Annotated in this window: 168 protein-coding genes, 3 tRNA genes, 2 rRNA genes, 1 pseudogene and 1 riboswitch (2 of these 175 cut by a window edge); of the genes and pseudogenes, 105 read left to right on the top strand and 69 right to left on the bottom strand. The window is 59.7% G+C overall.

What is annotated here, in order from left to right:
* The 5 genes from J3P90_RS21740 to J3P90_RS21720 form a co-directional block, all read left to right on the top strand.
* A 23S ribosomal RNA gene (locus tag J3P90_RS21740) occupies window positions 1-1,735 on the top strand; it begins 1,157 nt to the left of the window's first position.
* Between the two features lie 154 nt (window positions 1,736-1,889).
* Window positions 1,890-2,005: ribosomal RNA gene (gene rrf / locus J3P90_RS21735) — 5S ribosomal RNA — on the top strand.
* A 150-nt stretch (window positions 2,006-2,155) separates the two neighbouring features.
* Window positions 2,156-2,815: a paraquat-inducible protein A gene (locus J3P90_RS21730; RefSeq protein ID WP_434675380.1), complete on the top strand. Its 660-nt coding sequence runs from the start codon at window positions 2,156-2,158 to the stop codon at window positions 2,813-2,815.
* The gene (locus tag J3P90_RS21725) at window positions 2,802-3,425 is read left to right on the top strand and encodes a paraquat-inducible protein A (RefSeq protein WP_434562296.1); all 624 of its coding nucleotides are present in this window, start codon (window positions 2,802-2,804) and stop codon (window positions 3,423-3,425) included. The genes J3P90_RS21730 and J3P90_RS21725 overlap by 14 nt, the downstream gene beginning before the upstream one ends.
* On the top strand, window positions 3,418-5,721 hold the full coding sequence (locus J3P90_RS21720) for an MlaD family protein (RefSeq protein WP_434675379.1): 2,304 nt from the start codon (window positions 3,418-3,420) through the stop codon (window positions 5,719-5,721). Before J3P90_RS21725 ends, J3P90_RS21720 begins: the two co-directional genes overlap by 8 nt.
* 117 nt (window positions 5,722-5,838) lie before the next feature.
* On the opposite strand, the gene mksF is transcribed toward J3P90_RS21720, so the two are convergent.
* Genes mksF through mksB form a run of 3 tightly spaced genes read right to left on the bottom strand, consistent with a single transcriptional unit; the run spans window position 5,839 to window position 10,653 of the window.
* Window positions 5,839-8,679: an Mks condensin complex protein MksF gene (gene mksF / locus J3P90_RS21715; protein ID WP_434609553.1), complete on the bottom strand. Its 2,841-nt coding sequence runs from the start codon at window positions 8,677-8,679 to the stop codon at window positions 5,839-5,841.
* Window positions 8,676-9,383, bottom strand: coding sequence for an Mks condensin complex protein MksE (mksE, locus tag J3P90_RS21710; protein WP_181289764.1), 708 nt, complete (start codon window positions 9,381-9,383; stop codon window positions 8,676-8,678). The genes mksF and mksE overlap by 4 nt, the downstream gene beginning before the upstream one ends.
* Window positions 9,373-10,653 carry an Mks condensin complex protein MksB gene (gene mksB / locus J3P90_RS21705; RefSeq protein WP_434562302.1) on the bottom strand — a complete coding sequence of 427 codons (1,281 nt, stop codon included), beginning with the start codon at window positions 10,651-10,653 and terminating at the stop codon, window positions 9,373-9,375. Before mksB ends, mksE begins: the two co-directional genes overlap by 11 nt.
* Window positions 10,654-10,834: 181 nt before the next feature.
* Here mksB and J3P90_RS21700 point away from each other — a divergent pair, with 181 nt between their 5' ends.
* Window positions 10,835-11,620 (top strand): energy transducer TonB, encoded by a 786-nt coding sequence (locus J3P90_RS21700; RefSeq protein WP_434609561.1) that lies wholly within the window; start codon window positions 10,835-10,837, stop codon window positions 11,618-11,620.
* On the top strand, window positions 11,613-12,065 hold the full coding sequence (gene rimI / locus J3P90_RS21695; protein ID WP_420764047.1) for a ribosomal protein S18-alanine N-acetyltransferase: 453 nt from the start codon (window positions 11,613-11,615) through the stop codon (window positions 12,063-12,065). The genes J3P90_RS21700 and rimI overlap by 8 nt, the downstream gene beginning before the upstream one ends.
* Window positions 12,066-12,171: 106 nt before the next feature.
* Here the strand turns inward: rimI and J3P90_RS21690 are convergent, their stop codons facing one another.
* Window positions 12,172-12,576, bottom strand: a complete 405-nt coding sequence (locus J3P90_RS21690; RefSeq protein WP_434562306.1) for a serine kinase/phosphatase — start codon at window positions 12,574-12,576, stop codon at window positions 12,172-12,174.
* 133 nt (window positions 12,577-12,709) lie between these two features.
* Between J3P90_RS21690 and can the strand changes: the two genes are divergently transcribed.
* A complete protein-coding gene (gene can / locus J3P90_RS21685; protein WP_039594546.1) occupies window positions 12,710-13,354 on the top strand; it encodes a carbonate dehydratase in 645 nt (214 codons plus the stop codon).
* 9 nt (window positions 13,355-13,363) lie between these two features.
* Here can and J3P90_RS21680 read toward each other — a convergent pair whose 3' ends face one another.
* From J3P90_RS21680 to J3P90_RS21670, 3 genes are all read right to left on the bottom strand, one after another.
* Window positions 13,364-13,891: a lysine methyltransferase gene (locus tag J3P90_RS21680; RefSeq protein WP_434675378.1), complete on the bottom strand. Its 528-nt coding sequence runs from the start codon at window positions 13,889-13,891 to the stop codon at window positions 13,364-13,366.
* A 177-nt stretch (window positions 13,892-14,068) separates the two neighbouring features.
* Window positions 14,069-15,229, bottom strand: coding sequence for a hypothetical protein (locus tag J3P90_RS21675; RefSeq protein ID WP_420764050.1), 1,161 nt, complete (start codon window positions 15,227-15,229; stop codon window positions 14,069-14,071).
* Window positions 15,230-15,339: 110 nt separating this feature from the next.
* Window positions 15,340-16,758 carry a short-chain fatty acid transporter gene (locus tag J3P90_RS21670; RefSeq protein WP_420764051.1) on the bottom strand — a complete coding sequence of 473 codons (1,419 nt, stop codon included), beginning with the start codon at window positions 16,756-16,758 and terminating at the stop codon, window positions 15,340-15,342.
* A gap of 218 nt (window positions 16,759-16,976) precedes the next feature.
* Between J3P90_RS21670 and J3P90_RS21665 the strand changes: the two are divergent.
* The 4 genes and pseudogenes from J3P90_RS21665 to J3P90_RS21650 all read left to right on the top strand — a co-directional run.
* Window positions 16,977-17,705 (top strand): annotated as a pseudogene (locus J3P90_RS21665) (PAS domain-containing protein); the annotation flags it as partial.
* Between the two features lie 156 nt (window positions 17,706-17,861).
* Window positions 17,862-18,293, top strand: a complete 432-nt coding sequence (locus tag J3P90_RS21660) for a methyl-accepting chemotaxis protein (RefSeq protein WP_434635653.1) — start codon at window positions 17,862-17,864, stop codon at window positions 18,291-18,293.
* A gap of 130 nt (window positions 18,294-18,423) precedes the next feature.
* Entirely contained in the window at window positions 18,424-18,942 is a 519-nt protein-coding gene (locus J3P90_RS21655) for a DUF2975 domain-containing protein (RefSeq protein WP_434562312.1), read from the top strand.
* A gap of 7 nt (window positions 18,943-18,949) precedes the next feature.
* A complete protein-coding gene (locus tag J3P90_RS21650) occupies window positions 18,950-19,183 on the top strand; it encodes a helix-turn-helix domain-containing protein (protein ID WP_434562314.1) in 234 nt (77 codons plus the stop codon).
* Here the strand turns inward: J3P90_RS21650 and ggt are convergent.
* Window positions 19,165-21,009 carry a gamma-glutamyltransferase gene (ggt, locus tag J3P90_RS21645; protein WP_434675377.1) on the bottom strand — a complete coding sequence of 615 codons (1,845 nt, stop codon included), beginning with the start codon at window positions 21,007-21,009 and terminating at the stop codon, window positions 19,165-19,167. The two genes, J3P90_RS21650 and ggt, sit on opposite strands and share 19 nt — an antisense overlap.
* A 107-nt stretch (window positions 21,010-21,116) precedes the next feature.
* Window positions 21,117-21,917, bottom strand: coding sequence for a helix-turn-helix transcriptional regulator (locus J3P90_RS21640; RefSeq protein WP_420764055.1), 801 nt, complete (start codon window positions 21,915-21,917; stop codon window positions 21,117-21,119).
* Between the two features lie 123 nt (window positions 21,918-22,040).
* Between J3P90_RS21640 and J3P90_RS21635 the strand changes: the two genes are divergently transcribed.
* Window positions 22,041-22,862 carry a carbon-nitrogen hydrolase family protein gene (locus J3P90_RS21635; protein WP_434562318.1) on the top strand — a complete coding sequence of 274 codons (822 nt, stop codon included), beginning with the start codon at window positions 22,041-22,043 and terminating at the stop codon, window positions 22,860-22,862.
* Window positions 22,863-23,010: 148 nt separating this feature from the next.
* Window positions 23,011-24,336 (top strand): APC family permease, encoded by a 1,326-nt coding sequence (locus tag J3P90_RS21630; protein WP_434675376.1) that lies wholly within the window; start codon window positions 23,011-23,013, stop codon window positions 24,334-24,336.
* A 131-nt stretch (window positions 24,337-24,467) separates the two neighbouring features.
* Here J3P90_RS21630 and J3P90_RS21625 read toward each other — a convergent pair.
* A tRNA-Met gene (locus tag J3P90_RS21625) sits at window positions 24,468-24,544 on the bottom strand.
* A 103-nt stretch (window positions 24,545-24,647) separates the two neighbouring features.
* Window positions 24,648-26,705 (bottom strand): methyl-accepting chemotaxis protein, encoded by a 2,058-nt coding sequence (locus J3P90_RS21620; RefSeq protein ID WP_434609569.1) that lies wholly within the window; start codon window positions 26,703-26,705, stop codon window positions 24,648-24,650.
* Between the two features lie 335 nt (window positions 26,706-27,040).
* On the opposite strand from J3P90_RS21620, the gene J3P90_RS21615 reads away from it, so the two are divergent.
* From J3P90_RS21615 to J3P90_RS21605, 3 genes are all read left to right on the top strand, one after another.
* A complete protein-coding gene (locus J3P90_RS21615) occupies window positions 27,041-28,258 on the top strand; it encodes an MFS transporter (RefSeq protein WP_434562324.1) in 1,218 nt (405 codons plus the stop codon).
* Window positions 28,259-28,402: 144 nt separating this feature from the next.
* Window positions 28,403-28,558, top strand: a complete 156-nt coding sequence (locus tag J3P90_RS21610; RefSeq protein ID WP_420764060.1) for a hypothetical protein — start codon at window positions 28,403-28,405, stop codon at window positions 28,556-28,558.
* Between the two features lie 3 nt (window positions 28,559-28,561).
* A complete protein-coding gene (locus J3P90_RS21605; RefSeq protein WP_434675375.1) occupies window positions 28,562-30,637 on the top strand; it encodes a calcium-binding protein in 2,076 nt (691 codons plus the stop codon).
* 54 nt (window positions 30,638-30,691) lie between these two features.
* Here the strand turns inward: J3P90_RS21605 and ychF are convergent, their stop codons facing one another.
* The 8 genes from ychF to J3P90_RS21565 all read right to left on the bottom strand — a co-directional run bounded on the left by ychF (window position 30,692) and on the right by J3P90_RS21565 (window position 37,609).
* A complete protein-coding gene (gene ychF, locus J3P90_RS21600) occupies window positions 30,692-31,792 on the bottom strand; it encodes a redox-regulated ATPase YchF (protein ID WP_420764062.1) in 1,101 nt (366 codons plus the stop codon).
* Window positions 31,793-31,814: 22 nt separating this feature from the next.
* Complete coding sequence (pth, locus tag J3P90_RS21595) at window positions 31,815-32,399, bottom strand: aminoacyl-tRNA hydrolase (RefSeq protein ID WP_003185374.1); 585 nt, start codon at window positions 32,397-32,399, stop codon at window positions 31,815-31,817.
* 166 nt (window positions 32,400-32,565) lie between these two features.
* Entirely contained in the window at window positions 32,566-33,168 is a 603-nt protein-coding gene (locus tag J3P90_RS21590) for a 50S ribosomal protein L25/general stress protein Ctc (RefSeq protein WP_420764064.1), read from the bottom strand.
* Window positions 33,169-33,308: 140 nt separating this feature from the next.
* Window positions 33,309-34,250, bottom strand: a complete 942-nt coding sequence (locus J3P90_RS21585) for a ribose-phosphate pyrophosphokinase (RefSeq protein ID WP_003171603.1) — start codon at window positions 34,248-34,250, stop codon at window positions 33,309-33,311.
* Between the two features lie 47 nt (window positions 34,251-34,297).
* A tRNA-Gln gene (locus J3P90_RS21580) sits at window positions 34,298-34,372 on the bottom strand.
* Between the two features lie 37 nt (window positions 34,373-34,409).
* A complete protein-coding gene (gene ispE / locus J3P90_RS21575) occupies window positions 34,410-35,261 on the bottom strand; it encodes a 4-(cytidine 5'-diphospho)-2-C-methyl-D-erythritol kinase (RefSeq protein WP_434650016.1) in 852 nt (283 codons plus the stop codon).
* 1 nt (window position 35,262) lies between these two features.
* On the bottom strand, window positions 35,263-35,880 hold the full coding sequence (lolB, locus tag J3P90_RS21570) for a lipoprotein insertase outer membrane protein LolB (protein ID WP_420764066.1): 618 nt from the start codon (window positions 35,878-35,880) through the stop codon (window positions 35,263-35,265).
* 4 nt (window positions 35,881-35,884) lie between these two features.
* Window positions 35,885-37,609, bottom strand: a complete 1,725-nt coding sequence (locus J3P90_RS21565; RefSeq protein ID WP_434609578.1) for a tetratricopeptide repeat protein — start codon at window positions 37,607-37,609, stop codon at window positions 35,885-35,887.
* 181 nt (window positions 37,610-37,790) lie between these two features.
* Between J3P90_RS21565 and hemA the strand changes: the two genes are divergently transcribed.
* The 6 genes from hemA (at window position 37,791) to J3P90_RS21535 (ending at window position 43,171) form a co-directional block, all read left to right on the top strand.
* Window positions 37,791-39,080: a glutamyl-tRNA reductase gene (hemA, locus tag J3P90_RS21560; protein WP_039592198.1), complete on the top strand. Its 1,290-nt coding sequence runs from the start codon at window positions 37,791-37,793 to the stop codon at window positions 39,078-39,080.
* A complete protein-coding gene (gene prfA / locus J3P90_RS21555) occupies window positions 39,077-40,159 on the top strand; it encodes a peptide chain release factor 1 (RefSeq protein ID WP_039592197.1) in 1,083 nt (360 codons plus the stop codon). Before hemA ends, prfA begins: the two co-directional genes overlap by 4 nt.
* 14 nt (window positions 40,160-40,173) lie before the next feature.
* Window positions 40,174-41,004, top strand: a complete 831-nt coding sequence (prmC, locus tag J3P90_RS21550; protein WP_434675374.1) for a peptide chain release factor N(5)-glutamine methyltransferase — start codon at window positions 40,174-40,176, stop codon at window positions 41,002-41,004.
* Window positions 40,998-41,753, top strand: coding sequence for a molybdopterin-synthase adenylyltransferase MoeB (locus J3P90_RS21545; protein WP_434675373.1), 756 nt, complete (start codon window positions 40,998-41,000; stop codon window positions 41,751-41,753). The genes prmC and J3P90_RS21545 overlap by 7 nt, the downstream gene beginning before the upstream one ends.
* Window positions 41,746-42,537, top strand: coding sequence for a glutamate racemase (gene murI / locus J3P90_RS21540; protein WP_434562341.1), 792 nt, complete (start codon window positions 41,746-41,748; stop codon window positions 42,535-42,537). The genes J3P90_RS21545 and murI overlap by 8 nt, the downstream gene beginning before the upstream one ends.
* 115 nt (window positions 42,538-42,652) lie before the next feature.
* Entirely contained in the window at window positions 42,653-43,171 is a 519-nt protein-coding gene (locus J3P90_RS21535) for an acyloxyacyl hydrolase (protein ID WP_434562343.1), read from the top strand.
* A 120-nt stretch (window positions 43,172-43,291) separates the two neighbouring features.
* Here the strand turns inward: J3P90_RS21535 and J3P90_RS21530 are convergent, their stop codons facing one another.
* From J3P90_RS21530 to J3P90_RS21505, 6 genes are all read right to left on the bottom strand, one after another.
* A complete protein-coding gene (locus J3P90_RS21530; protein WP_420764073.1) occupies window positions 43,292-43,597 on the bottom strand; it encodes a YkgJ family cysteine cluster protein in 306 nt (101 codons plus the stop codon).
* Between the two features lie 28 nt (window positions 43,598-43,625).
* Window positions 43,626-44,333 (bottom strand): SDR family NAD(P)-dependent oxidoreductase, encoded by a 708-nt coding sequence (locus tag J3P90_RS21525; protein ID WP_434676596.1) that lies wholly within the window; start codon window positions 44,331-44,333, stop codon window positions 43,626-43,628.
* Between the two features lie 140 nt (window positions 44,334-44,473).
* Complete coding sequence (gene phrB / locus J3P90_RS21520) at window positions 44,474-45,913, bottom strand: deoxyribodipyrimidine photo-lyase (protein ID WP_434609586.1); 1,440 nt, start codon at window positions 45,911-45,913, stop codon at window positions 44,474-44,476.
* 11 nt (window positions 45,914-45,924) lie between these two features.
* Entirely contained in the window at window positions 45,925-46,863 is a 939-nt protein-coding gene (locus J3P90_RS21515) for a MerR family transcriptional regulator (RefSeq protein ID WP_434609588.1), read from the bottom strand.
* Window positions 46,863-47,825 carry a YbgA family protein gene (locus J3P90_RS21510; protein ID WP_434675372.1) on the bottom strand — a complete coding sequence of 321 codons (963 nt, stop codon included), beginning with the start codon at window positions 47,823-47,825 and terminating at the stop codon, window positions 46,863-46,865. Before J3P90_RS21510 ends, J3P90_RS21515 begins: the two co-directional genes overlap by 1 nt.
* Before the next feature lie 171 nt (window positions 47,826-47,996).
* Window positions 47,997-48,983 carry an NAD(P)/FAD-dependent oxidoreductase gene (locus J3P90_RS21505; RefSeq protein ID WP_434562351.1) on the bottom strand — a complete coding sequence of 329 codons (987 nt, stop codon included), beginning with the start codon at window positions 48,981-48,983 and terminating at the stop codon, window positions 47,997-47,999.
* Between the two features lie 195 nt (window positions 48,984-49,178).
* Between J3P90_RS21505 and J3P90_RS21500 the strand changes: the two genes are divergently transcribed.
* Both J3P90_RS21500 and hemH read left to right on the top strand, forming a co-directional pair.
* The gene (locus J3P90_RS21500) at window positions 49,179-50,078 is read left to right on the top strand and encodes a TIGR01777 family oxidoreductase (RefSeq protein WP_420764079.1); all 900 of its coding nucleotides are present in this window, start codon (window positions 49,179-49,181) and stop codon (window positions 50,076-50,078) included.
* A gap of 13 nt (window positions 50,079-50,091) precedes the next feature.
* Window positions 50,092-51,117, top strand: a complete 1,026-nt coding sequence (hemH, locus tag J3P90_RS21495) for a ferrochelatase (RefSeq protein ID WP_434675371.1) — start codon at window positions 50,092-50,094, stop codon at window positions 51,115-51,117.
* 143 nt (window positions 51,118-51,260) lie between these two features.
* Here hemH and J3P90_RS21490 read toward each other — a convergent pair whose 3' ends face one another.
* A complete protein-coding gene (locus tag J3P90_RS21490) occupies window positions 51,261-52,535 on the bottom strand; it encodes a uracil-xanthine permease family protein (RefSeq protein WP_434562355.1) in 1,275 nt (424 codons plus the stop codon).
* Between the two features lie 2 nt (window positions 52,536-52,537).
* Window positions 52,538-53,176 (bottom strand): uracil phosphoribosyltransferase, encoded by a 639-nt coding sequence (gene upp, locus J3P90_RS21485; protein ID WP_039592183.1) that lies wholly within the window; start codon window positions 53,174-53,176, stop codon window positions 52,538-52,540.
* Between the two features lie 163 nt (window positions 53,177-53,339).
* On the opposite strand from upp, the gene J3P90_RS21480 reads away from it, so the two are divergent.
* From J3P90_RS21480 to J3P90_RS21465, 4 genes are all read left to right on the top strand, one after another.
* Entirely contained in the window at window positions 53,340-53,897 is a 558-nt protein-coding gene (locus J3P90_RS21480) for a hypoxanthine-guanine phosphoribosyltransferase (protein WP_030138595.1), read from the top strand.
* A gap of 4 nt (window positions 53,898-53,901) precedes the next feature.
* Window positions 53,902-54,375 carry a WbuC family cupin fold metalloprotein gene (locus tag J3P90_RS21475; protein ID WP_434562357.1) on the top strand — a complete coding sequence of 158 codons (474 nt, stop codon included), beginning with the start codon at window positions 53,902-53,904 and terminating at the stop codon, window positions 54,373-54,375.
* 122 nt (window positions 54,376-54,497) lie between these two features.
* Window positions 54,498-54,983 (top strand): hypothetical protein, encoded by a 486-nt coding sequence (locus J3P90_RS21470; RefSeq protein ID WP_434675370.1) that lies wholly within the window; start codon window positions 54,498-54,500, stop codon window positions 54,981-54,983.
* Window positions 54,984-55,044: 61 nt separating this feature from the next.
* Window positions 55,045-55,332, top strand: a complete 288-nt coding sequence (locus J3P90_RS21465) for a PA4642 family protein (protein WP_420764084.1) — start codon at window positions 55,045-55,047, stop codon at window positions 55,330-55,332.
* Between the two features lie 112 nt (window positions 55,333-55,444).
* Here J3P90_RS21465 and mqo read toward each other — a convergent pair whose 3' ends face one another.
* Together mqo and J3P90_RS21455 are read right to left on the bottom strand one after the other, a co-directional pair.
* Complete coding sequence (gene mqo / locus J3P90_RS21460; protein WP_420764085.1) at window positions 55,445-56,953, bottom strand: malate dehydrogenase (quinone); 1,509 nt, start codon at window positions 56,951-56,953, stop codon at window positions 55,445-55,447.
* Between the two features lie 735 nt (window positions 56,954-57,688).
* Window positions 57,689-57,922, bottom strand: a complete 234-nt coding sequence (locus tag J3P90_RS21455) for a hypothetical protein (RefSeq protein ID WP_420764086.1) — start codon at window positions 57,920-57,922, stop codon at window positions 57,689-57,691.
* A 205-nt stretch (window positions 57,923-58,127) separates the two neighbouring features.
* On the opposite strand from J3P90_RS21455, the gene J3P90_RS21450 reads away from it, so the two are divergent.
* The gene (locus J3P90_RS21450) at window positions 58,128-58,712 is read left to right on the top strand and encodes a YajG family lipoprotein (RefSeq protein ID WP_030138601.1); all 585 of its coding nucleotides are present in this window, start codon (window positions 58,128-58,130) and stop codon (window positions 58,710-58,712) included.
* 72 nt (window positions 58,713-58,784) lie between these two features.
* On the opposite strand, the gene J3P90_RS21445 is transcribed toward J3P90_RS21450, so the two are convergent.
* Window positions 58,785-58,991: a hypothetical protein gene (locus tag J3P90_RS21445; protein ID WP_420764087.1), complete on the bottom strand. Its 207-nt coding sequence runs from the start codon at window positions 58,989-58,991 to the stop codon at window positions 58,785-58,787.
* 225 nt (window positions 58,992-59,216) lie between these two features.
* Between J3P90_RS21445 and J3P90_RS21440 the strand changes: the two genes are divergently transcribed.
* Window positions 59,217-59,498, top strand: a complete 282-nt coding sequence (locus tag J3P90_RS21440) for a hypothetical protein (protein WP_420764088.1) — start codon at window positions 59,217-59,219, stop codon at window positions 59,496-59,498.
* 66 nt (window positions 59,499-59,564) lie between these two features.
* Here J3P90_RS21440 and J3P90_RS21435 read toward each other — a convergent pair whose 3' ends face one another.
* Window positions 59,565-60,731, bottom strand: a complete 1,167-nt coding sequence (locus tag J3P90_RS21435) for a 1-acyl-sn-glycerol-3-phosphate acyltransferase (protein WP_434609602.1) — start codon at window positions 60,729-60,731, stop codon at window positions 59,565-59,567.
* A gap of 137 nt (window positions 60,732-60,868) precedes the next feature.
* Here J3P90_RS21435 and J3P90_RS21430 point away from each other — a divergent pair, with 137 nt between their 5' ends.
* The 3 genes from J3P90_RS21430 to J3P90_RS21420 all read left to right on the top strand — a co-directional run bounded on the left by J3P90_RS21430 (window position 60,869) and on the right by J3P90_RS21420 (window position 62,123).
* Window positions 60,869-61,051, top strand: coding sequence for a CPXCG motif-containing cysteine-rich protein (locus tag J3P90_RS21430; RefSeq protein WP_186612369.1), 183 nt, complete (start codon window positions 60,869-60,871; stop codon window positions 61,049-61,051).
* A 9-nt stretch (window positions 61,052-61,060) separates the two neighbouring features.
* A complete protein-coding gene (locus J3P90_RS21425; RefSeq protein WP_434609604.1) occupies window positions 61,061-61,321 on the top strand; it encodes a putative signal transducing protein in 261 nt (86 codons plus the stop codon).
* A gap of 178 nt (window positions 61,322-61,499) precedes the next feature.
* On the top strand, window positions 61,500-62,123 hold the full coding sequence (locus tag J3P90_RS21420; protein ID WP_420764091.1) for an SOS response-associated peptidase: 624 nt from the start codon (window positions 61,500-61,502) through the stop codon (window positions 62,121-62,123).
* A gap of 57 nt (window positions 62,124-62,180) precedes the next feature.
* On the opposite strand, the gene J3P90_RS21415 is transcribed toward J3P90_RS21420, so the two are convergent.
* Window positions 62,181-64,319 (bottom strand): methyl-accepting chemotaxis protein, encoded by a 2,139-nt coding sequence (locus tag J3P90_RS21415; RefSeq protein WP_434675369.1) that lies wholly within the window; start codon window positions 64,317-64,319, stop codon window positions 62,181-62,183.
* Between the two features lie 217 nt (window positions 64,320-64,536).
* Between J3P90_RS21415 and J3P90_RS21410 the strand changes: the two genes are divergently transcribed.
* Window positions 64,537-65,352: a M48 family metallopeptidase gene (locus J3P90_RS21410; protein WP_420764092.1), complete on the top strand. Its 816-nt coding sequence runs from the start codon at window positions 64,537-64,539 to the stop codon at window positions 65,350-65,352.
* A gap of 62 nt (window positions 65,353-65,414) precedes the next feature.
* Here the strand turns inward: J3P90_RS21410 and J3P90_RS21405 are convergent, their stop codons facing one another.
* The 3 genes from J3P90_RS21405 to J3P90_RS21395 all read right to left on the bottom strand — a co-directional run bounded on the left by J3P90_RS21405 (window position 65,415) and on the right by J3P90_RS21395 (window position 68,259).
* Window positions 65,415-65,999, bottom strand: coding sequence for a TMEM165/GDT1 family protein (locus tag J3P90_RS21405; protein ID WP_039592168.1), 585 nt, complete (start codon window positions 65,997-65,999; stop codon window positions 65,415-65,417).
* 90 nt (window positions 66,000-66,089) lie between these two features.
* A riboswitch (yybP-ykoY riboswitch) is annotated at window positions 66,090-66,211 on the bottom strand.
* Between the two features lie 50 nt (window positions 66,212-66,261).
* Window positions 66,262-67,260: a methyltransferase gene (locus J3P90_RS21400; protein ID WP_420764093.1), complete on the bottom strand. Its 999-nt coding sequence runs from the start codon at window positions 67,258-67,260 to the stop codon at window positions 66,262-66,264.
* 33 nt (window positions 67,261-67,293) lie between these two features.
* On the bottom strand, window positions 67,294-68,259 hold the full coding sequence (locus J3P90_RS21395; protein ID WP_434609611.1) for a 2-hydroxyacid dehydrogenase: 966 nt from the start codon (window positions 68,257-68,259) through the stop codon (window positions 67,294-67,296).
* A 199-nt stretch (window positions 68,260-68,458) separates the two neighbouring features.
* Between J3P90_RS21395 and J3P90_RS21390 the strand changes: the two genes are divergently transcribed.
* From J3P90_RS21390 to J3P90_RS21365, 6 genes are all read left to right on the top strand, one after another.
* Window positions 68,459-69,088 carry a LysE family transporter gene (locus tag J3P90_RS21390; RefSeq protein WP_434562373.1) on the top strand — a complete coding sequence of 210 codons (630 nt, stop codon included), beginning with the start codon at window positions 68,459-68,461 and terminating at the stop codon, window positions 69,086-69,088.
* Window positions 69,089-69,233: 145 nt separating this feature from the next.
* Window positions 69,234-70,916, top strand: coding sequence for a fatty acid--CoA ligase (locus J3P90_RS21385; protein WP_434675368.1), 1,683 nt, complete (start codon window positions 69,234-69,236; stop codon window positions 70,914-70,916).
* A 287-nt stretch (window positions 70,917-71,203) separates the two neighbouring features.
* Window positions 71,204-73,066, top strand: a complete 1,863-nt coding sequence (locus tag J3P90_RS21380) for a DUF1302 domain-containing protein (RefSeq protein ID WP_434675367.1) — start codon at window positions 71,204-71,206, stop codon at window positions 73,064-73,066.
* A 25-nt stretch (window positions 73,067-73,091) separates the two neighbouring features.
* The gene (locus J3P90_RS21375) at window positions 73,092-74,456 is read left to right on the top strand and encodes a DUF1329 domain-containing protein (protein ID WP_420764098.1); all 1,365 of its coding nucleotides are present in this window, start codon (window positions 73,092-73,094) and stop codon (window positions 74,454-74,456) included.
* 336 nt (window positions 74,457-74,792) lie between these two features.
* The gene (locus J3P90_RS21370) at window positions 74,793-77,525 is read left to right on the top strand and encodes a LuxR C-terminal-related transcriptional regulator (RefSeq protein ID WP_434675366.1); all 2,733 of its coding nucleotides are present in this window, start codon (window positions 74,793-74,795) and stop codon (window positions 77,523-77,525) included.
* A gap of 171 nt (window positions 77,526-77,696) precedes the next feature.
* Complete coding sequence (locus J3P90_RS21365) at window positions 77,697-78,197, top strand: methylated-DNA--[protein]-cysteine S-methyltransferase (protein WP_434675365.1); 501 nt, start codon at window positions 77,697-77,699, stop codon at window positions 78,195-78,197.
* An 88-nt stretch (window positions 78,198-78,285) separates the two neighbouring features.
* Here J3P90_RS21365 and J3P90_RS21360 read toward each other — a convergent pair whose 3' ends face one another.
* The 5 genes from J3P90_RS21360 to J3P90_RS21340 form a co-directional block, all read right to left on the bottom strand.
* On the bottom strand, window positions 78,286-80,193 hold the full coding sequence (locus J3P90_RS21360; protein WP_434675364.1) for an alkaline phosphatase D family protein: 1,908 nt from the start codon (window positions 80,191-80,193) through the stop codon (window positions 78,286-78,288).
* Between the two features lie 111 nt (window positions 80,194-80,304).
* Entirely contained in the window at window positions 80,305-81,588 is a 1,284-nt protein-coding gene (gene dctM, locus J3P90_RS21355; protein WP_420764102.1) for a C4-dicarboxylate TRAP transporter large permease protein DctM, read from the bottom strand.
* Complete coding sequence (locus tag J3P90_RS21350) at window positions 81,585-82,217, bottom strand: TRAP transporter small permease (RefSeq protein ID WP_420764103.1); 633 nt, start codon at window positions 82,215-82,217, stop codon at window positions 81,585-81,587. The genes dctM and J3P90_RS21350 overlap by 4 nt, the downstream gene beginning before the upstream one ends.
* Window positions 82,218-82,283: 66 nt before the next feature.
* Window positions 82,284-83,279: a C4-dicarboxylate TRAP substrate-binding protein DctP gene (dctP, locus tag J3P90_RS21345; protein WP_434609626.1), complete on the bottom strand. Its 996-nt coding sequence runs from the start codon at window positions 83,277-83,279 to the stop codon at window positions 82,284-82,286.
* 125 nt (window positions 83,280-83,404) lie between these two features.
* Window positions 83,405-84,400, bottom strand: coding sequence for a TRAP transporter substrate-binding protein (locus tag J3P90_RS21340; RefSeq protein ID WP_434675363.1), 996 nt, complete (start codon window positions 84,398-84,400; stop codon window positions 83,405-83,407).
* A gap of 201 nt (window positions 84,401-84,601) precedes the next feature.
* On the opposite strand from J3P90_RS21340, the gene J3P90_RS21335 reads away from it, so the two are divergent.
* Window positions 84,602-84,973 (top strand): PH domain-containing protein, encoded by a 372-nt coding sequence (locus J3P90_RS21335; RefSeq protein ID WP_434675362.1) that lies wholly within the window; start codon window positions 84,602-84,604, stop codon window positions 84,971-84,973.
* A 21-nt stretch (window positions 84,974-84,994) separates the two neighbouring features.
* On the opposite strand, the gene J3P90_RS21330 is transcribed toward J3P90_RS21335, so the two are convergent.
* A complete protein-coding gene (locus J3P90_RS21330; RefSeq protein ID WP_420764106.1) occupies window positions 84,995-85,411 on the bottom strand; it encodes a VOC family protein in 417 nt (138 codons plus the stop codon).
* Window positions 85,412-85,676: 265 nt separating this feature from the next.
* Between J3P90_RS21330 and J3P90_RS21325 the strand changes: the two genes are divergently transcribed.
* From J3P90_RS21325 to J3P90_RS21295, 7 genes are all read left to right on the top strand, one after another.
* Window positions 85,677-86,831, top strand: coding sequence for a mandelate racemase family protein (locus tag J3P90_RS21325; RefSeq protein WP_434609632.1), 1,155 nt, complete (start codon window positions 85,677-85,679; stop codon window positions 86,829-86,831).
* A 69-nt stretch (window positions 86,832-86,900) separates the two neighbouring features.
* Window positions 86,901-88,523, top strand: coding sequence for an ABC transporter substrate-binding protein (locus J3P90_RS21320; protein WP_434675361.1), 1,623 nt, complete (start codon window positions 86,901-86,903; stop codon window positions 88,521-88,523).
* Window positions 88,524-88,556: 33 nt separating this feature from the next.
* Window positions 88,557-89,594, top strand: a complete 1,038-nt coding sequence (locus J3P90_RS21315) for an ABC transporter permease (protein ID WP_420764109.1) — start codon at window positions 88,557-88,559, stop codon at window positions 89,592-89,594.
* Entirely contained in the window at window positions 89,594-90,502 is a 909-nt protein-coding gene (locus J3P90_RS21310) for an ABC transporter permease (RefSeq protein ID WP_434675360.1), read from the top strand. The genes J3P90_RS21315 and J3P90_RS21310 overlap by 1 nt, the downstream gene beginning before the upstream one ends.
* Window positions 90,503-90,512: 10 nt before the next feature.
* Window positions 90,513-91,352: an ABC transporter ATP-binding protein gene (locus tag J3P90_RS21305; protein ID WP_434675359.1), complete on the top strand. Its 840-nt coding sequence runs from the start codon at window positions 90,513-90,515 to the stop codon at window positions 91,350-91,352.
* Window positions 91,353-91,362: 10 nt separating this feature from the next.
* Window positions 91,363-92,130: an ABC transporter ATP-binding protein gene (locus tag J3P90_RS21300; protein WP_434675357.1), complete on the top strand. Its 768-nt coding sequence runs from the start codon at window positions 91,363-91,365 to the stop codon at window positions 92,128-92,130.
* A 130-nt stretch (window positions 92,131-92,260) separates the two neighbouring features.
* Window positions 92,261-92,983, top strand: a complete 723-nt coding sequence (locus J3P90_RS21295) for an oligogalacturonate-specific porin KdgM family protein (protein ID WP_434609638.1) — start codon at window positions 92,261-92,263, stop codon at window positions 92,981-92,983.
* Between the two features lie 147 nt (window positions 92,984-93,130).
* Here J3P90_RS21295 and J3P90_RS21290 read toward each other — a convergent pair whose 3' ends face one another.
* A complete protein-coding gene (locus tag J3P90_RS21290; protein ID WP_434609640.1) occupies window positions 93,131-93,874 on the bottom strand; it encodes a FadR/GntR family transcriptional regulator in 744 nt (247 codons plus the stop codon).
* Between the two features lie 96 nt (window positions 93,875-93,970).
* Here J3P90_RS21290 and J3P90_RS21285 point away from each other — a divergent pair, with 96 nt between their 5' ends.
* On the top strand, window positions 93,971-94,684 hold the full coding sequence (locus J3P90_RS21285) for a FadR/GntR family transcriptional regulator (RefSeq protein WP_434675356.1): 714 nt from the start codon (window positions 93,971-93,973) through the stop codon (window positions 94,682-94,684).
* A 55-nt stretch (window positions 94,685-94,739) separates the two neighbouring features.
* Here J3P90_RS21285 and aceE read toward each other — a convergent pair whose 3' ends face one another.
* Window positions 94,740-97,409 carry a pyruvate dehydrogenase (acetyl-transferring), homodimeric type gene (aceE, locus tag J3P90_RS21280; RefSeq protein WP_434675355.1) on the bottom strand — a complete coding sequence of 890 codons (2,670 nt, stop codon included), beginning with the start codon at window positions 97,407-97,409 and terminating at the stop codon, window positions 94,740-94,742.
* 174 nt (window positions 97,410-97,583) lie between these two features.
* Between aceE and J3P90_RS21275 the strand changes: the two genes are divergently transcribed.
* Entirely contained in the window at window positions 97,584-98,036 is a 453-nt protein-coding gene (locus tag J3P90_RS21275; protein ID WP_420764117.1) for a MarR family winged helix-turn-helix transcriptional regulator, read from the top strand.
* An 11-nt stretch (window positions 98,037-98,047) separates the two neighbouring features.
* On the opposite strand, the gene J3P90_RS21270 is transcribed toward J3P90_RS21275, so the two are convergent.
* A complete protein-coding gene (locus J3P90_RS21270) occupies window positions 98,048-99,148 on the bottom strand; it encodes a transketolase-like TK C-terminal-containing protein (RefSeq protein WP_434675354.1) in 1,101 nt (366 codons plus the stop codon).
* 95 nt (window positions 99,149-99,243) lie between these two features.
* Here J3P90_RS21270 and J3P90_RS21265 point away from each other — a divergent pair, with 95 nt between their 5' ends.
* Together J3P90_RS21265 and J3P90_RS21260 are read left to right on the top strand one after the other, a co-directional pair.
* Complete coding sequence (locus J3P90_RS21265; protein ID WP_434628286.1) at window positions 99,244-99,882, top strand: glutathione S-transferase family protein; 639 nt, start codon at window positions 99,244-99,246, stop codon at window positions 99,880-99,882.
* A gap of 217 nt (window positions 99,883-100,099) precedes the next feature.
* Window positions 100,100-100,828: a helix-turn-helix transcriptional regulator gene (locus tag J3P90_RS21260; protein WP_434609653.1), complete on the top strand. Its 729-nt coding sequence runs from the start codon at window positions 100,100-100,102 to the stop codon at window positions 100,826-100,828.
* Between the two features lie 16 nt (window positions 100,829-100,844).
* Here the strand turns inward: J3P90_RS21260 and J3P90_RS21255 are convergent, their stop codons facing one another.
* Window positions 100,845-101,480, bottom strand: coding sequence for an acyl-homoserine-lactone synthase (locus J3P90_RS21255; protein ID WP_434609655.1), 636 nt, complete (start codon window positions 101,478-101,480; stop codon window positions 100,845-100,847).
* A gap of 227 nt (window positions 101,481-101,707) precedes the next feature.
* Between J3P90_RS21255 and J3P90_RS21250 the strand changes: the two genes are divergently transcribed.
* The 5 genes from J3P90_RS21250 to J3P90_RS21230 are packed head-to-tail and all read left to right on the top strand — an operon-like array spanning window position 101,708 to window position 105,261.
* The gene (locus tag J3P90_RS21250) at window positions 101,708-102,883 is read left to right on the top strand and encodes a pyridoxal phosphate-dependent aminotransferase (protein WP_434609657.1); all 1,176 of its coding nucleotides are present in this window, start codon (window positions 101,708-101,710) and stop codon (window positions 102,881-102,883) included.
* On the top strand, window positions 102,876-103,394 hold the full coding sequence (locus J3P90_RS21245; protein WP_434609660.1) for a DUF6190 family protein: 519 nt from the start codon (window positions 102,876-102,878) through the stop codon (window positions 103,392-103,394). The genes J3P90_RS21250 and J3P90_RS21245 overlap by 8 nt, the downstream gene beginning before the upstream one ends.
* Window positions 103,384-104,187 (top strand): dihydrodipicolinate synthase family protein, encoded by an 804-nt coding sequence (locus J3P90_RS21240; protein ID WP_434609662.1) that lies wholly within the window; start codon window positions 103,384-103,386, stop codon window positions 104,185-104,187. Before J3P90_RS21245 ends, J3P90_RS21240 begins: the two co-directional genes overlap by 11 nt.
* The gene (locus tag J3P90_RS21235) at window positions 104,184-105,041 is read left to right on the top strand and encodes an iron-containing redox enzyme family protein (protein ID WP_434675353.1); all 858 of its coding nucleotides are present in this window, start codon (window positions 104,184-104,186) and stop codon (window positions 105,039-105,041) included. The genes J3P90_RS21240 and J3P90_RS21235 overlap by 4 nt, the downstream gene beginning before the upstream one ends.
* Window positions 105,025-105,261: a Rieske (2Fe-2S) protein gene (locus J3P90_RS21230; RefSeq protein ID WP_434628289.1), complete on the top strand. Its 237-nt coding sequence runs from the start codon at window positions 105,025-105,027 to the stop codon at window positions 105,259-105,261. Before J3P90_RS21235 ends, J3P90_RS21230 begins: the two co-directional genes overlap by 17 nt.
* A gap of 190 nt (window positions 105,262-105,451) precedes the next feature.
* Here the strand turns inward: J3P90_RS21230 and J3P90_RS21225 are convergent, their stop codons facing one another.
* Window positions 105,452-105,751 (bottom strand): hypothetical protein, encoded by a 300-nt coding sequence (locus J3P90_RS21225; protein WP_420764119.1) that lies wholly within the window; start codon window positions 105,749-105,751, stop codon window positions 105,452-105,454.
* Window positions 105,752-105,923: 172 nt separating this feature from the next.
* Between J3P90_RS21225 and J3P90_RS21220 the strand changes: the two genes are divergently transcribed.
* Entirely contained in the window at window positions 105,924-106,466 is a 543-nt protein-coding gene (locus tag J3P90_RS21220) for a DUF4256 domain-containing protein (RefSeq protein WP_434675352.1), read from the top strand.
* A 153-nt stretch (window positions 106,467-106,619) separates the two neighbouring features.
* Here J3P90_RS21220 and J3P90_RS21215 read toward each other — a convergent pair whose 3' ends face one another.
* The 3 genes from J3P90_RS21215 to J3P90_RS21205 all read right to left on the bottom strand — a co-directional run bounded on the left by J3P90_RS21215 (window position 106,620) and on the right by J3P90_RS21205 (window position 108,635).
* Window positions 106,620-107,378 carry a hypothetical protein gene (locus J3P90_RS21215; RefSeq protein ID WP_434675351.1) on the bottom strand — a complete coding sequence of 253 codons (759 nt, stop codon included), beginning with the start codon at window positions 107,376-107,378 and terminating at the stop codon, window positions 106,620-106,622.
* On the bottom strand, window positions 107,324-108,130 hold the full coding sequence (locus J3P90_RS21210) for a DUF6630 family protein (RefSeq protein WP_434675350.1): 807 nt from the start codon (window positions 108,128-108,130) through the stop codon (window positions 107,324-107,326). The genes J3P90_RS21215 and J3P90_RS21210 overlap by 55 nt, the downstream gene beginning before the upstream one ends.
* A 100-nt stretch (window positions 108,131-108,230) precedes the next feature.
* Entirely contained in the window at window positions 108,231-108,635 is a 405-nt protein-coding gene (locus J3P90_RS21205) for a DUF488 domain-containing protein (protein WP_434675349.1), read from the bottom strand.
* Window positions 108,636-108,916: 281 nt separating this feature from the next.
* Between J3P90_RS21205 and J3P90_RS21200 the strand changes: the two genes are divergently transcribed.
* The 5 genes from J3P90_RS21200 to J3P90_RS21180 all read left to right on the top strand — a co-directional run bounded on the left by J3P90_RS21200 (window position 108,917) and on the right by J3P90_RS21180 (window position 122,724).
* A complete protein-coding gene (locus tag J3P90_RS21200) occupies window positions 108,917-115,060 on the top strand; it encodes a filamentous hemagglutinin N-terminal domain-containing protein (RefSeq protein ID WP_434675348.1) in 6,144 nt (2,047 codons plus the stop codon).
* 97 nt (window positions 115,061-115,157) lie between these two features.
* Window positions 115,158-116,822 (top strand): ShlB/FhaC/HecB family hemolysin secretion/activation protein, encoded by a 1,665-nt coding sequence (locus J3P90_RS21195; RefSeq protein WP_420764123.1) that lies wholly within the window; start codon window positions 115,158-115,160, stop codon window positions 116,820-116,822.
* A gap of 325 nt (window positions 116,823-117,147) precedes the next feature.
* A complete protein-coding gene (locus tag J3P90_RS21190) occupies window positions 117,148-117,984 on the top strand; it encodes a response regulator transcription factor (RefSeq protein WP_420764124.1) in 837 nt (278 codons plus the stop codon).
* On the top strand, window positions 117,984-120,371 hold the full coding sequence (locus J3P90_RS21185) for a 7TM-DISM domain-containing protein (protein ID WP_434675347.1): 2,388 nt from the start codon (window positions 117,984-117,986) through the stop codon (window positions 120,369-120,371). The genes J3P90_RS21190 and J3P90_RS21185 overlap by 1 nt, the downstream gene beginning before the upstream one ends.
* Before the next feature lies 1 nt (window position 120,372).
* Window positions 120,373-122,724, top strand: a complete 2,352-nt coding sequence (locus J3P90_RS21180; protein ID WP_434675346.1) for a TonB-dependent receptor — start codon at window positions 120,373-120,375, stop codon at window positions 122,722-122,724.
* Here the strand turns inward: J3P90_RS21180 and J3P90_RS21175 are convergent.
* Window positions 122,708-123,793: a diguanylate cyclase domain-containing protein gene (locus tag J3P90_RS21175; protein WP_434675345.1), complete on the bottom strand. Its 1,086-nt coding sequence runs from the start codon at window positions 123,791-123,793 to the stop codon at window positions 122,708-122,710. The two genes, J3P90_RS21180 and J3P90_RS21175, sit on opposite strands and share 17 nt — an antisense overlap.
* 116 nt (window positions 123,794-123,909) lie before the next feature.
* Here J3P90_RS21175 and J3P90_RS21170 point away from each other — a divergent pair, with 116 nt between their 5' ends.
* From J3P90_RS21170 to J3P90_RS21145, 6 genes are all read left to right on the top strand, one after another.
* On the top strand, window positions 123,910-124,137 hold the full coding sequence (locus J3P90_RS21170; protein ID WP_434675344.1) for a hypothetical protein: 228 nt from the start codon (window positions 123,910-123,912) through the stop codon (window positions 124,135-124,137).
* A gap of 680 nt (window positions 124,138-124,817) precedes the next feature.
* A complete protein-coding gene (locus J3P90_RS21165) occupies window positions 124,818-125,177 on the top strand; it encodes a DUF6124 family protein (RefSeq protein ID WP_434675343.1) in 360 nt (119 codons plus the stop codon).
* A 178-nt stretch (window positions 125,178-125,355) separates the two neighbouring features.
* Window positions 125,356-125,919 carry a hypothetical protein gene (locus J3P90_RS21160; protein WP_434675342.1) on the top strand — a complete coding sequence of 188 codons (564 nt, stop codon included), beginning with the start codon at window positions 125,356-125,358 and terminating at the stop codon, window positions 125,917-125,919.
* Window positions 125,920-126,029: 110 nt separating this feature from the next.
* On the top strand, window positions 126,030-126,512 hold the full coding sequence (locus J3P90_RS21155; protein WP_334598290.1) for a hypothetical protein: 483 nt from the start codon (window positions 126,030-126,032) through the stop codon (window positions 126,510-126,512).
* A gap of 4 nt (window positions 126,513-126,516) precedes the next feature.
* Window positions 126,517-126,750, top strand: a complete 234-nt coding sequence (locus J3P90_RS21150; RefSeq protein ID WP_434675341.1) for a hypothetical protein — start codon at window positions 126,517-126,519, stop codon at window positions 126,748-126,750.
* Between the two features lie 401 nt (window positions 126,751-127,151).
* Window positions 127,152-127,511 carry a DUF6124 family protein gene (locus J3P90_RS21145; RefSeq protein ID WP_434675340.1) on the top strand — a complete coding sequence of 120 codons (360 nt, stop codon included), beginning with the start codon at window positions 127,152-127,154 and terminating at the stop codon, window positions 127,509-127,511.
* A gap of 143 nt (window positions 127,512-127,654) precedes the next feature.
* Here the strand turns inward: J3P90_RS21145 and J3P90_RS21140 are convergent, their stop codons facing one another.
* Window positions 127,655-128,464, bottom strand: coding sequence for a helix-turn-helix domain-containing protein (locus J3P90_RS21140; protein ID WP_434675339.1), 810 nt, complete (start codon window positions 128,462-128,464; stop codon window positions 127,655-127,657).
* 44 nt (window positions 128,465-128,508) lie between these two features.
* On the opposite strand from J3P90_RS21140, the gene J3P90_RS21135 reads away from it, so the two are divergent.
* A complete protein-coding gene (locus tag J3P90_RS21135) occupies window positions 128,509-129,666 on the top strand; it encodes a trans-sulfuration enzyme family protein (protein ID WP_434675338.1) in 1,158 nt (385 codons plus the stop codon).
* Window positions 129,667-129,836: 170 nt separating this feature from the next.
* On the opposite strand, the gene J3P90_RS21130 is transcribed toward J3P90_RS21135, so the two are convergent.
* Window positions 129,837-130,166, bottom strand: coding sequence for a hypothetical protein (locus J3P90_RS21130; RefSeq protein ID WP_434675337.1), 330 nt, complete (start codon window positions 130,164-130,166; stop codon window positions 129,837-129,839).
* A gap of 471 nt (window positions 130,167-130,637) precedes the next feature.
* The gene (locus J3P90_RS21125; RefSeq protein ID WP_434675336.1) at window positions 130,638-131,285 is read right to left on the bottom strand and encodes a hypothetical protein; all 648 of its coding nucleotides are present in this window, start codon (window positions 131,283-131,285) and stop codon (window positions 130,638-130,640) included.
* A gap of 1,011 nt (window positions 131,286-132,296) precedes the next feature.
* Here J3P90_RS21125 and J3P90_RS21120 point away from each other — a divergent pair.
* Entirely contained in the window at window positions 132,297-132,485 is a 189-nt protein-coding gene (locus J3P90_RS21120) for a hypothetical protein (protein WP_434675335.1), read from the top strand.
* A 2-nt stretch (window positions 132,486-132,487) separates the two neighbouring features.
* The gene (locus J3P90_RS21115) at window positions 132,488-135,907 is read left to right on the top strand and encodes a hypothetical protein (RefSeq protein ID WP_434675334.1); all 3,420 of its coding nucleotides are present in this window, start codon (window positions 132,488-132,490) and stop codon (window positions 135,905-135,907) included.
* Between the two features lie 271 nt (window positions 135,908-136,178).
* Here J3P90_RS21115 and J3P90_RS21110 read toward each other — a convergent pair whose 3' ends face one another.
* From J3P90_RS21110 to J3P90_RS21055, 12 genes are all read right to left on the bottom strand, one after another.
* Window positions 136,179-136,805: a hypothetical protein gene (locus tag J3P90_RS21110; protein WP_434675333.1), complete on the bottom strand. Its 627-nt coding sequence runs from the start codon at window positions 136,803-136,805 to the stop codon at window positions 136,179-136,181.
* 558 nt (window positions 136,806-137,363) lie between these two features.
* Window positions 137,364-139,133, bottom strand: a complete 1,770-nt coding sequence (locus J3P90_RS21105) for a hypothetical protein (RefSeq protein ID WP_434675332.1) — start codon at window positions 139,131-139,133, stop codon at window positions 137,364-137,366.
* Window positions 139,134-139,470: 337 nt separating this feature from the next.
* Entirely contained in the window at window positions 139,471-139,659 is a 189-nt protein-coding gene (locus J3P90_RS21100; protein WP_434675331.1) for a hypothetical protein, read from the bottom strand.
* Between the two features lie 65 nt (window positions 139,660-139,724).
* Window positions 139,725-140,567, bottom strand: coding sequence for a chromosome segregation protein SMC (locus tag J3P90_RS21095; protein ID WP_434675330.1), 843 nt, complete (start codon window positions 140,565-140,567; stop codon window positions 139,725-139,727).
* A gap of 91 nt (window positions 140,568-140,658) precedes the next feature.
* On the bottom strand, window positions 140,659-143,553 hold the full coding sequence (locus tag J3P90_RS21090) for a DUF927 domain-containing protein (RefSeq protein ID WP_434675329.1): 2,895 nt from the start codon (window positions 143,551-143,553) through the stop codon (window positions 140,659-140,661).
* Window positions 143,550-143,819: a DUF3077 domain-containing protein gene (locus J3P90_RS21085; protein ID WP_434675328.1), complete on the bottom strand. Its 270-nt coding sequence runs from the start codon at window positions 143,817-143,819 to the stop codon at window positions 143,550-143,552. Before J3P90_RS21085 ends, J3P90_RS21090 begins: the two co-directional genes overlap by 4 nt.
* Entirely contained in the window at window positions 143,816-144,106 is a 291-nt protein-coding gene (locus J3P90_RS21080) for a hypothetical protein (RefSeq protein WP_434675327.1), read from the bottom strand. Before J3P90_RS21080 ends, J3P90_RS21085 begins: the two co-directional genes overlap by 4 nt.
* Window positions 144,107-144,640: 534 nt before the next feature.
* Window positions 144,641-144,946, bottom strand: a complete 306-nt coding sequence (locus tag J3P90_RS21075) for a hypothetical protein (protein WP_139051103.1) — start codon at window positions 144,944-144,946, stop codon at window positions 144,641-144,643.
* Window positions 144,943-145,197, bottom strand: a complete 255-nt coding sequence (locus J3P90_RS21070) for a helix-turn-helix transcriptional regulator (RefSeq protein WP_082097993.1) — start codon at window positions 145,195-145,197, stop codon at window positions 144,943-144,945. Before J3P90_RS21070 ends, J3P90_RS21075 begins: the two co-directional genes overlap by 4 nt.
* A gap of 84 nt (window positions 145,198-145,281) precedes the next feature.
* The gene (locus tag J3P90_RS21065) at window positions 145,282-146,220 is read right to left on the bottom strand and encodes a hypothetical protein (protein WP_434675326.1); all 939 of its coding nucleotides are present in this window, start codon (window positions 146,218-146,220) and stop codon (window positions 145,282-145,284) included.
* A 246-nt stretch (window positions 146,221-146,466) separates the two neighbouring features.
* Window positions 146,467-147,708, bottom strand: a complete 1,242-nt coding sequence (locus J3P90_RS21060; RefSeq protein ID WP_434675325.1) for a tyrosine-type recombinase/integrase — start codon at window positions 147,706-147,708, stop codon at window positions 146,467-146,469.
* Between the two features lie 165 nt (window positions 147,709-147,873).
* Window positions 147,874-147,958: transfer RNA gene (locus tag J3P90_RS21055), tRNA-Leu, on the bottom strand.
* 108 nt (window positions 147,959-148,066) lie between these two features.
* On the opposite strand from J3P90_RS21055, the gene queA reads away from it, so the two are divergent.
* From queA to J3P90_RS21025, 6 genes are all read left to right on the top strand, one after another.
* Window positions 148,067-149,116: a tRNA preQ1(34) S-adenosylmethionine ribosyltransferase-isomerase QueA gene (queA, locus tag J3P90_RS21050; RefSeq protein WP_018607457.1), complete on the top strand. Its 1,050-nt coding sequence runs from the start codon at window positions 148,067-148,069 to the stop codon at window positions 149,114-149,116.
* A 14-nt stretch (window positions 149,117-149,130) separates the two neighbouring features.
* Window positions 149,131-150,246: a tRNA guanosine(34) transglycosylase Tgt gene (gene tgt / locus J3P90_RS21045; RefSeq protein ID WP_161951757.1), complete on the top strand. Its 1,116-nt coding sequence runs from the start codon at window positions 149,131-149,133 to the stop codon at window positions 150,244-150,246.
* A gap of 43 nt (window positions 150,247-150,289) precedes the next feature.
* A complete protein-coding gene (gene yajC / locus J3P90_RS21040) occupies window positions 150,290-150,625 on the top strand; it encodes a preprotein translocase subunit YajC (RefSeq protein WP_007956696.1) in 336 nt (111 codons plus the stop codon).
* 63 nt (window positions 150,626-150,688) lie between these two features.
* The gene (secD, locus tag J3P90_RS21035; RefSeq protein ID WP_434609703.1) at window positions 150,689-152,557 is read left to right on the top strand and encodes a protein translocase subunit SecD; all 1,869 of its coding nucleotides are present in this window, start codon (window positions 150,689-150,691) and stop codon (window positions 152,555-152,557) included.
* Between the two features lie 9 nt (window positions 152,558-152,566).
* Window positions 152,567-153,481, top strand: coding sequence for a protein translocase subunit SecF (gene secF, locus J3P90_RS21030; RefSeq protein WP_434675324.1), 915 nt, complete (start codon window positions 152,567-152,569; stop codon window positions 153,479-153,481).
* Between the two features lie 118 nt (window positions 153,482-153,599).
* Entirely contained in the window at window positions 153,600-154,148 is a 549-nt protein-coding gene (locus tag J3P90_RS21025; RefSeq protein WP_014336691.1) for a glycine zipper 2TM domain-containing protein, read from the top strand.
* Between the two features lie 312 nt (window positions 154,149-154,460).
* Here J3P90_RS21025 and suhB read toward each other — a convergent pair whose 3' ends face one another.
* Window positions 154,461-155,279: a type III secretion system regulator SuhB gene (gene suhB / locus J3P90_RS21020; protein ID WP_039592127.1), complete on the bottom strand. Its 819-nt coding sequence runs from the start codon at window positions 155,277-155,279 to the stop codon at window positions 154,461-154,463.
* Between the two features lie 144 nt (window positions 155,280-155,423).
* Between suhB and trmJ the strand changes: the two genes are divergently transcribed.
* The 22 genes from trmJ (at window position 155,424) to J3P90_RS20910 (ending at window position 174,785) form a co-directional block, all read left to right on the top strand.
* On the top strand, window positions 155,424-156,194 hold the full coding sequence (trmJ, locus tag J3P90_RS21015) for a tRNA (cytosine(32)/uridine(32)-2'-O)-methyltransferase TrmJ (RefSeq protein ID WP_434609706.1): 771 nt from the start codon (window positions 155,424-155,426) through the stop codon (window positions 156,192-156,194).
* A gap of 1 nt (window position 156,195) precedes the next feature.
* Complete coding sequence (gene cysE, locus J3P90_RS21010) at window positions 156,196-156,972, top strand: serine O-acetyltransferase (RefSeq protein WP_434562427.1); 777 nt, start codon at window positions 156,196-156,198, stop codon at window positions 156,970-156,972.
* Between the two features lie 241 nt (window positions 156,973-157,213).
* Entirely contained in the window at window positions 157,214-157,705 is a 492-nt protein-coding gene (gene iscR / locus J3P90_RS21005) for a Fe-S cluster assembly transcriptional regulator IscR (protein ID WP_030139599.1), read from the top strand.
* A 50-nt stretch (window positions 157,706-157,755) separates the two neighbouring features.
* Window positions 157,756-158,970 carry an IscS subfamily cysteine desulfurase gene (locus J3P90_RS21000; RefSeq protein ID WP_434609708.1) on the top strand — a complete coding sequence of 405 codons (1,215 nt, stop codon included), beginning with the start codon at window positions 157,756-157,758 and terminating at the stop codon, window positions 158,968-158,970.
* Between the two features lie 43 nt (window positions 158,971-159,013).
* Entirely contained in the window at window positions 159,014-159,400 is a 387-nt protein-coding gene (gene iscU / locus J3P90_RS20995) for a Fe-S cluster assembly scaffold IscU (protein WP_003185157.1), read from the top strand.
* A gap of 25 nt (window positions 159,401-159,425) precedes the next feature.
* Complete coding sequence (iscA, locus tag J3P90_RS20990; protein ID WP_003185155.1) at window positions 159,426-159,749, top strand: iron-sulfur cluster assembly protein IscA; 324 nt, start codon at window positions 159,426-159,428, stop codon at window positions 159,747-159,749.
* An 8-nt stretch (window positions 159,750-159,757) separates the two neighbouring features.
* On the top strand, window positions 159,758-160,279 hold the full coding sequence (gene hscB, locus J3P90_RS20985) for a co-chaperone HscB (RefSeq protein ID WP_420764150.1): 522 nt from the start codon (window positions 159,758-159,760) through the stop codon (window positions 160,277-160,279).
* A gap of 50 nt (window positions 160,280-160,329) precedes the next feature.
* Window positions 160,330-162,192, top strand: coding sequence for a Fe-S protein assembly chaperone HscA (gene hscA, locus J3P90_RS20980; protein ID WP_434562429.1), 1,863 nt, complete (start codon window positions 160,330-160,332; stop codon window positions 162,190-162,192).
* 3 nt (window positions 162,193-162,195) lie between these two features.
* Window positions 162,196-162,537 (top strand): ISC system 2Fe-2S type ferredoxin, encoded by a 342-nt coding sequence (gene fdx, locus J3P90_RS20975; RefSeq protein WP_420764152.1) that lies wholly within the window; start codon window positions 162,196-162,198, stop codon window positions 162,535-162,537.
* Window positions 162,538-162,550: 13 nt separating this feature from the next.
* Window positions 162,551-162,751 (top strand): Fe-S cluster assembly protein IscX, encoded by a 201-nt coding sequence (gene iscX / locus J3P90_RS20970; protein WP_305498989.1) that lies wholly within the window; start codon window positions 162,551-162,553, stop codon window positions 162,749-162,751.
* An 87-nt stretch (window positions 162,752-162,838) separates the two neighbouring features.
* Window positions 162,839-163,264 carry a nucleoside-diphosphate kinase gene (gene ndk / locus J3P90_RS20965; RefSeq protein WP_042727994.1) on the top strand — a complete coding sequence of 142 codons (426 nt, stop codon included), beginning with the start codon at window positions 162,839-162,841 and terminating at the stop codon, window positions 163,262-163,264.
* A gap of 28 nt (window positions 163,265-163,292) precedes the next feature.
* Entirely contained in the window at window positions 163,293-164,441 is a 1,149-nt protein-coding gene (gene rlmN, locus J3P90_RS20960) for a 23S rRNA (adenine(2503)-C(2))-methyltransferase RlmN (protein ID WP_420764153.1), read from the top strand.
* 12 nt (window positions 164,442-164,453) lie between these two features.
* Window positions 164,454-165,212 (top strand): type IV pilus biogenesis/stability protein PilW, encoded by a 759-nt coding sequence (pilW, locus tag J3P90_RS20955; RefSeq protein WP_434562431.1) that lies wholly within the window; start codon window positions 164,454-164,456, stop codon window positions 165,210-165,212.
* A complete protein-coding gene (locus tag J3P90_RS20950; RefSeq protein WP_434675323.1) occupies window positions 165,212-166,243 on the top strand; it encodes a RodZ domain-containing protein in 1,032 nt (343 codons plus the stop codon). Before pilW ends, J3P90_RS20950 begins: the two co-directional genes overlap by 1 nt.
* 3 nt (window positions 166,244-166,246) lie before the next feature.
* The gene (gene ispG / locus J3P90_RS20945; protein ID WP_325717643.1) at window positions 166,247-167,356 is read left to right on the top strand and encodes a flavodoxin-dependent (E)-4-hydroxy-3-methylbut-2-enyl-diphosphate synthase; all 1,110 of its coding nucleotides are present in this window, start codon (window positions 166,247-166,249) and stop codon (window positions 167,354-167,356) included.
* 22 nt (window positions 167,357-167,378) lie between these two features.
* The gene (gene hisS / locus J3P90_RS20940; protein ID WP_434562435.1) at window positions 167,379-168,668 is read left to right on the top strand and encodes a histidine--tRNA ligase; all 1,290 of its coding nucleotides are present in this window, start codon (window positions 167,379-167,381) and stop codon (window positions 168,666-168,668) included.
* 40 nt (window positions 168,669-168,708) lie between these two features.
* Window positions 168,709-169,350, top strand: a complete 642-nt coding sequence (locus J3P90_RS20935; protein WP_434609718.1) for a tetratricopeptide repeat protein — start codon at window positions 168,709-168,711, stop codon at window positions 169,348-169,350.
* The gene (bamB, locus tag J3P90_RS20930; protein ID WP_420764157.1) at window positions 169,343-170,494 is read left to right on the top strand and encodes an outer membrane protein assembly factor BamB; all 1,152 of its coding nucleotides are present in this window, start codon (window positions 169,343-169,345) and stop codon (window positions 170,492-170,494) included. Before J3P90_RS20935 ends, bamB begins: the two co-directional genes overlap by 8 nt.
* Before the next feature lie 134 nt (window positions 170,495-170,628).
* Window positions 170,629-172,101, top strand: coding sequence for a ribosome biogenesis GTPase Der (gene der / locus J3P90_RS20925; protein WP_045155133.1), 1,473 nt, complete (start codon window positions 170,629-170,631; stop codon window positions 172,099-172,101).
* A gap of 269 nt (window positions 172,102-172,370) precedes the next feature.
* Window positions 172,371-173,519 (top strand): pyridoxal phosphate-dependent aminotransferase, encoded by a 1,149-nt coding sequence (locus J3P90_RS20920; protein ID WP_434562437.1) that lies wholly within the window; start codon window positions 172,371-172,373, stop codon window positions 173,517-173,519.
* A complete protein-coding gene (locus tag J3P90_RS20915; RefSeq protein ID WP_434609723.1) occupies window positions 173,507-174,301 on the top strand; it encodes an amidohydrolase in 795 nt (264 codons plus the stop codon). Before J3P90_RS20920 ends, J3P90_RS20915 begins: the two co-directional genes overlap by 13 nt.
* A gap of 64 nt (window positions 174,302-174,365) precedes the next feature.
* Entirely contained in the window at window positions 174,366-174,785 is a 420-nt protein-coding gene (locus tag J3P90_RS20910; protein WP_420764160.1) for a hypothetical protein, read from the top strand.
* A 111-nt stretch (window positions 174,786-174,896) separates the two neighbouring features.
* On the opposite strand, the gene leuA is transcribed toward J3P90_RS20910, so the two are convergent.
* The 3 genes from leuA to xseA form a co-directional block, all read right to left on the bottom strand.
* Complete coding sequence (leuA, locus tag J3P90_RS20905; protein WP_420764161.1) at window positions 174,897-176,576, bottom strand: 2-isopropylmalate synthase; 1,680 nt, start codon at window positions 176,574-176,576, stop codon at window positions 174,897-174,899.
* A gap of 463 nt (window positions 176,577-177,039) precedes the next feature.
* A complete protein-coding gene (locus J3P90_RS20900) occupies window positions 177,040-177,861 on the bottom strand; it encodes a peptidoglycan DD-metalloendopeptidase family protein (RefSeq protein ID WP_434675322.1) in 822 nt (273 codons plus the stop codon).
* A 3-nt stretch (window positions 177,862-177,864) separates the two neighbouring features.
* Window positions 177,865-179,244: an exodeoxyribonuclease VII large subunit gene (gene xseA / locus J3P90_RS20895; RefSeq protein WP_434675321.1), complete on the bottom strand. Its 1,380-nt coding sequence runs from the start codon at window positions 179,242-179,244 to the stop codon at window positions 177,865-177,867.
* 216 nt (window positions 179,245-179,460) lie between these two features.
* Between xseA and J3P90_RS20890 the strand changes: the two genes are divergently transcribed.
* The 4 genes from J3P90_RS20890 to guaA all read left to right on the top strand — a co-directional run.
* The gene (locus J3P90_RS20890) at window positions 179,461-180,228 is read left to right on the top strand and encodes a sulfite exporter TauE/SafE family protein (RefSeq protein WP_420764164.1); all 768 of its coding nucleotides are present in this window, start codon (window positions 179,461-179,463) and stop codon (window positions 180,226-180,228) included.
* Window positions 180,229-180,298: 70 nt separating this feature from the next.
* Entirely contained in the window at window positions 180,299-180,847 is a 549-nt protein-coding gene (locus tag J3P90_RS20885) for a sugar ABC transporter ATPase (protein ID WP_434609727.1), read from the top strand.
* A 322-nt stretch (window positions 180,848-181,169) separates the two neighbouring features.
* Complete coding sequence (gene guaB / locus J3P90_RS20880; RefSeq protein WP_420764166.1) at window positions 181,170-182,639, top strand: IMP dehydrogenase; 1,470 nt, start codon at window positions 181,170-181,172, stop codon at window positions 182,637-182,639.
* A gap of 79 nt (window positions 182,640-182,718) precedes the next feature.
* A protein-coding gene (guaA, locus tag J3P90_RS20875; RefSeq protein WP_420764167.1) for a glutamine-hydrolyzing GMP synthase crosses the window boundary here: on the top strand, window positions 182,719-184,259 show its 5' portion. 37 nt of this gene lie beyond the right edge of the window; the window shows 1,541 of its 1,578 coding nt (coding positions 1-1,541); the start codon lies at window positions 182,719-182,721; its stop codon lies off the right edge, out of view.

The raw sequence follows: 184,259 nt of genomic DNA, 5'->3' as shown, positions 1-184,259 counted from the left end.
ATCACGTAAGTGATGCGGTAGAGGAGCGTTCTGTAAGCCTGTGAAGGTGAGTTGAGAAGCTTGCTGGAGGTATCAGAAGTGCGAATGCTGACATGAGTAACGACAATGGGTGTGAAAAACACCCACGCCGAAAGACCAAGGTTTCCTGCGCAACGTTAATCGACGCAGGGTTAGTCGGTCCCTAAGGCGAGGCTGAAAAGCGTAGTCGATGGAAAACAGGTTAATATTCCTGTACTTCTGGTTATTGCGATGGAGGGACGGAGAAGGCTAGGCCAGCTTGGCGTTGGTTGTCCAAGTTTAAGGTGGTAGGCTGAGATCTTAGGTAAATCCGGGATCTCAAGGCCGAGAGCTGATGACGAGTTACCCTTTGGGTGACGAAGTGGTTGATGCCATGCTTCCAAGAAAAGCTTCTAAGCTTCAGGTAACCAGGAACCGTACCCCAAACCGACACAGGTGGTTGGGTAGAGAATACCAAGGCGCTTGAGAGAACTCGGGTGAAGGAACTAGGCAAAATGGCACCGTAACTTCGGGAGAAGGTGCGCCGGTGAGGGTGAAGCACTTGCTGCGTAAGCCCACGCCGGTCGAAGATACCAGGCCGCTGCGACTGTTTATTAAAAACACAGCACTCTGCAAACACGAAAGTGGACGTATAGGGTGTGACGCCTGCCCGGTGCCGGAAGGTTAATTGATGGGGTTAGCTAACGCGAAGCTCTTGATCGAAGCCCCGGTAAACGGCGGCCGTAACTATAACGGTCCTAAGGTAGCGAAATTCCTTGTCGGGTAAGTTCCGACCTGCACGAATGGCGTAACGATGGCGGCGCTGTCTCCACCCGAGACTCAGTGAAATTGAAATCGCTGTGAAGATGCAGTGTATCCGCGGCTAGACGGAAAGACCCCGTGAACCTTTACTATAGCTTTGCACTGGACTTTGAATTTGCTTGTGTAGGATAGGTGGGAGGCTTTGAAGCGTGGACGCCAGTCTGCGTGGAGCCATCCTTGAAATACCACCCTGGCAACTTTGAGGTTCTAACTCAGGTCCGTTATCCGGATCGAGGACAGTGTATGGTGGGTAGTTTGACTGGGGCGGTCTCCTCCTAAAGAGTAACGGAGGAGTACGAAGGTGCGCTCAGACCGGTCGGAAATCGGTCGTAGAGTATAAAGGCAAAAGCGCGCTTGACTGCGAGACAGACACGTCGAGCAGGTACGAAAGTAGGTCTTAGTGATCCGGTGGTTCTGTATGGAAGGGCCATCGCTCAACGGATAAAAGGTACTCCGGGGATAACAGGCTGATACCGCCCAAGAGTTCATATCGACGGCGGTGTTTGGCACCTCGATGTCGGCTCATCACATCCTGGGGCTGAAGCCGGTCCCAAGGGTATGGCTGTTCGCCATTTAAAGTGGTACGCGAGCTGGGTTTAGAACGTCGTGAGACAGTTCGGTCCCTATCTGCCGTGGACGTTTGAGATTTGAGAGGGGCTGCTCCTAGTACGAGAGGACCGGAGTGGACGAACCTCTGGTGTTCCGGTTGTCACGCCAGTGGCATTGCCGGGTAGCTATGTTCGGAAAAGATAACCGCTGAAAGCATCTAAGCGGGAAACTTGCCTCAAGATGAGATCTCACTGGAGCCTTGAGCTCCCTGAAGGGCCGTCGAAGACTACGACGTTGATAGGCAGGGTGTGTAAGCGCTGTGAGGCGTTGAGCTAACCTGTACTAATTGCCCGTGAGGCTTGACCATATAACACCCAAGCAATTTGTAGACTCGAAAGAGGCCAGATTGCGGTGTTGTGAAGACGAAACGAACCGAAAGTTCGAGATACTCACAAGCAACACGCTATCACATACCCATTCGCTGGAACGTGACCGTAAGGCACGCGCTGGCTACCGAATTTCTTGACGACCATAGAGCATTGGAACCACCTGATCCCATCCCGAACTCAGAAGTGAAACGATGCATCGCCGATGGTAGTGTGGGGTTTCCCCATGTGAGAGTAGGTCATCGTCAAGATTAAATTCCGAAACCCCTATCTGCTGACGCAGGTAGGGGTTTTGTTTTTGCTCGTCATAAAAATCCGCGACGGCTCATGTTAAATTTGCACAGTTATTTTTGAGCCGCAGCACTAGAATAGCCGCACCTTAGTTGAGCCCAGAGCTGTTTATGCCCGATCCGTCAGACATTGATAGGTTGTCAGATCTACCCCTGGACGATCTGGTAGCGTGTCATGAGTGTGACCTGTTGATGCGCAAGCCTCAGTTGGCCAATGGTGAGAAAGCCGAGTGCCCGCGCTGTGGATACGAGCTCTACGCCCACCGGCACAATGTGATTGATCGCAGCCTTGCCCTGGTTGTCGCCGCTCTGCTGTTGTATGTACCCGCGAACTTTTTACCCATCATGCAGCTCAATCTGCTCGGACAATCCGCCCAAGACACCGTCTGGAGTGGCGTGGTCGGTCTGTTCGGCACCGGAATGCAAGGTGTATCGGTGGTGGTATTTCTATGCAGCATGGGCATTCCGTTGCTCAAGTTGCTTTGCCAATTGGCTGTACTGCTGACCATCCGCTGGAACATTGGAAGAAGTTACGGCTTGTTGTGGTATCGCATTTATCATCATCTAAGGGATTGGGGGATGCTCGAGGTTTATCTCATGGGCGTACTGGTTGCCATCGTCAAACTTGCGGACATGGCGGCGATTACCGTGGGGTTGGGCCTGGTGTGCTTTATCAGCTTGTTACTGGTTCAGGTCTGGCTGGAAGTGGTGATGTCACCGCACCAGATCTGGCACGCGTTGTCAGGGGAAGACGTCCATGCGAGCAATTGATGCGGGCATTTTGGTTTGCACTGAATGTCATGAATTGAATCGGCAGGACGACGCCGCCCAGAAGCAAGTCTGCACTCGTTGTGGCGCTCGTATTCACCCTCGGCGTCCCAACAGCTTGATGCGGACCTGGGCACTGCTGATCACGGCAGCGATTATCTATATCCCTGCCAACGTACTGCCAATCATGACCATCAACTCGCTCGGCCAGGGCGCGCCCAGCACCATCATGGCGGGTGTTATCGAGCTGGTTCAACACGGCATGATTCCCATTGCAGCGGTGGTATTCATTGCCAGTATCGTAGTCCCCACCTTCAAGTTGGTCGGTATCGCATTGCTGCTGTTTTCCGTGCAACGTCACCAACCCATGTCGGCGCGCCAGCGCATCCTGATGTATCGCTTCATTGAGTTTATCGGCCGCTGGTCGATGCTGGATATTTTTGTAATCGCCATTCTGGTGGCGGTGGTGAATTTCGGCCGGCTTGCCAGTGTCGAAGCCGGTCTTGGCGCCATCGCGTTTGCCAGCGTGGTGATCCTTACAATGATTGCCGCAGTAACCTTCGATCCCCGACTGATTTGGGATAACACGGAGTCGGATGACGACCATGACTGATTTGCCTACTGCTAAAACCCGACCGGCTTCAAATTGGTCGGCCATCTGGGTCCTGCCGTTGATTGCCTTGATTATTGGCGGCTGGCTTGGCTGGCGCGCTTATAACGAGACCGGTATTGAGATCAACGTGCGTTTTGAAAGCGGTGAGGGCATCCAGGTCAACAAGACAGAGGTCGTCTACAAAGGCATGACGGTCGGTAAGGTGAAGGACCTCACGCTTGATGATGAAGGGAATTCGAAGGGGGTCATTGCGACCATCGAGATGAACAAGGAAGTCGAGCAATATCTCAAGACCGGCACACGTTTCTGGCTGGTCAAACCAAGTGTGAGCCTGGCAGGGATTACCGGGTTGGAGACGTTGGTTTCCGGTAATTACGTCGCCATCAGCCCGGGGGAAGGCGAGTCGACTCGCAAGTTCAAGGCCTTGGCCGAAGAGCCCCCGCTGTCTGACGCCAAGCCTGGCCTGCACTTGACGATCAAGGCCGATCGACTGGGGTCTCTGGACCGTGGCAGTCCGGTTTTCTACAAACAGATCCAAGTTGGCCAGGTGAAAAGTTACTCACTATCCGAAGATCAACGCGCAGTAGAGATCAAGGTCTTTATCGAGCCGACTTATGCCAGCCTGGTCCGCAAGCACACGCGCTTCTGGAATGCCAGCGGCATCAGCATCGATGCCAATTTGTCAGGCGTCAAAGTACGCAGCGAGTCGCTGGCCAGTATCGTGGCGGGCGGCATCGCGTTTGCTACTCCGGAAAACCGCAAGGACAGCCCTCCGACGGATCCAAGCCTGCCATTTCGCCTGTATGAAGATTTCGAGGCAGCCGCCGCCGGGATTCGCGTCAAGGTCAAGCTCAGTGATTTCGAGGGATTGCAGGCTGGCCGTACGCCAGTGATGTACAAGGGCATCCAGGTCGGTAGCCTGAAGACGTTGAAAGTCGATCCGGACCTGTCCAGCGCCAGCGCCGAGTTGACGCTCGATCCGTTGGCGGAAGATTACCTGGTCGCCGGCGCTCAGTTCTGGGTCGTCAAACCATCGATTTCCCTGGCGGGCATCACGGGCCTGGAGGCGTTGGTGAAGGGTAACTACATCGCCGTGCGCCCTGGCGACAAAGGCGGAGCGCCGCAGCGCGAGTTCGAGGCCAGGGCGAAGGCGCCGCCGTTGGACCTTCGTTCACCCGGGCTGCATCTGGTCTTGCTGACCGAAAATCTCGGGTCGCTGGAGGTCGGTAGCCCGATCCTCTACAAACAGGTCAAGGTCGGATCGGTGCAGAGCTACCAGTTTTCCCGCAAGAAGAAGCAACTGATCATCGGAGTGCATATCGAGAAGGAATACGAAGGGCTGGTCAACGGCTCCACGCGGTTCTGGAATGCCAGTGGCGTTACCCTCACGGGCGGCTTGACCGGCGGGATACAGGTCAAGAGCGAGTCCCTGCAAAGCTTGATGGCCGGGGGGATCGCTTTCGAAACTCCTGAGCCGAACGTGCCGCTGAAACGGCGCATCCCCCGGTTCCGTTTGCACGAAGATCGTGAAACCGCGCAGCAACGAGGCACTGTCGTGACGATCAAGGTCGATCGTGCCGACGGTTTGCGCAGCGGCACGCCGATCCGGTTCAAGGGGTTGGATGTGGGCAAGATTGAGGACGTCGACCTGAGCGCCGATATGCAGTCGGTGCTGGTCACCGCACGTATCACCGAAGTGCCCGAGCGTATCGCCCGCACAGGGACTCAGTTCTGGGTGGTCAAGCCTGAATTGGGACTGATGAAGACATCGAATCTGGAAACCCTGGTGACCGGCCAGTACATCGAAGTGCAGCCCGCGACGAAGAACCTGGGGCCGCAGAAAAACTTCGTGGCCTTGGCCGAACCACCCGAAAGTGTTGTTCCCGAAGCTGGCTTGAGCCTGGTGTTGAGTGCCGCCCGACGTGGTTCGTTGAAGATTGGCGTGCCGGTGACCTACCGCGAAGTGACCGTGGGTAAAGTCACAGCCTACGAGTTGGGCCAGACGGCGGACCGGGTGCTGATTCACATCCTGATCGAGCCTAAATACGCGCCACTGGTGCGCAGCGGTACACGTTTCTGGAACAGCAGCGGCTTCGGCCTGGACTTCGGCCTGTTCAAGGGCGCGACGGTGCGAACCGAGTCGCTTGAAACCTTGATCCAGGGCGGTATCGCATTCGCAACGCCAGACGGCGAGCGGATGGGCACCCCGGCACGCCCGGAGCAAACCTTCCCGCTGTTCGACAAGTTTGAAGATGAATGGCTGACCTGGGCGCCGAAGATCAGTCTCGCCAAGTAAGCTTATCGGATGCAACACCCGTGGCGAGGGAGCAAACTCCCTCACCGCTGAGTATGCGATAACAAAAAAGGCCGCGATCCATTGGATCGCGGCCTTTTTCACATCCAGATGATCACCTCAAACCGAATCCAGCTCCGGTTCATCGGCCTGGACGTTTATCGTGGCCTTCACGGCATCATGGCGACGAATGTATTTCCAGTCCGCCTCATCGATGTAGATGCCGTTCGGGCCGCTGCCGCCCTCCAGGTCGATGGCGACACTGGCGCAGACCTGTGGCTTCACGCTCGCCAGGATCGGCACGAAGCCCAATTGCAGACTGGTTTCCAGCAGTGCGGCCTGGTTCTTCTCGTCGATGTCCGCCGCTTCGTCCAGGTAGTACGGCAGGCGCACGCGGCCGGCCTGTTCACGGTCCATCAGGTGCAGCAACAAGTACATGTTGGTCAGCGCCTTGATGGTCATGGTAGTGCCGTTGGACGCCGCGCCGTCGATGTCGGTGTGGATCACCGGCTGGCCATTGACCTTGGTGATCTCGAATGCCAGTTCGAACAGGTCCTTGAGGCCGAGCTGGTTGTGGTTCGCCGCCACCAGTCGTGCCAGGTACTCCTTGGCTTCTTCGTTCTTGTTGTCCTGCTCGGCGCTCTGGCTGAGGTCGAACACCGACAGCGTCTCGCCTTCCTCGTACTGGCCGGCGCTGTGGATGATCTGGTCGATGTGCTTGAGCGCTTCCTTGTTCGGCGCCAGGACGATACGGAAGCTCTGCAGGTTGGACACCTGACGCTTGTTGATCTCGCGGTTGAACAGCGCCAGTTGATGCTCGAGGCTGTCGTAGTCGCTGCGGATGTTGCGCAGGGTTCGGGCAATGTCTGTGACGGCCGCGCGGCGCGCCTTGCCCAGGGTCAGGGCCTCGTCGGTGCGGTGGGCATAGGCGTTGATCAGCAGTTGCAGGCGCCGCTCCATGTCGTCTTCGCTGTCGAACTTGGCCACGCCCTTGAGGCGTACCTGGGCATACAAGGCCTCGATCTGACCGTCAACCCGCAGCAGCCCTTGCCAGCTGTCCTGGTAGTCGTTGAGCAGTGGCAGCAGGTTGTCCATGGAATCGTCGACCGGGTCCATGAATGGCGTACCGAACGGCAGGTCCGCCGGCAGCAACTGGCGACGGCGCAGGGCGTCGTCGAGGGTGCGCTGCTTGGCTTCCATGTCGGCGATCTGCCGGCCCACCAGTTGCAACTTGGCGGACAACTGCTGGACGCGCTCGGTGAAGGCATCGCTGGAGCGCTTGAGCTCATCCTGGGCGGCTTCCATCTGCGCCAGTTGCTCGAGCTTCTCGCCCTCTTCGGCACTCAAGGTCTGGGTGCGACGGAAGTCTTCCAGGGCTTTCTGTGCATCCAGCACTTGTTGGTACAGCGCCTCGGTCTGGGTCTTGCTTGCGGCGCGGTCGGCGGCCACGGCTTGCTGGGTCTTGAGCTGCTTGAGTTCTTTTTCCAGACGCTCTTTCTGATCCCGCAGCGCGGCACGGTCGGCCAGGGCTTGCAGGGCCGGCGGCTCGATGTGGGACAGGTCGATGGACAGGCCCGGCACTTCGAACCGCTCGCCCTTGAACCCGTCGAGGATCAGCTCCATGGACTTGACCCACTCGCCGTTCTCATCCAGCGCGATGCCATGTTCGCCCAACGGCAGGCTGAACAGGGCGCTGTTGAACAAGCGCATCAGGCGTTCCACGTCCTGCTGGGAGAACTCTTCGCGCAGGCGGGCGTAGCTGTTGTTGTCGGCGTGGTCGAGTTGCTGCTTGACCGACTTGAGGCGTTTTTCCAGGTCCCGCAGGCGCTCTTCCAGGTCTTCGGCGCTGAATTGACGGGACTGGGCCAGGGCGCCGGCCAGTTCGTCGTGAGCGTCCTTGGCGGCGAGCAGTTGCTGCTCCAGGACCTTGGCGTCATCCACCAGGGCAAAGCGATGCTTGAGCACCGACAGCTCGCCTAGCCAACGCTGGATGCCGCTGATTTCCCGCTCCAGGCGCATCAGCTCCTGAGTGCCGCCGCGTTGGTCGTTCTGCAGCGAATCCTGCTCGTTGCGGTAATGCTCGGCTTGGATGGTCAGCTCTTCCTTGCGTGCACTGGCGTAATCCGACCAGGTGCCCAGCAGCGAGTCGAGCAGCGGCGAGAGCCGATGCAGTTTGCCCCGCAGGACATCGCGCTGCTTCACGCCATTGGCCAAGGCTTCCACCAGCGGACCGGCCGCCACGAGTGAGTTGTAGTCCTGCTCCATGCGTCGTACGTCGCGGAAGGCTTCTTCGCACGCCGCGATGTAGTCCACGCTGCCGGAGCGCAGGCTGTGCTCGAACGCATCGAGGAAAAGTTGTTTGAGCTTGGCCGCGGTGATTTCACGCATGTGCAGCAGGTTGATGAACAACGCGCGGAAGGTCTTGAGGCTTTGCTCGCTGGTGGAGCGAAGCGGAATCAGCGTCAGGTCCAGCGGAATCGAAGTGTGGCCGCCCACCAGCAGGCGACGCAGTTCATCCGGCTTGAGTTCGTAGGCTTTCAGGCCCTCGCGCTCCAGGTTGGTGAACAGTTCTTTCTGCCGCAGGCAGGTGTCGTTTTTCTGGTAATGAGCCAGGTCCAGTTTGCCGGCATAGGCAAAGAACTGGTGGCCGAAACCGCCGCCAGGGCCGCGACCTACCACGCCAATCACGTGTGGGCCGTGGGGCAGGGCGACTTCCACCAGAATGTAGCTGGTGTCGGAGGCAAAGTAGAAGCGCCGGGATTGTTCCAGGCTGTACTTGCCGAAACTCATGTCCGACATGCGCGCCAGGATCGGAAACTGAAGGGCGTTGATCGAGGCGGATTTACCCAGGTTGTTCGCGCCGTACACCGACAGCGGTTCCTCCAGGGGGAACAGGCCGAGGCTGTAGCCGGCGGTGTTCAAAAGGGCAAAGCGGCGGATGCCGTAGCGTTCCTTGCTCATGCGTCGGTCTCCTGTTCTTCGGCAATGGCGCGGGCCAGTGCGTCTTCTTCGCTTTCTTCTTCACCGTCGAATTCACTGAGGTCCAGCGGGTCATCGGTCTGAAGCAGTTTTTCGTCGCTGTCTTCGTCGATCAGCACCGGCGCTGGCAGCGGCAACACGCTGTGCAGGCTGGCGGCCAGGTCGCGGTCCTGCTGGACCGACAGGCAGACGTCGAGGAAGCGATGCATTGGCGGCAGGAAGCGGTACACGCCGTTCTCTTCGCTGGCGAAACCCAGTTGGGTCATGCGGCGCATGATTTTTTCTTCCAACTCTTCCTGGGTCTGCACTTCGGCCTGGATGAACAGGTCGCGGTATTTCTCCAGCAGCGAAGGCAGCTCATCACGGCCCAGGCTGCCACCGTCGAGCACGGCGATCGGGTCGCGGCCCTGGTCGGCCAGGTGCTCGACGAGGATGAAGGTAAACAGGGCCAGGCGCTGGGCGGTCTTGTTCACTGCCGCGGCGGCCAGGTCTGGCACGAAGTAATAGAACCCGCGGGTATCGCACACCAGCTCGAAGCCCAGGGCCTTGAACAGCGTGCGGTATTGATCCTGGAAGTTCGATAATTGGGCGTACAGCTCCGGGTCGCGGCGGCTGACGTGATAACCCTTGAACAGCTCGCGGAAGATCGGCGCCAGCTGGGACAGTTCGGATAGATCAAGATGCATGGGGGATGCTCGCAGAATCCTCGGCGGCGGTGTCGCCGGCCGAGAGCAGGGCGAAGGAGCGCAGGCTGACCTGATGCTCGTGAGTATGGTAGTCGCGGCGTTCCAGACGCTCGCGCTTGAAGCGTTTTTCCCGCGACAGGCGCGAGAACCAGTACAGCAATTCGTCGGTGGCGCCGTCCGGTTCCTGCTCCAGCAGCCACGTCATCAGGTCCGGCATCGGCAGGGCATCTTCGCAACGCTCGACCATCTCGCGCACGGTGCGTGGCGCACGCGGCGCATCGCCGCCCTTGTGGGTCTTGTGAGACTTGGGGAACCGCGCCGGTTTTGGTTCGAAGCGGGCCAGTGCATACACGTAGGCTTCGACCTGGCTGGCGCTGCCCAGGAAGGTGCTTTGCGGTCGGGTGAACAGCGGCATCGCCGCTTGCGGCACGGCATCGAGACCTTTACGGCGAATGGCGGCCAGGGCCAGGGCTGCGCCACGAGTCACGGCGTTGTGGCGGCGGGCCTCTTCGCGCAGCGGCAGCAGCAGCTCACGCGCATGGCGCAGGGTCAGCTGGGCGCTGGTCTGCATCTCCAGGATTCGCGCGTGAGTGCGCAGCAGCATGTCGTCGTCCACCAGGTGACCGAGGCGCTGCTGTTCGGTGAGCATGCGCAGCAATACATTCTCGACCTTGCGCACACCTTGCTCGAACGCGCCGTCGGCGTTCACCAACTGGATCATCGGCTCGACGTATTCGTCCCAGGTCGCCAGCACTTCGGCGTAGCGCTGGCGCAGCGGGATCTGCCGGTCGCTGGTCTTGGCCCGTTCGGCGACGGCGACCAGCGCCTGTTCGTCGTTGGCGAGCTTCTTGAGAACGTCGCGCACGCGCATGTCCAGTAGGCGCAACTGGCGGGCGAGGTCGTTGCCGTCGCGCACATCGAAGGCGTCCTGGATATAGCCGGCCAGACGCTCGAGGTGGCGCAGGTAGGCTTCGATTTCCAGGCACAGGCCCAAGCGGTGTTCGCGGCGCAGGTAGGCGAGGAAATCGTGGATCTGGGCGTTGAGCTCGAAGCGGTTCGGGCTTTTCGCGACCGGTACGAGGATGTCCAGGCGGATCCACACGTCCAGCAGATGGGTGATGTCCTGGGGCGTGCTGTCCAATTGTTGGGCGGCCAGCTGTGAACGCAATTCGTTGAGGCTCAGGGTGCCCTGGTCGAAATGCTCACACAAAGGTTCCAGCAATGCCCAGTGTTCAGCGAGGGCGCGCAAGACGCGCTTGGGTTCGATCATCGCAATGGCCGTCGGGTTGGCAATTAAAAGCGGCGATTGTACTGCATCGGGCCGGTTGCGATTCACCCCCGAGACGGACTGTCGTCGCGTATTGATCAACTAATCCACCGACAGGGAAGCGGTCCGCGCCGAAGGGCGGTAGAATCGCTGCCACTTTCAGTTATCCCCAAGTGGCCGACCTTTGCTTATCGAGTCCCGTCGCCGCGCTTATCTGACCGCCATGCAGGTGGTCAATTGGCTGCCGCGTACCGAATTGCCCTTTGCCGCGCCATCGCGGCCTGAGCTGTTGGAAACGCCGGAGCCGGTGGAAATCGCGCCGCCTCACGCAGCGCCCGTAGCCAAGGCTGCCGCCGAACCGGTTGCGCCTGCCGCTGAACGGCCGAAAATCGAAGTCCCGCGTCCGAGCCTGGCCTCGACCCGTACGAATGCCAAACCGGTAGAAGAGGCCGACGTAGCGCCGGCCCCGATCAAGGTCGCCCATGTGCCGCCGCCGCGCTTCGCCCTGCAATTGCTGCGGGCCGGGCGTTGCCTGTTGCTGGTGGAGTTACCCACAGGCGAGCCATTCCAAAGCCGCGATCCCGCTTACCTGTTGCTCAAAGACATGCTGCGCGCCGCTGGCCTGCCGGACAGCCCACAGATCATTGGCGAACCGGTGCGCTGGCCGTTGTTGTCGCGGGGCACGATGGATCAGGGGCCCGAGGCGGCTCGGGATTTCGTCCAGGGATTCGTCTCGGCGCGGCTCGAAGACGAACCGTGTGTGTGCTTGTGGCTGGTTGGCCTGCCCGCGGTGAAATTCGCTGGCGAGGCGGACTTCGACGCGTTCTACCGTGAATTGCAGGTCGAAGGCCTGGGCTCTGCCTGGGCGTTGCCGGGGCTTGAATCGTTAATGGAAACGCCACAGCGCAAGGCTGAAGTCTGGCAAGCCATGCGCCGGCTGATGGCGCGCTGGAAAGAATCGAATGAGTGACGCTGTATCGTTCCGCCCGATGACCGAGGCGGACCTCGACGCTGTGCTGAAGATTGAATACGCGGCCTATAGCCACCCGTGGACCCGCGGGATATTTCTTGATGGGCTGGGCAAATACCAGATCTGGCTGATGTTCGAAGGCCAGCAGCAAGTCGGCCATGGGGTGGTGCAGATCATCCTGGATGAGGCGCACCTGCTTAACATCACCGTCAAACCGGAAAACCAAGGGCGGGGCTTAGGCCTGCGGCTGTTGGAACACCTCATGTCGATTGCCTACAAGGCCGAGGCGCGTGAGTGCTTCCTGGAAGTGCGCGACAGCAATCGCACGGCGTTCCGACTGTATGAGCGCTATGGCTTCAACGAGGTTGGGCGGCGCCGCGACTATTACCCTGCCGTGGGTGGGCGCGAGGATGCGGTGGTCATGGTGTGTACGCTGGTGGATTGAATCGACCGGTCTGCGGTCATCGCGAGCAGGCCCGCTCCCACAGGGACAATGGGCGTTCCCAGAACCTGAGAGCACAAAACCACTGTGGGAGCGGTGGCGTTACCGGTCAGCGCTTGCCGTCGAGCGGATCGATATCGGCCATTTCCGCTTCGTCCAACCCGTCGCCTCCACCTATATCGTTTTCTCCAACGATGCTCAGGTCCCAATCGGCCTGCTCATCCTCGCCGGCCTCGCGGGCGTCCCGGGCACCGTCTTCGTGGATCAAGGTTTCGGGGCTCATGTCATCATCGGTCGGCTGGCGGTCTTCCATCGAGGCCCCTGTCATGCCCGCTTCACGCACGCGTTCATCCGGCATCAGTTGCTCGCGTTCTTCCTCCGGCAATTCATCGCCGATCCTGGCGTCGTATTCATCGTCATCGAATTCCAGCTCACGCATCGAGCCCATGCGGTCTTCGTTGTCGTCGATGGGTTCCGGTTGCACCGCATCGTAGGGACGTCGTGAATCATTCATGGCAATTCCTCATACTGTGGGCCTTACTAAGAGTCGACCGACTGTGGGGCCAGGAATTCCAATGCATCGCCGACGTGACCTCGACCGGCGGTCGTCTGTCACAGTTGGGCACTCTCTATCGAGGCTGGACAGCATGAATGAATTACAAGATCTGATTGATAACAACGCGCGCTGGGCCGATGCGATCAAGCAGGAGGATCCTGACTTCTTCGCCAAGCTGGCTCGTCAGCAGACCCCTGAATACCTGTGGATCGGCTGCTCCGATGCGCGGGTACCGGCCAACGAAATCGTTGGCATGTTGCCGGGTGATCTGTTCGTGCACCGCAATGTCGCCAACGTCGTACTGCACACTGACCTGAATTGCCTTTCGGTCATCCAATACGCAGTCGACGTGCTTAAGGTCAAGCACATCCTGGTGACGGGTCACTACGGCTGCGGCGGCGTGCGTGCTTCGATGCAGGACCGCCAACTGGGCCTGATCGACGGCTGGCTGCGCTCGATTCGCGATCTGTATTACGAGCATCGCGATGCCTTGGCCAAGCTCCCCACCGAAGAAGAACGCGTGGACCGTTTGTGCGAGCTCAACGTGATCCAGCAAGTGGCGAACGTGGGCCACACCAGCATCGTGCAGAACGCCTGGCACCGTGGGCAGAAGTTGTCGATTCATGGCTGCATCTACGGCATCAAGGACGGGCGCTGGAAAAGCCTGGACACCACGATCAGCGGCTTTGAGCAACTGCCGCCGCAGTATCGACTACGTCCGGTCGACGCGCCCTGAGGGCAACCTCTAGTCGCGATGACAACGGCGCCGCCAGTGCCGCAAAAATTCCATTCCTCGCTCATTCGGCGATTCGTCATAGCCAGTAATCCAGCCGTGGCAGTTGGATGAACCGCACCGGCAGGCGAATTGCCGATACAACTTGCGTTCAGTACTGGCGTAGTCCATCGCCAGGCGGTCGCCTTCACGGATATCCGTCAGGGACCACAGCCACAATTCGCTCATGTCCAGGAAGACATTGGGATTGCAGGAGTGCAGCAGCAATCCGGCGAAGTGTGGGTCGTACATGTGGACATCCGGCAGAAGCGGCAATGTGTGCAGGCGTCGGCGGCTGATCAGCAGCCCCGATACCCTGCACATCCGCGTCATGGGGGCGAATGGCTTGCGGGCGATGATCCCATTGCCGCGACCGGCGTTGGTCTGGCGCACTTCAAAATCGCGCACCGAGGGATAGCCCTGGCGAGGGCTGAATTGTTTTCCCGGATAGATGCAGTCCCGGGTCTTTGAATCGACGCAATTGTCGATGAATTCGATCATGACCGTCCTTGTCGGTGCTGGACACTCGACTTTTCAGCGCTGGCCTCCAGCCGGCGGCGGTTAAAAACTCCGATAGCTTCCTCCAAGCCGTGATGCGTATCTACTGTCGACTCTGACAGGTGCCATAAGCGCTTTCCCGTGTGAGCGCAGGCTTACACAGGAAAGGCTCGTCAGGGTTTATACGGCTTCGGCGGGTAATGGCATGGGCACTTTCAACTGCTGCAGTTGCGATTTGACCGGTGGTGTTTCGCACTTCTTGTCTGCGTCCACCTCGCTCAGCTTGCGAACCGAGGTATAGAACAGCTCGCAAGTCTGCTCTTTTTGCGTGACCTGCCACGTCTGGGTGCATTGGCTCAGCAATGCGCTCGGGTCGGTACCTGGCTTGCTGCCCATTCCGGCCTGCCAGCATGCAGCGCTCAGGTCCTGGCCCATGACTTTCAAGCCCGCGGCATCGGCCTTGGCCTGGTCGCCGTCATAACTGTCCGGATCGGCTGCGTACCAGATGTAGCTGGGGTGGTTGGAGCCCAGCACCGGAACCTTGGCCCCCGGCGCAGGCTCGATGGTCGCCAGGCCGAGTACCGCCACGGTCTGGCCGTATTGGGTCTTGATCCAGTCCCGGACGGGCGCTCCGAAAGCCACCATCGGCAGCGACGCCCCGCTGGCGTTCCGAGTGACTTCCTTGACCATGGTGGTCTGGTAATCGTTGAAATAGCTATACAGGCCGGCGAGTGTACTGCCCGCATTGGACGGCGCCGCAATGGGCGCGATGTCGATGATGGTCTGGTAAGCAGGCGTGTCCCCGGCGGCGATGCCGTTGGCGGTCAGCAGCGTGGCCCAGCGGTCGGTGGTGGCCGACTCCAGATAATCCTGGGCCTGGGTCAGCGAATAATCCGGCGGGAAGTGCAGCAGCTCGACGCTCTTGCGGTTCTCCAGCGCCATGCCCAGGGGCAGGAACAGGTACCAGTTGTAGGCCCATTTTTTATCGTTGTTGAGTTTCGTGGCGCCGTTATAGGCGAGGTCGCCGGCGTTGAGCAAGGCGGCCAACGGTTGGCCATAACTCTTCGGCACGCCACTGATGTTGGCGTAGACGGTGCCGTTGTCGCTTTTGACCTCGACTTTGGCCGCGTCGTAGCCGTCGCGCTGGACGCTTTGCGTCAAATAATGCTCGACGGTCTGCTCGAGTGTCCAGTTGCGAAAACAGATGACATTGCAGTTGTTGGGGTAAGCGAAGAGGCGGGTGACGCGTTCGGTGCTGCCAAGGTTGACACCGATGTCGGCGGCTTGGGCGGTGGCGCTCAAGGCCAAGGCGGCGAGAGGAAGTACGGCGAGTTTGAACATGCTCAGATCCTTTTCAGCGTGGGCCCTTGGAAACAGGGTGTATCCATACTGAAACAGACGGAGCCGAAGAAGAAGTGGGCCGATGGAAAAATCGGCCCTTTTTTATGGCTTTATGGCATTACTGGCGGCAGGTAGGTCAGCGTGGTCCCCAGGGCCCACAGCAGCACCAATACCAGCGGCGTGTGAACCAGCAACTGCACGAAAGAGAATCCGATCAAGTCCCGCGCTTTCAACCCGAGAACGCCCAGCAACGGCAGCATGTAGAACGGGTTGATCAGGTTCGGCAGTGCTTCGGCGGCGTTATAGATCTGCACGGCCCAGCCCAAGTGGTAGTTCAGGTCGTTGGCCACCTGCATGACATAGGGCGCTTCGATGATCCACTTACCGCCGCCGGAAGGAATGAAAAAGCCCAGCACCGCCGAGTAGACGCCCATCAACAGGGCGTAGGTGTCATGGGAAGCGATCTGTACGAAAAAGGTCGAGATATGGTGTGCCAGCGTCTGCGCATCGCTGCCCTTGACGGTGGTCAACAGTGCGGCAATCGATCCGTACAACGGGAACTGGATCAGCACGCCGGTGGTGGTTGGCACGGCGCGGGCCACGGCATCGAGAAAACTGCGTGGCCGCCAGTGGAGCAAGGCGCCCAACATAATGAACAGAAAGTTATAGGTGTTGAGCCCGGAAATGGCGCTGATGGCCGGCTTGGTCGAAAACTCATGGAACAGCCAACCAGCGGCGAGCAGCACCAATGCAATGGTCAACAGCGGGCTGTGCTCCAGCCATTCCCCGGGGCGGGTGCGCGGTTGCAGCGCCGGCATGCTGAAACTGGGGTCGATCCCGCAGGCGGCGGCGTCACGGGCGCTGTTGGGGCCCGGCGCGGTGGCATACGCGATGATCACCGAGATCACGATCAGCGCCAGCAGCATCACACCGGACTGCCAGAGGAAAATCGTCTGGGTGAAAGGGATGACGCCGGTAATCGACAGGATCGATGGCGGCAGGCTGGCCGGGTTGGCTTGCAATTGCGCGGCCGAAGAAGACAACCCCAGCGCCCACACCGCGCCCAGGCCCAGGTAAGCGGCAGCGCCAGCGGCGCGATAATCCATCTTCAAGTCCGCGCGCCGGGCGAGGGCACGCACCAGCAGGCCGCCGAACACCAGCGACAGCCCCCAGTTGAGCAGCGATGCGACCATGGAAATCACGGCCACCCACGCCACCGCGGAGCGGCCATTGCTGGGAATGCGCGCCAGGCGGTCGATCAGCTTGACGGCTGGAGGCGAGCTGGCCACTACATAACCGCCAATCACCACGAACGCCATTTGCATGGTGAAGGGAATCAGGCTCCAGAACCCATCGCCGAAAGCCATGGCTGCGGCAGTGGGCGTGGCGCCAATGAGCTGCGTCGCCAGCGCGACCACCAGCACCGCCAGCGCGGCAAAGACCCAGGAGTCGGGGAACCAGCGCTCGGCAAAACTGGAACAGCGCAGCGCGAAGCGGGCGGAACGGCTGTCTTCAATGTCAGTGGTCACGGCAATCACCTCGGGTTTTTATGATTATCGGTATCTGGAGCGACGAAGCATCGGCGGTCGGGCGCCAATATTGGAACATTCCAATGACCGTGGGAGACGGACCGGCGTTCGGAGTACGACGTGATTTTTTTCAGACCGAACACCGGCGCTCTTCAGAAAAAAATCCTTGGGCCGATGGCAAGGAACAGCAGTAATTCTCCTGCCTGCCGGAGCTTGCCATGTTCAACAATCGCTTGAAGCAGGAGCTGCTCGCTCTTCGCCAAGAACTCTCCAGTCTCATGCAGATAAAAGAGAGCCTTGATCGCGAAATGCTCGGTTTGACCCTCGATGCTGAGGGGAGGATACAGTCGGTCAACCAGAACTTTCTCGATGACATGCGTTACAAGAGCCAAGACCTGATTGGCCGTTCTGTCGAGGAACTGGTACCGGCTTACCTGAAGTCCAATGAATTCCAGGCGCGCTTCAAGACCGCGCTGACCCGTGGCGAGCATTTTTCCGGCGCCGTGCGCCTGATGCGGGGCGACGGCAAAGAGGCCTGGCTGCGCTCGATCCTCCAGCCCATACGCAATGCCGAGGGGCGAATTCGTTCTTTTTCGATGTACTCCAACGACCTCACTCGCACCATCGAAAACTCCCGCGAGCATGAGAACCTGATAAGTGCCCTGGTGCATTCGACGGCGGTAATCGAGTTCGACCTGGGTGGCCATGTATTGACGGCCAATGACCGTTTCCTCAATGCGATGGGTTACAGCCTCGCGCAGATCAAGGGCAAGCATCACCGTACGTTTTGCGAGCCTGAGCAATACAACAGCGCGACCTACCAGCATTTCTGGAAGCGTTTGAACAGCGGCGAGTTCGTTGCCGGGCGCTTCAAGCGTATCGACAGCAGCGGTCGCGAGGTGTGGCTGGAAGCTTCCTATAATCCGGTGGTCGATGCCAACGATCGCCTGTACAAGATCGTCAAGTTCGCCACCAACATCACCGACCAGGTCAAGCAGGAAAAAGCCGTTGCCGCGGCCGCCAACATCGCCTACAGCACTTCCCTGCAAACCGATAACAGCGCCCAGCGCGGCACCACCGTCGTGACCCAGGCCGTGGACGTGATGCGCGACCTGGCCCGGCATATGCAGACCGCTGGCCAGGGTATCGAGGCACTGAACGAACAGTCGCTGGTCATCGGAACCATCGTCAAGACCATCAGCGGCATCGCCGAACAGACCAACCTGCTGGCGCTCAACGCCGCAATCGAGGCTGCCCGGGCCGGTGAACAAGGGCGCGGATTTGCGGTGGTGGCCGATGAGGTCCGGCAACTGGCGTCGCGTACCAGCCAGGCAACCGATGAGATCGTCGGCGTCGTTCGCCAGAACCAGGACATGGCTCGCAATGCCGTGGCGCTGATGACCGACGGCCAACACCAGGCTGAACAGGGCCTGGCCTTGGCGGCCGAGGCGGGAACGGTAATCGTCGAGATCCAGGACGGCGCGAAGAAAGTCGTGGACGCGGTGAGCCAGTTTGCCAATCAGTTATCAACATAAGGGCGGTTTATTGTTGTTTTTTACAAATTAATTATCGTATCTCGATAATTTTAAGGCTATGTTCTGGGCTCCTTTCGTTCTGTTGGAGCCTCACATGGGTTCGAATCGCCTAGCTGTTTATAGTCAACGCATGGCTGCCATCACGCTGATATTCATTGCGGCCATGATGGCCATCAATGCCCTGGTCTGGGTGTTTCCTGATATCGAGTCGCAGTACGGCCTGGGCTTTGCGTTGACTCAGCGTCAGTTGTCCAGCCTGTCAGGGGAGGCGACCTTGTTGACTGGTTGGCAGAGCCTCGGCGCGATCTTCTTATCGAGTATCCCTCTGCTGGCGCTGACAGTCGGGCTGGTCAATCTGCGACAGCTCTTCAAGCGCTATGCGCAGGGGCAGTATTTCTCCGGCGAAGCCGCCATTGCACTGGGCAAGGCCGGCCGCGCGGTGGCATTGTGGGTGCTGCTGGATTTCCTGTGCGAACCTTTGTTGAGCCTGCTGCTCACCATCAATGCGCCCGTTGGCCAGCGATTGCTGAGCTTGAGCATCACCGCGCCGTCCTTCGTCGCTTTGTTTCTGGCGGCGTGCATTGCGATCATTGCCCGGATATTGTCCCAAGCCGCTGAAGTCGATTCAGAAAACCGAACTTTCGTTTGAGATACCCATGCCTATCGTGATTCAACTTGATGTGATGCTGGCGATGCGCAAGGTCAAGTCCAAGGATCTTGCCGCCGCCATTGGCATCACCGAGGCCAACCTTTCCCTGTTGAAGCAGGGAAAGGTCAAGGGCATACGTTTGGCGACCCTGGAAGCTATCTGTGACTATCTGCACTGTCAGCCGGCCGACCTGCTGGTTTACCAGCCGCGAAGCGAATCCGATCAGTCGCCCAGCGCTTGACCTTCGCGCCTTGGATCCGCCCCGCCAGCCAGCGAGGATTTCCCTTGGCCATCACGCACCCGGATGATCGCCTGGGTGCCGCTGGTCATGTCGATTTCGCCCACTGTGTGGCCTTTGTCTTTCAACGCCTGGACCAACGCCGGGCTGAATTGCCCCTGTTCCAGTTCGGTGGGGCCATTGCGGCTGCCGAAGTTGGGAAGATTGATGGCGGCTTGCGGGTCCAGGTCCCAATCCAGCAGGCCGATGACGGACTTGGCGACGTATTCAATGATCTGTGATCCACCTGGGGAACCAACCGCGGCCAGCCATTCGCCGCTCTGGCGATCAAAGATCAGGGTCGGAGCCATGGACGATCGCGGGCGTTTGCCGGGCTCGACGCGGTTGGCGACTTTGCGCCCGTTCTCTTCGGGTATGAAGGAAAAGTCAGTCATCTGGTTGTTGAGCATGAATCCCTGCACCATCAAGTGCGAACCAAACGCTGACTCCACCGTGGTCGTCATCGACACGGCGCCGCCCTGGTCATCCACGGCCACTACTTGCGAGGTGGAAATTCGCAGGGGCGAGCGATCCGGCGCGAAGGCCATCTGGATGCCCGGTGGTGTTCCCGGCTTGGCAACGCCCATGCTGCGAGGGCCGATGAGGCTTGCGCGGCTCGCCAGATACGTGGGGTCGACCAGACCTTTGACTGGCACGGGGACAAAATCCTGATCGGCAACGTAGAGGGCGCGGTCAGCGTAGGCCAGGCGCTCAGCCTCGGAAATCATGTGCACGGCTTCGGGCAAAGGCTCGATACCAGCGGGGTTCGTGGATTTGATCGGTTTCAATGCCGCGAGGGCGGTTAGGCCGTCGCGCTGTTCCAGGTTCTCCAATGTCCCGAGGATCTGCGCCACGGCAATCCCGCCGGAGGAGGGCGGCGCCATGCCACAGACTTGCCAGCGTTTGTAGTCGGTGCACAACGGCGCGCGCTCGCGGGCGGCGTAACCTTTGAGGTCGCTCAACGACAGACTGCCCGGATTGGCGTGGCTTTGGACCTTGGCGACAATTTCTTCAGCAACGGGCCCTTCGTACAAAGCATTGGGGCCTTCGTTGGCAATACGCTTGAGGACGCCCGCCAGTGCCGGATTTTTAAGCAGGGTGCCCACTGCCTTGGGGCTGCCGTCGGCATTCAGGAAATAGGCGGCCATGTCGGGGGAGCCGGGTAAAGAGGCATCGGCGGCAATCATCGAGTGAAGTCGAGGCGAAATCCTGAACCCCTGTTCCGCCAATACAATTGCCGGCTCGAACAGTGTCGCCCACTTCAGGCGGCCATGTTTGCGATGGGCCAGCTCCAGGGCACGCAACACGCCCGGTGTACCCACGGAGCGGCCGCCGATCTGCGCGGCGGTAAACGGCATCGGTTTGCCGTCGGCCTGGATGAAGAGTTTTTCGGTAGCACCGGCCGGCGCCGTTTCGCGGCCGTCGTAGGTACGCACCGCCTTGCCGTCCCATAACACAATGAACGCACCTCCGCCGATGCCGGAAGACTGCGGCTCCACCAACGTCAGCACTGCCTGCATGGCAATTGCCGCGTCGATGGCCGACCCGCCGCGCCGGAGCATTTCCCGGCCGGCTTGCGCGGCAAGCGGGTTTGCCGCGGCGGCCATGTGTTTGTCGGCATTACGTGTCTGTAGATCGGTGCGGTAGCCGGAAGCGATTTCCGGAGCCGTGGGCAAGGCAGAAGCGGACGTGGAGGAGGGCGGAGCCTTGCAGGCGACGAGTGCCAAGGCGACAGCCAGCAGGGAAACGGCTGACAGGCGATGAAGATTCGATTTGAGATCTGAAAGCACGTGTCGCTCCGTCCATGGGCCAAGGATATTGAGATCGACTGTAGCGATACGAGGCGTGGGGCGCAAATCGACGGGGGGCGGCGATTCGGCTTCGCCCCCACAAGACGTCAGGCGTTCTGCGCCTGGAGAAAAATAGAAAACAGCTCGGACTGGGACTTGATCCCCAGTTTGCTGTACATATGTTTTTTATGGACTTTTACGGTTTCGGCGGAAATTTCCAGCTTGCGGGCGATTTCCTTGCTGGAGCAACCGCTGAGCATTAAGCGCCCGACATCCAGCTCCCGTGCGGTCAATTGCGCGCCTTTGAGCTGCTGGACTGACGCTTCCAGCTGCACGCGCCAATCGGCTTGCGGCGGTGCTGGTGCAAGGGCCACCACTTCGTTGATTTCGTAAGGCAGGCGCTGGCGCAACAGGCCGAGCACCCAGGGCTGGATGAGTGACAGCAAGGCAGTCTGCTCGCCACTGAACCGCTGCTTGCTGCCCAGCGACAGGCAAAGCGTGCGGTCGCCTTCGAGCTGGCAATTGAATTGGACCTCATCGGACACCACATTCAGGCGGAAGTAACGCTGGTAGTACTCGGTCAACTCGAAATGTTCCGGTGCGACTTCCGACAGGCGATACAGCCCGGTGCGCGACTGCTCGCGACAGGCGATGTAGAACGGATCGAGCAGATACAGGCCGCGCAGATAATCCTGGAACAATTGATCCGGACTGCCGTCCGCACCCGGGCACTCTGCGAATACCTGCGGGCGCTGGTCGGCGCTGAAAAGTAGTGCCACCCAGCTGTCGAAAGGTACGTATTGATCGAGCAAACGGACCAGCTGCGTCCAGAAATTAGGCTTGTCCAAGGCGTCGATCAGTTGCCCAACCGAGCGGTGCCACGCAATGTCGTCTAACGAAAGTGTCATGCCTCTACCCCTATCGGGTTACCCCAGCGGCGTGATTTCCCGCCGTGGGCCTGCTGCGCATACTGGCGCACAGACACCGACCGGGCAATCTTTCAGCCCGCCTGGTTAGAACAAGGAATACCCATGAAAGTCGAACTCGCCCAGTTGGCGGGCCGTGATAACGACACGGCCTATAACCTCGAACGCGCCCTTCAGGCGATTGCCGCCTGTGCGGCCGATACGCAGTTGATCGTATTTCCCGAAACGCACCTGATGGGCTTCCCATCGCTTGAGACAGTGGCAGAAACCGCTGAGCCATTGGATGGCCCGACTGTCAGCGCGGTGCTTGCTGCGGCCCGGGAGCACAACATTGCCGTGGTCATAGGCGTGGCCGAAAACGACCGTGGCCGCTTCTACAACACCACGCTGCTGATCACCCCGCAGGGCATCGCGCTGAAGTATCGCAAGACCCACCTCTGGGCGTCGGACCGCGGTGTGTTCGAGGCCGGCGACCGTTACGCCACGTGTGAGTGGAACGGTGTGCGCGTCGGTCTGCTGATCTGCTACGACATCGAGTTCCCGGAAACCGCCCGAGCCCTGGCGCAACTGGGGGCCGAACTGCTGATCGTCACCAACGGCAACATGGACCCCTACGGGCCGACTCACCGCACCGCGATCATGGCTCGCGCCCAGGAAAACCAAGCGTATGCGCTGATGGTCAATCGGGTGGAAGAAGGGGATGGCGGGTTGGTGTTCGCAGGCGGCAGTGCGTTGGTGGACCCGCTGGGCACGCTGTTGTTCGAGGCCGGGCGCGAAGAAGGGCAGTTTGCGGTGGAATTGGACCTGAACCAACTGACGGCGGCGCGGCGTGATTATCGCTACCTCGATGATCAGCGGCTGAAGATGCCAGGAGAGATTGTCGAGCATCCCTATGGATTGCGAGAGCTGTTGATTCCTTCGCGTTGATCCTGAATCTGTGTCGTCAGGGCTTGCCCGCGAAGAGGCCCTGACAAGCAACACGTTTGCGTTGAAAAAAAACAGAACAAGAACCTAACACCCGAAATTGCGCCGAACTCGGCTCTGCCATAAATCTAATAATTCGGAGTAGTCACTCATGGCTCATTTGCAACGCACCCTGTCATTGGGGTCGGTGGTGCTGTTCGGCATCGCCTATATGACACCGATCATTGTCCTTGGCACTTTCGGTATTCTCGCTCAATCCACCTCCGGCATGGTCCCCGCCGCTTACCTGGCAGCACTGGTGGCGATGTTCTTCACCGCGATGAGCTACGGCCGAATGGCCGCGGCGTTCCCTGTCGCCGGTTCGGCCTACAGCTATGTCCGCAAGGCGATCAGCCCGAAACTCGGTTTCATCGCCGGTTGGGCGGTATTGCTCGACTACCTTTTCTTGCCCATGGCCATCTGGCTGATCGGCGCGGCCTACCTTCATTCCGCATTCCCGACCGTGCCGCAGTGGCTCTGGGTGCTGGTCTTCATTGGCATCACAAGTGCGATCAACATCGTCGGTCTGAAACTGGCCAACGGCATCAACGCGCTGTTGATGCTGGTGCAATTCCTGGTGCTGATCGCCTTCGTTGCGTTGTGCGTTCATTATGTCGGCGGGGATGCGAGCACACCGTTATGGTCGGTCGAGCCCTTTTTTAACGGTGACATGCAGATGCCATTGATCATGAGCGGCGCAGCCATCGCCTGTTATTCATTCCTGGGGTTCGACGCGGTCAGTACCCTGACCGAAGAAACCCGCGATCCGCGCCGTACCATTCCACGAGCGATCATGCTGATTACCCTGGTCGGCGGATTGATCTTCGTCAGCGTGTCGTACTTCGTGCAGATCGCCCATCCGTCGTCCCAGTTCGACAGTGTCGACGCGGCGGCCTATGAAATTGCCCGCAATATCGGTGGCGACCTGTTCGTATCGATCTTCCTGATCGGCCTGATCGTTGGCCAATTCGCGTCGGGGCTGTCGGCTCAGGCCAGCGGCTCCCGGCTGTTGTTCGCCATGGGCCGAGATGGTGTACTGCCGAAATCGTTCTTTGGCGCCTTGCATGAACGCTTCGGTACGCCGGTCAACAGCATTCTCTTGTGCGCTGTGGTCGCGTTGCTGGCGCTGAAACTGGACGTCACCACCTCAACCTCGTTCATCAATTTCGGCGCGTTCCTGGCATTCAGCCTGGTGAACCTGTCGGTGATTTTTCACTACTGGATCGGCGCGCAGAAGAAAGGGCCGCGTGAATTCGTGCTGTTCCTGCTGTTCCCGTTCGTTGGTCTGGCGGCTGATGTATGGCTGATGGTCAGCCTCGATCACTTGGCGATCTACCTTGGCCTGAGCTGGCTGGCGATTGGCGTGGTGTATCTGGCGATGCTGACGGGAGGTTTTCGTCGCCAGCCACCGGAGATGGACTTCCAGGAAGCCACATAAATCACTACGCCCCGTGGGAATAGCTGAATCTTGCGGGGGCATTCAGGGAGATATACCCAGAAACAAGAAAGCCCGCACTAGGCGGGCTTCTTGTTGTTCAAAGACATTCAGGAACATCTTTGAACAGGACTTGGTGGCTACACAGGGACTTGAACCCCGGACCCCAGCATTATGAATGCTATGCTCTAACCAACTGAGCTATGTAGCCAAGTGGCGCGCATTATTCGCTGGTAACGAAGATGTGTCAAGCGTAAATCCAAAATATTTCTCTGCACTTTCAACCGCTTAACCATCCTCGTCGCCAATGTGCGTCAACTGAGCTGAAATCTCCCTGTGTTCGCGCTCAAGGCCTGGCTGCCTTGGCTCAAGGTGTCCGCCGCCACGTTCACCGCGCGGGCGCCTTCCAGCAGGCGCATGGCCGCTTGATCGACCTGCTGGATATTGCCGCTGACCTCGTCGGCTGTGCTGGCCTGCTCATCCACCGCGGTGGCGATTTGCGCCAGGGTATCGGTGACGCTCTGTACGGCGCTGGCAATTTCCCCCAGACGCTCGCCAAGGCCGGTCACGGCTTGCGCGTCGGTCTGGGCCTGGCCGCAGGCCGCTTCCATCAGGCTGACGGCTTCGTTGACCGTGGCGCGCAGGCTGTCGACGGTGCCGGCGATCTGTTGGGTGGAGGACTGGGTACGTTGCGACAGGCTGCGCACTTCATCGGCCACCACCGCAAAGCCCCGGCCTTGTTCACCGGCGCGGGCGGCTTCGATGGCGGCGTTGAGCGCCAGGAGATTGGTCTGCTCGGCCACGCCGCGAATGGTATCGACCACCAGCTGGATCTGTTGGCCCTGCTCGCTGACCCGGCCCAAGGCGGCAGCGGTTTCGTTGAGCCGCTGGTTGAGCTGCTGAATGCTCGCCGTGGTGCGCTGGCTGTCGCGGCTGCTGTCGGCGGCGATGCGACGGGTCTGTTGCGCGCTGTCTGACGCCTGTTCGCAACTTTTCGCGACGCCTTGGGAAGTTGCGGCCAGTTGCGTCGCGGCGGCGGCGATCTGGCTGATTTGCATCTGCTGAGCCTCGACTTCGCCCAAGGCGCCGCTGGAGTGTGTATTGAGGGTGCGCACGGCGTCGCTCAGTTGCAGCGTTTCGTGATCCACGCCCAGCAGGCTGGTGCGCAACTGCACCACGGCGACATTGAGCGCGGTGCTGATAGCTGCCAGCTCGTCGCGTCCTTGCACGGGTACCTGGAGGCTCAGGTTGCCGTCACGCAGGGCTTCGGCCAGTAGGGTTATGCCACTGGCGCTGCGGCGGATAGAGGCTTGCAAGCAGACGAACAGGTACAGCGCCGCCAGCAATAGGCAGCCAAGCACCGTGGCGACCAAGGTGAACTGGCGGATCGCAGAGCCGTGGTAATGGTCCAGCCGCGTGTCCAGTGCGACCAGCGATTGTTGTCGCAGGGTCGCCAGGTCCCGAAGAAGGGCGTCCATGTGTTTCTCGAACGCTTCCGGCTTGAGATTGATGGAGCCACCGAACACGCCGTCATCCAAGACTTTCAAGCCGGCGTCCAAGTGCTTGAGGCTGCCCTGGAACTGTCCGGCCCAGGATTGCAATTCGCTGGGCAAGCGTGTCTCCAGCAACGCACCGGTCTTGACCAACTGATCCCGGGCGTCGCCGATGCGGCTGCGCAAGTCACGCAGTTGCAGGCGGCTCTGCAAAGTGAATTGGCCTGACACCACCGAGGCCTGGCCAACGCTGGCCAGGCGGCCGACACGTTCGATCAGCTCGGGTGTCTGCTGGGTCGAAATCTGGGTGAGCAGGTAGGTTTCCAGCCAGGAGGCGAGCGTCAGGCGATTGTCCATGACCATCTGTTCGCGCAACGCTTGCAATGCGCTGAGGGCAGCGGTGAAACGATCATAGCCATCCGGCCACCAACCCACGGCGCCCAGGCTCTTGGAATCCAGGCCGTTGAGGCTGGTCTGCAAGGCCTGGTAGCGGGCGAGGGTGTCGGCTTCGACGCCCTCGGCCTGCAAGGTCGCGCCAAGATCGTTGGCGACCTGGTTGAGCTCCGGTTGCACCGCATCGAACGCGGCCATGGCGGCGATCGTCGCAGGGGTGGGTTGTCGATTGGTCTCCGTGGCCCGCCAGCGCGCCGCGCGATTACGCTGGGCGGCGAGCAGGTTGTCCAGGTTATCCAGGGCGAGCAACTGGCGTACGCCGGCGCGCTCTCCGGAAATCAGGTTGAGTTTGTCCCGGTAGTCCTGGCCGATGAGCCACAGGCTGCCCATGAGCGGCAGGATGAACAAAAGGAACAACAACTGGAATTTACGGGCGAAACCAAAATGCCCCAGCAACCGGATGCCCGGTGATAGAAAAGCCTGCATGCCCATACTCCCCTGAACACCCTTGCACTTTTTTTGTGCGTTTTTACACAAGTGCCGAAACGGGTGCTCTTTCAAAAGGCCTCGAAAGCTTGTCCAGGCCGGCTCTGTAGGCCTGCTCTGTAGCGAAACTTCCCATTCTCGGTCCCCTTTGTAAGGGGCCGCGTCGTAAGACTTTTACAAGGCAAGATTCAGACCATGGCGTTGCGCTATCACCTTGTTTGCCGACTATTTTTTATCGGTCGATAGCAAGCTAATGGGATAGCCTTGTCGCACTGAAAAATGGCACATTGGCGAACCTTGCCCATGTGCTCCCACCTGCCGTCTGGAAACTTCCCATGGCTATCAGCAATACCCCGGCTGACGCGACGCCCATTGGCGCCACGCCCCAAAGCAGTCCTTTGGTCATGCGCATCATTGGTGCGGTGGCGTTGGCTCATCTGATCAACGATCTGATCCAGGCTGTGCTGCCGTCCATCTATCCGATGCTCAAGGACAGCTATGGCCTGACGTTTACCCAGGTCGGCCTGATCACCCTTACGTTCCAGTTGACCGCATCTTTGTTGCAGCCTTGGGTCGGCTATCACACCGATCGGCACCCGAAGCCCTGGCTGTTGCCGGCCGGAACGGTGTGCACGCTGATCGGCATCGTGATGATGTCCATGGTCGGCAGCTTTGCCATGATCCTGCTGGCGGCGGCCTTGATCGGTATCGGCTCGTCGACTTTTCACCCCGAGGCATCGCGAGTGGCGCGACTGGCTTCCGGCGGTCGTTACGGCCTGGCGCAATCGACTTTCCAGGTGGGCGGAAACGCCGGCTCCGCATTCGGCCCGCTGCTGGCCGCAGCGATCATCATTCCCTACGGTCAAGGCAATGTGGCCTGGTTCGGCTTGTTCGCGCTGTTTGCCTTGTTCGTGCTGTACCGCATCAGCCGTTGGTACGCCAATCACCTGAACCTGTTCAAGCTCAAGCAAGGCCAGGCGGCGACGCATGGCTTATCCAAGGGGCGGGTCCTGAGTGCGTTGGTGGTGCTTGGCCTGTTGGTGTTCTCGAAGTATTTCTACATGGCCAGTTTCACCAGCTATTTCACCTTCTACCTGATCGAAAAGTTCGACCTGTCGGTGGCATCTTCCCAACTGCACCTGTTCCTGTTCCTTGGCGCAGTGGCGGCGGGGACCTTCTTTGGCGGCCCGATCGGCGACAAGATCGGACGCAAGGCGGTGATCTGGTTCTCGATTCTGGGTGTGGCGCCATTTACGCTGATCTTGCCTCACGTGGACCTGCTGTGGACCAGCATCCTCAGCGTAGTGATCGGCTTCATCTTGGCTTCGGCTTTCTCCGCCATCGTGGTGTATGCCCAGGAGCTGGTGCCGGGCAACGTTGGGATGATCGCCGGCGTGTTCTTCGGGTTGATGTTCGGCTTCGGTGGGATCGGCGCCGCGCTGCTGGGGCATCTGGCGGACATCCGGGGTATCGAATACGTGTATTGGCTGTGCTCGTTCCTGCCGTTGTTCGGCGTGTTGGCGATTTTCCTGCCAAGGACCAAAAGGGCCTGAATCGAACATTCCGAGCCCCGTTTCAACGCAGTATGGGCCAGTGCGGATACCTTTCGTACAGAGCCTCGGTCAATCCATCAGGCATTTTTGCTCTCGACCCCGGATGGGGTCGATGTACCGTTTATCGTAGTCCCTGAGCCATGAATGAACTTGCCGCTCTTTGGTGTTTCCGACGCAAAGAGCCTGTTCCAGTCAATTGGCTCCAACAAGAAGCCACCGGTCATGGTTATGACCGAGGCAGCGTGCAAAGCGTTGTCGCTCTACCAGGTGACGAAACTGGCATTTCTTTTAAGGGACTAAACCATGGCAACCGTCGATAACCCGAACCTGAATTCCCATACCGTGAGAACCGGCCCCGGCACTGTCCAGGTCGACCTCACCGGCCAGCTAGATGATGCCCAGAGCATCATTATCCAGCCGGACGGCAAGATACTGATTGGCGGCTATACCGAGTACCTGGCATGGGGCTACCCCGGGGCGCCAGGTGAGGAAAGCTACGGCTACGAGCAGAACCATTCCGTTATCCGCCTGAATGCGGATGGCAGCCTGGACACCCGCTTTCATGAAGGTGGCGTCGATACGATACCGACCACGACAGCCCCAGCGTCCCGCTATGAGCTGACGGCGGTGCAGGCCGATGGCAAGGTGCTCGTCGCTGTGGCGCTGAACACCGGCATACAAGTGGAGCGCTACAACAGTGACGGGACGCGTGATGTCGGCTTTGGTCAGAACGGTGTCATGACGGTCGACATCAACCATGATTTCAAGGATATCGACCTGACGGCCAATATGGACGGCACCTTTCAGGTCAGTGCCCGCGGGTTTGACCAGGCTACCGTGACCAAGGCTGGCAATGACGGCAGCTTGTTCGACGGCTTTGGTCACAACGGCGTGCTCACCGTCGACATTTACGAAGACCCGTTTTTCAACGGAGGGATCTCCAGTGCGGTGTTGGCAGATGGGAGTGTCGTGGTCGGGGCTGCCTACAATGCCGCCGGCACGGGCGATCCGACGTTCGCCTTGCAGCGTTTCAACGCCGACGGTCAGTTGGATACCCGTTTCGGTGACGACGGCGTCCTGCATTTGAGCGCTGCCATGGGGTTTGGGGAAGACTCGGTGGTCACCGTGCAGGCTGACGGAAAGATCATCGTGATGGGGCATGGCGAGGGCGATCGCCTGGCTACCGTGGCGCGGCTCAACGCTGACGGGTCATTCGACAGTAGTTTCGGCAGCAATGGCTCGGTGACCTTCGAGGCCGACACGCCGGCGGCTTTGACGGTGCAAGCCGATGGCAGGATCGTGGCTGCCGGCACGAACAACGGAGATTTCAATGTCATCCGCTTGAACGCCGACGGTAGCCTGGACTCAAGCTTTGGCAGCCAGGACGGCAAGCTCCATATGGAGGGGTACGCCGGCGAGGAAATCTTGCGGGGCACCGATGCCGCCGAAATCATCCACGGCCTGGCGGGCGATGATGTGCTCCACGGCGACGGCGGGCGTGATGTGTTGCAAGGTGGCTCAGGCTCGGACATCTTCCGTTTTACCGAACTGGGCGACAGCTTCCGCACCGCCACGCTGAACAGCAGCGACCGAATCCAGGACTTCGATGTCTCCGAGGACCGCATTGACCTGATCGGCTTGGGCTTCACCGGTATTGGCGATGGCCATGACGGTACCTTGGCCATCCAGGCCAGCGCGGACGGCACCCGCACCTACCTCAAGAGCTTCGACGCCGATGCTACCGGGCAACGTTTTGAACTGACCTTGGATGGCAATCTGGTCGGGCAACTGAACTACACGAATCTTGTGTTCACGGCGCCCACGCTTGAAGGGGAATCTACCAACGATACGATTACCGGTTCTGCCTTGTCGGAAATCATCCATGGCCTGGACGGCAATGACCGTATCAACGGCGGCGCCGGAGCGGATGTCATCATCGGCGGCGCGGGCGCCGACCGTCTCAACGGTGGGGACAGAGCCGACATTTCGTTGTGGACGGACAATCGGGAAAACGCCGACGTGTTCCGCTATCTCTCCATCGAGGACAGCTACCGTACCGACAACCAGAGCTTTGCCGACCTTATCGAAGGCTTTACGGTTGACGACAAAATCGATGTGTCGGCACTGGGCTATACCGGCTTCGGAGAGGGTACGGGCACTACGCTGAAGTTGGTCTACAACGAGGCATTGGACCGCACTTACCTGAAGGATGCGCAAGCGGACGCGCAAGGCCATTCGTTCCAGGTTGCGCTGGCCGGGGACTGGCGGGAAAGCCTCGGGGAAGACAACATGGTCTTTGCTCCCACAGCGGCTCCCGACGCCCAACTAGGCCTGATCGGGGTGGCGCCAGACGTCGATCAATGGCATTTGTTAAGTTGACGCCCATAAAAAAACACCGCGTGACAGTCACTGCCACGCGGTGTTTTTTTCATTTCAGACGTTGAAGCGGAAGTGCATCACGTCGCCGTCCTTGACGATGTATTCCTTGCCTTCCAGGCGCCACTTACCGGCTTCCTTCGCGCCAGCTTCGCCCTTGTACTGGATGAAGTCGGCGTAGGCGATGACTTCGGCGCGGATGAAGCCCTTTTCGAAGTCGGTATGGATGACGCCAGCGGCTTGCGGGGCGGTGGCGCCCACGCGAACGGTCCAGGCGCGGACTTCTTCGACACCGGCGGTGAAGTAGGTCTGCAGGTTGAGCATTTCGTAGCCAGCGCGGATCACCCGGTTCAGGCCAGGCTCTTCCAGGCCCAGGGCCTCGAGGAACATGTCCTTCTCTTCGCCATCGTCCAGTTCGGCGATTTCCGCTTCGATCTTGTTGCAGACCGGAACGACCATGGCACCTTCTTCCTCGGCGATGGCACGGACCACGTCCAGATGCGGGTTGTTCTCGAAACCGTCTTCGGCGACGTTGGCGATATACATGACCGGCTTGGTGGTCAGCAGGTGGAAGCCCTTGATCACCAGCTTCTCGTCGGTGCTCATGTCCTTCATCAGGCTACGCGCGGGCTTGCCCTCGGTGAAGTGAGCGATCAATCGCTCCAACAGGCCTTTCTGGACGACTGCATCCTTGTCGCCACCCTTGGCGTTGCGGGCAACCTTCTGCAGTTGTTTCTCGCAACTGTCGAGGTCGGCGAAGATCAGTTCCAGGTCGATGATCTCGATGTCGCGTTTCGGGTCGACGCTGTTGGAAACGTGGATCACGTTCTCGTCTTCGAAGCAGCGCACCACATGGGCGATGGCATCGGTTTCGCGGATGTTGGCCAGGAACTTGTTGCCCAGGCCTTCACCCTTCGAAGCACCGGCCACCAGGCCTGCGATGTCGACGAACTCCATGGTGGTCGGCAGGATGCGCTTGGGATTGACGATGGCCGCCAGTGCGTCCAGGCGCGGATCGGGCATCGGCACGATGCCGCTGTTCGGCTCGATGGTGCAGAAGGGGAAGTTCTCGGCCGCGATACCGGATTTGGTCAGGGCGTTGAACAGGGTGGACTTGCCGACGTTAGGCAGGCCGACGATGCCGCAATTGAATCCCATGGTGTTTCCCCTCGGATAAGTGTCAGGCCTTCTGGCTGTGCAGGTTTTTCATCGCGCGGTTCCATTCACCGGCGAGGATATCCGGCAGCACGCCGAGGGCAAAGTCGATGCTGGCATCGAGTTTTTCCTGTTCGGCGCGAGGCGCGCGACCCAGGACAAAATTTGAAACCATACTGGCAACGCCCGGGTGGCCGATGCCGAGCCGCAGGCGGTGAAAGGTATTTTGATTGCCCAGTTGCGCAATGATGTCGCGCAACCCGTTGTGACCGCCATGGCCGCCGCCCTGCTTGAGCTTGGCAACGCCCGGAGGCAGGTCGAGTTCGTCATGGGCCACCAGGATTTCTTCAGGCTTGATGCGAAAGAAACCGGCCAACGCCGCCACGGCCTGGCCGCTGCGGTTCATATAGGTGGTGGGAATCAACAGGCGAACATCCTGACCCTGGTGTGAAAAACGCCCGGTCAGGCCAAAATATTTGCGATCGGCGGCCAGGCTGACGCCTTGGGCGTGCGCGATGCGCTCAACAAAAAGGGCCCCTGCGTTATGCCGGGTCTGTTCGTATTCGGCGCCTGGATTTCCCAGGCCAACGATCAGTTTGATGGCAGTCACGATAGGGGCCCTTCCTGGAGTGGTGGTTAACATGTCGCGGTCAGACGGTGTGGCGACAACGAACGAAAATTGCGGATCTACCGTTAAGTAAACTTCGCGTTCTTGCCCGTTGTCTCGCTACGTTCCAGTCCGCGATGTTTCCGGTCACTCCGGCGACAGAGTGTAATTACTCTGCTGCGCCTTCTTCAGTCGCTTCTGGAGCAACACGTGGAGCGTGGACGTTGGCAACAGCCTTGTCATCACCGTGTGCCAGGGCAACAAACTCAACGCCTTTAGGAGCCTTGAGGTCGGACAGGTGAACGATCGTGCCAATCTCGGCGTCAGCCAGGTCGACTTCGATGAATTCAGGCAGGTCCTTCGGCAGGCAGGAAACTTCCAGCTCGGAAGTCACGTGCGAGATTTCGCCGCCTTTCTTGATCGGAGCAGCTTCGTTGATGAAGTGCACTGGAACGGTAGCGGTCAGTTTCTGGCCAGCCACGACGCGGATGAAGTCAGCGTGCATGATGAACTGCTTGGCCGGGTGACGCTGCATCGCTTTAACGATGACGTTTTGCTTCTTGCCATCAACGTTCAGTTCGATCACGTGGCTGAAAGCAGCCTCGTCTTCGAACAGCTTGGCCACTTCTTTGGCCAGCATGGTGATGGATTCAGGGGCCTTGTCACCACCGTATACAACGGCAGGAACCTGGCTGGCGAGACGACGCAGGCGGCGGCTCGCACCTTTCCCCAGGTCGGTACGCGCTTGGGCGTTCAGAATGAAATCGGTCATGTTGTTTCTCCAAAATAGCCATATCCGAATGACGTCTGCGACCGACGCCAAAGCGGTATGGGCAAAAAAGCCCCGCCCCAACATGAGTGTTGGGGCGGGGCGCTTTTCGTCAACGAGATATCCGGGAAAGGGCAGGGCCCTTAGCGGAACATCGCACTGATCGATTCTTCATTGCTGATGCGGCGAACCGCCTCGGCAACCACCGGTGCGATATCCAACTGACGGATACGCGCACAGGCTTGTGCTGCAGCGGACAGCGGAATGGTGTTTGTCACCACCAGCTCGTCCAGCACGGAATTTTCAATGTTTTCGATCGCCCGACCCGACAGCACAGGGTGCGTGCAGTAGGCGAAGACCTTGGCAGCGCCATGCTCCTTCAAGGCCTTGGCCGCGTGGCACAGGGTGCCGGCGGTATCGACCATGTCGTCGACCAGGATACAGGTGCGCCCTTCGACATCGCCGATGATGTGCATCACTTCGGAGTGATTGGCCTTCTCGCGGCGTTTGTCGATGATACCCAGATCAACGCCCAAGGATTTGGCTACGGCCCGTGCACGCACGACGCCGCCAATGTCCGGGGACACGATCATGAGGTTTTCGAAGCGCTGATCCTCGATGTCATCCACCAGGACGGGGGAGCCGTAGATGTTGTCCACGGGAATATCGAAGAAGCCCTGGATCTGGTCAGCATGCAGATCGACCGTCAGTACACGATCGATGCCGACCACGGTCAGCATATCGGCAACGACTTTCGCGCTGATGGCCACGCGTGCGGAACGCGGACGGCGATCCTGGCGGGCATAACCAAAGTAAGGAATAACAGCAGTAATACGAGTAGCCGAGGAACGGCGGAAGGCATCAGCCATCACGACGAGTTCCATCAGGTTATCGTTGGTCGGAGCGCAAGTCGGCTGAATAATGAAGACGTCTTTACCGCGAACGTTTTCATTGATCTCGGCAGTGATTTCGCCGTCGGAGAACTTACCGACAGAGATGTCACCGAGAGGGATATGCAGCTGACGTACGACACGCCGAGCCAGATCGGGGTTAGCGTTCCCCGTAAAGACCATCATCTTGGACACGCGCAGTACCTGAAGGCTGAGGGTATACCTGGATGAGTATAGGAAAATGGCAGGGGCGGCTGGATTCGAACCAACGCATGGCAGGATCAAAACCTGCTGCCTTACCGCTTGGCGACGCCCCTGTATCTGTTGCTGCGAGTGCCCAGCACTCGATTCCTTTTAGAGCAGACTTTGCAGCTTGCGATGCAACATCGAAACGTTGCTTCCTTTTGCTACAAACCCTGTAAGGGTCTCTGTAAGAAGGGCCGAGACTTTATCAGCTTCAGCTTTGCTTGGGAAGCCCCCAAACACACAACTTCCAGTTCCGGTGAGTTTTGCTTCGGTAAATTTACCTAACAAATTCAATGCGTTACGAACATCTGGATAACGCCTTGCTACCACCGGTAAGCAGTCATTTCGACTGTTTCCCTTGGGAACGGGGCGCACTTTAATGGGAGGAGAGTTACGTGTCAACAGTGGATCTGAAAAAATTTCTGCTGTACTTACAGAGACTTGCGGCACCAGCACCAAGTACCAAGGTTCCTCGGGCTCTACCGGTGTGAGTTTTTCCCCGACGCCCTCGGCGAAAGCCGCGTGGCCACGCACGAAAACCGGTACGTCGGCACCCAGCGAAAGGCCCAGCGCCGCGAGGCGATCCATGTCCCAGCCCAACTGCCAGAGATGATTGAGGCCTAGCAGCGTCGTGGCCGCATTCGAACTGCCGCCACCGATTCCTCCGCCCATGGGCAGGATTTTTTCGATCCAGATGTCGATGCCCAGCGAACAGCCGGATTGCTCCTGAAGCTTCTTCGCCGCCTTGACGATCAGGTTGCTGTCGTGGGGAACACCGTTGAATTCGGTGTGCAAACGGATCACGCCGTCATCGCGCACGGCAAAAGTGATCTCGTCGCCATAATCCAGGAACTGGAAAATCGTTTGCAGCTCGTGATAGCCATCCGGGCGACGACCGAGGATGTGCAGCATCAGGTTGAGCTTGGCCGGGGAGGGCAGCGTCAGGCGTGCAGCGGTCATGTCATTGCCCCAGCTTGCGCGGCTGCCATTGCTTGATGACCAGCGTGACGTCCAGGTTGCTGCCGTGCAGCTTGATGCGCTCCGGCAACCAGTAGCCGTTCTGCTCGGCATAGCTCAGGTATTCGATCTGCCAGTCATCCTGCTCCAGGTTCGACAGGCGGCTGTCGGCGTCCAGGGTCAGACGGCTCTTGCTGTCCGGTGCCGGGAGGCCGCGAACCCACCAGGTGAGGTGGGAAACCGGCAGTTTCCAGCCCAGCTGTTCTTCCAGCAGTGCTTCGGGGCTCGGAGCCTCGTAGCGTCCCTGGTTGGCGACTTCCAGCGAAACCTGCCCCGGCCGGCCGGTCAGCCGCGCCGCACCGCGCCCCAGGGGGCCCGAAAGTCGAATGTCGTAGTAATCCTGGCGCTGCAACCAGAACAAGGTACCGCTGCCAGAGTCCTTGGGCGCACGAATGCCGATCTTGCCGTCGATCTGCCAGCCGTCGAGGCCGCTGAGCTGTTCTTTATGCTCGCGCCACTGGGCCGGGTCGCCATGGCCCTGGACGGATTCTCGGGCGCCGAAGCCCGCGCAACCGGCGAGCAGGGCGATGAAACTGAAAATAATGAAGTGGCGCACAAACATAATCTTAGAGGGTCTCTGATCCGGTCAGGCGTTTGATGGTGCCGCGCAGAATCGGGCTGTCCGGTTGTTCCTTGAGGAACTTGTCCCAGATCTGCCTGGCTTCGCGTTGTTTGCCGTTGGCCCACAGTACTTCACCCAGGTGCGCGGCGACTTCCTGGTCGGGGAAGCGCTCCAGGGCCTGGCGCAACAGGCGTTCGGCTTCGTCGAGGTTGCCCAGGCGGAAATTCACCCAACCGAGGCTGTCGAGTACGGCCGGGTCTTCCGGATTGATCCGGTGGGCCTGCTCGATCAGCACCTTGGCTTCATCGTAGCGGGTGGTCCGATCCGATAGCGTGTAGCCGAGGGCGTTGAGGGCCATCGCGTTGTCGGGGTCGCGCTGGATGATCAGCCGCAGGTCTTTTTCCATCTGGGCCAGATCGTTGCGTTTTTCCGCGAGCATGGCGCGGGTGTACAGCAGGTTCAGATCGTCCGGGTATTGCTTCAACGCTTGTTGCAGGACAGTCCAGGCTTTATCGCCCTGCTTGTTGGCCGACAGGGTTTCGGCCTCGATCAGGTAGAGCTGGATGCCATAGTCCGGCTGGGTGTCGCGCTGAACGGCCAGGCGACTCTGGGCCTCGGCCGTCCGGCCGTTGCCGATCAGGATGTCAGCCTGGCGCAGCTGCGCTGGGAGGTAGTCATTGCCCGGGCCGACCTGGGCGTACTCGATCAGCGCGCTCTCGGGATCGTTGCGCTCCTCGGCGATGCGGCCCAGGTTCAGGTGGGCCGAGTCGACGTGGCTTTCCCGGGCTATCAGGTCTTCCAAGTAACCCTTGGCTTCTTCCCACGCCTTGGCCTCCAGGCAGACCAGCGCCAGGGAATAACGCAAATCGTCGTCTTCGGGGTATTGCTGCACCAGGCTGGAAAACTCGACCTTGGCGTCGTCCATGCGGTTGTTTTCCACCAGCATGCGGGCGTAGGTGAGGCGAAGGCGTTTGTCGTCCGGGTACTTCTTGATGCTTTTTTCCATCAGCGGCAGCGCTTCGTCGCCGCGATTCATGCCTTGCAGCAAGCGTGCACGCAACAGGATAGGCGCCACTTCGCCCGCTTCCGGCGGGTTGTCTTCCAACAAGGTGAGGGCGCCTTGGGAGTCGCCGTCCTGCTGCAGCAGCAAGGCCTTGCCGAAAATCAACTGGCCGTTGTTCGGGTGGCGTTCCAGCAGGCGATCGAAACTCTTCTTCAAGCCGTCGCGGGTCTCTTGGTCGGTATCGGCGGCGGACAGCGCAAGGAAATCGAAATGGGTATCGCCCTTGCCCAGCAAGACTTTTTCCATGTACACCATGGAATCGTCGTAACGCCCGGCGCGCGCCAGTTGCACGGCGGCGGCGCGTTGCGCTTCGAGGTCGTCCGGGGCGTTTTTGGCCCAGATCAGCGCCGTATCCAGCGCGGCCTGGTCGGCCCCCAGGTATTCGGCAATGCGGAACGCCCGCTCGGAAATGCCCGGATCCTGAGTGTTGATGGCCTGGGTGACGTAGTTATCCAGGGCAATGTCGAAACGATTGCGCTGGCCTGCCAGCTCGGCACTCAGCAGGCTGAAGACAGTTTCTTCGCTGAACGAGCCGTACACCTTGGGCTTTTCGGGAGCCGGAGTGCTGCCTTCGACCGGTGGCGTACCGTCCGTCGAAACGGGGGCCATGGACTGGCAGCCGCCGAGAAAGGCAAAAGCGAGGAGCAACGCAAAAGATCTATTCATATAGGAAGAGGACGACTTACCTGCGGTCGGATCATCATGACACAAGCCATCGGTCAAACATAACCGAGTCTCGGCGGATGCCTTATAGGCACAGGTAATTGTGACAATAGTCGGTGGTGGTTGTTCTCAATCTGGCGAAGTAGGACAATTGCCGGCTTCACGTCACCATCAGCGACCTTGAATGGCCTTCCTTGCACTTGGTATTAACCACAAGACTGCTTCAGTAGATGTCCGCGAGCGCGTGGCCTTCACGCCTGAGCAGCTGGTTGAGGCCCTGCAGCAGCTCTGCCGACTCACCGACAGCCGCGAAGCTGCGATCCTCTCCACCTGTAATCGCAGTGAGCTTTATATAGAACAGGATCACGTCTCGGCCGATTCGGTGCTGCGCTGGCTGGCCGAATACCATGACCTGAGTCTGGAAGAGCTGCGCGCCAGTGCCTATGTACATGAGGACGATGCGGCCGTTCGTCACATGATGCGTGTCGCTTCGGGGCTCGATTCGCTGGTGCTCGGCGAACCGCAGATTCTCGGCCAGATGAAGTCGGCCTATGCCGTGGCGCGCGAGGCCGGCACCGTCGGGCCGCTGCTGGGGCGTCTGTTCCAGGCCACTTTCAACGCCGCCAAGCAAGTGCGCACCGACACCGCCATTGGCGAAAACCCTGTGTCCGTGGCGTTTGCCGCTGTCAGCCTGGCGAAGCAGATATTCAGCGATTTGCAACGCAGCCAGGCGCTGCTGATCGGTGCTGGCGAGACCATCACCCTGGTCGCCCGCCATCTGCATGACCTGGGGGTGAAGCGCATCGTGGTCGCCAACCGCACCCTTGAGCGCGCCAGTACCCTGGCCGAGCAATTCGGTGCGCATGCGGTGCTGCTGTCGGATATTCCCGCCGAACTGGTGCACAGCGACATTGTCATCAGTTCCACCGCCAGCCAGTTGCCGATTCTGGGCAAGGGCGCGGTGGAAAGCGCCTTGAAACTGCGCAAGCACAAGCCGATCTTCATGGTCGACATAGCCGTGCCCCGCGACATCGAGCCCGAAGTCGGCGAACTGGATGACGTATACCTTTACAGTGTCGATGACCTGCACGAAGTCGTAGCCGAGAACCTGAAGAGCCGGCAAGGCGCGGCGCAGGCCGCCGAGGAAATGATCACCGTTGGCGCCGAGGACTTCATGGTGCGCCTGCGCGAGCTGGCGGCGGTGGACGTGCTCAAGGCGTATCGTCAGCAAAGCGAGCGCCTGCGCGACGAAGAATTGCAAAAGGCCCAGCGCCTGCTGGCCAACGGCGGCAGCGCCGAAGAGGTGTTGGTGCAACTGGCGCGCGGCCTGACCAACAAATTGCTCCATGCCCCAAGCGTCCAGCTCAAGAAGCTGACGGCCGAGGGCCGCCTCGATGCGCTGGCCATGGCCCAGGAACTTTTCGCCCTCGGTGAGGCTTCACCGGATAGCTTTTCGGATAAAAAATCGCAATGAAAGCGTCACTGCTCAATAAGCTGGACATTCTCCAGGACCGTTTCGAGGAACTGACCGCCTTGCTGGGCGACGGCGAAGTCATTTCCGACCAGAACAAATTCCGCACCTATTCCAAGGAGTACGCGGAAGTCGAGCCGATTGTCGCCACTTATAAGCAACTGCTCAAAGTGCAGGGCGACCTCGAGGGCGCCCAGGCGCTGCTCAAGGACAGCGACCCGGACATGCGCGAAATGGCCGTGGAGGAAGTGCGCGAAGCCAAGGAGCAATTGGTCGAGCTGGAAAGCAATCTGCAACGCATGTTGCTGCCAAAGGACCCGAATGACGGACGAAACGTCTTTCTCGAAATCCGCGCCGGCACGGGCGGCGACGAAGCCGCGATCTTTTCCGGCGACCTGTTTCGCATGTATTCGCGTTATGCCGAGCGTCGCGGCTGGCGGGTGGAGATCCTATCGGAGAACGAAGGCGAACACGGTGGCTATAAAGAAGTCATCGCCCGGGTCGAGGGCGACAACGTCTACGGGAAGTTGAAGTTCGAATCCGGCGCCCACCGCGTACAACGGGTGCCGGCCACCGAATCCCAGGGCCGCATCCATACATCGGCCTGCACCGTCGCGGTGTTGCCCGAGCCGGACGAGCAGGAAGCCATCGAGATCAACCCGGCGGACCTGCGGATCGACACCTACCGTTCTTCGGGGGCTGGTGGCCAGCACGTCAACAAGACCGACTCGGCGATCCGCATCACTCACTTGCCCTCGGGCATCGTCGTCGAGTGCCAGGAAGAACGCTCCCAGCACAAGAACCGGGCACGGGCAATGGCCTGGCTTTCGGCCAAGCTCAACGACCAGCAGACCAGCGCCGCCGCCAACGCCATCGCCAGCGAGCGCAAACTGCTGGTGGGGTCGGGCGACCGTTCCGAGCGCATCCGTACCTACAACTTTGCCCAGGGCCGGGTGACCGATCACCGGGTGAACCTGACCTTGTACTCCCTCGACGAGATTCTGGCCGGTGGTGTGGACGCCGTCATCGAGCCTTTGCTCGCCGAATACCAGGCCGACCAACTGGCCGCGATTGGCGAGTAAGCACGGGTGACCCAATGACCATCATCGCCAGTTTGCTTCGCGCCGCCGAATTGCCGGATTCCCCCACGTCACGCTTGGATGCGGAGTTGTTGCTGGCCGCTGCCCTGGGCAAGTCCCGCAGCTTCCTGCACACCTGGCCCGAGCGGATCGTGCCGAGCGAGGCCGCGCTGGTGTTTTCCGAATATCTACGCCGTCGTCGCTCCGGCGAGCCGGTGGCCTATATCCTCGGGCAGCAGGGTTTCTGGAAACTGGACCTGGAAGTCGCGCCCCACACATTGATCCCGCGTCCCGACACCGAGTTGCTGGTTGAAGCTGCGTTGGAGCTGCTGACAGCCACGCCGGCCCGGGTCCTCGACCTGGGCACCGGCAGCGGCGCGATTGCCTTGGCATTGGCCAGCGAGCGTCCGGCCTGGAGCGTGACGGCGGTCGATCGTGTGCTGGAGGCTGTGGCGTTGGCCGAACGCAATCGCCAGCGCCTGGGCCTGCGTAACGTCGCAATCCTGAGCAGCCACTGGTTCAGTGCGCTGGAAGGCGAACGTTTCGGGCTGATCATCAGTAACCCGCCCTATATAGCCGCCAGCGATCCGCATCTGGCCGAGGGCGACGTGCGTTTCGAGCCGGCCAGTGCGCTGGTGGCGGGGCCGGACGGGCTCGACGATTTGCGCGCGATTATCCAGCAGGCCCCCGATCACCTCGAGGCAGGCGGCTGGCTGATGCTCGAGCATGGTTATGACCAGGCCGACGCGGTGCGGGGGCTGCTGCAAGACCAAGGTTTTGCCCAGGTCCATAGCCGCAAGGACCTCGGTGATCACGAACGCATCAGTCTGGGACGCCTGCCGTGCTGAACGATCAAGAGCTGCTGCGCTACAGTCGACAGATCCTGTTGCAACACGTCGACATCGATGGGCAACTGCGCCTCAAGCAGAGCCGCGCATTGATTGTCGGCCTCGGTGGCCTGGGCGCGCCAGTGGCGTTGTACCTGGCCGCAGCCGGTGTCGGCGAGTTGCACCTGGCCGACTTCGACACGGTCGACCTGACCAACCTGCAGCGACAGATCATCCACGACACTGATAGCGTCGGGTTGACCAAGGTCGATTCGGCGATGCGCCGCCTCACCGCCATCAACCCTGAAGTCCGACTGGTCCCCCATCCAACGGCCATGGACGACGGCAGCCTGGCTGACGCGGTGGCGGCGGTCGACGTCGTGCTGGACTGCTCCGACAACTTTTCCACCCGCGAAGCGGTGAACGCAGCCTGCGTCGCCGCGGGCAAGCCCTTGATCAGCGGCGCGGCCATCCGCCTGGAGGGCCAACTGTCGGTATTCGACCCGCGCCGCCCCGAAAGCCCTTGTTACCACTGCCTCTACGGGCACGGCAGCGAAGCCGAGCTGACCTGCAGCGAGGCCGGCGTTCTTGGGCCGCTCGTGGGGTTGGTGGGCAGTCTCCAGGCGCTTGAGGCCCTGAAACTGTTGGCCGGCTTTGGTGAGCCGCTGGTGGGGCGCCTGCTGTTGATCGATGCGCTGGGCACGCGATTTCGCGAATTGCGGGTCAAGCGGGATCCGGGGTGCGGCGTTTGCGGTACCCGACATGAGTGAGGCGCCGGTCGGGGTGTTCGATTCAGGGGTCGGCGGGCTGTCGGTGCTGGGGGAAATTCGCCGATTGCTGCCCCATGAGTCGCTGCTGTACGTAGCCGATTGCGGGCATATTCCCTACGGAGAAAAAAGCCCGGAATTCATCCGTCGGCGGTGCGCGATCATTGCCGATTTTTTTCAACGCCAGGGAGCCAAGGCGCTGGTGGTGGCCTGCAATACGGCAACCGTCGCCGGAGTGGCTGACCTGCGTCGTGATTATCCGGACTGGCCCATTGTCGGCATGGAACCGGCGGTCAAGCCGGCCGCTGCGGCGACTCGAAGCGGCATCGTCGGTGTGCTCGCCACCACAGGCACGTTGCAGAGCGCCAAATTTGCCGCATTGCTCGACCGCTTCGCCACGGACGTGCGAGTGGTCACGCAGCCCTGTCCCGGATTGGTCGAACTGATCGAGGCTGGCGACTTGCACAGCCCGGCCTTGCGCCAGTTGCTGCAGGGCTACGTTGCCCCGTTGCTGGCGGCTGGTTGCGACACGGTGATCCTGGGTTGCACGCACTATCCATTCCTCAAGTCACTGCTCAAAGAGATGGTTCCGGAGGATGTCAGCCTGATCGACACTGGCGCTGCCGTGGCTCGCCAACTCCAGCGCTTACTGAGCGAGCGGGCAATAGCTGCCGAGGGGCCTGCTGGCGAAACGCAATTCTGGAGCAGTGCCGATCCGTCACATTTAAGAAAAATCCTACCGATGCTATGGAATTCTTCCGGCATTGTGCGAAGCTTCGTCCTGTAAAAAAAACGTGAAAATTATGTAAATCGTGCTGAACTTCTGTTTTGGCGCGGATTTCTATAGCTCTGTCTGTTTGTAAGAAAAAACTAACTAAAGCTGTCGGAAAAGGATGTTTCTAATGAAGCGTTTATTCTGCTTTGCCGCGCTTGCGGCTGCGTTGCTGGGGCACACTTACACCGCACAGGCGGCAGGCGTGGAGTTCGGGGTCGGCCAGACCGGCGACTCGACCATGACCTATCGCCTGGGCATGCAGTTCGATTGGGACAAGAGCTGGCTGCAGAGTGACGTGGGTCGGCTGACCGGTTATTGGAGCGGTGCCTACACTTACTGGGAAGGGGACAAGACCTCCAGTAACCATAGCCTGTCGTTCTCGCCGGTGTTTGTGTACGAATTTGCGGGTCAGAACGTGAAGCCCTACATCGAGGCGGGGATCGGCGTCGCGTTTTTTGACAATACCGAGATCGAAACCAACAAGCTCGGTACGTCGTTCCAGTTCGAAGACCGTGTCGGTTTCGGCCTGCGCTTCAATGGCGGACACGAAGTGGGCATTCGTGCCACTCACTATTCCAACGCCGGCATCTCGTCGGACAACGACGGGGTAGAAAGTTACGCGCTGCACTACACGATGCCGCTGTAACAGCAAAAACCGTGTCAGCGAGCTTGCTCGCGATAGCGGTGACCAGCGCCTGCACTCGCCTGGTCCACCGCTATCGCGAGCAAGCTCGCTCCACAGGGATCCAGTGCGTCAGACCATTCTTTATCGATACGCCGTCGCAATGCCCTGGCGTTCTTCCAGGCACTCCGGCGCGCCCATCTCGAATTCTCTGCAGATCAGCGGGCGCTTTTCGTAGATCGTGCACATCATGCTGTCGCGATCCAGCGCCGCGCACCAGCCGTCATCGAGCCTCAGCATGACCTCCCCACCCCAATCGTCTGTGTCGATGAAACGTTCCGGAACGCCAGTATCGGTGATCAACATCACTTCCAGCTGGCAGCAGCACGCCGCGCATGTCGAGCATGTGACGACCGGCGCAGGCAGTTCAACGAGGGGGATGGTTTTCATGGCGCGCAGTGTAAGGCAACCGGGTCGATCAGGGTTGTCCCTTGATCGGGGATTCGCCAGCGGGCTGGGTGTCCGCGGGAAAATTGTTGGCCGGGGAGGGTAACGGCCAGAGGGTCTTCATGGAGGCGGCGGGTAGGGGCGTTTCGTGGGGGCGTTCGTTCAACTGCGCCAAGATGTAGTTCGCCGTCGCTGGGGCCGACCATCGGGTCGGGATGGGAAGGCTACCGTCGAGACCCATCGCCGGGTCGTCGAATCCTGGGATAACCAGCGTTACGTCGATGCCTTTGCCGGACGGGGCGCCACGAACCGATTCAAACACCTGGCGCAGCGTAGTGCCGTCGCCTGGCGCGTGGGAGGGCGCCAGGTACGTGACGGGGCTGGTAATGCCTACCAGGTGAGGCGTGCCCCCCTGGCGCAATAACGGCAGCGCCACGTCAATGCAAAAACTTGCAACCAACAGATTGCTGCGGATGATGCGTTCGACCAGCGTATGGTCAGCCGGTTGGCCTTCAACGTATTCGGCCGTTCCGGCATTGATGATCACCGTGTCCAACGCGCCCCATTGCTGGGAAATCAATTGGCCGACCTCTTGAGCGATCTGGCTGTTGGTCAATTTGGCCGGGACCGCCAAGACTTGGTCGGGAAAGCGCTGGGAAAGGAGGTTGGACATTTTAGACGAGCCGATAGCCAACTGCGCCCCGGTCTGAAGCAATGCTTCAGCCAGCGAGGCACCCACGCCATCAGCCGCACCGGTTAGCCAATACCTCCGTCCCAATCCTGTTCTCCTATGCAGAAGCCCTAAGTTAGTAAGACTATATAAGGTCCAGCGCGATGTGAATTCCCGATCTGGCCAATTTCATGTCTGATAATCGCGCTTCAGTTTGATTTCATGTCCTGGCGAGACGGCAACCGCTTGAAGGCCGCCAAAGCCCGCATTCTTGATTGCGCCAGATCAACGATCGGTGACGGATAATCCGTTGCGTCAAACAGTTCGCGCTGGGCATCAGGACGGTGGACACGTTGGTTATCCAAATTGTTCAATTCAGGCAGCCAACGCTTGATAAATAGTCCCTCGCGATCAAATTTCTCCGATTGGCTCAGTGGATTGAAGATGCGGAACCAGGGCGCCGAGTCCGTCCCGGTGGAAGCGCTCCATTGCCAGCCGCCATTGTTGGCCGCCAGGTCGCCGTCGATCAGATGGCGCATGAAAAAACGTTCGCCTTCGCGCCAGTCGATCAGCAGATTCTTGGTCAGGAACATGGCCACCACCATCCGCAACCGGTTGTGCATCCAGCCCGTCTCCAGCAGCTGGCGCATGGCCGCATCGATGATCGGCAGGCCGGTGCGCGCCTGTTGCCACGCCGCCAGTTCATCCGGCGCTTGGCGCCAGGCCAAGGCCTCGGTCTCCGGGCGAAACGCGCGGTGTCGGGACACGCGTGGATAGCCCACCAATATGTGTTTGTAAAACTCCCGCCAGAGCAATTCATTGATCCAGGTCACTGTTCCTGCATTTCCACTTTCGAATTCACCCTGGTTGGCGTGCAGTGCCGCGTGCAGGCATTGGCGCGGCGATACCACGCCGGCCACCAGGTAGGCCGAAAGCTGGCTGGTGCCAGGCCTGGCCGGGAAGTCCCGCTCAGTCAGGTAGTCGTCGATGTGCTGCTCGACAAACCCATCCAGCCGCCGCCGGGCTTCGCTCTCACCGGCCGGCCACAGGGTTCGCAGCGTTTCGCTGGGTGGCTCGAAACCTTCGACGCACGTCGGCACGGGATCACTGGCTATGGCGGTGGACGCTTGCCGGGCAGGCGTGGGCACCACGCTCGGTAGTGAGAAATGCAAGCGTTGGTAGCACACCTTGCGAAACTGGCTGAATACCTGGAAATAGTTGCCGGTCTTGGTCAGCACGCTGCCGGGCTTGAACAAGAGCTGGTCGAGGTGGCTATGAAACTCGACACCCTCTCCAGCCAGCGCACGAGCGACTTCGGTGTCGCGTCGGGTTTCGTTCAGGCCGTATTCTTCGTTGACGTGCACGGCATCGATGTTCAGCTCCCGGCACAGTGTCGCCAATACTTCTGGCGCCTGGTCCCATTGGGGCGCTTGGCGGATCAGCAGCGGGATGTTCAGTCGTTCCAACGCCGTGCTCAGCGACGCCAGGTTGCGCAACCAGAAATCGACTTTGCAAGGCGCATCATCGTGGGCGCGCCATTGCCCCGGGCTTGGCAGATATACCGCCACGCAGGGGCCTCGGGCGGCAGCGGTGGCAAGCGCGGTGTTGTCGTGCACGCGCAAATCGCTGCGCAGCCAGATCAATTGCATGGACATACTCTTTAAAGAAGCGCCCGACGATTCAGTTCGGCGTGAGCGCAGAGCGGGTTTTCGGCCCAACTGACGTGGGGCATCGAGACGTCGGTGGATAGCCTGGCGAGATGAATGGACACGGCCGGGCCGGCGATGATGATCGGGCAGTCGACGGCATTCAGTTGCCTAGGCAATTGGGAAAGGTTCAAGGCATTGCTTGAATACAGCAACACGGCGCGGGCCTTGAGCCGTTCGACCGCCAGCGCCAACTCTCCCGCCGGCAAAGGCGCATCGAAGACCTCCACGGGGCAATCGGAGCTGCTGGCGAGCCAGGCCGTCAACCACAGGTGCGGTTCCTGGGACGACAGAGAATGATTGACCATCAGCAACGGCGCGCCATGCACCTGGCGGTTGTTGTGGTAGACCCGGCTGCCGAACTTGCTGCGCAGCCAGGAATAAAAGAACACCTGCTCCAACTGCGCGCCGAACTGCCCTTGCCAACGTGTCTGCAATTCGTCGAGCAAGGGCAGCAGCAACTGTTCGCAAACAGTACTGGGCGGATAAAGCGCCATCGCCTGGTTGACCAGATGATCGACCTGCCGCTCGGCCAGTTGCATCACCGCCAGCGCAAGGGCGTGGCGCTGGCACTGCCAATCATCTTCCAATGGCTCGTCGGGCGGCTGCGGAGTGTCGAGCAACGGCTTGACCTTGCTCACGGCCACGCCGCGATTGATCCAAGTGAGGATGCTCTGGATCCGTTGCACATGTTCAGCGCTGAACAAGCGATGGCCCTTGGGGGTGCGGTGCGGCACGATCAAGCCATAGCGGCGCTCCCAGGCACGCAGCGTGACGGCGTTGACGCCGGTCCGCCGGGACACTTCGCGTATGGGCAGCCAGCCCTGCGCCAGCGCTGTGGCAAAATCAGCGCCGAGGTCTTCGCTGGCGCTGGAGTCGGGTTCGTCGTTCATCAGATGGCATTTCGCAGGCTGAGATTTTCCGGGTGGGGTTGCAGGTACGCCTGTTGCGCGAGATATGGATCGGGATGCTGGCGCAGGTGATGCTTGAGTAACGTCAGCGGCACCACCAAGGGCACGATGCCGAGGCGATATTGCTGGATGAGGTGCGCCACTTCCCGCTTGTCATCGGCGCCGATGGCGCGTTTGAGATAGCCGCTCAAATGTTGAAGTACGTTGGCGTGGGTTCGGCGGGTGGCGCATTTCTTCAAGGCCGTCATCAGGGCACTGAAATAACGCGGGCCCAACTCATTGGGATCCGACGTGCCCATGTTGCCCAGCAGGTTGCCGAGGGCCTTGTATTGCACCGGATCGTGAGCCATCAGCAAGTATTTGTAGCGCGAGTGGAATTCAATGAGATCGCGCCGGGTCAGGTCGCGACGGCGCAGCGGTTGCCAAGCGGCGTAGACGAACACACGCGTGAGGAAGTTCTCACGCAGAACCGGGTCGTTGAGGCGACCGTCTTCTTCCACCGGCAGGTCCGGATGGCGCGCACAAAAGGCCTGCGCGTAGATACCACGCCCGCCGCCGTCCTGGGGCACGCTGTTGTGATCGTAGACCTTGACCCGTTCCAGCCCGCACGACGGCGACTTCTGCATGAAGATGTAGCCGCAAATGTCGTTTAGTTCCTCGGCCATTTGCCGACCGTAATCGTCCAGTGGTTGGGTGACGTCGAGATCGCGGTTCACGGTGCCGACCGCGTGGGGTTGCTCGGGTTTGCCCACCAGCCGAATCGGTTCCCGGGGAATGCCCAAGCCTATGGCGACCTCAGGGCAAACCGGGACGAAATCGAAAAAGTCATTAAGCGTGCGGCTGCATAGCTGGGATTGCTTGTGCCCGCCATTGAAGCGAACTTCGGCGCCCATCAGGCATGCGCTGATAGCAATCTTGGGTTTGGCGTTCGCTTCGCTGGGCATGAGCTACCTCTGGGATAAAAATCTTGTACATATTTACTTAGCTGTACAATATTTTTAATCATAGGTCCGAATGGACACAAGTCAACCGGCAATGGAATGAACGGGCGATGCCACGGAGGGCGCAGATGGGCTGCTGTCTGTTGCGACAGCAGCGAGGGAGGCAAGGGCGATTTATTGGAGGCTGGCGTGCAACCGGCGCGCGGCGTCCTGGCCGCTGAGCCAAGCCCCTTCGACCCGGCCGGACAGGCACCAATCTCCGCATACGTACAACCCCAGGTCGGCATCGGCCAGCGCGCCCCATTCGTGACTGCTGGCGGGGCGGGCGTACAGCCAGCGGTGGGCCACGCTGAAGCTCGGGGCGGGCATCGCGCTGTGCAGCAGTTCGGCGAAGGCACCGTGCAGGTGTTCGATGACCGCTTCCTTGGACATGTCGATGTGCTGGCGGCTCCAGTCGCTGGTGGCGTGCAGCACCCAAGTGTCGAGCTTGCTGTCGCGGCCTGGCTTGCTGCGGTTGCGTGCCAGCCAGTCGAGAGGGCTATCCTGTACGAAGCAGCCTTCCATGGGCGTATCCAAAGGCTGTTCGAAGGCCAGCGCCACCGCCCAGGTCGGGTCCATTTTTACCCCGGCGGCCACGCCAGCCAGTTTCGGCACCGCGGCCAGTAATGCGGTCGCCTGGGGCGCGGGCGTGGCGATGACCACCTGGCCGAACGGGCCATGGGTGAACCCTTCAGCGTCCTGCAGATGCCAGTGCTCCTGGCCGCGAAACACTTCGGTGATGCGGCAGGAGAACTGCACGGGCAGGTCGCCGAGCAGGGCACGGGTAATCGCGCTCATGCGCGGGGTGCCGACCCAACGGGTCTGTTCGTCCGGTGAAGGGCTCATCTGCCCGTCCTGGAAGTGATAGAGCTGCGGGTTCCATTCCGCTGCCCAGCCGTTGGCTTGCCAGCGCTGCACCTCCGTGACGAAGCGCCGGTCCCGGGCAGTGAAATACTGGGCGCCCATGTCCAGCGCGCCAGCGTCGCTGCGCTTGCTCGACATGCGTCCGCCGCTACCGTGGCTTTTATCGAAAAGTTGGATGACATGCCCGGCCTCCGTCAGGGCCTGGGCGGCGGAGAGTCCGGCGATGCCGGTGCCGATGATTGCGATAGGTACAGTCATGAGGGCCTCGTTTACTTTCTGTACAGACTACGCCGTCGTTTAATCCTGTACAATTTTGGTTTTTGGTATAAGTTTTACCGTTCGCGTTTTGGCAGGTTGTCCTATTGTTAGAAACAGACCTTGGCCGATGTGAAAAATCTCTACCTATAAAAATAGACTAATGGGCCGGGTAAAACGCGATGCGAGGAACACCTCATGCACATATTGCTGACCGGCGGTACTGGTTTGATCGGACGTCAGCTCTGCCAGCACTGGTTGGAGCAAGGCCATCGCTTGACGGTATGGAGTCGTCGACCCGAGCAGGTGGCGAAAATCTGCGGGGCGCAGGTGCGCGGCATCGCCGCGCTCGATGAAATTGGCGAGCCGGTGGACGCGGTGGTCAACCTCGCCGGCGCGCCCATCGCTGATCGGCCCTGGAGCCACAAGCGCAAGATCTTGCTGTGGAGCAGCCGCATCACGTTGACCGAGGCTTTGCTTGCATGGCTGGAACGGTGCGAGCAGAAACCGCAGGTGCTGATTTCCGGATCCGCCGTGGGCTGGTATGGCGACGGTGGCGAGCGGGAGCTGACCGAGGAATCAGGGCCGGTCAGCGAGGACTTCGCCAGCCAGCTGTGCATCGCTTGGGAGGAAACGGCGCAGCGGGCCGAGGCCTTGGGCCTGCGCGTGGTCCTGGTTCGAACCGGCCTGGTCCTGTCCGCCGAGGGCGGCTTTTTGTCGCGGTTGCTGCTGCCCTTCAAACTGGCGCTGGGCGGGCGTATCGGCAACGGGAGACAGTGGATGCCATGGATACATATCGACGATCAAATCGCTCTGATTGATTTTCTTCTGCACCGCAGTGATGCCAGCGGTCCTTATAATGCCTGCGCGCCGAACCCGGTGCGCAACCGCGATTTTGCCAAGGCCCTGGGGCACGTGTTGCATCGCCCGGCCGTGGTGCCGATGCCGGAGCTTGCGCTGAAAGTCGCGTTGGGGGAATTGTCATTGCTGTTGCTGGGCGGCCAGCGCGCCACGCCGGCCCGATTGCAGGCGGCGGGTTTTTCATTCCAGTTCACTGATTTGCCCGCGGCCCTGGAAGATTTATCGGGTCGCCTTTGAAATAGGACGTTGCATGACCGATCACGCGTTGCTTCTGGTGAATCTGGGTTCGCCTGCCTCCACCTCGGTGGCCGATGTGCGCCGCTACCTCAATCAATTCCTGATGGACCCGTACGTGATCGACCTGCCATGGCCGGTCCGGCGGTTGCTGGTGTCGCTGATCCTGATCAAGCGCCCCGAACAGTCTGCCCACGCCTACGCGTCGATCTGGTGGGAAGAGGGCTCACCTCTGGTAGTGCTCAGCCGCCGCTTGCAACAGGCGATGACCGCCCAATGGACGCAGGGGCCCGTAGAGTTGGCGATGCGTTACGGCGAGCCGTCGCTGGAGTCCACCTTGGTGCGCCTGGCGAGCCAGGGCCACAAGAGCATCACCCTCGCCCCGTTGTATCCGCAATTTGCCGACAGCACTGTCACCACAGTCATCGAAGAAGCCAAGCGGGTTGTGCGCGAGAAGAAGCTCGACGTGAAATTCTCGATTCTCCAGCCTTTCTACGATCAACCGGAATACCTCGATGCGCTGGTTGCCACCGCCAAGCCGTACCTGATGCAGGACCATGATCATCTGTTGTTGAGTTTCCATGGCTTGCCCGAGCGGCACCTGACCAAGCTCGACCCCACGGGTTACCACTGCTTCAGGGATGCCGACTGCTGCAAGAACGCGCCGCCTGAAGTCATGGCGACCTGTTACCGCGCCCAGTGCATTCGTACCGCCGAATTGTTCGCCCAGCGCATGGGCCTGACGCAGGGTAAATGGTCGGTGTCGTTCCAGTCGCGATTGGGCCGTGCCAAGTGGATCGAACCCTACACCGAAGCGCGTCTGGAGGAACTGGCCAAGAGCGGCGTGAAAAAAGTCCTGGTGATGTGCCCGGCGTTCGTGGCCGATTGCATCGAGACGCTCGAGGAAATCGGTGATCGCGGCCGAGAGCAGTTCCGCGAGGCGGGAGGCGAGGAGTTGGTACTGGTGCCATGTCTCAATGACGATTCGCGCTGGGCGCAGGCCTTGAGTACCCTCTGCGAACGGGCGCCTCTAGCGCTATAAAAATTCTGCGGCCCCTTCGCGAGCTGGCTCGCTCCCACAGTAGATCTCGAGTGGTCACAAAATTTGTGTTCACAATAGATCTCCTGTGGAAGCGAGCCTGCTCGCCAAAGCAATCTGACTGACAACAATAACCTCAAGCTGAGTCAGACCAGAGGCTCATCCGCCTTCTTCTGCTTCCATCCGTCATTGCCCGGCAAGATCAGGTTCAACGCGATCGCCACCACGGCGCACAGCGCGATGCCCTTGAGGCCGAAGTCGTCCGGGCCCGTGCCGGTGCCGACCAGCACGCCGCCGATGCCGAACACCAGCGTCACCGAAACGATCACCAAATTGCGCGCCTCGCCCAGATCGATCTTGTGACGAATCAGCGTGTTCATGCCCACTGCGGCAATCGAGCCGAACAACAGGCACAGGATCCCACCCATCACAGGCACCGGAATGCTTTGCAGCAGCGCGCCGAACTTGCCGATGAACGCCAGGCTGATGGCAAAGATCGAGGCCCAGGTCATGATCTTCGGGTTGTAGTTCTTGGTCAGCATCACCGCGCCGGTGACTTCGGCGTAAGTGGTGTTGGGCGGGCCGCCGAAGAGGCCGGCTGCGGTGGTGGCGACGCCGTCGCCGAACAACGTGCGATGCAGGCCCGGCTTCTTCAGGTAATCGCGACCGGTCACGCTGCCCACGGCAATGACGCCGCCGATGTGCTCGATGGCCGGTGCCAGCGCGACGGGCACGATGAACAGGATCGCCTGCCAGTTGAACTCCGGTGCGGTGAAGGCGGGCAGGGCGAACCAGGGGGCCGCGGCGATCTTCGCGGTGTCGACGACGCCAAAGAAAAACGCCATGGCGAAGCCCACCAGCACGCCGGAGATGATCGGCACCAGGCGGAAAATGCCCTTGCCGAACACGGCGACAATCAACGTGGTGAGCAACGCCGGCATCGAAATCATCATCGCGGTCTGATAATGAATCAGCTCGGTACCGTCGCCGGCCTTGCCCATGGCCATGTTCGCGGCAATCGGCGCCATCGCCAGGCCGATGGAAATGATCACCGGACCGATCACCACCGGCGGCAGCAGGCGGTCAATGAACCCGGTGCCCTTGATCTTCACCGCCAAGCCCAGAAACGTGTAGACGAAACCGGCCGCCATCACGCCGCCCATGGTCGCCGCCAGGCCGAACTGGCCCTTGGCGAGGATGATCGGTGTGATGAAGGCAAAGCTCGACGCCAGGAACACCGGCACCTGGCGCCCAGTGACGATCTGGAACAGGATCGTTCCCAGGCCCGCCGTGAACAGTGCCACGTTCGGGTCCAGGCCCGTGATCAGCGGCATCAGCACCAGCGCGCCGAAGGCGACGAACAGCATCTGCGCGCCGGACAGCACCTGACGCCAGAGCGGATCGTTGAATTCGTCCTGCATGCTCAGGCGTCCTTCTGCTTGGTGCCGAAGATTTTGTCGCCGGCATCGCCCAGGCCCGGAATGATGTAGCCGTGTTCGTTGAGTTTCTGGTCGATGGAGGCGGTGTAGATGGTCACGTCGGGGTGGGCATCTTCCACGGCCTTGATGCCTTCGGGCGCGGCGACCAGCACCATGGCGCGGATATCGCGGCAACCGGCCTTTTTCAACAGATCGATGGTGGCGACCATCGAGCTGCCGGTGGCGAGCATCGGGTCGATGATCATTGCCAGGCGTTCGTCGATTTCCGGCACCAGTTTTTCCAGGTAGGTGTGGGCTTGCAGGGTCTGCTCGTTGCGAGCCACGCCCACGGCACTGACCTTGGCGCCCGGGATCAAGCTGAGCACGCCTTCGAGCATGCCGATACCGGCGCGCAGGATCGGCACCACGGTAATCTTCTTGCCGGCGATTTTTTCCACTTGCACCGCACCGGCCCAGCCGGCGATCTCGTAGGATTCGAGCGGCAGGTCTTTGGTGGCTTCGTAGGTGAGCAGGGCGCCGACTTCCTGGGCGAGTTCGCGGAAGTTCTTGGTGCTGATGTCTGCGCGGCGCATCAGGCCGAGTTTATGTCTGATCAGCGGATGGCGGATCTCGAGGATGGGCATGGGGAAGGCTCCGGCGGCGGGCAAAAAAACCGGCCTAGATTAATCTATCCGAGGGTGTTGTCCTATAGACAATACAGAACGTTAGTCCACAAATGCTTGATCTGGCCGGGCGGGATGCGTACCTTTGCCCGCTTTTCCGAACTGCCACCCCTGGAGAGCGCACATGTCCGCTGATCTCGAGCATATCCGTCAAGTCATGCGAGAGGCTGACTGCCTGTACACCGAAGCTGAAGTCGAAGCGGCCATCGCCCGTGTCGGTGCGCAAATCAACGATCAATTGGCTGAAAGCAATCCGGTCGTGTTCTGCGTGATGAACGGCGGGCTGATTTTCTCCGGCAAGCTGCTGACCTATCTGAACTTCCCGCTGGAAGCTTCCTACCTGCACGCCACCCGTTATCGCAACGAGACCAGCGGCGGCGACCTGTTCTGGAAAGCCAAGCCGGAAGTCTCGTTCATAGACCGTGACGTGCTGATCATCGACGACATCCTGGATGAAGGGCATACCCTGGGCGCGATCATCGATTTCTGCAAACACGCTGGCGCCCGCGCGGTGCACACCGCCGTGCTGATCGACAAGGACCACGACCGCAAGGCCCGTCCTGACCTGAAGGCCGATTTTGTCGGCCTGCCGTGCATCGACCGCTACATCTTCGGCTACGGCATGGACTATAAAGGCTACTGGCGCAACGCCAATGGCATTTTCGCCGTCAAGGGGATGTAATCGGATGACTGGCCCTGCCTTCCTGGATCAAGCCTTGTTCGATGAGCTGGCCGAGAAGGCCGGGGCCAGTGCGCGTGGGCGCCAACACCACAATTTCCACCAGATGGATGAGCCTTGCCACCGCATGGCGGTGGGTTTGCAGCCCTCGACCTACATCCCGCCGCATCGCCACCTGAGCGCCGACAAGGCTGAAACCTTACTGGTGCTCAAAGGCCGCCTCGGTGTGTTGATCTTCGATGAAACCGGAACCGTGACCGGCAAGCGCATCCTGCAGGCCGGTGGCGATTGCCTCGGTGTCGATCTGCCGGCCGGTGTCTACCATGGCCTGGTGGTACTGGAGGCTGACAGCCTGATGTTCGAATGCAAAGCCGGCCCCTACCGGCCGGTGGGCGACGGCGAACTGGCCCCTTGGGCGCCCCGCGAAGGCGAGCCCGGCGTTGCGCAATACCAGGCCTGGATGCGCGCTCAATTCGACTAATATCGATGGCGATCGCGCTTTTATGAGGCCCGCGCTGATAGCCTGTGCCGCGAATGAATTGTCCGGGTCGCTTATTTTTTCGATGAATGCTAGCGTGCCCGGCCAAGCCTCCGGAGCCTGTCATGAGTGTATCGATCCGCCGCTGCGCCACTTTGCTGTTGCTAACTAGCTTGCCCTTGATGGCCGTGGCCGCGCCGATGCACAGTCAGTTCTTGCCGCCGGATGACCTCGTGGCGCGCCAGGAGCAGCCTGAACAGCAGCAGTTGCTGCAAGTCACCGAATACTCGGTGGTACTGGGCAACCAGCGCCCTTCCAACCAGCAGCCGATCCCGGTCACCTCACCATTGATGGTGCGCCTCAAAGGCAAACCGTTGAACAAGGGCGCGACCATCAGCCACGTGATTCTCAATTTCGACGGGGAAAGCAAAAGCCTGAAGAAACCGGCGTACGACGAGGCGAGCAAGACCTTGACCTTGTCTTATCCACAGGCTCAGTACCGGGTGGTCATCGACCTGTTGCGCAATGACACGGTGTACGTGCAATTCCTCAGCTACGCCAACGGCCATATCTGGGCCGATCTGCACACCGGCACCGCACGCCCGCGTTGAGCCGCAACGCCCGCCGGGGGTAAACTGCCCGCCCCGTGAATTGTGCGAGTTGGAGCCGGCAATGCGTAAAGACAAGAAACAAGTGATTGGTGACGAGATTGGCGACGAACAGATCAAGCTGTTCCTCAATTTTGAACCGGTCGATGCTACGTCGCCGTCGCTGCACAAACTGATCAAGGCCTACCGTGGGCTGCGTGTCGACGACTTCGAGCGTTTCCTGGTGTTTTTCGTCGAGGCGGGCTACGACCTCGATGGCAAGGACGAACATGGCAATGATTTCGTTGCGCTGAACAAGGACCAGCGCAACGCCGAGGAATACATCGAGTTGATCAACAAGGCGCGTGGCTGATAGGCCGAGGGCCTGCCTGGCAGGTCAGCGGGAGCAAGCTCCCTCGCCACGAAAAGCTTCAAAAAAAAAGCCCCGCCCTCATGGAGAGCGGGGCTTTTTTTAGCCGACCGAATCAAGCGTAGCTTTGGGTCTCGCTGCTTTCTTCAACCAGTTCCAACGCAATGTTGTTCTGCGCATTGATCTTGCGATACAGCGCGGCATCGGTTTCCAGTACTTTTTCCCGGGCTGGGAAGATTTCCGCGAGCTTGGTGGCCCACTCGCCCTTGGCTTTTTCCGGGAAGCAACGCTCGATCAGTTCCAGCATGATCGAAACGGTGACCGAGGCGCCTGGCGAAGCGCCGAGCAGGGCGGCGAGGGTTCCGTCCTTGGCCGCCACCAGTTCGGTGCCGAATTGCAGTACGCCGCCTTTCTTCGGGTCTTTCTTGATGATCTGCACCCGCTGGCCGGCCACTTCCAGGCGCCAGTCCTCGGCTTTCGCCTCGGGGTAGAAGCGGCGCAGCGATTCCAGGCGCTGCTCCATGGACTGCATCACTTCGCTGATCAGGTACTTGGTCAGGTCCATGTTGTCCCGGGCCACGGCCAGCATCGGGCCGATGTTGCCGGCGCGTACCGACATCGGCAGATCCATCAGCGAGCCGTGCTTGAGGAACTTGGTGGTGAAACCGGCGTAAGGCCCGAACAGCAGGGACTTCTTGCCGTCGACCACGCGGGTGTCCAGGTGCGGCACCGACATCGGTGGCGAGCCCACGGCGGCCTGGCTGTAGACCTTGGCCTGGTGGTGCTTGACCACTTCCGGGTTGTCACAACGCAGCCACTGGCCGCTGACCGGGAAACCACCGAAGCCCTTGCTTTCTTCGATACCCGACGCTTGCAACAGCGGCAACGCGGCGCCACCGGCACCGAGGAAGACGAACTTGGCGTCGACTTCGCGGGTGCTGCCGGAATTGACGTCCTTGATGCTCACGGTCCAGCCGTCACCTTTGCGCTTGAGGCCGGTGACGCGCTTGCAGTATTTGATCTGAGTGTCCGGCGCGCTGCCCAGGTGCTTGAGCAACTGGTTGGTCAAGGCGCCGAAGTTGACGTCGGTCCCGTTCATGACGCGGGTGGCGGCGATGACTTCATCGGCCGGCCGGCCTGGCATCATCAGGGGCATCCACTCGGCCATCTGGTCGCGATCTTCGGTGTATTCCATGTCGGCGAAGGCGTGATGCTGGCTCATCAGTTCGAAGCGCTTCTTCAAGAACTCCACGCCTTTTTCACCCTGTACGAAACTCAGGTGCGGCACCGGGGCAATGAAGGATTTCGACGAGCCGAACGTGCCCTTTTTAGTCAGGTACGTCCAGAACTGCTTCGACACCTCGAACTGGGTGTTGATGTGCACGGCTTTCTTGATGTCGACAGTGCCATCGGCGGCCTGGGGCGTGTAGTTCAGCTCACACAGCCCGGCATGACCGGTACCGGCGTTGTTCCAGGGGTTGGAACTCTCCGCGGCACCCGAGTCCATCAGCTCGACGACTTCCAGGGAAATCGCCGGGTCGAGCTCTTTGAGCAGTACGGCCAGGGTGGCACTCATGATGCCGGCCCCTACCAGAACTACATCAACTGCTTCGTTATGCGCCATTTAACGCGTCTCCAAAATCTGCAGCACCAAATTGTCGGCATAGCGGCCAGGAAGCGGGGCAGGTCAGTTGCGCCCCAGGTATCCATGGCCAGGAATCGCCATGTCCGAATCTTCGCAATTTTTCGCACTCTTGCGGATGCATGCAGCCTGGCCTCTAGAGTCCCATGAACTCATTTAAGCGCAGGGCAAGCAATTCGACTTATGGCCGAGACATCCGTTCGTGCAACCAAATCCGTAGCGGACAGGCTTCAGGCGGCGGTTCTTGAGCGATATCCGGTCCTGTGTCGTTGGGCTGTTCCAGACGCTGATGGTGCTTGTTCAGACGCAAAACTCTTCATTTGCTCGCCACACTCTTGTGAAGTTGTGAAAACCCGTTTTTTCACGCTCTTTTGAAGACGTGAACCTCAAAAAAGGGCTGTCCCAGCCTGGCACCGGGCCCGGTTTGGTTGCCCCCATGCAATACATGACAGGCAAAACGGGCAGACAGCTCAGTGACCGAGCGTAATGACAGCTCTGCAGATTCGCGAAAAGCGGTGATTTGCCAGGGAAACAGCAAGCGCGCCAGCTTCACTCGATCTGTGTGGGCGGCTCTCTGTGGGCGGTGCGGGGTGCCAATACAAGCGCATTAGCGGCGTTGCGAGGCCCGATCAGGAGACGTCCTTATAATCGGGGGGAGATTGTAACGAAGAAACGCTCGGAAATGGTCGTGTTTTATGACTTTTATTAGCCTTGCGGTCAGAAGGCCAACAGCTGGCGGTTACGTACGCGAGTGCGAGGCGGTTGTACCAGGGCACTGGCAGGCAAGGGCTGGTGCAGCCAGTTGAGGCGGATCTCTTCGATTTCCACCCAGCCATCGCCCATGGGCTGCAGGCTGCACTGCTTGAATGCCTGGCAGCGGCCGGTACGGTCCAGCAGGGCGAAGCAACGATGATGCGGGCGCGGGGTAAACAGGGAGATGAGAAAACGCATGGTCAGGTACCGTGTCCGGGGAGCTTGGGGACAGCCTGACAGCCGGCCATGACACCCTGGTGTAAGGACCGTGACAACGGGGTGACAGGAACCGCCTATCCGGGCCCGTGTCAGACATTTCAGTATTCATCGAAGGCGCTGGTTCGCCGCGATGGCGCACCGCTATACTGCCGGCCTGTCTGTGCCCGATTCTGGAGAGAAGAGCATGTTGCAACGCCTGTTGTTCGGTTTGATCGCAGTGACCAGTCTGACCCTCGTCGGCTGTGCCCACAGCCCGCAACAACTTAACCCGGAGCCCAAGCTCAACGCCCAACTGGCGCCGGTGGGTCGCGGCCAGCCGGTGGTGGTCCGTGTCGTGGACGGTCGTCCGTCGCCGACCCTCGGCACCCGGGGTGGCTTGTACCCGGAAACCAGCGTGATCACGGTGCAGGGTGCGCAAATCCTGCCTAAATTGCAGGCCCAGGCCGAGGCGGCCGTGCGTTTGCTGGGCTTCACCCCCACCGCCAATGCAATGAATGCCCCGCAACTGACCGTGACCCTGGCGGAACTGAAATACCAGTCGCCCAAGGAAGGCATGTACGTGACCGAGGCGACGATTGGCGCGACCTTCCGCTCTGACGTGCAGAACGCCAATCGTCGCTACAGCGGTCGTTATGGCGCTTCGCTGGACCAACGCTTCGGCATGGCGCCCAACCAGGACACCAATACCAAGCTGGTCAGCGATGTATTGAGTGATGCCCTGACCCGTCTGTTCAAGGACCCGACCATCGGTCAGGTGTTGGCAGAGTAACGACTGAAGACCCGTATCCCCTGTGGGAGCGAGCAACCTCGCTCCCACAGGGGTTTTTTATGGGCGATAAATTCACGCCGCCTGGGAATAGAGCTCCAGCACGCTGATCCCGGTCAGCAGGTCCGTCTCCGGCAGATCGGCATGTGAATGGCCGCCGAGGGCGCAATACACCAGCCAGTGCCGGTCCTGCACGTTGAAGGACAGGCTGTCGACGAGGTTCTGTTGTTCGTCGCTCGGGCTGATGAGATAGAGGCGATCCTGGTTTTCGGCGTGCAGCATGACGGGTTCCGTGCGGGTTTGGAGGGCGACAGGGTGGCCTATCCATATGACGAAACCGTTACCGATGAAATTAATCCGCAAACACGCTCGCCCAAAAGCACCCAACCTTGCGAGGCATCGTTACCGGTCGGAAAAACCGACGCAGCACGCCAGGCTTTCGGTAGAATCCGCGCCCTGTTCGTAGGTCCCGGGCGCAAGGCGTCCGTTATTCGCTTGAGGTCTGTGATGTCGTTGCAATTGTTTTCGCTGTTCGCTGCCCACCCGGCCAAACTGATCAACCTGCTCGCGCTGCTGTTTGCCTGCCCGGGTGGCTGGGTATTGCATGCAACGCGCCGCCGCGAACAGCGAGCACGCGCCTGCCTCCAAGCGCGCAGTGGCGAAAGCAATGAACGATTCGAAGCCCTGCTGGACCTGGCCACCCAGCGCATGAACCGGTTTTTCTACCGGTTCGGCTTTGCCTGCCTGGGCGTCGCGCTGCTGATGTCCTGGATCAGCACGCAGCTCTGAGCGCAGCAGCTTCAGTGTCGAGGGAGCAAGCCCCCTCGCCATTAAAGCCGCTAAGCAATCACTGCTTTAAAGCGGCAACCCCGCCTTGACCCGATACTGATTACGCACCGGCGTTGCATATTGCAGCACCAGGAATGGCCGCTGTTCCGCCGGGCACGCATCCAACCGACGCTGCCATTCTTCCTGAGCCTTCGCCAGTTCTTCGGCACCGAACACTTCAGCCGCCGTCGGCACCTGCAGCTGCGGGTCGGCATCGGTCCATTGGGCGTAGGCCAGGTAGTGCACGGGGAACAGGCGGTAACCGCCGAGAATCTGCCGGTCCATCTCCGCTGCCAACTGCTTGGTGTCCTCGAACAGCTCTGTAATCGGCGCGGAGAAGTTCACGTGGACCCGGCCTTTGTAGCCGGTGATGCCCTTGGCGATGCTGACGTCGTCCTCGCCTGGTGCCTTGGTGTAGGTCCCGGTGGTGGCGCGAATGTAAAGCTCCCGGGCCTTGGCCTGGTCGCACGGATCATATTCGTAGCTGATCGACACCGGCGTGAGGTTCAGCGAGCGGATGACCTCGCCGAACGGCTCGTCCTTGCGGCTCATGTGGAACATCTTGAGGATCGCCGATTCGGTCCGGTCATCGCCGTCCTTGGCTCGGCCCTCGGCCTGGGCGATCCAGATCGAGGCGCAATCGTTGCGGATCGAGTGATTGATGTACGCCGACAGCAACTGGTACGCCGCCATTTTTTCCCGGCGACCGCTGATGGAACGGTGCACGATAAAACTCTTGTTCAAGCGCATCAGGTCGCTGACAAACGGCTTTTGCAGCAGGTTGTCGCCGATGGCGATGCGCGGGGTCGGCAGGCCCGCGTGGTAGACGGCGTAATTGACGAATGCCGGGTCCATCACGATATCGCGGTGGTTGGCGATGAACAGGTACGCGTTGCCGGACTTGAACTGCTCCACCCCCGTGTAGGTCACGCCATCGGTGGCGCGTTCGATGGTGTGGTCGACATAGAACTCCACTTTGTCCTGCAACGTGGCGACCGATGTCACACCGGCGAACTCTCGACGCAGCTTCTGCGCTATAAGGGGTTTGAGCATCCAGCCGAAAGCACCGGCCAGGCGCGGGAAGCGGAAGTGGGTGAGGATATCTAGAAACGCCTTATCGCTGAGCAGCCGTGCCAGCACCGCTGGGACTTCACTGTCGTCGTAAGGTCGGATGGCATCGAATTCGCCCATCATGCTCTCTTGTTGGAAACGGCTAGGGTAAGTAAAGGTTCGATAAATAGCGCCAGGGCACGGCCAGGAAGACAGTCCAGGCAACAATAGCCCTGCAAATAGACCGGCGATTATACGCACAAGTCACTCGGGAGACCGCGATGCTGGAAGCTGCTGAATATGAATGTCCATATTGTGGAGAAGAGGTCGAGACTTCATTGGATCTTTCCGGTGGCGACCAGACCTATATCGAGGATTGCCAGGTCTGTTGCCGGCCGATCACTTTCGTACTACAGGTACACGATGAAGAATGGCACCTCGAGGTCTTCAGCGAAAACGAATGAGGGGCGGCCATGCAGCGAATCTACGAACTGGAAAACCTGATGGAAGGCGAATTGCTGCAAGGCATGCTCGCCAGCGAAGGCATCACCGCGCATCTGGTGGGACGTGACCTGGTGGGGGGCGCAGGGGAATTGCCGATGCATGGCTTGCTGGGGCTGGCGGTGGACGATGAACAGGCGCAATACGCCCAGGAACTGATCGCCGCCTACAATGCCGCGCTGCCGGTGCCCGGCGATGAGCCGGACAGTTACCCCGGAACGCTGGTCTGTTAGGCTCTGTACGAAATGTATCCGCACTCACCCATACTGCGTTGAAACGGGGCTCGGAATGCTCATGTACTCCAGTACACTGCGCTTCCTCGCCCCGTTTCGCCTTGTCTGGCCTTCGCGCGAACACATTTCGTACAGACCCTAGGCTGGCCGCCGTTTGATAGGAGAGTCGTGTTACCCCATGTGTGGACGTTATGCCCTGTTTCGCTGGAACCCCGCCTTTGCGGCCTTGCCTGGCTTCCCTGCCGACCAGAAGGCCCAATGGAACATATCGCCCAATGATTCGGTTCTGATGCTGCGGGCTGGCGCCGATGGCCAGCGCGAATTGGCCCGCGCCCGTTGGGGGCTTACGCCGCCGTGGCTGACGGACCTGTCCCGGACCCCGGCCCATGCTCGGGCCGAAACCGTCGCCGAGCAACCGATGTTCCGCGAGGCCCTGCGGTTGCGTCGGTGTCTGCTGCCGGCCAACGGGTTCTACGAATGGCGCGGTGGTTCGCGTAAACGCCCCTATTGGCTGACGCCGGGGGAAGGTTCGTCGCTGTTTTTTGCGGCGATCTGGGAAGCGTATCCGGTGCAGGAACAGGTGTGGTTGAGCACCGCCGTCATCACCCAGCCGGCGGCCGGTCAGCGGCGTCCGTTGATTCTGGATGAAGAAGGCCAACGGTTGTGGCTCGACCCCGAGACACCCTTGCATGCCTTGCAAGGGCTACTGGCGAGCGAGCCTGCGCAACTGCGCGAGCGGGTGCTGGCCAACATGGTCAACGACCCGAAACTCAATGGGCCGGAGTGCCTGACGCCGGCTTGAGGTTTGTGATGGCTGTGCAGGCCTCATTGCGAGCTTGCTCGCAATGAGGTGCTTGGGTCAGACCCTGAACTGATTGATCAACCGCCGCTGCTGCTCCGCCAACTTGGTCAGCCCGGCACTGGCCGCGCTCGACTCGTCGGCGCCGCTGGCCACTTCGTTCGCCACTTGGCCGATGTTGATCACGTTGCGGTTGATGTCATCAGCTACAGCGCTTTGCTCCTCGGCGGCGCTGGCGATCTGGGTGTTCATGTCGTTGATGACCGACACCGCCTGGGTAATCGTCTCCAGCGCCTGGGCTGCCTTGGCTGCGTGCTGCACGCTTTCATCGGTGCGGTGCTGGCTGTCTTCCATGACGCGCACGACATCGCGGGTGCCCTGTTGCAACTGCTGGATCATCGACTGGATTTCTTCCGTGGCCTGCTGCGTCTTCTGCGCGAGGTTGCGCACCTCATCGGCGACCACCGCAAAACCTCGACCTTGTTCACCGGCCCGAGCCGCTTCGATGGCCGCGTTGAGGGCCAACAGGTTGGTCTGCTCGGCGATCCCGCGGATGGCCGTGAGGATCGCGTTGATGTTCTCGCTGTCCTTGGCCAGGGTTTGCACCACGCCCACGGCCTTGCCGATTTCCACGGCCAGCGCGCCAATGGAGGTGGAGGTGTCGCGTACGATCTGCATGCCCTGGCTGGCGGCCTGGTCGGCGTGACTGGCGGCTTGGGCGGCCTGGGTCGCATTGCGGGCCACGTCCTGGGCGGTGGCAGTCATTTCATGCACGGCGGTGGCGACCTGATCGATCTCCGACATCTGCTTGTGCACGCCCTGGTTGGTGCGGATCGCGATGTCGGCGGTGTGCTCCGACGAATCGCTGACACTCTGCACCGAGGTCACCACTTGGGTAATCATCCCCTGCAATTTGCCGAGGAACGTGTTGAAGCCCTTGGCGATGGCGCCCAGTTCATCGGCGCGGTCGCTGGTCAATCGGCGAGTCAGGTCGCCCTCGCCCTGGGCGATGTCATCGAGCATCGCCACCATTTGCTTGAGCGGCCGGGCGATGCCGTGGCCCACCAGCCAGATCACCAGCAGGCCGATGGCGGCAATCGCCAGGCCGACCATGGCCATGCCGAAAATGTCGGTCTCGCGCTGATCGTCGAGGTCCTTCTGCAAGGCTTGCAGATCTGCCATCACCGCGTTCAACGGCAGTTGCATCATCAGCGTCCAGCGAGCGCTGGTCTCGCCGATGCCGAACGGCATGTACACCTCGATGTGACCGTGGGCTTCGTCGACGTCGTAACGCACTTCGCCAGCGCCGAGCTTGGCCAGGTTGTCCAGCTCGTTGGCGTCCAGCAGGTCGCTGGCTTTTTCCCCGAGCTTGCTTGGGTCCTTGGTGAAGGCCACCAGGCGATTGTTGCTGGCGAGCAAGGCCATTTCCCCGGCGCCGTCGTACAGCTTGGCGTCAGCGGCAACGAGCATGTCCTGGATGAAGTTCACCGACAGGTCGGCGCCGACGATGCCCTGGAATTTGCCATCGACGAGGATCGGTTCGATGAAGGAGGCCAGCATGGTCATGGTGCTGCCGACGCGGTAGGGCGCCGGGTCGATCACGCAGGCCTTCCTGCTGTCCTGGGAGCACAGGTAGTATTCGCTGGCACGAATGCCGGTGGACAGCAGTTTCTGGTCAGTCACGTCGGCGAGCTTTTCCAGGCCCAAGGTGCCGTCCTGGTTGCGAAACCACCACGGCAGGAAGCGCCCATTGGTTTCCATGCCGAGCACCTGGCTGTTCACATAGTTGGCGTCGTCGTGGTCGATAGCGTTCGGTTCCCAGGCGATGTAGGCACCCAGGACCTTCGGGTTGCGCACCACGGACTCGCGCAACAGGCTGATCATCTGCTCACGGGGCATCTTCAATAACGGGTTGCCGTCCGTGCCGTTCATGCCCATCAGGGCGTTAGTCGTCGCCAGTCCTCGGGCAAGCAACAGCGGTGCTTCAAGCTCGCGTTGGATCAGGCTGGCCTGGGTGCGGGCGAGCGCACTGAGGCGTTGTTCGATGAGTTGCTCGAATTGCGCCTTGGTCCGTTGTTGCACCATTTCCTGGGTACGGGCGCCGGCGAACAATGCGTACAGCACCAGGGCACCAACAACGCTGAGGACGATGGCACCGGCCAGGGCGGCAACGGAAAACTGGATCGATTTGAATTTCATAATGGCTCCGGACCCGGAAATGACGTCTGGTATCTGTATCGGCATTTCCGTGGGCGGGCATGAGGCGCTGTTCGTCGGGTGACTGTATTGGTTAGGTGGGAGTCGTAAAAGGATGAGTGGGACCTGTCCGAAAAAACTGTAATCGCTCGCTGTGTATCTGGCGCCGATACAAATCAAAGCCTAGGATACGCCCACGATTCCATGGAGCTTCTTTTGTATGAACAAGACTTTGATGGTGAGCGCTCTGGGCGCGGCTCTGCTGCTCGCCGGTTGCCAGTCAGTCAACACCACCAGCGGCGGAGCCGTGGGCGTGGAGCGCAAGCAGTACATGTTCAGCATGCTGTCGACCGCCGAGGTCAACCAGATGTATGCCCAGTCCTATCAGAAGACGTTGGGTGAGGCGAGTGCGCAAGGTGCCCTGGACAAGACCAGTAGCGACGCCAAGCGCCTTCAGGTCATTGCTGATCGTTTGATCGCCCAGGCGCCTGTGTTCCGTCCGGATTCGGCGCAGTGGAACTGGGAAGTGAACCTGATCAAGAGCGATGAACTCAACGCCAACTGTGGTCCCGGCGGCAAGATCATGTTCTACACCGGCCTGATCGACAAACTGAAGCTGACCGACGCTGAAATCGCCGCGATCATGGGCCATGAAATCGCTCACGCCTTGCGCGAGCACGGCCGTGAAGCCATGTCCAAGGCTTATGGCATCGAAATGGCCAAGCAGGGTGCCGGTGCGATATTCGGCCTGGGCCAGGATAGCCTGGCGTTGGCCGACACGGTTGCCAACTATGGCATGACCCTGCCTAACAGCCGTGGCAACGAGAACGAAGCCGACCTGATCGGCCTGGAGCTGGCCGCCCGCGCCGGCTACGACCCGAACGCCGCGATCACCTTGTGGAACAAGATGGCCAAGGCTTCGGAAGGGGCACCACCGGAATTCATGAGCACCCACCCGTCCTCGAGCAGCCGGATCGCCTCGTTGCAGGCGGCGATTCCGAAGGTGATGCCGCTTTATCAGCAAGCCAAGAAGTAACCACCGTCATGTGGTGAAGTTTTTTTTGTGGCGAGGGAGCAAGCTCCCTCGCCACAACAGCCTCAAACCCACCCACTGCTCTGCATCGCCTTGTACACCGCAACGATCGCCAGGATGAAAAACGCCGAGGCGGCCAGGCGGCGGATGAGGGCCAGGGGCAGTTTCTCGGCGGCAAAGTTGCCAGCCAGTACCACCGGCACGTTGGCAATCAACATGCCCACGGTGGTGCCAATGATCACCAGCCACAGTTCCGGGTATTGCGCGGCGAGCATCACCGTCGCGATCTGGGTCTTGTCACCGATTTCCGCCAGGAAAAACGCGATCAGCGTGGTCAGGAAGGGGCCGAACTTGCGGGCCGTATTCGCCTCTTCATCGTCGAGCTTGTCCGGCACCAGGGTCCAAAGGGCCGTGGCCGCGAAGCTTGCCGCCAATATCCAGTGCAACACCGCATCGGAAAAGAACCCGCTGACCCAGGCTCCTACCGCGCCCGCGGCCGCATGGTTGGCCAGGGTCGCGGCGACGATGCCAGCGATGATCGGCCACGGCTTGCGAAAGCGAGCAGCGAGGATAAGCGCAAGCAGTTGCGTCTTGTCGCCGATTTCGGCCAGTGCAACGATGGCGGTGGGAACAAGGAAAGAGTCCAGCATCAGGTAATTCCTAAGAGGGGCGGGTCGACACGGCTATGACACGTACAGCCTTCCCGCCCCGGGTAAGGTGTGCGTGTCATAGGTCTTGTCAAACCCAGCGACCATCTGCGTGGACGCTTGGGCCGCATACGCCATGGTCTGCTGACCAAGTATGTTGACGTATGCCGGGCGAGCAGGGCGCTCGCGGGAGACTACTCCCCTAGGACGGTGCGGATTCTGCCTAGGCAAATCCGATTGGGCAAGCGCTGTTTCTCAAAACGCTTCAGCCGCGCTTGGCCCGGTAGATGCGAAAGCCTTGGCCCTCGGCCTTGATCGCGCAGGGGCCCAGGTGCTCTTCGATCAGCGGCTGATACTTGAGGAAACTGTTCGCAACCAGGCGCAGTTCGCCGCCGTTTTTCAGATGTTTGGCCGCTTTTCGCAACAGGTTTTCGGTCGCGTGGTAGTCGGTGTGTACGCCGACGTGGAACGGCGGGTTGCTCAGAATCGCGTTCAGGCCCATGGGCGCGGCGTCGATCCCGTCACCCGTCAGCACTTCGGCTTCCAGGCCATTGGCGGCCAGCGTCAATCGACTGCTGGCGGCGGCGAAGGCATCCACGTCCAGTAGCGTCACGGTGTTATGGGGATAGCGCCGCTTGACCGCCGCCCCCAGCACGCCGGCGCCGCAGCCGAAGTCCAGCAGGTGGCCGCTGGGCAGCTTGTCAAGATGCTCCAGCAACAGCGCGCTGCCGCGATCAAGGCGGCCGTGACTGAAGACTCCCGGCAAACTGATGACCTTGAGCGGGCCCTCGACCAGTGGCAATTCATAGGTTTGCGCGAGGCTTTCCAGCGGCTTGGCTTCAGGGACGTTGGCGACGGTGACCTGCCACAGTTGGCAATGCCGTGCGCTGTCGAGCTTGCGCGGCTTGCCAAAGGGGTTGAGCTGCTTGGAAGCGCCTTCGATGCCGCTGCGCTTTTCCCCCACCAGATACACCTCGCGCCCAGCCAGGCGCGCGGCAACGGCGTTGAGGATGTAGTCGGTCAGGTCCTTGGCCTTGGGCAGGAAGACCACGGCAGCGTCGAACGAAAGTTCGGGTACATTCACGCCAAAATGGCTGCGCCCTGGGAAGCGGGCATCCAGGGCCGCCTGGTCGCCGGCATGCCAGCACCAGCCATGGGCCTCGGGCAAGCGGCCAAGCAGGTCGTCGGCTGGGAGCCCGGCCAGCAGGACCGGACCCTGGAATAACTCGGCCTGACGAAGCAGTACTTCACTGCGCGGATCCATGGTCTGCTCCTTGTTAAAAAGTGCGGCAGTCTATCAATTGACGACTCGTTGCGCTGTACCGCTGAAAAAGCCCCGGGCGTTTTCCGCCAGTTGGCCGACGATCCGTTGCCTGGCCTCGCGGCTGCCCCAGGCGTTGTGCGGCGTGACGATCAGCCGGGGGATATCACCTGCCAGCAGCGGATTGCCCTGGGTCGGCGGCTCCACGCTCAACACGTCGGTGGCCGCCCCGCCCAGGTGACCGCTGCGCAGCGCATCGGCCAGTGCCTGTTCGTCGATGAGGCCACCGCGTGCGGTGTTGACTACGAACGCGCCGGGTTTGAGCGACGCCAGTTCACGCGCGCCAATGAAGTGGCGGGTGTGCTCGTTGAGCGGGCAATGCAAGGTCAAGGCATCCACCGCGGGTAGCAGTTGGTCCAGGGCCACGCGGTCCGCACGGGCGGGCCTTCCTGGAATCTGCCCCAGCAGCACGCGCATGCCGAAGGCTTCGGCCAGCCGTGCGACGGCGCCACCCAGTTCGCCATGGCCGAGCAGCCCGAGGGTCTTGCCCTGCAGTTCGACGATCGGGTAGTCCAGCAGGCAGAACTGCGAAGCCTGTTGCCAGCGACCTTCGCCCACGGCTTTTTGATAGTCGCCCAGGCGCGTCGCCAGGTTCAGTAGCAGCATGATCGTGTGCTGGGCCACCGACGGTGTGCCATAGCCCTGGCAGTTGCTGACGACGATGCCATGGCTGCGGGCAGCGGCGAGGTCGACGTTATTGGTGCCGGTGGCGCTGATCAGGATCAGCTTCAGTTCAGGGTTGGCGGCCATCGCGGCTGCGTCGATCACGACCTTGTTGGTGATCGCCACCGTGGCGCCCTCGAGCCGGCCTGCCACCTCATCCGGGCGGGTGCCGGGGAACAGCTGCAGTTCGGTGAAGCAATCGCGCAATGGAGCCAGCTCCAGGTCGCCGAGGTCCAGTGAAGCGTGATCGAGGAAAACTGCGCGTGCGGTATTGGTCATCAGCTGTACCTGTCATGTAGAAGACTGAAGGCGTAATGTGGCGAGCCTATCAGAAGAGTTGCCGTGGCGAGGGAGCTTGCTCCCGCTGGCCTGCAAGGCAAGGCCCCGATACGCGACGAGCGACTGCTGCGTAGCCGAGCGGGAGCAAGCTCCTCGCCACGGATTTCATTCAACAAAGATTGTCGCCAGGAGCACCACCATGTACCTCGCCGAATTTCTCACTGTCGCCCTGATCCACCTGTTGGCCGTGGCCAGCCCTGGCCCGGACTTCGCCGTGGTGGTCCGCGAAAGCGTGACCCACGGCCGCCGCGCCGGGACCTGGACGGCGTTGGGGGTCGGCACGGCGATTTTCCTGCACGTGGGGTATTCGTTGCTGGGCATCGGCCTGATCGTGTCCCAGTCGATCGTGCTGTTCAACGCCTTGAAGTGGGCCGCCGCCGCTTACCTGCTGTACATCGGCTTCAAGGCCCTGCGCGCCCAGCCGGCCAAGGCGAGCCAGGAAAACCTGCACAAGGAGGCAGGTGAGCGCACCGCTCGGGGCGCGTTTACCGCCGGCTTCGTTACCAACGGCCTGAACCCCAAGGCGACGCTGTTCTTCCTCTCCCTGTTTACCGTGGTCATCAATCCCCATACGCCCCTGGCGATCCAGGCCGGCTACGGTGTGTACCTGGCGGTTGCCACGGCGGCCTGGTTCTGCATGGTTGCAATGTTGTTCAGCCAGGCGCGGGTACGTGCCGGTTTTGCCCGCATGGGCCATTGGTTCGACCGGACCATGGGCGCCGTGCTGATCGCCATCGGCGTGAAACTGGCGTTTACCGAGGCCCATTGAACGAGTTGAGCGAATCCTGATGATGGCTCAAGGCTAGTGTTTGCGGGCGGATCAAATCATTCCTTCGGCTGATTTGATCCGCGGACAAGCGCTTTAAAGTGCTTACTTTTCCAGCCAAGACCGTGCAGTCAGAAAAGGGATTCCTATGTTGCAGACTCGCGTTATTCCTCCAGCCGAGGGCGTTTACCAATACCCGTTGCTGATCAAGCGGCTGCTGATGTCCGGCGCACGCTATGAGAAAACCCGCGAGATCATCTACCGGGACCAGTTGCGCTACAGCTACCCCACCCTGATCGAGCGCGTCGCACGGCTGGCCAACGTGCTGACCGAGGCCGGGGTGAAAGCCGGGGATACCGTGGCGGTCATGGACTGGGACAGCCATCGGTACCTGGAATGCATGTTCGCGATCCCGATGATCGGCGCGGTGATCCATACCATCAACGTGCGACTGTCGCCGGAACAGATCCTCTACACCATGAACCACGCCGAGGATCGCTTCGTGCTGGTCAACAGCGAGTTCGTCGGCTTGTACCAGGCGATCGCCGGCCAGCTGACAACGGTGAAAAAGACGCTACTGCTGACCGACCAGCCGGACAAGACCGCCGACCTGCCCGACCTCGTGGGCGAGTACGAGCAACTGCTGGCCGGCGCCAGTCCGACCTACGATTTCCAGGATTTCGACGAAAACTCCGTCGCCACCACGTTCTATACCACCGGCACCACGGGCAACCCCAAGGGCGTGTATTTCACCCATCGGCAGTTGGTGCTGCACACCCTGGGTGTGTCGACCATCATGGGCGCCATCGACAGCGTGCGCCTGCTGGGCACCAACGACGTGTACATGCCCATCACACCCATGTTCCACGTTCACGCCTGGGGCTTGCCGTACGTGGCAACCATGCTCGGCCTCAAGCAGGTCTACCCAGGTCGCTACGACCCGGAGTTCCTGGTGGAGCTGTGGCGCAAGGAAAAGGTCACTTTTTCCCACTGCGTGCCGACCATCCTGCAAATGGTCCTCAACGCCAAGGGCGCCCAGGACACCGATTTCGGCGGCTGGAAAATCGTCATCGGCGGCAGCGCCCTGAACCGCAGCCTGTACGAGGCTGCTAAGGCCAAGGGCATCCAGCTCACCGCCGCCTACGGCATGTCCGAAACCGGCCCGTTGGTGTCCTGCGCCCACCTCAACGATGAGTTGATGGCCGGCGGCGAAGACGAGCGCATCACTTATCGGATCAAGGCCGGCGTGCCAGGGCCACTGGTGGAGGCAGCGATCGTCGACGGCGAGGGCCGCTTCCTTCCCGCCGATGGCGAAACCCAGGGCGAATTGGTATTGCGCGCGCCATGGCTCACCGAAGGTTATTTCAACGAACCGCAAAAGGGCGCCGAACTCTGGAGTGGCGGCTGGTTGCACACTGGCGACGTCGCCACGCTCGACGGCATGGGCTTCATCGACATTCGCGACCGCATCAAGGATGTGATCAAGACCGGCGGCGAATGGATCTCGTCCCTGGACCTGGAAGACCTTATCAGTCGGCATGTGGCGGTACGCGAAGTAGCAGTGGTCGGCATTCCCGACCCGCAATGGGGCGAGCGGCCGTTTGCCTTGCTGGTCGTTCGTGAGGGGCACCAGATCGGGGCTCGCGAGCTCAAGGAGCACCTCAAGCCGTTTGTCGAGCTGGGGCACCTGAGCAAATGGGCGATCCCAAGCCAGATTGCCCTTGTTACGGAAATTCCCAAGACCAGCGTCGGCAAGCTCGACAAGAAACGTATCCGCGTCGACATCACCGAATGGCAGAGCAACAACAGCACCTTCCTTTCGACGCTTTGAGCGTCCTCGCCGTGCCCGAAAAGGGCACGGCAGCCCCACCAAGCAAGCGCTTGTCTTGTTAAATAGGAAATTTCAGCCATCCTTGCCGTGCCGACAAACGTCGGCCTGGCGAAGGACTGTTCCAGAGTGGTCGGGGGCTGCAAATCACACTTTAGAGGGATCAAGCCGTACTACCTGCTGGCTATAGTCCGCTCAAGGCTTTTCGGAATGGGACGCGCGTGCCAGCACGGCGAAGGGTTTCCGGAAACGTCTACTGCCATAACAATAAAACACATGGAGTTGCGTCGATGACCTCAGCAAACACTTTCTGGCGCCGGGCAAAACTGCCTCTGGCCGTCAGTCTTGCCTCCTCGCTCGCCGGCCCGGCATTCGGCGTCAGCTTCAACATTGGTGAAATCGAAGGCCAGTTCGATTCGTCCCTGTCGGTCGGCGCGAGCTGGTCCACGGCCAAGGCCAACCGCGACCTGATTGGTGTGAACAACGGCGGCAAGGGCCTGTCCCAGACTTCCGATGACGGCCACCTGAACTTCAAGCGTGGGGAAACCTTCTCGAAGATCTTCAAGGGCATCCACGATCTTGAACTGAAATACGGCGACACCGGTGTGTTTGTGCGTGGCAAATACTGGTACGACTTTGAACTCAAGGACGAAAATCGTCTTTTCAAAGACATCAGCGACAGCAACCGCAAGGAAGGCGCCAAGTCTTCCGGCGGTCAGATCCTTGATGCATTCGTCTACCACAACTACGCGATTGCCGATCAACCGGGGTCGGTCCGCCTGGGCAAGCAGGTCGTCAGCTGGGGTGAGAGCACCTTCATCCAGGGCGGTATCAACGCCATCAACCCGGTCGACGTGTCCGCGTTCCGTCGTCCAGGCGCCGAGGTCAAGGAAGGCCTGATCCCGGTCAACATGTTCTATGTGTCCCAGAGCTTGACCGATAACCTGTCGGCTGAAGCCTTCTACCAAATTGAGTGGGATCAGACCGTCGTAGATAACTGCGGGACGTTCTTCTCCCAGCCGGATGTGATTGCCGATGGGTGCTCGGACAATCTGCGGGTGTTGAACAAACGATCCACCATTCCTGGTGCGTTCTTGCCGTTGCTGTCCGCAAACGGCGTAGACATCAACGAAGAAGGTGTGTTGGTGCGCCGTGGACCCGACCGTGATGCCAGGGACACTGGCCAATGGGGCGCTTCCCTGAAGTACATGTTCGAGCCGCTGGACACTGAGTTCGGTGCCTACTTCATGAACTACCACAGCCGCGCACCTATCTTTAGTGCGACCGGTGCGCCACAGTCCGTCTACAACGGTGCGCCATTTCTCGGCCCTCTGGCTCCGCTGGTCATTGCCGGCAACTCTCAATACTTTGTCGAGTACCCGGAAGACATACGCCTTTACGGCTTGAGCTTCTCCACTACTCTGCCCACCGGCACGGCATGGAGCGGTGAACTGAGTTATCGGCCGAATGCACCAGTTCAACTGAGCACCACAGATATCCTGTTTGCCGGGGTTCGTCCGCTGGGCGGTCCCGTGCTGGGCAACGCTTCGCTGCTCACCGGGGTACCGGGCCAGGATCTGCACGGTTATCGCCGTAAGGAAATCACTCAATTCCAGACCACGTTCACTCACTTCCTTGACCAAGTCATGGGCGCCAGCCGTCTCACCCTGGTGGGTGAAGTTGGCGTGACCCACGTAGGCGGCCTGGAAAGCAAGTCCGACCTTCGTTACGGCCGTGATCCAGTGTTCGGCCCAGGACAGCTTCCTGGCGGCGCATGCGACCTGCTCAATACCTCTACCGGAAATGGCGCGGGCTTGCCTGGCAGCACCGGTTTGAATACCAACTGCAACAACGACGGCTTCACCACCGCCACTTCCTGGGGCTACCGCGCTCGTGCCATCTGGGACTACCCGGACGTTTTCGCCGGTGTGAACCTCAAGCCCAACGTGGCCTGGTCCCATGACGTTAAAGGCTACTCGCCAGGCCCTGGCGCCAACTTCGAGGAAGGTCGCAAGGCCGTCAGCCTCGGGCTGGATGCCGAGTACCAGAACACCTACAACGCGAGCCTGGCCTACACCAACTTCTTTGGCGGGGATTTCAGTACCGTGGACGACCGGGATTTCGTGGCGCTCAGCGTCGGCGTGAACTTCTAAGCACCGTATTTCAGGACGACACACTATGAAAATAACAAAGAATCTGTTGCAAGTCGGAGCGCTGGGGTTGTCCCTGCTGGCGGCCAGCGTCATGGCCGCCGTGCCTGCGGCCGAGGCCGATAAGCTGGGCAAGAGCCTGACGCCGATGGGCGCCGAGATGGCGGGTAACGCCGATGGTTCGATTTCGGCCTGGAAACCCATGGCCAAGAACGCCGGTAGCGTGGACGGCAAGGGTTTCCTCGCCGATCCGTACGCCAGTGAAAAACCGTTGTTCACGATCACCGCGCAAAACGTCGACCAGTACAAGGACAAACTCGCCCCCGGCCAGTACGCGATGTTCAAGCGCTACCCGGAAACCTTCAAGATGCCGGTCTACACGACCCATCGCGGCGCAACCGTGCCCGATGACGTGTTGGCCTCCATCAAGAAAAACGCCGTGAACACCAAACTGGTGGGCGGCGGCAACGGCCTGGAGAATTTCGAGACGGCCGTGCCGTTCCCGATTCCCCAGAGCGGACTCGAAGTGATCTGGAACCACATCACCCGTTATCGCGGCGGCAGCGTGACCCGCCTGGTGACCCAGGCCACGCCGCAGCCAAACGGTTCGTACAACCTGGTGTACTTCCAGGATCAGTTCGTCTTCCGCGACAAGATCAAGGGCTTCGATCCGGCCAACCCGGGCAACGTGCTGTTCTACTTCAAGCAGCAAGTGACCGCGCCGGCACGCCTGGCGGGTACCGTGCTGCTGGTTCACGAAACCCTCGACCAGGTGAAGGAACCACGCAAGGCCTGGATCTACAACGCCGGCCAACGCCGTGTGCGCCAGGCCCCGCAAGTCGCCTATGACGGCCCGGGTACCGCCGCCGACGGCCTGCGCACCTCCGACAACCTGGACATGTACAACGGCGCGCCGGATCGTTACGACTGGAAGCTTGAAGGCAAGAAAGAGCTGTACATCGCCTCCAACAGCCACAAGATCGATTCGCCGCAACTCAAGTACGCCGACATCCTCAAGGCCGGCCACATCAACCAGGACTTGGCGCGCTATGAACTGCGTCGTGTCTGGCACGTGACCGCGACCCTGAAGGAAGGCCAGCGCCATATCTACGCCAAGCGTGACTTCTATATCGACGAAGACACCTGGCAAGCGGCGGTCATCGACCACTACGACGGTCGTGGCCAACTGTGGCGCGTGGCCGAGGCCCATGCCGAGAACTACTACGACAAGCAAGTGCCGTGGTACGCCCTGGAAACCCTCTACGACCTGCAGTCCGGTCGTTACCTGGCCCTGGGCATGAAGAACGAAGAGAAATCGGCCTACGACTTCGGCTTCACCGCGTCCACCAGCGACTTCACCCCAGCGGCGCTGCGCCAGGAAGGCGTTCGCTAACCGCTTTGCCCGAGGCCGCATCCTCGAAAAAACGCCCCGACTGGTTCGGGGCGTTTTTTTTTGCCAACGCATATCTTTTGTGGCGAGGGAGCTTGCTCCCGCTGGACTGCGAAGCAGTCCCAGATCAAACCTTCCCACGGTATCCGATAAGCCAGGGCGGTCCGTTTTGGGGGGCGCTTCGCAACCCAGCGGGAGCAAGCTGCCTCGCCACAACCGCCATAAACAATCTGTAGTCTTTTTGTAGCCATTTGTAGCACTCCCTTCAATACGTCCTCGTTTACGGCTAGTCTGCGGACATCTGCAACGCCGCCACCCGCATCCCAACAAGAGCCGGCCATGACTGATCTGTCTTCACTCCCGGATTCTTCCCGCGCAGCCTTCGCGGTACAGGAAGGGCGCTTTTATCGCCCCCCTTTGCCCGATGGGCACGTCGTGCGGCCGCGGTTGTGCGAGCGCCTGAGCGCTGGGCTCGGTGGCCGGTTGCTGTTGGTGAGCGCCCCGGCGGGGTTCGGCAAGAGCTCGTTGGCGGTGGAGTTTTGCCAGGGTTTGCCGACGCATTGGCACAGCCTCTGGTTGGGGCTCAGTGCCAGGGACAACGATCCGGGGCGTTTCCTGGAGCGGTTGCTTGAAGGGCTCCAGGCGTTTTTCCCCCAGTTGGGCGGCCAGGCGTTGGGCCTGTTGAAGATGCGCCAGCGCCACCAGCCCTTTGCTTTCGAGGAATGGCTGGACGGCCTGCTGGACGAGCTGTCCGGGCATCTATCGCCACGGGCGCCCTTGCTGCTGGTGCTCGATGACTACCATCTCGCCCAGAGTCCGGTGCTGGATCGCTGCTTGCAGTTTTTCCTCAACCACTTGCCCGATGGGTTGCTGGTGCTGGTGACCAGTCGCCAGCGGCCGGACTGGCATCTGGCGCGTTTGCGCCTGTCGCGCCAGTTGCTCGAGCTCAACGAGCAGGACCTGCGCCTGACCCACGACGAAGCGCTGACGCTGCTTCAGCACCACAGCAGTTCACTGCGTGGGGAAGCCTTGGAAAACCTGATCCAGCGCAGCGAAGGCTGGGTCGCCGGGCTGCGTTTCTGGCTGCTGGCTGCTTCCGAGGCCGGCAGCGAGGGGCGATTGCCCCAAGCCCTGCACGGGGGGGAAGGGCTGATCCGTGACTATCTGCTGGAAGAAGTCATCGATTGCCTGCCCGCCGAGGTGCAAGCGTTTCTCTACGACATCGCCCCGCAGGAACGCTTTTGCAGCGAGCTGTGCGATGCGGTGCGCGACGCCCACGACAGCCAGGAAATTCTCCAATACCTGGCGGCCCATCAGGTTTTCCTCGTGCCGCTGGACGAGCACGGGCGCTGGTATCGCTTCCATCACCTGTTTTCCGATCTGTTGCGCAGTCGGCCCAGCGCGCAAGCCATGGTGCCGGGCGCAACGTTGCACCTGCGCGCCTGTCGCTGGTTCAACGCCCAAGGCCTGATCGATGAAGCCGTGGAGCAGGCGCTGCGCGCCGGGCATCTGGACGTGGCGGCAAACCTGGTGCAAAACCTTTCGGAGGAACAACTGCTGGCCGAACAGAATGTCGGTATGTTGCTGCGCTGGAAAATGGACCTGCCCGACAGCCTGCTCATCAGCACGCCGCGCTTGATCGTGCTCTACAGCTGGGCCTTGGGCCTGGCCTGCCAACTCGATGCCGCGCAGGAGCTGGCCGCTCATTTGAGCCGCTTCCTGCCGGCCCCGTCGGCCACCGCGCATAAATCCATGCTCGCCCAGTGGCTGGCCCTGAGCGGCATCGTCGCCCGTGGCCGTGGCGATCGCCAGGCCACCCTTCGCTATTGCACCGAAGCCCTGGAAAGCCTGCCGCAAAAACGTTACGGACAACGCCTGATGTGCTTGTCCACCTTGTCGAACCTGGCGATTGCCGACGGCGACCTGTGGCGCGCCCGGGCGCTGAACCGCGATTCCCTGGAACTGGCGCAGCGGGTCGGCAACCCACTCTTCGAGGCTTTGGCCCATTACGATCGCGCCCGGGTGTTGCAGGCCCGAGGGGAAATCCTGAGGGCGCTCGATGAGGTGAAACAGGGCTTGCAGCGCTTGCACGCGCTCTCGCCTCAACGGTTGTATGCGGTGCGCGCGCGACTGGTCCTGTACGAAGGTTTCCTGTTGACGCTGCGCATGCAATCCACGGCCGGGTTGGCGCGGTTGCAGGCAGGCCTCACTGAAGCCCGTGCCTGCCGGGATATCAGCGTGTTGATCGGCCATTGCGTGATCGCCCGCGTCGAAGGCCACGCGGGCGAATTTGCCCGAGCCTTTGCCGAACTGGCCGAAGCCGAGCGCCTGATGCATATCTGGGATGTTCCGCCGGTGTACTACCTGGCGATGATCACCCTTGTGAAATGCGAGCTCTGGTTGGCCCAGGGTCGCACTGAACTGGCCGAAGCCTGGCTGGCGCGGCTGGGGCAGACCTATACCGGCGAACGGGCCGCCGCGCCACCGGAATTCCATCCGCAACTGCCGCTGCATGTCGAGCTGCAACAAGCCCTGCTGGAGTCCATCCGCGGCCAGCCGATGCAGGCTGAAGGGCGGCTCGATGCGTTGCTCCAGCACGCCCAGCAAACCGGACGGCAGATGCTCGCCGTGATGGTGCTCAACCAGAAAGTCGCCTTGCTGCTGAGCGTGGGCCGCGAACCCGATGCGCGCGGCACATTGGCCGAGGCTTTCGAAGCCGCCATCGGGGGGGCGCTGCAGCCATTTGAATGGTTGTTCAAGGAGCGTCCCGAATGGTTGCGTGAGCAACTGCTGCAAGCTCCGCACAGCGAGTTGCGTCAACAGTTGCTCGATCGTTTACCGTCGACGGTACTGCCTGTCGAGGCCGCGCCATCGGTGGAGACCCTCAGCAGCCGGGAGCGAGCGGTGCTGCAACTGATTGCCCAGGGATGTTCCAATCAGGAGATCAGCGAGCAACTGTTCATCTCGCTGCACACGGTGAAGACCCACGCCAGCCATATCAACAGCAAGCTCGGCGTCGAGCGCCGCACCCAGGCCGTGGCTCGGGCCAAGGCGTTGGGATTGTTGGGATGACGATGCTGTGAGAAACCTGTGGCGAGGGAGCTTGCTCCCGCTGGGTTGCGAAGCGGACCCCAACATCAAGCGCCGCGGTGTATCAGGCTTTGCATGGGGCTGCTTCATGCCAGCGGGAGCAAGCTCCCTCGCCACAAGCACCTATTGGGTTTGAGCCAAGGAATCACTCGAATGTTGCCGTTGTACAAAACCATCCCATCCCCGGTCGGCGAGCTGATCCTCGTTGCTCGCGACGCCAAGCTGGCAGCCATCCTGTGGGAAAACGAACGGCTCAACCGGGTGCGCCTCGGACCGCTGGAGCTCGACAGCGATCACCCGACCCTCAAGGAGGCCGAGCGCCAGTTGCTTGAATATTTCGCCGGTCAGCGCCGCCAGTTCGAGCTGGCACTGGACTTCGCCGGCACTTACTTCCAGGTGCGGGTCTGGCAGGCGTTGCTGACCATCCCGTTCGGCGAAACCCGCAGTTATCGCGACATCGCCATCCAGATCGGCCAACCGACCGCGACCCGGGCGGTAGGGGCGGCCAACGGCCGCAATCCGATCTCGATCATCGCCCCGTGTCATCGGGTCATCGGTACATCAGGCAGCCTCACCGGTTTCGCCGGCGGCCTCGCCGCCAAACAGTATTTGCTCAGCCTTGAAGGCCAGCAGAGCCTGCAATTGGCATTCTGACCTGGCCCAACCCCCCTGTGGGAGCGAGCTTGCTCGCGAAAGCGGTCGTTCAGTTGCATAGGCGTTGATGACCTCTGACAGCAAGTGATCAGCTCATTGGGTTTTTTGGCGACAGCATGCGCGTTGGCGGCTTGCCATCGGCATTGTGTTGATAGATTCGCGCCGGTTGCCCCTGTTCGTTGAAAAATACCTGGCCGATCCCGGCCGAGTTCCATAACCGTTCCCCGGCCTCGGCGTGTTCCGGGACATGGGGAACGATGCGCATGCTGCGGCGCTTGGTGAACCAGTTCAACGGCGAACGGGGTGAATAGAGCCAGCGGTTCAGGCGGTCGAACCACTCCAGCAACGCCGGCGGAAATTCATTCTTGATGCCGCTGCTGGTGATCTGCCAGACGCGCGGGCCACCCTTGCGATGTGGGATCAATACCTCGTAGACGAACGAATAATGCACGTCGCCGGACAGCACCACGTAGCTGCCCGGTGTGCGCGAGTGTCGGAAGATATTCAGGATCACCTGGGCCGCGCCACGGTGGGCCATCCAGTTCTCCGCGTCCACCAGCAGCGGGTAGCCGCACCAGCTGAACACCCGTTGTACGGTCTCGATCAGCTTGACGCCAAAAATCGGCGCCGGCGAGACGATGATCGCCGAAGGGTGGTCGAGCAATTCTTGTTGCAGTTCGCTCAGGGCCTCCCAATCCAGCAGGCCCGACGGCTGCTTGAGACTGTTCTCGCTGCGCCAACGGCGAGTACGGGTGTCGAGGACCACCAGCGCCGGGGTCGTCGGCAACACGTAATGCCATTGTTGGAAACTGAGCAATCTATCGATCAACGCATCCTGGGGGGCGCTGTCGATGTAGCGGTCCTGGGCGGTTCCGCTCAAGGCCACGGTTTGCTGGATGACCTCACCAAAGGCATCCGGGTTGTTGCCCCAGCCCTGGCAGAGCATGTAGGCGATCAATGCATTGCCGATGATGCGCTTGGAGAAGGGATGACCGTAGGCGGTTTCTTCCCATTGGGCGGACAGGTTCCAGTCGTCCGTGATGTCGTGATCATCGAAGATCATCAGGCAGGACAGGTGAGCAAATACCCGCGCCACGCCGTCCAGCCCGGTCTTGAAGGCCTCGATCCGTTGGTGTTCCAGCTCGTAGCGCTGGCGCCGATCGACGGTCAGTTCCGGCGGTTGCGGATCGATCAGCGTCCACGGCACGGGTGACCACACCAGCAAATACATCGCCATGACTTCAGCGAAGGTCACCAAGTGATTATCGGCGCTGCTGCTGGTAAAGATCGGCTTGCGCGCCCCGCCGAAAAATCGTTCCCGCAGGGTTTCGTTGCTTTCCAGTGCCGGCAGCAGATCGGCGCGGTGGTAGTAACTGGCCGGGTGTTGGTAAAGCTTGGCGCTGTCTTGCACCACCGCGCCTTCAAGGCACTCTTCAAACAGCCCAAGGCGCTCGATCAAGGCATGGATCGCCCGCAGCATCGGGCCCGCCACATCATCGGCATACACCTGGTCGCCGCTCATCATCAGCAGCGCCGGCCGTTGTTCGGGGGATTGCGCCAACAACCGGTCGACGCAGAGCAATCCGTCGTTGGCGGGGAAATGGGGTTTGCGGCAGGAGCCGTGGACCAGTTGGTCGATGCGCGAATGCACCATGAAACTTGGACACCGTGCATCGCCATACACCAGATGCGGCGCCCATTCGGCGATGCCGGCACCGTCCACCAGCAGGTCATAGTCAATCGCCGCGTCCAGCGGCAGGGCGGTATCGAGTTGCACATCGATCAAATGCACAAACGCGTGGCGGCCCACCGGCACCACCGTGCAATGCAGGGCGTCGAGTTGCAGATCGGCTGCGCCGTCCAGCCGCAAGGTCAACGCCAACGGCCGCGAGCCCACCAGCCACATCACCAGCCGCCGGGGCTCCAGCCGCCGCAGCAGCGGGCCTACAAGGACGGAGGGCAGGGTGCAAGAGGTGTCGGAAGAGGACGGCAACATGCGTGGAAAAGCTCTGCTTTCAAAGGAAAGCGAGGATCATAACGCAATGTGCCCGAGGGCTGTGGAGGCTGCACTGGTGTGGCGAGGGAGCAAGCTCCCTCGCCACAAGACTTAGCTCATGCCCAGCCAGTTCGGCAATGCCAACGAGATCCATGGCACATAAGTAATCAGCACCAGGAACGCCAGCAGGATCATCAGCCACGGCATGGCCGCGCGGATGGTCGCTGTCAACGACATGCCGGTTACCGCCGAGGTGACGAACAGGTTCAGCCCCACCGGCGGTGTGATCAGGCCGATCTCCAGGTTCACCACCATGATGATGCCCAGGTGGATCGGGTCGATGCCCAGTTTCATGGCGATGGGGAACAGGATCGGCGCCAGGATCAGGATGATCGCCGACGGCTCCATGAACGCACCGGCAATCAGCAGCACGATGTTCACCACCAGCAGGAAGGTCACCGGCGTCAGCCCGGCTTCGATCACCCACGCAGTGATCTGCTGCGGCAGTTGCTCGGTGGTCAGCACGTGGGCGAAGAGCATGGCGTTGGCGATGATGAACATCAGCATGATGCTCAACTTGGCCGACTCCAACAGCACCTTGGGCGTTTCGCGGAACGTCAGGTCCTTGTAGACGAACAGTGCGATAAACGCTGAGTAGACCGCCGCCACGGCTGCTGCTTCGGTGGGTGTGAACATCCCCGAATATATCCCGCCGAGGATGATCACCATGAGCAGCAGGCCCCAGCCTGCCTTGCGCGCTGCCGTCAGCCATTCACGCAAGGTTGCCCTGGGCATGGCCGGCAGGTTTTTCTTCACCGCGACAATGTAGATCACCACCATCAAGGCGGTCCCAAGCAGCAGGCCCGGTATCACACCGGCCATGAACAACTTGCCCACCGAGGTTTCGGTCGCGGCGGCGTACACCACCATGACGATCGACGGCGGGATCAAGATGCCCAGGGTGCCCGCGTTACAGACAATACCCGCGCCAAATGCCTGCGGATAACCCGAACGCACCATGCCGGCGATGGCAATGGAACCCACCGCCGCCACCGTCGCGGGGCTGGAGCCGGACAAGGCGGCAAACAGCATGCACGCCAGCACCGCCGCAATCGCCAGGCCGCCACGGATGTGGCCGACGCAGGCGTTGGCAAAGTCGATCAGCCGTCGCGCCACGCCGCCCGTGGTCATGAACGCACCGGCCAGCAGGAAGAACGGAATCGCCAGCAGGGTGTAGTGTTCGCTGGTTTCGAACAGCTTGATCGCCAGGGAACGTACCGAGTCGGGGCTGAAGAAAATGATCGTCAGCGATCCGGCCAGGCCCAGGGAAATCGCGATCGGCACGCCGATAAACATCAGCACGAACAGCGCGAGGAACAGGAAGGCAATGGTCATGGCTTGTCTTCCTCGATATCGGTCAGTTTGATCGCTTCCGCCGCTTCATCGGCCAGGCCCAGGCCTGTCTGACGATTCATCAGGATGCGTACGAGAATTTCCGCAAAGCGGATGAATACCAACGCGAATCCTACGGGCACGATCAGCCCGATATGCCATTGCATGATGCCGAAGTGGCCGAGGTCTTCGGCGCCGATCTCGGCAATCATCAAGGTATTGATCCACTCGAAACTCGCCACCGCGAGCAACCCGGCATAACCCAGGCAGCACAGGCAGGCGATCACGCCGATGTAGCGTTGCACCGGTTTGCTCGCCAGTTTCACCAGCGCATCGACACCGATGTGCCCGGCGGTGCGCACGCCGTAGGACAAGCCGAAGAAAATCAACCAGCCGAACAGCGCCTTGGTCAAGGAGCTGCTCCAGGTCATGGCCTGGGCCATGCCCATGATGCCGTCACCGATGGCGAACATGGGCTCGCTGGCGGCCGGCCAGTTGTCGCCAAGGCTGTAGAACACCGCATAAAGGTTGTTGAGGACCACGTAGACGAAGGTGACCAACGTCATGGCGGCCAAAAGGAAGGCAATGAAAGCTTCCTCGAAATGTTCCCAAGTGCGCCGAAGGGCGTTCATGGATGGCATCTCCTGCAGGGAGGACGACAGGTCGGCGCTGCCATGACGGCAGCGCCGGCCAACCCATTACTGAGCCTTGTTGGAGGCTTCGGCGGCCTTGATCAGGTCGGCACCGATGTCACCTTCGAACTTCTTCCACACCGGTTTCATCTTCTCGCGCCATTCGTTGCGCTGTTCAGGGGTGAGCGTAATGATCTCGGTGGTCTTGGCGTTGATAATGTTCTGCTTGTCTTTCTGGTTCAGTTGCTCGGCTTCTTTGTTCACGTGCTTGGTAACTTCCACCACGATCTTGTCCAGTTCGGTACGAACGTCTGGGTCCAGGCCGTTCCAGAACTTGGTGTTGGTGATCAGCATGTAGTCGAGCAAGCCGTGGTTGGACTCGGTGATGTACTTCTGAACTTCATGCATTTTCTGGCTGTAGATGTTCGAGTACGGGTTTTCCGCACCGTTGACCACGCCAGTCTGCAGGCCTTGGTACACCTCGGCGAAGCTCATCTTGCGCGGGTTGGCGTTCACCGCCTTGAACTGTTCTTCCAGTACAGCCGACGCCTGAACGCGGAACTTCAGGCCACGGGCGTCCTTGGGTTCGCGCAGTGGCTTGTTGGCGGACAATTGCTTCATGCCGTTGTGCCAATAGGCCAGGCCGGTGATGTTCTTGCTTTCCATGGACTTGAGCAGTTTCTGGCCCTCTGGGCTCAGCTGGAAGCGGTCCACGGCGGAGATGTCATCGAACAGAAAGGGCAGGTCAAACAACTGCACTGTCTTGGTGTACTGCTCGAACTTGGCCAGGGACGGGGCGATCATCTGCACGTCGCCCAACAGCAGGGCTTCCATTTCCTTGCCGTCGCCGAACAGCGAGGAGTTAGGGTACACCTCGACTTTGACTTTGCCTGGCAGGCGTTCTTCCACCAACTTCTTGAACAGCAGCGCGCCCTGGCCCTTTGGCGTTTGTTCAGCCACCACGTGCGAGAACTTGATGACCACCGGATCAGCCGCCATGGCGGTGCTCAGCGCGCTGAGAGCCAGCGTGCAGACGAGTGCTTTCCACATAGGTTTAAACATTGGGGTTTCCTTTTATTTTTAGTTTCGCCCGTGCGGGCTCATTCAAAACACAACGCACGGTGGGACAGTTGCAAGTCTAGGCAGAAATTAGCTTGCCGGGGCATTGTGACATCAAGTGCACGGCTTTACTGCGTCTTGTTGGACGCTTCGGCAGCCTTGATCAGGTCCGGGCCGATATCTGCTTCAAACTTCGCCCAAACGGGCTTCATCTTGTCGCGCCATGCGTTGCGCTCGTCCGCCGTGAGGGTAGTGATTTCGGTGGTCTTGGCGGCCAAAACCCGTTCCTTGTCGTGCTGGTTCAGTCGCTGCGCCTCTTTGTTGGCATGGGCGGTTGCCTCGACCACGATCTTGTCCAGTTCGAGGCGAATGTCCGCCGGCAGGCCGTTCCAGAAATCGGACGTGGTAATGAGCATGTAGTCGAGAATGCCGTGGTCCGTCTCGGTGACGTACTTCTGCACCTCGTTCAGTTTCTGGTTGTAAAAGTTCGAATAGGGGTTCTCCGCGCCATTGACCACACCCGCGCGCAGGGCCTGATACACCACCGAGAAAATCATCGGTTGCCCTTTGGCGCCTACCGCCTTGAACTGCTCCTCCAGCACGGCGGAGGTCTGCACACGAAACACCAGGCCCTGCGCATCGCTGGGCATGCGCAGCGGTTTGTTCGCCGAGAGCTGTTTCATGCCGTTGTGCCAATAGGCCAGGCCAGTGATGTTCTTGCTCTCCATGGACTTGAGCAATTGCTGGCCCTGGGGGCTTTGTTGGAAGCGATCTACCGCCGCGATGTCATCGAACAGAAACGGCAGGTCGAACAGTTGGACTTTGCGGGTGTACTGCTCGAACTTCGCCAGTGACCTGGCAATGATCTGCACGTCTCCCAGCAGCAAGCCTTCCATCTCCTTGTCATCGCCCAACAGCGTGGAGTTGGGGTAAACCTCGACCTTCACCTTGCCCGCCAAGCGTTCTTCCGCCAGTTTCTTGAACATCAGCGCGCCTTGGCCCTTCGGCGTCTGCTCGGCGACTACGTGGGAGAACTTGATGACGATGGGATCGGCTGCCATGGCGGCGCCCGATGCGGTAATGACCAATGTACAGGCGAGCGCTTTCCACAAGGATTTGAGCATGGCGGATCTCTTGGAATTATGTTTATCGTACGGACACCTTCGATGCCCCTGCGAACAGCAAACAATGGCAAGTCTAGGAGATAAAATGCGGGCCGCCGGGCTGTTTTGGCGTGGTGGGTAAAATCGCTTGGCACCTGCCGGGACTGGCCTTCAGAATCAAGCAAGCAGGATGTTCTCAAATACCAGCAAGGACTTCGCTCCATGATCGATTTCAACAACAAAGGTTTCTTCAAGCTCAAGCAAAACGATGAGTACGCCGAACGCGTCACAGCCCTCTTGCTGGACGGCGAACAAGTCATCGACGCCTACAAGTCCATGCGCGATGGGGTGGTCTTTACCAACAAACGCATCATTGCCGTGAACGTGCAGGGCATCACCGGCAGCAAAAAGGACTTCACTTCGCTGCCCTATAAAAACATCGTCGCGTACTCGGTGGAAACCTGCGGCACCTTCGACCTGGATTCTGAACTGGAGATTTACTTTTCGTCCCTGGGCAAAGTGAAGTTCGAATTCACCGGCAAGACCGGTATCGTTGAAATCTCCAAGGTCATCTCCAGGCACCTCTTGGCCTGATCCCAGCAGGCCGGCTGGAGCTCAGGGCTCCAGCGACGGCCCCTTCAACTCGATCTGGTTGCCATCCGGATCGCAGCAGTAGATCGATAAGCCCTTACCCTCCGCCCCGAAGCGCATTTGAGCTTTCTCGACCTCCAGGCCGGCTGCGTGTAGATGAGCGAGCAGCGCTGGTTCGTCGAACGGTTCGATGCGCAGGCAGAAATGGTCGACGTTATGGCCGTGTTCGCCGGCTGCTTCGCCACCCTGACGGCCAAGTGGCCCGTCGACGTCCACCAGATCGATCATCGATGCACCGGCGCCGAGGTGGATCAGTCCCAGCTCGTCCCGACGTTTCCTGAGCTCGCAACCCAATACCGATGTGTAGAAGGCGAGGCTGCGTTCGATGTCTTTCACGCGCAAGACGATGTGGTCGATGCGCTCGATGCTGAAGTTCTTCATGTCGGCCTCCGCATGAGTTCTGGCGCCAATGAGTCCAGTCACTGTAGCCAATGATTCCCGCAACGGGCACGGGCTGATTCGTGGCGAGGAAGTGGTTTGTGGTATGACGACTTCTTAAGATGTCATGGTTGTAAAAAGCTGTCCTGACAAGATAAATCTCTTTTTTCGTTGATTTGATGGGTTGACAGGTCGGCTAAGGTGCTCAAATAATCGGACATGTTGTATGACGACATACAAATATAAATAACAACACGGTGCCCTCCCTATGAGAATCACAGGCGTTCACGTCGAAATATTTTCCACTCCGTCGCGTCGCGCCCAGGACAGCGCCGGCCACGCTCATCCCGGCGACGAAGTCATGATCAAGATGGCCCTGCTGCGGATCAGCTGCGACGATGGATCGGAGGGTTATGCGTTCGGTACGCCTGAATTGATTCGACCGCACATCATCGAATCCTACGTGCGCAAGGTGCTGATCGGTCGCGACCCGATGGACCGTGAGCGCATCTGGCAGGACCTGGCGCATTGGCAGCGCGGTAGCGCAGGGCAGTTCACCGACCGGGCGCTGGCCCTGGTGGAACAAGCCTTGTGGGATCTGGCCGGGCGCAAGCTGAAGCTGCCGGTGCACAAGCTCATCGGCGGTTACCGCGACAAAGTCCTGGCCTACGGCTCGACGATGTGCGGCGATGATCTGCCGGGCGGTCTATCGACGCCGGATGAGTACGGCCAGTTTGCCGAAAAGCTCGTCGAGCGCGGCTACAAGGCAATCAAGCTGCACACCTGGATGCCGCCGATTTCCTTCGCGCCAAATCCGCAAATGGATATCCAGGCCTGCGCCGCCGTGCGCGAAGCGGTTGGCCCGGACATCGCGCTGATGCTCGACGGCTACCACTGGTACAGCCGCATGGACGCGCTGACCATCGGCAAGGCCCTGGAAAAGTTGAATTTCGCCTGGTTCGAAGAGCCGATGATGGAAGACTCCGCCGAGTCCTACGCCTGGCTGGCGGCCAACCTGGATATTCCGGTGCTGGGCCCCGAAAGCATCGCCGGCAAATTCCACAGCCGCGCCAGTTGGGTCACGCACAAATCCTGTGACATCCTGCGCGCCGGCGTGGCCGGCGTCGGCGGCATCGGGCCCTGCCTGAAAGTGGCGCACCTGGCCGAGTCGTTCGGCATGGATTGCGAAGTCCACGGCAACGGCGCGGCGAACCTCGCCGTGGTGGGGGCGATCAGCAATTGTCGTTGGTACGAGCGTGGCCTGCTGCACCCGTTCCTCGATTACGAGCAAGTGCCGGCGCATCTCAACAGCATCGTCGATCCGATGGACGCCGACGGTTATGTGCACCTGTCTGATCGGCCGGGGTTGGGCGAGGACATCAACTTCGCCTATATCGAAGCCAACACATTATCCCGACATTGATGGCGCACTGCGTCCGAGGCTGAATGGCCCGGACGGCAAGTCTATATAAATATAAAAAAGGACTGAACCATGAAATTCTGGCCCAAGCGCCTGTCCAGGCTGCTGTGTGTCATCGTGGCGCTGTGCACAGTGCAGGTGCCCGTCAGCCTGGCCAAAGGCGAAACGCCCGCCGACCAATTGGTGGTGGGCATGAGCATGATCAACCTGCTGTCCCTGGACCCGGCCGCCGCGACGGGCCTGGAGGTTGCCGAGGTCAACGCCAACGTCTACGACATGCTCCTGGAGCAAGACGCGGCGCAGCCGGACACGCTGGTTCCGGCCCTGGCCAAAAGCTGGGAAATCAGCCCGGACCGGATGCGCCTGACGTTTCAATTGCGCGACGACGTACGCTTTCACTCCGGCGCTCCGCTCACTGCGCAGGATGTCGCCTGGTCCTTGCAGCGCGTTGTCATCCTCAACCGCGCCTTGGCTTCGACTTGGAAAGCTTACGGTTTCACAGCCGAAAATGTCGTCAAACTGATGCGGGCAGAAGGGCCGCACACCTTTGTCATGGAGCTGGCGCGCAGCACCGATCCGCTGCTGGTGCTCAATACCTTGGCAACTTCGCCCAGTGCCTTCATCGTCGACCGCTCGGTGGCCTTGCAGCATCAGGTCGGTGACGATCAGGGCGCGGCCTGGCTGGCTACGCATACGGCCGGGTCAGGCGCATTCAAGCTCGACATATGGCGGGCCAACGATGTGATCCTGATGAGTCGCAATGACGACTATTGGCGCGGCGCGCCGAAGTTGCGCCGGGTGATCATGCGCAACATGACCGAGTCACAGGCGTTGCGCCTGATGGTCGAGCGGGGTGACCTGGACGTAGCGCGCGGCATGGCCGCCACCGACATCAAGGCGCTGGGCAAGGTCGACGAGGTGCGCATTCAGAGCATCGCCCGCGGAACGCTGTACTACGTGGCGATGAGCATGCAGCAACCGCTGTTCCAGGACATCCGCGTGCGCCAGGCGATCCGTCTGTTGATCGACTACCAGGGCATCAACGATGTGGTGATGCCGCATTACGGCGTGATCAACCAGCGGCCGATGCAGTTGGGCTTGCCGGCGCGCCTGGACGATCCGGGTTATCGCCTGGACGTGGCCAAGGCCAAGCGGCTGCTGGCGGAGGCCGGACATGCCGAAGGCTTCAAGGTGAGCATTCGCTCGCTGACCGACCCGCCGTTCATCAACATCGCCACCACCCTGCAAGCGACGCTGGCCCAGGCGGGCATCCAGGCGACGATCATCACCGGCACCGGCAACCAGATTTACGGGGCGATGCGCGACCGACAGTTCGACATCCTCGTGGGGCGTGGTGGTGGCGGGGCTGAGCGCCATCCGCATTCGAGCCTGCGCGCTCTGGTGTACAACCCGGACAACCGCACCGAAGCCAAGTTGAGCAACTTCCAGGGCTGGCGCACCTCGTTCTTCAACCCGCAGCTCAACCAGTTGATCGAACAGGCCGAGAGCGAGCGCGACCCCGAGCGCCAGCGGCAAATGTACGCCCAGGTCCAGACCCTCTATGACCAGCAGGCCGGGGCAATCATGCCGGTCTCGCAGATGGTCGATGAGGTGGTGATCCACGCTGACGTGCGCAACTACATCGGACACACCGCCGCTACCACGCGCCTTCGGGACGTCTACAAGCAGCGCTGAAATCGACGGCCGCAGGCCAAGGCAGGAATGAATATGTCGACTGCATCCTTTTCAATCTGGACCACCCGGGCCGTTTCGGCGACCCGGCGCGGCGGCTCGGTGGCGGTGACGCTGCTGGGGTTGCTGCTGCTGACTTTCTTTATCGGGCGCGTGATGCCCCTGGACCCGGTGCTGGCCATCGTCGGCCCGGACGCCGACGCTTCGGCGTATGCCCAGGTATATAAAGAGCTCGGCCTGGACAAGCCATTGTGGACCCAGTTCGCTATCTATCTCGGCGATCTGGTTCACGGTGATTTCGGCATGGCGTTGCTGACGGGCAACCCAGTCATCACTGACATCGCCCGAGTATTCCCGGCGACATTGGAACTGGCGACCCTGGCCATTCTGTTCGGCGTGCTGGCGGGCCTGCCGCTGGGTGTCTACGCGGCGACCCATCAGGGCCGTGCCGGTGACCATATCGCACGGCTGATCACGCTGTTCGGTTATTCCACGCCGATTTTCTGGATCGGCATGATGGCTTTTTTGGTGTTTTACGCCTGGCTGGGTTGGGCCGGCGGCGTCGGGCGGATCGGCCTGGCCTATGACGGGCTGATCCCCAGTCACACCGGATTGTTGTTGATCGACACGGCTTGGTCCGGCGATTGGGAGGCCTTTCGCAGCGCACTGCGGCACATCCTGCTGCCGGCGGTGATCCTCAGTTTCAACTCGGTCGCCTACATCAGTCGCATGACCCGCAGCTTCATGCTCGAACAGCTGTCCCAGGAGTACATCATCACGGCCCGGGTCAAGGGTCTGTCCCAACGCAAGATCGTCTGGGGCCATGCCTTCGGCAACATTCGCGTGCAGCTGTTGACCATTGTTGCGCTGGCCTACGGCGGGTTGCTCGAAGGCGCGGTGCTGATCGAAACCGTGTTCGCCTGGCCGGGCTTCGGGCAGTACCTGACGAGCAGTCTGTTGCTCGGTGACATGAACGCGGTGATGGCTTGCGTTCTGTTGATCGGCCTCATCTTCGTGACGCTGAACCTGATCAGCGATGCGCTCTACAAGATCTTCGACCCGAGGACTCGCTAATGAACCTGCCCCTTGCTTCCAGCGCAGCCGGCAGTGCCGCGCTGCCTGCTTCGAGTACGGCTGCGCTGGTCGCCAGCGCCACCCGGCTGCTGCGATTTCTGCTGCGCAACCCGATGACGTTCGCCGGCCTGGTCGTCGTCTCGACCCTGATCCTGGTCGCGGCCTTCGCGCCCTGGATCGCCGGTCACGATCCCTTGGCGCAGAACCTTGCTGGCGCGTTGCATGCGCCCAGCAGCGAGCACTGGTTCGGCACTGACGAGTACGGTCGCGATGTGTTCGCCCGGCTGGTGTATGGCTCGCGCATCACGCTGTACATCGTCTTGCTGGTGACGGTGATCGTCGGCCCTATCGGCCTGTTGGTCGGCACGGTTTCCGGTTACTTCGGCGGTTGGGTCGACAGCATGTTCATGCGCATCACTGACATCTTCATCTCGTTCCCCAGCCTGGTGTTGGCGCTGGCTTTCATCGCTGCCCTCGGCCCGGGCCTGGAGCACGCGGTGATCGCCATCGCGCTGACGGCGTGGCCGCCGATAGCCCGATTGGCACGCGCTGAAACCCTGCCGCTGCGCAACGCTGACTTTGTCGTGGCGGTCCAGCTCCAGGGCGCGTCGAGTCCCCGGATCATCCTGCGCCACATCATTCCGATGTGCCTGTCGTCAGTGATCATCCGCCTGACCATGAACATGGCGAGCATCATCCTCACCGCCGCCGCCCTGGGCTTTCTCGGCCTCGGCGCTCAGGCACCCTTGCCGGAGTGGGGGGCGATGATCTCCACCGGGCGGCGCTACATGCTCGAAAGCTGGTGGCTGGTGGCGGCGCCCGGTGCGGCGATCATGCTGGTCAGCCTGGCCTTCAACCTGTTGGGCGACGGCTTGCGCGACGTCCTTGATCCCCGCAGCCAATCCTGAGGAACAAGTCATGACTGAGATAAAACTTGCGGTACAGGATTTGTGCGTGGAGTTTCGCAATGCGGGCAAAACCTCGCTGGCGGTGCGTGATGTGTCGTTCAACCTGGGCCGGGAAAAACTCGCCATTGTCGGCGAATCCGGCTCGGGCAAATCCACCGTCGGCCGCAGCCTTTTGCGTCTGCATCCGCCGACGGCGCGGGTCACCGCCAAGACCCTGCGCTTCGCCGATATCGACTTGCTGAGCGCGAGCGAAAAGCAGATCCAGGCGATTCGCGGCGCGCGCATGTCGATGATCATGCAAGACCCGAAATATTCACTGAACCCGGTGGTGCGCGTTGGCGAGCAAATCGCCGAAGCCTATCTTGCCCATCACAAAGTGCCCCATCGCCGAGCCCGCGAGCGGGCGCTGGACATGCTCGCCAAGGTGCACATTCGCGATCCTCGGCGGGTCTATGACCTGTATCCCCATGAGGTCTCGGGCGGCATGGGCCAGCGGATCATGATCGCAATGATGGTGATCACCGATCCCCAGGTGATCATCGCCGACGAACCCACCTCGGCCTTGGACGTATCGGTGCGCCGGAAGGTGCTCAACGTGCTGGAAGAGCTGGTCAGCGAGCGTGACCTTGGACTGATTTTCATCAGCCACGATTTGAACCTGGTACGGCATTTCTGCGACCGCGTGCTGGTGATGTACGCCGGCCGTGTGGTCGAGTCGATTGCCGCCGCCGACCTGGATAACGCCACCCATCCCTACACCCAAGGCCTGTTGGCCGCATTGCCCAGCCTGGACCATCCGCGCGCCACGCTGCCGGTGTTGCAGCGCGACCCACACTGGTTGAATCCTTGAGGAGCCTGTCATGAGCATGATCGAAATCACCGGCCTGAACCTCAGTTTCGGCACCGGCGCGGCACTGAACGCGGTACTGCACGACGTGGGCCTGAGCGTTGGCGAAGGTGAGGCGTTTGGCCTGGTGGGGGAGTCCGGTTCGGGCAAGACCACCGTGCTGCGTTGCCTGGCCGGACAATACCAGCACTGGACTGGTCAACTGCAAATCGCCGGCAGGGCAGTGACGCGCAAGCTGCCGCTGGACCACTACCGTACCGTGCAGATGGTTTTCCAGGACCCGTACGCCTCGCTGCATCCGCGCTACACCATCGACGCCGCGCTGCAGGAGCCACTGCGTATCCACGGTATCGACGGGCGTGGGCCGAAGGTCAGCGAGATCCTGCGCAAGGTTGGTTTGAACGACAGCTTTCGCTTTCGTTACCCGCATCAATTATCCGGCGGCCAGCGCCAACGCGTGGCGATTCCCCGTGCGCTGATCCTGCGCCCTCGGGTATTGCTGTTGGACGAGCCGACCTCGGCGCTGGATGTCTCGGTGCAGGCGGAAATCCTCAATCTGTTGGCCGATCTGCGTCGTCAGGAAGGGCTGACCTATTTGATGGTCACCCACGACTTGGCGGTCGTTGCGCATTTGTGCGATCGGCTGGCGGTGATGCAGCAGGGCAGGGTAGTGGAGACAATCGACAGTCACTTGCTCGCGAACAATGGCGCCGACCATGAATACACGCGCCTGTTGGTGCAAGCCAGTCGCGATATTCAACGCGTACCTATTGCCGTTTGAAGTAACTGACCCGCTGTACCTGTTTTAAACCGCAGAACACGTTGAACCGCACGTTTCAATGCGCGTACGCGCTCGCCTGCGATTTGGCGTTCAACCCAACTAATGATTTCAACTTACAAGAATAAAAAATATGAAAAAGACCCTCGTAGTTTTGTCGATCGCTTCGTTGTTCACCTCGGTTGTCGCTCAGGCGGATACCGGTTATATCAATGTCCGGCATCAATATGCTGAAAAGACTCGAATGCATGCCGACCGCGCCAAGTTCGGCATCAGGCTGGATAACGGCGTGGGCCTGGAAGGTGAACTCAAATACAAGACGGCCGGTGACCGGAAAGACGTCGCCTTCGACAATACCGTCGGCAGCGGCCATGAATTTACCGTCAACTACCAGCATAAGATCAATGATCGCTGGACGCTGACGCCTTCGTTGGCCCTGGACAGCGATGAGGAGTCCACCACCTACAAGTTGGGCCTGCGCCTGGGTTACCGAGTAACCAAAGAGCTGAGTATCGCCGGTCGCTATCGCTATGATTCAGCCAAGCTGGACCGCGACAAGATTGACCGTGACGTTCCGCACAATGGGCAAGACGACCAGAAGGTCAACCGTTACGATGTTTATGTCAACTACGGTCCTCAAGGACCGTGGGCCTATGAATATCAATTGACTTACTTCGATGCCGACTACATTCGCTATAACGGCGGTACTGACGACTATGAGCAGAATGCCGTGGTTAAATACCAGTGGGATAAACGCTGGGCGCCGTTCTTTGAAGTGGGTGATATCAAAGTCAACTCGGTGGACAGTGATCGACAACTGCGGTTGCGGGTCGGCGTTAAATACAGCTTCTTCTAAGTAGTGAGGCGGCACTGCTCATTCGAGCAATAGTTGAATTGCGTGGCGAGGGAGCTTGCTCCCGCTGGGCTGCGCAGCAGTCCTTCTTTGTGGGCACTTCGCGCCCAAGCGGGAGCAAGCTTCCTTGCCACAGGGGCCTACAAGCATTTAGTCGTTGTAGAACGCCTGGCGTTGTTGGGTTTCACACAGGCGCATGCGGCTGTTGCTCAAATGCAGGTACATGGCCGCCCGCGCCGCATCGACATTGCGACTGGCGATGGCATCGAAGATTTGCTGGTGCTCGGCATTGATCCCCTGCAGGTAGGCGCTGCGATCACTTTGCCCTGAGTAGGCGGAGTTCATCCGGGTGCGCGGGATCAGCTTCGTACCCAGGTGCTTCATGATGTCGATCAGGTAGTAATTGCCGGCCGCCTTGGCGATTTTCAAGTGGAACTGAAAGTCGGCGTTGATGGTGGTGCCGGATTTTTCCGGCCCTTGCAACAACGCATCCAACGCCTGGGCCAGTTCGGCCAGGGCTTCGGGCGTGGCGCGTTCGGCGGCCATGCCGGCGGCCTGCACTTCGAGGCTCAGGCGAAACTCCAGCAAGTTGAGCACGTCGGACAATGTGGCAATCGTCGCCGGCCCGAGGGTAAACCCTTCCGGTGCCGGCATATCCAGAACAAACGTGCCGACGCCATGGCGCGTCTCTACCAACCCCGCCGCCTGCAAACGCGACAATGCCTCGCGCACCACCGAACGGCTGACGCCTTCGGCTTCCATGATGTGCACTTCGGTAGGCAGCTTTTCGCCACATTTCAGGATGCCGTCGCGCATGCGCTGGGCAAAACGGTCGACCAGTGTTTCGGCCAGGCGGCGCGGCTTGTTCAATGGAGATAACGCTTGGTCCGTCATCGGCGTGCTCTAGTGAGATCAGCGGGCATTATAGTGAGTTTTGAGGCAAGGTCGCGGCTATAATGCCGCGATCGTCTGGCTTGATGGATAGGTGCAATGGAGCGTGTCACAACCGATCGACGCCTGAGCATGACTCAGCAACTGGTGGTCGACCTGACGCAGCAGATACTCGCGGGCGACCTGCCTGCGGGCAGCAAGTTGCCAACGGAACAGGTGATCATCAAGGAGCGTGGCGTCAGTCGGACCGTCGTCCGTGAAGCCATGTCCCGGCTCCAGGCTGAAGGCTTGGTGGAAACCCGACATGGCATCGGCACGTTCGTGGTGGACACCGCGCGCCCGGGAGATTTCCAGGGCGGCAAACATGTCAAGGGTGGCGCTTATGACGCGCTGGCCGTGATCGAACTGCGCCTGAGCCTGGAAGTGGAAGCTGCGGGTATCGCTGCGCAACGCGCCACGCCGGATCAGTTGCTAACGATGCGTGAGGCGCTCGATGCGACGAATGCGCTTGATCCAACGGATGAGGAAAGCGCCCGGGTCGATTTCGAGTTTCATCGGCAGGTCGCCCAGTGCACCGGCAACAGCTTTTTCATCGATGCCATGGCCCATGTGGGCAACACGTTGATTGAGGTAGTGCAACAGGCCGGGCCGTCGGTGACAGGCCAGAGCCGGGCACTGGTGGTGCGCGAGCGGGAGCAGATCTACGCGGCGTTGGCGCGGCACGATGCGCAAGCAGCACGGGCTTCGATGCGGTTGCATTTGATCAATATGTTGGAGCGAGTCCGGGGTGTGGTCGAACTGAAGGCGCAATGACCTGCATCACCATCCACTGTGGGAGCGAGCTCGCTCCCACAGGTTGATCGTGGGGTCAAACTTTCGCAGGGTTCTGCTTTTGCGGATCGATCCCATAAAGTGTGATCGCCTCAGCGACTTTTTCCCTTGGGATTTGCCCGTCGTCGGCCAGGGCCTTCAACGCCGCGAGGGCGATGAAGTGACGGTCCACCTCAAAGAATCTGCGCAGCGACTCGCGAGTGTCCGATTGACCGAAACCATCCGTGCCCAGGGCCACGAAGCGGCGCTTGGGTACGAACGGGCGGATCTGGTCGGCGAAAATCTTCATGTAGTCCGTCGCGACCACCACCGGGCCCTGTTTGTCGTGCAGGCAACTTTCCACATAACCGACGCGCGGCGCGTGCTCGGGATGCAGCAGGTTCCAGCGTTCGGCTTCCTGGCCGTCACGGCGCAGTTCGGTCAGGCTGGTCACGCTCCAGACTTCGCTGCTGACAGCAAAATCCTGTTCCAGCAATTGGGCCGCCGCAACGACTTCCTGAAGGATCGAACCGCAACCCATCAGCTGCACATGCTTGCCTTCGACAGGTTTTTCCGACGCCGAGAGGCGGTACATGCCCTTGAGAATGCCTTCCTCGACACCTTCGGGCATCGGTGGGTGGGCGTAGTTTTCGTTCAGTACGGTGATGTAATAGAAGATGTCTTCGTTTTCAACGTACATCCGCCGCATACCGTCCTGGATGATCACCGCCAGTTCGTAGGCGTAGGTCGGGTCGTAGGATACGCAACACGGGATGGTCGAGGACAGCACGTGGCTATGGCCGTCGTCGTGTTGCAGGCCTTCACCCATGAGCGTCGTCCTGCCGGAAGTCGCCCCGAGCAGGAAGCCGCGAGCGCGTGCGTCGCCCGCCGCCCAGGCCAGGTCGCCAACGCGCTGGAAGCCGAACATCGAGTAAAAGATGTAGAACGGCACCGTCATCACGCCATGGGTGCTGTAGGACGTGCTTGCGGCGATCCACGAAGATATCCCGCCGGACTCGTTCAGCCCCTCCTGCATGATCTGGCCGTCCCGGGCTTCTTTGTAGTAGCTCAACTGGCCGGCGTCTTGTGGGGTATACAACTGGCCGACATGGGAGTGAATGCCGATCTGGCGGAACAGGCTTTCCATGCCAAAGGTGCGAGATTCGTCCGGCACAATGGGCACGATCAGCTTGCCGATGTTCGGGTCCTTGAGCAGCGTGCCGAGGATGCGCACGAACGCCATGGTGGTGGAAATCGCCCGTTCGCCCGTGCCTTTGAGCTGTGTATCCAGCGCTGATAAGGGTGGCACCTGCAATGGCGCCACGGCGTTGAAACGCGCCGGGATATAGCCGCCCAACTGGGTCCGCCTGGCTTGCAGGTAGAGGGCTTCGACGCTGTCCGCGGCGGGTTTGAGATAAGGCATGTCACCCAACTGGTCGTCGGTGAGCGCCAGTGCGAACCGGTCACGGAACGCCTTGACCGCCTCGTCGCCCATTTTCTTGAGTTGATGATTGATGTTCTGGCCTTCACCCGCTTCGCCCATGCCGAAGCCTTTCACGGTCTTGGCCAGAATGACTGTCGGCCCGCCAGTGTGGCGCATGGCAGCGGCATAGGCGTTGTAGACTTTTTCCGGATCGTGGCCACCGCGAGACAACTTCCAGATGTCGTCGTCGCTCAGGTCGCTGACCAGCTCCAGCAACTGGGGATACTTGCCGAAGAAGTGTTCACGCACATAGGCGCCGTTCTGGGATTTGTAGTTCTGGTAGTCGCCGTCAACGCATTCCATCATCCGTTGGCGCAGCAGGCCGCTCTTGTCCTTTTCCAGCAGGGCATCCCAGCCACTGCCCCAGATCACCTTGATGACATTCCAGCCGGCCGCCCGGTACAGGCTTTCGAACTCCTGGATCACCTTGCTGTTGCCACGCACCGGACCGTCCAGGCGTTGCAGGTTGCAGTTGACGACAAAAATGATGTTGTCGAGCTTCTCCCGGCCCGCCAGGGAAATGGCCGCCAGCGATTCCGGCTGATCCATTTCACCGTCACCGAGAAACGCCCAGACTTTGCGGCCTTGGTGTTCTTTCAGGCCACGATCTTCAAGGTAGCGCATGAACCGGGCCTGATACGCGGCGGTGATCGGTCCGAGCCCCATGGAGACCGTTGGAAACTGCCAGAAGTCTGGCATCAGCCGTGGATGCGGATAGGACGAGACACCGTCGCGGTCAGTCTCGCGGCGGAAGTTGTCCAGCTGCTCTTCGCTCAGGCGACCTTCCAGATAGGCGCGTCCATAGATGCCGGGTGAAGAATGGCCTTGGATGTACACCATGTCGCCAGCGAATTGCTCGGTGCGGCCACGGAAAAAATGCTCGAAGCCGACGTCGTACAAAACGGCCGCCGATGCATAGGACGCGATGTGCCCGCCCACGTTTGAATGTTTGCCGGCGCGCAGCACCATGGCCAGTGCATTCCAACGGATATAGGCGTTGATCCGGCGCTCGACGGCCAGGTCGCCAGGGTAGGGCTGCTGGCGGTCGACCGGGATCGTATTGACGTAGGGGGTCGTCACTCGACCGTAGAAATCGCCGTGGCGGTTGGCGTCGAAATCAAGCATCTGGTCGATCAGGTAGTGAGCGCGAGGGCGCCCTTCGACGCTTGCCACCGACTCAATGGATTCGAGCCATTCGCGAGTCTCTTGTGGATCCTCGTCGAGAAACATGGATTGTTGTGCCATCGTTGTCGTCTCCTGGACAGTGCTGCAGCACCGAGTCGTTTGGTGCCTGACTAAGGGGCGTGGGTGGACGCCAACCTTCTGGAATTTTGTAGTTGCATTTGCAACTACGAGCGAGAATTTATCCTGCCACGCGCTACAATTGCAACTAAATCGATCTCATCAAAAAGGTGCTGCATGTCTTCAAACGAGCCGGACACCTGGTTCAGATTCGTCCGGGCCCACCGCTGCCTGATCCGCGAAATAGAGCGTCGCCTGGCGGCTGAGGGGCTGCCTGCCTATGCTTGGTACGACGCGTTATGGGGCTTGGAAAGTGGCCCTGACGGCGCGCGGCGGATGAGCGAATTGGCCGATGTCATGGCCATCGAACGCTACAATCTCACCCGCCTGGTCGACCGCCTGGAGGCTGAGGGCCTGGTCACTCGCAGCCGCGCCAGCGACGACGGTCGAGGCGCGTACGCGGCCATCACCGAGAGCGGGAAAGCGCTGCGCAAGAAGATGTGGAAGGTCTATGAAGGCGCGGTGGACGAATTGTTCCTGTCGCAGTTCGATGACGACCAGCAACGAGTCTTCAGCGAAGCATTGGAACGTGCGGCCAAAGCGGCGCGCTCCAGTGGGCGAGCGGGATGAGCGATGTGTGGTCATTGCAACAGGTATTGGCTCATCGCCTGCTCGACCAACGCTCGGTCGATAAGCCCATCCTGAGCCAGGGCCTGCAACGACGACACCACGATCCAGTGTTTATCCACCGCTGCGCAAGCGGCACCGATAGAGTCGGCGCCGAGGGCCACGAACCGTGAGCCGATGTGGCTGCCGATCTGCTCGGCGACGTGCTGCGCGTAACCCGTCACCGCGACGACCGGACTGTCCGAGGGGCCCAGGCAGTCGAGCAGATGCGACGATCGTCTTGGCATCCCGGGGTGCATGCGATTCCAACGCTGTGCCTTGTCCGCGTCACGGGCCAAGCGGGTATAGCTGGGGCAGCTCCACAATTCGCTCGCGATGCCCCAGTGGTCGCTCAACATTTGCCCCGCGCTCACCACCGATTGCAACGCCAACCCCGCGCCCAACAAGCGAACCCGAGGGGCGCCAACATTGGTCTCGATTTCGGTCAGCTTGTACATTCCCTTGAGCGCCTGGCTCGCGCTGGCATTGCCGATTGGGGCCAGGAAATCATTGGGCTCATCGTGAAGCGCCATGTAATAAAAACCATCGTTGCCCTCCACGTAAAGGCTCTCCAGAGCGGCCAGGGCAATGGCATGCGCTTCGGCGCCGCTGGCTGGGTCGAATGGCAGGCATTGCGGATTGGCCACCAGCCAGAGCGGCACCCAGGGATGAGCCCCCTTGGGCCAGCGCGAGGGCAGGGTTTCTATGTCGTTGCACAGTATTCCGCGGTTTGCCGATTCGTTTGACAGCGCGCAAAGTTCGGCCGATGTCGCTGAACTGGTCAGGTACAACAGCGGTTTCTCGCTCGCGCGGGCGGCAGGGCTCATGCGCAACGGCCAAGCACTGATGCGGGTGTGATGGCTTTCGGCTTGAGGCTGTTTGTTGGCTCGAATCACCCAAATGTTCCGAGCTGTTCCCGGATCTCTTTCGAGGCGGTTGGCAATATCGATCATGGTGTAGAGCGGCGAGCAAAACCCACCTGCGTGCTGATCGGCAAGCGTTCGAATCTTATCGATACAGGCCTGTGCGGCGAGGCGGGTCTCAGGCGTTTTACTGAAGCTGGAAAAGCCGATCATTCCACAATCTCCGTGCGTTCCGTCGTGCTTGCACCTTACTGCACGGATTAATATGATTGCAAATGCAATTAAATTGATACGAAATGGAGTTCCTCATGAGCGCTGCTGTTCCGATCACGCTGTATACGGCCGATACGCCTAACGGACAAAAAATCAGTATTTTCCTGAAGGAGGCAGGGATTGCTTGCGAAATTGTGAAACTCAACCTCTCGGAAGGCCGACAACACTCGCCGGAATTCCTGGCCATCAATCCGAACGGGAAAATCCCCGCCATCGTTGATCACCAAGCGGGCGTTTCGGTTTTTGAATCCGCCGCCATCCTGGATTACCTGTCGCACAAGCATGGTTTTTTGCAACCCGATGCGTCTACCGAACGGCTCGCGGTCCAACAATGGCTGTTCTTCCAGGTCGGGGCCATTGGTCCAATGTTGGGCCAACTGTGGTGGTTCCTGCATGGCAGCACTACACGCAACGAGGAAGCTATAACACGTTATCGCAGAGAGGCCCTGCGCCTTTATGGGGTGGTGGATAAGCAGTTGGCCGAGCGCAGTTACCTGGCGTGCGAGCAATATTCCATTGCCGATATCGCGGCGTTTCCCTGGTTGCGCACCTACGAAGAGTTGGACCTGAATATCACGGCGTTCCCCCATGTGCTGCGCTGGTTGAAAACGATTGAGTCCCGTCCTGCCGTGCAAGCCGGGCTCGCCGAATCCCGGGATATGCCGGTAAGTTGATACACGTTCCATACAGACTCTAAACTGGAGCGAGCCGCCTGATCCGCAAGAGAAGGACGGCTTACCCCAACGGAGGCGAGTCTTGCTTCAATTCGGTCGTCGAGTATGTAGTGGTCATTTGGCTTTACTACGAATTGAGACTTGGATTGAATGCTTTTTTCATCATTCTGCAGCAAGGATCTACTCAAGCAACGAAACCATAAAAAAGGGAGTTTTTATGAGCAATCAAGCTTTGAGAGGGCGGCGCTTCATCAATACCGGGTCTGAATTGGATGAAAGACTCAAGAATACATTCGAGAAGTGCCTGCGGCCGTTGGAAGGTTGTCATTATGCTTACTTTGTCATGTACAAGGGGCGTGAAGTAAAACCGAGGATTTTCTCAAATTATCCGAAACGCTGGCTCGACGTGTATAGGGCTGAGAATTTCCACCTTATCGATCCGGTCATTAAACATGGCATGAAATGCATAGCGCCGTTCTTTTGGCATGAAGCGCTTGAATCCAAGACGTCAGGTCAAGGGCAGGCGGTTTTTGCATCGTCGGAAAAATACCGGATATCGGACGGCTTCACTTTCAACCTGCACGATGCCAATGGCTTGTTTGCTGCACTGAGTATCAGCAATACCGAGCGTCGTCAGGATTTCGAGCAGACCATGACGCGCAGGGCGGCAGAAATCCAGATGACGCTCGTTCAGTTTCAAAGCAGGTTGACTGATTGTTTTTCGTTGAGCGAATTATTCCCGGAGTTGACCGAAGCCGGGCTGTCGGACAGGGAGCTTGGGGTCCTGAAATGGGTCGTCATGGGTAAGGCTTACAGCGAAATCGCCGCTATCCATGCCATCTCCGTGCGCACCGTTAAATTCCATATGGCGAACATCGTGGACAAGCTCTGCGTCTGCAACGCCAAGCAAGCGGTCTACAAGGCTGTCAGCATGGGGCTGGTCTGAACCGACAGCAGGTGCCCTAGCAGGGCAACCCTTGTTTGCAAGCCTGCGCCACGCCGCGGCGCTGCTTCGACTCGATGGTTTGCCTGAGGCTCCGGTCGTTTTCGGGGCGCACTGGCATGTTGAGCAGCAACACCTTTTCGCCGGGTGAAGCTTCGCCAGTATCCAGAACTTCGTAGTGCCAACCCGCCCGCAGAACGATGCGAGACATGGCTTGGCTGACCACCGTTATGATCGAACCCAGGCCCTGCCGGGCGGCATGTTCGTGCATGGCCAACAGCAACATTTCGGTAAGCGGTAGTTGGTTCAAACCCATGGCGCGAGAACGGGTTTTATCCACAAAGAAACGACTGGATTCGGCCATCGAATTGTGTTTTGGAACTTCGCACTTGAAGAAGTTTCGGAATGGACCTTCGACCATGTAAGGGTTCAGCGTATTGATCAGGCGCAAACTAGCCAGCGCTTGCCCCGCACACAGACCGACGAGATAGGTTGCATTGGCATTGTCATATTCGTCAATTTCCCTTCCGTGCTGAATCGTGACGCGCCAGTCAAGCCGGTCCGCAAAAACTTCTTTTCTCAAACCGTACAGGTCACTCAATAGCTCTTCTGAGGCATCGGAATAATTGATGGCATGAAAGCTGACGTTGTCCATGTCCTGCAATGTCCTTGGGTATTTATGCTGAATTATCGTGCGCGCCGAGCATGGCGGCATGAACCAGGAAAAGCAACTGTACCTAGATACAGGAATGCAAATGCCAAGCTGCACCCAAGTACAGTTGTTCGACAATGAAACAATGCTAACTATAGATCAGGGTTTATCTACGGCGCCGTGAGCCGGCCAGCGAGATGAACATACTCAGTACCTATAGGAATAATAATATGAGCGTCTTGACCCGCCTGGATGATAAAGAAGATATCACCCAACATGAAATTTCTGCCTTGAAAACACGCTTCAATCTCGCCGACGCCCATACGCATCAGGACCAAAGCGTCACCCAGCGAGAGATTGTCAGCCGTCTGCCCGAACTCTGGTATCGCGCCCAAGGCCAGAGCCAATATCAGAGCGAGCAGGAATTTATCCAGGCGTTCTTCACGTTCCATGGTCAAGAGCATGCGCTCAAGCGACATGATGAAATCTATCTGGTCTACGCGGCCTCCATTGCGATGCACATCACCGCGACCTATCTGCGCAAACGCAACATGAGCGTGGGTTTGATCGAACCTTGTTTCGACAACTTGCATGACCTGCTCAAGCACATGGAAGTGCCGTTGACTCCACTGGACGAAGCCCTTTTGCAGTCGTCTACGAGTGTCTATGCAAAGCTTCAAGCCGCGGCGGCAAACGTCGATGCGATTTTCCTGGTGGATCCCAACAACCCGACCGGTACCAGCATGTTTGCCGACGGCGCCGACACCTTTGTCGAAGTGGCGCGTTACTGCAAGGATCACCGCAAGTTGTTGATTCTGGATTTTTGCTTCGCCGCGTTTTTCAAAGCTTCAGGGGGTAGCCGCCTCGATGCCTATGCCATTTTGGATGACATCGGTACCGAGTACATCATCATGGAAGACACAGGAAAAACCTGGCCGCTGCAAGACACCAAGTGCGCGACGATCATGTCCAGCCGGGCCATCAACGCTGACATCTACAGCATCGTCACCAGCGTATTGCTGAACGTGTCGCCCTTTATTCTGAATGTCGTGACTCAATATATTCGAGACAGCAACGCTGACGATTTCGAGTCGGTACGTTCGGTACTCGATGTAAACCGCGCGGCCGCCCGAGAACATTTGCACGGCAGTTTCCTGAGTTATTTGACGCCGGCGGTTGAGACCAGTGTTGCCTGGTTCGAAATCCTGCGTGATGGCGTGTCCGCCGATGACTTGCAGGCGTACCTGATGGCCTATGAGGTGTACGTCCTGCCGGGCAAATATTTCTATTGGAGCCAACCGCAGGCAGGGCAGAAATACATTCGCCTGGCATTGGCGCGCAAGCCTGAGGAGTTCGAACAGGCGGTCAGGACCATCGCCCTGGCACTGGAGAACTATCATGGCTGAAGCCTCCATTGCGGTTATGGACGCCACCGTGTTCATGGGTATGCACCATCGCGACCCTGAGGTAAGGGCGCAATCGCTGGGGTTTTTCAGCGCTTTTTATTCACGTCAGGTGCTGATGAGTTTTGGCCAGATTGGCATATGCGATGCCATTATCTGGAAGAAGAGCCGACACCTGCAGGACGTCTATTACCCGTTCATGGACGTACTTCATACAGACATGAACATCCAGCGCCAGGGCTATAGCAATAAAGTCTTGAAGCGCGCCTGCCTGGAGCCCGACTGGGCGCACTTGAGTGTGGAAAAGAAGATGCTGGTCGCCCATGTGGTCGAGCATCAACAACCGTTCTACACCCATGACGATTCGCTTCGCGATCTGACGTTGCTCAAGCCCTACCTGAAGACGTTTCCCATGGCGTCCTCGCAGTCCGTGTTTCCTGAAAAGCTACAGGGCCTGTACGAGCAGTCGTTGCAGATGACCATCGGACAAGAGGACTTCCAGCATGTCGACTAAGCACATCTACGTACCGTTGATCACGCCTCTTGATGATCAGTCGCGCGTCTGCGAAGCGAGCGTGCGTCGCTTGCTTCATTGTTCACGGCCGTTTGTCGATGGATACATTCCTTGCCTGACTTCCGGCGAGGGCTGGCGGCTGGGTCGGCGGGAGTGGCAGCGCATGCTGGAGCTGACGCTGGCCCACGCACAGGACAAGGCGGTGATAGCCGGTATAGAACGCGCGACGACGGCTGAAGTCGTCGAGTACGCATTGTTGGCGCAAAAGCTTGGGGCCCAGGCGGTCATGTTCACATCGCCTTTTGCTTCAGGCACAAGCCAACAAGACATGATCGAGCATTACCGGGCGGTCCATGATGCGACGTCGCTGGATATCTTCATTTATAACGAGTCAGCGTTATCCGGTAACGAGAAAAGCTTCGAGACCTTGTTCTCGATCGCCCAACTACCGAGAGTCATCGGTATCAAGGACTCACCCTCCCAGCCGCGTGTGCAAAGCGAGATCGAGCGCCTGCGCAACGAGGGGCTCGATTACCTCATTGGCTGGGAAATGCTGCTTGCGCGGGAGCTCGAGTCCGACGGTAATGTGGTGTCCTTGGCCAATCTGGAACCCGGAGTCTGTCGACTGGCAATTGGCGCCCGGCAAACTTCAGTCGGTGAACTAGTGGAAGAGCTCAATGAGCGCTTTGAACTAGGCGCCGACGATTGGTACGCCCAGGTCAAGAAAGAACTCAAGACCCGCGGCATCATCAGCACTGACCGTGTGTTCGCAGAGCAGGAGGCCATGGCATGAGCGACTTGCAGAAAGAACTATTCCTGGCGAATCGGTCATGCATCAAACAGCTCAAACCGTTGGAAAACCATATCCTGGCTTTCGAGCGTGAGTGGATCGAGTCGACTATCCAGAAGACGCGAACCGCCAACCCACCGACCAACCTCGCTGCATTGCGCAAGCAACTGGCTGAACTGGTCGAAATGGAGCGCAGCGTGATCCCGCCCAGCGCAGCCTATGTAAGCGAGCATATGAGCCTTGACGAGTTCAGGATCCTGGTGCAGGAGTTCGCGTTGGATGGTTTGACCGAGGCACAAGTGTTTTATCACCTTATGCCCCGGCTCAGCCTGGCGGCGCAGATGCCGATGTTGCGCATGATGATCGACGAGTTCGGGTCCGGTAACCTGAAGCGCTCCCATACGACGCTGTACATTGATCTGCTTAATGAGTTGGGAATGCCTACCGACCTGGACTTCTACATCGACGTTAACGCCCCGGCTGGTTTCTCGTTTCCCAACATGTTCTGTTGGTTGACGATGAGGGCGGATGATCCGTCGTATTTCGCGGGGGTGATTACTTACTTCGAAACCGTCGTACCGTTCTTTTTTGAATGCTACACGTCCATCTGCTCGCGTTTGCAGATCAAGGCCCATACCTACTATTCCGAGCATGTTCACATCGATGTCTTCCATGCGATTGAAGGCCAGCGCCTGCTCAAGGCAATGGACGTGGCGAGGGACCTGGATCCTGTCAAAGCGTGGGAAGGCATCTGCATGGGACGGGACATCACCAACGCCGCCTTCGATGCCGCTGTCGAAAAGGCGAGGCGGCAGAAGTACTTCGACAAGGAGCGCATGTGTGAGCGAGCCATCTGAATTCTATCGCCCAGGCACGTTCGCCATCGTCATTGACGACCAGCACTTTGAAGTGCCGCACACGTGCCCGCATCGCGCTGGATGGCTGGAACATGGAGTGATCAATGAGCAGCGGAAAAGCATCACCTGCCCGTTGCACTTTTCGGTGTTCAGCCTGGAAACGGGCGAGCAATTAAGTGGGCCGCCTTGCGGGCGTCTTGAGGTGAAGCGCGTGAGTTAGCGCGAACCTTGACGATGCGGTATTACAGTGAGCCGGCGCGTCCTTTGAGGATGCGGCGGTCTCACTCAATCAATGCCTCGCCCGTTATCTTCTCAAGGACGAAGACGCTGGCCGGACCGCCCGCGCCGCGTAGCGCCCAGGTGAGGCGCTGACCGGGTGTCCTTTCCACGGGCTCACCAGCAGCGGGTGTTCATTCGCAATAGATGTGCTTCACTTTTCTTTTTTTGTCGATCACCACAGTGAGGCGAGATTTATCCGGGTGCTTGGCCCGTTCCGAGTGGGTGATCCGCACGCGCTTCACATCCAGTTTTTCCCTGTACTGGGCTTTGGACAAGGCTTTTTGAGCTATACCTCCAGGTTCCAGAATCATCGCCAGCCCGACTTTCTGAATATTGCAGTCCTCGGTCGCCAGCGCCGGGAAACAGGTGCCGGCCAATGTAATAGGCAGGATAAGTGGCAGCGCTCTGATGCAGCTTATCGTTGTATTCACCCTAGGCTCCTGCTCGCGAACCTGTAGCAGGTTAAGAGCCAACGCCGCTGCGCAACTACTGTCAGAGTCGACAGGAGCCAATATCAATTAGAAATATCCAAGCTGCGACCCTGCTGCATGTCGCTATTAAGCGCTCCATGCACAACCCATCGACACCCAAGGACCTCGCGCCATGAAAGAACAACAACAAACCTTGCTGCAAAACCTGCGGGCCCGTTTTGAACAGAACCCCGACCGCCATCCAAACATCCCATGGGCCGACGTCCAGACGCGGCTCGACAACAACCCCAGCGCCCTTGAAACGCTCCAAGCCATGGAAGCCACCGGCGGCGAGCCCGACGTGATTGGCCTGGACTCGAAGACAGGCTCTATCACCTTTTGCGATTGCGTAAAGGAAAGCCCGACCGGCCGCCGCAGCCTCTGCTACGACCGTGCGGCCCTGGATGCGCGCAAGGAGAACAAACCCAAAGGCAGTGCCTTGGAATTGGCCGAAGCGATGGGCGTGAGCCTGTTGACCGAAGAGCAATACCGGGCATTACAAGCGCTGGGTGAGTTTGATGCCAAGACGTCCAGTTGGTTGGCAACACCTCCGGAAATCCGGGCGCTGGGTGGGGCGTTGTTTGGCGATTTTCGTTATGGCCGGGTGTTCGTTTACCACAATGGGGTGCAGTCGTATTACGCGGCGCGTGGGTTTCGTGGGGTGCTGCAGGTTTAAGACAAACCCGTGGCGAGGTAGCTTGCTCGCGCCGGGTTGCGCAGCAGCCCGCGGCGGCATGGCAGGGGAAAACGGTTGGCAGGTTTTGCGACTGCTGCGCAGTCGAGCGGGAGCAAGCTCCCTCGCCGCGGAGGTCGCCGCCGCGAAATCGCCTCACTGAAAAGTCAGAACCTCATATCCCTTGGCCTCAAGGATCTGCGCGAAGCCCGGCAACCGCGCCACAAAATCCGTCTCGAACGCCAGATACCGATCCTGCGCCGGCACGTAACGAATCTCAGGCTTGACGCGCGGGATATCCTTGGTCGAGAGCTTCACTACCTCATTGCTGCGTTGATTCCAAAACCATGCCAGGGTCTGGGTGCCGAAGGTGTTGGCGCGATAACGCCACACCCACCAATCACCATGCCCACGGGACACATGAAGCTGTCCATGGAACGTGCGCAGCGTGATCATCTGCTTGGGCTGGGTGACCAGCAGGCGGGTGTCCTGGCGCAGCTCGCTGCCGAAGCCGTCCAACGTCGCCTTCGCCTTGGTGCCGGTGATGAAATTGAAGCGCCACGCCAACAGCACCGTCTCTTGATAACCCGAGTGCTCGACGTTCGGCCGCGCGCCTTCGCTGAACAGCAAAATCTCGTCACCGCCCAGGTACGCGGTCGATGCGCGCAGCTTATAAGCCTCGGCGGGCATTGGCTTGGCGGCGACGGCCTGGTGCGGCGGGTCCTGGTTCCAGACCCAGCAGCGCTTGCCGTTGTGTTGCATGAACAGTAATCGGCGCGGGCCGACGGGCAGGATGGTCAGCTCATCCGAGTCCTCGAAAATCACCTCGCTGCTGTCCGCCGTGGTCCGCCAGATCCTCGTCAGGTGCTTGGGCTCGTAAATGCGCTGGCGCTCGAAAATCGTGTCGTCTGCCACAACGCAGGGTTCTTCAAATGCCTGCCACTCCTGGCCGGCAGGTCCGAAGTCCTCGATGGTATCGCCCCGGCGAATCTCATATTTGAACCGATCATCCGCGCTGTAGTCGCCGCGTTTAACCTGGCGTCGCCACAGGCTGCGCTGGGCGTTGGCGTCGATAGCCGCAGGTCCCCGCCATCCACCTCATCGGTGCGTTGTTCGAGCATGTCCAGCTCGACAGGCGGCCACTGGTTGTAGTCGATCAAAAAGCACAACCACCGGTCTTCGTCCTGCTCGGTGATGGCAGCCCAGCCATTGCGGTAGTTATATTCATGCACGTGAGTGGGGCCGGGGTAGTCATGGACTTCCTGCAGCCAGTTCACCTTGCCGCGCTTGGTCTTGGCCGGTTTGTGTTCGGTCACCATGGGCTTGGGCGGCTCGATCAATCTCGGCGTGAATCTGGGTTCGCCACGTGGGCTTTGCCAATGCTGGGCAAACGCCTCGCGTTGGTCGGAGGGGAAAATAACCGGCCGATAATCATCGCCGCCGGCGTCCAGGTTCCACAGGTCGTAACCCTGGTGCGACAACAGCGCCGCCAGCGCCTCGAAGCAGACCTCGGGCATCTCGTTGGACAGCTCATCCAATAACGTCTCGAACCCCGGGCCGGCAAACACCCCGATGTCGGGGTAGTAATGCTGCAGCAGCCCAAGCAAGTCGCTGCCGGGTGTTTTCCAATCGATATGAACCAACGGATCAAAGGGCGATGGCGTCACGGCTGTCCTCCCGGTGAATTCTCTGCGCCGATCTTAGGCAAATCGACAACCCGTGGCGAGGGCGCAAGGTCCCTCGCCACGGTGTTACAGCAAGCCCCTTTCAAAGCTCTGGAAACTCATCCAGATAACACACCGGTGAGCTCGACTCCGTGCGTTTCTCCACCTCATCCTCCAACCACTGCGCCAGCACCACCGCGTTATTTTCATCCGTCGATTTGGCCGCATACACCAGGGTAAGCGTTCCATCCCGCGCAAGGTCCACCAGCTTCCACCAATGCTCCGGCCGCGCCGCCAATTCCTTGCGATACGCCTCGCGGAACTGCTCGAACGAAACCGCGCCCGCCTTGAACGCCTTGCGCAATGGATGGGAAGGCCCGACCTGCGGCAGCCACTCGGCGATCGCCAAGGCATCCTTGGGGCAGTTACGCGGCCACAAGCGGTCGACCAGCACCCGTACGCCATCCTCGGCGGTGGCGGTTTCATAGGCGCGTTTGCATCGGATCATCAGGGCCCGCCTGTGGAAACTGGACCGACTGAGCATAGGTCGCCGACGAGGAGGTGACCAGCGAGCCACCCATCGGAAAATTGGAATTCCATCCCCTCATTCAAAAGCCATGGGCGCTCAAGCAAAGGCACTGCCCCTAGCGCGGCGGACATGATGGGCGCAGCACTGTGGGATTTTTCGAGCCGCAATCCGCCCCGGATTCGGTTTCTCCGTTTGATTTGTCGACAGGAACCGTCGGGTCGTCTTGGCGTGACCCGCTGTATCAGGAATGAGTGAACACAATGAATAGAAGTTACCGAGTCGTCTGGAATGCCGTGATGGGCGCATGGCAGGTGGCATCCGAGTTGGTCAAAAGCCAGGGCAAGGACAAAAGCCGTCAATCCCTCAACCTCAGGCTGAGCCTCGTCATGGGCGTGGGCGGCAGTGTATTCGCCTCGTTTGCCACGGCGGGGCCTTTGCCGTCCGGCGGCAATATCGTGGCGGGTAACGGCAGCATCCACCAGGGCGGCACGGGCATGGTCATTCATCAGGGCGGCGACAAGCTTGCGATTGACTGGCAGAGCTTCTCCATCGGCAAGGGCAACACCGTCCAGTTCGTCCAGCCTGGCGCGAATTCTGTCGCATTGAACCGGGTATTAGGCTCGGATGTGTCGGTGATCCAGGGCGCGCTGAAAGCCAACGGCCAGGTGTTCCTTGTCAACCCCAACGGCGTATTGTTCACCCCCGGCGCGCAAGTGGATGTGGGCGGTCTGGTGGCCTCCACGCTTAATCTATCCACCGAAGATTTCCTTGCCGGAAATTACCGTTTCAGTGGCGACAGCGCCGCGTCGGTGGTCAACCAGGGCAACATCAACGCAGCGCAAGGCGGCACTGTTGCCCTGATCGCTGCGAAAATCGTCAACGAAGGCAACATCACCGCGCACAAGGGCAACGTGCTGCTGGGCGCCGGCAGCGTCGTGACGCTCGACTTGGGTGGGCCGGTGCAGTTGGAAGTCCAGGAAGGCGCGTTGCAGGCGTTGATTGAAAACGGCGGTGCCATTCGTGCCGATGCCGGGAAAATCCTGCTGACCGCCCGTGCGGCGGAAACCCTGGCGAGCACCGTCATCAACAACACCGGCCTGATCGAAGCCCGTTCCCTGGATGTCGGTGAAAACGGCGTGGTCACGTTGATGGGCGACCGGGGCGACGTACAAGTCGCCGGGCGCATCGATGTGTCTTCCGACACCGCCAAGGGCGGCAAGATCGTCGTGACCGGGGATCGCGTGGCCATCAACGGCGGCGCTGCGCTCGACGCCACCGGCGCCAAGGGCGGCGGCGAGATTTACGTGGGCGGAAGCTGGCAAGGCAAGGACGCTTCGATCAAGCAGGCCAGCCAGACCACTATCGCCGCTGGCGCCGTGCTCGATGCATCGGCCACCGATAACGGCAAAGGCGGCACCGTGGTGGCCTGGTCGGATGTGAAGAAGCCTGGCAGCGTGACGCGCGTGGACGGCACCTTGAAAGCCACCGGCGGCGCCAAGGGCGGTGACGGCGGCAAGATCGAAACCAGCGGCGCCAAGCTGGCGGTGAGCAAAGCCGCCGATGCCTCGGCCAAAAACGGCAAGGGCGGCTTGTGGTTGCTCGATCCGGACAGCGTCACGGTGGGACCGGGCAACGGCGGGTTGACGGGCGGCGCCAACGGGACAGAGGCCACGGTCGGTTTCAACGCGATCGATACGGCCCTGGCCGGCGGCACCGATGTGGCGATCAAAGCCGACAACAGCATCCACTGGAACGGCGACTACACCCCGACGAACATCAGCGGCGATCGGACGCTGACCTTGCAGTCCGGGCACAACGACGTCGGCACGGGCCGCTACGTCTTCGGCAATATCTTCCTCAACGGTGACATCGACGCCAGCGGCGCGGGCAATGGCAACAGTTTGGCGTTGATCTTCAATGGCAAGATGGCGCTCAACACCGACGTCAGCCTGAAGAGCAACGGCGGCAACATCGTGTTTGCCGGCGTGGTGGATTCCGATGCGGTGGCCAACAAGCGCGAGCTGCGCGTGGACGCAGGTTCAGGCTCGATCATCTTCAGCGACATGGTCGGCGGTAACAGCGCCCTGGGCGCCCTGTACGCGACCACCAGTGGCGCCGGCAAGACGTATATCAACGGTGCAAAAGTCTTTACCAGCGGCGAGCAGGTCTACAACGGTGCGGTTGAGATGGGCACCTCGCAGTTCCTGAACGCCGACTTCGAAAACGGCCTGGTCGGCTGGAAGACCTCCATCGACCAGTTCTTCACTGGTGTGACCGTGGTGGAGGGCGTGGTATCTCCCGATGACCCGACGCTGCCAACCACATCGCCGACCAATGGCAACCCGCCGAGCGTTTCGCCTGGCGACCAGGGCGACATGAACTACAAGCCCCTCACACCGGTCGTCGCGGCTGGCCAGGGCCAGGACGGTGGCGCTGCGCTGCTGCTGGGCACCGAGAACAACTCCAACTGCCAGAACGCACCCGCCGGTTGCATCATGCGCGGTCCGTCGGTGGTGAGCGAGGGCACGGTCTCCCTGGCGGCGGGGGAAGCGGTCAGTTTCGATTACAAACCGGTTGCGGGCGGCGACACCTATGACGTCTTCGGCTATCTGTTGAACGTCAACACCGGTGAATACCAGATCATCCTGAACGAAACGGGGAACGGCACGGGCGCGGTGGATTGGAAAAGCCATACGGCGACCGCTGACAAGGCCGGCACGTACAAATTCGTGTTCGTTTCGGGCAGTTTCGACCAGACCGCCGGCAAGCAGGTTGGCGGCTCGCTGTACGTCGACAACATCAAGACCAACACCTCGGGCAGCAAGGGCCTGCAAGGCAGTTCGATTACGTTCAACGGCAGCCTCAACGGCACCGACAACAACCTGGCCATCAAGGCCGACGATATCAACTTCAACGGCGGTGCCGGCAGCGTTACCGGCAATGGCTCCATTGCCCTTGAAACCAACACCCCGAGCAAAAACATTGCCGTGGGCGGCAGCACCGGCGACGCCGCCGGTTCGCTGGAACTGACCGGCACCGACATCAGCGCCCTGGGCGACGGGTTCACTTCCGTCAAGATCGGCGGCGCGGACATGACCGGTGACATCAGCATCATCGAAGCCACCCGCATCAACGACAACCTTATCCTCGATGCCGGCACCGGCGATATCCACATCAATGACCAGTTGACCGTGGCGGACGCACCGGGCACCGGCAACGACGACAACAAACCGGCTCCGGTCCTGGCATTGCAAAGCAATGGCGGCAAGATCGACCAGACCGCTGGCGGCGCCATTGTCGCCGATGGCCTGGTGTTGCTGGGTGACGGCGCCGTTCATGACCTGGACAACGCCGCCAACGACGTCGACACGATTGCCAGCGACACCGGCACCGTCAGCTTTGCCGATGTCGATGACCTGACCGTCGGCGTCGTCACCGTTCCTGACAGCCAGACCCCGGCGAACCCGCAAGGTGTGCCGGTGGCCGGCATGACTCAGACCGGCGACCTGAACCTTATCGCCGACACGCTCACGGTCGGCCAGGCATTGGCGACCCAGGGCAATACGAGCCTGACCGCCGACGAAATCGATCTCGCCGCGAGCGTTGCCGGTGGCGGCAGCCTCACCTTGCAGCAGAAGACCCCAGGCCTGGATATCCACGTGGGCGGCAGTGATGACCCAGAGGTGACCGGGCCAAACGATCCGCTGGTGCTGTCCGACGCTGACCTGGCCAACATCCAGGACGGTTTCGACAAGGTCGTCATCGGCAATGACAAGACCCGCAACATCACCGTCGACGATGAAGGCGCGACGCTCATGGACGACCTGGCGTTGGTCGCCAACGGTGTCCTGAACCTGCTGGGCGATCTGACCCTCGAGGATCCCGAAGGCAACGACGAAGACGGCACGACCGGCAAAGGCCTGACCCTCACCGTCGACGCCGGCAAAGGGGCGACCCAGGCAACGGGGGCGACCATTACCGCAGACGAATTGGCCCTGCGCGGCGAAGGCGATTTCGACCTGGGCAAGGGGAATGACGTGGGCGTGATCGCCGCCGATGTCGGCAGCTTGAAATTCGCCGGCAACGGCAACCTGACGGTTGGCGTCGTGGACGGCACCGTTGGGATTACCTCCGACGAAGCGGTCACCCTGAAAACCGACCACGACCTGTCGCTGGTAAAAGGCATCACCATCGAAAACGGCCCACGGGATGACGCCGGCCAGGGTCAAACCCGCGCCGACGACATCATCACCCTGGAAGTGGCGGGCAACACCACTCAGGCCGGTGACGCCGGGGCCAAGCTCGATGCCAGCGGCCTGGTGCTGCTGGGCGGCAACTACGGCCTGGGCAACAGCGGTAACGTGATCGGCGATATCGCCAGCGATGCGGGCAAGGTCCAGTTCAACAACAACGGGAACCTCAAAGTGGGCTCGCTTACCGCGACCCATGCCGATGGCACGCAAACGACCGTCACCGGTGTGAACAACACTGGCGACGTCAGCATCGCCACCGACGGTGATCTGGCGATCAACGAAGCGCTGGCCACCAGCGGCAACGTGTTCCTCAACGTCGATGGCAAGACCACCCAGGATGCCAACGGCAACATCACCGCTGACGGCCTGGCGCTCAACGGCGGCGACTTCGAGTTGCGCAACAACGGCAACGTGGTGGGCGATATCGCCAGCGAGGCGGGCAAGGTCGCGTTCAACAACACTGGCAACCTGAAGGTCGGCACGCTGACTGAAACCGACGGCAACGGCAACGTGGTCAAGACGACCACCGGGGTGAACAACACCGGCGACGTCAGCATCGGCACCGACGGCGATCTGGCGATCAACGAAGAACTGGTCACCAGCGGCAACGTGTTCCTGAACGTCGATGGCAAGACCACCCAAGATGCCAACGGCAACATCACCGCGGACGGCCTGGCGCTCAACGGCGGCGACTTCGAGTTGCGCAACAACGGCAACGTGGTGGGCGACATCGCCAGCGAGGCGGGCAAGGTCGCGTTCAACAACACTGGCAACCTGAAGGTCGGCACGCTGACTGAAACCGACGGCAACGGCAACGTGGTCAAGTCCACCACCGGGGTGAACAACACCGGCGACGTCAGCATCGGCACCGACGGCGATCTGGCGATCAACGAAGCGCTGGCCACCAACGGCAACGTGTTCCTCAACGTCGATGGCAAGACCACCCAAGATGCCAACGGCACCATCACCGCCGATGGCCTGGCGCTCAAGGGCGGCGATTTTGACCTGCGCAATGCCAGCAACTGGGTTGGCGATATCGCCAGCCGGGCGAAGGACGTCAACTTCGTCAACCGCACGGACGTCACCGTCGGCAGGCTGACCGAGACGGCGCTGGACGGCACCCAGCTGGATCAGATCGTTGGCATCGGCAACACCGGCAAAGTCCAGGTTGTAACGACCACCGGTAATATCACCCTGACCGAGAACGTCAGCACCACCAGCAATGCCGCTGATGCGATCGTGCTCAACGCCGGTCAATCCGCTTCGGCGGGCGTGGCCTCGGGCGGTGACGTGAAAGCCAACGCGGGCGTGACGGTGTCCACCGGCGCGGGTGGCCGGGCGGTGATCTACACCGGCAGCCTCGCCGGCAGCACCGGCGTGGTGGATGTGGTGGGCAGTGGCAGCGGCAACTTCCGCTACAACAGCGACGAGCAGCAGAGCAATTTCGGTCGGGCGCTGGGTGACACCGGGGTTCATGCCGTATACCGCGAGCAACCGACGCTGGTGGTGTCCACGAACGGTACGACCACCCAGACCAAACCATTCGACGGCCAAACCACGTTCAACGGTGGCGGTGCAGCCGGTTTCGACGTCAACGGCCTGCAGAACGGTGACACCAAACAGATGCTCGGCCAGCCGGAGTATTCGATAGGAAACCCAGACCCCGGCACCCACCAGATCAATATCGGTGGGCTGGCTGACCTCGGTTACCTGATCGTCAGCGACCCGGCCAATGCCAACCTCACGGTGACGCAGTCCATCGATATCAGCGCCATCCAGCAGAGCGTCGCCGATGCAACGCGCATCGTCGTGCAAGTGACTTCGCCCCATGCGCCGGAGCTCAATCCGGTCCAGCCGAAACCGACTGATTGGTCCGACGTCGGGGTCGAGGACGGCGGCCTGCTGCTGGTGGATCAGAGCGGCGCGCCGGCAAACGCCAATGGCGGCAACGCTGCGGGCGACGCCCTGGCCCAAGGCGACGGCGATTCGGCTGCCCAGGCCCAGGACGCCGACAGCGAGCGGGAACTGGCCGGGACTGTCTGCGCCGACGGCGGTGTATCGGGTGGGGCCGCCTGTGCGGCCTACCCGCCACAGACTGTTTTCGTCGTGCGCGGCGGTGTGCGCTTGCCGAGCCTGGCCATGCGTCCCTGACCCCTGACACTCACTTTTCCCTTTGAAGGAGCCCCTTGGCCGCGTCCCCGGACGCGGTCATGGGCTCAGGCAACCCGCTTTATTCGAGACATATTCAATGCATAACAAATTGATGTATTGCGCCGCTGGTCTGGCGCTGTTGTCCACTTCCCCGGCCTGGGCGGCGACCCTACCGGCACGCCCAATCCCTGACGCGGGGCGCATCCTGCAAGAACTGCCGATTCCTCAACAGGAACTGCCGCAAAGCATTCGCCTGGACGTCGAGGCGCCGCAACCGGCGCAGGAAAAAGTCGGCGGCGCCAAGGTCCAGCTTAATGCCGTGCGTTTCACCGACAATACCCGTATCGACGAGGCCAGCCTGCAACGCGTCGTCGCGCCGGCCATTGGCAAGTCCCTTGATCTGGACGAGCTGCGGGAAATCGCCCGGCAGGTCACGCTTTACTACCGTGAGCACGGTTACCCGTTTGCACGCGCCTACCTGCCGGCTCAGCGCATGGCCAACGGCGAGCTGACCATCGCGGTGATCGAAGGGCGTTATGGCAAAGTCACTGCCGTCAACGACGATGCAAAACTGGCCGCGCAGGCGCAGCCCTTCCTGGACGACTTGCAGCCGGGCGACGTGATCGAGCGTGACCGCCTGGAGCGCAGCATTCTGGTTCTGTCCGACCTGCCGGGCGTGGCGGTTCGTCCGGTCATCCGCCCGGGTGACGAGCTCGGTACGGGCGACCTCGATGCCCAGGTGAGCAAAACCAAGGCCTTCGAAGGCAAGGCCACGCTGGACAACCACGGCAACCGGTATTCGGGGCGCAATCGCCTGACGGTACAAGGTGACTGGAACAGCCCGATGATGCTGGGCGACCGGCTGAGCGCCGCCGTGATGGCCACCGATGAGGAGCTGTATTTCGGCAGCCTCGGCTACTCGATGCCATTGGGAACCTCTGGCCTGCGCGGCAACGTGGGCTACGCCAAGAGCTCCTATGACCTGGGCGCTGAATTCGCCGACCTGGGTGCGACCGGTACCGCCGAAGTCAGCAGCGTCGGCTTGAGTTATCCGCTCGTACGCAGCAATCAGGCGAACCTCATGTTGGCCGGGCAGTACCAGCACAAGGATCTAGAAGATAAGTACGAAGTACTGGGCCTGAGCTTTGAAAAAAGCAGCGACTCGCTGCCCATCAGCCTGCAGTTCGATGTGAGGGACACCTTGCTCGGCGGCGGCATCACCTACGGTGGCGCGACGCTGACCTACGGTGACCTGAAACTTGATTCCGCCCTGCGCGAGGGCGACCGTCAGACCGCCCAGACCGAAGGTCAATTCAGCAAGGTGAACGTCGACCTTGCCCGCCTGCAAGCGCTGCCCGCCAACTTCACGCTGTTCGCCCGGTTCCTTGGCCAATGGAGCCAGGACAACCTCGATTCGTCCGAAGATTTCAGCCTCGGCGGCATCGATGGGGTGCGGGCTTATCCACAAAGCGAAGCCTCGGGCGACGAAGGCATGCTGACCCAGATCGAGCTTCGCTACCCCATCGACAAGCTGACGCCTTACCTGTTCTGGGACGCCGGCAAAGTGCGCATCAACCACGACGAGTGGGCTGATGAGGAAAACACCCGCAGCATCTCCGGCGGCGGTGTGGGTTTGCGCGCTCAGTACGGCCCGCTCTCGTTCGACGCAACGGTCGCCTGGCGTCACTCCGGCGGTGAAGCGCAAAGCGACACGCGTCAGGAAAACCCACAACTGCTGGCCCAGATTGGTTACCAGTTCTAACCAAACGCCGCTCATTCAAGGTAGTCAACAAACCCGTGGCGAGGGAGCTTGCTCCCGCTGGGCTGCGCAGCAGGCCCTGCAGTTCGGCACAGTTAGTCGACCATATCTCGTTTGTGGCGAGGGGATTTATCCCCTCGCCACATGTCTATGCCCCCAACTACATCCCGCCCCGAACGGCATGACCGTTTATCGTCTGTTGAAAATTTGATAGCTTCAGTTCTCGCCCGCCCTGCCGTTATATCCATTTATTGCCGGCCCGATAGGTGATCTTCCGCCGGCAGTTTCGCGACAGAGAGCTGGCTAAACACAACAAGAGACCTGGCGAATGGACAACGGACGATACGCAAGGCAGGCAGCGACGGCGGAGGGCACGGCGGTGTCCGAGCCCGTGCCGCATATCCTGCTGATCGATGATATCCCCGAAGACATCCGCGCCACGCTCATCCTCTTGAAGGCCCAGCCCTGGCGCATTTCCCTGGCCAGCGACGCCTATCAGGGCTATCAACGGGCACTTGCGCTGCGCCCGGACCTGATCGTCCTGGATGTGCACATGCCACAAATGGACGGCTTCAGCCTGTGCAGGCTCTTGCGCGAGGCACCGGCCACCCGGCATATCCCGATTCTGTTCCTGTCTTCTGCAAATACCTCATTGGAACGATTGGAAGGGCTGACCGTGGGCGCCGTGGACTACATCCCCAAATCCTGCGCCCCCGAAGAAGTGCTGGCGCGCATCAAGATCCACCTGCAGCTGACTTGGCGCGCACCACCGACCGTCCAGGAAAGTCCGGCCGATCCGGAGCCGCAGGGTGATGAAATCGTGCTGCGCGCGGCCATGCGACTGATAGAAAACCAGTTGGACGACATGCCGTCCCTGGGCATGCTCGCGCAAAAAGTCGGCACCCATGAGAAACGCCTCTCCGCCATTTTTCGCGAGCATCTCGGGCTGACCGTGTTCGCCTATATTCGCGACGCGCGATTGCGGCGCGGCCAGGATCTACTGTGCGAAAGCGCGATGAGCGTGCAGGATGTCGCCGAACTGGTGGGCTTTCGCAGCGCCTGCAACTTCACCACGGCGTTCCGCCAGCGAATCGGCATGACGCCCAGCCAGTTTCGCCAGCAAACCCTGGGCATCGTTGAAACCGAGTCGGCCGGGCGCACCTGATGCGGCTTCTTCAGTTTCTATTGCTGACCATTACATTGTTATCCACAGGCCTGCTGCGTGCGGCACCTGTGGATATCTGCCGCGCCGACTCTCTGAACCTGATGTCCGTCGTGCGGATTCTCGAAGACACTCAGGCACGCCTGAGCCTGGAAGAAATTGCTCGGCTGCCAGACACGCAGTTCAAAGCCGCCACCCCAAGCTGGCCGACGCAGGGCTACAGCCGCTCCGCCTTCTGGTTGAAATTACGGCTGACCAATTCAAGCGATGCGGCGTGTTCGCGCTTGCTGGTGGTCGGGGCGCCGCGCCTGGAAGACATCCGCGTCTACCGGCCGGGGTACGAGGCACACGGCGGCGGCGCCTATCCCCTGGCCGAATGGCCTCAACCGGCGGCGCGTCAGCCGGCGTTCCCAGTGTCGTTGGCGGCGGGGCAGAGCACCACGGTGTTCGTCCGGGTGGCGAGCAACTTCCAGATGCTGCTGGAGCCGGAACTGTGGTCCGAACCGGCGCTGCTGCGCAGTCAGCAACAGACGTACCTGAGCGACGGGCTCTCCCTCGGCATTGTCCTGCTGGTCGTGCCGTTCGGCTTTATCGTCGGCTGGATCCTGCGCTCCCGGCTGCTGATGGTGAACGCGGGTGCGGTACTGAGCTACATCCTGCTGACCTGCATCCTCAACGGTTACCTGATCTACTGGCCGTCGGCGCTGGGCTGGATGCGCGAGCTGCTGACCTGCGCCAGCGCGCTCTCGTTCGTACTGTTCCTGGCGTACTTCCGTGTACTGTTGCAGGTGTCCCAGCTGCCCAGGATCATCGGCTGGAGCTATTGGGTGCCGCTGCTAGGTTGTGTCTTCGGCCGACTTTGGTGGTTGAAGATCGATGCGGTCCAGGGCGCGCAGATCGTTCAGGTCTTCCTGATGAGTTTCTACGGCGTGTTGTTCGCTACGTTATTCATGGCGTGGCGCAGGCGGCTGAGCTACAGCTGGATGGCATGGCTGGTGCCCGGGCTCTTGGTGGGGCAACTGCTGATGCGGATTTTCTTCCCCCAGGAACAATTGCCCTGGCAGTCGCCGGAAAGCAAGTACAGCCTGTCTTCCACCTTGGCAGGCGTGGTGTTGCTGGTGTGCACCTTGATCATGGAAGTGGCCCGCAGCCGCAACCGGGAAAAGCACGCGCTGTCGACCCTCGAACAGCAACGCCAGGCAGAGCACGAGCGCCTGGAAAGCACCGTGGCCCTGCGCACCTCGCAGCTGCGCGACTCCCTCGCGGCTCGCAGCGCATTGATGGCGCGGATCAGCCACGACCTGCGCTCGCCACTGGTGCGCATCATCGACTATGCGCGCCTGCTACACGGCGGGCCGAATCGCGACTACCCGGCGACGATCGAGCGCAACGCCCGTCAACAACTGGAGCTGATCGACGAGATGCTCGAGTTCTCCCAGGGAGAGCTGGAGCAGATGCAACTGACCCTCGCGCCGGGCTATCTGTACGGCTTTCTCCAGGAAATCGCCGACGAGGCGGGCTTTCTCGCCGCGCGCCAGGGCAACAGCTTCAACGCGGTAATGGCCCAGGACCTGCCGCCCCTGGTGGAGGCTGATTTCAAACGGCTTCGGCAGGTGCTGATGAACCTTCTGGCGAACGCGGCGAAATTCACCCGCAACGGCCAGATCCGTTTCGAAGTGGGCTGTTGTCCGGGAGCAACCGCTGACACCGTGGAGCTGCGCTTCAGCGTGATCGACACCGGCATCGGCATCGACCCGCAAGAATTCGAACAACTGCTGCAACCGTTCCGCCGTGGCCGCAACGCCCAACGCTACGAAGGCAGCGGGCTGGGGCTGTCCATCGTCACCCAATTGCTGGAACGCATGGGCAGCCGTCTCGAACCCCAGGCCACGGGGCAGGGCAGCCACTTCAGTTTTCGCCTGCAACTCAAATGCGCCCAAGAAGATGACCTGGAAAACGGCATCGTCGATAACAACATCACGCCGCTCGATGGCCAGGGCAAACACGTGTTGCTGGTGGACGACATCGAACAAAACAGCGAATGGCTCTATGACCTGCTGGCCGGTTACGGTTTCGATGTGAGCATGGTGGCGAGCGGCGAAGATGCCTTGGCGTGCCTGGCGGAACAGCCAGTCGACCTGCTGATCAGCGATCAGATGATGCCTGGGATGGACGGTTGGGAACTGCTGCGACACGTGCGTGCCCGTGAGCATGATCTGCCCGTGATGCTTTATTCAGCGGTCCCGCCACACAGGCCGCCGGGTTACCCCGAGGACCTGGCCTTCGACGCTGTGCTGCTCAAGCCCACCGACAGCCGCCAATTGCTGGCGCGGATCAAGACCCTGGTTTGCCCGGACACGGTGCATCGAGCAATGGCCCGGGAGTTCTAGCATGCCGGGTATGGGTTATCGGCTGCTCTTGCTCGGCAGCCTTACGGTATTGCCTTGGCTGTCGGCCAAGGCAGCGCAAGACACCTCCGGCGGCCTCGTCCTTGACCAGACCACCGTCACCGCTCGCCGCCGCGAAGAAGACCCGCAAGACGTGCCGATCCCGATCAGCGTCCTCTACGGCGATCAGCTGGACGAAGCCGGCCTGCATCGTCTGCAAGACATTCAACAACGGGTGCCGGGCCTGGTGGTGTCCGGCCACGATGCCCGTTATGCCGGTTTCGGCCTGCGCGGCTTTGGCGCGACCGCCTACAACGATGGTCTGGAAGGCAGCGTCGGCACCTACGTCGATGGCGTTTACCAGGCACGCCAGGGCATGGCCTTCACCGAGTTGATGGACATCGAACGCATCGAAGTGTTGCGCGGGCCGCAAGGCACCTTGTTCGGCAAGAACACCACCGCGGGCGCGCTGAACATCGTCACGCGCCAGCCGACTTTCCAGCCCGAAGCCAACCTCGAAGCCAGTTACGGCGAGCGCGGTCTGCGGGAATATCGCGGCACCGTCTCCGGGCCGTTGCAAGACGGCGTTCTCGCCGGGCGGCTCAATGTCTTCGACGGCTCCAGCGAGGGCGCCGTGGAAAACCTGCACGACGGCAGCCGCCTCGGCGACGCCGACAGCCAAGGCCTGCGCGGCCAACTGCTGTGGACGCCGAACAGCGACTTCAGCGCCCGCCTGATCGCCGACTACGCCGAGCAGAACGAAGCCGGCAACGTCCTGTTGGTCAATCACTACAGCGAGCAAACCCGCAAGCGCGCCAAATTCCTTGGCTATCCGCTGGCGGAGCCCGACCCTTACCAACGGGAGAACCGCATCGACGCGCCGGGTCGCCCGCGAACTCTGCAGAACGGCGTGTCACTGGAATTGAATTGGGACTTGGACGAGGCGATGCGCTTCACCAGCATCACCGCCTACCGCGACTGGGACTACCGCGCCGGCCGCGACGGTGACAGCACCGCGCTGGCGGTGGCCCAATCCGAAACCGAGTTGGGCCATCGGCAGTTCAGCCAGGAATGGCGGCTGTCCGGCACGGCCGGCTCGTCCGTCGATTATGTCGCCGGGCTCTATTACCTGCGCCAACAGCTCGACCGCCAGATCGACGCCGAATTCGGCCCGGACGCCGCGCCCTGGTTCGTTGGCGATCAACTGGAGGCACTGCAAAAAATCTTCGGCATCACGTTTACCGATCCGAGTCAGGTGCCTTCCGTGCTGCTCGATGGCGCTCGGCAGCGTTATGACGGCGAGCAGAAGGGCGACAGCCGGGCGGTGTTCGGTCAACTTTCCTGGCGTCCGATCGACCCGTTGGAACTCACCGGCGGCCTGCGCTACAGCCAGGAGCGCAAGGACGGCTGGATCTCCCGCGACGTCAGCAACCTTGCCCCGCTGAACGGCTTACCCCCGGTGTTCCAGGTGGGCGGGCAATTGCTGCGGGACATCGCCCTCGGCGGTACTTATTACCGTGAAGACTCCATAAAAGAAAACAACGTCTCCGGCCTGCTCAGCGCCAGCTATCGCTTCAGCGATGCCGTGATGGGCTACGTCAGTTGGTCGCGGGGCTACAAGGCCGGCGGCATCAATTTCGACGTGATCGGCCCGTTCACCGAGCCCACCTTCGAGCCGGAACGCGCCACGTCCCTGGAAGTGGGCATGAAGACGCAGTTCTGGGATCAGCGCGCATTGCTCAATCTTGCCGTCTACCAGACCGACGTCGATGACTACCAAGCGCTCACCTACAGCCCGCCGACATCGCTGTTCGCGCCGCCGCTGCGGGACAACCTGATCAACGTCGGCAAAGTCCGCTTGCGCGGCATCGAGCTCGATTCCGCGTGGCAACTCACCTCCCAACTCACCGGGCGCCTGGGCGTGGCCTGGAGCGACGCGCGCTACCGCAGCTTCCCCAACGCCCCGTGCCCACCGGCCTCGGGTCAATGGACCTGCGACCTCAGCGGCGAGCGCCTCTACAACGCGCCGGAATGGAACCTGAGCAGCGGCCTCGACCACACCCACCCGCTGCCCTATGGCCTGGAACTCTACAGCGGCGTCGACTACAGCTTCCGCACCGGTTACTACGGCACCCTCGAAGGCGGCGAAGGCAGCTATCAACCCAGCTACGGTCTCACCAACCTGCGCCTGGGCATGCGCAGCCAGGATCGCGCCTGGGAAGTCGAAGGCTGGGTGCGCAACGTGTTCGATCGCAACTACATAACCGCCGTCTACTCACTGCTCGGTGCCGGCGACTACGGCGTCATGACCGGCAGCGAACGCACCGTCGGCACCACCGTCAGGTTTCGTTATTGACCGAAAGGCAGCGGGTCGGACAAAACGCCAGGCGATTACCGCCGGCCTTTTTCGACAGGTACATGGCCTGATCCGCCTTGCTGATCAGCCCATCCACCTCAAGCCCATGCTCCGGAAAAAACGCCACCCCGATACTCGCGGCAATCTCCACCGTCTGCGCGCCAATCAGGATCGGCGCATTGGCCGCCGCCAGCATCCGCTTGAGCATCGGCTCGCAATCCTCCACTTCCTGCAGCCCCACCAACCCGGCCACAAACTCATCCCCCCCAAGGCGCGCCAACGTATCGCCCTCGCGCAACGTCGCATTGATCCGCGCCGCGACAATCTGCAGCACCCGATCCCCCCAGTCATGCCCATAACTGTCGTTCAGCGCCTTGAACCCATCCAGGTCGATAAACGCAATCGCCACCTTCTGCTGATGAACCCGCGCCTTGCCCAACGCCTGCCGCATCCGCTCGGCCAACAACAACCGATTGGGCAACTGCGTGAGCGCGTCATACCGCGCATCTCGTTCCAGCAGCTGCAAGCGCTGCTTCATCTGCGTCATGTCGCTGAACAGCGCCACGTAGTGCTGAACATTGCCGTGACGGTCATGCACCGCACTGATGCTGATCCTCGACGTCATCTCCCGGCCATCTTTATGGTTGGTCTGAATCTCACCGGACCAATGCCCGTGGAAATCCAGCGCGTTCTTCATCGGCGCGTAAAACGCGGTGAGGCGACGGACCATGCGATGGGAGTTCAGCTCATGGCCCTGAATCTCTTCCTGACCGTAACCGGTAAGCCGCGTAAAGGCCTCGTTCACGGCGATGACGCGGCCGAAGGGATCAACGAGGATGATGCCTTCGCGGGCATGGCAGAACACGGTGGTGGCCAGCTCTGGGCACAGGGTGTTGAGGTGACGGTCCAGGGCGGCTTCGTCGCGGGTGGCGGGCCATGTATTGGAATCGAAGCCTTGCAGGGCCAAGTAGCGAACCAAGGAGGAAAGCGATTTGTGCAGGCGGGTCAGGGCATTCGTGGCGAGCCTGGAGTTCAGGCAATAGCCGCGAATGAAGGTGTGTAGGTTCATGGGAGGGACGCGGTGCTCGGTTGTAGCGCTTGGGGTGGGTGAAGCGGGGGATTATCGAGGTGGGGGGGCGGAGGGGTGTTTGCTGGAGGGGATGGGGGCTTTGCGGGAGGGGATGGATGGGGAAGATTTTGGGTGTAGCCTTGGCAACGAATCACAAGGCCGACCCGCAAAGCGTGTGGAATGAACAGAATCGGAGACGTCGCCCCATGACCTGCGAAGCCAGAATCAACAGCGTGAAGCCTGTCCCGGGCCAACGTGCATTGCGGGTGAAGTTTGCCAACGGCAAGCGCTATGACGTTGACCTGCAGGCACACATCCGACAGTTCCCGATGCTGAACGAGTGATTGGGGCTGCTGCGCAGCCCAGCGGGAGCAAGCTCCCTCGCCACGGGATAATTGGTGGTCCAATGAGCCCAGGCACAACGCTCCCATTGTGGGAGCGAGCCTGCTCGCGAATAGCGGTGTGTCAGTCAGCGAGTATTCAAGCGGACCCACCCTCACAGGACGAAAACCCGCCCCGCGTGACTTAAATGTCTGAAAGGGAACAGATCTATTTATCACTACGCTGCTCAGTTGGGTAAATACCGAACCCCGTGGCGAGGGAGCTTGCTCCCGCTGGGCTGCGCAGCAGCCCCTCTCCATCCATCGGCCAACCGCTCACGCCAGCCAAATGAAGCCCTGTCAGTAAAGCCCGACAGACACCGCCACGAAGCCTCGCCAGCCCACGTCGCCTTGCGCCTTTGCCTACAACTACGCCAGAATCCGCCGGCTTGTGCGCCTTGGGTTACGTCGGTAGTTTGGGTTCGGTCACTGCTCATCAGTGATCGGGTTTAGCAGCTCGCCGAGTTAAGTCGCACGACGCGTCATCAGTCAGGAATCCCCATCCCTGCACTTGATGGTGGCTGTGCGCAGGGCGCCCTCGGGCGCGCCGATTTCTTAACTCGTCGGTCTGCTAACCTGCGTATAGCTGCCTCCCAATTCGTTTAGCAGCGAACGGGTCGTGGCCTCAATAGAGAGTTAAGACCATGGTCAAAATTACACCGAATCCACCAACTACCGACGAACACGTCTCCCGTGCTCAATCTGCCCGCAACAAGAAAATCGACGACGCTGCCACGCGGGCGTTGGATTACTACCTGAAGCCCAAGCCTAAGAGCGAAACGTCGGACAAGACCGACTCCATTTTTCGGATTGATCCGAATGTGGATTCTGAGTGTTTGCTGGCGAATTTGAGCGAGAACCTCGCTTCGGCGAACGCGATGATCAGTGATCTTGCGTTCGATCTGGATGGCTCGCGAAGGCGGGTTGCGTTGGGGATTTTGCAGGTGATCGAGGTGAGTGAGCTGTTGGCGAATCGGGCGTTGGATATTGTTGAAGTAAGATAGCCGAGGCGTTTGCCTCAGCATGAGAGAGGTTTTGGCGACGAGACCTCTTTTTTGTAAATGAGTGACTACCCCAAACGAACCCAGACTTGGCGGCAGGCAAGCTGATAGATGATCTGAAGCAATAACGGCTCAGACGAACCGGAGTGCTGCACGCCTCCACTTGGACAAGGAGTTATGGATGACTGCTGTCTCGACACTCAAGCAGTACTCACTAAAAAGCTGGGCCGCGATCGTGGCTGTTGTTGGCTTACTGGCCGGATTCCCCAGCATTTCAACCTGGTTGGCCGAAATGAGGGCTGACTACTACAAAAGCCATTTCATCGGCCGTTGGACCGAAGAGTTCAGCTATCCCAATGCCGACGGCGTTCAGTTCGAATTCAAGGGCATGATCGAATACTTCGCCAACAACCACTACAACGTCAGCGGCGTGGTCGCGCTGGTTGGAACAGAACCTTCGAAACCTTACAGGCTTGAATACAGCGCCAATGGCGCCGGGACCTGGAGCGCAGATAGCGAAAATCTGTCGTTCACGCTGCAGCAGATGAAGACGTTGCCCAAGAAATACACGGTTGACGGCGAAGATATTTCGCCTTTGACGGTGGCGCAATTTATCGGCCCTAGCATGCCCAACCTCAGTGATATCTTTCCCGAAGGGGGATCGGGACAGGCGCGCATCAGGGAGATTGAGAAGAACAAGATTGTCTTGGAGCAATGGACTTGCAGGGCAGACCCTTCGTCGTGACGACGCACCGTCAGGTAGTTGAGCAGGCCGGGCCGTAGATTTACCGTTTGCGAAATGCGCACCGGCCAAGAGAAAATCCCGCCTTCCTAGACTCGATAAGGATGCGAGCATTGAAGTTTGAGAACGGTCAGTTTTCTGGCAACCATGGAATTGTCTTCAGCGTATCGCGCTTCACCCTGTCAGCCGATGAGCGGGGTAGTCTTAGAACACTGCACTTTGGTGAAGCGAAAGCCGCCCACTATGAAGTGAGCAACCGGGTAGTGGAGCTCTACGACAAAATGCTCGCCAAGGATTTACCCTGCCAAATGATGGTCGGGATCTCAAAACCATTGACCCGGCAACAGGGTGATTTACTCAACGCCCAACGAACGAGTATCGCTAATCTCACCAGTGGCGTTTTCGCCACGGCGGCCGGCAAGTTGATGCCCGCCGCAGCCTTCCCGGTAGGATGGGCAGCCCGCGAGTTCACCTTGAACAAATTGCCCACCTATCACGCCGGTGACGTCATCGTCAGCCTGGACGCGCAAGTTAGCGGTGGCATAGGCCCACAACGCTCCGGATCCTCCATGATCATCAAGGCTCAGGGAGGCTAGGACGATGAGCGAATATGGCCTGTACGCCTTGGCATACGCAGTGTTCTTGCTGCTGTTCTTCTATATGAAAACCTACCGCCTCAGGAAATGGCTGGGCATTACACTGCTTGTGCTGGGATTCGCGAGCATCTTTGCGCTGCCGTCTTTCATCTCGGGTTTCGACGTGGGTATCGCCTCAACCAGCGCTGTAGCCATTGGTGCGGCATTGTTTTTTAGCCGCGCTCGGTATGTGGCATGAACCAAAGAAACGGCCAGTTGGGGGTCCTGCACCAAGCACGGCGAGGGACTTGCCGTAGCGGGTGGCGTAGCGATCAAAGCCTCAAGCTCAAGAGCCCACATCGCCTTGCGCCTTTGCCTACAACTACGCCAGAATCCGCCGGCTTGTGCGCCTGGGGTTGCGTCGGTAGTTTGGACCTGTCACTGCTCATCAGTGATCGGGTTTAGTCGCCCGTCGTTGCTAAGTCGCTCAAGCGTCCATCAGTCAGGTATCCCCATCCCTGCACTCGATGGTGGCTGTGCGCAGGGCGCCTCCGGGCGCGCCGATTTCTTAGCTCGTCGGTCGACTAACCTGCGCATAGCTGCCTCCCAATCGTTTAGTCGCGAACGGGTCGTAGCCTCAACCAAAAGAGAGCTAGGACCATGGTCAAAATTACACCGAACCCCCCAGTTACCGATGAACACGTCTCCCGTGCTCAGTCTGCTCGCAACAAGAAAATCGACGACGCTGCCACGCGGGCGTTGGATTACTACCTGAAGCCCAAGCCTAAGAGCGAAACATCTGACAAGACCGACTCCATTTTACGGATTGATCCAGGTGTGGATTCCGAGTGTCTACTGGCGAATCTCAGTGAGAACCTGGCTTCGGCGAATGCCATGATCAGTGATTTGGCGTTTGACCTGGATGGGTCGCGACGGCGGGTTGCGATGGGGATTTTGCAGGTGATTGAGGTAAGTGAGCTGTTGGCGAATCGGGCGTTGGATATTGTTGAGGTGAGGTAGCCGAAGCGTTCGCCTCGGCAGGAAAGGTCTTGCGCAGCTGACCTTTCCTGCCGCCTGACGGGAGCATCAAAGCACACTTAAGACCTGCAGCGTGTGTGGAAGGACCAGAGTCGTTTTGATCTGGGCGATGATGTAACGAGGAATCACTGAGGCGCGCTTTGCATTAAATGAGTGGACTGAAAGGCCCGTGGCGTACTGCCTGTTATTTTTCGAAAGGCCGCTACATAGGCTGCTGCACTCGCAAACTGCAAAGTATGTGCAACCGATTTGACGGACCGATTCGATGCCAGCAGATCCAGCGAGGCAACGATGCGCGCCCGTTGGTGCCATGTGCGATAGTTCAAGCCCACCTCCGCGCTAAATCGCCGCGTAAAGGTGCGTTCGGACATGGCCGCACGATACGCAATTTCAGATATCGACCAATGCCACTGATTGCCTGAAATCAGCTCCATCAATGCCGCGCGCAGCCGCTCGTCAGTCGGCATCGGCAAGTGTGTCGGTAGGCAGGCCGCTTCACCCAATGCATGCAGTAATAACTGCACCATCAATTCGCGCATCTCACCCTGGCGCGGCTGTTCGAACAAGCCCAGTACCAGTTCCCTGATAAGGCTGGATGCCACGACCGCGTGCACTTCGTTGCAACGCGCGAAGCCGGCGACTTCGGTGAGCAATGTCGGGTGGAAATACACCGTTCGCATCTCAACATCCGACAGGATTTGAATGGCATGGGGTTGATGCGGCGGTATCCACAACGCCCGTTGCGGTGGAACCGTCCAGCGACTTTGCTGTGTTTCAACCAACATCGTGCCGCGCAACGCAAACACCAATTGCCCGGTCTGGTGCTCGTGCGAAGGCAACACAGCGCCGCGCTCATGCCGCTTCGCTAACAGGCGAAACTCGGCGGGCTCGGGATGGCGCGTCAGCGATATTTTTTGGCTGATGGAGTCTGACATGCCAAACATACTATAGGACTCTGACCACTCGAATCGAGGCCATCATGCACCGTGACTCTGCTCTTGTTCACCTGGGCCGCACCAGCGCCGCAGCGGTTCATGCGGTGAACCCACCCTTGGTACGCGCTTCAACAGTAGTGTTTGAAAACCTGGAGGAATATCGGCATTCGTACCAGGGCAGGGTTTTCGAATCGTCACGTTATGGGCGCTCGGGCACGGTCACCACGTTTGAGTTACAAGAGGCCATGGCACGTCTTGAAAATGCCGAAACCTGCATCGCCACCTCCAGCGGTTTGAGCGCTATCGCCGCAGTGTTAGGCGCACATGCGGGACCGGGAAAACATATCCTGGTCTACAACGGCGTGTATGGTCCGACCCGAGTATTTTGCGAGCAATCGCTGACAGCACTTGGCACGAAGATCAGCTTCTTCAACGACAGCGCCGAAGTCGGCCAACTGATCGACGACAAGACGAGCCTAGTCTTCATCGAAGTGCCTTCATCGTTGACGATGCAGATGCTGGACATCACGCAAGTGTGCGCGGCGGCCCATGAACGGGGCATACCGGTTGCCTGCGACTCAACGTGGGGCTCACCGATGTACTTCAACGCCCATGCGCTGGGGATCGATATCTCGATTCATGCGGCTACCAAGTTCATCAACGGCCACTCAGACGTCATTCTCGGCCTGGTGACCGGCGCTTACTCAACGTTGGACACGACGCGCAAATGGTGTGACCGCCACGGCTCGCATGCCTCCCCGGATGCGTGCTGGCTCACCCTGCGCGGATTGAGAACACTCGCCGTGCGCATGCCCCGGCATCAAGCCAGTGCAATCGAAGTGGCTGAATGGTTAAGTGCACATTCGAAGGTCAAACGCGTGATGTTTCCAGTATTGGCCTCCGATCCCGGGCACGCCCTCTGGAAAAGACAGTTTTCCGGTGGCGCCGGGCCCTTTACCTTCGAACTGCAACCTTGCAATGAAGCCGCATTTGAACGCTTCATCAATGCGTTGAAATTGTTTGGCCTAGGCACCAGTTGGGGCGGGTATGAAAGTCTGGTCATGCCCGCCATTCCACACGAACTGCGCTCGATCAAGACGCTACCTGACGAGGGGCGGCTGGTTCGCCTGCACATTGGGCTCGAACATGCGCCTGATCTGTGTGCGGATTTGGCTCAGGCGTTTGATCGGATTGAGGGATGAGCCGGAAAAACGCTTCTTTTGAAAGGTCTGACAGTCCTGGCTCACAGCGCCCGTAAGCCCCACAAGCGAGCGCGCTCACAATCGCAGCGGAGATCCAGAAGAGCATTGCCGGGTTGCTCGCCATCCGCCGGATGCGTTACCACGCGGAGCGTGGGAACGAGCGCTGGGGTTTATAGAATATCTTTCACATAAGCGTTAAGCGCGATGAGCGGACCGTGAAGGTCGTCTATCTTTTGCGCTGAGCTGAAATCCGTAGCCAAACGATGCAGCTCTCGGCCCAGCACTGTATCCACCCCACCAATCGCCCCCAACGCCAAATCCAGGCATCGACTGATTTCGCCCTGAATCCCGGCCACATCGCCCCGCCGCACCAACAACTCGAAAATCTCCCGGTCGCAACTGCCCATCAACGGATCATCCCGCAGGATCGGGCTGTGGCCTTCTGTCTCATAAGCCAGTTTGAGGGAGTAGAGAGCGACCGTTTCCAGCAGCAATTCCATGGGGTGAAATCCTTTGTGACTGGGTGAGGAGGGTGGGGTGGAGTTGGGTTGAGGGTTCATGGCTTGGCGAGTGCTAGTCGGAGTATCGGTGTGGGGAGTGACTATTTTGTGAGCGCTTTGCGCTCAGGCGGGAGCAAGCTCCCTCGCCACGGGGTTTTCCCTACTTCCTGTCTTCCTTATTGCAGGTTCTTTCTCGCCACTGGGCTGGTATTTGGGGCTGCTTTGCAGCCCAGCGGGGATGAATCCCCTCGCCACAAAAGCGGGCTGGTGGCGTCGATCATGGGCCTAACCACTTTCTTGCAGACGAAAAAAAAGACCTTGAATTTCAAGGTCTTTATTTAATATGGTGCCCGAGGGAGACTCGAGTGTTCCATATGGGCTGAGGCTTGCAGAGCTATTTTAAGCATTGGGATACAAGTAGGGATACATAATTCTGATCGCTAGCTGATTAGCTTAGGTTTAGTCGCGTGTTCAGTAGGGCTCAGGGTGAATCAGAATTGGTTCTCCGTAATGTACGTTTTCCCTTCCCATAGCTTCAGTGGTATGCGATCCACAGTAGTCGCAGCAGAGTTGGTGTTCGACCTGCCGTGTCCGGGGATCTGTAAATGGAATCAGATAAATATTGCCCGCCGTATGCCCACAATCACAGTTATTACTTTGAAGAGCAGGGGCCAGACGCTCCCAAGATTTGGGGAAATATTGACGAATCAAAAGATAAAAATCAGGGCTTCCTACGAGTATCGATTCGATTTCGCGGTCAGTGAAAACCTTGAGCCCGGCATCAGTATTCGCTTGAACGCGTTCAAAGGACTGTAGCAATCCCGAGGTGAGCGGTCGGTTGTAGATGAACATAAATCCATTGCATTGGAATTCTCTGAGTCGGTGATCCTTAGCCTCATCATCACTACTGCCAATGGTCCCACTGCTACGGTGTTTACAGCTCACCAGCCAGCGATAGTTACCACCAAAGCGCACATTCTCGGATGCGATGAAGTCCCTACCGCCGTCTGGTCCTACCGCACATCGCGCCTCTATATACAGCCCCAGAATCTCGACGAAGGCCATAGCAAAGCGCTCCCAGTCCTGATGGTAATTCACTTCTTTGAAGTCGATGAGCATCTTCTTTCCTTTGTCTAGGCGCGGGGTTTATAGAGATGATCCCACATGGCAGACCTGCTGGGGACCCTGGGATGAATGGGTTGATGCGGGGTCGGAAACCCGCGAGATCGTGGTAGCGGCAGTTCCCCGAGCTTACTGAAATTTCGACGTCGAAATTGAAAGGATTTTGAAGAGAAAAGGGCATCGTTACCGCAACGGTAAAGGTGAGCCATTGTGTTGTTGATAGCGAACGGTTGAACCTGGTCAACCTTGGAGATGGTGTCAACCACGTCAACCTGTCAGCCGACGTAGAAAACTCAGTCGCTAACAAGATGCTGCGGGTTCTTTGCCCCGTACCCATTCGGAATGCCCAGGGTCCCCGGCAAGCTACCAAGCGATAGGGCAAATGCACAGGTGAACCACCAGTTCACCAGGTTCACCTGTTCACTAAGCTGTGCACTTTTTCGCTAACACGATCACGCGGGTTTCCGACCCCGTGTCTTAAAGACACCTCAGGGTCCCCGGCAAAATTTGGAACTGCTCCTGACGTTCGCTGGTGGCATTGATGCTTCCGGGGAGCGGGGGAATACGCATCCTTGTGAAAAGCAGTGTTACGAACGTTACTGGTGTAACGGTTGTCTATAACTGACTGTATTTATTGAATTTATTGGCGTAACACTGTGTTTGAATATTAGCTTTTTAGGCGTGTTACTAAGCCAGCTGGTGTAACGCTTCAGAGGTCTGAAGTAAACCCATAAGACAGGAAAGAAGCTCTTGTCGAACTCTCGCCTGGCCATCAGCAATGATTGGCAATTAGGCACGAGCCCTTTGCTACGCGTCAGCAAGCTATCAGCGATTAGCCCGCTGGTGTGACAGGCCGCTACCGGCCAGAAGCGGTCAGAAATCGGCGCGGGTAAAAGCATCCATCTGACGTGCCCGAGCCAACCTGTTGTCGACAGACGATACCGCATGGCACGTGGCTATCCTCTCGGGTAGGATTAGGATCCGAACGTCGATCAAAGGGAAATTGGTATGAGTTTTTCATTGGCTGAAAATCCTGAGTTAATTTTGGGTGGGGCGTTGCTGCTTTGCCTAGTGGTTGTCGTCAGCTTTAAATTCGTGCGAAATCGGAATGTGAAGGTAAACGCAGATAACGGTTCTGCTGCCATTAATGGAGAGAACTCGGGAAATATCACGATCAATCATAATAAAGAGAAGTAGTAGTGAATATAAGGGAGCTCATCAATCGCTACATAGGGAAGCCAGTTGATACCAACGTAACGGCGCAAAATTTGAGCGTAGCTATCAATGGGCCGAATAGTGCGCCTATCACTATAAATGATGTTGATGCGATTGCTGAGGCCCTTTCTAAATCCAGTGCGGTTCAATACGCCGCTTTAGCTCAAGGGGTGGCTGGAGAGCTGCAAACTGAGTTCGATCGTCAGATCGATCATTATAAAGATCAAATGAACTCAGGCGCGGTGAAGGCTGCTCTGGCATCCTTTGAAAAGCTCTTAGCAGATCAAAAAGAAAACCTTACTGATCTTTTGATATTTCGAGTGAAAGCAAATATTGCACTTTGTCATCATCAATTGGGCAATACGTCTAGAACACCTAATCTTCTTCTCGAAGCATGCACTTACGCACCAGAAGATAAGCGGGCAGTCGCATTCAAAACTTTGGCATACATCCTTGATGGGTATAATGATAAAGCTCTGGAGTATGGTGGCAAAAAAATTCTTGATCAGCCGGATAATGAGATCTTGGCTGGCTTTATTTTACAAGCTGCCCGTATCAAATATAATAATGATGATGCTTATGCAGATCCATTTGACCAGTTCAGTGAGCGAGTAAAACTGAATCAGTCTGTGCGGATTGCGCATATTCACCTTCTCGCCTCACAAGGAGTTGAGGGATGGAAAGACTTAGCTAAAAAGTTTTTGGAAGAATTCCCTGATGACGCCCAGGTCAAAAATTTGATAGCGATGGATATCCTTCATCACTATGTTGATAATCGTCAAACTGCTAACGGCTTTACATTCACTGAGGAGGAAGTGGGTGAGCTTAAGTTGGCTGCGGACTACATAGCTGCTGACTGGCACACTTTTAAGGCAAGCGATAGAGTTGCGCACGATAGTGATCTTCAGAATATTCAGAGTCTTTTAATTCTCTACAAACTTTCAAACAATATTGAGGCGCTCACGAGAGAATGCTCTTATGTGCTGACTGAGTTGTCAGATGATCAGCAAATAATTGAGATGGTCGCGCGTAGCTTAATTGACCTACAGGAAGCGGAGTTGTTCGAGCGGGCAGTGGAGAAGGTTGCAAATACTGCCAACGAAAAAAAACTTACACTTTTGAATAAAATAGCAAGGAAAGACTGGGTCGGACTTAGTGGGATTCAGGATTATGCTATTGATAGGTTTGACAAGCCCTTTGCCGATCATGCCAGAGTCGTAATTTACATAGCACGGGCTTTTGTCGGTAAGGCTCGTGGCAAAGATCAATTGAAAGAGCTTCTTACGAACTGCGAGCTTGATAGCCGTGGTCGGCTACTGCTATTTGAATTCGCTGCTGCAAGTGAAATTGTTTCTATTGCTAAGATGGCTCACTCCTATGGATATAGTCGCGTTACGGAATGCAGTGAAGTTATTGAGTTTTTTCACTACATGAAGCTCGTCCGCCATATGATGCTATGGCAAGAGATTGTCTCCCGATTGGAATCTCACCCGGCTGCCATTGAAAACTACGAACTGAAGCACATGCTCGCTCTAGGATTTCTCAATGAACATCCAATCAGAGCAGAGGCTGTCGATTTTTTCGAAAAGCACATAATCCCGAAACCCCAAGGCTTCGAGCTTCTAGCCGGATGTTTATATTTTAAGCGCAATGATTTTAAACGGTCAGTGCCTTTAATAGAGAAATACATTGATAACGGCGGACAGGATTTATTTGGTTTCATCGTATTATGTGACATTGCCAAGTTAAGCCATGATACTTCGGCATTGAAACAGCTCTTTGATACCTATGATCTCACGACATTAAATGGCACCCCTGAACAGCAAATGCATGTAGCCAAATTGCGCGCATCAATAGGTCAAAGTGCAGAAGCGCTTGCGGAAGCATATCAGATATGGATAGATAATCCTGATTCGGCTCCCGTTGCATTAGGCTTCTTTGGCATCTTCATTATGGTTGAAAAAGACAGAATCTTGGATGCTGTAACGGTTGTTGGTAATGGATGCTATTTCCGACTCGTCACTTCAGAAGGACAAGCAATTGAAAGAGCGGTCGAGCCAAACTCTGAAGATCTCCTTGAGCTGTTCCCAGACAAAGTAGATTTCTATACTCGACAAGTATGGGGTAAAGGTGTCGGGTACGAATTTACCCAAGAAAAATTGCAAGGCAATATTATTTGGAAAGTTGAAGAAGTAAAGCACCCTTACCTTTACGCTTTCCATGAAATATGCAAGACCTATGAGACCAGATTCCCAACTGCGGGTGGGTTGTGGTCGCTAAGTGGAGGGGATAACAACATAAACACACTGCTAGCTATAATGCAGCGGCGAGCTGATTGGGATGACACGTTATTTGGAGAAATTATTGATAAAAACATGCCTCTGGAAATTGCTTCAGGCCTCAGCAAGAAAGGGATATTTGATGTTTACGATCTGGTTCGATCAAGGGCAGGAGCGGTTAACACTTGTTTAGGTACGGAAGAAGAGCGGCTGAGCGCAATGCTTTTAGTTGAAAGCTACCAAGGTAAGCCAGTAATCTTCGACACCTATACTGCTAGGGTCGCTGCTGAGCTTGGACTTCTAGACTCATTGAGTTCTTTCTTTAGTAGTATCATTGTTCCACATAGTGCGTTGCAGACTTTGCAGTTGCTATCGGTTGATAAAGCAGGATTATTTAGTGAGGTTTCCGCTGAGAATGCTCAAGTAATAGAGGCAATAAGTAGGATCCAAGGTCGATGTGAGATTGTTGAGTATAATTTTCCTAGAGAGTCGGACGAGCTGACAAATCAGCTGGTCGAAATGAATGCTGCTAGTATAGCGCCATACTTCATTGCAAAAGATCGACAGGCACTCTTTATTACAGAGGATTCATATTCTAGGGGTTTTGCTTCGAATGTTTATCAGCTTGAAGACAGTGCTTGGCTTCAAGCAGTGCTAAACGTGATGTTGCAACATCGAGCTATAACAATTGGATTATATTCTAACGCAATGCTTGGTTTGGCGGAGCGCAAACACAGATTTGTGTCCGTTGGAGTTTATCTTCTGGAATATATTTATAAGAACGACTCCACCCAAGATCTTTCGCAAATGTCCGCTTTGTGTGAGTTCATAGGAGGACCTCAGGCGGAACTAGAAAGTCATTTTAAATTAATACTTCAATTCATTTTGGTGCGCTGGGTGCTAGACTATAATCCTAACTATGACCTAGTCCTTGAGAGAATGCTTCAAAATAACCATGGCGATGCTTTTCCATCCATTAAAGCGATGAAGGCTACCTCAATGCTGCTAGACAAACTAATCGCGATCCCAGGTGGTAAGCTAAAGCTGAGAGAGCTTATGGATTTCCCCGTGCTCAGATTGAGACGTTTCATTGTAGGCTGGTGGAATGGACATTTTTACAAATAATAGTTTCCGATCGTGATAGTTGTGAAAACGGTAAGTTACGTGATTCAGATTTCTGCGCCACCTGTGGGGCTCACTTCTTCACGGGTTACGTAATCTAAGCTCTTTCTAAGCTAGCTCCACTCCGTGAGAGTTGTCGCCAAGCCATCGATACGCCTTAGAGAAAAAGGCCATTCACAAATGGCCGAAAGCTGTCGTTCCTGAATGTTCGCTAGCGGCCAAAAACAGACGCCCAGATGTGTCCGAGGAACCCGGACAATTCTTGATATGTTTACTATGGTGTCGGGGTGTCACTTCGTATTATCAACTCAAAGCTAAACTCGGTCGAACAACAGTCACATTTGAATTTATAACCGTCTTCGATTTTGCTGAAAGGCACAGCGATCTGCTTTGTACATACGTGACAAGACAGCGCTTTGTAATCTAAGCTGAACTCGCTGCGTCCGTCTTCATTAATTATCGCGTACTCACAGCCGCAGTTGTCATTTTGGCAAGCTATTGAATCGTTGGTTTCTACATAATGATCTGTATAAATAATATTTTTTCCGCATGCCTTGCAGCAAAATGTTTTGTAATCAATCTTGTAGATAATTAAATTTCCAGCTGTCAACCTTGCAAGATTGTCGAGGAGTTCGATTATTTTAGTTTTGCTGATAGTATAACTACTTACTTTTTCAGGCATTGGCAGATGCAAATAACTCCCCAGTGTGTTGTATGTTTTGTTTAGCTCGCTGTATTTTATATTGTTATAATGTATATCCATGCTTTCACCAGACGGGTCTGTTAACAATAGATGCATATCCATGTCGGCATATTTGTCGAATTTTCCATGTAATCGAACGGCCTTGCTTGGCTGCCATGTATTGAAAACACTTTTTGGCAATTCATCAATTTCACGCATTAATCTCTCGTACACATGAGATTCGATTAGAAAGCGTAACTCTAAGCACGCATATCGCAACGACTGAGTGTCACCCTTCTCGACTAGTGCCTTCGCATTATCAAAATGATATGTCTTGTTGTACTTTTGCAAGCTCTCCATTGGAATTCCTCTGTAGTTTATTTTCTGGAGCTTTTTCTGATCAAGCTAATATCTTTGATTCCGCTATAAGGCTTTTCATGCTGCCTGCCAAGGCACCCATTTCCTACTGATCTTAAGTATTCAGCCTAGCGCAAATTAATCCCGACCTTGCGTAAATTGCTTCTCGTGAGTTTTTACTAGTTATTTGAACGAATCTAGATTCCGAAAAACGTATGTCCGCTTCTGGCCGTTTTCAGCCGGTCGCCACAGGCAGAAATCGGCCAAAAGCGGACAATCATAAAAGGCAGCTTTCGAGCATCTCAGCGTTGGCATTGCCATCTCTGCGCGCGAAGCCGCTGCGGTAAACTGGCGAGCGGCTTAGTCGACGAGTATCAGGCGAGCCGAGGTGAAGAATTAATTTTCCCAGCGTCCTAACTGCTACTCGTCTAGACCATCAGGCTCACCGAACAAGTATTTTCCTGTATACCAAATCGAGCGCCCAACATTGTGAATTAGCTGCTCTCCTTGCCGTAAGGGCGAGTTATATTCATTGACGCCCGCGAGCTTGATAGCATCTGTAACCTTCGAACCAGTAGGGTGCGCATCTCCCACTCGCATGTCATAAGCACCGGCAATTTCAGCAAACACCCGCTGGGCACCGTCGGTTCCAATACCCTGAGCCAGGATACTTTGTAGCAATTTATTCGAGCCAAGCTTATCTTTGTCCGCGTGTGTAGAAAGCTTGCGTAATTCGCGCACGTTGAGTCTGTCGGAGAATACTCGAATAATATCTTTGGCCAATCTGAGTAGGGTTGGTCTATCCCTGCTCGCAAATCTAGATATTTGTTGTCCGGCCTCAGTGTCATCAATGTCATGGGTGAATAAGGATATATTGTATTTCTCTCGAAACCCATCTTCTAGAAGCCTCATGCTTCCAAAGAATAGTTCTTCAACCGCATGTGTAGATGCTGGTTTTGCCTTCACCTGCGATTCTAGCAACTCGCTTGAGACTTTGCCTTCTGGAGCAGTATTATGTGCTGCCCAAACGTGTTGTTCCCACGAGGCCAAGCGAGCGACGTCATAGGCGTAGACAGTAATTAGGTCAGCGCTATTGATCCCAAAGTGAGTTTTATACCCTGACGCGGACTGAATAGCCCCAGTTTCGCCAGTGTACCAGGTCAACTTAAAGCCGCGGTTATTCAGAAGCTCAGTGACAACGCTGGCCCGAAACCATAGCCAACGACCGATGTCCTCGTTCCTAAGCTCCCGTGATGGCATTCGAGTTCCATCAGTTTCCACGATGAATTGAGGGAGGTTCTGATCAGTATCTCCACGAACGCGCTGGCTTTTTGATTGGTGGTCGACCCACTCCTCCCGCCAAAACTCACCCTCGACTCGAACGCCTGCATAGCCTCCACGTTGCCCATCGGAGCTTTCATGGCCTGTGTTCGTATCATTTTCAGGCCCCATCACCGGAGCGTCTTCATCCTCATCGACATCCGTCCGCCAAGCACGAAACATCGCCCAGCTTCCCCCGAACACGTCATTGAGATCCCTAACGATTAGCTCGAACCTACCCTTATCTCTTTCCTCGCTTCGGGTTTGCAAATTTGAATAATTGCTATTCTGCAAAGCGGCGATGTTTTCTACTCTCTGTCGATAATACGATAGGCGAAGTGACAAATTTCTAGCTGCCAAGTAATCAATTAGGAACTCTCTTTTTATTTCAATAAGACGATGTTCGCCGTTCGCGTCGAAGGTTTCGCGAGCTACTATTACAAAGTTTTCTTCAGGCCTAACCCAGTTGTCACCTTCTTTGATGAGACGCAGCGCAACGATGAGATCTGGACTCAACATCCATTTGTTGCCACCTATGACGGGTTGCGGCAGCACGTAAACTAGGTTAAAGCCTATTGGCTCTTTATCGTTATATTGATATTGATCGATTGAAGCATAATATCCATCTTCGTACGCATACGGCGCGACCGTGTGACCTATTCCTATGTCGTTCCAGCCAAGACGCTCTTCCACAAGGACTCGATGTTCTGGCGGGAATGCAACGGAGCCACAACCGAAATACTCACTGACATGACCTATCTCTTTCAAATCTCCTTTCTTGTCTTCTACAGACGCTCTCAAAGGAACCCATGTCGCGTTGCAAAATACTCTGCGAGTTTCCTTGGTTTGGAGAATCCACTCTTCATTCATGATTGAACTTCCGTTATTCATGATAGCGTTTGGTAATAAAGGAGTGCCCTTCGCTTTGTTTAGCATTTTAGCTCGCGACTGGTGGCATCGGTGCACAGGCTACGCAGGATGCCAAGGCTGAGGATAGAGTAGCAACGCGCCTAGCCTTCGAGGGGCTAACAGCTGTATGGATCTGCTGGTGCACAAACGGGTGAGGAACCGCGTTCAACGGAAGGCCGCTTTTGGCCGAAAGCAGCCCTTTAATCAATGCGTGAGAGTGACTGAACAGTTAAACCTGTCGGCTCAACCAACTACGTATAGAGCGGGCAGCGGAGGCTGGCTAGGCCTCCACGGTAGCCTAGCTTCGGCGTTTCAAATGCTGATCGATGAGGCTCAGCTCTGCTTTGATCGCGTTGGCGGTCAGATTTTGTATTGCTGTGGTTTTCCCCCAGCGAGAGCCCATGAGCTTAAGCAGGGCGCTCAGATGGGTTTTTCTTGCCTTCAGCGTTTCGGTACGACTGGGGCTGTTCTGCATGACAGTGTGCATAGTGCTGATCCTTGGGTATCGTTTAAACAGCCCACACACGTGGGCTGTTTCAGGTGGGCAGGTCGTTACATGGCCAGCACGTCTTGCACGCTGTACTGCCCCGCGCGCTCCGAAAGGTCATGCGAGGTCCAACTGCCAAAGTTCTCGCCTTGCTCTGGAACGTCCAGCTTTCTCAGGACGACAGGATCTCGGTTAATCATGCGGTGGGCCGCCCAAAGCTTTCCGCCGATATCAAGCAACGCTTGAGCTGCCTCATTCCATCTCTCCTCGAGAACCAAGGTCGCGAGGTACAGCGAGTCATTCTGAATTTTTGTGTGCTCTTGTTGGGCTTCTGAGATGTGTTGGTCGACTGTGGTCAACTCTTGTTCCAGAGCCGTGATAATCAGCTGCTGACGACGGTTTTGCTCGGCTACAGTCGTAAGGTTTTTCGCGGCCTTTTGGGCGTCGACATTGGCTGTCTTCTCACCTTCGGCGTCGCCCCAAGCTACGGCTTGGGCATAGGCCGTCGCCGCTTCTGTCTCAGCTTGGCGAGCCTTTGCCATTTCATCTGTCGCTTGCTGGCGAATCTGGTTCAGCCGGGTGCTAAGGCTCTGGCGTTTTTCGTTGAGTTCCTGCTCGTCGGCTTTCCAAGTCGCCATTGCATCAACGTAGCCCGCCATCAGGGTTTCGTGATTCGCGAGCTTTTCACGACGATGGATTTTTTGATTCAACCTATAGATCTCAAAGTCCAGAGAATCGAGCTTCCTTTTTCGCTCTTCATACTGATGCTGTACTTCTTGTTTCCTGCGTTGGTCAATGACCTCGGCGCTTTCCAGCGCAGTCTTGAGCGGAAGCATTTCGGTTTTGACATTTTTCATTTCGAGGATTAATTGTTCGCGGCGATCTGTCAGTTCTTTGAGTTCATTCATTGTCTTGTCTCTGTGCAATTCGTTTGGGTTGGGTTGAGCGGCTGGCGAGGCCGGGAATGAGCCGGCGCTACCTCGATCAGTAGGGAGGCCGTCAGGCAGCCCGAGCCTCGCTCTCATCCGTTCCCGGAATCGTCTTTACGATGTAGCAGCGTTGCGGGCCTAAACCGGGCAACCGGACCAAACTCGATGCTTTGCCGTCGCTACCAGGTTCCAGCACACCCCGGTGCAGCAGTTCCTTGTTGACGGCGTTGATGTTCATGCCCCGGAATATCTCGGATCGCCACGCCTCGGGCAGCACGTAGTAGGTGTGGGTGGTGTGCATGGTGTCGCCCATGCCGTGCTCCAGGGTTTTGCGAAAGCCCAGTCGGTCGATGGTGCGTGGCCCGTGCTCATCGATCTTCGCGGCGGCGGTCTCCCAGCGGGTGAAGCGACTTTCGCCAAAGCGCTCGATGATCTGGCGGAGGCGGGCCAAGATCGCATCACCTTCAAGGTTTCCGGCACCGCCACGCTCATTCAGCCACGCGCTCAGGCACACACGTGCCGCTGTGGTCGCGGTGCCGTCGGGCCAGCCGGTAATGCCGAGAGCGGTCGCCAGCTCTCCGGCTGCGGCGGCCAAGCCAAAGCGTGCAGCGGCTCGGTGCGCCTGCCCACTGGCCGAAGCGGGGAGAGCCTTGGCGACGAAGCCTTCCAGAGTCCGGCGGAGGATGGTTGACCATCCATGCATCTTGCCGGGCTCGCAAAGGGCCGCCAGGAACGCGGTGAGTGGCGTGCCATAGTATTTGGCTACCCGAGCCTTGAGCGTGTCAGAGAGAGCCGCTGCGTCATCGAAACCACTCAACACATCGAACATGCCGAGGCCTTTACTGGCGTCCGCTGGCACGGCGAGCATGCGCACTTCCATACCGGCTTTTAGTTCCTTGTTGGCTTCGGCCATGTGCTGCGCCAACGTCTTCTCGCCCGTCGAGAGAAACAGCAAGCGCCACTCCTGCACCTGTCGGCCCGCTTGTCCTCGATCATTGGCGCGAGCCTTGCCGGTGCCGTTGCCCAGCATGTACACCGTTTCACCGATAATGCGCGGGTCACACATGCCGATTTCATCGAGCACCAGGAGCCCGTCCGAGTGCGCGGCGGCGATGGATTCCAGGGCGTTATCTGTCGAGCGCCAGGAACGCACTACACGCGGCCCGCCATAGACGGAGGCGGCGACTTGAAGGTGGGTTGTCTTGCCGCCCGAGCTGTCACCGTAGAGGTGAAACCCGCCCGACTCGTGACCGAGCATGTTCAGCAATGGTCCAGCAAAAGCCACACTGACGACGAACGCCAGACGGTGGTTTCCTACGCACAGTGCGCCGATTTGCTCTTGCCATTGCTCCAGGGTGCCGGACTCGCTGATCGGTGGGAGTTGTGCCCCGGCTTCATAGAAGTGCAGGTGCTCGTCATGCGAGCCGATCTGGCGTTCGGGCAATAGAAAGGCATTCCCGTGCCAGCCGAGACGGGTTACCAGTCGAGCCCGTTGCGCGCTGTCAAAGCCCTGCAAGTAGCTTTGCAGGTCGTTGCGTGCGTTGCGTCCCGAGCGGCTGCCCGCCAGACGTAGCCCCATGTCCACCAGTGGGCCGAGTACGTCCTTGCCAAAGTCTCCGGTCATGGTGCGGGCCGGAATGTTCCAGCGTTTCTTCTGGCCGTCCGGGTCGTCGAACTCGACCAGCAAACCCCAGTTGTGCCCCTTGTCGTCACGGGTACGTGCGAGGATCTCCAGGGGCGAGCACACAGGCCGCGCTTCGCCATCGTCGCCGGAATAAAACACGCCTTCTGGCGTCAGGCGAAAGCCACCGGGCAGCAGGTCGTTTTTTGATTTGGCTGGCCGCTTGGTTTTGGGCTGCGCCTTTGTTTCGACTTCTCCGGCCGGAGCGGGGGCAGGTGCCGAGCCAAACAGCTCGCCAGTGCGCTCCAGCTCGGCGAGGTGGGCCGATGTCCAGCCCTTGGCGAGTGCGTCGGCTGCATCGTCGCCATCGTCCCATTGCCCACCCTTGGCAAAGGTTGGTTTGCCATTCTTCAGCGTGGGCTTGCGTTTGAAGACGTCCAGGGCGACTGCTTGCACTGAGGCGGCGCCGATTTCACGCAGCTTTTCCGCGACGGCCTCCATGCAGCTCCGACCGCTGGAATCGTTGTCCGGCCACAACAAGACCGACCGCCCTTTGAGCGGAGTCAGGTCGGCTTTGTGCCAAGAGTTGGAACCGTTCGGCCAGCAGGTCGCCACGTAGCTTGGCATCAGCTCGGCAGCGGCATCGGCGGCTTTCTCGCCTTCGCACAGCACGACCGGCGCATCGAGCCGTTGCGACAGTTCGTCCAGGTGCAGAAGAGGGCGCGGATCGGGCAGACCTTGCCAACGCCATTGAGTGGTTTGGCCGTCGGCGCGTTGGCACCAGGTCAACGGTGCAAAGACTTTTCTTGGCTTGCCGTCTTCGTCCGGCTCCAGGTCGAACCGATAAAGCGCCATGAGGGGGTGGCCTTGGGCATTGCGATAGATCCACACCTTGGAGGGCGCGCCGTGTTGCCGGTGCTTGGCTGGGCACTTGTTCATGGCCTCGACCGGGATCGGCTGGATGGCGATCCATTCCGGCGCTTTGCTTTTGCTCGGTGTAGGTTTCGATTGTGCGGCGCCTGCTGATACGTGCAGCAGATCCGCCAGCTTGTTGCAGGCCTCGATGTCTGTGCCGCCGTCGAGGTAGCGCACCAGGTCGATCAGGTCGCCGCCCTTGTCACCGGTAGCAAAGTCCGCCCAGGTGCCTTTGCTCAAGTTGACCTTGAGCGACCCGGCACGTTTGTCCGTGCGGGTCGGATTGGGGGCGGTGTATTCCTTGCCGCCATCGACCCGTTTGCCGTTGGGCAGCCAGTGAGACAGCACACGATCAATGTTCTTGAGTGCGGCGCTTTTCACGTCGGCAAAGCTGGGGCGTTTTGTGGGTTTGTTCGTGCGCTGGGTCATGTATCGGCCCCCGGCATAAACATGGCATCGTTCACGTCATCGATCAGGGCTTTTGCCATTTCGCCGAGGTAAAGCGCGCACCAGCTGTAGCGCTCGCCCTTATCGCTCATGGCGGCATCAAGGGAGAGTTGATTGGCATAATGCTGGAGGAGCGAGACCGTTTCGAGCGCGTCCTCAATAGGAATGCCCGCATTCACCCGGAACAAGCCCCGGCCGGAGGCTTTATTGAAAAATGATGCTCGGCCTAGTGTGGTGGGAGCGCTCATACGGCACCGCCTTTCTGATCCATCGGAACAGACGTGGTGTCACCGTGCAGGGTCAGGGTTTTGATCAGTCCCAGGGTGCCCCGGACATCCCAAATAACAGCGGCCAGGACGTGATTGGCTAGACGTGGCCTGTCGCCTTCGCTTTCAAAATGGTCCTCAAGCAACATCAGCACGGACTCTGCGCGGTTGATCGCACAGGTGATCGCGTCAACAGGGACACCCTTCTCGATGTCTTTGCTGACGCAGAGCAGGTCTTCGGGCAAGGCGAAGCTGAGGGAGGAACTCATTGGGCACCGCCTGCGGCTTCGAGAGCGCGAGCTTTGACCATATGGGCGTTGTAACGGGCAAGACGAGTAGCGAGGCTGGAATTGGCGTGTAGAGCGGCGAGGGCCATTGCACGGTGTGCAGCGGCGCGAAATTTGGACGGATTGAGGGCGTGTTTCATCTGGCGTAACTCCTGTATGTGAGGAGCTGCCACGGTTCGCCGCTAAACGAATTGGGGTGGCAGCTGTGCGCGGGTTAGCGGACCGGGCATACAGGACCCCGGCAGACCCGAAGGTCTCCCACGCACAGCCACCATAAAACAGGAATGCGGGCACAAAAAAAGCGCCTGCGATCGGTATGGGGGCGCCTGTGCGCCTGTATGTACTCGGGCCGCTAAACCCGGTCGCTGATTTTGCAGCGACAGCCAGAGAGTAACGTCCGTTTTTCGAAAGCGCAACTGCGCGGGTGGCTTGCGGATTTTTCGGGTGTGGCATAAATTGCTCGGGCATGTAGATTTACCTCAACGCCTCCGGATCGCCCCCGGAGGCGTTTTCGTTTCAGGCATTGACTTCCCAGCGCAGGGAAACAAAGGGTAAGAGGTCGCCATCTAGGCAGGCGCGTGCATCTTCGTAGGCGTCGATTTGTTGGCCTTCGTCAACGATGATTGCTCGAGGCGCTTCGCAGGGAACTGACAATGCGCACCAGGTACCGTCGGCCCAACAGAGCACGGCGACCACACGACCTTGTTTGTCCTGCTGGCTGCGGTAGCGCTCCAGGCGTTGCATGAGGCGAGGCGGGAAGCCGATCTGACGAAGAATAGAGAACGGGTGCATCAGGGCTTTGTTGGCGATCTTGCGGCTCATGCGGCCACCTGATCACGGGCAGCGATGCGTGCTCGTGTCCATGCTTGAACTTCTGCCAAAACCCATGCAACCGGAGCGCTTCGGGCATTGCTGTTACTGAGCTTCACCGGCATCGGGAATCCACTGTCCGGTTGGCGCATGAGCTTGTAGATGGTTGGGCGTGCGAGCCCTACGATTGAAATGACCTCGGGCATTCGAATGAGGGTCGATGCTGGGTCATGAGAAGCGATGGTTTTTGATGCGGTATTCATAGCGAGCCTAACCTGTGTGAAATGAGACAACAGGCCATACGCTACGTAGGGGAGGGGGAACGGACTGTGTCCGCTCCCCTTTTTTTATTTGAGTGGTCTAAGACCCAGGATGGTCAGGTGGTCCCTGATGGTTTTTTTGGTTCCATGAACGTTCTGGTCGAAAAGCAGATTGGTTAGCTCTGCATCGCTCAGACTGCGCTTTTCAATCAAGCGGCCACTGATGATTTTTTCGGCTGCTGCCTTGATATTTGCGCGCCTATACATCGTGTCCGATTGTATTTTTGATTCAGGGTCTCGATTTCCTTTACCGGCTTCATGGCCCCGCTTTGATGCCTTTGCCGAGAAAGCCTCATCGAGCATTTGGTGCATCAGGCTGGATGTGTTGAAGCCAGTCTTGAATACGTCGATGTTTTCCGCTTGCCTATACAGTACTGCCATCGATAGGGTCTGTTTGGCTTCACCCAGCAATTCAGCAAATCGCTCTCGCGCTTTGATTTCGGTTCCACTGCGGCGGAATCGTTCTTTTTCGACCAGGGCTAGATACTGGCGGGGCGAGTCATTTCTCAACTGCTCTAGCAGTTCTGCATCAATGTCGTAGGTCGCAAGTTCAAGTTCGAACAACCAGTTTCCGAGTACCTCTACAGCTTCGGTGCCAAGCACGAGAGCAAAGGTCGCTGCCAGTTGCGAGTCTGTAGCTTGATGATTGAAGCCCGGGAGATGTCGAATGACATTTGGCAATGAGGCTGCTCCCGCGATGCTGGCATGGTCATCGATGACGTCGCGTAGTTCAAAGACCGTTGTAGTGACTGGCTCAGCACACAGTGCGTAGGAGCCATCCTCAAGCCAGAATGAAGTAGCGTCATCGATAAGGCCGAATGCTTGTTGGAAGTGCTCGCTGAACTGGCGATAGAGAGCCAATTCGCGAACGGCACGTTCGACGTCGTCCATGTCCTGGATTAAGCACTTTACGTCGATCCCTGCAATTTCCAGCTCCTCTATTCCAGTGCTCGGTTCAATGGGCATGTTGGGCACCCCGTCGCCCCGGAGCAGGGGGGCAATTGCAGCGATGCACATGTGAAACCGGCACTGCCCGCAGGGCTGAAGGAGGCGGATTTTCGTTACACGACTTGGTGTCGTTACACTCGGTGTATCGTTGAGGTGGGTGCGGTGTAACTCGAGAAAAACACAATAAATTCAATTGGTTGATGTCATTCGTTACACGTGTCACACGCGTTACACCGGTTTTAGAGGTGGGCTGGGTATGCGTACTCATACAGCCTTTCCGAATTGGCCTTGCACGACATTGCCTGCCTCCAAAGCATCGAGGTGATCTGCATACCACTGCATCATCTTTACGCGCTGCTCAAGGTATTGGGCCTTGTTATACACCCCTGAGATACCTTCCTCTTTGTGAGCAAGCTGCGCTTCGACGTGCTCTTTCGGCCATCCATGTTCACGCAGCAATGTGCTCGCGGTGTGGCGAGTACCGTGCCCCACTAAGCGGCCTTTGTAGCCGATGGTGGCGAAGACTTTGTTGATTGTGTTCTCACTGATAGTGGGATTCTTGGCGCCGACGCCCGGAAAGAGCCAGCGACTACGACCTGTCAGACAGTGCAGCTCTTTCAGCGCGGCAACAGCCTGACTGGGAAGAGGGCATACAAAGTCCCTGCGCATTTTCATCTTGGCGGCAGGAGTGGTCCAAATGGCCTTCTCAAGGTCGAACTCCTTCCATTCTGCCAAGCGGACCATCCCCGGTCGTGATGCTGTCCAGACGCATAGCCATGCCGCAGTGCGGGCTGTCAGCCTACTTGGGGTGTTCTTGAGCGCCTGTAAAAACTCACCCAATTCAGGTTCCAGCAGATGTGGATGTTGTTGGGTTTTAGGGGCTTTGGCTGCGATATCGCGAAGGCGGCTTCCTGGATCGTTTTCAGTCAGGCCTAAGCCGATGGCGCGCCCGAAGATCTGATTTATCCAGGTACGGCACTTTTCCGCGACGTTGTGCGCATCCCTCGCTTCGATTGATGCTTGGAGCTCTGCACAATCAGTACGTGTGATTTCGTCTAGAGGCTTGTCCCCCAGGGCAGGAAGTATGTCTTTGTCGAGATAGGTGCGAATTTTGTTGAGGGTGGAGGGGGCGAGACCTTTTTCCTCCTTTGCCTTTAGCCAGTCATAAGCAGCCGCTCGAAAGGTTCGAGCTCTGGCCGCATCAATAGCAGCTTTCGCAAATCGTTTTTGCTTGAGGGGGTCAGCACCGCTGCTCACTACTTTGCGTAGATCGGCAGCTTTCTCTCGTGCTGATGCACCACTAACTTCTGGATAACCCCCTAGCCCCATCCATGCCCAATTGCCGGCCGGACGTTTGTAGCGGAGCTGCCAGGATTTACCGCCATCAGGTTTGACCCTGAAGTAGAGGCCATTTCCGTCCAGTGCCCGGTATTCCTTTGATTCCGGCTCCAGCCCTGCAAGTGTCGTGTCTGCGAGAGGGCGGCGCTTGATGTCTGCGCGCTTCATCCTTGTATCCCAAAGTTCGGTATTTTTCTCAGGATACAAGCAGGGATACAGGGATACAACGGATAAGGGGATACAGAGGTAGATAGCCAGACACAAAAAAACCGGCTCAAGTGGCCGGTTTCTCTGGGTCTGAGAGTCTGGTAGAGACTTTCAGATACTGCTATATGGTGCCCCGAGGGAGACTCGAACTCCCACTCCTTTCGAAAACGGATTTTGAATCCGCCGCGTCTACCAATTCCGCCATCAGGGCTCAATGGCGGCGAAGTATAGAGAGGTGCCTACCGTTGGTCAATCACGTTTCATGGTGAATTTATAATATTTCCGCTAGACTTTCCGGCCCTGCTAGACGAACCCCATCATGCGTGTTGCTGACTTTACTTTCGAACTCCCGGATTCGCTGATCGCTCGCCACCCGCTGGCCGAGCGGCGCGCCAGTCGACTGTTGACCCTGGACGGGGTCAGCGGTGCCATGGCTCACCGTCAATTCACTGATTTGCTCGAGCATTTGCGTCCGGGCGATTTGATGGTGTTCAACAATACCCGGGTGATTCCGGCGCGGTTGTTCGGCCAGAAGGCCTCCGGTGGCAAGCTGGAGATTCTGGTGGAGCGGGTGCTGGACAGTCATCGCGTGCTGGCCCATGTGCGGTCGAGCAAGTCGCCCAAGCCGGGTTCGTCGATTTTGATCGACGGCGGCGGTGAGGCGCGGATGGTGGCGCGGCACGATGCGTTGTTCGAGCTGGAATTTGCCGAAGAGGTGTTGCCGCTGCTCGACCGTGTCGGGCACATGCCGTTGCCTCCTTATATAGACCGCCCGGACGAAGGTTCGGACCGCGAGCGCTATCAGACCGTATACGCCGAGCGCCTGGGGGCGGTGGCGGCGCCGACGGCGGGGCTGCATTTTGATCAGCCGTTGCTGGAGGCGATTGCGGCCAAGGGCGTGGAGACGGCGTTCGTGACGCTGCACGTCGGCGCTGGCACGTTCCAGCCGGTGCGGGTGGAGCGCATCGAAGACCATCACATGCACAACGAATGGCTGGAAGTGAGCCAGGAAGTCGTCGATGCCGTGGCGGCCTGTCGCGCGCGCGGTGGGCGGGTGGTGGCGGTGGGGACCACCAGCGTGCGCTCTCTGGAAAGCGCCGCGCGCGATGGCGTGCTCAAGCCGTTCAGTGGCGACACCGATATCTTTATCTACCCGGGCCGGCCGTTTCATGTGGTCGATGCCCTGGTCACCAACTTTCATTTGCCCGAATCCACGCTGTTGATGCTGGTTTCGGCCTTCGCCGGTTACCCCGAAGCCATGGCCGCCTACAAGGCCGCCGTCGAGCATGGGTACCGCTTTTTCAGCTACGGTGATGCGATGTTCATCACCCGTAACCCCGCGCCACGCGGGCCCGAGGAAACCGTATGAGTCGCACCTGTCGCATGTCCTTCGAGTTGCTTGCCACCGATGGCAAGGCTCGTCGCGGACGCCTGACCTTCCCCCGCGGTACCGTGGAAACCCCGGCATTCATGCCGGTGGGCACCTACGGCACGGTCAAGGGCATGCTGCCGCGTGATATCGAGGCAATTGGCGCGGAGATCATTCTCGGCAACACCTTCCACCTGTGGCTGCGCCCGGGCATGGAAGTGATCAAGGCCCACGGCGACCTGCACGATTTCATGCAATGGAAAGGCCCGATTCTGACCGACTCTGGCGGTTTCCAGGTGTTCAGCTTGGGCGCGATGCGCAAGATCAAAGAGGAGGGCGTGACCTTCGCTTCTCCGGTGGACGGTTCCAAGGTGTTCATGGGGCCGGAAGAGTCGATGCAGGTGCAGCGCGACCTGGGCTCGGACATCGTGATGATCTTCGACGAATGCACGCCGTACCCGGCCGATGAAGACGTGGCGCGGGTGTCCATGGAGCTGTCGTTGCGCTGGGCCCAGCGTTCGAAGAATGCCCACGGCGAAAACACCGCGGCGCTGTTCGGCATCGTCCAGGGCGGCATGCACCGCGACCTGCGCATGCGCTCGCTGGAAGGCCTGGACAAGATCGGGTTCGACGGCCTGGCGATTGGCGGTCTGTCGGTGGGTGAACCGAAGCACGAAATGATCAAGGTGCTCGATTACCTGCCGGGGGAAATGCCCGCTGACAAACCTCGTTACCTTATGGGCGTTGGCAAACCGGAAGATCTGGTTGAGGGTGTGCGCCGCGGGGTGGACATGTTCGATTGCGTGATGCCAACCCGTAATGCCCGCAATGGGCATCTGTTCATCGACACCGGTGTGCTGAAGATCCGTAACGCGTTCCATCGCCATGATGATTCGCCGCTGGATCCGACGTGCGATTGCTACACCTGCCAGAACTTCTCCCGCGCTTATCTGCATCATTTGGACAAGTGCGGCGAAATGCTCGGCAGCATGCTCAATACCATCCACAATTTGCGCCATTATCAGGTGCTTATGGCTGGTTTGCGCGAGGCTATCCAACAGGGTACATTGGCCGCCTTTGTCGAGGCCTTCTATGCCAAGCGCGGGTTGCCTGTTCCGCCTTTGGACTGAGTTTTCCGATCCCTAGATTCAATACTTGCAACTGGAGTGCTAAATGAGCTTTTTTATCTCTAACGCCATGGCCGATGCCGCTGCACCTGCAGCTGCGCCAATGGGTGGCGGTTTCGAGTGGATTTTCCTGGTCGGCTTCCTGGTCATCTTCTACCTGATGATCTGGCGTCCACAGGCCAAGCGCGCCAAAGAGCAGAAGAACCTGCTCAGCAGCCTGCAAAAAGGTGATGAAGTGGTCACCACCGGCGGCATCGCCGGCAAGATCACCAAAGTGGCCGATGACTTCGTGGTACTGGAAGTGTCCGACACGGTTGAAATGAAGTTCCAGAAGGGCGCCATCGCGGCCACGCTGCCAAAAGGCACGCTGAAAGCGATCTAAGTAACATCTTCTCTTCAATCGACGGGGCGCGCAAGGCGCCCCGCGTCATAAGCGGGCGGCGTGATGCTGAACAAATACCCTCTGTGGAAATACCTACTGATCCTGGCGGTGCTGGCGGTCGGTCTGATTTATTCCGCTCCCAATCTTTACCCGGATGACCCGGCCATTCAGGTCAGTGGCGCAAGCACTGCGCTGCAGGTCACCCAGGCCGATCTGGACCGTGCGAGCGCTGCGCTCAAGGCGTCCAACATCGACGTCAAGGCTGCGTCCATCGCCGAAAACGGCAAGGGCGGCCTGTTGCGCCTGGTCAAGTCTGAAGACCAGTTGCCGGCCAAGGACGTGGTGCGCAAGGCGTTGGGCGACGATTACGTTGTAGCCCTGAACCTGGCCCAGACCACCCCACAATGGCTGCGCAATCTCGGCGCCCACCCAATGAAGCTGGGCCTGGACTTGTCCGGTGGTGTGCACTTCCTGCTGGAAGTGGACATGGAAAAAGCCCTCGACGCACGCCTGAAAGTCTACGAAGGCGACGTCAAGAGCCTGTTGCGCAAAGAGCGCGTGCGCTATCGCAGCCTGCCGCAGTTCGAAGGTGCCATTCAGCTGGGCTTCAGTGATGAAGATACCCGCGAACAGGCCCGTGCGCTGGTCCGCAAGAATTTCAACGATTTCGACATTGTGCCGGCCGACCTCAATGGCCAACCGGTGCTGCGTCTGGCGATGACCCCGGCCAAGCTGGCGGAAATCCGCGAATACTCCATCAAGCAGAACTTGACCACGGTCCGTAACCGCGTCAACGAGCTGGGTGTGGCCGAGCCGATCGTGCAGCGCCAGGGCGCCAACCGCATCGTGGTCGAGCTGCCGGGCGTGCAGGACACGGCCGAAGCCAAGCGTATCCTCGGCAAGACCGCCAACCTGGAATTCCGCCTGGCCGCAGAGCCGGGCGCGTCCAAGGCCACTTCCGAGAGCTTCGAGTTCCGTGAGGGCGGTCGTCCGGCGGCGCAGATCGAGCGTGGCCTGATCATCACCGGTGACCAGGTGACCGATGCCCAGGCGGGCTTCGACGAGCAGGGTCGTCCGCAGGTGAACATTCGCCTCGACGGCCACGGCGGCGAACTGATGAGCCGCGCCACGCGCAGCAACGTCGGTCGCAGCATGGCGGTGATCTTCATCGAGCAGAAGCCGACCACCACCTACACCAAGCAAGTGGTCAACGGTGTCGAGAAAGACGTACCGGTCCAGACTTTCAAGGAAGAGAAGAAGATCATCAGCCTGGCGACCATCCAGTCGCCACTGGGCAGCCAGTTCCGCATCACCGGCCTGAACGGCCAGGGCGAGTCCTCGGAGCTGGCCCTGCTGCTGCGTGCCGGTGGCCTGGCCGCGCCGATGTACTTCGCTGAAGAACGCACCATCGGCCCGAGCCTGGGTGCCGACAACATCACCAAGGGCGTCGATGCATCCCTGTGGGGCATGCTGTTCGTGTCGCTGTTCATCATCGCCATCTACCGTTTCTTCGGCTTGATCGCCACGGTTGCGCTGGCGGTGAACATGGTGCTGCTGCTGGCCTTGATGTCCTTGCTGGGCGCCACGCTGACCCTGCCGGGTATCGCCGGTATCGTCTTGACCATGGGCATGGCGGTGGACGCCAACGTGCTGATCTTCTCGCGGATACGTGAAGAGATCGCCGCGGGCATGTCGATCCAGCGGGCAATCAACGAAGGCTTCGGCCGTGCATTCACTGCGATTATCGACTCCAACCTGACCACATTGCTGGTCGGCGGGATTCTCTTTGCCATGGGCACCGGCCCGGTCAAAGGCTTCGCAGTGACCATGTCCCTCGGGATCTTTACCTCGATGTTCACAGCCATTCTGGTGACCCGTGCAATGGTCAACCTGATTTATGGTGGCCGTGACGTCAAGAAGTTGTGGATTTAAGGGGCTGACATGTTACGTACAATCAACTTCATGGGCGTCCGCAACATTGCGTTCGGCGTCACATTGTTCCTTACGGCCCTGGCGTTGTTCAGCTGGGCCACCAAGGGCCTGAACTACGGCTTGGACTTCACCGGCGGTACGCTCATCGAGCTGACCTACGAACGTCCGGCCGATGTCACCAAGGTGCGTGAGCAGCTGGCGACCTCGGGCTACAGCGACGCCGTGGTGCAGAGCTTTGGCGCCACCACTGATTTGCTGGTGCGCATGCCGGGTGAAGACCCGCAACTGGGCCAGCGCGTAGCCGATGCCTTGCAGAAGGCCGGTGGCGACAACCCGGCGGTGGTCAAGCGCGTCGAGTTCGTCGGCCCGCAAGTGGGTGAAGAACTGCGCGACCAGGGCGGCCTCGGCATGCTGTTGGCGTTGGGCGGCGTGATGCTCTACTTGGCTTTCCGCTTCCAGTGGAAGTTCGCGGTAGGCGCCATTGTCTCGCTGATCCACGACGTGATCGTGACCGTGGGCATCCTGTCGTTCTTCCAGATCACCTTCGACCTGACGGTATTGGCGGCGGTGCTGGCGATCATCGGTTACTCGCTCAACGACACCATCGTGGTGTTCGACCGGGTGCGTGAGAACTTCCGTGTGCTGCGCAAGGCGTCCCTGGTCGAGAACATCAACATCTCGACCACCCAGACGCTGTTGCGGACCATGGCGACGTCGATCTCCACCTTGTTGGCGATTGCCGCGCTGCTGTTCTTTGGTGGCGACAACCTGTTCGGTTTCTCCATCGCGCTGTTCATCGGTGTAATGGCGGGTACTTACTCGTCGATCTACATCGCCAACGTGGTGTTGATCTGGCTGAACCTGAGTTCTGAGGATCTGATTCCTCCTGCGGCCACTGACACCGAGGTGGACGACCGCCCATAAGGCTCGGTTTTCCGTCCGTCACCGCTGAAAAGGCGCGAGTTGAACTCGCGCCTTTTTTTATGCTCCAAGGCTGGGAGAAGCGCGGATTATTTCCGCTTGTGATGGTCAGGAGGTTCAAGTGAACAAATCGATGCTGGTTGGTGCGGTATTGGGTGCTGTCGGTGTAACAGCCGGTGGTGCGGTCGCCACCTACAGCTTGGTAAAAAGTGGTCCTGAGTATGCGCAAGTATTGGCCGTGGAACCGGTCAAGACCCAGATCAAGACTCCGCGTGAAGTGTGCAAGGACGTCACCGTGACTCGGCAGAAGCCCGTCCAGGACCAACACCAGATCGCTGGCACCGTGCTCGGTGCTGTGGCCGGTGGCCTGTTGGGCAACCAGATCGGCGGCGGCACCGGCAAGAAAATCGCCACGGTGGCGGGTGCGGCCGGCGGTGGTTATGCCGGTAACAAGATCCAGGAAGGCATGCAAGAACGCGACACGTACACTACCACCCAAACTCGCTGCAACACGGTCAATGACATCAGCGACAAGGTGGTCGGCTACGACGTCCGCTACATGCTCGACGGCAAGGAAGGAAAAGTCCGCATGGACCGCGACCCGGGCAACCAGATCCCGGTTAGCAAGGAAGGCCAACTGATCCTGGGCCAGAACGAACCGGCCCAGTGATCCAACCGCTATGAAAAAGCACCCTTCGGGGTGCTTTTTTTGCGCCCACATTTTATGCCCATCCCAGATCCTCTGTGAGAGCGAGCCTGCTCGCGAAAGCTATATTCATATTCCAGATAAACCTGTGGCGAGGGAGCTTGCTCCCGCTGGGCTGCGCAGCAGGCCCAAGATCTTGCGATCGCTGCTCACTGGAGCGCCAGCCCGGCCGAGCGGGAGCAAGCTCCCTCGCCACGGAGTGTTCACATCTGAACTGAGTGGTTTGAACAGGCAAAAAAAAGCACCCCGAAGGGTGCTTCTCTTGAGCCAAGCGGCTTAGCGCTTCAGCGAGGCCGGCAGGTGTGGCTGGATCGCCGTCAGCACAGCCTTGAAGCATTTGGTGTTGCCAGCAACGATGTGGCCTTTTTCAAGGAAGTCATGGCCGCCAGTGAAGTCGCTCACCAAGCCACCCGCTTCCTGGATCAGCAGAGCGCCTGCTGCCATGTCCCACTCTGACAGGCCCGACTCCCAGAACGCATCGAAACGACCGGCCGCGACATAAGCGAGGTCCAGGCTGGCGGCACCGGCGCGGCGGATGCCGGCGGTCTGGCCGACCAGGGCACGGAACATGCCCAGGTAGTTGTCCAGGTTGTCCATCTGGTCGTCACGGAACGGGAAGCCGGTACCCAGCAGGGCGCCGTCCAGGCTGGTGCGGCCGCTGACGCGCAGGCGACGACCGTTCAATTGGGCGCCACGGCCACGGCTGGCGGTGAATTCTTCCTGGCGAACCGGGTCCAGCACGACGGCGTGTTCCAGGCGGCCACGGTATTTGCAGGCGATGCTGACAGCGAAGTGGGGGATGCCGCGCAGGAAGTTGGTGGTGCCGTCCAGCGGATCGATGATCCAGAGGTACTCTTCGCCTTCGATGCCGGTACCGGCGTGCATGCCGGTCTCTTCACCGCGGATAGAGTGGTTCGGGTAAGCCTTGCGCAGGGCGTCGACGATTTTCTGTTCGGCGGCGCGATCGACCTCGGACACGTAGTCCTTGGCGTCTTTTTCATCGACCTTGATGGTATCCAGGCGCTCGATGGAGCGGAAGATCAGTTCACTGGCGCTGCGGGCGGCGCGCAGCGCGATATTCAGCATGGGCTGCATGGATGTGTCACCTAAGGTTGTTAAAGAAAGCCGCGCATTCTATCAGAAAGTTTTCTCAGGAGAAGGTTGGTGTTCGCTTTCATAGCTTAACGGTAGGTGCTTAGGTAAGATTTGCTCCCTTTTATGTGTTCGAGAGCGCCTCCCTTGTTGCAGAACATTCGTGTCGTCCTGGTCAATACCAGCCATCCGGGAAATATCGGCGGAGCTGCGCGGGCCATGAAGAACATGGGCCTGTCGCGGCTGGTGCTGGTCGAGCCCCGTTCGTTTCCCCATCACGAAGCCGATGCCCGGGCATCCGGCGCCAACGACATCCTGGCCAACGCCGAGGTCGTCGCCACGTTGGAAGACGCCCTGGTGGGTTGCAACCTGGTGCTCGGCACCAGCGCCCGCGATCGCCGTATCCCGTGGCCGCTGCTCGATCCCCGCGAATGCGGCACCAAAGTGGTCGAGGAGGCGGGGCAGGGCGTGCAGATCGCTTTGGTGTTCGGCCGAGAAGATTCCGGCCTCACCAACGAAGAACTGCAGCGATGTCATTATCACGTGCATATCCCTTCCGACCCTGGATTCAGCTCGCTGAACCTTGGGGCGGCGGTGCAGGTGTTGAGCTATGAAGTGCGCATGGCCTGGCTGCAAGCCGAAGGCCAGCCCAGCAAGGTGGAAAAATTCGAGGCGACGTCGCCGCGCAGTGAGACACTGGCGACCATGGACGAACTGGAGCGATTCTATGAGCACCTGGAACAAGCCCTGGTGGACATCGAATTCCTCGACCCGGACAAGCCTCGACACTTGATGGCGCGCCTGCGTCGGTTGTACGGACGAAGCTCGGTGAGCCGGGCGGAAATGAATATATTGCGCGGCATCCTCACGGAAACCCAGAAAGCGGCCCGTGGCGAGCTGATTAAGCGGAAGGAATAAAATGTTCGAACGTTTGCGTGAAGATATCCAGAGCGTCTTTCATCGTGACCCGGCGGCGCGCAATGCCTTTGAAGTATTGACCTGCTACCCGGGGATGCACGCCATCTGGATCCATCGCCTGTCCGGCGCCTTGTGGAACATGGGCTGGAAATGGCTGGCGCGGCTGGTCTCGAACTTCGGCCGCTGGTTGACCGGGATCGAGATCCATCCGGGCGCCAAGGTCGGTCGCCGGTTCTTCATCGACCATGGCATGGGCATCGTCATTGGCGAGACCGCCGAGATCGGCGACGACGTGACGCTGTACCAGGGTGTGACCCTCGGCGGCACCAGCTGGAACAAAGGCAAGCGCCACCCAACGCTGGAGGACGGCGTCGTCGTCGGTGCCGGCGCCAAGGTGCTCGGGCCGTTCACGGTAGGGGCGGGGGCGAAGGTCGGTTCCAACGCCGTGGTCACCAAGGCCGTGCCGCCTGGCGCGACCGTGGTGGGTATTCCGGGGCGGATTATCGTCAAATCGGATGAAGAGCAGGACGCACGGCGCAAAGCCATGGCCGAAAAGATCGGCTTCGACGCCTACGGTGTCGGCGAAGACATGCCCGACCCGGTCGCCCGCGCCATCAACCAGCTGCTGGACCATTTGCAGGCCGTCGATGGACGCCTGGAGGGGATGTGCGGAGCCCTCAAGGACCTGGGCAGTAATTATTGTGCCAAGGACCTGCCTGAGCTGCGCGAAGAAGACTTCGCGTGTGTGAAGGACAAGGATGAGACCCAGGCTGGCTGAAACCCTGCTGGCCTCATCGCGAGCAGGCTCGCTCCCACGCCTACAGCGGTGATCTCCTGTGGGAGCGAGCCTGTTCGCGGAGAACGGTAACGCGGTATAGCTGGTCGTTAGCCGCCTACCTTTGCTATCATGCGCGCGCTCTTTTGCGGGTAATCCCGAGTATAGCACTAGGTCTTATACTTGACTTAAATACTCGGGAATTGCATACTCGCCCCCATTCCGAACTCCGTGGTAATTGTCCATGCGACTGACTACAAAAGGCCGATACGCCGTGACCGCAATGCTGGATCTGGCATTGCATGCGCAGCACGGGCCGGTGTCCCTGGCCGATATCTCCGAGCGCCAGGGCATCTCCCTGTCTTACCTCGAACAGCTGTTCGCCAAGCTGCGCCGCAGCAACCTGGTTTCCAGCGTTCGTGGTCCCGGTGGCGGCTACCAGCTGTCACGCGAGATGCAAGGCATCCAGGTCGCCCAGGTGATCGATGCCGTGAACGAATCGGTCGATGCGACCAAATGCCAGGGGCTGGGCGATTGCCATGGCGGCGATACATGCCTGACCCACCATCTGTGGTGTGACTTGAGCCTGCAGATCCACGAGTTTCTGAGCGGTATCAGCTTGGCCGACCTTGTAACTCGCCGTGAGGTGCAAGAAGTCGCCCAGCGTCAGGACCAGCGCCGTTGCAATGGCAAGGCGCCGCACCTGGACAAGATCGAAGCGTCCGCCGTCGAATGACCGCCGCAGAGCAAGCGGAACGCCAGCCAGCCTGATTTAGGAGAGAGTCCATGAAATTGCCGATTTACCTTGATTACTCTGCGACCACCCCGGTTGATCCGCGTGTCGCGCAAAAGATGAGTGAATGCCTGCTGGTCGACGGAAACTTCGGTAACCCGGCTTCGCGCTCCCACGTGTTTGGCTGGAAAGCCGAAGAATCGGTCGAAAACGCTCGTCGCCAGGTCGCCGACCTGGTCAACGCCGACCCGCGCGAGATCGTCTGGACCTCCGGTGCCACCGAATCCGACAACCTGGCAATCAAGGGTGTCGCGCATTTCTACCACACCAAGGGCAAGCACTTGATCACCTCCAAGATCGAGCACAAGGCTGTCCTGGACACCACGCGTCAACTGGAGCGTGAAGGCTTCGAAGTCACCTACATCGAGCCTGGTGAAGACGGCCTGATCACCCCGGCCATGGTCGAAGCCGCCCTGCGCGACGACACCATCCTGGTTTCGATCATGCACGTGAACAACGAAATCGGCACCGTCAACGACATCGCCGCCATCGGCGAGCTGACCCGTTCCAAGGGCGTCCTGTTCCACGTCGACGCGGCGCAATCCACTGGCAAGGTCGACATCGACCTGTCGAAGCTGAAAGTCGACCTGATGTCGTTCTCGGCCCACAAGACCTACGGTCCTAAAGGCATCGGCGCCCTGTACGTCAGCCGCAAGCCGCGTGTTCGCCTCGAAGCGACCATGCACGGCGGTGGTCACGAGCGCGGCATGCGTTCCGGTACCCTGGCGACCCACCAGATCGTCGGCATGGGCGAAGCGTTCCGAGTTGCCAAGGAAGACATGGCTGCCGAAAACGTGCGCATCAAGACCTTGAGCGACCGTTTCTTCAAGCAGGTCGAGCACCTCGAAGAGCTGTACGTCAATGGCAGCATGACCGCCCGCGTCCCGCACAACCTGAACCTGAGCTTCAACTACGTTGAAGGTGAGTCGCTGATCATGGCGCTCAAGGATCTGGCCGTGTCGTCCGGTTCGGCGTGCACCTCGGCGTCGCTGGAGCCTTCGTACGTACTGCGCGCCCTGGGCCGCAACGACGAACTGGCCCACAGCTCCATCCGCTTCACCTTCGGCCGCTTCACCACCGAAGAAGAAATCGATTATGCCGCGCAGAAAGTCTGCGAGGCAGTGACCAAGCTGCGCGCACTGTCGCCGCTGTGGGACATGTACAAAGACGGCGTCGACATTTCGAAAATCGAATGGGCAGCGCACTGAGAAGTCGCCACCAGAGCGGCTCCACTGATGAGGATTGAAGCAAATGGCATATAGCGAAAAGGTCATCGACCACTACGAGAACCCGCGCAACGTCGGCAAGATGGACGCGCAGGATCCTGACGTCGGCACCGGCATGGTCGGTGCTCCGGCGTGCGGCGACGTGATGCGCCTGCAGATCAAGGTCAACGAGCAAGGCATCATCGAGGATGCCAAGTTCAAGACCTATGGCTGCGGCTCGGCCATCGCGTCCAGCTCCCTGGCTACTGAGTGGATGAAGGGCAAGACCCTCGATGAAGCCGAAACCATCAAGAACACCCAGCTGGCCGAAGAACTGGCCCTGCCGCCAGTGAAGATCCACTGCTCGGTACTCGCCGAAGACGCCATCAAGGCCGCCGTTCGCGATTACAAGCAGAAGAAAGGCTTGATCTGATCCGCGTTACGGTAAGGAGTTTTCCATGGCTATCCAGATGACAGAAGCGGCAGCTAACCATATCCAGCGCTCCCTTGCGGGGCGCGGCAAGGGCGAGGGTATCCGCCTGGGTGTTCGCACCACGGGCTGTTCTGGCCTCGCCTATGTACTGGAATTCGTCGACGAAGTGGGCGAAGACGATCAGGTGTTCGAGAGTCATGGTCAGAAAGTGATCATTGACCCGAAGAGCCTGACGTACCTGGACGGCACCGAGCTGGATTTCGTCAAGGAAGGGTTGAACGAAGGCTTCAAGTTCAACAACCCCAACGTGCGCGGTGAGTGTGGCTGCGGCGAAAGCTTCAACATCTGAGGCTGCTCGTGGGTACTCCTTGTCATTTTGCGTTGTTCCAGTTGCAGCCTGCTTTTCAGCTGGACCTCGATCAGTTGTCCGCGCGTTACCTGGAACTGGCCCGTGGTGTTCATCCCGACCGCTTTGCCGATGCCTCCGAGGCGGAGCAGCGGCGGGCGCTCGAGCAGTCGGCGAACCTCAACGAGGCTTACCAGACGCTCAAGAACCCGGCCAAGCGTGCGCGCTACCTGCTGGCCATCAGCGGCCATGAGTTGCCGCTGGAGGTCACGGTCCATGATCCCGAGTTTCTTTTGCAGCAGATGCAATGGCGCGAAGAGCTCGAAGACCTGCAGGACAGCGCGGATCTGGCCGGTGTCGCGGTATTCAAGCGTCGCTTGAAAGACGCCCAGCAAGAACTGAACGAAGACTTCGCAGCCTGCTGGAACGATGCCGCGCAACGCGAACAGGCCGAGCGCCTGATGCGGCGCATGCAGTTCCTCGACAAGCTCACCCACGAAGTGCGCCAGTTAGAAGAGCGCCTCGACGATTAACCCAGTGCCGCTCCGGTCGCACGCCTGATTACAGATAAGTCCTGATTACGATGGCCCTACTGCAGATCGCCGAACCCGGCCAAAGTCCACAACCGCACCAGCGTCGCCTGGCTGTCGGGATCGACTTGGGTACCACCAATTCCCTGGTCGCTGCCTTGCGCAGCGGTCTTTCCGAACCGCTGGCCGACGAGCAGGGGCGGGTCATCCTGCCGTCCGCCGTGCGCTACCACGCCGATCGCGTCGAAGTAGGCGATTCGGCCAGGCTGGCCGCCGCCAGCGATCCCCTGAACACCATTGTGTCGGTCAAGCGCTTGATGGGTCGTGGTCTGTCCGACGTCAAGCAATTGGGCGAGCAGCTGCCGTACCGCTTCGTTGGCGGCGAGTCCCACATGCCGTTCATCGAGACCGTGCAGGGGCCGAAAAGCCCGGTAGAAGTGTCCGCCGACATCCTCAAGGTCCTGCGTCAGCGCGCCGAAGCGGCGTTGGGTGGTGAGCTGGTGGGCGCAGTGATTACCGTCCCGGCGTATTTCGACGACGCTCAGCGCCAAGCCACCAAGGACGCCGCCAAGCTCGCCGGCCTCAACGTGTTGCGCCTGCTCAATGAGCCGACCGCCGCTGCCGTTGCCTACGGCCTGGACCAGCACGCCGAAGGCCTGGTCGCGATCTACGACCTGGGTGGCGGTACTTTCGACATTTCGATCCTGCGCCTGACCGGCGGTGTCTTCGAAGTTCTCGCTACCGGTGGCGACAGCGCCCTGGGCGGCGACGATTTCGACCACGCGATCGCTGGCTGGATCATCGAGCAGGCCGGCCTCTCTGCCGACCTCGACCCAGGTGCCCAGCGCCATCTGCTGCAAACCGCCTGCGCGGCCAAGGAAGCCTTGACCGACGCTGCCTCCGTTGAAGTCGCTTATGGCGACTGGAGCGCCGCCCTTACCCGCGAAGCCTTCAACGCACTGATCGAACCCATGGTTGCCCGCAGCCTCAAGGCCTGCCGCCGTGCCGTGCGTGATTCCGGCGTGGAGCTTGAGGATGTGAAAGCGGTGGTCATGGTCGGTGGTTCGACCCGAGTGCCGCGGGTTCGTGAAGCCGTTGCCGAGGCCTTCGGCCGCCAGCCGCTGACCGAAATCGACCCGGACCAGGTAGTCGCCATCGGCGCCGCGATCCAGGCCGACACCCTGGCCGGCAACAAGCGCGACGGTGGCGAGCTGCTGTTGCTCGACGTAATCCCGCTGTCCCTGGGGCTGGAAACCATGGGTGGCCTGATGGAGAAGGTAATTCCGCGCAACACTACCATCCCGGTTGCCCGCGCCCAGGACTTCACCACTTATAAAGACGGCCAGTCGGCCATGATGATCCACGTGCTGCAAGGCGAGCGTGAGCTGATCAGCGACTGCCGTTCCCTGGCCCGCTTCGAATTGCGCGGCATCCCGGCGATGGTTGCCGGTGCAGCGAAGATCCGCGTGACCTTCCAGGTCGACGCCGACGGTCTGCTCAACGTCTCCGCCCGCGAGTTGGGTTCGGGCGTGGAGGCGAGCATCCAGGTCAAGCCGTCCTATGGCCTGACCGACGGTGAAATTGCCAAGATGCTCAAGGACTCGTTCCAGCACGCCAGCGACGACAAGGTTGCCCGTGTGTTGCGTGAACAGCAAGTCGACGGCCAGCGTCTGATCGAAGCCGTGCAAGCCGCCCTTGAAGCGGATGGCGACCGTTTGCTCGACGCCGAGGAACGCATGGTCATCGAGCTGCAAGTGCAGGAATTGTCCGAATTGCTCAAAGGCACCGATGGTTATGCCATCGAGCAGCAGACCAAGCGTCTGTCGCAAGTCACCGATGCCTTTGCTGCCCGCCGCCTGGACTCGACGGTGAAAGCCGCCCTGGCGGGGCGCAACCTGAATGAAATCGAGGAATAACTGATGCCGCAGGTGATTTTTCTGCCCCACGAGAAGTTCTGTCCGGAGGGCATGGTCGTAGAGGCTGAGCCCGGAATCTCCATTCTCGAGCTGGCCCATGAGCACCATATCGAGATGGAAAGTGCCTGTGGCGGCGTCTGTGCTTGCACGACCTGCCATTGCATCATTCGCGAAGGCTTCGACTCGCTGGAAGAGGCGGACGAACTGGAGGAAGACTTCCTTGATCGGGCCTGGGGACTGGAAGCGCAATCGCGCCTGGGTTGCCAGGTTATCGTCGGCACCGAAGACCTGACCGTCGAAATCCCGAAATATTCGCTTAACCATGCGGCCGAAGCGCCGCACTGATGGTGACACTGTCATGAGCTATGGTTGGAATGATGTACAGCGCATCGCAGAAGAATTGGCTGAAGCCCATGAGGGCCTCGATCCGTACTCTGTAGGTTTCGTCCGTCTGCAGCAGATGATCCTGGAGCTGCCTGGCTTCGATGCCACCTCTGGCCGAGTCGGCGAGAAGGTGTTGGAAGCGGTTCAGGAGCTCTGGGCCGCCGAATTGGACTGATCGCTTCGCAGGTTAGGCAATACCTAAGAACCCGCGTATAATTCGCGGGTTTAATTTTTCGTAAATTACCGTTTCTGGAGTTACACCATGGCTGTTCAACGTACTTTCTCCATCATCAAGCCTGACGCCGTTGCTAAAAACGTGATCGGCAAGATCGTTACCCGCTTCGAAGACGCTGGCCTGCGCGTTGTAGCTTCGAAAATGAAGCAACTGTCCAAAGCCGAAGCCGAAGGCTTCTACGCTGAGCACAGCGAGCGCGGTTTCTTCGGTGAGCTGGTTGCTTTCATGACTTCCGGTCCGGTTGTCGTTCAGGTGCTGGAAGGCGAAAACGCCATCGCTCGCAACCGTGAGCTGATGGGCGCTACCAACCCTAAAGAAGCTGCTGCCGGCACCATCCGTGCTGACTTCGCTGAATCCATCGACGCCAACGCCGTCCACGGTTCGGACTCCGAAGCTGCCGCTGCTCGCGAAATCGCTTACTTTTTCTCCGCTACTGAAGTAACCACTCGCTAAGCCCAGGCTTTTGAGTGAAGGTGAATCCATGACTACATCGAACGGCAAAACCAACCTGTTGGGCCTGACCCAGCCGGAAATGGAGAAATTCTTCGACTCGATCGGGGAGAAGCGTTTCCGTGCCGGCCAGGTAATGAAATGGATTCACCACTTTGGCGTCGACGATTTCGACGCCATGACGAATGTCGGCAAGGCCCTGCGCGAAAAGCTCAAGGCTGTTGCCGAGATTCGCGGTCCCGAAGTGGTCAGCCAGGACATCTCCAGCGACGGCACCCGTAAATGGGTAGTGCGCGTGGCTTCCGGCAGCTGCGTCGAGACCGTCTACATTCCCCAGGGCAAGCGCGGCACCTTGTGCGTTTCGTCCCAGGCAGGCTGTGCCCTGGATTGCAGTTTCTGCTCCACCGGCAAGCAAGGCTTCAACAGCAACCTCACCGCCGCCGAAGTGATCGGCCAGGTGTGGATTGCCAACAAATCCTTTGGCAGCGTCCCGGCGACCGTCGACCGTGCCATCACCAACGTGGTGATGATGGGCATGGGTGAGCCGCTGCTGAACTTCGACAACGTCGTCTCCGCCATGCACCTGATGATGGATGACCTGGGCTACGGCATTTCCAAGCGCCGCGTGACCCTGTCCACCTCCGGTGTGGTGCCGATGATCGATGAGCTGGCCAAGCACATCGACGTCTCCCTGGCGTTGTCGCTGCACGCACCCAATGACGCATTGCGTAACCAATTGGTGCCGATCAACAAGAAATATCCGCTTAAGATGCTGCTCGAGTCGTGCCAGCGCTACATGTCGTCCCTGGGCGAAAAACGCGTGCTGACCATCGAGTACACCCTGCTCAAGGACGTGAACGACAAGGTTGAACACGCGGTCGAGATGATCGAGCTGCTCAAGAACATTCCGTGCAAGATCAACCTGATCCCCTTCAACCCGTTCCCGCATTCCGGTTACGAGCGTCCGAGCAACAACGCGATTCGTCGCTTCCAGGATCAGCTCCACCACGCTGGCTTCAACGTCACCGTGCGCACCACCCGCGGCGAAGACATCGACGCCGCGTGTGGCCAATTGGTTGGACAGGTGCTGGATCGCACCCGTCGCAGCGAACGCTACATCGCCGTGCGCGAATTGAACGCCGCCGACGAAGTCGCGCAGAACGCTGCGAACAGTCACTAAGAGAGGAACTCTATGTCCCTGCGCTTCGCGCTGCTGTTGCTGTTCGCCGGACTCTGCTCCGGTTGTGTCCTGTCGGGTGACTACAACCCGATGAAGACCAGCAAAGGGCGCGACGAGGCGCGCGAAGCCTATGTGCAGTTGGGCATTGGCTACTTGCAGCAGGGCATGACCGAGCGGGCCAAGGTGCCCCTCAAGAAAGCCCTGGAACTGGACAGCTCTGACGCCGATGCCAACGCGGCGCTGGCGTTGGTGTTCCAGGCGGAGCTGGAGCCGGAACTGGCTGACGAGCATTTTCGCAAGGCGCTGTCGGCCCAGCCGCAAGATGCCCGGATCCTGAACAATTACGGCAGTTTTCTCTACGAACAGGCCCGCTACAAGGACGCCTACGAACGTTTCGAGCAAGCCGCCGCCGATACCCTTTACCCCGAGCGCTCACGGGTCTTCGAGAACCTCGGCATGACCGCCGCGAAACTCGGCCAGCGCGACCTGGCCCGCCAGCAGTTGGAAAAAGCGCTGCGGCTCAACCGCCAACAACCCCGTGCGTTGCTGGAAATGGCTGAGTTGTCCTACGAAGACAGGCATTATGTGCCCGCGCGCGACTATTACGAGCGTTTTAGCCTGCTCAGCGAGCAAAATGCACGTAGTCTATTGCTCGGCGTTCGGCTGGCACATGTGTTTGAAGATCGCGACAAGGCCGCAAGCTACGGCCTGCAACTCAAAAGACTTTATCCCGGTACGCCGGAATATCAGCAATACCTGTCGGAGCAATGATGAAAGCGGCGCATCCCGAAGTTGTAGCAGCGACTCGCGTAAATCCCGGTGAGACCCTGCGTCAAGCCCGCGAAAGCAATGGTTGGTCGCTGGCCGAAGTGGCCCTCAAGCTCAACCTCACCGTGACTTCCCTGAGCAACCTGGAAGCAGGCGCGTTCGACAAATTGCCAGGGCATACCTTTGCCCGGGGCTATATCCGCGCCTATGCCAAACTGCTTGGCATGGACCAGACCACGCTGGTCCAGCAATTCGATCAATACACCGGTTCCGATGCCCAGGGCAGCAGCGTGCACAGCCTGGGTCGTATCGAGGAGCCGGTTCGCGTTTCCCACACCATTTTGCGAATCGTCAGTCTGTTGCTGCTGATTGCGGTGATTGGTGGTGGTTTTGTCTGGTGGCAAGACCAGGCTTCCTTGCGTGGCAAGGAGCCGGTTGCCATGAACCCCGAGCACGTCGAAGTCGAAGGCGCCGACGGCACGACCCAGATCCATCCGCTGGACGAACCGGAAGACCAGGCCGTCGTCGAAGGCCAGGCCGAAGGCGAAACCGCCCTGGCCCTGCCGCAAGGCCCTGACAATGGCGAGACCGGTGCCGCCGCGGGTACCGAATCAGCCGCTCCAACGGCTCCAGCCACTGCGCCCGCACCGACCGCGCCGGCCCAGGCTGGCAGCGCTCCGGCGGCGCCAGCAGCCCCGGCAGCTCCGGCCCCTGTCACGCCCGCGCCGACCGTGGCGGCTCCAACGGTGCCGGCGGCGCCGGTTGCTCCAACCGCTCCGGCCCCCGCACCGGGCGACGGCCAGGTACAGATCCAGTTCACCGCCGATTGCTGGACGCAGATCACCGACGGCAACGGCAAGGTGTTGTTCAGTGGCCTCAAGCGCAAGGGCGACAGCACCTCAGTCAACGGCAAGCCACCGTTTGCCGTACGCCTGGGTTATGCCCGTGGCGCGCAGGTCAGCTACAACGGCCAGCCGGTCGATGTGGCTCCGTTCACCAGTGGCGAGACCGCTCGCCTGAAATTGGGTCAATAAGTCATGCACGGCGAATCTCCAATCAAGCGTCGCGAGTCCCGGAAAATCTGGGTCGGTAACGTACCCGTGGGCGGCGATGCGCCAATCGCTGTGCAGAGCATGACCAACAGCGACACCAATGACGTGGCCGCCACGGTCGCGCAGATCAACCGCCTGGAAGCCGCCGGCGTCGACATCGTGCGCGTGTCCGTGCCGGATATGGACGCCGCCGAGGCATTCGGCAAGATCAAGCAACTGGTCAAGGTCCCCTTGGTGGCCGATATCCACTTCGACTACCGCATCGCCCTGCGCGTGGCCGAATTGGGCGTCGATTGCCTGCGCATCAACCCTGGCAACATCGGTCGCGAAGACCGTGTGCGGGCCGTGGTGGATGCCGCCCGTGATCGCGGCATTCCGATCCGCATCGGCGTCAACGCTGGCTCCCTGGAAAAAGACCTGCAGAAAAAATACGGCGAACCGACCCCAGCCGCGCTGGTGGAGTCGGCCCTGCGCCATGTGGAGCACCTCGAACGCCTGAATTTCCAGGACTTCAAGGTCAGCGTAAAGGCGTCCGATGTGTTCATGGCCGTCGAAGCCTACCGCCTGCTGGCCAAGGAAATCGTCCAGCCGCTGCACCTGGGCATCACCGAAGCCGGTGGGTTGCGTTCGGGTACGGTGAAATCCGCCGTCGGCCTCGGTATGCTGCTCGCCGAAGGGATTGGCGATACCATCCGCATCTCGCTGGCGGCTGACCCGGTCGAGGAAGTGAAAGTCGGCTACGACATCCTCAAGTCCCTGCACCTGCGTTCGCGCGGCATCAACTTCATCGCCTGCCCGAGCTGCTCGCGGCAGAACTTCGATGTGGTCAAGACCATGAACGAGCTGGAAGGGCGCCTTGAAGATTTGCTGGTGCCGCTGGATGTCGCGGTGATCGGCTGCGTGGTCAACGGGCCTGGCGAAGCCAAGGAGGCCCATATCGGCCTCACTGGCGGCACACCGAACCTGATTTACATCGATGGCAAGCCGTCGCAGAAACTGACGAATGACAATCTGGTGGATGAGCTGGAAAAGCTGATCCGCCAGAAAGCGGCCGAAAAGGTCGAAGCCGACGCAGCGGTCATCGCGCGCGGTTAAGTCGCAAGATTAAGGAATACATGTGAGCAAGTCTCTGCAAGCCATTCGTGGCATGAACGACATCCTGCCCGAGCAGACGCCCCTGTGGCGCTATTTCGAGGGCACCGTGGCGCGTTTGCTGGATAACTACGGTTACCGGCAGATCCGCATGCCGATCGTCGAGTTCACCGAGCTGTTCAAGCGCTCCATCGGTGAAGTGACCGACATCGTCGAAAAAGAGATGTACACCTTCGACGACCGCAACGGCGACTCCCTGACCTTGCGCCCCGAAGGCACGGCGGCATGCGTGCGTGCAGTGCTCGAGCATGGCATCACCGGCGGCGGCCAGGTGCAGAAACTCTGGTACGTCGGCCCGATGTTCCGCCACGAGCGTCCGCAAAAAGGCCGCTACCGCCAGTTCCACCAGATCGGTCTTGAGGTGTTCAACCTCGAAGGCCCGGACATCGACGCCGAGCTGATCGTCATGACCTGGCGCCTGTGGGGCGAGCTGGGGCTGCGCGACGCAGTCAAGCTTGAGCTCAACAGCCTGGGCACCAGCGAGTCCCGTGGCCGCTATCGCGAAGCGCTGGTGGAGTTTCTGTCCGCGCACATCGACAAGCTCGACGAAGACAGCCAGCGCCGCCTCAAGACCAACCCGCTGCGCGTGCTGGACACCAAGAACCCGGAAACCCAAGCGATCCTGGTGGACGCGCCGAAAATGGCCGACTACCTCGACGACGAGTCCCGGGCGCATTTCGAAGGGTTGAAGGCACGCCTGGACGCCGTTGGCATTCCTTATGTGATCAACCCCAAGTTGGTCCGGGGCCTGGATTACTACAGCAAGACCGTCTTCGAGTGGGTCACCGACAAGCTCGGCGCCCAGGGCACCGTGTGTGCCGGTGGTCGCTACGACGGGCTGGTGGAGCAGATGGGCGGCAAGCCGACCCCGGGCGTGGGCTTTGCCATGGGCATCGAACGTTTGGTACTGATGCTTGAAGCTCTGGATAAAGTGCCTGAAGAGCTTTCCCGCCAGGTCGACGTATACCTGTGCGCCTTTGGCGAGGCCGCCGAACTGGCCGCCTTGTCGTTGAGCGAGCGGATCCGTGACCAGCTCCCCAACCTGCGCTTGCAGATCAATGCCGGCGCCGGCAGCTTCAAGAGCCAATTCAAGAAGGCCGACAAGAGCGGTGCGCTGTACGCATTGATCCTCGGTGACGACGAACTGGCCCAACAAGTGGTAGGTTTCAAACCCCTGCGTGGCCAGGGCGAACAACAAAGCATTGCCTGGGATGCGCTTGCCGCGCACCTGGCCACCTGCGTCGTGCAGGGTTGAAGCTGTCAAACAGCCGATTTAGCGATTAAGGAGTATTGGGGTGTCGAGTACCGAAGATGAACAGCTGGCGGATTTGAAGGACTGGTGGACGCGCAATGGCAAGCCGCTGGTCACTGGCGGCCTGTTGGCGCTGGTCATCGTGTTCGGCTGGCAGGCCTACCAGAAATACCAGAGCAACCAGTCGCAAGGCGCCTCGATGCTCTACCAGCAATTGCTGGAAACCACCCTGACCCCGGACGGCAAGCCTGACGCGGCCCGCGTAGCGGACCTGGCCGGCAAGCTCAACAAAGAGTTCGGCGGCACCGCCTATGCCCAGTACGGCAGCCTCTTCGTGGCCAAGGTCGCGGTGGACAGCGGCAAGCTGGACGATGCGGCCACCGAGCTGAAAGCTATCGTCGACAAGCCGGCCAACCCGACCCTGGGCGAAGTGGCGCGTCAGCGCCTGGCACAGGTGCTGGCGGCACAGAACAAGGCTGAAGATGCATTGAAGCTGCTCGACGGCGACGCCGACAAGGCGTTCCTGGCGACTCGCGAAGAACTCAAGGGCGACCTGCTGGTACAGCTGGGTCGTGCCGATGAGGCCCATGTGGCCTACCAAAAAGCCAAGGCTGCGCTGTCGGATGAAGCCGCGGTCGGTGGCCTGCAAATCAAGCTGGACGACCTGGCCAAAGGGGATGCGTGACGTGATCCGTTGGAAACATGCAGCATTGCTGACCCTGGCCATTCTGGCCGCGGGTTGCAGCAGCAACAGCAAGAAAGAACTGCCTCCGGCCGAACTGACCGACTTCAAAGAAGAAGTCGTGCTGCAGAAGCAATGGAGCCGCTCCATCGGTGACGGCCAGGGTGAAACCTACAATATGCTGGTGCCGGCCATCGACGGCGACACCATCTATGCCGGCGACGTTACTGGCGTCGTCATGGCCATGGATCGCACGAACGGCGACGTGAAGTGGGAAAAAGATCTCGAGCTGCCTGTGTCCGGCGCCGTTGGCGTGGGTTACGGGCTGGTCATGATCGGCACGCTCAAGGGCGAGATCGTCGCCCTTGACGCGAGCAGCGGCGAAGAAAAATGGCGCGCCCGCGTGACCAGTGAAGTCCTCGCGCCGCCTGCCACCAACGGTGATGTGGTCGTGGTCCAGACCCAGGACGACCGTCTGATCGGCCTGGACGCCGCCACCGGCGACCAGCGCTGGTTGTATGACAGTACCCCGGCGGTCCTGACCCTGCGCGGCACCAGCGCACCGATCGTCACCAACCGCCTCGCGGTGGCTGGCCTGTCGACCGGTAAAGTCGTGGCCCTGGACATTTCCAATGGCGTGCCGGTCTGGGAGCAGCGTGTAGCGATCCCTCAAGGCCGTTCGGAACTGGAACGCGTGGTCGACATCGATGGCGGCTTGCTGCTGTCCGGCGGTACGCTGTACGTCGCCAGCTACCAGGGCCGCGTCGCGGCGCTCGACCTGGAAACCGGTCGTCCGTTGTGGCAGCGCGATGCGTCCAGCTACGCCGGTGTCGCCCAAGGCTTTGGCAGCGTCTACGTAAGCCTGTCCTCGGGCACCGTCGAAGGCGTCGACGAGCGTTCCACCACCGCATTGTGGAGCAACGATTCCCTGGCCCGTCGTCAACTGTCGGCCCCGGAAGTGTTCTCCAGCTACGTTGCAGTGGGTGACCTGGAAGGTTACCTGCACCTGCTCAGCCAGGTGGACGGTCGTTTCGTCGGCCGTGAGCGCATCGACAGCGACGGCCTGCGTGCCCGTCCGCTGGTGGTGGGCAGCATGATCTATGTGTATGGCAACAGCGGCAAACTGGAAGCCCTGACCATCAAGTAAGACTATGCTTGGGGCTTATCCCCCAAGCGGCCTTGTTCGCGAGGCTTGCAGTGCTTGCACAGGCTGCCCCGAGCACCAGCCGCTGCCTCGCAGCGGCTTTTGTATTTTCTGGAAATAACGAAGTGGAGAGCCGCATGGTTCCCGTAATCGCCCTGGTGGGCCGACCGAACGTCGGCAAGTCCACCTTGTTCAACCGCCTGACCAGGACTCGCGACGCCATCGTCGGCGACTTGTCCGGTCTGACCCGTGATCGCCAATACGGTGAGGCCAAGTGGCAAGGGCGTACCTATATTCTGGTCGACACCGGCGGCATCTCCGGTGATGAACACGGCATGGATGAAAAAATGGCCGAGCAGTCGCTGCTCGCCATCGAAGAAGCGGATGTGGTGCTGTTCCTGGTAGACGCCAAGGCCGGTTTTACCGCCGCCGACCAGATGATTGCCGAGCATTTGCGCAAGCGTAACAAGCGTTCTTACGTGGTCGCCAACAAGGTCGACAACATCGACCCGGACATGGCCCGCGCCGAGTTTGCACCGTTGGGCATGGGCCAGGCGATCCCGATCGCCGGCGCTCACGGCCGTGGCATCACCCAGATGCTGGAAATCGCCCTTGAGAGTTTCCCCAAGGACGATGAAGACGAGCCGGAAGAAGGCGAGGAAGAAGTCGTTGCCGAAGGCGAGGAAGCCAAGCGCATTCCGGGCCCGAGCGAAAAAGACGGGATCAAGATCGCAATCATCGGCCGCCCGAACGTGGGCAAGTCGACCCTGGTCAACCGCATGCTCGGCGAAGACCGGGTCATTGTGTACGACCAGCCCGGCACCACCCGCGACAGCATCTATATTCCCTTCGAGCGTAACGAAGAGAAATACACGCTGATCGACACCGCCGGTGTGCGCAAGCGCGGCAAGATCCACGAGGAAGTCGAGAAGTTCTCCGTGGTCAAGACGCTGCAGGCGATCAAGGACGCCAACGTGGTGATCTTCGTGATGGACGCCCGCGAAGGCGTGGTGGATCACGACTTGAACCTGCTGGGCTTTGCCCTCGAAGCCGGTCGTGCGCTGGTCATCGCGATCAACAAGTGGGACGGCATGACGCCGAGCGAGCGCGACTTTGTGAAAGTCGAACTCCAGCGTCGGTTGTTCTTCGTCGACTTTGCCGACATCCACTTCATCTCGGCCCTGCACGGCACGGGCGTGGGCAACCTCTACGCTTCGGTGCAGAACTCGTTCAAGTCGGCGGTTACCCGCTGGCCGACCAACCGCCTGACCCAGATCCTCGAAGATGCGGTCGGCGAGCACGCGCCACCGATGGTCAACAACCGTCGGATCAAGCTGCGCTACGCCCACTTGGGCGGTGCCAACCCGCCGATTATCGTGATCCACGGTAACCAGATCGAAAAGGTGCCCAAGTCGTACGTTCGTTACTTGGAGAACACCTATCGCCGGGTCCTGAAGCTGGTCGGCACGCCGATCCGCATCGAGTTCAAGGGCGGTGAGAACCCGTACGAAGGCAACAAGAACACGCTCACCGACCGCCAGGTCAACAAGAAGCGCCGCTTGATGTCGCACCACAAGAAGGCCGACAAGAAGCGCCGCGACAAGCGCTGAATCAGGTTTGCTCAGGACCGCTCTGTGGCGAGGGAGCTTGCTCCCGCTGGGCTGCGCAGCAGCCCCAAAGATGTACCTGCCACCGCAGTGCATCAGATGAAACACAGGGGCTGCTTCGCACCCCAGCGGGAGCAAGCTCCCTCGCCACGGTGGTTCGGCGACAATTGAAGAGGGTGCCCACGGGCACCCTTTTTCATGCCCGGCGATTGGGCTATCCTCGACCTCTCCCGCGCCGCACCAGAGCCGGGTGCAGACCCAGGGAACCCTCGATGATCACCAGCAAGTTGCCGAACGTCGGCATCACGATTTTCACCCAGATGTCCCAACTCGCCGCACAGACCGGCGCGCTGAACCTGTCCCAGGGGTTTCCCGATTTCGATGGCCCGCAAGCCCTGCGCGATGCGGTCGGCCGGCACATCGCCCAAGGCCACAACCAATATTCCCCCATGACCGGCCTGCCGGCGCTGCGCCAGCAGATTGCGGCCAAAGTTGCCCGCAGCTATGGCGCTACCGTCGATGCCGATCAGGAAGTCACCGTGACCCCTGGCGCGACCCAGGCGATTTTTTGCGCCATCGCGGCGGTGGTTAACAGCGGCGATGAAGTCATCGTCTTCGACCCCGCCTACGATAGCTACGAGCCGTCCGTGCAACTGGCCGGCGGGCGTTGCGTGCATGTGCCATTGAGCCTGGGCGATTTCGCCATCGACTTTGAAAAGCTCGGCGAAGCCCTGAGCCCGCGCACGCGCATGATCATCCTCAACACGCCGCACAACCCCAGCGGTGCGTTGATCAGCCGCGCCGAGCTGGACCAATTGGCGGCGTTGATCCGCGACCGTGACATCTATCTGATCAGCGACGAGGTGTATGAGCACCTGGTGTTCGACGGCGTGGCTCATGTCAGCGTGCTTGCCCATGAAGAACTGTATCGCCGTGCCTTCGTGGTCAGTTCGTTTGGCAAGACCTACCACGTCACCGGCTGGAAGACCGGTTATGTCGTCGCGCCACCGGCCCTGACGGCGGAGTTGCGCAAGGTGCATCAGTACGTCAGTTTTTGCGGCGTCACACCGTTGCAGTATGCTTTGGCCGACTACATGGCCGCGCATCCGGAGCACGTCGACGAACTGCCGGACTTCTACCAGGCCAAGCGCGATCTGTTCTGCGACCTGCTGGCACCGTCGCGGTTCAGCTTCAAGCGCGTCACCGGCACCTATTTCCAGCTGGTGGATTACTCGCAGATCCGCCCGGACCTCAACGACGTCGACATGGCGGTGTGGATGACCCGCGAACATGGCGTGGCGACCATTCCGATCTCGGTCTTCTACCAGAACCCACCGCAAGGCCAGCGCCTGGTGCGCCTGTGCTTTGCCAAGCGCGAGGAGACGCTGCGTGAAGCGGCGCAAAAGCTATGCGTGATTTGAGCACCTTGCCCAACCTGAACGTTGCCTTGATCCAGACAACCCTGGCCTGGCATGACCGTCGAGCCAACCTTGAGCATTTCGACGCGCTGCTTGAACAGGCGCGGGGGGCGGACCTGATCATCCTGCCGGAAATGTTCACCACGGGCTTTTCCATGGAGTCCGAGACGTTGGCGGAGCCCGAGAATGGTCCGACGCGCCAATGGCTCAAGGACCAAGCGGCGAAACTGGATGCAGTGATCACCGGCAGCGTGATCGTCCAGGCCGGCGATGGCAGCCATCGTAATCGCTTGCTGTGGGCACGGCCCGACGGCGAGGTGCTGCATTACGACAAACGCCATCTGTTCCGCATGGCCGGTGAGCACAACCACTACACGCCGGGTGATCAGCAGGTACTGTTCGAGCTCAAGGGATGGCGGATTCGCCCGTTGATCTGCTATGACCTGCGCTTTCCGGCGTGGAGCCGCGACGCCGAGGACACCGACCTGTTGCTGTACACCGCCAACTGGCCGGGCGCTCGGCGTCAGCATTGGAACCGTTTGCTGCCGGCACGGGCCATCGAAAACCTGTGCTATGTGGCGGCGGTGAATCGGATCGGCACCGACGGCAAGGGCTTCGCCTACACCGGCGACAGCCAGGTGCTGGACTTCCAGGGCGAGACCCTGCTCGGCGCCGGCGATGCCGACGGTGTGTTCACGGTTTGCCTGAGCGCCGCGGACCTGGCTGAGTATCGCAAACGCTTTCCAGCGAACCTGGATGCCGATCGTTTCGAATTCATCTATTGAAACGATTCAGCCTCAAGGAACGGTGTTGCGCGCCGATAACCGGTCAGCCAAGGAGGAATCCCCTATGACCAGCATCAGCGCAACGACCGTAAACCCTTATCCATTGTCTGCTCCCACAGTCACCATCCGCGGGGCTGAGGAAGACAGGGCGGTCAGTCCAGTGACACCGACCGAAACCGCCGAAGACAAAGACAAGCCACTGAAAGTCGACACCAGCGGCGCGAACATCGCAGGTGCCGGCGGCAGCAGCGGCAGCAGCGATGTCATCGAACAGTTGAAGAAGCAGATCGAACGAACCGAAAAATTGCTGGCCGACCAGCAAGCCCAACTGGCCCGCGTCCAGAAAAGCCAGGCCGACCAGGCGCAGAAATCCCAGCAAGCCATGGCGATCCAGACCCAGATCATGGCGACCCAGGCAACCTTGCAGACCCTGCAGGCTGCGCTGTTGCAGGCGATGACGATTTCGATCGATACCCATGCCTGAGATTTTTATTGGCTGACTCGCGAACAGGCCAGAGCAGCCAATTCAAATCATCAGCCAAACAAAAAGGCCCTGAGGTTCACACCCCAGGGCCTTTTTGCATTTCAGCCTTGGTCAGGCCGCCTTGGCTTCCGGCTGGCTCAGCGAGCGGTTCAGTGCACTGAACAGCGCCTTGAAGCTGGCGGTGGTGATGTTTTCATCGATGCCCACGCCATGCACCGCACGCTCACCGTTGACCCGCAGCTCGATGTAAGCCGCCGCCTTGGCGTTGGTGCCGGCGCCGATGGCGTGTTCGTTGTAGTCCATGATTTCCACCGGAATCGGCAGGCCGGCCACCAGCGCTTCCAGCGCGCCGTTGCCTTTGCCACGCCAGTGCAGGTTGGTTTCGCCCTGGCCTTTGCTGGCGACTTCCACTTCCACGGCGCTGTTGCCGTTTTCTTCCTGCAGGCGATGGCTGACCAGCGCATACGGGGTGTTGGCTTGCAGGTATTCACGCTGCAACAGGGCATGGATCTGCTGGGCAGTCATTTCCAGGCCCAGGCGATCGGTTTCGCGCTGCACCACTTGGCTGAATTCGATCTGCATGCGACGCGGCAGGCTGATGCCGTATTCCTGCTCCAGCAGGTAGGCGATGCCGCCCTTGCCCGACTGGCTGTTCACGCGGATCACCGCCTCGTAGCTGCGGCCGATGTCAGCCGGGTCGATTGGCAGGTACGGCACTTCCCAAAGGGTGTCGGGTTTCTGCTGGGCGAAGCCCTTGCGGATCGCGTCCTGGTGCGAGCCGGAAAATGCGGTGTGGACCAGGTCGCCCACATAAGGATGACGCGGGTGCACCGCGATCTGGTTGCACTCTTCGACCACTTTGCGTACGCCGTCGATGTCGGAGAAATCCAGCTCAGGGTCGATACCCTGGGTGTAGAGGTTCAGCGCGACGGTCACCAGGTCGACGTTGCCGGTGCGCTCGCCGTTGCCGAACAGGCAGCCTTCGACACGGTCGGCGCCGGCCATCAGGCCCAGCTCGGTAGCGGCCACGCCGGTGCCACGGTCGTTGTGGGTGTGCAGGCTGATGAGCACGCTGTCACGACGGCTGATGTTGCGGTGGAACCACTCGATCTGGTCGGCGTAGATGTTCGGCGTGGCGACTTCCACGGTGGCGGGCAGGTTAAGGATCACCTTGCGCTCCGGGGTCGGGTTCCACACTTCGATCACGGCGTCGCAGACTTCCTTGGCGAACTCCAGCTCGGTGGCGCTGAAGGTTTCTGGGGAATATTCGAACTGCCACTGGGTTTCCGGCTGCTGAGCGGCGTATTTGACGAACAGCTTGGCCGCGTTCACTGCAATTTCCTTCACGCCTTCCTTGTCCTGGTTGAACACGATGCGGCGGAACGACGGACAGGTGGCGTTGTAGAGGTGGACGATGGCTTTCTTCGCGCCACGCAGGGATTCGAAGGTACGGGCGATGAGGTCTTCGCGGGCCTGGGTCAGCACCTGGATGGTGGTGTCGTCCGGGATGTGGCCTTCTTCGATGAGGGTGCGCACGAAGTCGAAGTCAGTCTGGGAAGCGGCCGGGAACGACGCTTCGATTTCTTTCACGCCCACCGCCACCAAGGTTTTCCAGAAGCGCAGCTTCTTGGCCGCGTCCATGGGCTCGATCAGCGACTGGTTGCCATCACGCAGGTCGGAACTGCACCAGATCGGCGCGGCAGTGATGGTCTTCGACGGCCAGGTGCGATCCGGCAGGTTGATGGTCGGGAAGGCGCGGTATTTCGAAGACGGGTCTTTGAGCATGCTCATGAGGAAATCCTTATTGTCGTGGCCGGAAAAAGGCGGCCTGCCGGTGGTTCGAATGGGGTGGCTTGTCAGCCGGGACGAGTTGCCGCGATTCAGCCCGGCAGTCGTGCACTGACGAGGCACAGGCTGCGGTGCTGACGAAGCTGAATGAGGGTGTGAGAGGTTTTCATGCCCTCAACCCTAACCGCGTGGACGGGGGGTTGCAAGCAGTCGGAAAAAATTGGGAGAAGTTCTGTTTTTGGATGGGTTTGCGAGATTTAATCGCGTAAGCGGTCAGAATAGGCTCAAAGGATTGCGCTGATATTTAGGGCTCGGCAATTCCAAGGATGGTGGTGCCAGGGCCTGCGTCTTCGCGAGCAGGCTCGCTCTCACAAGGGATCTTTGTGGTTGCAATGTTGTGGTCTACGCAGATCCCAATGTGGGAGCGAGCCTGCTCGCGAAGAGACCAGTAGCCTGACCGAAATGCTCAGGGCTGAAACGCCCCGATAAAAATCGCCGGATCCACACGAGCATCGTTCAGGCTGATGTTCCAGTGCATATGCGGCCCGGTCGCCCGGCCGGTGGCGCCGACCTTGCCGACCACTGTGCCACGGGCCAACTGCTGGCCGACCTTCACATCTATTTTCGACATGTGGCAGAACATGCTGATGAAGCCCTGGCCATGGTCGACGAATACCGTGTTGCCATTGAAGAAATAGTTGCCGGTGAGGATCACCTTGCCGGCGGCCGGGGTCTTGATCGGTGTGCCGGCGGGCACGGCGAAGTCCAGGCCCGCGTGGGGGTTGCGTTCTTCGCCGTTGAAGAAACGGCGCACACCGAACTTGCTCGACAGCGGGCCGTTGACCGGTTTATCCAGCAACAGATTGCTGGGGATGTTCGGGCTGAAGCTGCGGTAGGCCTTCAACTGCACCGCCAGCTCGGCGTCGATACGCTTGAGGTCCGCCGGGTTAGGGTTGACCTGACGCTTGTTCTTCAGCGTGATGTGCTGCTCGGGATACTTCTTGTAACCGACCACGAAGGGCTGAGTGCTGCCGCCGCTGCTGATCTGCTGCGTGCCGGGTTGTACCGTCAACGGAATGCCGACAATCGCCAGCCAGTTCTGTTGCTCCTTGACCACCAGCACCGGTTTGCCCTGGTAGGTGGCTTTTGGCGCCTGGGCCGCGCTGCCCAGGTCCACCACGGCCACACCGCCGGGCACCGGTTTGTTCAACAGGCGGGTGATGTAGCTGACGGCGTGGGCGTTGAAGGTCAGGCACAGCAACAGCAGCGGAGCGAGGAATCGCGGCATGAATCAATCCAATAAAGAAAGGGTGACTGGCGTCAGGTGGTTGTCTTCGACCCGCACCAGCAGTTCGCCTTCGCCGAGCTTGGCGGTCAGGCGCTGGCCCATCTGGGTTTGCCCGGCGTTGCGGATGGCATGGCCGCGCTCGTCGAGCAGGATGCTGTAGCCACGACCAAGGGTCGCCAGCGGGCTGACGATGTGCAGCGTCTGCATCTGGTTTTGCAACTGCACGCGTCGCGTTTTGAGCCCTTCGCGCATCGCCCGGGGCAAGCGTTCGGCAAGGCTGTCGAGGCGATGACGCAACATGGCCAATTGCCGGCCCGGATGCTGTCCGGCCAGACGGGTTTCCAGGCGGATCAGCCTTTCGCGGCGGGTGTTGAGGCTGCGCTCGAAGGCCCGGCGCATGCGCATGTCCAGATCGTCGAGGCGCTGGGCCTGTTGGCGCAGCCGTTCGCCGGGATGACGCAGGCGCCGCGTAAGACCTTCGAGGCGCAGTTGGTCGCGCATCAGCCGGTCACGCATGCGCATCACCAACCGGCGGTGCAGACTTTCAACCCGGCGGACCAGGTCGCCGGCATCCGGTGCCAGCAGTTCGGCGGCGGCGGACGGGGTCGGGGCACGCACATCGGCGACGAAATCGCTGATGGATACGTCGGTCTCATGGCCGACGGCGCTGACGATCGGCGTGACGCAGGCATCCACCGCCCGGGCCACGGCTTCTTCGTTGAAGCACCACAAATCTTCCAGCGAACCGCCGCCCCGGGCCAGGATCAGCGCGTCGAAGCCGCGGGCATCGGCCAGTTTCAGGGCGCGAACAATTTGCCCGGTGGCTTCTCGGCCTTGCACTGCGGTGGGAATCAAGGTCAGGGAAATCTGCGGCGCGCGGCGGCGGAAGACGCTGATGATGTCGCGGATCACCGCGCCGGTGGGCGAACTGATGATGCCGATGCGTTGCGGATGGGCCGGCAGCGGCACTTTGCGTTCGGCGCTGAACAGCCCTTCGGCGCTGAGCTTTTCCTTCAGGGCATCGAAGGCCAGGCGCAGGGCACCATCGCCGGCCGGTTCCACGGTGTCGAGGATCAGTTGATAGTCGCCACGGCCCTCGAACAGCGAGACCTTGCCGCGCACCTTCACCGCCAACCCATCCTTCAAGGCCTGGCGCACCCGTGCGGCGTTCTGCCGGAACAGCGCGCAGCGCACCTGGGCGCCGCTTTCCTTGAGGGTGAAATACACGTGGCCGGAAGCCGGGCGGGCGAGGTTGGAGATCTCGCCCTCGACCCAGATGTTGCTGAACACGTCTTCCAGCAACACCCGTGCACGGCCGTTGAGTTGGCTGACAGTCAGGACCTCGCGGTCCAGGCCCAGTCGGGCAAAGGGATCTTTAATCATGGGCGGCATGATAAGGGGATTCGCCAATGGTGTGCAGACAATTAGACCGGGTTGTCTGCATCGCGAGCAAGCTCGCTCCCACAGGGGATCCATGTCGCACCGAAGATCCAGTGTGGGAGCTTGCTCGCGATAGCAGTAGCCCAGTCAGCACAAATACTGGATATGCCCCGACACATCTGGCTAAAGTCCCCGCTCTCCTCATCAAGGAAGTGCCGGATGAATCTTCTCCCATGGTTGGGCCAGTGGGCATTTGCCCCGATGGAATGGCTGGTAATCGCCTCGGCCATTGTCCTGGCCTACATCGTGTTCGGCATCGCCGGGTTCGGCACCGCCCTGGTGGCTGCGCCGATCCTGCTGTTGTTCATGCCGCTGTCGAAGATTGTCCCGCTATTGGTCTTGCTGGATTTTGTCGCCGCCTTTGGCAACTTGTTGCCGTCGCGGCGGGACGTGTCCCGGCCGGAGCTGCTGCGGTTGCTGCCCTGCATGGCTGTGGGGTGCACCTTGGGTGTGATTTTCCTGCTCAACCTCAAGTCAGATCTTTTGCTGCTGTTGATGGGGCTGTTTATTAGCGCCTATGCGATCTACAGCCTGTTGATAAAAACCAGGCCCAAGCAGTTATCTTCATTGTGGGCGTTGCCGATGGGCACGGTGGGCGGGATGTTCGGAGCGTTGTTTGGCAGTGGCGGCTTTTTATATGCCATCTACCTGAACAGCCGTTTGCCCAAGGAGGCGGCGCGGGCGACCCAGAGTGCGCTGATCAGTTGCAGCACTGTGGTGCGCTTGAGTTTGTTTGTCATTGCGGGCGTGTATGCCGAGCTACCCTTGCTGGTACTGGCGCTGTGTTTATTGCCGGCCATGGCGCTGGGGTTGTGGGTGGGGCGTCGCCTGACCCTGAAGATGTCGCGCGAAGCGTTCGTGCGGTTGGTCACCTGGCTGGTGCTCGCCAGCGGGCTGGCGTTGATCGGCCGTTACCTGAGTGCTTGACCTGGCACGGCCAGGGATTAAGCTGCCGGCCTTTTATCAGATCCTGCCAGGGAAACAGCCAGGCCTCGCCATGAATTCGCAAAGCATTATCGTCCCGAAAATCTCCACACTGCCGGTCCACGAGCCTCGGGCCCGGGCAATCGTGCGCTGGCTGGTGCGCAAGAACATTATCGAAGAGCAATTGACCACTTGCGGCCGCACCGGCAATCGCATGGCCCACGCCATCGCTCCCGGTGCGCGCGACGTGGTCATGCACCCCGAAGCCTTGCCGTTCGGCGAGCCGATCAATGGCCTGGAGATCATCACCAAGCGCTGCATCTATACGCCGGCCAAGGGCTTTCTTGAAGAAGCCGGTTGCGCTGAGTGTCGCCGGGAGATTGGCGAAGCGCTGTTCGAAAGCCTGGAAGACTGGATGCCAGGGCGTACCGATAACTTCACCTGCCCCGAGTGTGGGCATGAAGATGACATCAATGGCTTCCTGTTCCTACAACCCTGCGCGTTCTCCAACCTGGGGTTCATCTTCAATAACTGGCTGGAGGCGGGGTTCAAGCAGGGGTTTCTTGATGAATTCGCCGACTGGCTGGATCAGCCGGTGAGTTGGGTGAAGGTGGAGTTGTAGATAGGTACATCACAGGATGCTTTTGTGGCGAGGGGATTTAGCGAAACGTCGCACCGCCCCGCTGGACTGCGCAGCAGTCCCAAAGCAGTCGACTCAATCTGTCCGATGTACCGCAGGGCCTGGGTTTAGGGCCGCTTCGCGCCCCAGCGGGGCGGTGCGACGTTTCGATAAATCCCCTCGCCACAGGGTTTGGTGTACCACAAGGACAGTGGTTTTAGCCCGTCAATCACCCCGCCAATAATAGACAGAGTTTTACATTGAGCCAGACGGGGTGCATGAGTATAATGGCGCGCTTCCATTTTCCCGCTCGGGAGCCCCCGCGATGCTGCGTATCAGCCAAGAAGCTCTGACCTTCGACGACATTCTCCTAGTGCCCGGTTATTCCGAGGTGCTGCCTAACGAAGTCAGTCTCAAAACCCGTCTCACCCGTGGCATCGAACTGAATATCCCCCTGGTTTCCGCCGCCATGGACACCGTGACCGAAGCCCGTCTGGCCATTGCCATGGCCCAGGAAGGCGGTATCGGTATCATCCACAAGAACATGACCATCGAACAGCAGGCCGCCGAAGTGCGCAAGGTCAAGCGGTTCGAGGCTGGCGTGGTCAAGGATCCGATCACCATCGAGGCTGACGCCACGGTCCGGGATCTGTTCGAACTGACCCGCATGCACAACATCTCCGGTGTTCCGGTGCTGCACGATGGCGACCTCGTCGGCATCGTTACTTCCCGTGACGTGCGCTTCGAAAGCCGCCTGGACGCCTCTGTTCGCCAGGTGATGACGCCTAAAGAGCGCCTGGTCACGGTCAAGGAAGGCACCAGCAAGGACGACGTCCGCGAATTGCTGCACAAGCACCGCATCGAGCGCGTGCTGATCGTCGATGACAAATTCGCCCTCAAGGGCATGATGACCGTCAACGACATCGAAAAAGCCAAGGCCTACCCGCTGGCCAGCAAGGACGACCAGGGTCGTCTGCGCGTCGGCGCCGCTGTCGGCACCGGCAAGGACACTGGTGACCGCGTCGCCGCCCTGGTCAACGCTGGCGTTGACGTGGTGGTGGTCGACACCGCCCACGGTCACTCCAAAGGCGTGATCGACCGCGTGCGCTGGGTCAAGCAGAACTTCCCCGACGTACAGGTGATCGGCGGCAACATCGCCACCGGCGCTGCCGCCAAGGCCCTGGCCGAAGCGGGCGCCGACGCGGTCAAGGTCGGTATCGGCCCAGGCTCGATCTGTACTACCCGTATCGTCGCCGGTGTCGGCGTGCCGCAGATCAGTGCCATCGCCAACGTCGCCGCTGCCCTTGAAGGCACCGGCGTGCCGTTGATCGCCGACGGCGGTATCCGTTTCTCCGGTGACCTGTCCAAGGCCATCGTCGCCGGTGCCTACTGCGTGATGATGGGTTCGATGTTCGCCGGTACCGAAGAAGCGCCAGGCGAGATCGAACTGTTCCAGGGCCGTAGCTACAAGGCTTATCGCGGCATGGGTTCGCTGGGCGCCATGTCCCAGGCCCAGGGTTCGTCCGACCGTTACTTCCAGGACTCCTCCGCAGGTGCCGAGAAGCTCGTGCCGGAAGGCATCGAAGGTCGCGTGCCGTATAAGGGCACCCTGAGCGCCATCATCCATCAACTGATGGGCGGCCTGCGTTCCTCGATGGGCTACACCGGCAGCGCTGACATCGAAGAGATGCGCACCAAGCCGGAATTCGTGCGCATCACTGGCGCCGGCATGGCCGAGTCCCATGTACACGACGTGCAGATCACCAAGGAAGCGCCGAACTACCGCGTAGGTTAAGGCTTCCAGCAAAACGTTAATCACCGGGGCTGTTCATTCAGCCCCGAGTTGTTTCTGATTCACTACATGAGAATGAGTCATGGCCCTCGACATTCACGCTCACCGCATCCTGATCCTCGACTTCGGTTCCCAGTACACCCAGCTGATTGCCCGCCGCGTGCGTGAGATCGGCGTGTACTGCGAACTGCATCCGTTCGACATGGATGACGAAGCGATTCGCGAATTCGCTCCGAAAGGCGTCATCCTCGCCGGCGGCCCCGAGTCCGTGCACGAAGCCAACAGCCCGCGTTGCCCGCAAGCGGTGTTCGACCTGGGGGTACCGGTGTTCGGCATCTGCTACGGCATGCAGACCATGGCTGAACAGCTGGGCGGCAAGGTCGAGGGTTCCGACCTGCGTGAGTTCGGTTACGCTCGCGTCGACGTGGTCGGCAAGAGCCGCCTGCTGGACGGCATCGAGGATCATATCGACGCCGACGGCCTGTTCGGCCTCGACGTGTGGATGAGCCATGGTGACAAGGTCACCAAGATGCCTGAAGACTTCCACATCCTGGCCAGCACCCCGAGCTGCCCGATCGCTGGCATGTTCAGCGACGAGCGTCGCTACTACGGCGTGCAGTTCCACCCGGAAGTGACCCACACCAAGCAGGGCGGCCGCATTCTGTCGCGCTTCATCCTCGACATCTGCGAATGCGAAGCCTTGTGGACTCCGTCGAAGATCGCTGAAGACGCCATCGCCCAGGTCCGCGCCCAGGTCGGCACCGACAACGTATTGCTGGGCTTGTCTGGCGGCGTTGATTCCTCGGTGGTTGCCGCACTGCTGCACAAGGCCATCGGCGACCAGCTGACGTGCGTCTTCGTCGACAACGGCCTGCTGCGCCTGCACGAAGGCGAGCAAGTGATGGCCATGTTCGCCGAGAACATGGGCGTCAAGGTGATTCGCGCCAATGCCGAAGAGCAGTTCTTGAACAACCTGGCCGGCGAGTCCGACCCGGAGAAGAAACGCAAGATCATCGGCCGTACCTTCATCGACGTGTTCGATGCCGAATCCTGCAAGCTGGACAACATCAAGTACCTCGCCCAGGGCACCATCTACCCTGACGTGATCGAGTCGGCCGGCGCCAAGAGCGGCAAGGCCCACGTGATCAAGTCCCACCACAACGTTGGTGGCTTGCCGGAAGAGATGAACCTGAAGCTGGTCGAACCACTGCGCGAACTGTTCAAGGACGAAGTGCGTCGCCTCGGCCTGGAACTGGGCCTGCCGTACGACATGGTCTACCGCCACCCATTCCCGGGCCCGGGCCTGGGCGTGCGGATCCTCGGCGAAGTGAAGAAGGAATACGCCGACCTGCTGCGTCGCGCCGACCACATCTTCATCGAAGAACTGCGCAAGGCCGACTGGTACCACAAGGTCAGCCAGGCATTCGTGGTATTCCAACCGGTGAAATCGGTCGGCGTGGTCGGCGATGGCCGTCGCTACGCCTGGGTCGTGGCCCTGCGCGCCGTGGAAACCATCGACTTCATGACCGCTCGCTGGGCACACCTGCCGTACGAGCTGCTGGAAACCGTTTCCGGGCGGATCATCAATGAAATCGAAGGTATCTCTCGCGTGACGTATGACGT

The sequence above is a fragment of the Pseudomonas sp. D3-10 genome, assembly GCF_051132175.1.
Taxonomy (GTDB): domain Bacteria; phylum Pseudomonadota; class Gammaproteobacteria; order Pseudomonadales; family Pseudomonadaceae; genus Aquipseudomonas.
This window is presented reverse-complemented; position numbering and strand designations above follow the sequence as displayed.

Coding starts and splice junctions, on each gene's coding strand:
- J3P90_RS21190 (WP_420764124.1), top strand. CDS start 117,148: ATGGACAACGGACGATACGCAAGGCAGGCAGCGACGGCGGAGGGCACG.
- J3P90_RS21095 (WP_434675330.1), bottom strand. CDS start 140,567: ATGAATGAACTCAAAGAACTGACAGATCGCCGCGAACAATTAATCCTC.
- secD (WP_434609703.1), top strand. CDS start 150,689: ATGCTGAACAAATACCCTCTGTGGAAATACCTACTGATCCTGGCGGTG.
- J3P90_RS21490 (WP_434562355.1), bottom strand. CDS start 52,535: ATGCAGGACGAATTCAACGATCCGCTCTGGCGTCAGGTGCTGTCCGGC.
- mqo (WP_420764085.1), bottom strand. CDS start 56,953: ATGGCGCATAACGAAGCAGTTGATGTAGTTCTGGTAGGGGCCGGCATC.
- J3P90_RS20910 (WP_420764160.1), top strand. CDS start 174,366: ATGACCAGCATCAGCGCAACGACCGTAAACCCTTATCCATTGTCTGCT.
- J3P90_RS21125 (WP_434675336.1), bottom strand. CDS start 131,285: ATGCTCATCGACTTCAAAGAAGTGAATTACCATCAGGACTGGGAGCGC.
- J3P90_RS21170 (WP_434675344.1), top strand. CDS start 123,910: ATGGGGAAGATTTTGGGTGTAGCCTTGGCAACGAATCACAAGGCCGAC.
- J3P90_RS21305 (WP_434675359.1), top strand. CDS start 90,513: ATGACTGAGATAAAACTTGCGGTACAGGATTTGTGCGTGGAGTTTCGC.
- J3P90_RS21325 (WP_434609632.1), top strand. CDS start 85,677: ATGAGAATCACAGGCGTTCACGTCGAAATATTTTCCACTCCGTCGCGT.
- J3P90_RS20920 (WP_434562437.1), top strand. CDS start 172,371: ATGATCACCAGCAAGTTGCCGAACGTCGGCATCACGATTTTCACCCAG.
- J3P90_RS21275 (WP_420764117.1), top strand. CDS start 97,584: ATGTCTTCAAACGAGCCGGACACCTGGTTCAGATTCGTCCGGGCCCAC.
- J3P90_RS21425 (WP_434609604.1), top strand. CDS start 61,061: ATGCAGCGAATCTACGAACTGGAAAACCTGATGGAAGGCGAATTGCTG.
- leuA (WP_420764161.1), bottom strand. CDS start 176,576: ATGAGCATGCTCAAAGACCCGTCTTCGAAATACCGCGCCTTCCCGACC.
- J3P90_RS21455 (WP_420764086.1), bottom strand. CDS start 57,922: ATGCGTTTTCTCATCTCCCTGTTTACCCCGCGCCCGCATCATCGTTGC.
- J3P90_RS21085 (WP_434675328.1), bottom strand. CDS start 143,819: ATGAGCGCTCCCACCACACTAGGCCGAGCATCATTTTTCAATAAAGCC.
- yajC (WP_007956696.1), top strand. CDS start 150,290: ATGAGCTTTTTTATCTCTAACGCCATGGCCGATGCCGCTGCACCTGCA.
- J3P90_RS21150 (WP_434675341.1), top strand. CDS start 126,517: ATGAGCGAATATGGCCTGTACGCCTTGGCATACGCAGTGTTCTTGCTG.
- mksE (WP_181289764.1), bottom strand. CDS start 9,383: ATGCATCTTGATCTATCCGAACTGTCCCAGCTGGCGCCGATCTTCCGC.
- can (WP_039594546.1), top strand. CDS start 12,710: ATGAATGAATTACAAGATCTGATTGATAACAACGCGCGCTGGGCCGAT.
- J3P90_RS21235 (WP_434675353.1), top strand. CDS start 104,184: ATGAGCGACTTGCAGAAAGAACTATTCCTGGCGAATCGGTCATGCATC.
- J3P90_RS21270 (WP_434675354.1), bottom strand. CDS start 99,148: ATGATCGGCTTTTCCAGCTTCAGTAAAACGCCTGAGACCCGCCTCGCC.
- hscA (WP_434562429.1), top strand. CDS start 160,330: ATGGCCCTACTGCAGATCGCCGAACCCGGCCAAAGTCCACAACCGCAC.
- J3P90_RS21220 (WP_434675352.1), top strand. CDS start 105,924: ATGAAAGAACAACAACAAACCTTGCTGCAAAACCTGCGGGCCCGTTTT.
- J3P90_RS21160 (WP_434675342.1), top strand. CDS start 125,356: ATGACTGCTGTCTCGACACTCAAGCAGTACTCACTAAAAAGCTGGGCC.
- J3P90_RS21335 (WP_434675362.1), top strand. CDS start 84,602: ATGATCGATTTCAACAACAAAGGTTTCTTCAAGCTCAAGCAAAACGAT.
- J3P90_RS21180 (WP_434675346.1), top strand. CDS start 120,373: ATGCCGGGTATGGGTTATCGGCTGCTCTTGCTCGGCAGCCTTACGGTA.
- J3P90_RS21725 (WP_434562296.1), top strand. CDS start 2,802: ATGCGAGCAATTGATGCGGGCATTTTGGTTTGCACTGAATGTCATGAA.
- J3P90_RS21650 (WP_434562314.1), top strand. CDS start 18,950: ATGCCTATCGTGATTCAACTTGATGTGATGCTGGCGATGCGCAAGGTC.
- suhB (WP_039592127.1), bottom strand. CDS start 155,279: ATGCAGCCCATGCTGAATATCGCGCTGCGCGCCGCCCGCAGCGCCAGT.
- J3P90_RS21530 (WP_420764073.1), bottom strand. CDS start 43,597: ATGAAAACCATCCCCCTCGTTGAACTGCCTGCGCCGGTCGTCACATGC.
- J3P90_RS21320 (WP_434675361.1), top strand. CDS start 86,901: ATGAAATTCTGGCCCAAGCGCCTGTCCAGGCTGCTGTGTGTCATCGTG.
- pilW (WP_434562431.1), top strand. CDS start 164,454: ATGTCCCTGCGCTTCGCGCTGCTGTTGCTGTTCGCCGGACTCTGCTCC.
- J3P90_RS21610 (WP_420764060.1), top strand. CDS start 28,403: ATGAACTTGCCGCTCTTTGGTGTTTCCGACGCAAAGAGCCTGTTCCAG.
- J3P90_RS21265 (WP_434628286.1), top strand. CDS start 99,244: ATGAGCGCTGCTGTTCCGATCACGCTGTATACGGCCGATACGCCTAAC.
- J3P90_RS21255 (WP_434609655.1), bottom strand. CDS start 101,480: ATGGACAACGTCAGCTTTCATGCCATCAATTATTCCGATGCCTCAGAA.
- tgt (WP_161951757.1), top strand. CDS start 149,131: ATGTCCTTCGAGTTGCTTGCCACCGATGGCAAGGCTCGTCGCGGACGC.
- murI (WP_434562341.1), top strand. CDS start 41,746: ATGAGTGAGGCGCCGGTCGGGGTGTTCGATTCAGGGGTCGGCGGGCTG.
- cysE (WP_434562427.1), top strand. CDS start 156,196: ATGTTCGAACGTTTGCGTGAAGATATCCAGAGCGTCTTTCATCGTGAC.
- rimI (WP_420764047.1), top strand. CDS start 11,613: ATGAGTGACGCTGTATCGTTCCGCCCGATGACCGAGGCGGACCTCGAC.
- J3P90_RS21660 (WP_434635653.1), top strand. CDS start 17,862: ATGCGCGACCTGGCCCGGCATATGCAGACCGCTGGCCAGGGTATCGAG.
- J3P90_RS21300 (WP_434675357.1), top strand. CDS start 91,363: ATGAGCATGATCGAAATCACCGGCCTGAACCTCAGTTTCGGCACCGGC.
- J3P90_RS21500 (WP_420764079.1), top strand. CDS start 49,179: ATGCACATATTGCTGACCGGCGGTACTGGTTTGATCGGACGTCAGCTC.
- J3P90_RS21400 (WP_420764093.1), bottom strand. CDS start 67,260: ATGGATCCGCGCAGTGAAGTACTGCTTCGTCAGGCCGAGTTATTCCAG.
- J3P90_RS21395 (WP_434609611.1), bottom strand. CDS start 68,259: ATGACCAATACCGCACGCGCAGTTTTCCTCGATCACGCTTCACTGGAC.
- J3P90_RS21445 (WP_420764087.1), bottom strand. CDS start 58,991: ATGCTGCACGCCGAAAACCAGGATCGCCTCTATCTCATCAGCCCGAGC.
- J3P90_RS21640 (WP_420764055.1), bottom strand. CDS start 21,917: ATGACACTTTCGTTAGACGACATTGCGTGGCACCGCTCGGTTGGGCAA.
- xseA (WP_434675321.1), bottom strand. CDS start 179,244: ATGATTAAAGATCCCTTTGCCCGACTGGGCCTGGACCGCGAGGTCCTG.
- J3P90_RS21675 (WP_420764050.1), bottom strand. CDS start 15,229: ATGTTCAAACTCGCCGTACTTCCTCTCGCCGCCTTGGCCTTGAGCGCC.
- J3P90_RS21110 (WP_434675333.1), bottom strand. CDS start 136,805: ATGCGTGAAATTGATGAATTGCCAAAAAGTGTTTTCAATACATGGCAG.
- ispG (WP_325717643.1), top strand. CDS start 166,247: ATGCACGGCGAATCTCCAATCAAGCGTCGCGAGTCCCGGAAAATCTGG.
- J3P90_RS21370 (WP_434675366.1), top strand. CDS start 74,793: ATGACTGATCTGTCTTCACTCCCGGATTCTTCCCGCGCAGCCTTCGCG.
- J3P90_RS21450 (WP_030138601.1), top strand. CDS start 58,128: ATGTTGCAACGCCTGTTGTTCGGTTTGATCGCAGTGACCAGTCTGACC.
- J3P90_RS21200 (WP_434675348.1), top strand. CDS start 108,917: ATGAATAGAAGTTACCGAGTCGTCTGGAATGCCGTGATGGGCGCATGG.
- J3P90_RS21330 (WP_420764106.1), bottom strand. CDS start 85,411: ATGAAGAACTTCAGCATCGAGCGCATCGACCACATCGTCTTGCGCGTG.
- J3P90_RS21295 (WP_434609638.1), top strand. CDS start 92,261: ATGAAAAAGACCCTCGTAGTTTTGTCGATCGCTTCGTTGTTCACCTCG.
- J3P90_RS21185 (WP_434675347.1), top strand. CDS start 117,984: ATGCGGCTTCTTCAGTTTCTATTGCTGACCATTACATTGTTATCCACA.
- J3P90_RS21590 (WP_420764064.1), bottom strand. CDS start 33,168: ATGACCGATTTCATTCTGAACGCCCAAGCGCGTACCGACCTGGGGAAA.
- J3P90_RS21480 (WP_030138595.1), top strand. CDS start 53,340: ATGTCCGCTGATCTCGAGCATATCCGTCAAGTCATGCGAGAGGCTGAC.
- J3P90_RS21315 (WP_420764109.1), top strand. CDS start 88,557: ATGTCGACTGCATCCTTTTCAATCTGGACCACCCGGGCCGTTTCGGCG.
- J3P90_RS21065 (WP_434675326.1), bottom strand. CDS start 146,220: ATGCCCATTGAACCGAGCACTGGAATAGAGGAGCTGGAAATTGCAGGG.
- bamB (WP_420764157.1), top strand. CDS start 169,343: ATGCGTGACGTGATCCGTTGGAAACATGCAGCATTGCTGACCCTGGCC.
- J3P90_RS20900 (WP_434675322.1), bottom strand. CDS start 177,861: ATGCCGCGATTCCTCGCTCCGCTGCTGTTGCTGTGCCTGACCTTCAAC.
- J3P90_RS21365 (WP_434675365.1), top strand. CDS start 77,697: ATGTTGCCGTTGTACAAAACCATCCCATCCCCGGTCGGCGAGCTGATC.
- J3P90_RS21535 (WP_434562343.1), top strand. CDS start 42,653: ATGAAGCGTTTATTCTGCTTTGCCGCGCTTGCGGCTGCGTTGCTGGGG.
- J3P90_RS20890 (WP_420764164.1), top strand. CDS start 179,461: ATGAATCTTCTCCCATGGTTGGGCCAGTGGGCATTTGCCCCGATGGAA.
- J3P90_RS21165 (WP_434675343.1), top strand. CDS start 124,818: ATGGTCAAAATTACACCGAATCCACCAACTACCGACGAACACGTCTCC.
- J3P90_RS21720 (WP_434675379.1), top strand. CDS start 3,418: ATGACTGATTTGCCTACTGCTAAAACCCGACCGGCTTCAAATTGGTCG.
- J3P90_RS21175 (WP_434675345.1), bottom strand. CDS start 123,793: ATGAACCTACACACCTTCATTCGCGGCTATTGCCTGAACTCCAGGCTC.
- hemA (WP_039592198.1), top strand. CDS start 37,791: ATGGCCTTCCTTGCACTTGGTATTAACCACAAGACTGCTTCAGTAGAT.
- J3P90_RS21250 (WP_434609657.1), top strand. CDS start 101,708: ATGAGCGTCTTGACCCGCCTGGATGATAAAGAAGATATCACCCAACAT.
- J3P90_RS21405 (WP_039592168.1), bottom strand. CDS start 65,999: ATGCTGGACTCTTTCCTTGTTCCCACCGCCATCGTTGCACTGGCCGAA.
- iscR (WP_030139599.1), top strand. CDS start 157,214: ATGCGACTGACTACAAAAGGCCGATACGCCGTGACCGCAATGCTGGAT.
- ispE (WP_434650016.1), bottom strand. CDS start 35,261: ATGACCGCTGCACGCCTGACGCTGCCCTCCCCGGCCAAGCTCAACCTG.
- queA (WP_018607457.1), top strand. CDS start 148,067: ATGCGTGTTGCTGACTTTACTTTCGAACTCCCGGATTCGCTGATCGCT.
- guaB (WP_420764166.1), top strand. CDS start 181,170: ATGCTGCGTATCAGCCAAGAAGCTCTGACCTTCGACGACATTCTCCTA.
- J3P90_RS21310 (WP_434675360.1), top strand. CDS start 89,594: ATGAACCTGCCCCTTGCTTCCAGCGCAGCCGGCAGTGCCGCGCTGCCT.
- prmC (WP_434675374.1), top strand. CDS start 40,174: ATGACCATCATCGCCAGTTTGCTTCGCGCCGCCGAATTGCCGGATTCC.
- J3P90_RS21090 (WP_434675329.1), bottom strand. CDS start 143,553: ATGACCCAGCGCACGAACAAACCCACAAAACGCCCCAGCTTTGCCGAC.
- iscA (WP_003185155.1), top strand. CDS start 159,426: ATGGCTATCCAGATGACAGAAGCGGCAGCTAACCATATCCAGCGCTCC.
- J3P90_RS21475 (WP_434562357.1), top strand. CDS start 53,902: ATGACTGGCCCTGCCTTCCTGGATCAAGCCTTGTTCGATGAGCTGGCC.
- ychF (WP_420764062.1), bottom strand. CDS start 31,792: ATGGGATTCAATTGCGGCATCGTCGGCCTGCCTAACGTCGGCAAGTCC.
- J3P90_RS21510 (WP_434675372.1), bottom strand. CDS start 47,825: ATGCCCAGCGAAGCGAACGCCAAACCCAAGATTGCTATCAGCGCATGC.
- J3P90_RS21380 (WP_434675367.1), top strand. CDS start 71,204: ATGACCTCAGCAAACACTTTCTGGCGCCGGGCAAAACTGCCTCTGGCC.
- secF (WP_434675324.1), top strand. CDS start 152,567: ATGTTACGTACAATCAACTTCATGGGCGTCCGCAACATTGCGTTCGGC.
- phrB (WP_434609586.1), bottom strand. CDS start 45,913: ATGCAATTGATCTGGCTGCGCAGCGATTTGCGCGTGCACGACAACACC.
- J3P90_RS21205 (WP_434675349.1), bottom strand. CDS start 108,635: ATGATCCGATGCAAACGCGCCTATGAAACCGCCACCGCCGAGGATGGC.
- ndk (WP_042727994.1), top strand. CDS start 162,839: ATGGCTGTTCAACGTACTTTCTCCATCATCAAGCCTGACGCCGTTGCT.
- der (WP_045155133.1), top strand. CDS start 170,629: ATGGTTCCCGTAATCGCCCTGGTGGGCCGACCGAACGTCGGCAAGTCC.
- J3P90_RS21605 (WP_434675375.1), top strand. CDS start 28,562: ATGGCAACCGTCGATAACCCGAACCTGAATTCCCATACCGTGAGAACC.
- J3P90_RS21435 (WP_434609602.1), bottom strand. CDS start 60,731: ATGATGGGCGAATTCGATGCCATCCGACCTTACGACGACAGTGAAGTC.
- J3P90_RS21135 (WP_434675338.1), top strand. CDS start 128,509: ATGCACCGTGACTCTGCTCTTGTTCACCTGGGCCGCACCAGCGCCGCA.
- J3P90_RS21390 (WP_434562373.1), top strand. CDS start 68,459: ATGTACCTCGCCGAATTTCTCACTGTCGCCCTGATCCACCTGTTGGCC.
- dctM (WP_420764102.1), bottom strand. CDS start 81,588: ATGACCATTGCCTTCCTGTTCCTCGCGCTGTTCGTGCTGATGTTTATC.
- J3P90_RS21505 (WP_434562351.1), bottom strand. CDS start 48,983: ATGACTGTACCTATCGCAATCATCGGCACCGGCATCGCCGGACTCTCC.
- J3P90_RS21465 (WP_420764084.1), top strand. CDS start 55,045: ATGCGTAAAGACAAGAAACAAGTGATTGGTGACGAGATTGGCGACGAA.
- J3P90_RS21415 (WP_434675369.1), bottom strand. CDS start 64,319: ATGAAATTCAAATCGATCCAGTTTTCCGTTGCCGCCCTGGCCGGTGCC.
- J3P90_RS21240 (WP_434609662.1), top strand. CDS start 103,384: ATGTCGACTAAGCACATCTACGTACCGTTGATCACGCCTCTTGATGAT.
- J3P90_RS21245 (WP_434609660.1), top strand. CDS start 102,876: ATGGCTGAAGCCTCCATTGCGGTTATGGACGCCACCGTGTTCATGGGT.
- J3P90_RS21515 (WP_434609588.1), bottom strand. CDS start 46,863: ATGAACGACGAACCCGACTCCAGCGCCAGCGAAGACCTCGGCGCTGAT.
- J3P90_RS21470 (WP_434675370.1), top strand. CDS start 54,498: ATGAGTGTATCGATCCGCCGCTGCGCCACTTTGCTGTTGCTAACTAGC.
- J3P90_RS21075 (WP_139051103.1), bottom strand. CDS start 144,946: ATGAGCCGCAAGATCGCCAACAAAGCCCTGATGCACCCGTTCTCTATT.
- J3P90_RS21130 (WP_434675337.1), bottom strand. CDS start 130,166: ATGGAATTGCTGCTGGAAACGGTCGCTCTCTACTCCCTCAAACTGGCT.
- J3P90_RS21730 (WP_434675380.1), top strand. CDS start 2,156: ATGCCCGATCCGTCAGACATTGATAGGTTGTCAGATCTACCCCTGGAC.
- J3P90_RS21140 (WP_434675339.1), bottom strand. CDS start 128,464: ATGTCAGACTCCATCAGCCAAAAAATATCGCTGACGCGCCATCCCGAG.
- J3P90_RS21565 (WP_434609578.1), bottom strand. CDS start 37,609: ATGAATAGATCTTTTGCGTTGCTCCTCGCTTTTGCCTTTCTCGGCGGC.
- mksF (WP_434609553.1), bottom strand. CDS start 8,679: ATGAGCAAGGAACGCTACGGCATCCGCCGCTTTGCCCTTTTGAACACC.
- mksB (WP_434562302.1), bottom strand. CDS start 10,653: ATGATCGAACCCAAGCGCGTCTTGCGCGCCCTCGCTGAACACTGGGCA.
- J3P90_RS21100 (WP_434675331.1), bottom strand. CDS start 139,659: ATGCACACTGTCATGCAGAACAGCCCCAGTCGTACCGAAACGCTGAAG.
- prfA (WP_039592197.1), top strand. CDS start 39,077: ATGAAAGCGTCACTGCTCAATAAGCTGGACATTCTCCAGGACCGTTTC.
- J3P90_RS20950 (WP_434675323.1), top strand. CDS start 165,212: ATGAAAGCGGCGCATCCCGAAGTTGTAGCAGCGACTCGCGTAAATCCC.
- J3P90_RS21430 (WP_186612369.1), top strand. CDS start 60,869: ATGCTGGAAGCTGCTGAATATGAATGTCCATATTGTGGAGAAGAGGTC.
- J3P90_RS21080 (WP_434675327.1), bottom strand. CDS start 144,106: ATGAGTTCCTCCCTCAGCTTCGCCTTGCCCGAAGACCTGCTCTGCGTC.
- J3P90_RS21630 (WP_434675376.1), top strand. CDS start 23,011: ATGGCTCATTTGCAACGCACCCTGTCATTGGGGTCGGTGGTGCTGTTC.
- J3P90_RS21440 (WP_420764088.1), top strand. CDS start 59,217: ATGTCGTTGCAATTGTTTTCGCTGTTCGCTGCCCACCCGGCCAAACTG.
- J3P90_RS21260 (WP_434609653.1), top strand. CDS start 100,100: ATGAGCAATCAAGCTTTGAGAGGGCGGCGCTTCATCAATACCGGGTCT.
- upp (WP_039592183.1), bottom strand. CDS start 53,176: ATGCCCATCCTCGAGATCCGCCATCCGCTGATCAGACATAAACTCGGC.
- J3P90_RS20915 (WP_434609723.1), top strand. CDS start 173,507: ATGCGTGATTTGAGCACCTTGCCCAACCTGAACGTTGCCTTGATCCAG.
- J3P90_RS21105 (WP_434675332.1), bottom strand. CDS start 139,133: ATGAATGAAGAGTGGATTCTCCAAACCAAGGAAACTCGCAGAGTATTT.
- J3P90_RS21340 (WP_434675363.1), bottom strand. CDS start 84,400: ATGCTCAAATCCTTGTGGAAAGCGCTCGCCTGTACATTGGTCATTACC.
- lolB (WP_420764066.1), bottom strand. CDS start 35,880: ATGTTTGTGCGCCACTTCATTATTTTCAGTTTCATCGCCCTGCTCGCC.
- J3P90_RS21420 (WP_420764091.1), top strand. CDS start 61,500: ATGTGTGGACGTTATGCCCTGTTTCGCTGGAACCCCGCCTTTGCGGCC.
- J3P90_RS21655 (WP_434562312.1), top strand. CDS start 18,424: ATGGCTGCCATCACGCTGATATTCATTGCGGCCATGATGGCCATCAAT.
- rlmN (WP_420764153.1), top strand. CDS start 163,293: ATGACTACATCGAACGGCAAAACCAACCTGTTGGGCCTGACCCAGCCG.
- J3P90_RS21000 (WP_434609708.1), top strand. CDS start 157,756: ATGAAATTGCCGATTTACCTTGATTACTCTGCGACCACCCCGGTTGAT.
- J3P90_RS21120 (WP_434675335.1), top strand. CDS start 132,297: ATGAGTTTTTCATTGGCTGAAAATCCTGAGTTAATTTTGGGTGGGGCG.
- J3P90_RS21060 (WP_434675325.1), bottom strand. CDS start 147,708: ATGAAGCGCGCAGACATCAAGCGCCGCCCTCTCGCAGACACGACACTT.
- J3P90_RS21690 (WP_434562306.1), bottom strand. CDS start 12,576: ATGAATGATTCACGACGTCCCTACGATGCGGTGCAACCGGAACCCATC.
- J3P90_RS21070 (WP_082097993.1), bottom strand. CDS start 145,197: ATGAATACCGCATCAAAAACCATCGCTTCTCATGACCCAGCATCGACC.
- J3P90_RS21290 (WP_434609640.1), bottom strand. CDS start 93,874: ATGACGGACCAAGCGTTATCTCCATTGAACAAGCCGCGCCGCCTGGCC.
- J3P90_RS21350 (WP_420764103.1), bottom strand. CDS start 82,217: ATGAACGCCCTTCGGCGCACTTGGGAACATTTCGAGGAAGCTTTCATT.
- J3P90_RS21145 (WP_434675340.1), top strand. CDS start 127,152: ATGGTCAAAATTACACCGAACCCCCCAGTTACCGATGAACACGTCTCC.
- J3P90_RS21680 (WP_434675378.1), bottom strand. CDS start 13,891: ATGATCGAATTCATCGACAATTGCGTCGATTCAAAGACCCGGGACTGC.
- J3P90_RS21615 (WP_434562324.1), top strand. CDS start 27,041: ATGGCTATCAGCAATACCCCGGCTGACGCGACGCCCATTGGCGCCACG.
- dctP (WP_434609626.1), bottom strand. CDS start 83,279: ATGTTTAAACCTATGTGGAAAGCACTCGTCTGCACGCTGGCTCTCAGC.
- J3P90_RS21375 (WP_420764098.1), top strand. CDS start 73,092: ATGAAAATAACAAAGAATCTGTTGCAAGTCGGAGCGCTGGGGTTGTCC.
- J3P90_RS21195 (WP_420764123.1), top strand. CDS start 115,158: ATGCATAACAAATTGATGTATTGCGCCGCTGGTCTGGCGCTGTTGTCC.
- J3P90_RS21410 (WP_420764092.1), top strand. CDS start 64,537: ATGAACAAGACTTTGATGGTGAGCGCTCTGGGCGCGGCTCTGCTGCTC.
- J3P90_RS21360 (WP_434675364.1), bottom strand. CDS start 80,193: ATGTTGCCGTCCTCTTCCGACACCTCTTGCACCCTGCCCTCCGTCCTT.
- aceE (WP_434675355.1), bottom strand. CDS start 97,409: ATGGCACAACAATCCATGTTTCTCGACGAGGATCCACAAGAGACTCGC.
- iscU (WP_003185157.1), top strand. CDS start 159,014: ATGGCATATAGCGAAAAGGTCATCGACCACTACGAGAACCCGCGCAAC.
- iscX (WP_305498989.1), top strand. CDS start 162,551: ATGAGCTATGGTTGGAATGATGTACAGCGCATCGCAGAAGAATTGGCT.
- J3P90_RS21620 (WP_434609569.1), bottom strand. CDS start 26,705: ATGCAGGCTTTTCTATCACCGGGCATCCGGTTGCTGGGGCATTTTGGT.
- hemH (WP_434675371.1), top strand. CDS start 50,092: ATGACCGATCACGCGTTGCTTCTGGTGAATCTGGGTTCGCCTGCCTCC.
- fdx (WP_420764152.1), top strand. CDS start 162,196: ATGCCGCAGGTGATTTTTCTGCCCCACGAGAAGTTCTGTCCGGAGGGC.
- J3P90_RS20885 (WP_434609727.1), top strand. CDS start 180,299: ATGAATTCGCAAAGCATTATCGTCCCGAAAATCTCCACACTGCCGGTC.
- J3P90_RS21635 (WP_434562318.1), top strand. CDS start 22,041: ATGAAAGTCGAACTCGCCCAGTTGGCGGGCCGTGATAACGACACGGCC.
- J3P90_RS21285 (WP_434675356.1), top strand. CDS start 93,971: ATGGAGCGTGTCACAACCGATCGACGCCTGAGCATGACTCAGCAACTG.
- J3P90_RS21385 (WP_434675368.1), top strand. CDS start 69,234: ATGTTGCAGACTCGCGTTATTCCTCCAGCCGAGGGCGTTTACCAATAC.